Origin of the sequence: Pseudomonas sp. BRG-100 (genome assembly GCF_000737955.1) — a bacterium.
In the GTDB taxonomy this organism is placed as follows: Bacteria; Pseudomonadota; Gammaproteobacteria; order Pseudomonadales; family Pseudomonadaceae; genus Aquipseudomonas; species Aquipseudomonas synxantha_A.
Map to the genome: position 1 here is coordinate 2,643,929 of NZ_JPRX01000001.1, position 230,686 is coordinate 2,874,614.

Genomic DNA, 230,686 nt, shown 5'->3' on the forward strand with positions numbered 1-230,686 from the left:
TCAATGACATTGTCAGACTGCGAAAAGCAGTGATGTACCTCGAGCCAATGTTTAATACCTGGATAGGTCGTAGCGTGAAGTTCGATCAACTCAAAAATGCATTCCCGACCCATGCATCTTTCCGCTGTTTTACCCTGGACGGTAAGCAGTACTTGCATGAAGTGTTCTACTCGATCTATCCGGACGGCACCCCCTATAAAGGCGATCCGTCCCTCCAGATCGGTATTCCCTGCGCGCCCGGGGAAACGCTTATCCCCAGTGGCAGTTAACCTTTCACCGTCTTGGGTGCCTTGCCTTCCTTCATCTGCTGCAGCAACGGTGCGCACTCATTGGGCTCTCCGCCACTTGGAGCGACCAAGGCGAGCAAGCCGGCGGCTGGCCCGGCGATAACGCCCAGGGCGACCATGCCTGCACCACGTAGCGCCAGCGGAATGGCTTTCACGCCAGCATTGGGCTTGATAAACGGCCCATTGACGTACAGCGGCGAGCGCAGCGAAAACAAGCGAAAGCCCTTGGACTCCGGCGTGATGGTCAGGTCCAACTGCTCCGTGGCCATGTTCGCGGTGCCGTCGATGTAGATGATGGCGTTCTCGGTATCGAACACAAACAACCGCGTGGTCGCCAGGCCCGTCTTGATGCCGAAGTCCGCCGCTGCGCAGTTGATCTTCACTTCCTCGTCGCCGAACAGGCGCCCCACGACGTAGTTGCCCACGTTGAGCCCGGCGATTTCCATCAGGCTGCGGCTGATGGCGCCATCGTTGATCAGCATCTTCAGGTCGCCGTTGGAGGTTCCCAGCAGTGCCGCCACCGAGTTGCCGCGCCCGGAAATATCGGCATCGCCGTTGAGTTCGCCGAAGCTGGTTTTCATCGGCTCAAAGGTCGGGAACAGTTGCTTGAGCTTGAAGTTGCGTGCCGTCAGCTTGGCGCTGCCTTCCATCGGCGTAATGCGGCCATTCAAGCGAATCTGCGCATCGAGCTTGCCGCCGGCCACGCCGAAACGCAGGGGTTCGAGGCTCAGTTGGCCGTCGTTGAGCACCAGGTGCGTATACAGATCGGTGAAGGGCAAGTCGGCGCTGTGCACGATACGCTTGCCGGTGAATTCCACGTCGGCATCCATCTCGCGCCAGCGCTCGGTGCGGAACTCTTCAACCGGCAGCACTTTGGTCGCCGGTTGTTTGCTTTCACCGCCACGAGCTTTTTGCTCGGCGTTGGAATCCGCGCCAATCAGAGGAGCCAGGTCATCCATCAGCAGTTGGTTGGACACCAGCGCGCCGCTGAGCTTGGGCCGTGGCTGGCTGGCGACATAGGCCAGGTCGCCATGGATGTCGCTGTTGCCGATCTTGCCGTTGAAGTTCTCGTAGCGGAATGAGGCGCCGCTGGTTTCATGCAGCTTGGCGATCAAATGGCCGTCGGTTGAATAGGCCGGCGAATCCGGCAAGGTCACACCAGTCAACGGGTAAAGGTTACCCAGGCTGCTGCCCGAGAGTTTCAGGCGCAGGTCCAGGGCACCGAGGTTAAGCGGGTCGGTCAAGGTGCCGGCCAGGGCGATGCTGGTGTCGGCGACTTTCACCTGGGCTTGCAGCGGGAACGGCTTGGCCGCGTCCTGCAAGGCCAGCAGACCGCCGATCTTGCCGGTGCCGGCGAGCTTCTGGCCGTGATATTGGCCTTTGACCTTGAGGCCGAACGCGTAGTCCTGAGGCGCCGAGCCTTTTTCCAGCGCCTTCTTGGCATCGGCGTCCCCGACAATTTCACCAAACGGGATGGGTTTGCCCAAGGGGTCGATGATCACATCCAACTGAGTCTTGAGGGTTTGATCGTCGAGGGTCACATGGCCCTTGTCAAAGCCGATGGCGCCGATATCCACCACCCAGTTGGAGGGCTCGGCGTCGGGGTCCTTGGGATCGAACTTGAACGTCCAGTTGGCGCGGCCGTCGGCCAGGCGCTGCAACTGGGCACTGGGTTCGGTGAGGTCAATGCGCGGGATCACCACGCGCTGCACCAGCAAAGCCAGGGGTGAAATACGCAGCTCGACCTTCTTGAGCGTGACCATCTGCGGTTGTTTCGACCAATCCGGGTTGCCCAGGGTCAGGTCTTCGGCGATCACATGGGGCCACGGCACCCAGGCACGCCAGCCGCCCTCATCGGGCTCGCGCTGCCACACCACCGCGAGGTTGCCGTTGATGGCGAACGGGCGATGCAGTTCTTCGGATACCTTGGCGTTGAGCGGCGGCTTGATGCGGTTCCAGTCGAAGAACACCAGCACAAGTACCGCTATGGCAATTAACAGAACGAAGCTGGCGCAGCTCCAAGCGACGATTTTACGAGTGCGCGTCATTGCACAGGGCTCCTGAATACGACTGGCTGGGCAACAGCCTTTGACACAGCTTATAGAACTACGACTGGCAAAGTGCCGGAGGGTTTAACCCAACGGCGGATTTAGCCGAAAAAAACGATTTTCCTGATCAAGCAGACAGATTTCATCATCGACAGCGCACCATTGTTACCCAGGTTCGTGTCGAAAATACCCACTGCGGTGCAAAACCGCGTGCTTGAGAGGCTCGATCTAGAGCCTTTGCAGGGAACAATCAATTCTGTTGATTATTACCATTGTGTTTATGAACTTTTATATCGACTTATCAAGAGTAGCATTAGCCCTGTACCCACTTTATCGCCCTCCCAAGGAGCAACCATCATGAAACGCCAATTACTCGCTACCGTCCTGTTATCTGTCCTGGCTTCCAGCGCTTTCGCCCTGCCAGCCGCCGAACAGGCCACTCCACAGAACAAAGCTCAAGCCATGCAGACTAGCCAAACCGTGGCGCGTAGCGGTTCGCAAGAAGACGAAAACCGTGACTACGCCAAAGGTGCTGTCGCTGAAAATGGCTACAATCGCCTGCAAGAGAAAGGTCTGGTAGAAGGCGGTGCTGAACAAGCCAACAAACGCGCCTACACCGAAGGCGTTGCTGAAGGTGGTGCCGACCGTCTGCAAGAACTGCATCAAGCACAGAGCTAAGCCCGTGGTGGCCCAGAAAAAAGCCCGATCAGCCGATCGGGCTTTTGCTTTTATATAGACCGCGTCACGCCTCGCCCCCGCCAAGTTCGACGCCGGCAAAGCGCTTTTGCTAGAGTGCGTCGCTGTACTTGCCGACAAAGCCCATCCGCTCATGCTGCCCCGCGCCGAACAGAAGCAACAGACACGCCTTGCCTTGATGGACGCAGCCCGCCATCTGATGGAGTGTGGCCGTGGGTTTGGCAGCCTGAGCCTGCGCGAAGTGGCCAAGACAGCGGGTATAGTGCCAACTGGTTTCTATCGCCATTTTGCCGACATGGACCAGCTTGGGCTGGTATTGGTCAGCGAAGTCGGCCAGACCTTCCGCGCCACGATCCGCCTGGTGCGCCACAACGAATTCGTGATGGGGGGCATTATCGATGCCTCTGTGCGGATCTTTCTCGACGTAGTTTCGGCCAACCGTTCGCAATTCCTGTTTTTGGCCCGCGAACAGTACGGCGGCTGCCTGGCCGTGCGCCAAGCCATCGGCGCCCTGCGCGAGGACATCACCCGCGACCTGGCCGCCGACCTGACGTTGATGCCAAAATTGCAGCATCTGGATGCAGAAGGTTTACATGTGATGGCCGACCTGATCGTCAAAAGCGTGTTTGCCACCCTGCCCGATATCATCGACCCACCGGCCCATGCCCTGCCGGCCCACCTCACGCCCCAGGCGAAAATCACCCAGCAACTGCGCTTTATCTTTATCGGCCTCAAGCACTGGCAAGGGCTGGGCAGTACCGAGTAATCCCTCAGCCAGCCTTGTGAAAACGCTTGGCCGTTGTGTAGTTCTTGCTCCAGTACTTATTGCTCAACGAATCGATACGCACATGCTTGCCGGTACGCGGTGAATGGATGAACTTGCCTTCGCCGATATACAGCCCGACGTGACTCACCTGCCCTCGCCCGTTGCCTTTGAAAAATACGGCATCGCCCGGTTTTAACGCTTTTCGCTTGATGGTTGCAGCGGTTGAACGGTGCATCGCCGCAGTGGTGCGCGGCAGCTGAATGTTGGCTTCGGTCTTGAACAGATAGACCAGGAAACTGCTGCAATCAAACCCCTGCTCGGCAGACGTACCGCCCCACTTGTAGGGAGTGCCGAGCAGTTGATGGGCGCGGTCGATCACATCGTCGACCGAAGACGCCGCATGGCTTGAAGCGAAAGTCGGCGGCTGTTGAAGATTGGCCGAGGCTGACGAGATAACACACGACAGGCCGACAATGACTGAACAAATAAATGACTTGAACATGATGAACATCGCGGTGAATTAAACACGGCGCGAATCTTAAAGAACCATCACGTAAGCCCACGAAGGCCGATTCTCGGGTCTTTGTAGGATAAATCCTTAAAAACGCAACGGATAATTGGATGAAAGAAATTTCATGCAGCACCAGGCTTCTTTCAGGGAAAACGCCCTTTTCCAGTGCTATAACCGCTCATGTGCACCAAATTTGAACGCTCTATACAACCCGTGGATGCCCTATCCATGCGCAACCACCTGCACTGACAGGAAACTCCTACGCCAATAGCAGGTTGGCAAGCCCCTTGCTCTAGCACTGCTATCGCTCATAGCTGGAAGCCTACCGATGCTGGTGATCCACCGCCGAATCGCCCCCCAAGCCCTCTGGGCCGCTGAGTTGCTGCTGAACTTCGAAGCCCGCAGCAAAAGCCGCCTGCGCTGTTTCAGTGCCGACGGTGAAGACGTCGGCCTGTTTTTGGAGCGTGGACAGCCGCCCTTGCACGATGGCGAGTTCCTACAAGCTGAAGACGGACGTGTCGTACGCGTTTGCGCCCGCCCTGAACAACTGCTGCACGTCACTTGCCGCAACGCCTTTGAACTGACCCGCGCTGCCTATCACCTGGGTAACCGCCATGTGGCCCTGCAAGTCGGCGACGGCTGGCTGCGCCTGCTCGACGACTACGTGCTCAAGGCGATGCTGGAACAGTTGGGCGCCGACACGCAAACCATCGAGGCGCCGTTCCAGCCGGAACATGGCGCCTACGGCGGCGGCCATCATCATTCGCGCCATGGCGACGAAGACTTCAACTACCCGCCCAAGCTGCACCAGTTCGGCGTACGTCTATGAACCCAGCCTGGGCGCTGTTGCGCCTGGCCAGTCCGCAGTTGCCGATTGGCGGCTACAGCTATTCCCAGGGCCTGGAAATGGCTGTGGACAACGGCCGCGTACAGGATGCCGCGAGCGCAGGGCGCTGGATCAGCGATCAGTTGCTGCTCAACCTTGCGCGCTTCGAAGCGCCGCTGTTGCTCGGCCATTGCCGCGCTGCCGCTGAACAGGACTGGCCTGGGCTGGCGCAATTGTGCGAAGAACACCGCGCCAGCCGTGAGACCCGCGAGCTGTATCAGGAGAGCCGGCAAATGGGTTACTCCCTGCAGCAACTGCTCAATGGCTTACCGGAACTGGACAGCACCGCCCGTGAGTTCCTTGCACAACGCGGCGAACCGCACCTGGCTCTTGGCTGGGCCCTGGCCGCCCGCGCCTGGCACATCAGCCCCGACGATGCCCTCGCCGCGTGGCTGTGGAGCTGGCTGGAGAACCAATTGGCCGTGCTGATGAAAACCCTGCCACTGGGCCAGCAAGCCGCGCAACGCCTGACCAGCGAACTGCTGCCCTTGCTACAGCAAGCCCAGCAGGACGCCGAGCGCATTGACCCTGCGCGGTTGGGCAGCGCCGCCTTTGGCCTGTCCCTGGCGTGCATGGCCCACGAACGCCAGTACAGCCGCCTGTTTCGTTCCTGAACGTTTTTTATTGTGGAGAAGCACATGAACACACAACCCCTGCGCGTCGGAATCGGCGGCCCGGTGGGCTCCGGCAAGACCGCCCTGACCCTGGCCCTGTGCCTGGCGCTGCGTGATCGCTATAACCTGGCGGTGGTCACCAACGACATCTATACCCGCGAAGACGCCGACTTTCTGGTACGTAACAAGGCACTGGCGCCGGAGCGCATCATCGGCGTGGAGACCGGCGGCTGCCCGCACACGGCGATTCGCGAAGATGCTTCGATCAACCTTGAGGCCGTGGACCAGCTCAACCGCCGCTTTCCCGGCCTGGACCTGATCCTGGTGGAGTCCGGCGGCGACAACCTGTCAGCCACCTTCAGCCCGGAACTCTCAGACCTGACCATTTATGTGATCGATGTGTCCGCTGGTGACAAGCTGCCACGCAAAGGCGGGCCCGGTATTTGCAAATCCGACTTGCTGGTGATCAACAAGATCGACCTGGCCCCGCTGGTGGGCGCCTCGCTGGAGTTGATGAACAGCGACACCCAGCGGATGCGCAACGGCAAACCCTTTGTGTTCAGCAACCAGAAAACCGGAGTCGGCCTGGACGACATCGTCGCCTTCATCGAACGCCAGGGCTTGCTGACCGCCGCCTGATCAACCCATAAGGAACCTGTCCATGAGCCTCAACAAACTCTTCGCCGCTGCCGCGCTGCTGCTGGCCCCTGCCCTGGCCTTCGCGCACCCTGGCCACGGCGACAATGGCCTGGTGGCCGGCATCAGCCATCCCTTGGGCGGCCTCGATCACTTGCTGGCCATGGTTGCGGTCGGCCTGTGGGCGGCCCAACAGAAAGGCGTCGCGCGCTGGGCACTGCCATGCACCTTCGTCGGCACCATGCTGATCGGCGGGGTGTTGGGTTTTGAAGGGCTGCAATTGCCGGCGCTGGAAAGCGGGATTGCCGCTTCGGTGCTCGCCCTGGGCCTGGCCGTGGCACTGGCGGTGCGGCCGCCGCTGTTCATGGCGGTGGGTGCCACGGCATTGTTTGCGTTGTTTCACGGCGTGGCCCATGGCCTTGAACTGCCGGACATGACCAGCCCTTGGGCGTATGCCATTGGGTTTGTGGGTGCGACCGCGGCGTTGCATGCCGCCGGTTATGCAGTGGTGCGCTTTTTGCCAGCGGCTGCAGCACCCTTGGTGCGGGTGGCCGGGGCGGCTTCGGCAGCGACTGGGGTGTGGTTGTTGGCGGGCTGATCGTCAGCGACTGCAAGGACCTCATCGCAGGCAAGCCAGCTCCCACATTTGAGAGGGTTCACACTTCAAAAATGTGGGAGCGGGCTTGCCCGCGATAGTGCCAGTACAAACACCACCGATCCCAAGCCTGCTACCATGCGCGGCAAACACCCCTGCCGTGACGACGCCAGCCAATGCCCATCGCTTCCCCCTCTTCCCTGACGCCTGTGCTCACGCACTTCCATGACCTGATCGTGCCCCTCTGGCAAGGTCCGGGTTGGAATGCCGACCTCGCACTGCCCTTTGAGGCACTGGATGCCGATCATCAACCATTGCCCCCACAACGCTATCGCGCCATGGCGTGCGCCCGGCAGCTGTACCTGTTCGCCAGCCTGATCGGCGAGCCAGGTGCGGCCTTTGCCGATGAACGGGCGGCGGCGCTGTTCCGCTCCCTGCAGCGGCACTTCCATGATGCCGAGCACGGCGGCTGGTTCTACAGCATCGACCCGGCCGGCCAACCGCTGGACAAGCGCAAGGACCTCTACACCCACGCGTTCATCATCTTTGCCTGTGCCCATTACTGGGCCAAGGTGCGTGAACCCTTGGTGGAGTCAGTGCTCAACGCCGCACTGGAAGTTGTGGCTCAACGCTTTGCCACAGGCGATGGCTTGTATGAGGCCGTACTTGAGCGCAACTGGGCCTCGCTGAAATCCGGCCCGTTGCAAAACCCGCTGATGCACTTGGCCGAGGGCTTCCTCGCCACCCTCGCGGTACGCGAGGACGCGCAGGTACAAGCGGCACTGCTGGCACTGGCGACGGCCATGCAGCAACGCTTCATCGACCGCGAGCACGGCGTGATGCTGGAGAAACCGCTGGGCGCTGTGGATAACTGGTTTGAGCCAGGGCACCAGTTCGAATGGTTCTTTTTGCTGGAATCCTCAGAGGTGCTGCGCGGCACGCCGCTGCATGCATCACTGACACGGGCGTTTGCCTATGCCGAGCAAAAGGGTGTGGATAAGTTAAGCGGTGCGGTCAGTGGCATGTTGGCACTCGATGGCACGGTGCGCGACGGCACTCAGCGCATCTGGGCCCAGGCGGAATACCTGCGAGCACTGACCTTGCGTCCCGGCAGCGAGACGGTGCTGCAACGTCAATTGCTGGCGCTGCAACAGCGTTTTCTGCATGCAAAGGGCTGGCATGAATGCCTGGATGCCGACGGTAAGGTGAGCCGGCGGGATATGCCTTCTACCACCCCTTATCATTTGGCGACTTGCTATCAGGGTCTGGTCCAGCATCTGGGCTGACCTGCAAGGCCCCATCGCAGGCAAGCCAGCTCCCACACCTTAATGTGCGAACCCAATCAATGTGGGAGCTGGCTTGCCTGCGATAGCCTCACCTCGGTCTAACAGACGTTATGCAATCCACTTGCGATCGCCCGTAAAACTGATCGTCAACCAACGCGCCGCATCCGGCGTGCCCAGCCCTGTGGATATCTCTTCGCGCAACCTGTCGAGGGTCGCGACCTTATCCACTGGGTAATCGGCCGGCAGCACTACATGAATCTCGATAAACCGCGCCCGCCCGTGCTTCTGCACATAGGACACGTAGTCATCGAAACCATGCCTGGCCTGCGCCGCATCCATCACTTCGCGTACTTTATCGTCCAGGTGATCCGGCGCGATCCCCAGCACTTCACGCAACGCCGGGCGCAGGATCTTGAACGCTGGCGCCAGCATACTCAGGGCCAACAGGATCAAAATCAGCGGGTCGACGTACACCGCCCATTCGCCATAGCCCTGGGACTTGAGCAGCAGTGCGGCAAGGAAGCTGATCAGCAAGCCCACCGACAGCATTGCGTCCACCAGCCAACTGATGTTGTCGAACTGGATCAGCGACGATTTAAGCGTGCGGTTGCGGTAGCGCACATAAAAGAAGTAGGCGAACTCCACGACGGTAAACACCGCCGCATAAATGATCACCAGCCCCAACTCGATCTCGCGCCCGCCGTTGATGATGCCGAACACACCATTGAGGAACGCGTAGATGGCGATCAGCAGCAGGAAACTGCCTTCGATCAACAGCACCATCGGTTCCAGGTGCCAATAGCCGAACTGGAAGCGCTCGTTGCTTTTCTTGGCGATCAGCTTGGCCGTGATCAGCATCAGCACCTTGATGGCGGTGGCGATCAGCGAGAAAAAGCCGTCGAATAAAATGGATTGGGCGCCGGATATGACACCCGTGACAATCCCGGCGATCGCCACGGCGAACATCAGGATGGTCGATTGTTTGAGCAGTGCCTGCTCACCTCGGTTACTCACATTTCCTCCTGTCAAAACCTTTAAACCGCACAGTGCGGAGGGTTTTCAGGAGCGGAGTGTACCTTATGGCCTGTTTTTGGCCGATTTACCGCTATCGGGGCAAGCCCCCTCCCACACTTGATCTGCGAACCCGATCAATGTGGGAGGGGGCTTGCCCCCGATGCAGGCGACGCGGTCTAAGGCCCTATTTGGCCCCCCGCTCAATCGCAAACCCAGCCCAGGTCTGGCTCACAGGCATCAGCTCCAACCGGTTGATATTCACGTGCGCCGGCGTATTCATCACCCAGAAAATCGTGTCGGCAATATCCTGCGGCTGAATCGGCTCGGCACCTGCGTAGGTGGCGTCATAACGCGCCTGGTCACCGCCAAAGCGCACCAGCGAGAACTCGCTCTCGCACAGGCCCGGCTCGATGTTGGTCACACGCACGCCAGTGCCTTGCAGGTCGCAGCGCAGGTTCAACGAGAACTGCTTCACGAACGCCTTGGAGCCGCCATACACATGGCTGCCGGGGTACGGGTAGTTACCGGCGATGGAACCCAGGTTGATGATCCCCGCACCACGGCCATGAGCAATCAGGCGCGGCAGCAGCAGGTTGGTAGTGGTCAGCAGGCCCTTGATATTGGTGTCGACCATGGTTTCCCAGTCGTCGAGGTCGCACTTGGGGGCCGGATCAGTGCCCACGGCCAGGCCAGCGTTGTTGATCAGGCCACGCAGTTTGGCGAACGACGGCGGCAAGTTGGCGATGGCCTCCTCCATGCCTTTGCGATCGCGCACATCCACCACCAGGCCATGCACTTCGGTCTGCCTGGAAAGTTCTTCGACCAAGGCATTCAAGCGCTCGGCACGACGACCGGTGAGCACCAGTTTCCAGCCGGCTTCGGCAAAACGACGGGCACAGGCCTCGCCGAAACCTGAAGTAGCGCCAGTAATGAATAGCGTGTCGGACATGGTGTTCTCCTTGAGTGCATCGGGGAAAAAAGTTGCCAGCAGAATGCCCTTCCGCCGCGGCTGCGGCAACCGCTACGCACGTAACTTCACACGCAACTGTGCGTTTTTTAACCACCCCAAGCAAAGCCTTATAAACCGTGGCCTGCAGCCATATGCGCGCAGGTTATCCACAACTGCGCCCACAGTCTTTGGGGGCAAGTGCAAATCGCTCGAAGCCACTGTGTACAAGGCTTGCAGGCGTTTTTAGAAAGTTTTTTGCTTGACCTTGGCTGGGGCGTATGTAGCCCCTGAAAAATTCGGAAAAACGCAACGATGGCTTCAGGCCAGTCATTCCGGCCCCTGCGGGCGTCTTTCCAGAGTTTAGTCACAGACTTATCCACAGGCTGGATGGACATATTCCGGTCATATACCTGTGTCTTTAAACAGGTTGACAAAGCCGGTAGAGGGTCGAGAAAAAGCCGCCGATCAAAAAACAACCACAACGCTACAGGCCCCGTATTCAAAGGCTTTCAGCCAAGTACACCCACGTTACCCACAGCCGGTTCCACAGTGGATGGGGACAAGTCAAAACTGTGACAAAACAGGGATTTGCGGCGGCTATATGTCGCGCTTTGGAGGTGGGCTGGATTTGTTTTCCACAATTTGGTGGAGGGCTTGTTGACACCGCAAAAACAAATGTGGGAACCGGGCCTTGGGTGGGAGCTGGCTTGCCTGCGATGCAGCCACCTCGGTATGCCAGCTAAACCGAGGTGATGCTATCGCGGGCAAGCCCGGCTCCCACATAAGGCCAGGTTCCCACAGGGGTGATGTGTCTGGACTTGAGGTCAGTGACCGCCCAGGTAGGCGTTGCGCACTTCCTCGTTCACCAGCAGCTCTTTACCGGTGCCCGTCAGGCGAATCTCGCCATTGACCATCACATACGCCCGATCCGACAAGCGCAGCGCATGGTTGGCGTTCTGCTCCACCAGGAAGATGGTCATCCCGGTAGACGCCAGCTCGCGCAGGGTAGAAAAGATCTGCTTCACCACAATCGGCGCCAGTCCCAGGCTTGGCTCGTCGAGCAGCAACAGTTTGGGCCGGCTCATCAGCGCACGAGCGATGGCGAGCATTTGCTGCTCGCCGCCGGACATGGTCATGGCGCGCTGGTTACGCCGCTCCTTGAGCCTGGGGAACAGCTCGAACATGCGTTGCATATCCTCGCTGGCAAACTTGTCGCCAATGGGGATGGTGCCCATCAGCAGGTTTTCCTCGACGGTCATGTCGGGGAACACCCGCCGCCCTTCCGGCGACTGCGCAATGCCGTTGGAGGCGATGTAGTGGGACGACTTGTGGGTAATGTCGACGCCGTTGTACAGAATCTGCCCCGACTCGGCCCGAGGCTGGCCGAAGATCGACATCAGCAGCGTGGACTTTCCCGCGCCGTTGGAGCCGATCAGGCTGACGGTTTCGCCTTCGTTGATGTGCAGCGAGACTTTCTTCAACGCCTGGATCGGGCCGTAGAACACGTCCAGGTCCTTCATTTCGAGGATAGGTGCGCTCATACCAACTCCTCTTCGTCCGCGCCCAGGTAGGCGGCGATCACTTTCGGGTCGTTGCGGATCGCGTCGGGGCCGCCTTCGGCGATCACGTTGCCGTGGTCCAGCACCACAATGTGGTCGGAAATACTCATCACCATGCCCATGTCGTGTTCGATCAGCACCACCGTGAGGTCGTGTTCGTCGCGCAGCAGGCGAATCATCGCGCTGAGGGCTTCGGTTTCCTGAGGGTTGAGGCCCGCTGCCGGTTCGTCCAGGCAGATGATCTGCGGCCGCGTGCACATGGCGCGGGCGATTTCCAGGCGGCGCTGCTGGCCATAGGAGAGCTCGCCAGCCAGGCGGTTGGCGCAGTCCACCAGGTCCACAACCTCCAGCCAGTAGAACGCACAGTCCAGGGCATCACTTTCAGCCTTGCGGTAGCCCTTGGTATTGAGGATGCCCGCGAGCATGTTGCGGTTGACCCACATGTGCTGGGCCACCAGCAGGTTTTCCAGCACCGACATTTCCTTGAACAGGCGAATGTTCTGGAAGGTCCGTGCCAGGCCGGCGCGGTTTACCAGGTGGGTGCCGCCGAACATCTTGTAGTACACGCGGCTGAGGAAGCTTTTGGGCGACACGAAGTCGGTGGCCTCAAAGCGCTCACCCAACAACTGGATGACGTTGGTTTGCTTGCCGCGCACGTTGAGTTCGATCTTGCCGCCGCTGGCTTTGTAAAAGCCGGTGAGGCAGTTGAACACCGTGGTTTTGCCGGCGCCATTGGGGCCGATCAGGGCAAATATCGAGTTGCGTTCGACCTTGAGGCTGACATCGCTCAGGGCCTTGATGCCACCGAAGTGCATCATCAGGTGTTCGACAGATAGCACGACTTCCTTGCTCATGGCGCTACCCCCTTGCGTGGCGTCACACCGGTGCGGCTGATCCGAATCAAGCCACGCGGTCTCCAGATCATCATCACCACCATCAACACGCCAAACAGCAGCACACGGTATTCGGAGAAGCTGCGCAGCAATTCAGGCGCCACGGTCAGCACGAATGCCGCAATCACCACGCCGACTGTCGAGCCCATGCCGCCCAACACCACGATGGCGAGGATCAAAGCCGACTCGAAGAAGGTAAACGACGACGGGTTGACGAAGCCCTGGTAACTGGCAAAGAACACCCCGGCCAAACCTGCGGTTGAAGCGCCGATGGTGAACGCCGAGAGCTTGACCAGCACGTGGTTCAGGCCCATGGAGCGGCAGGCGATTTCATCTTCACGCAAGGCTTCCCAAGCACGACCGACTGGCATACGCGTGAGGCGATGCTTGATGTACAGCACGGCCAGCACCACCAGAAACAGCACGATGTAGATGAACATGAACTTGATGTTGGGGTTGTAATCGATGCCGAAGAACTCGTGGAACGGGATGCCGCCATCTTTGGCACGCTTGCCGAACTCAAGGCCCAGGAACGTCGGCGAAGGCACCGGCATACCGTTGGGGCCGCCGGTGAATGACAGCCAGTTGTTGAGCACCAGGCGGATGATTTCACCAAAGCCCAGGGTCACGATGGCCAGGTAGTCACCGTGCATTCGCAGCACCGGGAAGCCGAGTATGCACCCCGCCAGTGCCGCCGCGATTGCCGCCAGCGGCAGCACCGTCCAGAACCCCAGGCCGAGGTATTGATAACCCAGCGCCAGGCCGTAGGCACCGATGGCATAGAACGCCACGTAACCCAGGTCGAGCAGGCCGGCCAGGCCCACCACGATGTTCAGGCCAAGGCCAAGCAACACGTAGATCAGCCCGAGAATCACCACGGTCAGCAGGTATTTGTTGGCGAAGATCGGGAACACGATGGCGATCACGATCAACGCCGGGATGATCCAGCGCAACCGCGATTTGTAGTCCGGTGGCAGCACGTGCACACCCGAGCCGCTGCTTTCAAAACCCTGCAGAATCTTCACGCCCTTGGGGGTTTGCAGGAACAGGCTGAGGGCAAAACGGCCGGCCATGACGATGGCGACCAACGTGGCAACGCGCAGCGGCTCCAGGTTGAAGCTGTAGCCGTCGAGCACTACGCCGACGATGGGCCCGAACACGATCAGCGAAATCAGCCCGGCGAGGACCGTATCGACCACACTTTTCTTGATATCGATAGATTTGGCAGCAGACATGTTTACACCTTCGCCACGAGTGGGCGACCAAGCAGGCCCTGGGGACGGAAAATCAGAATCACCACCAGCAGGGAGAAACTGAACACATCTTTGTAGTCAGAGTTGATCAACCCCGAGAACAGCGACTCGGAGATACCAAGGATGATCCCGCCCAGCATCGCCCCAGGCAGGGAGCCGATGCCGCCGAGTACCGCCGCGGTAAACGCCTTGATGCCGATGATGAAGCCGGCATAGAAGTCGAAGGTGCCGTAGTTGAGGGTGATAAGCACGCCGGCCAGGGCAGCCATGGCCGCGCCGATGACGAACACGTAGGAGATCACCCGGTCGGTGTTGATGCCCAGGATCGAGGCCATCTTGCGGTCTTGCTGGGTGGCGCGGCACATGCGACCCAGCTTGGTGTACTTGATGATGTAGGTGAGCAACGCCATGCCGGCGAATGCCGCCACGAGGATGAACACTTTGGTGTAGGTCAGTTGCACGAAGCCAGTGCCGATATCGACGCGCCAGGCGCCGGCCAGCAGGGTCGGGATACCTTGTTGCTTGGCGCCCTGGGCGATCTGTGCGTAGTTCTGCAGGATCAGCGAGATGCCGATGGCGCTGATCAGCGGAGCCAGTCGGGTGGAGTTGCGCAACGGTTTATAGGCGACCCGTTCAATGACCCAACCGTACACGCCGGTGACGACCACGGTGAAGATCAAGGTGCCGAGAATGAGCAGCGGGAAGGATTCGATGCCGAAGTAAGCCAGCAGTGCCAGACTGATCGCCGCGAGGTAAGCGGAAATCATATAAACCTCGCCGTGGGCGAAGTTGATCATGCCAATGATGCCATAGACCATTGTGTAGCCGATGGCGATCAGGCCATAGACCGACCCGAGGGTCAGGCCGTTGACCAGTTGCTGCAGGAAAATACCATCCATAACGCAATCTCACGCGGTGAGCACCTGCACACCGGTGGGTGTGCGGCGCTTCTGGAGGAAAAAACAGATCTCAATAACAACACCGTTCCCCTGTGGGAGGGGGCATGCTCCCGATTTCGGTGGGTCAGTCATGCATGTGTTGGCTGACACTGCGCTATCGGGAGCAAGCCCCCTCCCACATTGGAACTGTGGTGCTCAGCCTTACTTCTGTTTTTCCAGCTGATGGTACTTACCGTCCTTGTCCCACTGGTAAACCACATAGTCAGAGACTTTCAGGTCACCTTTGCCGTCCCATTCCTTCTTGCCCATTACCGTCTGCACGGGGTTGGCCTTGAGCCACTTGGCCGCGTCTTCGCCCTTGTTGGACTTGGCACCGTTGAAGCCGGCGGCCAGGGCCTGGATCGAGGCGTAGGCATACAGGGTGTAGCCTTCAGGCTCGGTGCCGTTTTTGCGGAACTCTTCAACCACGGTCTTGCTGTCCGGCAACAGGCGCGGATCGGCGCCGAAGGTCATGTAGACGCCATCGACGTACTGCGCACCACCGGCGGTCGCCACCAGTTCGTCGGTCACTACGCCGTCATCGGACATGAACTTGACGTCTTTGAGGCCCGCTTCACGGATCTGGCGCACCAATGGGCCGGCCTCTGGATGCAAGCCGCCGAAGTACACGACGTCGGCGCCCAGGGAGCGGATCTTGGTGACCAGGGCGCTGAAGTCTTTCTCGCCACGGGTCAGGCCCTCTTCCAGCACCGGCTTGACGCCACGCTTGGTCAACTGCGCAGCGGTGGCGTCGGCCAGGCCTTTGCCGTAGGTGTCCTTGTCGTTGATCACCGCGACTTTCTTGCCCTTGAGCACATCGACGATGTAGTCGCCGGCGACGATGCCTTGCTGGTCGTCACGCCCGCACATACGGAACATCGCGGCCAGGCCGCGCTCGGTGACCTGTGGATTGGTGGAGCCTGGGGTGATGGCGATGATGCCGGCTTCGTCGTAGACCTCAGACGCCGGGATGGTGTTGGACGAGCAGAAGTGCCCGACCACACCGATCACCTTGTCCTGGTCCGCCAGGCGGTTGGCCACGGCCACGGCTTGCTTGGGTTCGCAGGCGTCATCGCCGGCAATCAGCTTGATCTGCTCGCCGTTGATGCCGCCGGCCTTGTTGATAACGTCGGCTGCCGCCTGGGCACCCTTCATGTACTGCTCACCGAAAGCGGCGTTGGCACCCGTCATCGGGCCCGCCACACCAATTTTCACATCAGCTTGAACAAACGTAGAAACACCCAGCGCCGCTGCAACGGCGAGGGCCAGAAAACCTTTCTTGTAAAACGTCTGGGACATGAGTGGTGCTCCGATATTTTTGATTTTTGGCACGACAACTTGCATTCAAACTTTTCACTGAAAGCTCAGAGCAAGCCGCGTGCCATTACTTTTTTATTCTTCAAAAAGACACGGTGTCATTGTTATTACAGGCGTTTCGACGCCTTTTGCCAGGACGTGCAACCGTCTAGCCCCGATAGGTGCAACCAACGAACCAAAAAAGTACAACCCCGCCAGGTCGCAGCTGCAACCAGAGGGATAAACGACAGTTCCTACACCTGTAACAACGTGCGTAACGGAACTGCACATTTACAGTGCGTGATTGCTACGCCTTGCACCAATACAGATGGGTAGCCTGCTAAGAAAAAGCAGGCTTTTGAGCGGTATTTCGCTGATCAGATCACGATCCTCAGACATTGCCCGGCGTGATACAGCGAGAATCCTGCTTCATACAGGCAACTGCGCAGACCTGCACCCGCCAATGGCTGCATCGGTGCAAAGGGGATCGGCAAGGCCTGGGGATTCTGGTGACACAGATAGTCGGCAAACGCCTTGCCGACCACACTGCCGGTGGTCACACCGCGCCCGTTATAGCCGGTGACTGCGACCAGGCCAGGGGCGGGTTCGAACAGCCGCATCAGATGGTCTGGGGTAAACGCGATGCAGCCGGTCCAGGTGTATTCCCACTGCACCGATTTGAGATACGGGAAGTAGTGCTGCTGCACCCGATCGGCCCACGCCTTGAGGAACCAGGCAGGTTTCTGGTTGCCATTGCCCAGGCTGCCAAGCAACAGACGGCCATCGGCATCGCGACGGATGCTGCTCAGTACCTGGCGCGTATCCCACGAGCCCTGGCCACCGGGGAGGATTTGCCGGGCGGCATCATCGGTCAGCGGCGCTGACGCCACCTGATAGTAATAGCCGGGGAAAAAATTGCGCCGCAACTCGGTCCATTCGCCTTCGGTGTAGGCGTTAGAGGCGATCACCACCTGAGCGGCCTGCACCGCGCCCTCGGCGGTCTGCACCGACCAATCGGCACCTTGGCGCTCAAGCTGGGTGACCGGGGAATGGTCAAACAACTGCCCGCCCAGCGCTGCGGCGGCATTCGCCAAGCCCGTGGTGTAGGCCATGGGGTTCAGGGTGCCGGCCCGTCGATCGAGCAAGGCGGCGGAGATTTTTTGGGTGCCGGTAGCTTGCTCACACGCCTGCCCGGTGAGCAATTCGACCGGCGCGCCACGGCGCTTCCATTGCTCTTCACGACTGCGCAAATCCGCCTCGCCACGGGCGTTGTGAGCCATGTGCAAGGTGCCCTCGCGGCGCAATTGGCAATCGATCTTGTATTTGTCGATCAGGCTGAATACCAGGGCCGGCGCTGCGCCCAACATGCGGTTGAGCTGGCTGCCAACCGCCGTGCCGAACCCGGCTTCGATCTCGTCTGGCGGGATCCACATGCCGGCATTGACCAACCCGACGTTACGCCCCGAGCCGCCATGGCCGGTACGATGGGCCTCCAGCACGGCAACGCTTTTACCCTGCTCCAGCAAATGAATGGCCGCCGACAAACCGGTGATACCGGCACCGATCACGCAGACATCCACCTTGAGCGCGCCCCTGAGCGCGGCACGATCCGGCCGGCCGGGGGTGAGGTGTTCCCATAAACATGTTTCGCGTAGTGCCATTGCCAGACTCCGATGAGACCTAACAAACAACTTTTCAGAATTGAAAATCTGATCAAATGTGGGAGGGGGCTTGCTCCCGATAGCGGTGGGTCAGCTACAGATTTGCTGACTGAAACACTGCTATCGGGAGCAAGCCCCCCCACATTTTGATCTCACTTCGACGCGAGGGCTCAGTCGAAGGTAATGCCTTGGGCCAGAGGCAATTCCAGCGAGTAGTTCACGGTATTGGTCTGGCGGCGCATATACCCGCGCCACGCATCCGACCCCGACTCTCGCCCGCCGCCAGTCTCTTTTTCACCGCCAAAGGCCCCCCCGATCTCCGCGCCGCTAGGGCCGATATTGACGTTGGCAATCCCGCAATCACTGCCCACCGCCGACATGAATTGCTCGGCTTCACGCACATCCGTGGTGAAGATGCATGACGACAGCCCCTGTGGCACCGCGTTGTTCAAGCGCAGGGCTTCGGCGAAGTCGGTGTAGCCGACCACGTAGAGAATCGGCGCGAAGGTTTCCGTACACACCACGTCGCTTTGCTCGGGCATTTCCACAATTGCCGGCGAGACGTAGTAAGCGTTGGGGAATGTGTCTTGCAGTTGGCGCTTGCCGCCGAACACCTTGCCGCCTTCGCTCAAGGCTTGCTCCAGGGCGTCCTGCATGTTGTCAAAACCCTGCTTGTCGATCAGCGGGCCGATCAGGTTGCCTTCCAGCGGGTGGCCGATGCGCACCTTGGAGTAGGCAGCCTTGAGGCGGGTGACGATGTCCTCCTTGACCGATTCATGGGCGATCAGCCGGCGCAAGGTGGTGCAGCGTTGGCCGGCAGTGCCGACGGCGCTGAACAGGATGGCGCGCACGGCCATGTCCAGGTCGGCGCTTGGGCCGAGGATCATCGCGTTGTTGCCACCCAGTTCAAGAATGCTACGGGCGAAGCGCGCCGCGACTTTCGGCGCCACTTCGCGGCCCATGCGCGTACTGCCGGTGGCACTGATCAGGGCCACACGCGGGTCGTCCACCAGCGCGGCGCCGGCGTCGCGGCCGCCGATGATCACCTGGCTCAAGTACTCGGGAGCATCGTCAAACTTGCTCAATACGCGCTCGAACAGCGCCTGGCATGCCAGGGCGGTGAGCGGGGTCTTTTCAGAGGGTTTCCAGATCACTGCGTTGCCGCACACCAATGCCAGCGCGGTGTTCCAGGCCCATACGGCCACCGGGAAGTTGAAGGCGCTGATCACCCCGACCACGCCCAGCGGGTGCCAGGTTTCACGCATATGGTGGCCTGGGCGCTCGGAGGCGATGGTCAAGCCGTACAACTGTCGGGACAGGCCCACGGCGAAGTCGCAGATGTCGATCATTTCCTGGACTTCACCCAAGCCTTCCTGGGTGATCTTGCCGGCTTCCCAGGAGACCAGTTCGCCCAGGTCGGCCTTGTATTGGCGCAGTACGTCGCCAAACTGGCGCACCAGCTCGCCACGCCGCGGCGCCGGCACTTTGCGCCAAGCCTCAAATGCATGCTCGGCACGACTGACCTGTTGCTCCACCTCGGCGGCGCCTTCCCAGTGCACACTGCCGATACGGCTGCCATCAATCGGCGAATGCACGGGCTGTTTGCCCGCCTGGTACAGCGCCGGGTTTACCCCGAGACGATCAAGCAATGCGGCAACCATGGGTCACTCCTTCAATCTGCATACAAAAATTCGCGCCGCAATACACACGGCGATCCTGGCCCTATTTGTAGCTGGCCCAAGACTTGCCAACAAACGACGATTAGGCGAGATATCATTCCGTTTATTCATGCAAAGAATAAAAAGAGGCAAGCCGTGCTGAACAAAAGACATTTGCCGTCGATCACCGCTCTGCAGTGCTTCGAAGCCGCCACCCGCCACCTTAGCTTCACCCGCGCCGCCGAAGAGCTGAACCTCACACAAAGCGCCGTGAGCAAACAGGTGGCGCAGTTGGAAGAGTTGTTGCAGCACCTGCTGTTTCGCCGGGTACGCCGCCGCTTGCAGATGACCCCGGCGGGCGATCTGTACCTGGTGGAAGTGCGCAAGATCCTCACCCAGGTGGAGATGTCTACCCATTACCTGCGCTCCTACGGCGGCGAGACCGAGGTGCTGCGCGTGTCCACGCCCTATACCTTCGGCGCGCGCTGGCTGGTGCCGCGCCTCAAGGGTTGGCGCCTGCGTCACCCGCAGATCCACCTGGACCTGTGCAACGAACAGCAGCCGGACGAGCTGCTGCAAGGCAAGGCTGACATGGCGTTCTATTTCGGCCAGGGCGCACGCCCGGGTACCGAAAGCCTCAAACTCTTCAGTGAAGAGCTGGTGCCGGTATGCGCGCCGGAGAGCCTGCCGGCGCAGCCTTTCACCGACCCCACGCAACTGAGCGACCTGGTGTTGCTGCAAAACGCCTCGCGGCCCCAGGGCTGGCATGACTGGTTCGCCAGCCAGGGCTTCCACACCGAGCACAGCTACCACGGGCCGCGGTTCGACACCTTCTATATGTGCATTCGGGCCGCGCAAGTGGGTTGTGGCGTGGCGCTGTTGCCGCGCTTTCTGGTGGAAGAGGAATTGGCCGAGGGCAAGCTGGTGATTCCCTGGCAACATGCGATGCCGAGCCAGGATGCGTATTACCTGGCTTATCCGGAGCATTCGGCGGAGGTGCCGAAGGTGCGCGAATTTGTGAAGTGGATGATGGAGCAGGTGCTTTAGCGCCTGGAGAATCGCCATCGCAGGCAAGCCAGCTCCCACCGTTTGGAATGCATTTCAAATGTGGGAGCTGGCTTGCCTGCGATGGCGCCTCTGGCCTTACTGAAAAAATCACTGGCAAAACCCCACAGGTCTATGCGCCACTAGCCCCCTTCCTTAATTGTGCGTAAAGGCCGGCGCCCATCGCCGAGCCGTCTGGAGATTCCCGTTATGAGCGAGAGTGTGTTTGCCGATCGCATCGTGCAGAACCTGCTCGACACCGACTTCTACAAGCTGACCATGATGCAGGCGGTGCTGCACAACTACCCCAATGTGGAAGTTGAATGGGAGTTCCGTTGCCGCAACAGCGAAGACCTGCGCCCGTACCTGGCGGAAATCCGTTACCAGATCGAACGCCTCGCCGAGTTGAGCCTGAGCCCCGATCAATTGGGTTTTCTGGAACGCATCAGCTTTATGAAGCCGGATTTTTTGCGCTTCCTCGGGCTGTTCCGTTTCAATCTGCGGTATGTGCAGACCGGTATCGAGAACGGCGAGTTGTTTATCCGCCTGCGCGGACCGTGGCTGCATGTGATCCTGTTTGAAGTGCCGATGCTGGCCATCGTCAGCGAAGTGCGTAACCGCTATCGCTACCAGACCGTGATCCTCGAACAGGCCCGCGAACAGCTGTACCGCAAGTTCGATTGGCTGACGGCCAATGCCGCCAGCGATGAACTCTCGGAACTGCAAGTGGCCGACTTCGGCACGCGCCGCCGCTTCTCGTACCGCGTGCAGGAAGAAGTGGTAAGCGTGCTCAAACACGACTTCCCAGGGCGCTTTGTCGGCACCAGCAACGTGCACCTGGCTCGCGAATTCGATATGAAGCCGCTGGGTACCATGGCCCACGAATGGATCATGGCCCACCAGCAACTCGGCCCACGCCTGATCGACAGCCAGATCGCCGCCCTGGATTGCTGGGTGCGTGAGTACCGTGGCCTGCTGGGCATTGCCCTGACCGATTGCATCACCACTGACGCCTTCCTCGGCGACTTCGACTTGTACTTCGCCAAGCTGTTCGACGGCCTGCGCCACGACTCCGGCGATCCGATTCAGTGGGCGGAAAAAGCCATCGCTCACTATCACAAGCTGGGCATCGAGCCGATGAGCAAGACCCTGGTGTTCTCCGACAGTCTGACGCTGCCCAAGGCGTTGGAAATATTCCGCGCGTTGCGGGGTCGGATCAATGTGAGCTTTGGTATCGGCACCAACCTCACCTGCGACATTCCGGGGGTGGAACCGATGAGCATCGTGCTTAAAATGACGGCCTGCAATGGCCAGCCCGTCGCCAAGATTTCCGATGAAGCGGGCAAGACCCATTGCACCGACCCGAATTTTGTCGCCTATTTGCGTCACGTTTTCAAAGTACCTGCCCTATCCAGCAAGGAGTGAAGCATGCAAGCCGTACAGCGTGAGATTGCGCAGCAGCTCAAGGTGCAAGCGCCGTTCAAAGACCAGGCCGCACTGGAGGCAGAAGTCGCCAGGCGCGTAGCCTTTATCCAGGACTGCCTGCGCAATTCCGGGCTCAAGGCCCTGGTGCTGGGCATCAGCGGCGGCGTCGACTCCCTGACCGCAGGCCTGTTGGCCCAACGTGCCGTGCAGGAACTGCGCGCCAGCACTGGCGATGAGGCTTATCGCTTTATCGCCGTGCGCCTGCCCTATGAAACCCAGTTCGACGAACACGAAGCCCAAGCTTCGGTGGACTTCATCGAGCCAGACGAGCGCCACACCGTCAACATCGGCCCGGCGGTCAAAGCCCTGGCCAATGAAGTAGCAGCGTTTGAAGGCAAGGCGGCGGTGTCCCGCGACTTCGTACTGGGCAACACCAAGGCGCGTATGCGCATGGTGGCGCAGTACACCATCGCCGGCGCGGCCAGTGGCCTGGTCATTGGTACCGACCATGCGGCGGAAGCGGTGATGGGCTTTTTCACCAAGTTCGGTGATGGTGCCTGCGATCTGGCGCCATTGAGCGGGCTGGTGAAAAACCAGGTGCGAGCGATTGCCCGGCATTATGGTGCGCCCGAGTCACTGGTAGAAAAGATCCCGACGGCGGACCTGGAAGACTTGTCGCCGGGCAAGCCGGACGAAGCGTCACATGGCGTGACCTATGCAGAGATTGATGCGTTCCTGCACGGTGAGCCGGTGCGTGAGGAAGCGTTCAGGATTATCTGCGAGACGTATCGCAAGACTGAGCACAAGCGGGTGATGCCGTTTGCGCCGTGAGGTAGACCGCCATCGCAGGCAATCCAGCTCCCACACTTGACCGAGTTCCAACATGAGAATGCGGTCGAATGTGGGAGCTGGCTTGCCTGCGATGAACGATAACGCGATCTTACTTCAGAACCACAGTGCCTTTCATCATCGAGATGTGGCCTGGGAACGAGCAGAAGAAGCTGTACTTCTCATCGGCTTTGAGCTTGGAGACGTCGAAGGTCACCGAGTCTTTCTCGCCAGCACCAATGATCTTGGTGTGGGCGATGATGCGGTCATCACCGGCTTTCAGATAATCCTTATCGATACCTGCAGCCATACCGTCAGTAGCTACAGGCTGCATGTGGGCTTCAGTGGTCAGCACCCAGTTATGGCCCATCACGTTCTTGGGCAGGTTGCCCGAGTGAGTCAGCTCAACGGTGAACTGCTTGCAGCTCTTGTCGATGGTGATTTCTTTGGTATTGAAAGACATCTGGTCGGTGGAGTCGACAGTGACCTTGCACTCTGCAGCAAGCAACTGGCCGCTAGCCAGAGTCAGCAGGGAAACAGCAACGAGTTTGGCGAACATGTGAATCTCCAGGGCAGGGTTAGAAAACGCGTATTGCGACAAGGGTGCCTCAAGCAGGCTTAGTTTCTTATGATCTGCATCAACAGATTGTATACAACTTTAGGCTATCAGGTTGATCAACACAATCAACCAGCCAAACTGCCGCACCCTGCCTATGATCGCCCCATCACTCACGGGAGTTCATGCCATGCACCTCAATCACCTGTTCAACGGCCTGCTGGCCGCCTACGCCTGCGGTAAGTGAAAGCAAAGGGCACCCTGAAGCTGCTACCATGACGACCCAAGGCAGCTGCGCGCCGCCTACCCTCACCTTCGACCCTAGAGGATCGCCCATGGCCAAACCTAATTACTCCTTCGCCAAACGTCAGAGAGACTTGGCAAAGGAACAGAAGAAAGAGGAAAAGCTGCAACGCAAGAAAGCCGCTGCAGACGAAGAAGCCGGCGCGCTGAACCCGGATGCGGAAGGTGAAGCAGCAACTGACGAGACCGAAACCCCGAAAGACCCGGCTGAATAAATTTTGTTGGGGTGAGCAGGCCCTCCCTGTTCACCCCAACCCACCGCTACTCCAGCGGCATCACCGTCACCCGCACCTCCGGGTCATGGCTCCCGCCTCCCAGAATCACCCCACGCAACGGCGACACATCGGAGAAATCCCGGCCCCAGGCCAGGGTGATGTGCTCCAGTGCCGGCTGCACATTGTTGGTCGGATCGAAATCCACCCAGCCCGACCGCGGGCAGAACACCGAGACCCACGCATGGGACGCATCGGCGCCGATCAGCCGTGGCTGGCCGGGCGGTGGCTGGGTCAGCAGGTAGCCGCTGATGTAGCGCGCCGCCAGGCCCCGTGAGCGCAGGCAGGCGAGCATCAGGTGGGCGAAGTCCTGGCACACACCGCGACGGCGCTCCAGCACCTCCACCAGCGGCGTGGCGACCTGAGTGGCTTCGGCATCAAAAGTGAATTCGCTGAAAATCTTTTGCATCAACGCCTGCGCGCCGACCAACAACGGCTCGCCAGGCGGGAAGCAGCTTTCAGAGAACTCGACGAAGGTTTTTTTCAGATGCACGTAAGGCGATTCGAAGCGATAGCGGCAGGCTTCAATCACCTCCATCGACAGCGCGTGGCTGCTGTAGGTAAAACTGTCACGGGTGCGGTCCCACGCCGGCGATTGCCCCAGATCCAGCGCGGGTCGCGCCAGCACTTCCACGGTCAACCCGGCATTGACCAGCAGCTCATCATGAGGACGCTCGAACGCCAGGCGCGTGATCGGGTTGCCAAACACGTCCAGCTCATCACGGCGTGAAGAGGGCGGCGGGCTGATGTCCAGGGTTTGCCAGGTGCAACGCTGCCACGCACACGGCCGTGGCCACAAATGCGCCAGCTGCTGGGCCAGGGACACCGGGCTGTCGTAGTGGTAATGGGTATCGTGAAAAATCTGATAGCGCGCACTCATCACACCGACACCGTTTGCTGGCTGACATCATCCACATGGGCAAAATGGCGCAGCGCCAGGCGATCCGACACTTGCCCGCTCTCATCGGCGACCGCTTGCAGCAGGTCGGCCAGGCCATCCAGCGCGGCACGCACGCTGGGCTCGCCAAACAACGGGTTCTCCAGGCACCCCAGGTCAAAGCGCCCCAGGCGCTCCACCAACGGCGCGAGGCCGGTTTCCCTGGGCACCCCAAAATCATCATTGAGGCGACGCACGGTACGGCTCACCAGTTTGAGCTGGAACAGCACCGCATGGGGATTCTGCTCATCGAGCAACAACAGGTCGAGCACCGGGATCAGCTGCGGCACCGCCAGGTAGCGCGAGCGATAGGTGATGCTGCTGTTGCCCAGCTCCAGCAACCACTCCAGCCCCGCCTGATCGAACACCGCCACACCGCGCAGGAACGCTGCCAGGCTGGTACTCAGAAATTGCAGACGCTCAATGCGCCGGCCCATCATCAAAAAGCGCCAGCCTTCATCGCGGGTCATATCATCCAGGGCAAACCCGGACAGCGCCGCCAAAGACATCACCAAACGGTTGAGAAAATCCAGCAGCTCGCCGAAGTCCGGGGCTTGGCTTTCCAGCTCCATGGCTTCGCGTTGCAGCTCCACCAGGGCCTGCCAGTTTTCCCGCGACAGCTTGCCGCGCACCTGGGACGCTGCCCACTGTAAGCGCTGCAAATTGGCGCGCAGGCTTGAGGGCCAGTCATCACCGAGCAAGGCCGCGAGCAGACGCTCCGGTAGCTCGCCCTCCTCCGGCAACAGGCGCAGGCTTTCTCCAAGTTCGACCGCCGCCTGCAATGCCAACGGATCGTCGCCGTCGACATAACGCGCCAGCACAATGCGCAGCCAGCGCGCACTGTCATCGCAGCGTTCGCAATAACGGCCAAACCAGAACAGGTTTTCCACCACCCGCGACGGCAGATACGGGTCGCGGCGCACCAGATCATGCACGCCAATGGCGCGCTGGGCACGCCACTGTTCACCAGCGCTGGCGCGCTCGCCGAGCACCCATGTGTCCTTGCTCGCACCGCCGCGTTGCATCGACACCACTTCGGCATCGGCGTCGGCGGCCACACGGGTCAGGCCACCGGGCAGCACGCGATACCCCTCATCGCTGGCTACCGCGTACACACGCATCCCGATGGCGCGGTGTTGCAGATGATCTTCTTCGGTATGCCACACCGGCGCCTGGGACAACTGCGCCAGCTCCTGGGCGACATAGGCGTAAGGCCGCGCGCGCATCCGCTCGGCCAGGGCCTGGCGTTGTTGTTCATTCAAATCACGACCGAACACCGGGGCGAAACTTTGCGAAGGAAACGCCGGCTTGATCAACAGTTCCGGGAGCTTCTCCAGTGCCTCGGCCAGCACCGGTGCCTCGCCGCACCACCAGGTGGCAATCGACGGCAGGATCAGCGCTTCACCGAACAGGAACTCGTTGATCTTCGGCAGGAACCCCAACAAGCCCGGCGACTCCAGCACGCCGCTGCCCAAGGCATTGGCCACCAGCACATTGCCTTGGCGCACGGCGTCAAGCAGGCCGGGCACGCCCAGGGCCGAGTCGGTACGCAGCTCCAGAGGGTCGCAGAAATCGTCATCCAGGCGGCGCATGATCGCGTGGACCCGGCGCAGACCGCTGAGGGTTTTCAGGAACACCGTGCTGTCGCGCACGGTAAGGTCGCCGCCTTCTACCAGTGGGTAGCCGAGCTGGCGGGCGAGATACAGATGTTCGAAATAGCTTTCGTTGAAACGCCCCGGCGTGAGCAGCACGATCAGTGGCGGCTGGTCATCGCCGGGCGCCTGGCGGGCCAGGGTTTCCTGCAAGGTGCGAAAAAAACCGGTGAGGTGCTGCACCTGCAAGTCACGGTACAGATCCGGGAAGGCGCGAGACACAATGGTGCGGTTTTCCAAGGCGTAGCCGGCGCCCGACGGCGCCTGGGTACGGTCGGCGGTGACCCACCAACGGCCATCGGGAGTGCGCGCCAGATCCACGGCGTACAGGTGCAGAAAAGCACCGTCCGGCGGCTGGATACCCTGGCACGGCCATAAAAAGTTGTTATGCCCAAATACCAGCTCGGCAGGCAACAGCCCCTCTTTGATCAGGCGTTGCGGACCATAGAGGTCGGCGAGTACCGCATTGAGCAGACGCGCGCGCTGGGCAATACCGGCCGACAACTGCCGCCACTCATCAGCGGCCAGCACATGGGGCAGCAGGTCCAGCTCCCACGGGCGATCAGCGCCCTTGGGGTCGGCGTAGACGTTATAGGTCACGCCATTTTCCTGGATCTGCCGCGTCAGCAACGCCTGGCGCTGGGCCAATTGTGCGGGCGTACTGCGTTGCAGATGGTCGAGCAGGCGCTGCCAATGGGCACGCACCGCGCCGCCGGCGTCCAGCAGTTCGTGATAGGTGCCCGCGGTCAGCGGGTAACGGTCGAGCAAGTCGGACATGGAACGCTCGGCAGAGGCAAGGGAAGTCAGGTTAACTCAAATTCACTACGATCCAATGTGGGAGCTGGCTTGCCTGCGATAGCGGTGCGTCAGTCACCAGAACTGTCGACTGAACCACCGCTATCGCAGGCAAGCCAGCTCCCACACTTGGATCATGTTCATTCCTTATTTTTTGTAAAACGCCGCAAATCCAGGGTCATTGGCAATTCACCGTTCACCACTACAGTCGGCACCACAAGCTTGCCAGGGCTATGCCCCAACCGGAAAAACCGCGCCATTCGCCGGCTCTCTGCCTCATTGGCATTGACCGGCAAGCTGTCGTAATTGCGCCCGCCCGGATGCGCCACATGGTATTGGCAGCCACCCAGCGAGCGCTGCATCCAGGTGTCGAGCAGGTCGAACACCAACGGCGCATGGACTGCAATGGTCGGTTGCAGGCAGTTGGCCGGTTGCCAGGCGCGGTAACGCACACCGGCAACAAACTCTCCCACCCGACCGGTCGGTTGCAGCGGCACGGGTATGCCGTTGCAGGTCAGCAGATAGCGCTGCGCCGGCAGGCCAGTCAACTTGACTTGCAGGCGCTCCAGGGACGAATCCACATAACGTACCGTGCCGCCTACCGCGCCCTCCTCACCCAGCACATGCCAAGGCTCCAGGGCCTGGCGCAGTTCCAGTTCGATACCGCTGACGGCGTAATCACCCACTTTGGGAAAGCGGAACTCCAGATGCGCGGCAAACCACTCGGCCCGCAGCGGATAACCGGCAGCGTTGAGCTCGACAATGACGTCGGCAAAGTCCTGTTCGATAAAATGCGGCAACAAAAAGCGGTCATGCAGTTCGGTGCCCCAACGCGCCAGCTTCGGCGGCGCATAAGGTTCGCGCCAGAACCGTGCGACCAGCGCGCGCAGCAGCAATTGCTGAGTCAGGCTCATGCGCGCATGGGGTGGCATTTCGAAAGCGCGCAACTCCAGCAGGCCCAGGCGGCCGGTGGCACCCTCCGGCGAGTAGAGTTTGTCGATACAAAATTCGGCGCGATGGGTGTTGCCGGTCACGTCGATCAGCAGGTTGCGCAACAGGCGGTCCACCAACCACGGCGGGCATTCCTCGCCCGGTGCCGGCATCTGCGCGAAGGCGATTTCCAGTTCATACAGCGAATCGTTGCGCGCCTCATCCACCCGTGGCGCCTGGGAGGTCGGGCCGATAAACAGGCCGGAGAACAGGTAGGACAGCGACGGATGGTTATGCCAGTAGCTGATCAGACTGCGCAGCAAATCGGGGCGACGCAGGAATGGTGAGTCCTTGGGCGTCGCACCGCCGAGGACGAAGTGGTTACCACCGCCGGTGCCGGTGTGGCGCCCGTCGATCATGAATTTCTCGGTGGTCAGGCGGGTTTGCCGGGCTTCTTCGTAAAGAAATTCGGTGCGTTCCACCAACTCATCCCAGGTGGCGGATGGCTGCACGTTGACCTCGATCACACCCGGGTCCGGCGTCACGCGAAAATTGCTCAGGCGTGTGTCGGCGGGTGGCTCGTAGCCTTCCAGCAACACGGGGCAATGCAGTTCCTGGGCGGTGGCCTCGATGGCCGTCACCAGCTCCAGATAATCCTCCACGCGTTCCAGCGGCGGCATGAACAGGTACAGGCGTCCTTCCCGCGCTTCAGCGCACAGCGCAGTGCGGGTCAGCCAATCGGCGGATTCGTCGACCTTTGGCACACGCTCATCACTTGGGGCCGGCTCGTCGTGGCTGTGCAACTGCGCGGTCGTGGGCAGCTGCGGCTGATCCTGGTTCGGGTCGGTCGGGTGTATGAACGGATACTCCGCCGCTGTCACCCACGGCTGCGAAGCCAACGGCAGCCGATAACCCAACGGCGAATCGCCCGGCACCAGGCGGCAGTGGTCATCGCGCAAGTACCAGCGCCCACTCTGCCAGCGATCATTGGCGGCGGTGCGCGCCAACGGCAGCACTTGGCCGATGACCTTGTCCAGGCCCTGGACGAAGACTTTGCGCAGGCGTTCGCGCTCCAGTTCGTCGCTCAAGCGCGGGTCCTGGGCGCTAACGTTTTGCGGCAGTGTGCCTTCGCGCCACAGGTAGTAGAAGTTGTCCTCAAAGGCTGGGAACACAAAGCGCGCCGGCAACTTCAGACGCTCGGCGACGCTGGCCAGGAAACGTCCGGCCATCGCGTCGTCAGCCCCATAGTCCTCTTGCTCATCGGCGATCAGCGCACTGTTGTGCCAGATCGGCACCCCATCGCGGCGCCAGTAGCAATTGAGCGACCAACGCGGCAGTTGCTCGCCGGGGTACCACTTGCCCTGGCCGAAATGCACCAGGCCCTGGGGTGCATAGTGCCGGCGCAGGCGCTGGAACAGCTCGGCGGACAGGCGACGCTTGTCCGGCCCCAGGGCGGCGGTGTTCCATTCGGCGCCGTCGGGGTCGTCGATGGACACGAAAGTTGGCTCGCCGCCCATGGTCAGGCGCACGTCATGCTTGAGCAGGTCGCCGTCAATCTGTCGGCCCAGGGCCTGGATCGCCAGCCATTGTTCTTCGGTGTAGGGCTTGGTTACCCGAGGGGCTTCCCATATACGCTCCACCGACATCTCATGAGTAAATTCGCATTCGCACGGTTCCACCAACCCACTGATGGGTGCGGCAGACGATGGATCGGGGCTGCAGGCCAATGGGATATGCCCTTCACCGGCAAATAAACCGGAGGTGGCATCCAGGCCGATCCAGCCGGCGCCGGGCAAATACACTTCGCACCAGGCGTGCAGGTCGGTGAAGTCCACTTCGGTGCCGGAGGGGCCGTCGAGGGCTTTGACGTCAGCGGTGAGCTGAATCAGATAACCAGAGACAAATCGCGCCGCCAAGCCAAGATTGCGCAGCAATTGCACCAACAGCCAGGCCGAGTCGCGGCAGGAGCCGGAAGCGTTTTCCAGGGTGAATTCCGGGGTTTGCACGCCCGGTTCCATGCGGATCAGGTAGCCGATATCGGCGGCCAGGCGCTGGTTCAGCCCAACCAGGAAATCCACCGCAGGCAAGGGTGTGCGGTCAATACCGGCCAGGTAGGCGGCAAACCTTGGCGTCAGCGGCAAGGTTTCCAGGTACGGCGCCAGCTCGCGCTGCTCATCGGCGGCGTAGCTGAAGGGGATTTTTTCGGCGTAGGGTTCCAGGAAAAAGTCGAACGGATTGAACACCGCCATCTCGGCGACCAGATCGACTTCGATGCGCAGTTGGTCGGTTTTTTCCGGGAACACCAGGCGCGCCAGGTAATTGCCCTGGGGGTCTTGCTGCCAATTGATGAAATGCTGCTCGGGCAGCACTTTCAGCGCGTAAGACAGGATCCGCGTGCGGCTATGGGCTGCCGGGCGCAAGCGCACAATTTGTGGGCCGAGTTCGACAGCACGGTCGTAGCGGTAATGCGTAACGTGGTGCAACGCGACATGTATCGACACGGCGGCCTCCTGCGAGCCTGGGCATGAGTACAACGCGCGCAAGACTTATGCCACAGCGGCCGTCATTGCGCTTTATCGTGGAGCCCGGTGCAGTACAGCACCAAAACAGCGCCAACGTACGTACCACGGTGCAAGAGCTGCACACATTTGTGGCGTTAGTGTGAGGGTGGATGGTGAATCTACCCAATCAACGGGCTTTGCGCTTTGCGATTGCGGCTTGGCGCAGATGGCGTATCCCGGACAGTTTTTTGCGCATTTCGCGGTGGCGTTTGCTGTTGAGCAGCAGTAACCCCAACAGTGGAAAGAGTACAGCCGAGCCATAGACCAGCTTGTTGAGATCGTATTGAATCATTGGCAGTGCGAACAACAGACAAGCGCCCAAGTACGCCGCTACCAGCCGTGTAGCCCAGGGATAGCCGCGTGCGATCATGACGTTGCCAAAGACAAGCACTGCCACTAGCACCAGGATCGCGCCTACTGAATAGTTGGCCTTGAGCGCAGGATCAACACCGCGCAAATAGGTCACGCCAGCCATGGAAACCGCAGCCGAGCCGGAGAAGATCGCCATGAAAATCGTCCCCATGAATACGGGGAAATAGCGCGCCAGGAATCTGTTTATCGAAGGCGGCTCCTTCACATGCGACTACTCGATCTGACGGTTGATTTGACAGACTGCCGAATGCGACGGATTTCCACGAGTTTCGTGCGCATCTCTCGTTGAACCTTGCTATTAAGTGTCAATAATCCGAGCAATGGGAATAACAGCGCCAACCCATAAAGAACTTTGTGAGGCCGGAATTGAGCCATCGGAACGACAAACAGTAGACAGGCGACGTAGATACCGACCATTACCCACACCCAGGAGGGTCTGCCCCGCAAAATCATAAAGTTACTATGGACCGTCAACAGAATGAGCAGCGCCCCGACAGACATGATCTTGAGCCCCACTTGAGCCATCGGCGCATCACGAAAATAGGTGACGAACGCCAGCGCCACAGCCAACGCCAACGAAAAGTACGCAGCGAATACGCCGCCAATAAACGTCAGAAAGTAATGCCTGAAAAAGTCTCGCAGCGTCATTAACTCGCTCATTCGTTTATTTCCTCATACAACCCTATCGCGATGGTATTGACGTTCCCGGAGTACGCACTCCCGCCGAACCCAACACTTGCGCCCAGGACGTCTTTGATCTGGGTAGTTGTGCTGTGCTTGAGCTGCGTAGGGGTGAAACGCTTGGTGAGTTCGCCCGATGCCTGTCTCAATTTGAGCATCTTCGCGGTCAAGCTGGGATGGTTGATGCTCAGCAGCTCTTTCGTCAGCTTGGCTCTTTCCTGGCGATTCAAACCGCGAAGCACTTCACGCAGACTCTTGCCCGTCGATGCAGTGGCGGCCCTAACCAGCTTGACCGTCGTCAGGGCCGAGGCGCCCACGCCTGCCAGGGATACTGCGTCCAGCACAATGGAAGCATTCTGGTACCAGCCTTCACTGTCGAGCCGGTCTTTAACCTCAGGTTTAGCGACTTCCAGCGCTGTCCGGGCAATGCCGTTGAAACACTGAAGCGAACTTGCGCCGGCAGCCGCATACCCCACCACAACGATGACGGAACTGGCGCCGGCACTGAAAGGCACCAGAATTGTTCCACTGGCGATCGCAGCCCAACTGATGACAGCCCCAAAGCAGGAGACTCCGGTATTCACGGCTTCGCCAATCAGTCGCGATTCTCGAGGATTGCTCACGACATGTTGAGCAAACTGCGTTGGCGCAATGTACTTCTGCGCTTCACGCAAAATGATGCGCTTGGGCTTGATGCTGCAGATGGGCCTGAATTCGCGCAGGGTAATGACGTTGAAGTCGGCGTCGATGTATACGACGCCTGCGCCAACGATACCTGGATCGGCGTCGATGGCCGCAAACAGGCGCGGCAGGTTGATCTGGCTTTCGATGCGCTGGCGCGCCATGAACTGGGAGCGGTTGGAGTCCATGCCGATGTTGAGCAAGGGGTTGCCCATAAGTGTTCTTCCTTGAAATTGATAGTGCCCAGACCGGCCTCATCGCAGGCAAGCCAGCTCCCACAGGGGAATGCATTCCAAGTGTGGGAGCTGGCTTGCCTGCGATAGCAATCTAATGGACGCCACCTTACCAAACAGGCTCACCCTCGACCAGAAAGCAAAACGCCAGCACGAGGCTGGCGTTCTGCATATTCAAGCGATGATCAACGCGGCACTACCGGCTTGCGCGCAGGCTTGCCGCCCTTGCCCTTGGCCGCATCGGCACGCTCTTTGGCGGCCTGCTTGTTACGCGCCTGAGCAGCCGCCTTGGCTTGCTCACGCTTGTCCCACGGGTTGCTGCCGTCGCTGCCACGGGGCGGCAGGCCGGTGTGCTGGGTAAGGATCCTGGTGGTGGTTTCCTTGGCGACCTTGTGGCTGCCGGCCGGCGTCGAGTTCTTGCGACGGGCGCTCTGGTAGCTGTCGGTGGCCGGCTGGTGCAGCGGGATCAACTGGTCTTTACCCGGCCCGATCAGGTCGGCGCGGCCCATGCGCGTCAGTGCTTCACGCAACATTGGCCAGCCTTTCGGGTCGTGATAACGCAGGAACGCCTTGTGCAGACGGCGCTGTTCTTCGCTCTTGACGATGGTCACCGCGTCGCTCTTGTAGGTGACCTTGCGCAGCGGGTTCTTGCCCGAGTGGTACATCGCGGTGGCGGTGGCCATCGGCGACGGGTAGAACGCCTGCACCTGATCGGCACGGAAGCCGTTGCCCTTGAGCCACAGGGCCAGGTTCATCATGTCTTCATCGGTGGTGCCCGGGTGGGCGGCGATGAAGTACGGGATCAGGTACTGCTCCTTGCCCGCTTCCTTGGTGTACTTCTCGAACATGCGCTTGAACTTGTCATAGCTGCCGATGCCCGGTTTCATCATCTGGTTGAGCGGGCCTTCCTCGGTGTGTTCCGGGGCGATCTTCAGGTAGCCACCCACGTGATGGGTCACCAGCTCTTTCACGTACTCAGGCGACTCGACGGCCAGGTCGTAGCGCAGGCCGGAAGCAATCAAAATCTTCTTCACACCCGGCAATGCACGGGCGCTGCGGTACAGCTGGATCAAGGAGGAGTGGTCGGTATTCAGGTTCGGGCAAATGCCGGGGAACACGCACGACGGCTTGCGGCACGCGGATTCGATTTCCGGGCTCTTGCAGGCAATGCGGTACATGTTCGCGGTAGGCCCGCCGAGATCGGAGATCACCCCGGTGAAGCCCGGCACCTTGTCACGGATTTCTTCGATTTCGCGAATGATCGACTCTTCGGAACGGTTCTGGATGATGCGGCCTTCGTGCTCGGTGATCGAGCAGAAGGTGCAGCCGCCGAAGCAGCCACGCATGATGTTTACCGAGAAGCGGATCATGTCGTAGGCCGGGATTTTCTCGTTGCCATACGCAGGGTGCGGCACGCGGGCATAAGGCATACCGAACACGTAGTCCATTTCTTCGGTGGTCATCGGGATGGGCGGCGGGTTGAACCAAACGTCCACGTCACCATGCTTCTGCACCAGGGCGCGGGCGTTGCCTGGGTTGGTTTCCAGGTGCAGCACGCGGTTGGCGTGGGCGTAGAGCACCGCGTCGCCGCGGACTTTTTCCACCGACGGCAGGCGGATCACAGTCTTGTCGCGGGTCATGCGCGGGCTGGCCAGGATCTGCACGACCTTGGCTTCTTCCGGGTCATCCACCGGACCTTTCTCTTGCTCGATGGCGCAGGCCTGGGTGTCCTGGGTGTTCACGTACGGGTTGATGATCTTGTCGACCTTGCCCGGACGGTCGATGCGCGTGGAGTCCACTTCGTACCAGCCCGCGGGTGTATCACGGCGAATGAACGCGGTGCCGCGCACGTCGGTGATGTCTTCGATCTTGTGGCCCCACGACAGGCGCTGGGCGACTTCGACAATGGCGCGCTCGGCGTTGCCGTACAGCAGGATATCGGCGGTAGCGTCGATCAGGATCGAGTTGCGCACCCGGTCCTGCCAGTAGTCGTAGTGGGCGATGCGGCGCAGGGAAGCTTCGATGCCGCCAAGCACGATCGGCACGTTCTTGTAGGCTTCCTTGCAGCGCTGGCTGTACACCAGGCTGGCGCGGTCCGGGCGTTTGCCGGCCATGCCGCCTGGGGTGTAGGCGTCGTCGGAGCGGATTTTCTTGTCGGCGGTGTAGCGGTTGATCATCGAGTCCATGTTGCCGGCCGCGACGCCGAAGAACAGGTTCGGCTCGCCGAGCTTCATGAAGTCGTCTTTGGACTGCCAGTTCGGCTGGGCGATGATCCCGACGCGAAAGCCCTGGGACTCCAGCAGCCGGCCGATGATCGCCATGCCGAACGATGGGTGATCCACATACGCATCACCGGTGACGATGATGATGTCGCAGGAATCCCAGCCAAGCTGATCCATCTCCTCCCTGCTCATCGGCAGGAATGGCGCAGGACCGAAACATTCGGCCCAGTACTTGGGATAGTCAAATAACGGCTTGGCTGTTTGCATGACGGTGACCGGTGTTGAGATGAAAAATCGCGGGCGCGGAATATAGCACAAATTTTGACCAATTCCGACGGCAATGGTCGGCTTTTAGCCACACCGCGCCCGACGGTGCTTATAGCCCGGTTTTGCTGGGGGGGCGAGGCCCACATAGGCGCGCTGATCACGCGTCGTCATTGAGGGTGCAACTACCAGGCGTTTTCAGCGCACAGCTTTATGCACCTCTTCTTCTGGTACTGCCGGCCCTAATGTCGCTCAATCTTTCCAACAGAGCGCCTGCCACGCTGCTGTGCCAAGCGCTCTCTTCCCGAGCACACACCATGACCAACTCAGTCACCTTTGATGCAGAGCAACCTGCATTACTCACCCACGAAAGCTGGGCCGAACAACAGATCTTTCAACTGATACAGGAAAACGTAAATGCCTTCATGGGCAAAATGGGCGTGGACGAGCAAAAAGAATACCTGCGTCTGAGCAAGGATCTGGTGGAGCGCGAGCAAACCCTCGGCAACGCCCTCACAGATCTTTACAACGACTTGAGCCAGCAAATGGTCGACGCTCTGGACAGCGCGCTGAAGAGCAAAACCGGCACGGTCATCAACTCGCGTACCACTTACCTGAAGACGCGGATCCGGCAGCTACCGGCCTCCCAGGATGACCTCCCCGCCAACGACCGCCTGGGCAACAACGTGCGCATCTACAAAGAGGACCTGGGCATACGTGAGTACGAACGCTCGATCACCTTGCTGGAGGCGGCGTATCGCAACTTCGGGTTTACTGCGTATTTCTCCACCGAAGAACAACGCGCCAGCTCTATCAGCGGCAACGTCATCAGCGTCAAAGCGTTCGTGGCCGTCGCAAGGAGCGTGGACATCGGCACGCGCATCAGCGACTACATCGAAAAAGAGTTCAAGAAGCGTCTGTCCAATCCGCTATTCGGCCTGCAAAGCACCAAGCTGCTGGTCGCATTGAGGGACGCCTACCGCACCAATGAGTCCTGGAGTATCAGCGAATGGGAATTCAATGAACTTAAAGACTGGCTGTTCGACACCAGCGTGTATTGGGACCTCTACCAACTGGACGCCGGCGGCGAAAAGATTGCCCTGCCGTTCTTTACTCGTCGCTTTGACACGCCCGACGGCTCTTGCGTCTACAGCTACTTCCCGGACCGCCCCAATGGCGCGCTACGCCGACATGCCTCCAGGCAAGAAGCCGTGGACTCGCTGCAGGACCAGATCCGCAACGACGTGGGGCTGGCACACTTCAGTTGGTTCATGAAGGCCATCTCCCTGAACAATCAGGAAAAGCTGCGAGCCTTTATCAAACCGCTGAAGGTCAACCGGGACGAGCTCGCCTGGCATGCCAAAATCCTGTATGACCTGTTCGCCAGCAAGACCCCAAACAGACAAAAACTGGCGGTGGAAAAAATCGGCACGGACATCCGTTGCCTCGCCCACACCTTGCCGATCCACCAGGCGTGGCCGATACAATCGGACCTTATCCGACTGGCCCGCACCAATAAACTCGCCGACCAGGAGGCCGCCGTTGCGTTGGCCACCTATCTGGTCAGCGAAACCTTGTCGATGCTGCTGATCCCCCTCCCCGGCGGTGTGACGGGCTTGGGCAAAATCATGTTGGTCGCAATGCTGGGCGCCCTCGTCTATCAGACCTGGTCTGCCATTGCGGCGCTGCGCCGAGGCCAGCAGGCCGAGCTGGTGCAAGCTGTCGGCGACATCCTTGACCTGCTGGTGGGGCTGCGCTTGCAGGGGGCGGCAGCCAAGTTGTCTGCACGCCGCACCCGTCAGTTGATGAACGCGCTGGGTAACCCCAACTATGCTCTTGGCACGAACGGCAAGCCTGGGTTGTGGTTCATCAACGACTACACACAAATCGACCCCAACTACCTGTCGGGAGTTGAACAAAACCCTCAAGGCCTGTTTGAAAAGGACAATCGAAGCTACATCAAGCTACAGGTCGACAACCAAACCAGATTCGCCCAGGTCACCCTCGACAAAATCTCCGGGCGCTATCAACTGGACACGCACGGCTCTTCAAGCATTCAGCCCTACGTTACCTATTCAGCCAAGCATGACCGCTGGACACTCGACCCGATCGATACCCGTGCGCTGAACGAAGCCCAACTGTTGCAGCACATGATCTCGCCCAGCGAGCTGCCGCTGAGCCCGACAGCTTGTAAGCGCTCGCTGGATGTCGCGCGGGTGGATCGCCAGGATCTGCTGGATATCTGGTTCGATCGCCGGCGCGCGCCCGTCGCACTGACGCAGGCCATAGAGAATCAGCAACTGCGCGAAGGGCTCACCCAGTTACAAGCGGCGCTCAGGCAGAGCGATGGCCCGCTGCCGCCCATTGCCGATCAGGTCATGCCTGCGCTACTGGCCGACCTGGGCACCTGCACGATCAAACTGTATGCCCCTGACGGCAAAACCTTGCTGTCCAGCCACGCACCGGTGCTCGCGGGCAACACACAGCCCTTGGCCACAATCGAACTACGCCAGGACGGCCGCGATCGTTACCTGGCACTGGCATTTGGCTCGCCGGTGGGCTCGCTCATGCAACAGGTATTGCAGGAACATGAACGGCTCGTCCCCAATAGCAGGTTGGGTAAGACAGGCCACAGCAGTGAAGATCAACACCTGGCGAGCCGATTGCTTGAGCTGAGAAAAAAAATAGCGACACACCTTCAAGCACATCAAGCCGCTGTGTATGAGGCGTTACGCGACGGCCAACCGCGCGACCACCTGAATGCAAAAAATTCAGCAGCTCGGTTTGCACCCACGGCGCTGTCCGGCCAGCCCACCAGTGATGACCTGGCAATCGGCCTGTTGCGGCGTCGCTTTCCGGACCTTTCACGGGCAATGGCTGCAGACTTGCTGCGTCGTCATCCCTCATTACGCGACGTCGGCCTGTACTCCTTCCTGGAAGCTCCGGTACGCGAGGCCATTCACAAAAGTCTTCAACAAAGCATCATCACTGAGGCGCTCAACGCACTTTCGGACCCAAGCGGCCTCGGCCTCAACGCGCACAGTGAAGCCCTGTTCTGCAACCTGCTGACGCTCTTGCCAGGTTGGCCAAGCGATGTCGGCGTGCAGGTGTATCAAGGCTCTACCGATCAGACCGGGCGGACCATCCGTCGAGGATCCCTGCTGGACACCTATGGGAGCGAAGACGCAGACAGCTTCGTCATGTTGGTCAAGTCCGGCACTGAATATGCTGGCTACCGACCGGACAGTGGCGATCTGAAAACGGCGGCCGTCGGGGAAAACAGCTTACTCGGTGCCACCTTGCGCACTCTCACCGAAACCCAACGCAATGAGCTGGGCCTTGGGCGCCACGACACCGCCGTGCTGGCTCAGGACGTGCTTGAGCAAGCGCGCGTACAGCAGGCGTACCTGCCAGAATTCCTCACACAATCGCGGGAGTCGCCGCTATCGAACCAGAGCATCAGTGGTTTGCGGATACCCCACAAGCAGGTGCCGGACAATGCCGATGCAGACGGCGTCCATGCCCTGAGCGGGCGTCAATACGTGACGATCGACGGCGGCACCTATCAAGTCATGCTCGACCGCGATGCTTCCTCGGCGGCAGGCAAAGTCTGGCGCATCGTCAAACCTGGCGATCCCGTGGCGATGGACGCGGCTAACGTCTACAACAGCAGTCGCCTCGGTGCAAGCCACGCCATCAGGCGCAACGCCGCCAATGTCTGGGTCAGCGCCATCGTCGGCGCACCGGGGGGCGTACGAGGCGAGAGACATGACTGGTCGTTCTTCCGGCAAGTGGCCGACAGTGCCAGCGCAGCCTTAAATCAACTGCGCAGCCCGCAGCGTCGGGTACACAGCTTGTTCCCGTCATTTGACGAAGGACAGATCAACGCGTTTATCCAGTCTCTTGGCAATGACATTACTGGCGGGCTGGATAGACGAGAAGCCGAGTACAGAAACCTCAGCAGGGAGTTGAAGGCATGGCGACATGCAAACGCTTCCGAATCTACAAGCTGGGCCAAGCTTGCTACCGATGAGATCAAGCGCTGCTGGCGTCGTGAGACCGGGACATCATTCACAATGCCGTCAGGCACCTCCGCGCTTCCCGGGTTGAAAGCCGACTTCAGCCATGTGCGGGAGTTGGATCTTGTGTCGATTAACTGGTCGGATGCGACGGATACGTTCATGGGCAATTTCTCCAACCTGGAGCGACTGAGCATCACACACTCCAAGCTCGACAAACTCCCCACCGCGATCGGCAACATGAGTCAATTGACCACGCTGAACTTGAGTTCGAACCAGATCAGGCTGGATGTACCCAGTGCTGAAAAATTGGCCGGCCTTACCCAGCTTGAACATATCGATCTATCGGAAAACCCGCTGGGGATAACGCCCGACTTCAGCGGTATGTCGAAACTGCAAACACTGGACCTCAGCAGTACAAAGATTGATCAGTGGCCCGCCGGCCTACTGAGTCAGACCAACCTGAAAAGCCTCAACTTGCTCAATAACAAACTGCGTGCAGTTCCCGAAACCTACCTGAAACCGCCGGCCGACCAGTTGGAAACCATCGTCCGGATCAATAACGTCACCCAGCTACAAGGCAATGACTTTCCCTCTCAATACTGGAGAAAATTCGAAAGCTACTGGCGCAATCTGCATGAAAACCATCCGGACCTGATCAAAGACGCAATTGACAGCGCGTTTGACTCGGGTAACCCCAGGATAGAAAGGTATCAGCGGCTATATCCGGGCAAGACCCTCAAGCAGGCTAGGGAGTTTCTTTGGAGCTTGCCCAAAGGAACAGTGGCGGCAGAGTTGGACAGACTCGAACTTGAGTTCCATAAGCTCCAAACCCAACTGGACGCCTGGGCGTTTTCAGGCGGTGTTCGCCGCCAGGGTTATGTTCGCTCTGGCCAACTCGCAACCAATGCAGTGACTTGGGACGATCGTAACATCGCCCTGGAACGCATTTTGAGTTGCTGGAGACAGGAAACACCGCAGATGCTGGCCAAGGATGGCACACCGATTGGCCTGGAACTCGATCTCAGTGGCCTGAGGCTGCCGAGTCTGCCGGACCTGGACGTGGACTTCAGTCACGTAGGCTCACTCAAACTGAACAACATGTACCTAAGCGTTTCTCCAGAAAGCTTCCTGACACGATACCGACACGTACGCTGGCTCGACCTGGCAGACAATCAGCTCAGGGACCTTCCTCCAGCCTTGGGCGAAATGCATGGGCTCACCCGTTTATATCTGCAGAACAACCGGATTCGCCTGACCCCGGACACCGCCCGCATCCTGGCGGAACGCGTCACGCTCAGAGGCCTCGTATTACAGGGAAACCAACAACTAGGCGTGACACCCGACTTCAGCCAGATGCCCGACATCCGCTCGATTAATCTGTCGGGTACAGGCATTGAGACATGGCCGACCGGCCTGGCAGAGCAACCGCTACTGGACACGATCGACCTGAGTGCCAATCAGATAACAGAGATTCCTGACTCCGTCATCGCGCCTACAGACGCGCTCCTGCCCCGTTCGGCACGGCTCAATAACTTGACCTCTGTCACCGGTAATCCGTTGTCCGATCAAACGTTGGCACGGGTCAGGCGTTACGCAGCCCGGTTGATCACAGCCGGACTCGCCGAAGTGGGGCAGCCAAACCGTTTAGTGGTCACATCCACGCTAAACAGACCGCCAGCACCCTTTAGAAATCGGGGCGACGAGTCGTTTCGACGCTTGACCAAGGGATTGGACTCAGCTCAGGTTTCGGCCAGGCGATCGCAATGGACTACGCTACGCGAACAGCAGGGGGCGGATCCCTTCTTCGACCTGCTCAAGCGTCTAGAGCAACTGGGTACGGGCCAGGAGGATCATCGGCGAAGAGTCTGGGAGTTGATCGACGCTATTACCGAAAACAGTTCGGAGTCCGAACAGTTGCGCAAAGAAATCTTCGATCGAGCCGGCGAACCTGCGTGCTGCGACCGAGCGGCCTTCTCGTTCGGCAACCTGGAAACCGCAGTCCTGGTATACAGGGCCCAAAGTCAGGCGATGGATCAGTCACAAGGCAAGCCGTTATCGGCATTGTCCAGAAGCCTGTTCCGATTGCATGAAGTGGACAAAATCGCCTCAGCCGACATCCTGCGCAGCGAAACGATTGTCAACGATCCGACGGTATCGGAAGAAGCGAAGCGCCCGCATCGCCTGCGCCTGGGCGAGGAGGTCGAGATCAGACTGGCTTATCGCTACGGCCTTAAAGACCGCCTCCAACTGCCTGGGCAGCCTCAGCGGACGGCATACACCCATATGGGTGGAGTCACACAGGGCATGCTAGACAGCGCCTATGAAAAAATAGTGGCACTGGATAATTCACCCGAGGAATTCCAGGCGCTGCTTTCCAGAGAGTTCTGGCAAGTCTATATAACCAACAAATATCAGGCGCAATTCGAAGCGCAGCGTCAGCCCTTTCAGGAACGACTTGAGGCACTACGCGATAGTCTTACCGCCGGTTTACTGTCGAAAGCGGCCTACAAGGAGCAAACCGATAGCCAGCAGGCCCTGCTTGCGATTGAAGAAGCCGAGCTGATCCAGACACTGACTCGACAAATCCTGGCCGAGTGACTCGGCCAACGGTTACTCGTCGTCGTCGAAGTTGTAACTGCCCGGCGCCAGGTTCTCGAAGCGCGTGTACTTACCGATGAACGCCAGGCGAATAAAGCCGATCGGGCCGTTACGCTGCTTGCCGATAATGATCTCGGCAATGCCTTTGTGTTCCGTTTCGGGGTGGTACACCTCGTCGCGGTACACGAACATGATCACGTCGGCGTCCTGCTCGATCGCTCCGGATTCACGCAAGTCGGAGTTCACCGGACGCTTGTTGGGGCGTTGTTCCAGGGAGCGGTTGAGCTGGGACAGCGCCACCACTGGGCAGTTGAATTCCTTGGCCAGGGCTTTCAGGGAACGGGAGATTTCGGAAATCTCGTTGGTACGGTTATCGCCGCTGGAGCCCGGAATCTGCATCAACTGCAGGTAGTCGATCATGATCAGCGCGATATCGCCGTGTTCACGTACCAGGCGGCGGGTACGCGCACGCATCTCGGACGGGCTGATACCGGCCGTGTCGTCGATGAACAGCTTGCGGTCATTGAGCAGGTTGACCGCCGAGGTCAAGCGCGGCCAATCGTCGTCTTCCAACTGGCCGGAACGCACTTTGGTCTGGTCGATACGACCCAGGGACGAAAGCATACGCATGATCAGCGATTCGCCTGGCATTTCGAGGGAGTACACCAATACCGCCTTGTCGCTGCGCAGTACGGCGTTTTCCACCAGGTTCATCGCAAAGGTGGTCTTACCCATGGACGGACGGCCGGCGACGATGATCAAGTCGGACGGCTGCAGGCCGCTGGTCTTTTCGTCGAGGTCGGTGTAGCCGGTGGAAATACCGGTAATGGCCGCGTCGGTGTTGAACAAGGTATCGATACGGTCGATAGCCTTGGTCAGCAGGTCGTTGACGCTGACCGGGCCGCCGGTTTTGGGCCGCGCTTCGGCGATCTGGAAGATCTGGCGTTCGGCTTCATCAAGGATCTCGGCGGCGGTACGGCCTTCCGGGTTGAAGGCGCTGTCGGCGATTTCGGTGCTGATGCCGATCAACTGGCGCAGGGTGGCGCGCTCGCGGACGATCTGCGCATAGGCCTTGATGTTGGCGACGGACGGCGTGTTTTTCGCCAGTTCACCGAGGTAGCCCAGCCCGCCAACCTGGGAGGTCTGGCCTTCCTTGTCCAGCTGCTCGGCCAGGGTCACCACGTCGATCGGTGAGTTCTGGTCGGCCAGCTTGGCGATGGCGCGGAAGATCAGGCGGTGGTCATGGCGATAGAAGTCACCGTCCGAGACTTGATCCAGCACGCGTTCCCAGGCGTTGTTGTCCAGCATCAAGCCACCGAGCACGGCCTGTTCGGCCTCGATGGAATGCGGCGGCACCTTCAGGGCAGCGGTTTGCAGATCGTATTGCTCAGGAGCGGAGATTTCGTTCATGGCCACTTGGAATTTAAGGGTGTGTAGAAAAACAAAAGGCACGACCTGTAAACAGGATCGTGCCCGATGTTAACCGGCTGACACGCGAGGTGCCAGTCAGTTAGGTGCGACTTAAGCTGCTACCACGACAACGCGTACGGTGGCTTCAACTTCGGCGTGCAGGTGCACGGCTACGTCGAATTCGCCTACGTTGCGGATGGTGCCGTTCGGCAGACGAACTTCGCTCTTCTGCACTTCAACGCCGGAGGCGGTCAGTGCATCAGCGATGTCGTGGGTGCCGATCGAACCGAACAGCTTGCCTTCGTCACCGGCGGTGGCAGTGATAGTCACTTCCAGCTCAGCCAGTTGGGCAGCGCGAGTTTCGGCCGAAGCTTTTTTGTCTGCTGCGGCTTTTTCCAGCTCAGCACGACGCTCTTCAAACGCAGCCAGGTTGGCAGCGGTTGCAGCGGTGGCTTTGCCGTATGGCAGCAGGTAGTTACGACCGTAGCCGGCCTTAACGTTCACTTTGTCGCCCAGGTTGCCCAGGTTGGCGACTTTTTCCAGAAGGATCAGTTGCATGTGAAAATCCTCTAACTTTTAACCTTCACCGTTCGCGCTATCGGCATCTTTCGACGCCAGACGTCCGCGAAAATCAATCAGGCCGTCGACAATGGCCAGAACCACGAGTAACGGATAGATCAGCTGCATGAACAGCAACAGCGTGACGTACAACCCCACCAGCCAGAACCTGGCCAGGCGCTTTCGCGCAACCAGCCCGTGAATCAGGGCCAGCCCGGCAAACACCAGCGGTACGCTGCAAATCGGCGCCAGCAAGGCCATCTGTGGACCGAAGTTCGGTCCGACAACCATGCACGCCAGCAGCAACATCGCCGGCCCCGCAGGGATTCTGATACTGCGAAACTCGCGACCAAAACCACCCGGGTTGTACAACAACGCCTGCCAATAACGCCCAAGAATCAGGCTCAGCACGCTGACGACCTGCAACAATGCCGCAATCAGGCCGGTCAGGACCGGGGCAATCAGTGACGCAAACCGCGCTCGCTCATCTACCGACAACTGCTGGTAGAGATCCCCGAGAGCCAGTGGCAGGATCTTGACGATCTCCTGCGACAGCGCCTCGATTTGCGGGCGGAAAGCCGCGCCAAGCATCACTGAGTACACCAACCCCAATGCCACGCTGACCAGCAGCGTACGGACCCAGGACTCACTTGCGCGCAGAACCAACGCAAGGCTCGATGACCCCAGCAGTACCAGAAGTACCCGTGGATCACCCATTTGCAGCCACCAGATCAAGGCCGGCAACAAACCCAGGGCAAGAACGCCAAGGGCGTCCTTCAAACCGCGCCGCAGCAGCACAAGGCAACCTGCGGCAGCACCCAACCAATAAAGCAACGGCAATGCCGCACAGCCAGCCACTACCAGAGTGGCCTGCACGCGACCGCGCATGATGAACTCAGCTAAGGCGCGCATGCATTCAATCCCTTACTACTTGTCGACTGCCCGGTCTCAGCGGCCGTGGCTGTCGGTGTAGGCCAGCAGGGCCAGGAAGCGGGCGCGCTTGATAGCGGTGGCCAGCTGACGCTGATAACGTGCTTTGGTACCGGTGATACGGCTTGGAACGATTTTGCCGGTCTCGGATACGTAAGCTTTCAGAGTGTTGAGATCTTTGTAATCGATCTCTTTCACGTCTTCAGCGGTGAAGCGGCAGAATTTACGACGACGGAAGAAACGTGCCATTTGATAGGCTCCTTAATAAGGTCCGTGGATTACTCGTCAGCGTTATCGCTGTTGTCACTGTCATCAGCGCTATCATCAGCGCCTTCTTCAGGACGGTCGCGACGCTCACGGCGCTCACTGCGGTTTTCTTCAGCCTTGAGCATCTCGGATTGGCCGGTAACGGCTTCTTCGCGACGGATGACCAGGTTACGGATCACTGCATCGTTGTAGCGGAAGTTGTCTTCCAGCTCGGCCAGGGCCTTGCCAGTGCACTCAACGTTCAGCATCACGTAGTGAGCCTTGTGAACATTGTTGATTGCGTAGGCCAGTTGACGACGGCCCCAATCTTCCAGACGGTGGATTTTGCCGCCGTCTTCTTCGATCAGCTTGGTGTAACGCTCAACCATGCCGCCGACTTGCTCGCTTTGATCCGGGTGGACCAAAAAGATGATTTCGTAATGACGCATGAATGCTCCTTACGGGTTGTAGCCTGCCGCTCAAAAACGGTCAGACAAGGAGTGAATGACACTTATGGATCTTGCCGTAGGGGAGGCACATCGGTGCCTGCCAGGAAGGCAAGGGGCGCAATTGTAGAGAAGGGGGAGAAGCGGCGCAAGGTGATTGGTGATTATTTGAACAACTTTCCAAACACCACAAAATTAAATGTGGGAGGGGGCTTGCTCCCGATTGCGAGAGTTCAGTCACATCATCTGTAACTGACCCACCGCTATCGGGAGCAAGCCCCCTCCCACATTTTGGTTCTGTGCCAGGCTCGGGATTACTTCTTGGCTTTGACCTTGACACCACGCTGACGCTGGGCTTCAAACAGGCACACGCCCGTCGCCACCGATACGTTCAGGCTGCTGACGCTACCGGCCATCGGCAAGTGCACCAGATAATCGCAATGCTCACGGGTCAAACGACGCATGCCTTTGCCTTCGGCGCCCATGATCAGGATGGTCGGGCCGGTCAAGTCCTGGTCATAAATGCTGACCTCGGCCTCGCCTGCCGTACCCACGACCCACAGGCCGCGCTGCTGGAGTTTCTCCAGGGTGCGCGCCAGGTTGGTCACGGCCACCAGCGGAATCACTTCTGCCGCGCCGCAAGCCACTTTGCGCACCACCGGCGTCAAGGTTGCAGACTTGTCTTTAGGCACGATCACCGCAAGCGCGCCGGCAGCATCTGCCGAACGCAGGCAGGCGCCGAGGTTGTGCGGGTCGGTCACGCCGTCCAGTACCAGCAACAGAGGCGCGCCTTCGGTACGGTCGAGCAGCTCGTCGAGCATCGCCTCGCCCCATACCTGGCTCGGGCTGACGTCCGCGACCACGCCCTGGTGTACACCTTCAACCCACACGTCCATTTCACGACGCTCGGCCTGGCCGATGGCAACCTTGTTTTGGGTGGCCAGTTCGACCAGCGCCTGCACACGCGGCTCACTGCGGCCTTCGGCCAACCAAACCTGCTTGACCCGCTTGGGGTGATGACGCAGCAGTGCTTCTACGGCGTGCACGCCGTAGATTTTTTCCAGACTCATGACTTGGCCTTAGGTTTGCGCGACCCGCCGCTTTTCGCGGGGGCAGAGCCCGCTTTTGGCGGGCCTTTACGATGTTTACTTGGCTTGCTCGACGGTTTTTCCGCCCCTTGGGACTTTCCCCCAGACGCCGCTTTACCACCACTTTTGGCTTCGTTGAGCAGCTGCTGCTTCAACTCGCGGCTCTTGCGCAGCTCGGCGTTTTTCGCCGCAGCATCGCTTGGGCGGTAGGCTTCAGGAGCCTTTTCCTTGGCGGAAGAGCGACGCCCCGACTTGGCAGGTGCAGGCTCGGCAGCCGTCTTCGCGCCAGTGGCCTTGCCTTTGGAAGCCGGCGCTGCGGTTTCGCTGCCACGCTTTTTGCGGCCAGCCGGCTCAGCGGGCTTGTCAGGCATACCGAAGTCGATCTTGCGTTCGTCCAGATCGACGCGCATGACCTGCACTTCGACGGTATCGCCCAAGCGGAAGCTGCGACCGGTGCGCTCGCCCGCCAGACGGTGGTGCACAGGATCGAAGTGGTAGTAGTCACCCGGCAAGGCGGTGACATGCACCAGGCCCTCGACGTAGATGTCGGTCAGTTCCACGAACAGACCAAAGCCCGTCACAGCAGTGATCACGCCCGGGAACGATTCGCCCACGCGATCCTTCATGAACTCGCACTTGAGCCAGTTCACTACGTCGCGGGTGGCTTCGTCGGCGCGGCGCTCGCTCATGGAGCACTGCTCGCCCAACTGCTCCAGGGCCGCCTCGTCGTACGGATAGATCCGCGCCTTCGGAATGGTCATGGCACCGGCGCGCTTGACGTGCGGGGTGTTCTGCCTGGAGTGGATCACGCTGCGGATCGCCCGGTGCGTGAGCAAATCCGGGTAACGACGGATCGGCGACGTGAAGTGGGTGTACGCCTCGTAGTTGAGGCCAAAGTGGCCCTGGTTATCGGCGCTGTACACCGCCTGGCTCAGGGAACGCAGCATCACGGTCTGAATCACGTGGTAATCCGGACGATCCTTGATGCTGGCCAGCAGAGCCTGGTAATCCTTGGGCGTCGGGCCGTCCTTGCCTTTATGCAGGGACAGGCCAAGCTCACCAAGGAAGGCGCGCAGTTTTTCCAGACGTTCCGGCGGCGGGCCGTCGTGGACGCGGTACAGCGCGGGAATTTCGTGCTTCTTCAGGAACTCGGCAGTGGCCACGTTGGCCGCCAGCATGCATTCCTCAATCAACTTGTGCGCGTCGTTACGGGTGGTCGGGGTGATAGCGGCGATCTTGCGCTCGGAACCGAAAACAATCCGGGTTTCCTGGGTTTCAAAATCGATCGCGCCACGGGTATGACGGGCGCCCAGCAACACCTTGTACAGCGAGTACAACTGCTTGAGGTGCGGAACCACGCCAGCGTATTCGGTACGCAGGGCCTTGGCTTCGCTGGTCTTCGGTGTTTCCAGAATGGTGCTGACCTTGTTGTAGGTCAGACGCGCCTGGGAGTGGATCACCGCTTCGTAGAACTGGTAGTCGGTCATTTCGCCGGTTTTGGAGATGGTCATCTCGCACACCATGGCCAAACGGTCGACTTTCGGGTTCAGGGAGCACAAGCCGTTGGACAGCTGCTCAGGCAGCATCGGGATCACGCGCTCAGGGAAGTACACGGAGTTGCCGCGCACCTGGGCTTCGTTATCCAGGGCCGAACCGATCTTCACGTAGCTGGACACGTCGGCAATCGCGACGTACAGCTTCCAGCCGCCGGAGAACAGGCGCAGCTTGCCAGGCTTGGCTTCGCAGTAGACCGCATCGTCGAAGTCGCGGGCATCTTCGCCGTCAATGGTGACGAACGGCAGATGACGCAGGTCGATCCGTTTTTCTTTGTCTTTCTCTTCGACTTCCGGCTTGAGCTTGGCGGCTTCCTTGAGCACGGCATCAGGCCAGACGTGAGGAATATCGTAGGTGCGCAGCGCAACGTCGATTTCCATGCCGGGCGCCATGTAGTTGCCGACCACTTCAACGATATCGCCCTGGGGCTGGAAGCGCGCCGTTGGCCAATGGGTGATTTTCACCTCGACGAACTGGCCGACCTTGGCGGCACCGTTGCGGCCGGGGGTGATCAGCACTTCCTGCTGGACCTTCGGGTTATCCGGAACCACAAAGCCGATGCCGCCTTCTTCGAAGTAACGGCCGACGATGGACTCGTGGGCACGGGACACCACTTCGACGATCACGCCTTCGCGACGACCGCGACGGTCCAGACCGGAAACCCGCGCCAGGGCGCGGTCGCCATCGAACACCAGGCGCATTTGCGCCGGGCTCATGAACAGATCGTCACTGCCGTCATCCGGGATCAGGAAGCCGAAACCGTCACGATGGCCGGCAATGCGGCCCAGGATCAGGTCGAGCTTGTCTACCGGCGCGTAAGTGCCACGACGGGTGTAGATCAATTGAGCATCGCGCTCCATCGCACGCAGACGGCGGCGCAGGGCTTCGAGCTGGTCTTCGGTGGTCAGACCGAATTCTTCGACCAACTGCTCGCGGCTAGCAGGCGAACCACGATCGGCGAGGTGCGCCAGGATCAGTTCGCGGCTAGGAATAGGGTTTTCATATTTTTCCGCTTCACGAGCGGCCTCGGGATCGAGGGACTGCCAATCGGCCATTAGAGAGTTTTCACCTTGTCTATATGTGGGTTAGTTTGGCATACGCGTATTGAAACGGGAAATTTCAGGTATCAACAAGCGTTTAAAAGACCTTTACGCCCCCCCACCGCGCACCTTGCACGACCACTGGCGAAATTTTCCAGGGTTTTTTCATGGCAGGGGTTTACAGCTCAAATATCGCTCCGTATAGTGCGCGCCATCGACGACGGCAACGTTGTCAGATAATGCCCAGGTGGTGAAATTGGTAGACACGCCAGCTTCAGGTGCTGGTGATCGCAAGGTCGTGGAAGTTCGAGTCTTCTCCTGGGCACCAAATTCAGATCAAACCCGCGAAAGCGGGTTTTTTCGTTTCAGACCTTTGATTTTTAACGGAAAAATTGATTTATATTTTTCGAATCAGGGGTTTACAGATCAAAAAGCCCGCCGTATAGTTCGCCCCATCAACAGCGGCAACGTTGTTAGATAATGCCCAGGTGGTGAAATTGGTAGACACGCCAGCTTCAGGTGCTGGTGATCGCAAGGTCGTGGAAGTTCGAGTCTTCTCCTGGGCACCAAATTCAGATCAAACCCGCGAAAGCGGGTTTTTTCGTTTCTGACGCTCGAAAAACTCCCCAGCGATTTCCCCCCCTCGTCCGCACTTGAGAAGTTTTATCGTTTATCCTTGCAATGATTTGTTGCATATAGCGAGGAACACTTCGGATGATGATCCGCGATAACCGTCTCAAAACATCCCTTCTGCGCGGCCTGAGCCTCACCCTGCTCAGCCTGACCCTGCTCTCGCCCGCCGCCTATTCTGCCGACAAGATCGCCCTGACCTTGTACAACGGCCAACACAAGGAAGTCGGCGATGAACTCGCCAAAGCCTTTGAAGCCAAGACCGGCATTCACGTCAACGTGCGCAAAGGCAGCAGCAATCAGTTGGCCAGCCAGGTCGTCGAAGAAGGTGACCGCTCCCCCGCCGACGTGATCTATACCGAAGAATCGCCGCCGCTGAACAAACTCGGCGAGCAAGGCTTGCTGGCGAAGATCGATGCCAGCACCCTCGACGTGCTGCCCAAGGATTACGTCGGTCGTAATGGTGACTGGATGGGCGTGACTGCACGCACCCGCGTGGTGGCGTTCAATCCAAAACTGATTGCTGAAAAGGACCTGCCCAAATCCGTCCTGGATTTCGCCGGCCCCGAGTGGCAAGGCAAGGTTGGCTTCGTGCCCACCAGCGGTGCCTTCCAGGAACAAGCCGTGGCGATCATCAAACTGCACGGTCGCGAAGCCGCCGAAGAGTGGCTGACCGGCCTGCGCGCCTTCGGCAAGGTGTACAGCAACAATATGGTCGCCCTCAAGGCCGTTGAAAATGGCGAAGTGGCCACCGTGCTGGTGAACAACTATTACTGGTTTGCCCTGAAAAAGGAAAAAACCAACCTGGACTCCCAACTGCACTACTTCACCGATGGCGATGCTGGCGGCCTGATCACCGTATCCTCCGCTGCCGCACTGAAATCCAGCAAACACCCCAAAGAAGCTCAGCAACTGCTGGCATTCATGGCCAGTGAAGAAGGCCAGCGCGTGATCACCAACACCTCGGCCGAGTACCCGCTGCGCAAGGGCATGCAATCCAACCGTGGCCTCAAGCCCTTCAGCGAGCTGCAGCCGCCGAAAGTCACCCCAGCCGACCTTGGCAACGCCGAAGAAGCCCTGGAACTGGAACGTGACGTTGGCTTGAACTGATGACCGCATCGCTAACGGCCGGGGCATTCAGCCCACGGCGCAAACGGCCGTCGATCTGGCTGTTGCTGCCAGTACTGCTGCTAGTGGGCCTGAGCCTGCTGCCGCTGGCGTATGTCGGGCTCAAGGCCTGGCAAGCGGGCTGGGCAGAGGCGGTGCATCTGCTGTGGCGGCCTTATGTGTTTGGCCTGCTGCGCAACACCCTCGCACTGATGGTCGGCGTGACCGTGACCTGTGGTGTGATCGGCCTGTCCCTGGCTTGGCTGCTGGAACGCAGCAACCTGCCGGGACGAAGGATCTGGGGCGTAATCCTGTGCCTGCCGTTTGCGGTACCTGCGTTTGTCAGCAGCTTTACCTGGGTGTCCCTGAGCGCGAGTTTCGAAGGGCTCGGTGGCGCGATTCTGGTGATGAGTCTGTCCAAGTACCCGCTGGTATTTCTACCGGTGGCAGCAACCTTGCGCAACCTTGACCCGTCCCTGGAAGAGTCCGCGCGCACCCTGGGACTGAATCGCTGGGGCGTGTTCTTTCGCGTCACCTTACCGCTGCTATGGCCGTCGCTATTGGCCGGGGCACTCCTGATAGCCCTGCACATGCTGGTGGAGTTCGGGGCCTTGTCGATCATCGGCCTGCAAACCTTTACCACCGCGATCTACCAGCAATTCGAACTGGAATTCAGCAACGCCAATGCCGCGATGCTCTCGGCGGTGTTGCTGGTGATGTGCCTGACCTTGCTGTGGCTGGAGTTGCGCGTGCGTGGCAAAGGCCGACACGTGCGCATTGGCCAGGGCGCGGCGCGACATGCCGAGCAGGTCCGGCTGGGCAAGTGGGCACCATTGGGGCAGGTGTATTGCCTGGCGCTGGCGATCATTGGCAGCGGCATTCCACTGGGGATGCTCGGTTATTGGTTGGCCGTCGGATCTTCCGCCGCGTTTCCACTGGCTGAAATTGGCGAGGCGTTGCTCTCCTCACTTGCCTTGTCGCTGGGAGGCGCGGCGTTGTGCCTGGTACTGGCGGTGCCCGTAGGTTTGCTGGTGGTGCGCTACAAAGGCCAGTTGGCACTGTGGGCCGAACGCCTGCCTTACCTGCTACACGCCCTGCCCGGCCTGGTGATTGCACTGACACTGGTGTATTTCGCGCTGCATTACGTGCCCGCGCTGTACCAGACCTCGGCGTTGTTGCTGATCGCTTATGCGTTGCTGTTTTTGCCATTGGCCCAGGCGCCGATTCGTACGGCCTTGAACAAAGCGGCACCACAACTGGAGGAGGCGGCGCGCACGTTGGGCGCTTCGTCGTTCAGTGCGTTTTGCCGAGTGACGTTGCCGATTATCTTCCCGGCGTTAGGGGCGGCATTTGCGCTGGTGTTTCTGGATGCGATGAAGGAATTGACGGCGACTTTGCTTCTGAGCCCGACCGGGTTGAATACCTTGGCGACGGCCGTGTGGGCGCATACTTCGAATGTGGAGTTTGCGGCGGCGGCACCGTATGCAGCGTTGTTGATATTGGTGTCGGGGTTGCCGGTGTATCTACTTACGACTCGGATGTATCTGAGTCGCTGAGACCGCTATCGGGGGCAAGTCGAATCGTCGCACCGCCCCTCCCACATTTGAATGTGTTCGCAAATCAAGTGTGGGAGGGGGCTTGCTCCCGATGAGGCCGGTATGGACACCACTAAGCCCGGAACTGCCCCAGGCTCGCCTTCAACTGCGCCGCCAACCCATCCAGCACCTTGCCACTGGCCGTCGTCTCCACCACAGCCTGCGCCGCACGCTCGGCCTGGGCATGGATCACTTCCACCCGCCCACGCACCGCATGGGCGCCCTGAGCCTGGTGCTCAGCCGCACGCGTCGCCAGACCAATCGCGGCGTGCACCTGCTCCACCGACGCTTGTACTGTCTGCTGCAAACGCACACTGTCGCGCAACACCAGCAAGCCCTCATTGGCCTGGCGGCCAGCCTTGCCGATTGTTTCCACCGCCTCACGCGCGCCCTGTTGCAACGCCACGATATGCGCCTGGATGTCGCCGGTAGAGCTTTGGGTCTTGCTGGCCAGCGCACGCACTTCGTCCGCCACCACCGCAAAGCCACGTCCAGTCTCGCCCGCCCGCGCCGCTTCGATAGCCGCATTCAGGGCAAGCAAATTGGTTTGCTCGGCGATACCGTGGATCACGGTTAGCACGACTTCGATCTGCTCGCTTTGCTGCGCCAGCCGCTCAATCACCTGGGAGCCAGCCTGCACCTGCCCCGCCAACGCCTCGATCAAGCTGCCGACCTCAGCCGAGGTGCGCGAGTTCTCATCCGTGGCCTGGCGAATATCCACCACCTGCTGCAAGGCCGCTTGCATGGCGTGACTTTCGGCCTGGGCCTCGTCAGCCATTTGCGAAAGTGCGCGCAAGCTCTCTGCAACCTCGTCGCGCTGCAAACCCGCTGCCGCGTCGGCGCCCGCGTTACGCAATGTCATGGCGCCGATTTCCACACCGGTACGCTGGGCCACATCGCCCGCCTCACGCACGATGGGCTGCAACTTATCCACAAAGCGATTGACCGCCGAAGCCATATCACCGATTTCGTCCTTGCTGTTGATCTGCACACGCTTGGTGAGGTCGCCCTCGCCTGCCGCCAGGTCGTCCATGGCGGCAATAAGCAGCTTGAGACGATTGACCACGCGCCGGCCCAACACAACAGCGAGCAACAGCAATACGCCAAGCCCCACCAATGCCAGGCCCATGCCGATACGCCAACGCAGGGCGCCCGCCGCTTCTTGCACGGCGCTGGAGGTGTTTGCAGTCATTTGGGTGGCAGTTGCCTGTGCCGACTGCAGCCTGGCGCCCATGGCGCTGGCACTATCAGCCGCCGCCCCCTGGAGGCTATCGCCCACCAGTTGATCACCGCTGGCGATCAGCGCGGCAAAGCGCTTATCCAACGCTTGCAGGTCGGCCTCAACCGCAGCGGTCGACACGCCCATGCGCACCTTGCCGATTTCCACACCATTTGGGCTGATGGAGGCTTCGACGTAGTACACCGACGGGTCTGTCTTGGCCGCGTTCAGCACTTTATCGAGGGCACGCTCACCCGCACCCTTTGCCAGCAACGCCTGGTTGATCGGGTTATCACGGTTCAGATAACGCGTCAGGTGCTCACCCGCGGCGTCGTCATACACGACGAACAACACGTTGGGATTGCGTTGGGCACGCCGGGCAAATTCCGAGAGTGTTGGCACATCGCTGTCCCACATGGCGCGGGGCGCGACCGAGGCCAGCAACTGCGCCATGTCATTGGCGGAGTCCTTCAGGTCTTTTTCCAGGGTCGCACGCAGTTGCTTCTGCTCTTCCTGCAGACGCGTGGAAAGCCCGGCTGTCAGGCGCTGGCGCGTGCTGGAGGACAAGCTGTCGAGGCTGGACGTGACCTCCTTGCCGGCCTGGGCCAATTCGCCAGACAGTTTCTGACTATCGATGCCCAGACGATTACCCAAATCAGCTTCCAGCGCGGTCACGGTGCTCCGCGTCAGCGCGACGGCAACCAGCACTTGCACCAAAAGGGCGATACCAAGGGTAACGAACACCGGCCGCAACAGACGGCTTTGTAACAACGAGAGAACGGCAGACACTGGAAACCCCTCCACCACGGGTGCCACTAATTTGATAGCACCTCGAAAGAGGGAAACACAGCAAGGGTCGTGCCGTTTGCCAGGCAGAAACGACAAAGGGCTCCCGAAGGAGCCCTTTGCTTTTTACATCAACAATTTATTAAGCGAACGGGTGACGCAGAACGATGGTCTCGTTGCGGTCCGGGCCGGTCGAAATAATGTCGATCGGTGCACCGATCAGCTCTTCCACACGCTTGATGTAAGCGCGGGCGTTGGCTGGCAGTTCTTCCAGGGTCTTGGCGCCCACGGTCGATTCGGTCCAACCTGGCACTTCTTCGTACACAGGCTGCAGGCCCACGTAGCTGTCAGCGTCGGTCGGGGCAACGTCGTTGCCTTGCGCGTCTTTGTAGCCGACGCAGATGTTGATGGCTTCCAGGCCGTCGAGTACGTCCAGCTTGGTCAGGCAAATGCCCGAAATGCTGTTCACATCGATAGCGCGACGCAGGATAACGGCGTCGAACCAACCGCAACGACGAGCACGGCCAGTGGTGGCGCCGAATTCGTGACCTTGCTTGGCCAGGTGCGCGCCAACGTCGTCGAACAGCTCAGTCGGGAACGGACCCGAGCCTACACGGGTGGTGTAAGCCTTGGTGATGCCCAGGATGTAGTCCAGGAACATCGGACCAACGCCTGAACCTGTGGCAACGCCGCCAGCAGTGGTGTTGGAGCTGGTCACGTACGGGTAGGTGCCGTGGTCGATGTCCAGCAACGAGCCCTGGGCGCCTTCGAACATGATGTCTTTGCCGGCGCGACGCAGGTCGTGCAGCTCGGCGGTCACGTCCAGCATCAGCGGCTTGAGCAGCTCTGCGTATTCCTTGCACTCGGCCAGGGTCTTGTCGAACTCGATGGCAGGCTCTTTGTAGTAACCCACCAGCATGAAGTTGTGGTAATCCACCAGTTCACGCAGCTTGTCTTCAAAGCGCGGCATGTTGAGCAGGTCGCCCACACGCAGGCCACGACGCGCAACCTTGTCTTCATAGGCCGGGCCGATGCCGCGACCGGTAGTGCCGATCTTCAGCTCGCCACGGGCCTTTTCACGGGCCTGGTCCAGTGCAACGTGGAAGGACAGGATCAGCGGGCAGGACGGGCTGATGCGCAGGCGCTCGCGCACCGGTACGCCTTTCTCTTCCAGCTTGGTGATCTCGCGCAGCAAGGCGTCAGGTGCAACTACCACGCCGTTGCCGATCAGGCACTGCACGCCTTCGCGCAGTACGCCCGACGGAATCAGGTGCAAGACGGTTTTTTCGCCATCGATGACCAGGGTGTGGCCAGCGTTGTGGCCACCCTGGTAGCGCACTACGGCGGCAGCATGTTCGGTCAGCAGATCAACGATCTTGCCTTTGCCCTCATCACCCCATTGGGTGCCCAGGACTACGACATTCTTACCCATAACACTTGTCCTCATTCGCGCAAACTTGGTGCCGGCGATGGCCGGCAGGAAAACTCAAGAAGCCAGTGGCGATACTTGCCAAAGCCCGTTCTGCTGAATCAATTGCCGGTCGCAGTCCGCTTCACGGGCGGCGGCCAATGGCTGCCCAGGCAAGGCCTGGACCACACGCTGACCCTCACTGCGTAACTGGCAAACCTGCTGCCAGAGCGCCGCGTCCGTACTGTCGGGCATCCAGATGCCACCAGACGGCAGCTCGACCTCAGCACGCCCCAGGGTCACCAGGGTTTTCAAATCGGTGGAAAAACCAGTGGCCGGACGCGCGCGACCGAAGTCGGCGCCGATATCGTCGTAACGACCACCTTGGGCGATGGCCTGGCCAACACCCGGGACAAATACCGCGAACACCACACCGGTGTGGTAGTGGTAGCCGCGCAACTCGCCCAGATCAAAATACAGCGGCAGCTGCGGGAACCGCGCCGACAAGCGTTCGGCAATCGCCAGCACGTCATCCAGTGCCGCCAATACCGGCGCCGGCGCATTGGCCAGGCGCTCACGCGCAGCCACCAGCACTTCACGACCACCGCACAGGTCCACCAGCGCACGCAGCATACCGGCCAGTTCAGCCGGCACACCCTCGGTCAGGGCGATCACTTCGTCGATCGCCTTGCGCTGCAGGGCATCGAACAACTGTTGCTCCACCTCACCGGACAAGCCGGCCGCACGGGCCAGGCCACGATAGATACCGACGTGGCCCAGGTCCATGTGGACATCCGGCACGTCAGCCAGTTGCAGCATGGCCAGCATCAGGCTGATCACTTCAACGTCGCTGCTCGGGCTGGCATCGCCGTACAACTCGGCACCCAACTGGATCGGGCTGCGCGAAGACGACAAGGCTCGCGGTTGGGCATGCAACACGCTGCCGGCGTAGCACAGGCGGCTCGGACCTTCGCGGCGCAGGGTGTGCGCGTCGATGCGCGCCACTTGCGGCGTGATGTCGGCACGGAACCCCATTTGCCGGCCCGATTGCGGGTCGATCACCTTGAAGGTGCGCAGATCCAGGTCCTGGCCCGCGCCGGTCAGCAGGGATTCCAGGTACTCGATATGGGGAGTCACGACAAACTCGTAACCCCAGCTCTGGAACAGATCCAACACCTGGCGACGCGCTACTTCAATGCGCGCAGCTTCTGGTGGCAGTACTTCTTCGATGCCATCTGGCAGCAGCCAGCGGTCTACCGTTGCCATTACGCCATTCCCCTTTGATCCGGGCGGCCAGCCCTCGGCCGAGCCTTGAGTGAAGCAGAAAATACCCGCCTCCTGCATAAACCACGCGCAAGAGCGACGTGACGAACGGCCTGCAAACGGCCTCGTCGGGCACTTTCCTCGAAAAACCTGTCACGCCTGCCGAATCAAACATGCAGACGCAAAAAAGCCGGGAATTTCCCGGCTGCCGCATCATACACCCGTTTTCTGAAAGGATCACCCCGCCAGGCATTTTAGCCGCCCGACGGAGTGCCCCCTACAGAATCACAGGCCTGTTACTTGGACTTTTCCAGGTAGCGGAAGAAGTCGCTGCTTGGGTCCAGCACCAGTACGTCGGTTTTGTTCGCGAAGCTTTCACGGTAGGCACGCAGGCTACGGTAGAACGCGTAGAACTCCTGGTCCTGGCCGTAAGCCTTGGCGTAGATCGCCGCCGCTTGAGCATCACCATCACCGCGGGCCTCTTCAGACTCACGATAGGCCTCTGCCAGCAGGACCCGGCGCTGACGGTCAGCATCGGCGCGGATACCTTCAGCCAGCTCGTTACCCTTGGCACGATGCTCACGAGCTTCACGCTCACGCTCGGTGCTCATACGTTCGAACACGCTGCGGTTCACTTCCTTGGGCAGGTCAATGGCCTTGACCCGGACATCGACGACTTCGATACCCAGCTCTTTTTCCGCCATGGTGTTCAGCGAACGGGTGATATCCGCCATCAGCGCATCACGTTCACCAGAAACCACCTCATGCAGGGTGCGCTTACCAAACTGGTCACGCAGGCCCGATTCCAGACGACGGGACAAACGCTCGTCGGCAATCTGCTTGAGGCCGGAGGTCGCGGTGTAGAAGCGCTCGGCATCCTTGACGCGCCACTTGGCGTAGGCGTCAACCATCACGGCTTTCTTTTCCAGGGTCAGGAAACGCTGTGTCGGTGCATCCAGGGTCATCAGGCGGGCGTCGAACTTGCGCACCTGGTTGACGTAGGGGACTTTCACATGCAGACCTGGCTGGACATCCGCCTGGACCACGCGACCGAATTGCAGCAGCACCGCACGCTCGGTCTGAGCCACGATGTAGAAGCAGTTCCAGGCAGCGATGACCACGACGACGCCCACAATCAGGGCGGTCAGCGATTTATTGCTCATCAACGACTCTCCCTGGTACGTGTTTGCTGTTGCAGCAAGTCAGCGGCCGCACGGGCGCTCGCTTCGTTGGCAGCGGCATTCGAACCGGTGGACGGTGCGCTGGTGCCGCTACGACCACTTTCGATCATCTTGTCCAGCGGCAGGTACAGCAGGTTGTTCTGCCCACCCTTGTTGCCGGTCACGAGAACCTTGCTGGTGTTGCTGAAAACTTCCTGCATGGTGTCCAGGTACAGACGCTCACGCGTGACTTCCGGCGCCTTGCGGTACTCGGCAACCAGCTTGGTAAAGCGATCTGCCTCACCCTTGGCGCGCGAGACCACTTCGTCGCGATAACCGTTGGCATCTTCAAGGATGCGCTGGGCCTGACCACGGGCTTCCGGCACAACGCCGTTGGCATAGGTTTCAGCCTGGTTGCGCGAACGCTGCTCGTCTTCACGGGCGCGGATCACATCGTCAAACGCTTCCTGCACTTCACGCGGTGCCGCGGCGCTCTGTACGTTCACCTGAGTGACAGTGATACCGGTGCGGTAGGTATCGAGGAACCGTTGCAGGCGCTCCTTGATTTCACTGGCCATCAATTCACGACCTTCGGTCAGCACCTGGTCCATGGCGGTGGAACCCACCACATGGCGCAGGGCACTTTCGGTTGCGTGTTGCAGGCTGATCTCCGGCTGATCAACGTTCAGCACGAAATCCTGCAGGTTGCTGATCTTGTACTGCACGGTCAGCGGCACTTCGACGATGTTCTCGTCTTCGGTCAGCATCTGGCCTTGCTTGGTGTACGCACGCTCACGCGTGACGTTTTCCATGTACTTCTTGTCGATCGGCGGGAAATAGATGTTCAGGCCCGGCCCGACAGTCTCGTAGTACTTGCCGAAGCGCAGCACCACGGCTTGCTCCTGCTCGTCCACCACGTAGACCGCGCTGTACAGCCATACGGCCGCGAGCACGACAAGACCCAGGCCCAGCAGGCCGTAGCCGCCGCCCTTGCTGGTGCGACCGCCGTCGTCACCGCCACGTTTTTTTCCACCACCGAACAACCCATTCAGGCTTTCCTGCAGCTTTCGGAAGGCCTCGTCGAGATCCGGTGGCCCCTTGCGGTCGCCATTATTGCGGCGCTTACCACCCCAAGGATCCTGATTATTCGAGTTGCCACCCGGCTCATTCCAAGCCATAGCGCTCTCCATCTGATAAAGCAAAGACGCACCCACGGCGCGCCGACCAATGCTACAGAATGCCTGCTACTGCGGCACAACCGCTTTCTCAGGCTTTTATTGCAAAGTGTGTTGTTCAATGAACTCCGCCGGCACAACACCCTCGCGACTGACCAGTCGATTGAGCTCCGAGCGTGGCAATCGAACGGCCAGCAAGCTGACACCTTCTTCGTCGTGTTCTTCTTTCTGTACCGCACCCAGTTCGAAAAACTGTGCCCGCAGTCGAGCAAAACGCTGCGGCAAGCGCAAGGTGCCGACAAACAAATCGCTGCCCAGCAGTTCGGCAATTGCTTGCTCAAGCAGGTCCAAACCACTGCCATCACGCGCCGACAGCCAGACCCGCTGGGGCTTGCCGTTTTCGTCACGCTGGATTTGTGGCTCAACACCTTCAAGCAAATCGAGTTTGTTATAGACCTCGAGGATCGGCAAGTCCTGGGCACCAATCTCGCCCAGCACCACCATGACCTGTTCAATCTGCAACATGCGATCCGGTTCGGCCGCATCGATCACGTGCAGCAGCAGGTCGGAATTGCTCGACTCTTCGAGCGTAGACCGAAATGCCTCGACCAGCTTGTGCGGCAAGTGACGAATGAAACCCACGGTATCGGCCAGGACAATCGGCCCCAGGTCGTCTATGTCCAGACGGCGCAAGGTCGGGTCGAGGGTGGCGAACAGTTGGTCGGCCGCGTACACGTCCGATTTCGTCACGTTGTTGAACAGCGTGGACTTGCCGGCGTTGGTATAGCCCACCAGGGACACGGTAGGGATATCCGCACGGGAACGGCCACGGCGCGATTGTTCGCGCTGGCTGCGGACTTTTTCCAGGCGGCCCTTGATCTGGCGCAGGCGAACCCGCAGCAGACGCCGGTCGGTTTCCAGCTGGGTTTCACCCGGACCGCGCATACCGATGCCGCCACCTTGACGCTCAAGGTGAGTCCAGCCGCGAACCAGGCGGGTGCTCATGTGATCAAGCTGAGCCAGTTCGACCTGGAGCTTGCCTTCATGGGTACGGGCGCGCTGGGCGAAAATATCGAGAATCAGGCCGGTACGGTCGATCACGCGACACTCGAAAACACGTTCGAGGTTACGTTCCTGACTGGGCGTGAGGGTGTGATTGAAGATCACCAGATCGGCTTCTTCAGCGTGAACCAGGTCGCGCAGTTCCTCGACCTTGCCGCTGCCGATCAGGTATTTGGCGGTTGGCCGATGACGCGGCACGTTAAAAAACGCAACGGTCTCGGCGCCGGCCGAATTTGCCAACTCCTGAAACTCCTGCGGATCTTCGCGCGCCTCAGGGTCCTGTCCATCCAAGTGAACGAGGATTACTCGCTCACCACCACCGTGGCGCTCAAAGAACAAAGGAGACTCCTATCAGGCGTTACCTGGCTCAGCGTCACCCTGTTCATCACCTGCTGCGCTAGGCAGACGGATTGGACGAACTGGAACGACTGTCGAGATAGCGTGTTTGTAGACCATCTGGCTGACGGTGTTTTTCAGCAGGATCACGAACTGGTCGAACGACTCGATCGTGCCTTGCAACTTGATACCGTTGACCAGATAGATGGAAACCCCAACTTTCTCTTTACGTAAAGTATTCAAGTAAGGGTCTTGTAGCGAATGCCCTTTTGACATGTGCCGCACTCCTTTAAGGATCAATAATAAAAAATCGGAAAATAGATAGCTTATGGCCGTCACACCCCCAAGGATAGACGGCAATTGCAAGGACTCAGCTCAATATGGAGACCGTTCCCAAGTATTTCAAGGCGCGTGACAGATTGTCGCTGTCCAGGCTGTCCAACCAGTGCAAATCGCTCCAGCTGCGCAGCCAGGTGAACTGGCGCTTCGCCAATTGGCGCGTGGCGATGATGCCGCGCTCCTGCATTTCGGCTGACGTCAGCTTGCCATCCAGATGATCCCAGACTTGGCGGTAGCCTACAGCACGTATCGAAGGCAGCCCGGCATGCAGGTCACCTCTTGAACGCAGTGCTACGACCTCGTCCACAAACCCCTGTTCCAACATAATTGTGAATCTTTGTGCAATTCGTTCATGCAGCACCTGGCGATTTGCCGGAGCGATGGCCAGACTCGCCACAGTATAGGGCAATTGTGACTGTCCAGATGCGCCTGCATCAGCACTTTGCGCACTTTGTTTCAGCCGATGTTCAGTCATGGTCTGGCCGCTGACACGCCAAACTTCCAGGGCACGGGTAAGGCGCTGGGGATCATTGGGGTGGATGCGCGCTGCGGACACGGGGTCCACCGCTGCCAACTGGTCGTGCAGGGCTTGCCAGCCAAGGCGTACAGCCTCTTCTTCGAGTTCGGCGCGCACCTGGGCATCGGCAGGCGGCATATCGGCCAGCCCCTCCTGCAATGCCTTGTAGTAGAGCATGGTGCCACCCACCAGCAGCGGGATATTACCGCGCGCGGTGATCTCGGCCATGGCCGCCAGGGCATCGGTGCGAAAATCCGCAGCCGAATAGCTCTGCGCCGGGTCGATGATGTCGATCAATTTATGCGGATATTGGGCCAATAGCGCTTTGGACGGCTTGGCCGTGCCGATATCCATGTCCCGGTAAACCAGGGCAGAGTCGACACTGATCAACTCGCAGGGCAACACCTTGGTCAGCTCGATGGCCAGGTCCGTCTTGCCGGCGGCCGTGGGGCCCATCAGGAAGATCGCGGGGGGCAAGGCGCTCATCAACGGCCGCGCAAGAACAGTTTGTCCAGATCGTCCAGGCCCATTTGGGTCCAGGTCGGTCGGCCATGGTTGCATTGGCCGCTGCGCTCGGTGTTTTCCATGTCACGCAGCAGGCCGTTCATTTCCGGCAGGGCCAGGCGGCGATTGGCGCGGATGGCGCCGTGGCAGGCCATGGTGCCGAGCAATTCGTTGATATGCGCCTGGATACGGTCGCTGGTGCCGTATTCCATCAGGTCTGCCAGCACGTCGGCCACCAGGCGGTTGGCTTCGGCCTGCTTGAGCAGCGCGGGAATCTGACGGATCGCCAGGGTTTCCGGGCCCAGGCGTTGTAGCTCAAAACCCAGCTTCTGGAACACGCTGTGGTGTTCTTCGGCGCAATCGGCCTCGCGCTGGCTCACGGCCAGGGACTCCGGCACCAGCAGCGGCTGACCGCTGAGGCCTTCGCTGGCCATGGCGATCTTCAGGCGTTCGTACATGATCCGCTCATGGGCGGCATGCATGTCCACCAGCACCAGGCCATGGGCGTTTTCCGCAAGGATGTAGATGCCCTTGAGCTGCGCCAGGGCATAGCCCAGCGGCGGGATATCACCGCCGCCTTCCGGCAACGAGGGAGCAGCACCCGGCTCGGCACCCGGCAGCGGCGCGAAAAACTCCCGGTAAGCCGCCTGGGCCTCAGCCACCGGCACCGTCGACTGCGGACGCGGTGTGTATTGGTACTGGTAACCCGCACCGGCACCCGAGTTTGGCGCCGTGTAGGCTGGCTGCGACGGCGTCGATTGCAGCAGGTTGGCCGCCAGGCTCATTTCACCTTGCGGACCGAACTCACCGGCCTCAGGACCGCTCGGGCGCACCACCGCCGTGACAATCGGCGCTGACAGTTGATCATCCGGGCGCACATCGCCCAAGGCGCGGTGCAGCGTGCCATACAGGAAGTCATGCACCATGCGCCCGTCCCGGAAGCGTACTTCGTGCTTGGTCGGGTGCACGTTGACGTCGACCACCGACGGGTCGACCTCGAAGAACAGCACAAACGTGGGGTGCCGGCCGTTGAACAGCACGTCGCGATAAGCCTGGCGCACCGCGTGGGCTACCAGCTTGTCGCGAACCGCACGGCCATTCACAAAGAAGTACTGCAAGTCGGCCTGGCTACGGGAGAAGGTCGGCAACCCCACCCAACCCCACAACCTCAGGCCATTGCGCTCGATTTCAATCGGCAGCGCCTGCTCCAGGAAACCGCTGCCGCACACGGCTGCCACACGTCGTGCGCGGGCGGCGTCGTCGTTGGCTTCGTGCAGACTGAGGATGGTCTTGCCGTTGTGGCGCAGGTGAAACGCCACATCGAAACGGGCCAGGGCCAGGCGCTTGATGACTTCTTGCAGGTGATCGAATTCGGTTTTCTCGGCCTTGAGGAATTTGCGCCGCGCCGGGGTGTTGAAGAACAGGTCGCGCACCTCCACCGAAGTGCCCACCGGGTGTGCAGCCGGCTGGACCCGAGGCGCCATGTCGCGGCCTTCGGTTTCCACTTGCCAGGCTTGCTCGGCGTCGCGGGTGCGGGAGGTCAGGGTCAGGCGCGCCACGGAACTGATGGAGGCCAGTGCTTCACCGCGAAAACCCAGGCTCATGACCCGCTCAAGGTCTTCCAGATCACGGATCTTGCTGGTGGCGTGACGGGCCAGAGCCAGCGGCAGATCATCGGAGGAGATGCCGCTGCCGTCATCACGTACCCGCAGCAACTTGACGCCGCCCTGCTCCACGTCGACATCGATGCGCCTGGCACCAGAGTCGATGCTGTTTTCCAGCAGCTCCTTGATCACCGACGCAGGGCGCTCGACGACCTCACCCGCAGCAATCTGGTTAGCCAGGCGCGGGCTGAGCAATTCGATGCGCGAGCCGCTGTTCAACAAGGATTCGCTCATTACTGTGCCGCCAATTCAGTGCCGGGAATGGTCAACACCTGGCCGATCTTCAACTCATCGGTTTTCAGGTTATTGGCGCTGCGCAAGGCCGCAGGCGTGACCTGGAAACGTACCGCCAGCATGGCAACGGTGTCGCCGGGCTGCACACGATGGTCACGCGGGCCCTGGGCGATTTTGCCGGAATCGCGTAGCCAGGCGATATAAGTGCCCGGTGGTGGGTTCTGCTGGAAGAACTGGCGCACGCCCGCACTGATGGAGCGCGCCAGCGCTTGCTGGTGGCTGGCGCTGGCCAGCTTGGAGGCCTCGTTGGCGTTGGAGATAAACCCGGTTTCCACCAGGATCGACGGGATGTCCGGCGACTTCAACACCATGAACCCGGCTTGTTCCACCCGCTGTTTATGCAGCGACGTCACACGACCGATATTGCTCAGGACTTTCTGGCCAACGTTAAGGCTGGAGGTCAGCGAGGCGGTCATCGACAGGTCGAGCAGCACACCGGCGAGCATCTTGTCCTTGTCATCGAGGGACACGTTGCCGGCCCCGCCGATCAAGTCGGAGCGGTTTTCACTGTCGGCCAGCCAGCGGGCGGTCTCGGACGTGGCACCGCGATCCGACAGGGCAAATACCGAGGCACCAAATGCAGCAGTTGAAGGCGCGGCGTCGGCGTGAATGGACACGAACAGGTCAGCGCCCTTCTTGCGCGCAATTTCGGTACGGCCACGCAACGGAATGAAGTAGTCACCGGTGCGGGTCAGCTCGGCGCGGTAGCCTTTCATGCCGTTGACCTGGCGTTGCAGCTCGCGAGCGATGGCCAGTACCACGTCTTTCTCATGCTGGCCGCGTGAGCCGGAAGCCCCCGGATCTTCGCCACCGTGGCCGGCGTCGATCACCACGATAATGTCGCGCTTGCCTGCCGGCGCGGGCGGCGGCGGTGGCAATTTGACCTGGGGTTGCGACGGGTTGACCGGCACCGCAGGCACGGTAGCCACGCTTGGCGTCGGCGCAGGCGGTGGTGCCGCGTCGGCGGGGTTGTCGAACAGGTCGACCACCAGTCGGTTACCGTATTGGGCGTTGGGCGCCAGGGAGAAGCTCTTTGGCGTCACGGCCTTTTTCAGGTCGATGACCACGCGCAAGTCGGTCGGCGTACGCTGGGCCGAGCGCATGGCGGTAATCGGGGTATTGGCGGTAGACACCTTCAGCGGCGCGGCCAGGCTCGCACCGTTGATGTCGATCACCAGGCGATCAGGCGCCGTCAGGGTAAAGACGCTGTGCTGGACCGGGCCAGACAGGTCGAACACCAGTCGCGTGTTATCCGGCGCTCGCCACAGGCGAACGCTCTTTACCTGTGAAGCAGCCAGAGCATTGACAGTCATTGCCGCAAGCAACACCCCCACGACAGCAACCAACGCGCGAAAGCGCATACCTAACCCCACCAATTTTATTTGAATTCCAATGCCAGAGCGGTGCACCACGCTTCAGCGCGCACGCTCTGGGGCAACAACTTCAGCTGACGTCCGTGCTCATGCGGCGTAATGGTAATGGTCATGTCTGGCTTTGGCAAAAAGCCTGTGCCTTTATCTGGCCATTCGATCAGGCACAGCGCATCTTCATCGAAGTAATCACGGATGCCCATGTACTCCAGTTCCTCTGGATCTACCAGGCGATAAAGATCGAAGTGGAAAGCACGCACGTCGCCGATCTCGTAGGGCTCGACCAACGTAAAGGTCGGGCTTTTTACCGCGCCGGTATGGCCCAGGCCGCGAATAATCCCCCGGGACAATGTGGTTTTGCCTGCGCCGAGATCGCCTTCGAGAAAGATCAACCCTGCCCCTTGCGTGACCTGCGAAAGACGCTGCCCCAACGCGACCATGGCCTCTTCATCTGCCAGGAAAAGAATTACTTCAGGCACGGCGACTGCTCCTCCAGCAATTGACGAATGGCAGGGATCAGGTCGCTGGCAGCCAGCCCCCGACCAAAACTGCCCTGGCGGTCGCCAGCGGTAGCGTGCAACCACACGGCCAGGCAGCTTGCCTCGTACGCGGGCATACCCTGAGCCAATAGCGCGCCGACCAGACCAGCCAAGACATCCCCAAGCCCCGCCGTCGCCATCGCCGGGTGGCCTTGATCACAACGGGCAAGCCGTCCATCCGGGCTGGCAATCAAACTGCCAGCACCCTTGAGGATAGCCACTGCATTGAATTTTTGGCTCAACGCGCGCGCCACATTAAGGCGATCGGCCTGAACCTCGGCTGTCGATAGCCCCAACAAACGCGCAGCTTCGCCCGGATGAGGAGTAATCACACAGTTGGCCGGCAGCTCGACGCTGCCAGTGGCCAGTTGATTGAGCGCGTCGGCGTCCCACACCTGCGGCTGGCGGGCATTGGCCGCGACCGACAACAGGCTTTTGCCCCAAGCGGCATCGCCCAGGCCTGGGCCAATGACGATCACCGAGATTTTTTCCAGCAGGCCCATCAACTGGTTGGCCGAGCTCACGCCGACAGCCATGACTTCCGGCAGCCGGGCCAGAGCGGCTGGCACATGTTCCGGTCGAGTTGCCAGCGAGACCATGCCGGCGCCACCGCGCAGGGCACTTTCGGTGCTCAGCAGCGCCGCACCGCCAAAGCCACGGTCACCACCGATGACCAGCAGGTGGCCGAACTGGCCCTTATGGGCGTCCGGAGAACGCGCAGCCAGTTGCGGCAAATGGCCGGGCAACAACAGCTGAACGTCGGTAATTGGGTGTTTTGTCTGAGGCATGCGTCTTCAAGCTCCGATGTCTGGCAGAATTATACGCATCTAACCTGTGGTTTCCCGTGTCTCATGCCTGCTATTACCTCCGATCTGCCCGCCCTCGCCCAATCGATCAAAGACTGGGGCCGCGAGCTGGGCTTTCAACAAGTCGGCATCAGTGGCCTGGACCTGGCTGAGCATGAACAGCACCTGCAACGCTGGCTCGACGCGGGCTACCACGGCGAGATGGACTACATGGGCGCCCACGGCAGCAAACGCTCCCATCCCGAGGAACTGGTACCCGGCACCTTGCGCGTGGTGTCACTGCGTATGGACTACCTGCCCGGCGACACCCAGATGGCGCAACTGCTGGGCCAGCCGGAAAAAGCCTATATCTCGCGCTACGCCCTGGGCCGCGACTACCACAAGCTGATCCGCAAGCGCGTGCAGCAGCTGGCCGACCGCATCCAGGCGCAGATCGGGCCGTTCGGCTTTCGCGCCTTTGTCGACAGCGCGCCGGTCCTGGAAAAAGCCATCGCCGAACAAGCCGGATTGGGCTGGATCGGTAAAAACACCCTTGTGCTCAACCGCAAGGCCGGCAGTTATTTCTTCTTGAGCGAACTGTTTGTCGATTTACCGTTGCCGGTGGACCCACCCCACACTACCGAGCACTGCGGCCGTTGCACGGCGTGCCTGGACATCTGCCCCACCAACGCCTTCGTCGGTCCTTACGTGCTGGACGCCCGGCGCTGCATCTCCTACCTGACCATCGAACTCAAGAGCGCCATTCCCGAGGACCTGCGCCCACTGATCGGCAACCGCGTCTTTGGCTGCGATGACTGTCAGATCGTTTGTCCATGGAATCGTTTCGCTCGACCCACTGCCGAAAGCGATTTCAAGCCCAGGCACAACCTGGATAACGCCGAGTTAGCCGAACTATTTATGTGGGACGAGGATAAATTCCTCAGCAGCACCGAGGGCTCCCCCCTGCGCCGCGCCGGTTACGAGCGCTGGTTACGCAATCTGGCGGTGGGCCTGGGCAATGCGCCGTCAAGCATTCCGGTATTGGAAGCCTTGAAGGCGCGGCGGGACTACCCCTCAGAGCTGGTTCGCGAGCATGTGGAATGGGCGCTGAACCAGCACGCGGCCCGCTAGTGTACGTCGTCGTTGTAGACGAACTTGGGCATTTCCCAGTGAAAACGGATCGCCAGCAGGCGCAATAGAAAGCCGCTGAACAGCGTCAACAGAATCGCCTGTTCGCTCGGCAGTTCCAGATACAGGCACAGCAAGTAGAACCAGGCGGCCAGGAACGACACGCTGGCGTACAACTCGCGGCGGAAGATCAGCGGAATGTCGTTACAGAAGATATCCCGCAGGATGCCCCCGAATACGCCGGTGATGACCCCGCTGACGGACGCCACCAACATGCCGTGACCCATTTCCAGGGCGGTCATGCAGCCGATCAGGGTGAATGCCACCAACCCCAAGGCGTCCAGCGCCAAAAACAGTGAGCGCAGGCGGCGCATCAGCGGCGCGATAAAGATCGTCACCAGCGCCGCGACGGAGGTCAGCACCAGGTACTCCGGGTGCTTGACCCAGGTCAGCGGGTAGTGGCCGAGCAGCACATCGCGCACCGAACCACCGCCCAGGGCCGTCACGCAGGCGATGAGCACCACGCCAAACCAGTCCATGCCGCGCCGACCGGCGGACAAGGCGCCGGTCATGGCTTCGGCGGTGATGGCGATGAGGTAGAGCATCAACAGCATGATGGCGATCCTTGCAGGGAGGCCGGCAGTCTAATCATTTGCTGATGGCACCAAAAGGGGGCAAACGCTCTCCAACACTTGGATTTGCAAACCCATTCAAGCCCCCTCCCACATGTTCAGCAGTCGCCCGTTTTCAAGCCTTGATGAAATGCTTGCGGTAATGCTGCAACTCGGCGATCGACTCACGAATATCATCCAGCGCCAGGTGCGTGCTGCCTTTATGGAAGCTGTCTTTGACTTCCGGCGCCCAACGCGCAGCCAGCTCTTTAAGCGTCGATACGTCCAGGTTGCGATAGTGGAAGTAGCTCTCCAGCGCCTTCATATGCGTATAAAGGAAGCGACGGTCCTGGCAGATGCTGTTGCCGCAGATCGGCGACTTGCCCTTGGGCACCCATTTTTCCAGGAATGCGATGGTTTCGGCTTCGGCTTCGGCCATGCTGATGCGGCTGTCGCGCACACGCTGGGTCAGCCCGGAGTTACCGTGGGTGCGGGTGTTCCACTCGTCCATGGTGGCGAGCACGGCGTCGCTGTGGTGGATGGCGATCACCGGACCTTCGGCCAAGGTGTTGAGGTTGCTGTCGGTGACAATCGTCGCCATCTCGATGATGACGTCGCTGTCGGGGTTCAGACCGGTCATTTCCAGATCGATCCAAATCAGGTTCTGTGGGTTTTGCATGGCTTGATTCTCTTGGCACCTTGGCGTAGCTGCGCAGTTTAGCAGGCGGGGCCGTGCTAGACTCGCGACCGTTTTACCCAACTTTTGCATTATCGACACGGAACACCAATGGCCAAACGCCAGCTCAACCGTCGCCAAAACTGGCGCATCGAAAAGATTCAAGGTGAACGCGCAGCGCGTGCCGCCAAACGTGAATCCTCCGCCGTGGAAGCGCTCGAGGGCGGCGACTTGGGCCCCGAACAAACGGGCCTGGTGATCGCGCACTTTGGTGTGCAAGTCGAAGTCGAGGCGCTGGAAGGCGAACTCGCAGGCTCGGTGTCCCGTTGCCACCTGCGCGCCAACCTGCCTGCGCTGGTGACCGGCGACAAAGTCGTGTGGCGCGCCGGCAACCAGGGCATCGGCGTGATCGTCGCCCAGTTGCCGCGTAGCACCGAACTGCGTCGCCCCGACAGCCGTGGCCAGCTCAAGCCGGTGGCAGCCAACGTCGACATGATTGTGATCGTGTTCGCACCGTTGCCCGAGCCCCATGCCAACCTGATCGACCGCTACCTGGTCGCGGCCGAACACGCCGGCATCCGCCCGCTGTTGCTGTTGAACAAATTCGACCTGATCGACGAGCAAAACGCCCCGGCACTCAATGCGTTGCTGGCGGTCTATCGCACCCTGGGCTACCCGGTGCTGGAAGTGTCGGCCCATCACGGCAACGGCATGGAACAGCTGCAACAGCAGCTGGACGGGCGGATCAGCGTGTTTGTCGGCCAGTCTGGCGTGGGCAAGTCATCGCTGGTCAACAGCCTGTTGCCGGAAGTCGATACCCGCGTGGGGCCACTGTCGGAACTGTCCGGCCAGGGCACTCACACCACCACTACCGCGCGGTTGTTCCACTTCCCCGGCGGCGGCGAGCTGATCGACTCCCCGGGCATCCGTGAATTCGGCTTGGGCCACGTCAGCCGCAGCGATGTGGAGGCGGGCTTTATCGAGTTCAACGACCTGATCGGCACCTGCCGCTTCCGCGACTGCAAACACGACCGCGAGCCGGGCTGTGCATTGCTCAAGGCCCTGGAAGATGGCCGCGTGCAACAGCAGCGGATGAACAGCTATCGGTCGATTATTGCGAGCTTGCCTGAGAGCAGTTATTGACGGTCAATTTCTTGATACACATAAACCACGGCGCTGAACGCCCTAGCCCATTGATTTAACAGGAGCGGGAATCAAGAATCCGGATCAACTGGGTGGCTCATACACACAAGCCAGCTTGTATTCAGATTTCCTGATGCCCATAATTGCTCCGTCACCAGCGAAAGCTGGCAGGAGTCTGGATCCTTTTCGGGGTTGATCCAGCGGCGCAGAAGGGGCGAAGCAAGCTCCGCTGCGTGTCGAATGAAGCCGCCTTCGGGCGGCTTTGCTTTTTGTGGGGAATTAACATTTGGCTCTCTACTATCACCCCAAACAAGGCGACGTGCTGCTGTGTGACTTCACACGAGGTTTTGTTGCACCGGAAATGCTGAAAATCCGCAAGGTTGTCCCACGCCTGTGCGCCGACGACATGCGAGGCGTAGTCAATGGTGTCAAAGCCTACCTGCCACTCTGACCGCCAATGAAAACGCCCCGAATGATTCGGGGCGTTTTGGTTTCTGCTGTAGAGAGATAAGTTACGAGGCCGGCGCAGGCACCGTAGGATCCTTCATCCCACCGTCATCAAACAGGTTCAGCTTCTGCCGCAACTCATGGGCCGGCAGTGGTTCCTGCTCAGGCGGCAGTGCGTTGGGGTCGGCCGGCACTTCGCCAGGGGCACCATCGCCCTGAGTCGGTACCGGTGGCGGTGGCTGGTCGCCTTCAATCGCACGCTGGGCCTTTTTGGTCAGCACCACGATATCGATACGGCGGTTGACCGGGTTGAACGGGTCTTTGGGATCAAATAACTGCGATGAGGCAAAGCCCACCACCCGTGCCACTTGTGGGTCCGGATAGCTGCCGGCCACCAGCGCACGGCGGGCGGCGTTGGCGCGGTTGGCCGAGAGTTCCCAGTTGCCGAAGTCGCCCTGGCCCGCGTAGGGCTTGGCGTCGGTATGGCCGCTGATGCTGATCTTGTTCGGTACCGCCTTGATGGTGTCGGCCATGGCCAGCAGGATGTCTTCAAAGTACGGCTTCAAGCGCGCACTGCCGGAATCGAACATCGGCCGGTTGGCGGCGTCCGTGATCTGGATGCGCAGCCCTTCGGGCGTGATCTCGAACGAAATCTGGTCCTTGAACTTCAGCAGTTGCGGGTTTTCCTCAACCTTGGTCTGCAACTCCTGCAGCAACAGTTCCAGGCGTTCCTGCTCGACCTGCTCGGCCATGGTTTCGACGGTATCGCGCTCAATCGGGATTTTTTCCTGGGGCGACTCAGTTTGCACTTCCGGGTTGATGGTGCGCTCTGGCGCCAGTTGCGGTGAACCGCCCAGATCGATGACAAATGGCGTACCGCTTTCCGAAAAGCCAATCGGGTCTTTGAAGTAACCGGCGATGGCGATCTTCTGTTCCGGTGTGGCGGTGGACATCAGCCACAGCACCAGGAAGAACGCCATCATCGCCGTGGCAAAGTCGGCAAACGCGATTTTCCAGGCACCACCATGGTGCCCCGCAGCGAAGCGCTTGACGCGCTTGATGATGATCGGCTGGTTGTTTTCCATGGCTTAGCGACCGCGAACCGCTTGTTCCAGCTCGGAGAAACTTGGGCGATGCTTGGGGTACAGCACCTTGCGCCCGAACTCCACGGCCAGCGATGGCGGCATCCCCGATGCTGATGCCACCAGGCACGCCTTGATCGCTTCGTAGAGGTTGACCTCTTCCTTGGCATCGTGGGCCAGGGAAGTAGCGAGCGGGCCGAAGAAGCCATAGGCCGCGAGAATACCGAAGAAGGTACCCACCAGCGCCGCACCCACGTGCATGCCGATGGCCGCTTGATCGCCCTCGCCCAAGGACGCCATGGTCACCACGATACCCAGCACCGCCGCGACAATGCCGAAACCGGGCATGCCATCGGCGATGCCGGTCACGGCATGGGAAGGATGCTCCAGCTCTTCCTTGAGGCTGAACAACTCCATGTCGAACAGGCCTTCCAGCTCGTGGGGAGCCATGTTGCCGGAGGACATGATGCGCAGGTAGTCACAGATATAAGCGGTCATGCGCTCATCTTTGAGCACGGCCGGGTACTTGGCGAAAATCGGGCTGGCGGCGGCGTCTTCGATGTCGCCTTCGATCGCCATCATGCCTTCGCGGCGGCTCTTGTTGAGGATCTCGTAGATCAGCCCCAGCACTTCCAGATAGAAGGTGTGGGAAAAACGCGAACTGAACATGCCCAGCGATTTCTTGATCACGTGCATGGTCATGTAGCCGGGGTTGGCCTGCAAGAATGCGCCAAACGCGGCGCCGCCGATGATCAGCACTTCGAAAGGTTGGATCAATGCGGCGATTTTACCGTGGGAGAGGACGTACCCTCCGAGCACACTTGCGATGACGACAATGATGCCGATAATTTTAGCCATAGGAGATGGGTACTTGCGCCGTCGGGTTCATGGACATAGTGGGTGCAGCAGAAAACTCTTGTTCTACTTATCGGCAAAACTGCGCCAGACTATAGCCCGTTAAGGCGAAAAGCCAATTCGGCCCGTTCCGGGTGTGTTGAACACAAGTGATGATCGCGCCCCAATCATGGCAATCGAAACGACAGTCCCAACGAACCGCCCCACCACCCTCGCCGCTTGGATCAAGCGCCTGGACGACGTGCTGCTGCCCGTTCCCCAGGCCAACCATGAGCGCGTGTGCAAAGCCATCCGCGACAGTCGCAGTTCATTGCGAGATATTGCCGAGCTGATGCAAAACAGCCCGGCCCTGGTGCTGAGCGTGATGCGCGAGGCCAACAGCCAAGCCCATGGGAGCCTGGCCGAGCCCGCCGAAAACCTCGAAGTAGCGCTTAACCGTCTCGGCCTCAAACGTGCCGAGGAGTTGCTGGCACGCCTACCTTCGGTGCCGGCTGGAGAAATCCCAGCCGCATTGCGCCAACTGCTGCTGGTCAGCCAGCACGCGTCCCAGCAAGCCAACGGCTTGTTCGGCAGTCGCCTGGCGCGGCTATGGCAGGACATCCACTGGGGCAGCCTGCTGTTTCTGTCGCCACTGTGGCCGATGGCCGTCGCCTACCCCAAGCTTTTGGAGGAATGGGAGCTGCGGGTGATTCACAAGGGCCAGTCGGCGCGCCAGGTCGAGCAGGAACTGTTCGGTGTGCGCTTGCTGGACCTGTGCCTGGGCCTGACCGAAGCCTGGCACCTGCCGATCTGGGTTTCGCAGGGCTACAAGCTGCTGCTGGCCGAGCAACGCCTGCTGGTCAAGGCGCTGCACATTGCCCGCGAAGACGACGCCTTGCGCCACCAGCAATTGCTCGACGCCGACCCCAACCTGCGCCGCTGGCTGAACCAGCCAGCCAATACCGTGTTGCTGGCCAACGGCCTGGCGATGTCCGCCCAGGAATCCTGGACCTGCCCGCACACCGAACGCTGGCAATACCTCACCGCGCTATACCTGCAAGTGCCCTTGAGTGATGTGCAACAACAGGCGCACCAGCAGGCAGTCACGAGCGCCCGCACCACCTTGATGCCCGACCTCTGGCACCCGGCGCTGTCGCTGATCTGGCCGTGGCATGTGCAAAAAGTCCATCGCGGCTTGTTGCCCGCGCCGCCGCCCACGGCTGAAGCCCTGGCCGTATGGCGCACTCATTGCACCGAGTTGCTGGTCGAGCCGAGCCGCTTTGCCAACGCCATGCACCTGACCACCTGCGCCAAGCACGCCTTGGTTGCCAGTGGAATGCAGCGGGTGTTGTTGTTCATGGCCGATCGCGCCCTGAGCACCCTGCGCGTGCATCAGGCCGACGGTTTGCCCAGGGACGCCGCGCACCTGAGCCTGGATGTGGTCAACAGCACATTGCTGCAACGCCTTCTGGAAAAGTCCGCTCAGGTGCGTCTGACCCCCGACAACCATGCGCAGTTTTCCGCCCTGCTGCCGCCTATCCTGCGTCGCCTGTTTACGGGCGAGCACTTGCTGCTGCGTTCGCTGAGCTGCAATGGCCGCGTGGTGATGCTGGTAGTGGCGGACCAAGGCGGCGGACCATTCTCGGAAACCACCGTGCAGGCGTTCGGCAAAACCGCCCAATGCATCGAAAAAGCCCTGCACAGCTTTACCAACCGCAGCGCCTGATGCTTGCGCTACAATCAGCGGCCTTTATCACCAACATTTGTGCCCAGGAGACCTCACATGCCTGACTTCTCTGGCTTGCCGCTGGTGATCGAATCCAGTGACCTGCTCGCTCAACTGGATGCCGAGCACTTGATTCTGGTGGACCTCACCAGTGCCGCCCGCTACGCCGAAGGGCATATCCCCGGCGCGCATTTTGTTGACCCCAAGCGCACCCAACTGGGCCAGCCACCGGCACCCGGCTTGCTGCCGAGCAAGGCCGACCTGGAAAAACTGTTCGGCGAACTGGGCCACACCCCGGACGCGACCTACGTGGTCTATGACGACGAAGGCGGCGGCTGGGCCGGACGCTTTATCTGGATGCTCGACGTGATCGGTCACCAGAAATATCACTACCTCGACGGCGGCCTGCTGGCATGGCTGGAGGAAAAGTACCCACTCTCCATCGAAGTGCCCGCGCCGGCAGGCGGCCCCGTCAGCCTCACGTTGCACGATGGCCCCACGGCTACCCGTGAGTACCTGCAAAGCCGTCTCGGCGCGGCCGACCTGGGCGTCTGGGATGCCCGCGGCCCGCTGGAATATTCCGGCGAAAAAGTGCTCGCCGCCAAGGGGGGCCATATTCCCGGCGCGGTGAATTTCGAATGGACCGCCGGCATGGACAAGGCGCGCAACCTGCGCATCCGTCGCGACATGCCACAGGTCCTCGAAGAGCTCGGGCTGACCCGCGATAAAGAAATCATTACCCACTGCCAGACTCACCACCGCTCTGGCTTCACCTACCTGGTGGCCAAGGCGCTCGGTTATCCACGAGTCAAAGGCTATGCCGGTTCCTGGGGCGAATGGGGCAACCACCCCGACACCCCCGTTGAGATTTAAGGTTTAAGGACAGTTATGAAAAAGCAGTTGTTTATCCTCAGCCAGTACTTGCTGCCACACCACTTGCTCTCGCGCCTGGCCGGCTGCATTGCCGAGTGCCGCGTGCGCTGGTTCAAGAACGCCTTCACCGCCTGGTTCGCCAAGCGCTATCAAGTGGACATGTCCCAGGCCCTGGTTGAAGACCTGAGCGCCTATGAGCATTTCAACGCGTTCTTCACCCGCGCCTTGAAAGACGGCGCCCGCCCGCTCGACCAGACTCCCGGTGCCGTGCTGAGCCCGGCCGATGGCGCCGTCAGCCAGCTAGGCCCTATCGAACATGGCCGTGTGTTCCAGGCCAAGGGCCACAGCTTCAGCGTGCTGGAATTGCTCGGTGGCGACGCGGCGCTGGCTGCACCGTTCATGGGAGGCGATTTTGCGACTATTTACCTGTCACCCAAAGACTACCACCGGGTGCACATGCCACTGGCCGGCACCTTGCGTGAGATGGTCTATGTGCCAGGTCGGATTTTCTCGGTCAACCAGACCACCGCCGAAAACGTGCCGGAGCTGTTTGCGCGCAACGAGCGGGTTGTATGCCTGTTTGACACCGAGCGCGGCCCGATGGCCGTGGTGTTGGTGGGTGCGATGATCGTCGCGTCGATTGAGACGGTGTGGGCCGGGCTGGTAACGCCGCCCAAGCGCGAGCTGAAAACCTTCCGCTACGACGAAGCCGCACGTGCGCCGATTCATTTGGAAAAAGGTGCGGAGCTGGGCCGTTTCAAGCTGGGCTCGACCGCCATCGTGCTGTTCGGGCCGGATCAGGTGAAGTGGGCTGAAGAACTGGCAGCGGGTACACCAGTGCAGATGGGCCAAGGTATCGCATTGCCGAAAGCCTGATATTGCTGGTGACATCCTATGTGGGAGCCGGGCTTGCCCGCGATAGCGGAGTGTCAGTCAACACATGATTGACTGAACTGCCGCTATCGCGGGCAAGCCCGGCTCCCACATTTTTGACTGTATTTCTACAGTGAGATCGGCTTATAACTGACCGTCGCGGTCGCGCAAGCCCAGCAGATACAACACGCCATCGAGCCCCAGCGTTGAAATCGCCTGTTTGGCCGACTGCTTGACCAACGGCTTGGCGCGAAACGCCACACCCAATCCTGCAATCGCCAGCATCGGCAAGTCATTGGCGCCGTCGCCGACCGCAATGGTCTGCTCCAGACGCAAGCCTTCCTTGTGCGCCAATTCCTTGAGCAGGTCGGCCTTGCGCTGCGCATCCACAATCGGCTCGACCGCCACGCCGGTCACTTTGCCGTCCACCACTTCCAGCTCGTTGGCGAACACGTAGTCAATGCCCAACCTGGCCTGCAACTGCTTGGCAAAGTAGGTGAAGCCGCCGGACAGAATGGCGGTCTTGTAGCCCAGGCGCTTGAGTTCGGCGAACAGGGTTTCGGCGCCTTCCGTCAGGCGCAGGGATGCGCCGATGGAGTCCAGCACGCTCACGTCCAGGCCCTTGAGCAACGCCAGGCGCTCCTTGAAGCTGGCACGGAAATCCAGCTCACCGGCCATCGCCCGCTCGGTAATCTCGCTGACTTGCTCGCCGACTCCCGCTGCCTTGGCCAGTTCGTCGATGACTTCGGCTTCGATCAGGGTGGAGTCCATGTCGAACACCGCCAAACGACGGTTGCGACGGAACAGCGAATCTTCCTGGAAGGCGATATCGACATTCAACTCCTGGGCCACGCTCAGGAATTCGGCCCGCAGCGCTTGCGCGTCAGCCGGTTCACCGCGTACAGAAAACTCGATGCAGCCCTTGCCTTTGTCGGCCGGGGTGTCCAAGGGCATACGACCCGACAGACGGTCAATGTGGTCGATATTCAACCCGTAGTGGGCCGTGATCGAGCTGACACGCTGCAATTGTTCAGCCGTTACCTTGCGAGTAAGCAACGTCACGATATGGCGTTTTTTGCCCTGGCCTTCTACCCAGTGCTGGTAATCGGCTTCGGACACGGGGGTGAAACGCACCTGTTGATCCAGCTTATAGGCCGTAAACAGGATGTCCTTGAGTACCGACGAAGCCTGTTCGGTGCTGGGGATCTCCACCAGGATGCCGAACGACAGGGTGTCGTGGATCACCGCCTGACCGATGTCGAGGATGTTCACACCACCCTGGGCCAGGACGCCGGTAATGGCCGCGGTGAGACCCGGCCGGTCTTCACCCGTGATGTTGATCAGGACAATTTCGCGCAAAGCGCACCCCCAGGCTGGAAAAAAACCGCATTCTACCCACTTTCAGTGACCATCGGGCACAGCCAGTGCTTTGCCGGTCATGGGCCTGTCGCTATACTGCGCGTCAACTTCACGGACCAAGAGCCGAGCGCAAGTGAACCGGCCCACGCCAGTAAAAACCGATAACTTCTTCCTGCTGATCTTCCGGGCACTGCGCCACCGCCGTGTACCGATCGCATTACGCATCGCCAGCCATAACGTGATCCTGGTCGCCTTGGCCCTGGTGATCTACGCCTGCGTGATGGGTTTGCAGTTCAAGCAGGCCATGCATGAGCAAGCCGACGCCCTGGGTGCGAGCCTGACGACCCAGACGGCCACCTCGGCGACTGAGTTGCTGGTGTCCAACGACATCCTCAGCCTCAACGTGCTGCTTAACAACCTGACCAAGAACCCGCTGGTGGCCCACGCCGCTATTTATAGCGTGGACAACCGGATCATGGCCGAAGCCGGGCAGCGCCCGAAGAACGGCTTGCTGGGTGAAGCCGAGGGCCTCTACCAGAGCAATATCACCTTTCAGGATGTGAAAGCCGGCCAACTGCGTATCAGCCTCGACATGCAGCAGTTCCAGCAGCCGATGACCATCAGCCTGCAAAGCATGGGTATCTTGAGCGCGATCCTGCTGGCTCTGGCCCTGGCCTTGAGCCTGCGTCTGGGGCGGCATATCTCCACACCGCTGATGCAACTGCGTATCTGGCTGCGGGATATCGACGAACACACCCCGGCCACTGATCGCCAGGATGAAATCGGCGACCTCGCGCGCCAGCTCCATACCAGCTTCGCTCCGGAGCCGAAAGCGCCTGAAGTCGAACCGGAACCCGAATACGACGATACCGACGACTACAGCGATGAGCCTGAGTTTGAAGTACGCGACCTGCGCGACCCGGGCTTTGACGAAAGCGCTCCGGTGGCCGGCCTCAAGCCTGCACCGCGCCATGTGGTCAAGGCCGAGGAAGACGAACTCGACGAGGAAGACCCCTTCGCCGACCTGCGCGATACCTCGGCCGTGGCCCCGGCCGCTGCGACAAAACCCGTTGCGGTGGTCAGGAACACCGAGCCGCAGCACAGTGCAGTACTCGCCGTGCAACTGGGCTCCCAGGAGCAGCTGCGCCGCCTGCCTCGTGCCCGGCTGACCGAACTGCTCGAACGCTACCGCGACTGTCTCGACCAGGCCGCCTCGCTGTACCAGAGCGAGCTGCACACGTTGAACGATGGCAGCACCCTGATGCTGTTCCACAGCGAAGACAGCGGCGAAGACTACCTGACCAATGCAATTTGCTGCGGCGAATTGCTGCGCGCGCTGGGCCATGCCCTGCAGATCGAAGTGGCCGACAGCGGCATTACCCTGCAATTGCAGCTTGGCTTGACCGTGGGTGATGACCTTTTCGGCATGAGCCAGATCGACCTGCTGCTCACCGAAATCGCCCAGGATGCCCTGGCCCTGTCCCAACACAGCCGCAACCTGCTGCTGGTGGAACGCAAGATCAGTGAAGACACGCTGATCCGCCAACGCGCACGTATCCGTCCGATTGCCAGCCCTGAAGGGGCCAGTTGCGTAGAGCGGTTGATGGAACCGTACCCCTCGATGCTCGAACGCCAGCTGGCGCGGATGCATGAGACCCGCAAGCCCTGAAATACCTACTGTGGAGTGGGTCCCGCTCCCACAGTTGATCTTCAACATGACTCAAATCCTGCGCAAACAAAAAGGCCCGCTTATTCAGCGGGCCTTTTGTTTGGCTGCGATTCAGATCAGAACCTGAACACTTCCAGATCGGTACGAATCGGCGTAGCCATCGGCATCTTCGGCTTTTCCGGGGTTGCCGGTTTGGCCTGGGCTGGGGCCTGTTTACGCGGCTGCACCTCGGCAATCGGCGGCTGGTTCGCCAATGGCTTGAGCGCCACCGACAACTGCTGCGCCAAGTGCTGCAACAGCACACCCTGGGCCTGGACCTGAGAAGCGGTGGTGCCGGTATGTTCTTCCTGCAGGTGCACGATGCGGTTATCCCGTACTTGCCCGCGACGGTCGATCAGGCGCCACTGTGCATCCAGAATCGCCGGTTGCGATTTGCCGGAGTCGAGCCGCGTAATCGTCAGCAGCACCTGCACATCCGGAGTGAATCCCGATGGCCCTGGTGCCAGGACCACACGCTGGCTATCCAACTGCCCTGCAACCTGACGCAACATCAGTTGATTGATATCGGACGACAAGCTGCCCGCCCAACGACCATCAGTGGAACCTTGCAGGCTGCCGTCGTTCTGACGTTGCAGCAGGGTTTCGCGTTGCAGGTAATCGGCAACGACTACCGGACCGAGCAATACCGCCATGCCAGCCGTTTGGGCTGGCTGAGCCGGGCTACCGCTGTCCAGTTGGTACAGCGACACCGGTTGGTGCGTGCTGCAACCCGCCAGCCCCAAAAGGCCAGCGAGCATCAAAAATAGAGGAAGGCGTGGAGCAGTCATCATCCCATCCAAGTGGCTGCCACAAGGCGAACCACAATGTAATACTAAAAATAACCTGAACACGCTCGGCCACGCCGGCGCTGGAAAGGCCATATCATCCGTGAATATGCGCCATGACTCCAGCGCGAAAGCATCGATCTACAGGTTAAATCGTAGATCGAGTGCTCTAGTACGCCTTAAACCGGCGTTTCTACCAACAAGGCATCCACTCGCTGGAAACCTCTAGGCAGTTTGTTACCGCGTCGACCACGCTCGCCCTTGTAGTGTTCAAGGTCGTCTGGGCGCAATGACAACGTGCGCTTGCCGGCCTGGAGCACCAGGGTAGAGCCTTCCGGGACCACGGCGATGTCTGTCACGTACTCTTCGCGACTGGCCACCCGATCACCGGGAATCCCGATAATCTTGTTGCCCTTGCCTTTGCCCAGTTGCGGCAAATCGCTGATTTTGAATACCAGCAGACGCCCTTCGGTGGTCACCGAAGCCAACCAGTTGCTTTCACGATCATCCACCGGCCTTGGCAGGATCACCTTGGCGTTGTTCGGCAGGCTCAACAGCGCCTTGCCCGCCTTGTTCTTGGCTTGCAGGTCTTCACCCTTGACCACGAAACCGTAACCAGCGTCGGAGGCGATGACGTACAGCGAATCATCGTCCGGCAGCAGCACGCACTCGAAATTCGCCCCAGGTGGCGGCGTGAGGCGTCCGGTCAACGGCTCGCCCTGCCCCCGTGCGGACGGCAGGGTATGGGCCGGCACCGAATAACTGCGCCCGGTCGAGTCGATAAACACCGCAAACTGATTGGAGCGCCCGGCGGCGGCGGTCTTGAAGCCATCACCGGCTTTGTACGAAAGGCCGGTGGCGTCAATATCATGCCCTTTGGCGGAACGAACCCAACCCTTTTCCGACAAAACGACGGTAATTTTCTCGTTAGGCAACAACTCGGTTTCTGTCAGAGCCTTGGCTTCAGCACGCTCGACGATCGGCGAACGACGGTCGTCGCCATAGGTTTCGGCGTCTTTGATCAGCTCACTGCGTACCAGCTTCTTGAGCTTGGCTTCGCTGCCCAGCAGCGCTTGCAGCTTGGCTTGTTCCTTGAGCAACGCGTCTTGCTCGTCACGCAGCTTCATTTCTTCCAGGCGTGCCAATTGGCGCAAGCGCGTATCGAGGATGTAGTCAGCCTGGATTTCGCTCAGCTCGAAACGCGCGATCAACTCGGCTTTCGGGTGCTCGGCGGTGCGGATGATATGGATCACTTCATCCAGGTTGAGGTAGGCAATCAGCAAGCCGTCCAACAGATGCAGGCGGCGCTCGACCTTGTCGAGGCGAAACTGCAGGCGGCGGCGCACGGTCTGTACGCGAAATTCCAGCCACTCCACCAGCAGGTTGCGCAGGTTCTTCAACTGCGGCTTGCCATCCAGGCCGATGATGTTGACGTTGACCCGGTAGCTGGACTCCAGGTCGGTGCTGGCGAACAGATGCTGCATCAGCACTTCATGATCGACCCGGCTGTTGGTCGGGATGATCACGATACGGCACGGGTTCTCGTGGTCGGACTCATCACGCAGGTCGGCAACCTGGGGCAGTTTCGACGGCTTGGCCTGCATCAACGCGGCAATCTGCTCCAGCACCTTGGCACCGGACACCTGGTGCGGCAGCGCGGTGACAATAATGTCGCCATCTTCGATATGGTACACGGCGCGCATACGCACCGAGCCCTTGCCGGTTTCGTACATCTTCAGCAGGTCGGCGCGCGGCGTGATGATTTCCGCTTCGGTCGGGTAATCCGGGCCCTGGATATGTTCACACAACTGCTCGACCGTGGCCTTGGGCTCGTCCAGCAGGCGCACGCAGGCAGTGGCAACTTCGCGCAGGTTATGCGGCGGCACATCAGTGGCCATACCAACGGCGATACCGGTGGTGCCATTGAGCAGGATATTCGGCAAACGTGCTGGCAATACCAGGGGTTCGTCGAGGGTGCCGTCAAAGTTCGGCCCCCAGTTCGCCGTGCCCTGGCCCAGCTCGCTGAGCAGCACTTCGGAATAACGCGACAGCCGCGCTTCGGTGTAACGCATGGCGGCGAAGGACTTGGGATCATCCGGCGCACCCCAGTTGCCCTGCCCGTCCACCAGCGTATAGCGATAGCTGAATGGCTGGGCCATCAGCACCATGGCTTCATAACACGCCGAATCGCCGTGGGGGTGGAACTTACCGAGTACGTCACCGACGGTACGCGCCGACTTCTTGTGCTTGGAATCAGCGTCCAGGCCCAGCTCACTCATGGCGTAGATAATGCGCCGTTGCACGGGCTTGAGGCCGTCGCCGATATGCGGCAGGGCACGGTCCATGATCACGTACATGGAGTAGTTGAGGTAGGCATTTTCGGTGAAGTCAGCCAGCGACCGGCGTTCTACGCCATCTAAGCTGTCTGCGAGGATGTCACTCATGCGGGCCTCATCATTGTTGGGTAACGCGCAGCGGAACTGCCGCTGCGCCGGGTCAATTGAAAAAACGGCTGGCTCATGGCTGGGCGCTCCAGCCACCGGCAGGGGCGGCGAAACGATAGACCACGGGGCGTTTTTCACCATCGGCGCGGGGGCCGAAATTGTTGTCTATACCAATCCATGCACCGTCGGCGTCCAACAGCAGGGCTTCGGCCAGGCCGTAAGGCTGTGGATAACGCCGCTGCGGCGTCAGGGTCTCTTCAGCAAACGACCAACACAGCTCAACCCTGGCCGTGACTGTGTCGCGTCGGCAAATCTGGAACGCATTGCGCTCCAGGGTAAACAGCTTGCCATTGAACAGCGCCAGGTCGGCAAAGTCATTGGACACTGCCTTGGCGTTGGTAAACTGCGCCGGTTGCACTTCCTGCCCGGCCTCGCTCAACAACACGCACCGGCCATCGCAATCCCATACGCTCTGCCCGCGCTTGATCGAGATCAGGCCGCGACGCTCACGCTCGGCGGCCAGCCAGATCTGGTTGCCTTCGGGGTTCACCGCCAGTCCCTCGAACAAGGCATTGAAGTGCAGCAACATGCCACTGGCCCGCGCCTCACGCACCATGCCCGGGGCGATTTTCAACCACTCGGGCGCGCCCGTCGCAGGTACCTGCAGCACTGCAGCATGGGCTTCGCTGACAATGTAGCGGTTACCTGCGGCATCACAGCTGATGCCCTCGAAATCCAGGTCACCACCGCGAATGAACGACGCGGCCTTGGTGCGTGAACGCAGCCCCCAGGGCAAACCCGACTCGGGCACGGGCGGCACGTCAATCTTCAGAGCTTCGGCGTTCCAGGTCGGTGCACGGGTATCCAGGCGGTAGATCTGATCATCATCGCGGTCGGAAACCGTCCACAGTTCTGCGCCACACAACGCCAGGCCCGACAGGTTACCGCCGCGCATGCCGTCCACCGGGTGCTCGGATACCAGCTGCAGCTCTGCCACGCCGGCGGCAAACACGTGGGGAGTTGCCAGTGCGCTCAACATCAGCATCGCCAGGGCGAAGCCTGTGCGCATCAGCCCAGAACCTCGGCCAGGTTGCCCTTGGATTCCAGCCAGGCTTTGCGATCCGGCGCACGCTTCTTCGCCAGCAGCATGTCCATCATTTCCGAGGTGCCGGCGAAGTCTTCCAGGGTCAGCTGCACCAGGCGCCGAGTGTTCGGGTCCATAGTGGTTTCGCGCAACTGCGGCGGGTTCATTTCACCCAGGCCCTTGAATCGCGTGACCTGTGGCTTGCCGCGTTTTTTCTCGGCTACCAGGCGATCGAGGATGCCATCGCGCTCGGCTTCGTCCAGGGCGTAGAAAATCTCCTTGCCCAAATCGATGCGGTACAGCGGCGGCATGGCGACGTAGACGTGACCGGCATCCACCAATGGGCGGAAATGCTGCACGAACAACGCGCACAACAACGTAGCAATGTGCAGGCCGTCGGAGTCGGCGTCGGCGAGGATGCAGATCTTGCCGTAGCGCAGCTGGCTCATGTCCGCCGCGCCAGGGTCGACACCGATAGCGACAGCGATATTGTGCACTTCCTGGCTGGCGAGCACTTCGCTGCCGTCGACTTCCCAGGTGTTGAGGATCTTACCGCGCAACGGCAGGATCGCCTGGAACTCTTTGTCCCGCGCTTGTTTGGCGGAACCGCCGGCAGAGTCACCTTCCACCAGGAACAGCTCGGAACGCATCGGGTCCTGCCCGGCGCAGTCGGCCAGTTTGCCGGGCAATGCCGGGCCCTGGGTGATGCGCTTGCGCTCGACTTTCTTGCTGGCCTTCAGGCGACGACCGGCGTTGTTGATCGCCAGCTCCGCCAGGGCCAGGCCCAGTTCCGGGTGCTCGTTGAGCCACAGGCTGAAGGCATCCTTGACCACACCGGAGACAAATGCCGCCGCCTCACGGGACGACAGGCGCTCTTTGGTCTGGCCGGAGAATTGCGGCTCCTGCATCTTCATCGACAGCACGAACGCGATGCGCTCCCACACGTCTTCCGGCGCCAGCTTCACGCCGCGCGGCAACAGGCTGCGGTACTCGCAGAATTCGCGCATGGCATCCAGCAAGCCCTGGCGCAAACCGTTGACATGGGTGCCGCCCTGGGCGGTGGGGATCAGGTTGACGTAGCTTTCCTGCACACTGTCGCCACCTTCGGGCAACCACAGCAGGGCCCAGTCGACGGCTTCCTTATTACCCGCCAGGCTGCCGCAGAACGGCTCGTTGGGCAGGCGTTCGAAGTCGCTGACGGAGTCTTCGAGATACGAGCGCAGGCCGTCTTCGTAGTGCCACTCGACCTTCTCGCCGGTGCCCTTGTCTTCAAAGCTGACCAATAGACCCGGACACAACACAGCCTTGGCCTTGAGCACATGCTTGAGCCGGCTGATGGAGAATTTCGGCGAATCGAAGTATTTCGGGTCCGGGGCGAAGTACACGCTGGTACCGGTGTTGCGCTTGCCAACGGTGCCAACCACTTCCAGGTCGGTGGCTTTATAGCCATCGGCGAAGGTCATCTGGTACTCGTTACCGTCGCGCTTGACCTTGACCCGCACTTGCGTCGACAGGGCGTTGACCACCGAAATACCCACGCCGTGCAAACCACCGGAGAACTGGTAGTTCTTGTTGGAGAACTTGCCGCCGGCGTGCAGTTTGGTGAGGATCAGCTCGACGCCCGACACGCCCTCTTCCGGGTGAATGTCCACCGGCATGCCACGACCATCGTCGGACACTTCAAGGGAGTGATCGGCATGGAGGATGACTTGTACCGACTTCGCGTGCCCGGCCAAGGCTTCGTCGACGCTGTTGTCGATGACTTCCTGGGCAAGGTGGTTCGGCCGGCTGGTGTCGGTGTACATGCCGGGGCGTTTGCGCACCGGGTCGAGGCCCGAGAGGACTTCGATGGCGTCGGCGTTATAAGAGCTAGCGCTGGGAGTGGCCATGGGGTCTCGTCGTGAGTCGTTCGATTAAAAAGTGACCTGCGATTTTTTACAGTGACGAAAAATCGAAGGATTGATACTGATCTGCGCCAATGCCGGCAAAACTCAACAAGGCCGGCAGTTGCTCGGCGAACCCTTGGTAACCATGGTCGCCACCGGCCTGGATGCGCAAGGCACAGGCTCGGTAATACGCTTGGGCGAGGCGATAATCCAGGGTTTCGTCCCCGGTCTGCAACCACACCTGATACCGCCCCGCATCCTGCGGCGCCGGTACTTCCAGCTCGGCCAGCGCTGCGACATGATCATGGGTCAACTCCCAGGTCTCATCGGTGTAGAGGTTCTTCTGGGTGCCCAGGTAACCGTCGAAAATCCGATGGGGACTGACCGCCGGGTTGACCAGCAGCGCCTTCAGGCCATGGCGTTCGGCAAGATGGGTTGCATAGTAGCCGCCGAGTGAGCTGCCGACCAGCAGCGGCCGCCCCAGTTGGTCAATGGCCTGCTCCAATTGCAGAATCGCCTGACGCGGGTGGTGATGCAGGGCCGGCACACGCAAACGGTCGGACAGGCCAAGCTTGCCCATTACGGTGATCAACTGGCTGGCCTTGTTGGAGGCTGGCGCACTGTTGAAGCCGTGGATATACAGGATCGAAGCGGACATGCCGGGCTCTCCGTGCTTGGGCCAAAGAGGCGCAGTTTACAGGGATCGGAGTGAGGTGTGAGCACCCGATCTTCCAGACACCGCAGAACCCATGTGGGAGGGGGCTTGCTCCCTCCCACATTTGATCAGTGTTTGCAGGTCTTAATAGCCGTTGCTGCCGTAGTCGACGGTAAACGCGAAGTCCCGAAGCCGCTCTACCCCCGTCTCCAACCGCCCGTCGGCATACAGGCGCAGCCAGCGATACCCCGGCGCTTGCTCGCTGACCTGGAAATCCTCGCTGCCCGGCGCGAACTGGATGCAGGTAGACGGTGAGGCCAGCAACCGCACGCCGTTGCGCTCGCGGTCGATTTCCTGATGCACATGCCCCCAGAGCAGCGCCTTGACCTGCGGGAAGCGGTCAAGCACGGCAAACAGCGCCTCGGGATTGCGCAGGCCGATCGGCTCCATCCACGCACAGCCGATGGACACTGGATGATGGTGCAAGCACACAAGATGATGGCGGCTGGGCGCCTCGCTCAGGGCCTGGGCGAGCAATTGCAGTTGCGAATCCTGCAGGTAACCGGGCACCGAACCCGGTACTGCGGAGTCCAGCAGGGTTATGCGCCAGTTGCCCACGTCCACCACGGGCTCGAGCAAATCGCTTTGCACAGCGGCCTCGGCCATGACCTGCGGCTCGTCATGATTACCCGGGATCCAGCGCGCCGGCGCACCGATGGGCGCGGTCATGTTCCGAAATAGCTGGTACGACGCCAGTGTGCCGTCCTGGGACAAGTCGCCCGTCGCCAGCACCAGGTCAATACGCGGCTGGTGCTCGTGCACCAAGTCGATCACGCTTTGCAAGCTTGCACGGGTGTTCATGCCCAGCAGCGTACCGCCCGCTTCGGCAAACAGATGGCTGTCGGACAATTGCACCAACAACGCAGCATCAGGGTTCATGGTCGGTACGCGAGGCAAGGCGCTCTCCCTGGCAATCACAGGCATGGATAATTTGACGATTATGCTAGGGCAGGACTCAAAGAGGAAACCTGAGAAACAGGCTCAATTCACATCTAGCGCACCACTTCGAACTCATGGCCCAGGGCCAGGCAGTGGCTCAGCCATTCACCGAGGAACACATTGAGCTGTGCTTTCTCATCGGGTTGGTGCATGAACACATTCGGGTAAGGATAGATGCTGCGAAAGCGTCGCGCATGTTCGGCGCTGATCACTTCGGCCATACGCGCGTCGTGGTACACCTGCACTTCAAGTTGCGGCACCGGCAGCCAGGGCAGGCTGTGTTCCTGGCGTACGCGCAGGGTGGTGGTGTACGGGCAATTGACGATGACTTCCAGGGTCAGCACACCAAGCATCTGGTCGCCATGGGTCACGGCGATACGCCGCGCCTCAGGAGTGTGGCGCATGTCGGGAAGCAGGCGCATCAGCCGCGCATAATTGGCCTCGCAGGCGGCTTGCAGCCCGATCAGGTCAACTCGATAACGTTCCCGTGCCTTTACTGCCATAGCCCCCTCACTTCCGCGCGGTTAAGCGCAAGCCACTGCAGGGCGATGATGCTGGCTGCATTGGAAATTTTGCCGTCGCGCACCGCTTGCAGGGCGTCTTCGAATGCCCAGACGGTGACGCGGATATCTTCTGCCTCTTCTTCCAATCCATGGATACCACCAGCACCCGTGCCGTCGCAACGGCCCAGGTACAGGTGGACAAATTCGGTACTGCCGCCGGGCGACGGGAAGTACTTGGTGATCGGCCACAGCGCGGAGAACGTCAACCCAGCTTCCTCCTCGGCCTCGCGGTGTGCAACCTCCTCCGGCTGCTCATCCTTGTCAATCAGGCCGGCGACCATCTCTACCAACCACGGGTTGCCGGCGCGGCCCATGGCGCCCACGCGGAACTGTTCGATCAGCACCACCTCGTCACGTTGCGGGTCGTAGGGCAGCACGCACACAGCGTCATGGCGAACGAAGACTTCGCGGCTGATCACGCGGCTCATGCCACCGTCGAATTTCTCGTGGCGCAGTTGCACGTGATCGAGCTTGTAGAAGCCCTGGTAGCTATTGTCGCGCTGAACGATCTCGATCTTGTTCGGCGTGGACTTCGCGGTGTCCGTCATGTGTTTCCTCTCTTTGACAAGGAGTGTGCTTGTGCAATTGGCGCCATCCTAACGCGCCGTTGCCCGTTGATGCAGCCCCTTTCCGGTTGCCGGGACCGGCGGCGGACGTCAAACTCTCCCCCATCAGTCTAGTGGCGAACTGACTGCCTTGTTGGCAGTCCAAGCGCTACTCTTTTCGCTTTCCATCGATTTACGAAGGACACACATGTCGCTTTTCAAAATCGCCTCCATGGCCTGTATTGCCTTGACCCTGGGTGCTTGCCAGAGCCTGTTCCAACCCGGCCAGCTCAAGCCGCTGGACGTCACGACCGACAAGTCGGAACAGATCAAGCCTGGCTGTGATAGCCCGGACTGCCCACTGGTGAACATCGATACCGTGCACTTCCCCGCCGACCCGCAACTCGACAGCCTGGTGGAACAGCGCCTGCTGCAGATGACCCGCACTACGCCCGGCGCCAGTGTGCCTGCCACGCTCAATGCCTATCGAGACAAGTTCCTGCGCGAATCCGCGGACCGCCACAGCATGTATCTGCAAGCCAAGGTACGCGAGCAACATGACGCACTGGTGATCGTTGAAGTGTCCAGCTACCTCGACACCGGCGTCGCTCATGGTGAGCCGGGCCGTGGTTTCATCAACTATTCGCGCCTGCTGCACAAGGAGTTGAGCCTGGCTGACATGTTGCTGCCGGGCCAGGAGCAGGCATTCTGGAACACCGCCAAAGTTGCGCATAACAGTTGGTTGATCAACACCAAGATGGACCGCGATCCGGAGTTCCTGAAGAACTGGCCGTTCCAGAAAACCCCGAACGTGGCCTTGACCAGTGGTGGCGTAGTACTCAAGTACAACGTTGCCACCATCGCCCCTTACGCACAGGGGCTGATCGAAATTACCATCCCCTATACGCGCCTCACGGGTGTGATCAAGCCTGAACTGATGCCTGCACGCCACTAACCCGGCCCAGAATCAACTGCAACAGCCCTGCCAGCAGCAATGCCGGCAGGGTCGCACCGACCACGCCGAACAGCGGCGCAAACACTGAGCCGATCAGCAGCAGGAAGTTCTGGTATTGCGCCAAGGGTGCAAAACAGGCAATCAAGGTACAGACCAGGCCAATGGCCAACGCCAGGTGCTCGACTTTCATACGCAACAGCATCCCACTGGACACCGCCGCCGAGTGAATATCGGCAAAGGCGTTTTCCGACTCATCGAGCAGAATCAACAGCAGCGGAATGCCGAGCCCGGCGCCCGCCAGTGCCAGCAGCCAAATCCCCCATTTGCGCAGGATTTGCCGTACAAACGTCAGCGGGCCACTGACCGCCCAAGGGTGTGATCTCTAAGGGGCACTTGTTGTTTGGGAGATCGCTATCGCGGGCAAGCCCGCTCCCACAGGGGACCGGCTGTGGACACAAAAATTGTCTACAACTCGATCAACTGTGGGAGCCGGGCTTGCCCGCGATGACGGCCGTGCAGGCACCGCCGACTCGGGATCAGACCTTCTTGTAGAGCTGACTGCCTTCGCGCTTGAACCGCTCCGCCTGCTCGGCCAACCCCTTGGCCACGTCCACATCCACCGCTTCAATACGCTGGTTGGCCGCATACTCACGCACTTCGTGAGTCACCTTCATCGAACAGAATTTCGGCCCGCACATGGAGCAGAAATGCGCCACCTTGGCCGACTCCTTCGGCAGCGTTTCGTCGTGAAACGCCCGTGCGGTGTCTGGGTCCAGGCCGAGATTGAACTGGTCTTCCCAACGGAATTCGAAGCGTGCCTTGCTCAAGGCGTTATCGCGAATCTGCGCACCCGGATGGCCCTTGGCAAGGTCTGCGGCGTGTGCGGCGATCTTGTAGGTGATGATCCCGGTCTTCACATCATCCTTGTTCGGCAAACCCAGGTGTTCCTTGGGCGTGACGTAGCAGAGCATGGCGCATCCGAACCAGCCGATCATCGCCGCGCCAATACCTGAAGTGATGTGATCGTAGCCCGGCGCGATGTCGGTGGTCAGCGGGCCGAGGGTGTAGAACGGCGCCTCGTCGCAGCACTCCAGTTGCTTGTCCATGTTCTCCTTGATCAACTGCATCGGCACATGGCCGGGGCCTTCGATCATGGTTTGCACGTCGTGCTTCCAGGCGATCTTGGTCAACTCGCCCAGGGTTTCCAGCTCGCCGAATTGCGCAGCGTCGTTGGCATCGGCCACCGAACCCGGGCGCAGGCCGTCCCCCAGGGAGAAGCTGACGTCATAGGCCTTCATGATTTCGCAGATTTCTTCGAAATGCGTGTAGGCGAAGTTTTCTTTGTGGTGGGCCAGGCACCACTTGGCCATGATCGCGCCGCCACGGCTGACAATGCCGGTCACGCGGTTGGCAGTCAGCGGTACGTAACGCAGCAACACGCCGGCGTGGATGGTGAAATAGTCCACACCCTGCTCGGCTTGCTCGATCAGGGTGTCGCGGAACAACTCCCAGGTCAGATCCTCGGCCACGCCGTCGACTTTTTCCAGGGCCTGGTAGATCGGCACGGTGCCAATTGGTACGGGCGAGTTACGGATGATCCATTCGCGGGTTTCGTGAATATGTTTGCCGGTGGACAAGTCCATGATGTTGTCCGAACCCCAGCGGATCCCCCAGGTCATTTTCGCCACTTCTTCTTCAATGGACGAACCCAAGGCGCTGTTGCCGATATTGCCGTTGATCTTCACCAGGAAGTTACGGCCGATGATCATCGGTTCCAGCTCGGTGTGGTTGATGTTGGCCGGGATAATTGCGCGGCCGCGGGCGATTTCTTCGCGCACGAATTCAGGCGTGATGATTTTCGGAATGCTGGCACCAAAGCTGTGCCCAGCATGTTGTTGCTTGAGCAGGCCGGCTGCACGGGCTTCTTCGAGCTTCATGTTTTCGCGGATGGCCACGTATTCCATCTCGGGCGTAATGATGCCTTTTCGTGCGTAGTGCATCTGGCTGACGTTGGCCCCGGCCTTCGCCCGACGCGGGTTTTGCAGGTGGGCAAAGCGCAGGTAGGCCAGGTCCGGGTTATCCAGGCGTTCCTGGCCGTATTTGGAACTCAGGCAGGACAACCGCTCGGTATCGCCCCGCTCTTCGATCCACGGCGAGCGCACATCAGCCAGGCCTTTGCGCACATCGATGATGACGTTGGGGTCGGTATAGGGGCCGGAGGTGTCGTAAACCACCACAGGGGCGTTGATTTCGCCGCCAAACTCGGTGGGGGTCACATCCAGGCTGATTTCCCGCATCGGTACGCGGATGTCGGGGCGCGAGCCCTGCACGTAGATTTTCTGCGAGCGGGTAAACGGCTGCACGGAACCGGAGTCGACCTTGGCCGATTCACTCAGGTGCACAGTATTTTTTGGTTTTGTACTTTTTATCTCAGTGCTCATCACGGGCTCTCCAACTGATCCAGGCGGTGGATTTTTGTCGGAGCGAACCTGTGACGGACGGACGCACTGGAATCAGTGCTGTGCTTGGCGCACGAGGGCTGTTCGATTGTCGAACAACATCCCGGACGAAGCACAAGAGGACTCGCCGGGTGACGAGAAATCTTGTTCCCTACGCAGGCGCTAACCTGATCAGGTTCAACGGGATCCGGTATTTACCGATCTCAGCCTTCCAACAAGGCACCCCGACAAGAACGCGGCCAGTCTAGACCATGGCGTGGGCAAATTGCCAATAGCGGTGCATTCAGCGTGATGAATGGCGTGATCGTGGGATTGTTGTGCGCAGGTCCGGCAACTACACTCGGGCACTGCTTCAAGGCTTGACGCCAGGAATGGCCAGCCTTAGCCTTGAGCGCTAAATTATTGCCGTAATATTTAAATTAGGGATCGCCTCATGCTGCGCAAACTTTCACTGGCTCTTGCCGTGTCTTGTGCGACCAACGGACTGGTCTGGGCAGCTGAAGCGCCCTTGTCCACCAACACCGATCTGGTCAGCGTCTATCAGGAAGCGGCGAGCAACAACGCCGACCTGGCCGCTGCCCGCGCTCAATATGGCGCGCAAAAAGAGGTGGTGCCCCAGGCGCGCGCAGGCTTGCTGCCGAACCTGTCGGCCGGCGCCGACAGTAACAATGTGCGCACCCAGATCGACCAGCCCGCCGCCACGGCCAACCGTGACGCCCACTCCTGGCGCGCTACCCTGAGCCAGCCGCTGTTCCGCGCCGATCGCTGGTTCCAGCTGCAAGCTGCCGAAGCCGTCAACGAGCAAGCCTCGCTGCAACTGTCGGCCAGTGAGCAGAACCTGATTTTGCAAAGTGCCGAGAGCTACTTCGCCGTGCTCCGTGCCCAGGACAACCTGGCGTCGACCAAGGCCGAAGAAAATGCCTTCAAGCGTCAGCTCGACCAGTCCAATGAGCGCTTCGATGTGGGCCTGTCGGACAAGACCGACGTGCTGCAATCCCAGGCCAGCTACGACACCGCCCGGGCCAACCGCATCGTGGCCCAGCGCCAGGTAGACGACGCTTTCGAAGCGCTGATTACCCTGACCAACCGCCAATACAACTCGATCCAGGGCATCGTCCATACGCTGCCGGTGCTGCCGCCGGCGCCGAACGACGCCAAGGCCTGGGTCGAAACCGCCGGGCGTCAGAACCTCAATCTGCTGGCCAGCAATTACGCCGTGACCGCCGCCGAAGAAACCCTCAGGCAGCGCAAGGCCGGCCACTTGCCGACACTCGATGCGGTCGCGCAATACGAAAAAGGCGACAACGACGCCCTGGGGTTCAGCAACCCGAATCAGTTGCCTATCCCGTACGGTGGCGATGTGTCGCAACGCACCATCGGCCTGCGTTTGAACATCCCGATCTACAGCGGCGGCCTCACCAGTTCGCAAGTGCGCGAATCCTATTCACGCCTCGACCAGTCCGAGCAACAGCGCGAGGGCCTGCGCCGCCAGGTGGTGGAAAACACCCGCAACCTGCACCGTGCAGTGAACACCGACGTGGAGCAGGTGCAGGCACGCCGCCAGTCGATCATTTCCAACCAGAGCGCGGTAGAAGCCACGGAAATCGGTTATCAGGTGGGCACGCGCAACATCGTCGACGTGCTGGACTCACAGCGCCAGCTGTATGCGTCAGTGCGTAACTACAACAACAGCCGCTACGACTACATCCTCGACAACCTGCGCTTGAAACAGGCCGCGGGCACCCTGAACCCAGGGGACCTGCAAGACCTGGCGCGCTACCTCAAGGCCGACTACAACCCGGACAAGGACTTCCTGCCGCCGGACCTGGCCAAGGCCGCTGCCGAACAGCTCAAGGCCCGCCCGGGCTATTGAGCTCACCGCATAACCAATGTGGGAGGGGGCTTGCTCCCGATAGCGCTGTGTCAGTCGCCCAATAGGTTGGCTGACCCACTGCCATCGGGAGCAAGCCCCCTCCCACATTTGATGGGCGCTGGGTCAGTGAGCGATCAATCTTTCCAAACCGTCCAAAAGGCGTTTTAACGCACCCTGGTTGGCCTGCATCACTTTCAACCCCGCCTGCGCCATCCTGCGCGCATCCTGCGGCAGTTCGAACAATTGGCGCACCGCTTCGGCCAAACCGTCTGCATCATCCACCTCTCGCAACGCCCCGGCGTCGCGCATCATCGTGCTGATTTCGAGGAAGTTGAACAGGTGCGGCCCCATGATCACAGGCTTACCCAAAGCCGCCGGCTCCAGCGGGTTGTGCCCGCCGGTCGGCACCAGGCTGCCGCCCACAAAGGCACTGTCGGCCAGGGCGTAGAGAAACAGCAGCTCACCCATGGTATCGCCGAGCAGCACCGAGGTTTGCTCGGTGACCGGCTCACCGCTGGAGCGACGCACCGTAGCAAACCCTTGTTGCACACTCAGCTCGAACATCGGGTCGAAGCGCTCCTGGTGACGCGGCACCAGAATCAGCAACGCGTTGGGATAGCTCGCCAGCAATTGGCGATGGGCAGCCAACACCACTTCGTCTTCACCTTCATGGGTACTGGCGGCGATCCACACTGGCCGGTCACTGGCGCCCCACTGTTCACGCAGGTCAGCGGCGCGGGCCGTCAATTGGGGGTCGATGGTCAGGTCGAATTTGATCGAGCCAGTCACCTCCACCGTTTCAGGCCGTGCGCCCAGACTGCGAAAGCGCTCCGCCTCGGTTTGCGTCTGCACGGCGAACAGGCTCATTTGCGCCAGCATCGGCGCCGTCAGCTTGGCAAACCGGGCGTAGCCCTTTGCCGAACGCGCCGACAAACGTGCATTGGCCAGCGCGACCGGGATACCGCGTTGAGCGCAGGCATGGATATGGTTGGGCCATAGCTCGGTTTCCATGATCACCGCCAGCTTGGGCTGCACACGGTCGAGAAAACGCTTGGCGGCGCAAGGCAAGTCGTAGGGCAAGTAGCAATGCTGGATGCGCGGCTCATTGGCGAACAACGCCTGGATACGCTCGGAACCGGTAGGCGTCATGCAGGTGACAGTGATCGGCAGTTGCGGATACCGCGCCAGCAAAGCGCGAATCATCGGCGCGGCGGCAATGCTTTCGCCCACCGAAACGGCGTGCACCCAGATGCCGCCGGGGCGCATCACCGGCAAGCCATAGGAAAACCGTTCGCCCACACGCTTGGCATAGGCCGGTGCCTTGCGCGCGCGCAGCCATAAACGTAAGGCCACCAACGGCAGCGCCAGGTAAAACAGACAGCTGTAGAGAGTTCTATTCATGGCGGCGGAGTTTATCGGCTTTTTCAGTCGATCGCCTGCAAGCACTCGGCAAATCGTTTGGCCAGGAAGCGAGCGGCGGGCCCCAGATGCTCATCGCGCCTCCATACCAGTTCCACGACCAGCGCCGGCGGTGTCCATTCGCTGGCTAACTCGACCATCTGTTGTTGGTAGGTCGGGTATTGCACGATGTGCCGAGGCAGCCAGGCCCAGCCCAGGCCGCTCATCAGCCACTCGGCCAATACGTAGAAGCTGTCGGCGCGCCACACCAGAGGGCTGGCCGCTTCGCTGCCGGGATAGACGCTGGTCTGGGTCGACATCAGCAACTGCCGATGCTGGGCCAAATGCTGGCAAGTCACGTAAGTTTCCTTGGCCAGCGCATGATTCACCCCGCATACCGTGACCATTTCCACACTGCCCACTACCCGCCGCTCAAGGGCCTCCGGGATTTGGTCGTGATAGAACAACAACCCAAGGTCCGCCTGGCGCTCCACCAGCTTGCGCGCCACATCGCCCTGGGCGGCGCTGGACAGCTGCACTTCCAGAAGCGGGTACTGCACCGCCAGCGCCTCCAGGCTGTCGAGCACTGGCTGAAACAACATCGCCTCATCCTGGGCCAGCCGCAGGCAGGCTTCCTCGCCGCGGGTGAGGGACAGCGCCCGGCCGTTAAGCCGCTCGCATTGGCGCAGCACTTCACGTGCTTCTTCCAGCAACACGCTGCCGGCTTCGGTCAGGCGTGGCTGGCGGCCGCTACTACGTTCAAACAGGCTGACGCCCAGGTCCGCCTCCAGCAGGGCGATGCCATTGCTGACCGCCGATTGCGCCTTGCGTTGCCCGCGCGCTACGGCAGAGAACGAACGCTGCTCGGCAACGCTGACAAACAGGCGCATCTGTTCCAGATCCCACTGCACGCTCATGGTTGAACCTATCTTGAATTCGGATAGGTAATGACTTTACCGCATCTGTTGAACCTCTAGAATGCCGACCTTATCAAACCAGCTTCACCTTGAGGATTGCCCCATGAACGCCGCCTACTGCTACCTGGCCATTGCCATTTGCTCGGAAGTGATCGCCACCGTCTCCATGAAAGCGGTCAAAGGCTTGAGCACACCGATCCCGCTGCTGCTGATGATCGCGGGTTATGGCGTAGCGTTCTGGATGCTCACCCTGGTGGTGCGCACCGTACCCGTGGGCGTGGCTTACGCGGTCTGGGCAGGGCTGGGGATTGTGATGGTCAGTGTCGCGGCGCTGTTCATCTACGGGCAGAAGCTGGATGTGCCGGCGATGCTGGGCATGGGCTTGATCGTGCTGGGCGTGGTGGTGATTCAGCTGTTCTCGAAAACCGCCGGGCACTGACCGTCACTCAACAGCCTGTATACTGCGCCTCTTGTCTTGAACACTGAGGTCGCCGATGCCATCCGTTATTTCCACCGACGTTCTGATTGTCGGCGCCGGGGTTGCCGGGCTCTGGCTCAATGCGCGCCTGCGCCGCCAGGGGTTTTCCACGGTACTGGTAGAAAGCGCCAGCCTGGGCGGCGGGCAAAGCGTGAAGTCCCAGGGGATCATTCACGGCGGTGCGAAATACGCCCTGCATGGCGCCCTCACCGGCGCCTCCGAAGCCATTGCCGACATGCCGCGGCGCTGGCGTGAAGCCCTTGCGGGTGACGGTGAGCTGGATCTGTCTGGTGTGCGCGTGTTGTCCCAAGCGCATTATTTGTGGTCCCCGGGCACCCTCGCCGGCAACCTCACCAGCTTTTTTGCCAGCAAGGCCGTGCGCGGCCGCGTTGATCAGGTCAAGGGCGAAGAGCTGCCTGCTGCCCTGCAAGACCGCCGCTTCAAGGGCAAGGTCTATCGTCTGGCGGAGTTGGTAGTGGACGTACCGAGCCTGATCGAACGCCTGGCGCAACTGGCGGGTGACGGCTTGCTCGCAGGCCAGCACATCGAGCCGTTGCTGGACGGTAATACGCTGGTGGGCTTGAAGGTCGATGGCCGCGAGATCCGTGCCCAGCGCATCGTGCTGAGCGCCGGCGCCGGCACCGCTGACCTGCTCGCGGCCCTGGGCCTGAGCCAGCCGGCCATGCAAAAGCGCCCGTTGCATATGATCATCGCCAAAGGCCCGGGCCTGAAGCCGCTGTATGCCCATTGCCTGGGCGGCGGTACCAAGCCACGCATCACCGTAACCACCCACCCGGCCGCCGATGGCAACTGGGTGTGGTACCTGGGCGGGGATATCGCCGAGGCCGATGGCGTGGCGCGTACGCCTGACGAACAAATTGCCACCGCCCAGAAAGAGCTGGCGCACCTGCTGCCCTGGATCGACATGAGCCAGACCCGGTGGGCGACCCTGCGGGTGGAGCGCGCCGAGCCGCTGCAATCGGGGCTGAGCCGGCCCGACAACGCCTTTCTGGCCGAAGACGGCCGCCTGCTGGTCGGTTGGCCGACCAAACTGGCCCTGGCACCGGACTTCGCCGACCGCGTCCTCCACGCTCTGGAGCGAGACGGCATTCGCCCCGGCGCCAGCACCCCACTGCCCGAACTGCCAAAACCGGCTATCGGCCAACCCGCCTGGGAGCAACTGTTGCCATGAGCCTGCCAACCCTGCACGACCTGCATCGCCCGTTGGGCAGCACCGGCCTGCTGGTGTCGCCATTGGGACTGGGCACCGTCAAGCTGGGCCGCGACCAGGGGGTCAAATACCCCAGCGGCTTTCAGATTCCCGGCGACGACGAGGCGCGAATGCTGCTGCGCCAGGCTCGCGAGCTGGGCATCAACCTGATCGACACCGCCCCCGCCTACGGCATGAGTGAGGAACGCCTGGGCCCGTTGCTGCGTGGCCAGCGCAACGAGTGGGTGATTGTCAGCAAGGTCGGCGAAGAGTTTGCCGATGGCGTGTCCCGTCACGACTTCAGCGCAGCCCATACGCGAATGTCGATCGAACGCAGCCTGAAACGCCTTGAAACGGATTTTATCGATTTGGTGCTGGTGCACTCCGACGGTAACGACTTGCACATCCTCAACGACTGCGAGGTTTACCAGACCCTGGCCCAACTGAAGAAGGACGGCAAGATCGGCGGTTTCGGCTTCTCCGGCAAAACCGTCGAAGGCGGCATAAAGGCCCTGGAACAGGGCGATTGCGCGATGGTCACCTACAACCTCAATGAACAGGCCGAGAAAGCCGTGATCGATTACGCGACCACCCATGGCAAGGGCATCCTGGTAAAAAAAGCCCTGGCCAGCGGTCACGTGTGCCTGGAGCCAGGAATGGATCCAATTCATGCCAGTTTCCAGCTGTTGTTTGCGCAAACGGGCGTCGCCAGTGCTATTGTCGGGACCATTAATCCGCTGCACCTGGCCCATAACGTGGCAACCGCTGCCCGAGTCATCCGTCAACTCTGATGCCGCCCACGCGGCCGACCCCGTCGCACAAAGGAGCCGACATGCCGCGTACGCTCATAAGAAAGAACCCCAGTAACTTCAAGACACTGCCGCTGCACGTAGAGGCCACCCCCGAAGGCCTGAGCTACCAGAGCGTCGGCATGCCGCTCAACTTTGCCCAGACCCTGCAACGGCGCAAGCCGGTGGAGGTGCCGGATGCCGAACGCTTCGCCCTGGAACTGGCGAACCTCGGCGTCTCGGTGCGCCTGACACTGCACTGGCAAAACAAGGATTACTGGGTGCTGGTGCGCCAGCGTCGTCAGGACCGCGGCGATGTGGTGCTCAAGCTGATCTCCGGCTACGTACCGGCCCATGAACTGAACCTGCCGCTGCACACCGCGATCCAGGAAATTGCCGAAGAGTGCCTGCTGGAGACGCCTGAAGGCTGGCTCGGCGGGCGCTTCAATGACACCTGGCTACCGGCGCCCTACTCCGCCGCCCTGCATTACCGCGAAGCCCTACCGTTTCGCCTGAGCCCCCTGTCCGGCGCCGCACGCCCGGTACGCTGCGCCACCACGCAACTGATCGAGCGCCCACGGGCCTATGTGCACCTGCCGACGGCATCGCTGCAATTGATTTATGACCTGCGCCTGGAAGTGCCAAAGGAAGCCAAGTCCCTCAGTTTGTTCCATGTGGATGAACGCCTGGAAGGTGACCAACTGGTGGCGCGCCTGGATCGTCAGCGTCCGGATCTGTACCTGATGCCATTGAAAGACGGCGAGCCGTTGGCCGAACTGTATACCGTCAAGAAAGATCAGCTGTACCCGGCCAGCACACGCGGTTTGTACCTGGCGGAAAGCTTTGCCCAGCAAGAGGGCTGGCTGGTGCGCGATGAGCGGATTCGCTGGAAGGATTGGCTGCGCCAGCAAGGCCTGGCAGAGCCGGAAAAGGACTCGAAACTCAAGCGCCTGACCGGCAAGGCGCGGCAGATGCTGCGCAAGATCGTGCCGAAGAAAAGCTAGGGGCGAGCAGGCTCGCCCCACGGGGTATCACTCGTTGTTGCGGATCTTCTCGACAATCGCGGTGGTGGAGCTGTTTTCAACCAACCCCAGCACTTTGACCGTGCCACCGTAGGCACTGACGATGTCCGCACCGACCACCTGGTCGACGGTGTAGTCACCGCCCTTGACCAGCACGTCCGGCTTGACCTGGGCCAGCAGGTTTTCCGGGGTGCCCTCGGAGAAGCTGATCACCCAGTCCACCGCACCCAGACCCGCCAATACCGCCATGCGCCGATCGACACTGTTGATCGGACGGCCAGGGCCCTTCAAGCGGCTGACCGAAGCATCATCGTTGACCGCGACGATCAAGCGATCGCCTTGGGCACTCGCCTGCTCCAGGTAGGTCACATGCCCGGCGTGCAGGATGTCAAAGCAACCGTTGGTGAACACAATGCTTTCGTTATGGGCACGTGCATCGTCAATCGCCAGCAGCAACTGCTCCAGGCCCAGCACGCCGCGCTCCGAGCCTTCGGAGCGCTGGATCGCACGGCGCAACTCCGGTGCGCTGATGGCCGCGGTACCCAGCTTGCCCACCACAATGCCCGCCGCCAGGTTGGCCAGGGCCACGGCGTGGGGCAGCTCCTCACCGGCCGCGATAGACGCCGCCAGGGTGGAAATCACGGTGTCACCGGCACCGGTAACGTCGAACACTTCACGGGCCCGCGCCGGCAGGTGCATGGCCGGATGGTCAGGTCGCAGCAGGGTCATACCGTGCTCGCCACGGGTCACCAGCAAGGCGCCCAGATCAAGCTCGGCCATCAGCGCCGCGCCCTTGCTCACCAGTTCGTGCTCATCGGCACAACCGCCGACGATGGTTTCGAACTCACTGAGGTTAGGCGTCAGCAGGCTGGCGCCTCGATACACCGAGAAATCCTTGCCCTTGGGATCGGCGAGTACCGGAATGTTGCGAGCCTTTGCGGCCTGGATCAGCACCTGGTGATTCTGCAAGGCGCCTTTGCCGTAGTCGGACAATACCAGCACCTTGATACCTTCGAGCAGCGCCTCGACCTGGTCGCCGAGGGCCAGGGCGTCGGTGGCGAAGGGCTCTTCAAAATCGATACGCAGCAATTGCTGGTGACGGCTCATGACCCGCAGCTTGACGATCGTCGGCTGATGGGCGATGCGCTGGAACAGTGCACGCACGCCGGCCCCCTGCAGGCTGTTGGCCAGGCTTTCGGCAGCTTCGTCGTCGCCGGTCACACCCACCAGGGAAGCCGGGGCACCGAGGGCGGCAATATTGAGAGCGACGTTGGCAGCGCCACCCGGGCGGTCTTCGATTTGCTCGACCTTGACGACCGGTACCGGAGCCTCAGGGGAAATCCGTGAGGTACCACCATGCCAGTAACGGTCGAGCATGACATCGCCGACCACCAAGACAGCGGCTTGATTGAATCGCGGCATGGACAACTTCATGGAGCAACCCACATACAAAATGAACAGGGGCGCGATATTAGCACAGGGTTTGCGGTCGCTTGCGCGCACTGCAGGCCAAATGTGGAAGGGGGCTTGCGCCCGATGGCGGTGTATCAGCTTGCACAAATGCCGGCTGATCCACCGCTATCGGAGGCAAGCCCCCTACATTAGCTCTGTGTCGCTGCTGGATCAGGTGATGTCAGCCGCTACTGGCGCATCCAGCCCCATGGCATGCAGGCGAGCGTAATAGCCGTTCTGCGCCAGCAACTCGCCGTGGGTGCCGCGCTCGACAATCCGCCCGTCATCCATCACCAGAATCAGGTCGGCTTTCTCGATAGTCGACAATCGGTGCGCGATCACCAAGGTCGTACGGCCTTGCATGACTTTGTCCAGTGCCGCCTGGATATGCCGCTCGGACTCGGTATCAAGGGCCGAAGTGGCCTCGTCGAGAATCAGCAGCGGCGCATTCTTGAGCAAGGCGCGCGCAATCGCCAGGCGCTGACGCTGGCCGCCGGACAACAGCACGCCGTTCTCACCGACCTGGGTATCGAAGCCTTTGGGCAACTGGTCGATGAAGTCCTTGGCATTGGCATCCGCCGCCGCCGCTTCAACGTCGGCACGAGGTGCACCGGCCAGGTCGCCGTAGGCGATGTTATTGGTCACGGTATCGCTGAACAGGGTCACGTGCTGGGTGACCTGAGCAATATGCTTGCGCAGGTTGAGCAGCTTGTAGTCTTCGATCTCTACGCCATCGAGCAGGATCTCACCGCTTTCATGGTGGTAGAAACGCGGGATCAGGCTGGCCAGGGTCGACTTGCCGCTGCCTGAACGGCCCACCAGAGCGATCATCTGCCCAGGCTCGGCGGTGAAGCTGATGTCCTTGAGCACATGGCGTTCGGTGCCTGGGTAGGTGAAGTTCAGATTGCGCACTTCCAGACGGCCATTGACCTTATCGCGCTCGATGGTGCCGTGGTCGACCTCAACGTCTTCGTCCAACTGTTCAAAGATGCTCTCGGCGCCCGCAACACCTTTCTGGATGGTCGAACTGACCTCCGAGAGTTGACGGATCGGCTTGGGCAGCAAGCCGGCCAGGGTGATGTAGGCCACCATGTCACCCGCCGAGGCATCGCCACGCAGATACAGGACCAGGAACATCAGCACAGCCATGGCGGAGTAGATCACCAATTGCAGCGCCGGGGTGTAGATCGCCCCGGTGCGAGTCATGCGCAGTTGCTTGTTGGTGTTGCTCTGGCTGGCCTTGAAAAAGCGCTTCTCTTCGTAGACTTCGCCACCAAAGCTGCGCACTACGCGGTAGCCCTGGATGGTTTCCGAGGCCACGTGGGTCACGTCGCCCATGGCCACCTGGATCTTCTTGCTCTGCTTGCGGAATTTCTTGCTGGCGGTGCTGACCATTACCGCAATCAACGGCAGGATCGCGATCATGACCAGCGTCAGGCGCCAGTTCATGTACAGCAGGGAGGCGAACAGGAAGATCACCGTCATGCCTTCGCGAATTACCACCTTGATGGCATCGGTTGCCGCACCCGTGACCATGGTCACGTTGAAGGTGATGCGGGAAATCAGGTGCCCGGAGTTGTGGTTATCGAAGTAACGGTTGGGCAGCGTCAACAAGTTGTTGAACAACTGCACCCGCAGGTCATGGACCAGCCCCAGGGAGACCTTGGCCAACAGATAGTTGCCCAGGAACGAACCCAGACCCTGCCAGGCCGCGATCAGGATGATCAGCAGCGGCACCGCCTGCAGCAGTTGCAGATCGCGCAGGAAGGGTACGGTGGGGAACAACACGGCTTCCGGATTGGAAAGGCCGTCTACAAAGTACTTGAGGATGTAACCCAGCATCGGTTGGGTCGACGCGAAAATCAGAAATCCAAGGATACTCAACGCGAACAAGCCCATGTAGGGCTTAACGTAACTGAGCAGGCGGAAGTATATTTTCAAGCTCGAAGGGCTTGCGCTCGGACTGGAGTCGGTCATATCACGCGGCGTTTTGAAAAAGGAGGCTGACTTTAGCACAGCTTCTCTGTTGTACTTGCACCCGGTATACCCGCGGCCCGGTTGGATCCGACCGGCGACATTACTTAGCCACTAGCTTAAGATGGTCGGCTTTCTCTTTCTGGAATGGCTTTACTGTATGCACTCCAAGCGCCTTATTTATGGCTCAAATCGCGTTTTCGACTTCCTGGTCCTATGGATTTTGCCTGTTGGCTTGTTGCTGCTCCTGAGTGCGCTGTTCTTTGTCGGCAATCGCAATGTGCTGCACAGAATCGTCTATATCCTGTTCAGCGTACCGACCTTGTTCCTGTTGTGCATGCGCCCCCGGGAACTCAAGGACCTGTTACGAGAACCTCTGGTCATCGCGTTTGTAGCATTCTCCGCCTGGGCCCTGACCAGCCTGCTCTGGAGTCCCGAACCCAGCTCCGATACCGACCTGTTCAAGCGGCCGTTGAACACCTTCATGCTGTTTGGTGGCTGCGGGCTGTTGCTGCATTACCGCAATGAACTGTTCAAGCCGATGTTCTTCAGCGCCGCTGTCATTGCGCTGGTAGTCAGCCTGGGCAACCTGGTGGCGTTCGCCAAGGGTTATTCGCCCGGTATGCGCATGATCGGCGGCCTTGGCGCGCTTGATAACCCGCTGCTGAGTTCGCACCTTTTTGGTTTTTTCACCGTGTACTGGCTGTACGTCTGCATGACCACCCAGCGCATGAAGGTGTTGTGGTTCAGCGTACCGGCCCTGGTAATCATGACCGCTGCGGTGCTGGCAACCGGCTCGCGCACACCGCTGGTGGCGCTGACGCTGGCCATACTTTGGATGAGCTTTGTCAGCCGCAATCGTCGCTCGATTCTACTACTCGCCGGCACCGCCTTGGGCATTGTCGGGCTGATCCTGTTCTACCCTGAATCAATCATTATGCGTGGCAGCTCGTTCCGCCTGGAACTGTGGAGCATGTCTTTGCAGCTTATCGCCGAGCACCCGTGGATCGGCCATAGTTACGACTCCGAGCTGTTCCTGACCTTGGCAGACGGTTATCAACTGCGTGAGCCCCACAGCTTTGCCCTCGGCGTGCTTTATTACGTCGGCATCATCGGCTTTATCCCTTGGGCTTTCATGCTCGGTTGGGCTCTATACAAAGGCCTGAAGGAACGCGCCCAGCCGTTGTTCATCCTGGCTTCGTCACTGCTGGCTTACGGCATCGGCGCGGGCCTGACCGAAGGCGGCGGCATATTGTCGCGCCCCAAGGAACACTGGTTCCTGCTGTGGATTCCGTTGGCAATTATCACAGGCCTGAGCCTCGCCCAGCGCCACCGCAGCCTGCTGCGCATGCCGGTACAGAATATCAAGACCAAGGCTTTCGAGCAGCTGTGCAGCAACGCCCATGTCATTGAAGCCGATGGCTTGGGGCCAAAAGTCCTGCGCCTGGCAGACGGCAGCTTCCTCAAGCTGTTCCGCCCACGCCGCTGGTACACCTCCGGCAGTTTCAACCCTTATTCCGAGCGCTTTGCCAGCAACAGCGAGCAACTGCGTACCCTGGGCATCCCAACGCCACACATCCTCGGACTCTATCGCCTGAGCGATGCCAGCAGCGCGGTTGCCTACACCCCCCTGCCCGGCCTGACTTTGCGCCAAGCGTTGCAAAGCCTGGACAGCAGCCTGCGCGAATCACTGGTGGAGCGTTTTGGCCGGTTCATGGCGCAGTTGCACGAGCGGGGGGTGTACTTTCGCTCGTTGCACCTGGGCAATGTGTTGTTGATGGACGATGGCGAGTTCGGCCTGATCGACATCGCTGACCTGCGCATCTACCCCTCTTCACTGCGTTATGCGCTGCGCCAACGTAACCTGCGTCACATGCAGCGCTACCCACAAGACCGCAACTGGCTGTTCGAAACGCATTTCGAACAACTGGTCAAAGGGTATGCCTCGGTGGCAAGCCCGGCCGCCACTGCGAAAATCCGCGAGCAGGTACAGGGCCTGTAGCAGGAGGGATGGCGCCGTTTCAGTTCCTGAGCGGCGCCAGATACAACCTCACCAACCCACGCAAGGTCTTGCGCCCCCAGAACTTCAACGGGATCTGCTTGAGAATCTCGCGCGCCAACGGGCGGTCGCGGTCGGCGGTCTTGAGGAACATTGAGTTCAGGAAGTTGTAGCGCACCTGATCATAGGCCGGGTGATCGCTGAACAATGCGTAAGTCTTGAGAATGTTCTGGATCATGTAACGGTGGTTCTTGTACGTGTTGGTAGCGTGCTGGCGATATTTGGCCATCACCACACCCAAAGCGTCGATGGTATAGCCCGCCGCCGTGATCTTCAGCTGGATCAGCAAGTCCTCCAGGGGAATCTGCGGGTCGAACCCGCCGACCTCCTCCAGTACGTCGCGACGAATCAGCATGGTCGGCGCCGGCGGAAAGGGCTTGCGGTCCAGGAATATGTCGTCGAAGTCGAGGCTGCGAAACGGCACGTCGCGACGTTGCTTCTTCTCCGGGTGCAGGTTGCCGTCCCCGTCGATCAGCTCGATATTGCCGGCGCACATGCCCACCTTCGGCTTGCCCTCCATGTACGCAACCTGAGTGGCGAGACGGTCCGGCAACATGATGTCATCCGAGCCGAATGGCGCGATCAGGCTACCCTTGGCACGGGCGATCGCACCGTTCAAGGTGGCGCTGAGGCCTTGGTTCTGCTGCACCTGGAAATCAAATCCGTGCTCGGCCTGCAAGCGCTGGATGCGTTCGACGCTGTCATCCTTGGAACCGTCATCCACCACCAACAGTTCGATATTGGGGTAGGTCTGCCCCAGCACGCTGAGGATGCTCTGTTCGATGTACTGGCCATGGTTATAGGAGGCGATGATCACCGAGACCAGGGGCTGTTGCTGATTCATGCTCTACCTACTTCACGCAAACCGGTTTCAATCAGGGTCAGGTACTTGTGCTTGAACTCGTCAAGGGTGTGGTTGGCCTCCAGATAGCGGAACACCTCTTCACCCTTTTCGCGCAGCTGTTCATCGCTCAGTGCCAGGTAAGTATCCAGGGCTGCAGCCAGCTGCTCGACGTTGCCCGGGTCATGGGACAGCCCACCCGCGCCCTGCACCAGGGGCAGCATTGCCGGTCCGTTGGAGGCAATCACCGGCAGATGGCCGCTCATGCCTTCCAGCAGAGCCAGGCCCAGGCCCTCGAACAGCGACGGCATGGTCCAGATGTCGAAGCCGCGCACGTACTTCATGCCGTCTTCGCGAAAGCCCAGTAAGTGCGCACGACCGTTCAGGCCCAGGCGTTCGATATCGGCACGCAAATCGGCTTCGGCGCGCCCGGAACCAATGATGCCCACCTGCGCCTCAGGGTATTTATCCTTGAGCGTGGCGAAAGCCTGCAGCAGATGAGTATGGCCCTTGATCGGCACCAGGCGGCCCAGAGCGCCGATCATCCGTGCTTCCATTGGCAGGCCCAGGGCCTTGCGTGCGTCCTCACGGGACAGTTGCAAGGCTTCTGCCTGGGGAATGTCGATGGCGTTGGTGACGTAGCTGGTGTTTTCACGGGTGAACCCACAGTTGAGGTCCACCAGGTAGTCCTTCACCGCTTCCGACACGCCGACAAAACGCCAGGCCGGGCTGACCCAGCGCTGAGTCTGACGCCGACGGTAACCACGGGCATATTCGCCAAAACCGTGGGAGATACCGATGCACAGAGGGATTTTCAACCAGCGATTGAGCGACAGCATCATGTTCACCGATTTGAAGCGGTTACAGATGACCACATCGAACTTCTGCTCGCGGCAATACTTGTAGATCTGCCACATGGCGCCAAAACGAATGCCCTTGAGAGACTTCTCCGGCAGCTCGAAATAGTGGGAGTGCTCAGCCACGCTCAGGGGCTGGCCGGGCAGCGGACGACCGCTTAGAAACCCGGAGGTCACCTCGAAACGTTCAGGCGGCAGGGATTTGACGATTTGCTCACCCAGGTCGGCGAAGTCATGGGTCTTGACGTTGTAGTCCGGCTGTAACTGCAAAACCTTGAAACGCGGCTTCATAACTCTCCATGCAGCGATCTGGCTACGGGCGCACGGCCCGGTAAAATGGGCGGCAGACCCACGCTGGCCTGCCTTCGAGAGGGTTTCAGTCCTGCTTAAGGACCCACAGCAGCTCGTGACGACGCACGGCTTTGCGAAAGAATTCGTTCTCGCCGTAAGGCGATGGACTACGTCCGGCCAGCACTTGCTGCAACCACTTGCGCACCCGGCGCTTGAGCGGCGCGCGCGGCTGCAAGTCGTGCATCATGCCCAGGGCCATGGCCTTGTCCTGCTGCTGGCTCAAGGTGAGTGCAAAGCTGCACGGCACCATCTCGGGCGATGAATCGAAACGTGGCGGCAGCGCCATCCCAGCACCGGAGTCACCCATGGGCCAGCGGTCATTATCATGCAGGTGGTTGGCATAACCGAGCAACGTGTCGGGCTGCCACTCCAGGCCCTGCAGAGCTTCAAGCACCGCCGCATGGGCGCAGATGTGGTCAGCGTGGGGGTCCAGCAATGGCGTGGGCAACACGATCACCTGAGGGCGCGCCTTGAGCAGCAGTGCGCGCAGGTCGGCGATCAGGTTGTGCCAGGTCGGTGCGCCATCTGCATCACCCGGCAGGGCAAAGCCGTTGAACTGGCGAAATAGCCGCGTGTCGGCCAAATCCGCTTCGCGCGACGCCTGAGGCTGGTCCGGCGCAGCCTGCATGGCCTGCAATTGCATGCAGAAGTAACCCAACTGCACGCATTGTGCTTCGGGCACCCCGGCCCAACGCGGCACGGCAACGCTGTCCCAGGCACGCAAGCGGCCCTTGAGGCGTGATGCTTGGGCCTTGGGCAAACCCATCTGCTGATAGTGCTCGGCTTCGATCTCCCCGGCGGTCAGGGTCACGATCCAGCTTTCAGCCGCTTGACTGTAAAGGCTGAACGCGGCCAGCTCGGCATCGTCGGCGTGAGGAGCGATCACCATCACACGTTGCTGGCGATAGTCCGGTTGGTGGAAATGCCACAGAATCGGCTGCCCCTTGATCCGGCAAAAGCGCCCGCGCAAGCTGATGTTGCCCGCCGCCAGTGCTTGTGCAGCGCCGGTCAGGTTGAGATAGCGGCGCCCGTTGACGCCACGTTCAAAGGTTTGGCGGTCCGCTGAGTCAAGGCCCAACAGGTCCACCGCCGGGTCTAGGAAGCGCCCCAGCCACGAACTTTTCAACTCAACGCCAATAATCAGGGTTTCATCGTTCGCCAGCGGCGCATCCAGCAACAGCCGCCCCGACTCCAGACGCAAACCGGGCTGCTCGCTGCCGGCTGGGAATGCGTACTCATAGTGGTCGCTGGGCGAGTAGAACAGGTGATCGGCAAACCACGCTTCATGGGCCGCCCATAGCAATACCGCCAACATCGGCGGCAGCCACCAGGCCACCATTACACCGGTGGCAACCAGCACCGCCAAGCCGATCAACAGCGCAATGCGCTTGTTGCGCCGATGGCGCTTGAGCAGTTGCTGTTTGCGACTCATACGCTGAACACCGGCACCGGGTTGCACCAGCGCTCCTTATACTCACGGTCGGAACGACCGAAGGAAAAGCGCAGCGACTTGTTCGCCGCCCGCGCCTGCTCCCAGGCGCTTTGGGTATTGAGGAAACTCAACACGCTGCCAGGGCTGAACGCACGGGTTTGCGGGTCGACGCCGCCGTTGACGTACTCGGCGCTGAACCATTCATTGGACTGCACCTGATACACCAATTGCACCGCAATCGCGGCGTCATTGAGAAACAGCACCGAGCCGAACACAAACTCCTTGAGCAGCTCCAGCACCTCGGCCAAACGCGCCGCACCAGCCGCCGGGAACCCCCAGCGACGCTGGAACAGATCGCAATAAATCGCCGCCAGCTCCACGCTGGAGAACTCACTGACCGCCCGCACCACGCCGCCCGCTTCTTCCAGCAAACGCAATTCACGTCGTTGGTTGTAGCGAAACTTCTTCGACAGCTCTTCGGGCGTGCGCGCCATGGCCAATTGCTCGGCCTGGGGCTTGAGGGTACTGACGCGCCCTTCGTTAAGGGCCGACAGGTAGCGCGCCCGGTGGCGCAGCGGCAACTGAGCATCGGCGGCAATGGGCAGGATGACCTCGGCATTGCCCAGGTCAAACAGGCCTTTCTTGCCGGTGCGCTTGAGCACGTCCTTGGAGAGAGCCAGATCGCGCCCCCAGGTGGCTATCGCCCCCTTGAGTTCGCCACCTTGTTCCCAGCCCAGGTAGCGTACCGGAATCTGCGCCAGGCCAGCCAACCGCTCGATAACCTGCGGGTGGGTCGCCACGCTGCCGCCGTAACGCTGCCAGGCCTGGGCGTAAACCTCGGCCTCGACAGGCGCCCAGCCACGTTCACGCCAGCCCTGGAAGCGGTTCAGCATTTAAACCACGGCGTCATAAGGGTCCACGCCGTCTTTCACGACCAGGATGTCTTCCATGATCAGGTACTGCAGGTCCGAGCCGAAGAACATGTTCAGCGCGTCGGTCGGCGAGCAGATCATCGCCTCGCCACGACGGTTGAGCGAGGTGTTCAGGGACACACCGTTACCGGTCAGCACTTCCAGCTCTTTCATCATGTCGTAGTAGCGCGGGTTGTATTCGCGCTTGAGCACCTGGGCGCGGGATGTGCCATCTTCATGCACCACTTCCGGCACGCGAGTCTTCCACTCTTCCGACACCTCGAAAGTGAAGGTCATGAACGGCGCCGGGTGATCGACCTTGATCATCTGCGGGGCCACGGTGTCGAGCATCGACGGGCAGAAAGGCCTCCAGCGCTCGCGGAACTTGATCTGGTGGTTGATGCGGTCAGCCACGCCGGTGGCGCTTGGGCAGCCGATAATCGAACGCCCACCCAAGGCACGCGGGCCAAACTCCATGCGGCCCTGAAACCAGGCCACCGGGTTACCGTCGACCATGATCTTGGCGATGCGCTTGGGCATGTTTTCGATCTTGCGCCAGTTCGGCTTGCTCTCGTGCTTGGCGCAAGCGGCGATCACGTCTTCGTTGCTATAGGACGGGCCGAGGTACACGTGCTCCATCTTCTCCACCGGAACACCACGAGCGTGGGATACATAGGCGGCCGCGCCGACAGCCGTGCCGGCATCACCGGACGCCGGCTGCACGAACAACTCTTTCACGTCGTCGCGGGCAATGATCTTCTGGTTCAGCTTGACGTTCAGCGCACAGCCGCCGGCGAAGGCCAGCTTGCCGGTGTCCTTGAGGATGTCGCCCAGGTAATGGTCGATCATCTGCAAGGCCAGCTTCTCGAACAACGCCTGCATACTGGCGGCGTAGTGGATGTACGGCTCGTCGGCAATGTCGCCTTCGCGCTTGGGGCCCAGCCACTCAATCAGTTTTGGCGAGAAGTAGAAACCCTTGCCCTTCTCTTTGTAGCGACGCAGGCCGATGACGTTGGCGTAGTCGGTGTTGATCACCAGCTCGCCGTTTTCAAAGGACGCCAAACGCGAGAAATCGTACTTGCTGGCATCACCGTACGGCGCCATGCCCATGACCTTGAACTCACCGTCGAGCATCTCGAAACCGAGGAACTCGGTGATCGCACCGTACAGGCCGCCGAGAGAATCCGGGTCGTAGAATTCCTTGATCTTGTGGATCTTGCCGTTTTCGCCATAGCCGAAGAACGTGGTGGCGTACTCACCTTTGCCGTCGATGCCCAGGATCGCGGTTTTTTCCTGGAAACCCGAGCAGTGGTAGGCGCTGGAAGCGTGGGCCAGGTGGTGTTCAACCGGTTCGATCTTGATTTTCTTCGGATCGAAGCCCAGTTGTTCCAGGCACCAGACAATCTTGTTGCGATAGCGCTTGTAGCGACGATTACCCATCAGGATCGCGTCGAGGGCGCGGTCCGGGGCGTACCAGTAGCGCTTGGCGTAGTGCCAGCGTGCCTCGCCGAACAGGCTGATCGGGGCGAATGGGATCGCCACCACGTCAACGTCCGAAGGCTTGATGCCAGCCTGTTCCAGGCAGAACTTCGCCGACTCGTAGGGCATGCGGTTCTTTGCATGTTTGTCGCGTACGAAGCGCTCTTCTTCGGCGGCCGCAATCAGCTTGCCGTCGATATACAGGGCTGCGGAAGGATCATGGCTAAGGGCGCCGGACAGGCCAAGAATCGTCAATGCCACTGGGGTCTAGCCTCTTTTAGTCTGCATGCAGGCGCATCGCGCCTGAAAAAAGTGTGCTTCCCGCCCGGGCGGGAAACAGCTAAAGGGCGGGATTATAGCTTAAAAGCAGTAGGAAGCTGTTAGCGCAGCTCGATGCTACCGTCGGCGCTTTGGCGGTAGATGGTGTAGGGCAAGACGAGCGTGTCCAGCACCGCGGAAACCGGCGCATCCAGAATGACCCATGGAATCCCGTTCAACGAGAGCCCACCCGCAGAGTTGGGAGGCCCATGCAAGACGCAGAGGTCATAAGCTACGCCACTGTAGATTCGCGAAACGGACTGACAGTAGGTTTTCTTGCCCTTGAGGTCACGAACAGTAACGTCATCGCCACGCAGCACGGTGGTCGCCGTGCCGCAGCCTGCAACGATCAACGACATTCCCAGCAACATCAGCAAGCGCAGGATAGGAGTCCACATAGTTGATTCTTCTTTTCGTTTGATAAAGATCGAAAACCTAGCACCACAAAACCAAGACTTCAGGCTTGCGCAGTCGACGCTAAGCGTAGGAAGCGTCCCAATGCGCCAGGCGGTAAGGAGTTCGGCAAATCAGAGGACGAGTCGTTAAACTTGTCACATTTGCACTTACACCCTTACTTGCGTGCGCTACCCACTCGGCCTTTTCATGACTCCTTCTGCTCCAACCTGCCTTGCCTTACTGCTGGGCCTGTGCAACACCGCCCAAGCCGACAATGCGCCCCTGATCCTGGATCCCAGCGTGGTCACCGGCTCGCGCAGCGCCAGCCCGACGTTCGACCTGCCGTATTCAGTAGACGGCATTAATCGTGAACAAATCAGCAACGGCCAACTGGGCATCAACGCCTCCGAAGCCCTGTCCCGTGTGCCCGGCCTGGTGGTGCAGAACCGCCAGAACTATGCACAGGACTTGCAGATCTCGTCCCGTGGCTTCGGCGCCCGTTCGGCGTTTGGCGTACGCGGTATCAAGCTGATCGCCGATGGCATCCCCGCCAGCACCCCGGACGGCCAGGGCCAGGCCGCAACGTTCAACCTCGACACTGCCGAGCGCATCGAAGTGCTGCGCGGCCCGGCGGCGACTCTGTATGGCAGTAACGCCGGCGGTGTGATCCAAATGTTCTCCCGCGACGGCGAAGGCCCACCGCGCATCGGCGCAGAAACGCTGGTGGGCAGCGACGGGCTGAACAAGAACCACCTTAGCGCGGAAGGCGCGGCCAATGGTGCCGGGTTCGTGCTCGATGCCTCACGCATGGACACCAACGGCTACCGCGACCACAGCAGCGCCCGGCGCGACCAGACCTTCGCCAAGCTCAACTTCCAGCCGGATGACGACAGCAAGCTGGCATTGATCTACAGCAGCCTGGAGCAGAACGGTACGCAGGATCCGCTGGGGCAGACCTGGACAGCGTACAAGGCCGATCCGCGTTCGGTAAGCGCCAACGCGCTGACCTATAACACGCGTAAAAGCATCGATCACCAGCAATTGGGAATGAACTACGAGCGCTACATCGGCAATGCGACGTTGCAGGTCAATGCGTATACCGGGCGCCGCAGTGTGATTCAGTACCTGTCGATCCCAAAAGGCACACCCGCCAACGAACGTGGCGGCGGCGTGGTGCAATTCGACCGCAAGTTCTACGGTGGCAGCGTGCGCTGGATGCAGCCCATCGACAGTGCGCCCGGCGACTTGATGATCATCACTGGCCTGGACTTCGACCAAAGCGAAGACAGCCGCCACGGTTATCAGAACTACAGCGGCAACACCCTCGGCGTGAAAGGCCAACTACGCCGCGACGAAATCGACACGGCTCGTAGCCTCGATCCGTATATCCAGGCCAACTGGGCCCTCGACCGCTGGACCCTGCAAGCCGGTGTCCGGCACAGCACCATGCAGATGGACGTCGATGATCAATTCCTGAGCAATGGCGATGCCAGTGGTAACAAGACCTACCAGAAAAACACGCCTTCGATGAGCGTGATGTATGCATTCACGCCCGACCTGCACGGCTATATCAGTGCAGGCAAGGGCTTTGAAACCCCGACCCAGGCCGAGCTGGCCTATGCCCCGGGCAACGTCGAGGGCTTCAACTTCGGCTTGAAGCCGTCTGAAAGCACTCAGTATGAAATAGGTGTGAAGGCGCAACTGAACAACACGCGGATCAACGCCGCCGTTTTTCAAATCACTACCGAGGACGAACTGGTGGTGCAGCAATCCATCAGTGGCCGTACCAGCTACCAGAACGCCGGTCGCACACTACGTCGCGGCTTCGAACTGGGTGTTGAAAGCCAACTGAACGAGCACTGGAGCACCAGCCTCGCCTATACCCGCCTCCAAGCCACCTACGACAGCGACTTCGCCAGCGGCGCCAACACCATCGACAAGGGCAACTACCTCCCCGGCGTCCCCCAAACCACCCTGTTCGCCGAACTGAACTGGAAGCCACGGGACTGGGTCAGCACGGCCATCGAAGGTATGTACCGCAGCAAAGTCTATGTCGAAGACACCAATAACCAACATGCCGCACCGGGCTACAGCGTCTTCAACTGGCGGGCACGGTTTGAGCAGAAGGTGGAACACTGGACCTTTCACCAGACCTTGCGCCTGGATAACCTGCTGGATCGTCAATATGTGGGGTCGGTGATTGTGGGTGACGGCAACGGGCGCTACTACGAAGCAGCACCGGGGCGCTCGTGGTATGCAGGCGCTGGGGCTGAATATCAATTCTGATGTGGGAGGGGGCTTGCCCCCTTCCACATTTGGGTATCAGGCGCCCGCTTAAACCACGATGGTTTTAGGCAACCGCTGATCGATCAACTGATACAACGCACTGCCCTGCGGCCAATTGCGCATAAACCGCGCCCGGTCTTTAGCGTATGCCGGCGCAAAACTGGCAACAGAGCCGTGCTGACACATGGCATCCAGATCAATCATCGCCCAACGCCCGTCATTCCAGAACAGGTTATGGCCTTTGAAATCGCCATGACTGATGCGCTCGCCAATCAACTGGGTAAACAACTGTTCCAGTGCGAGCAGCTCGCTCTCAGGCGCATCGCCGTTTTCAACATACGGCGCAAAGCGCTCGATGATGTCCGGCCCCGGCAGAAACTCGGTGACCAGATACGCACGGCTGCGCAGCCATAAAAAGCGCTTCTCCAGCACCGCCAGTGGCTTGGGCGTAGCAAAGCCGAGAAACGCCAGGCGGTTACCCTCGCGCCAGGAATGCCAGGCTCGGCTCGGGCGCCAGAAGCGCTTGAGCCAGTGGGCAAAGCCTTTGATGTTGTAGCGCTTGATCACCAACGGCCGACCAGCCACTTCGACCTTGGCCACACTGGCCGCGCCGCCAGTCTTGTACAGGTGGCCCTGGTCGAGCAAGGCGTCTGCCTGTTCCAGCACCGGTAACATGGCCGTTTCTTCTTCGCGACGAATCGCACGCAAGCCAAAGGCGCCACGCACCACGCTGAACAGCGTGCATTCGCGGCCAGTCTTGTCCAGAAAGTCCTTCAAGCGCCAGGCGCTGACTTTGCGCACCTGCTTTTCCAGGGCTTGCAGCGGCAAGGCGTGCTCACCATTACCCAGCAGGTAGTACACCAATAATTCTTCGGTAAACGGCTCAAGGTTTTTAGGCAGCTGGGCGAAAAACACGCCGAGGTTTTCCAGCACGCGATTGCGCGACAACGGCTTACCCGCCTCCTCGACACAAATGCCTGCACCATCGATCAAGTACAGCTTGCCGTCCTGGCGCAGCAGGTTGTCCAGGTGCAGGTCTTCCTGCCACAGGCCTTTGGCATGCATTTGCGCAATCGCGCCCAATGCTTCGGCGAGCACGGCGGTTTGTTCGTCCGCCAACGGCGGCAGATGTTCGACGGCGTGCCACGCATCGGCCAGGCTTTGGGCGCCCTCGATAAACTCAAACAGCAGCCAGCCGCCCTCGCCGTCCTGCAAGCCATCGGCCAACAACAACGGTGTGGTCAGGCCTTGCTCAGCCAACAAACGCACACCCTTGAGTTCACGCTGAAAATGCCGCGCCGCCTTGCTGCCAACCAACAATTTGGCCAATACCGGGCGACCACGCCACACTGCCGCGCCCACGTAGCGCTGCCCGGGCAACACCCGCAGCAGGCTCAGCAGTTGCAACTGCCCCGAACCTGCCGCATCCGCCAGATCGATGGTCAACGGCAGGCTGGGGCTACGGCCGGCATTTTTCAGCTCGGATAAACGCATCAGCGGTTCTCCTTGTGGCTGCGGCGTGCGGTCAGGCGCTGGTGCCAAGTGGAGACCAGGTCGCTGTCCTCGGGCTGCTCAAGATACGCCGCCAGCAGTTGGCGCACCTGCGCGTCCGACCATTGGGGCGCGCGACGCAGCAGCGGTTCCAGGTCCTTGACCCGGTCACGCCAGCCAAACAGCAACGGACGGGTTTTTTCCAGGTCGATCAGCTGCGCGGCATAACCCTCAGCGGTGGCCTGCAGGAAAATATGCTTGGGGTAAAAACAGCCATGCACCTGCCCGACGCTGTGCAGATGACGCGCCAGCTTGCCGCACGCCGACAGGATCGCACTGTGCTGGGCGACGCTCAATTGCTGCCACTGCTCCAGCAACGAATCCAGGTCGTTCCAACCATCCAGAGCACGGGTAAGCAGCATTGCCCGGCGCTCGCCCTTAACCTTGCGCTCACCGAAGAACGCCGCCTGCAGAGCAGGGATTCCGAGCTTTCGATACAGGCTGATATTACGGAACTCGCGCGCAAAACTCGGCTCGCCAAACGGCCGGTGCAAGGTGCGCGTCAGGTAGTTGCTCTGGCGCTTGAGGTAATAGCCCTGCCCTTCAAGCTCCAGGCGATACACACTGCTCCAGCCGCCGTGACTGGTATTGGGCTCGTCCACTGCGTCCAGTTGCTTGGCCCACAGGGCGTCAAACGTCGCCAGACCGTTGCGCTCAAGCAAGGCGCGGTCTTCGGCCGCCAGGAAGTCACTCATTCGCGTCCCTCAAAAAACTTCACCACGTGACGAATTCGCCGTTTGTCCGACGCCGACAAGTGCGTGCGCTGGCGGTATTGCAGGTAGAAACGCAGGCGCTGGGTGGCCGACAGGTGATATTTGGCGACCTTGTCCAGGCAAGCCAAGTCCTTGGTGATGCGGTACTTGAGCCAGAAACCACGCCAGAAATCACCGTTGGGGCAATCGATCAGGTACAGGGTTCGTTGGTCGTCCACCAGCAGGTTGCGCCACTTCAAGTCGTTATGAGTGAAGCGGTGCTCATGCATGGTGCGCGTGTATTCGGCGAGCTGGCGGCTGATGCCATCGACCCACCGGGGGTCTTTCAGGCGTTCGTCATTGCGCTCGGCCAGCACTGACAAGTCTTCCGTCTTGGGCAGCTCGCGGGTAATCATCGCGCCCCGGTTATAAGCCAGGCCCTTGCGGTCCAGGCCCCAGGCGACGACATCAGCCGTCGGGATGCCCCACTTGGCGAAACGCTTGAGGTTCTGCCATTCGGATTTCACCCGCGGCCTGCCCAGGTAACGGCGCAAGCCTTTGCCGGCGCCCACGTAGCGCTTGACGTAATAATTGACCCCGCCGCGCTCGACCCGGATGACTTCCGACAGCGGGTCGCGGGTCAATCGCTCGCCTTGCAAGGCAAATACCGCCTCCAGGCTTCCAAAGTCATCCGCCAGGGCGGCATAGGCAGGTTCCAGGTTCCAACCCGCCATCAGAGCGCATCCCCGTATCGTTGCTTGCGCGCGTAAAGCTTGGCGGCCATGCGCTCAAGCTCAGACAGCAGCGCAGCTTGCTCCGCCAGGATCTGGCGCAACGGCTGCTGGAAGTACGTCTTGAGAAAGCGCAGCTTGTCGCGCTGGGTCAGGCCGATCTCCAATGCGGAGTAATACAGGCCGGCCAGGTCCTTGTTACGCCAGCGCAGTGGAATCGTCGGACGCACCTGCGCACGGTGCAGGTCGATCACCGACAATTTCAGATTGTCGACGGTAATGGGCTGGTCCGTGTGCAACAGGAAATGGCAGAGGTAGCAGTCGCGATGGTTCACGCCACCGCGGTGCATCGCGCCGACGGTGCGCGCCAGCTCACGGGTCAAGGCGTGTTTGATGGCCGGCACGGGCGGTTGCTTGACCCAATCGAGGGTCAAGTCTTCCAGGCTGATAATCGGCGTCAGTTCCTGGGTAATGATGAACGAATGCTGGTCGGCCGGGTTGCTGCCTTTTTCGCCAAAGGCCACGGCGGTCATGGTCGGCACGCCCAGCGCTTGCAGGCGCTGGATCGCCAGCCACTCCAGGCCTGCGCCCAGCACCGGCAACTTGGCCGTGACCAGATTCTTGAGGATTTCGCCCCAGCCAATGCCACGGTGAATCTTCACAAAGTAAGGCTGGCCTTCGACCACCGTACGTAACGTACGGCGAGCGGCCAGCTCGCGGAACACCTGGCCTTGCAGCTTCTCGACCTCGGCGAACGCATCGCGTCCGGCCCAGAGGGTCTTGAAGGGTTCGGCTAGAATCAACTTCATCGGTTTGGCTCCGCCAGAATCAGGTCCGCAGCGTACTGCGGCATGCTATAGAGGTCGGCCGTCTCGGCGAAGGCCAGACCATTGCGACTCCAGGTCGCACGCGCGTGTGGATCGTCGAGCATATCCACCAGGTACTGGTTGAGCTGGGCTTGCTCGAACGGCTCGTCCAACACCCGGCCGCTCTGGGCCTTGTCGATGTAGAACGCGTAGCCACACACCCGGCTCACCAGTACCGGGAGGCCGGCGACCACCGCTTCGACCAGCACCATGCCGGCCGCCTCGTTGTACGCAGGGTGAATCAGCAGGTCGGCGCCCAGCAGGAAACGCGGGATATCACTGCGGCCCTTGAAGAACTGCACCTGATCGCCCAGGCCCAATGCCGCACTCTGCAATTGGAATACCTTGGGGTCGTCCTGGCCGATTACAAACAGTCGGGTGCGCTTCTTCAGCTTGGAAGGCAAGGCGGCCACGGCCTTGAGGCTGCGGTCGACGCCCTTGGTCTTGAAGCCCGAACCGATCTGCACCAGCAACAGGTCGTCCTCGGCCAGGCCGAACTCACGACGAAACTCGGCGCGGATTTCGGCCGCGTCAGGCGGAGCGCGCCGGTCGCGGGCAATGCCCGGCGGCAGCAAGTGGAAACGCTCGGCCTGGGTGCCGTAATACTGGGTGAACAACTTCTGCTGATGTTCGGACAGCACCATGATTTGGGTCTTGGCGTCCTTATCGAACACCGCGCGCTCGTATTCGGCGAAGTGCCGATAGCGCCCGAACCAGCGGTACATGGGGTTGCGCAGGTTTTGAGCCTTGTCTTCGAACACCCCGTCGGCGGCAAAATACACATCCAGCCCCGGCATCTTGTTGAAGCCCACCACGCGATCCACCGGCCGCTTGGCCAGGTCGGCCTGGATCCAGGCATACAGCTTTTCATTGCGACGGTGATTGACCAGCGCCTTGACCGGCGCCACCAGTACTTCGAAGCCGGGTGGGATGTCGCCTTCCCAGATCAGCGTATAGACACGAATCTTGTGGCCGCGCTGCTGGCACTCCAGGGCGATGCGCATGAAGTCGCGCTGCAAGCCACCGAAGGGAAAGTACTTGTACAGAACAAAAGCCAGTTGCATCAGTGCTGCTCCTCAGCCAGTAACAACGTGCTCAGCCGGCTTGCTACACGCTCAGGATTCAAGCGCGTGAAGCACAGGGGCGACTCACGCTTGATGTCGAACCGCCGCAGGTCGTCGGCGGTAGGTTGATAGGTACACTGCTTTTGCAGGCACGGCGCACACGGCCAGTCGCTGGCCAAATGGATCTGGCCCTTGCCGTAAGCGCCAGTAAGGCCCGGATTGGTGGGGCCGAACAGGGAAATGGTCGGCACATCCAGCGCTGCCGCCAGGTGACCGAGGCCGGTGTCCACCGCCACACAGGCGCGGGCGCCCGCCAACACGCCGGCCACGCCCGCCAGGTTGAGTTTGGGCAGCACTTCGGCGTTGGGCAGGCCTTGGGCCAGGCGCTCGGCCCGAGCCTTTTCGGCGGCGTTACCCCACGGCAATTTCACGTCCACGCCCAGGCGCCCCATGCGTTCGGCCAGCTCACGCCAATAGGCTTCGGGCCAGTGCTTGGTGTCCCAGGTAGTGCCGTGCAGCAGCAACACAAAGGGTTTTTTCGGCGGCAGGCCCAGCAGCTTTTCAACGCTCAGGCCATAGTCGCCCAAGCCTTTGGGCAGGTCGTAGCCCAGGGCCACGGCGAACAGTTGGCGCAAGCGCTCTACCGCGTGTTGCCCGCGGGCCACGGCCAGGCGTCGTGAATAAAAACGCGCAGCGATCGGCTCACGGGCCGAGTTTTTATCAAAGCCGGCCACTGGAGCACGCACATAGCGGGTCAGCCAGGCGCTTTTCAGCAGGCCCTGGGCGTCGATCACCAGGTCATACTTGGTCGACTGCACGGCCTGCTTGAAACGGCGCCACTCGCCGCTCTTGATGGTTTGCCAAAGGTTCTTGCGCCAGCGGCGAATCGCCACCGGGATCACCTTGTCCACCGCCGGGTGCCAGGTCGGGATTTCGGCAAAGCCTTCTTCCACCACCCAATCAAAGCGAATGCCGGGAATCGCCCGTGCTGCATCGGTCAACGCCGGCAAGGCATGGATCACATCGCCCAGGGATGAGGTCTTGACTACCAGTACCCGCAACTCAGTGAACCTCGACCACATCGCCCTGCAACCGCTGCAAGGCATCGGTTACCGGCTGCGGCAGCAATTGGCGCAGGCAGTTGTAGTGGCCGAAGCGGCAGGTGCGATCAAAACACGGGCTGCAATCCAGGCCCAGGCGCACCACTTCGACCTTGTCGGCCAAGGGCGGGGTGAAGCCTGGGGACGTGGAGCCGTACACCGCTACCAGCGGGCGGTTCAGCGCCGCCGCCACATGCATCAGGCCGGAGTCGTTGGACACCACCGAGTCGGCGCAGGACAACAAGTCGATAGCCTCGGCCAGGGACGTGTCGCCACTGAGGTTCACCGCCTCTTCGCGCAGGCCGGGAATCAGGCGCTGACGAATATCTTCACCTACCGAATGATCGTTCTTCGAACCGAACAGCCACACCTGCCAGCCTTCGCGGATCTTGGTCTCGGCGACCTTGGCGTAATGCTCCGACGGCCAGCGCTTGGACTCGCCAAACTCGGCGCCAGGGCACAAGGCCAGAACCGGCCGATCAAGGGTGAGGCCGAACTTGGCCAGCGCCGCATCGCGGGTCACCGGGTCGATCTGCAAGCTGGGGCGCGGGTACGGCGTGGGCAATTGCGTGCCGGGCTCGTAGGCCAGGGCCATGAAGCGCTCGATCATCAGCGGGTAGCGGGCTTTATCCAGGGTGCGTACGTCATTGAGCAGCACATAGCGAAACTCACCGCGCCAGCCGGTGCGCTTGGGGATGCCGGCAAAAAAAGGCACCAGCGCCGACTTGAGCGAGTTGGGCAACAGGATCGCCTGGTCGTACTGGCCGGCCATGGATTTGCCGATGCGTCGGCGGGTCGCCAGTTCCAGGGCACCGTGGCCGAGCGGAAAGCTCAAGGCCTTGCGCACCTCGGGCATGCGCTCCAGGATCGGCCGGCTCCACTCAGGGGCGAGCACGTCGATCTGGCAGTCTGGATAGCGCTGGCGCAGGCACTGGAAAAGTGTCTGTGCCATCACCATGTCACCGACCCAACTGGGCCCAACGATCAGAATATTCATGTAGTTTCCACAAACGATGCGGGGAGGCTTATGCCTCCCCGCCTCGATAATGACTGTAGATCGCGGCGCGCCAGGGAGCATCTTTATGTGGGAGCTGGCTTGCCTGCGATTGCATCACCTCGGTATCACTGATAAACCGAGGCGCCTGCATCGCGGGCAAGCCCGGCTCCCACATTAATCCGCATCCCATATAAAAATTGGCGTCGCCCAATCAGTCGAGTTTCAATTTAAGCCCAGCGCTTGCCAGATTCGCATCACCTGTCGCCGTTCGTCGGCAAACTGGTCCCCGGCGACCGTGCCGGCCTCGTTCTGCAAGGCCTGGCGGTGGGCGGCGGAGCGGTAGGCCTTATATACCTCACGCAGCAAATGGGCATCGGCGGCGGGCATCAACCCGACCTGCTCAAGGCCCTCCAGAATGCGAATATTGTCGGTGTAGCGCAGCAACGATGGATGTTGCGCAGACCACGCCAAAGCCGCGTATTGCACCATAAATTCAATATCGACGATACCTCCGGCGTCCTGCTTGAGGTCGAACACCGCCGTGGCCTCGAAGGCATTGGCGCCCCTGCCGGCCGCCGTGGCCTTGGTACCCAGGTTATCGCGCATCTTGGTGCGCATCTCGCTGACCTCCTGGCGCAGCTTCGCCAAGTCCCGTTCACGCCCCAATACGTTGGCACGTACCTGCTCGAATGCATGGCCCACATCCTGGCTGCCCACCAGCACCCGTGCGCGGATGAGCGCCTGATGTTCCCAGGTCCAGGCTTCATTTTGTTGATAGCGATCGAAGGCGCCCAGGGAACTCACCAGCAAGCCGGAGGCGCCGGAAGGTCGCAGGCGCATGTCCACTTCATACAGTTGGCCGGAGTTGGTCTGGGTGGTCAGCAGGTGAATGATGCGCTGGCCCAGACGCGTGAAGAACTGCGCGCCGTCAATCGGCTTGGCGCCATCGGTCTCGGCCTGGGGGTCGCCATCGTGGATAAACACCAGATCCAGATCCGAACCATGCCCCAGTTCGATGCCGCCGACTTTCCCATAACCGACAATGATGAACCCAGGATCGCACAGGGTACCGTCCAGGCGCTGCGGCGCGCCGTGGCGGGCGACAGTCTGGCGCCAGGCCAGGGCCAGCACTTGCTCAAGAATGGCTTCGGCCAGCCAGGTGAGGTAGTCGCTGACTTTCATCAGCGGCAGGCTGCCAGCGATTTCCGAGGCCGCGACTCGCAGGCGGTGCGCCAATTTAAAGTGACGCAGGGCCTCCATTTGCTGTTCAAGGTCGTCCTCGGGAATGCGGGTGAGGCGCTCGCGCAGCTCGGCAGCCAGCTCCGGCGCCAGCGGCGGCTTGAACAGGCGGCCCTCGTTGAGCAGCTCATCGAGCAACAACGGGAAACGGGTGATCTGTTCGGCGATCCACGGGCTGGCGGCGCACAGGGTCAGCAGGCGACGCAGCGCATCCGGGTTCTCGGTGAGCAACACCAGATAGGCCGAACGCCGGGCGACGGCCTCCACCAACGGCAACACGCGCTCCAGCACCAGGTCCGGGTTGGCGTGCTCGACCGCCTGGGCCAGCAGGCGCGGAATGAATGCATCCAGGCGCTCGCGCCCCAGCCGCTGCATGGCACGCAACTGCGGGCTGCCACGCAGGCCGGCCAAGGCCTTGAGGGCTTTGGGTGCATCGGTGAAACCGCCCTCGGCCAATTGACGGCACGCGGCGTCGTCATCCTGGGATTCCTCCCACAGCGGCAACCACTCACCACCGACGACCAATTCACTTTCTTCGCCTTCTTCTTCATCAGGGTCGGCAATCACTTGACGAAAGTGCCAGTCCACGCGGCCACGCCAGTACATCAGGCGTTCGTGGAACGCAGCCCAGTCGCTGAAGCCCAGCATGAAGGCGATACGCGCCTGATCTTCGGGATTGTGCGGCAGCATTTGGGTCTGGCGGTCGGCAATCGCCTGGATGGCGTGCTCGGTGTAGCGCAGGAATTCGTAGCCATTGCGCAGTTCGGTGATCACCGCAGCCGGCAGGTAACCCTGCCCCTCAAGCGTACCCAGCACGTTCAGCAGTGGGCGTTGTTGCAGGCTGAGGTCGCGGCCGCCATGAATCAGCTGGAACGCCTGGGCGATAAACTCCACCTCCCGAATGCCGCCTGAGCCCAGCTTGATGTTCTCGGCCATACCCTTGCGCCGTACTTCCTGCTGGATCAACTGCTTCATGGTGCGCAGCGCTTCGATGGCGGAAAAGTCCAGGTAGCGGCGGTAGACGAACGGGCGCAGCATATCGAGCAACTGCGCGCCGGCCACTTGATCACCGGCCACTACGCGCGCCTTGATCATGGCGTAGCGTTCCCAATCCCGGCCCTGATCCTGGTAGTACTGCTCCAACGCGTTGAAGCTGAGCACCAGCGCACCGGCCGAGCCGTAGGGACGCAGGCGCATATCCACACGGAAGACAAAACCGTCGACCGTCATAGGATCAAGGGCCTTGATCAATTTTTGACCAAGACGAATAAAGAATTCCTGATTGTCCAGGGAGCGCTTTACCCCCACCGTCTCGCCGCCTTCGGGGTAGGCAAAAATCAGGTCGATATCCGACGAGAGATTCAGCTCCACCGCACCGAGCTTGCCCATGCCGAGGATGACCATATGCTGCGCCTCACCGCTGCGCCGCCCGGTCGGCGTGCCGAACTGCGCGCAGTGGCGCTGGTACAGCCATTGGTAGGCCTGGTCGATGCTGGCGTCGGCCATGTCGGAAAGGTCGCGACAGGTTTGCACCAGGTCGGCCTGGCGCGTCAGGTCGCGCCAGATGATGCGCACCTGCTGGCGCGTGCGCTGGCGGCGCAGCACGCGGCCCAACTCATCTTCTGTTTCGGCCTGTTGCACGGCGCCGGCAATCTGGCTGCACAGCTCACCGGGCGCAAAGCTGCGGTCCAGCTCACCCCAGGCCACCAGTTCGAGCAACATCAAAGGGTCACGAACACTCTGTTCAATGACAAAATCACTGGCAGCGCACACGCGGGCGAAGTCGGCCCACCGTTGCGGCGTCCACGCAGAAAGGCCATGATCGTCGTCCAGCGCGGCCACCGCGTCACGAAATGACTGCTCGGCCCGCTGGGCATAAGTCAGGAGAATGGCCGGCAGTTCGGCCAGCGTTGGAAGGCTCATGGTCTATCCTTGATCGGCGTGTAATTGGCGTGTAGTTGTGAACGCAAGAGCCATGCTCGATGAAGGACTGTCGAACAAAAGTTAGAAATAGCTGAAATTAAATTAATCTTGGCAGGCAACATCAAACTTTCACCTTTTCTTGTTCGCAATAGACCAACAATAACGATTATGCTCACCAGCAAGACCGAGCCATACGCTCAGTCTTGTGTAGTTTTACTACTCGTATATACATTCGAAAGGCTGAAATGGCCGACGATTTGTAGTAAAACTACAGGACGCCGAAGCAACCTTCGGCCATCCAAGAATTTATGTCGTCTGCCCACAAGGCCAGTCGCAAACTTCAGGCAACCGATTCTGGTAGCCTTTCCGCCCTGGAGCAAGCCATGCAAGACCTCGATCCCGTCGAAACCCAGGAATGGCTGGACGCCCTGGAATCGGTTCTCGACAAAGAAGGCGAAGACCGTGCTCACTACCTGATGACCCGTATGGGCGAACTCGCGACCCGCAGCGGCTCGCAACTGCCTTACGCCATCACTACGCCATACCGCAACACCATCCCCGTTACCCACGAAGCACGCATGCCTGGCGACCTGTTCATGGAACGCCGCATTCGCTCGCTGGTACGTTGGAACGCCATGGCGATGGTAATGCGCACGAACTTGAAAGATTCGGACCTGGGCGGTCACATTTCCAGCTTCGCTTCCAGCGCCACCCTGTATGACATCGGCTTCAACTACTTCTTCCAGGCCCCGACCGACGAACACGGCGGCGACCTGATCTACTTCCAGGGCCACACCTCGCCAGGCGTCTACGCCCGTGCGTTCATGGAAGGTCGCATCAGCGAAGAACAAATGAACAACTTCCGCCAGGAAGTCGACGGTCAGGGCCTGTCGTCCTACCCGCACCCTTGGCTGATGCCTGATTTCTGGCAGTTCCCGACCGTTTCCATGGGTCTGGGCCCGATCCAGGCGATCTACCAGGCACGCTTCATGAAGTACCTGGAAGCCCGTGGCTTCATCCCGGAAGGCAAGCAGAAAGTCTGGTGCTTCCTGGGCGACGGCGAGTGCGACGAGCCGGAATCCCTGGGGGCCATTTCCCTGGCCGGCCGCGAGAAGCTCGACAACCTGATCTTCGTCATCAACTGCAACCTGCAGCGCCTCGACGGCCCGGTTCGCGGCAACGGCAAGATCATCCAGGAACTCGAAGGCGTGTTCCGTGGTGCTCAGTGGAACGTGACCAAGGTCATCTGGGGCCGTTTCTGGGACCCACTGCTGGCCAAGGACGTCGACGGCATCCTGCAACGTCGCATGGACGAAGTCATCGACGGCGAGTACCAGAACTACAAGGCCAAAGACGGCGCGTTCGTTCGCGAACACTTCTTCAACACGCCTGAACTCAAGGCGATGGTTGCCGACCTGTCCGACGACGAAATCTGGAAGCTCAACCGTGGCGGCCACGACCCGTACAAGGTCTACGCGGCGTACCACGAAGCGGTCAACCACAAAGAACAACCGACCGTCATCCTGGCCAAGACCATCAAGGGTTATGGCACCGGTGCCGGCGAAGCGAAGAACACCGCGCACAACACCAAGAAAGTCGATGTCGACAGCCTGAAGTTGTTCCGCGACCGCTTCGACATCCCGGTCAAGGACGAAGAGCTGGAGAACCTGCCGTTCTTCAAGCCTGAGCCAAACAGCGCCGAGGCCCGCTATTTGAGCGAGCGCCGCAGCGCACTGGGTGGCTTCGTGCCACAGCGCCGCGCCAACAGCTTCAGCGTACCGACGCCGGACCTGAGCACCCTCAAGGCCATCCTTGACGGCTCGGGCGACCGTGAAATCTCCACCACCATGGCCTTCGTGCGCATCCTCGCGCAATTGGTCAAGGACAAGGACATCGGCCCGCGCATCGTCCCGATCATCCCGGACGAAGCCCGTACCTTTGGTATGGAAGGCATGTTCCGCCAGTTGGGCATCTACTCCTCCGTCGGCCAGCTCTACGAGCCAGTCGATAAAGACCAGGTGATGTTCTACAAGGAAGACAAGAAGGGCCAGATCCTCGAAGAAGGCATCAACGAAGCGGGCGCCATGAGCTCCTTCATCGCTGCCGGTACTTCGTACTCCAGCCACAACCAGCCGATGCTGCCGTTCTACATCTTCTATTCGATGTTCGGCTTCCAGCGTATTGGCGACCTGGCTTGGGCAGCAGGCGACAGCCGTACCCGTGGCTTCCTGATCGGCGGTACCGCCGGGCGCACCACGCTGAACGGCGAAGGCCTGCAACACGAAGACGGCCACAGCCATATCCTGGCTGCCACCATCCCGAACTGCCGCACCTTTGATCCAACCTACGGCTATGAGCTGGCGGTGATCATCCAGGACGGCATGAAGAAGATGACCGAAGAGCAGCAGGACGTTTTCTACTACATCACCGTGATGAACGAGTCCTACCAGCAGCCAGCCATGCCGGCCGGTGTGGAAGAAGGCATCATCAAGGGCATGTACCTGCTCGAAGAAGACACCAAGGAAGCGGCGCACCACGTACAGCTGATGGGCTCCGGCACCATCCTGCGCGAAGTGCGTGAAGCGGCGAAGATCCTGCGTGACGAATTCAACGTCGGCGCCGACGTGTGGAGCGTGACCAGCTTCAACGAACTGCGTCGCGACGGCCTGGCCGTAGAGCGCAGCAACCGTCTGCACCCTGGCCAGAAGCCAGCCAAGAGCTACGTCGAAGAGTGCCTGGCCGGCCGTAAAGGTCCAGTCATTGCCTCTACCGACTACATGAAACTGTTTGCTGAACAAATTCGCCAGTGGGTCCCGTCCAAGGAATTCAAAGTCCTGGGCACCGATGGTTTCGGCCGCAGTGACAGCCGCAAGAAGCTGCGTCACTTCTTCGAAGTCGACCGTCACTTCGTGGTGTTGGCAGCCCTGGAAGCCTTGGCTGACCGTGGTGAGATCGAACCCAAGGTGGTGGCTGACGCCATCGTCAAGTTCGGGATCAACCCGGAAAAACGCAACCCACTGGACTGCTGAGGAGATTTTTTGTGAGCGAACTCATTCGCGTACCTGACATCGGCAGCGGTGAAGGTGAAGTAATCGAGCTGTTTGTGAAGGTCGGCGACACCGTCGAAGCCGACCAGAGCATCCTGACCCTGGAGTCGGACAAGGCGAGCATGGAAATTCCTGCTCCCAAGGCCGGCGTGGTCAAGAGCCTGAAGGTCAAGCTGGGCGACCGCCTGAAAGAAGGCGACGAACTGCTGGAACTGGAAATCGAAGGCGCCGCTGATGCAGCCCCTGCGGCGGCTCCGGCTGCCGCTGCTGAACCTGCGCCTGCCGCTGAAAAACCTGCTGCCGAGGCCCCAGCGGCCCCGGCTGCTGCACCTGCCGCCGCCACCGTCCAGGACATTCACGTCCCGGACATCGGCTCGTCGGGCAAGGCCAAGATCATCGAGCTGCTGGTCAAGGTCGGCGACACCGTCGAAGCCGATCAGTCGCTGATCACCCTGGAGTCCGACAAGGCCTCCATGGAAATCCCTTCGCCGGCTGCCGGCGTAGTGGAAAGCATCGCGGTCAAGCTGGAAGACGAAGTCGGCACCGGTGACTTCATCCTCAAGCTGAAAGTACAAGGCGCTGCCCCGGCCGCCGCTCCAGCACCGGCGGCTGCTCCGACTGCCAAGGCTGAAGCCGCTCCGGCCGCTGCTTCCCCGGCACCTGCTGCAAAAGCCGAGGCCACACCGGCCCCTGCTGCTGCCGCACCTGCGCCAAGCGGTGCCAAGGTGCACGCCGGCCCTGCCGTGCGTCAGTTGGCCCGCGAGTTCGGCGTCGAGCTGAGCGCCGTCTCGGCCAGCGGCCCGCACGGTCGTGTGCTGAAGGAAGACGTGCAGGCTTACGTCAAAGCCATGATGCAAAAGGCCAAGGAAGCACCGGCTGCCGGCGCGACGGGCGGCTCGGGCATTCCGCCGATCCGTACCGTGGATTTCAGCCGCTTCGGCGAAACCGAAGAAGTGCCGATGACCCGCCTGATGCAAATCGGCGCGGCCGGCCTGCACGCCAGCTGGCTGAACATCCCGCACGTGACTCAGTTCGACCAGGCCGACATCACCGACCTGGAAGCTTTCCGCGTTGCGCAGAAAGCCGTGGCCGAGAAGGCCGGCGTGAAGCTGACCGTGCTGCCACTGCTGCTCAAGGCCTGCGCGCACCTGCTCAAGGAACTGCCGGACTTCAACAGCTCGCTGGCGCCAAGCGGCAAGGCGATCATTCGCAAGAAATACGTCAACATCGGCTTTGCCGTCGACACTCCGGATGGCCTGCTGGTACCGGTCATCAAGAACGTCGACCAGAAGAGCCTGCTGCAACTCGCTGGTGAAGCGGCTGCGCTGGCTGCCAAGGCCCGCGACAAGAAGCTCACCCCGGATGACATGCAGGGCGCCTGCTTCACTATCTCCAGCCTCGGGCACATTGGCGGCACTGGCTTCACGCCAATCGTCAACGCGCCGGAAGTGGCGATCCTGGGTGTTTCCAAGGCCACCATCCAGCCTGTGTGGGACGGTAAAGCGTTCCAGCCCAAGCTGATGCTGCCACTGTCGCTGTCCTACGATCACCGTGTGATCAACGGCGCCGCCGCTGCACGCTTCACCCAGCGCCTGAGCCAGTTGCTGAACGACATCCGTACCATCCTGCTGTAAACCGCAGGGCCTTCCCTTTACGGGGAAGGCCCTTGCCGCACCGATTTCCGAGCGCCACGCTCGTACCTCAACCCCGCCACTTGGCGGGGCTTTTTTTGTGCGCTCGGTGTACGCACAGAACAGGTTTGTACACCTTCTGTCACTTCGATTGCAGAAATCCCCCGCACGGCCGATAACTGCCTTATAGCACTTAGCCTTCATCCTCTCTTGTCAGTGCGTGCCGCATGATGCAACCTTGCCGCAGGCGACAGTAAAGAGGGCGTGAGCCGGGCGCCACGCGCATTTTCCCAAGCGAGTTTCCCCATGAAAAGCCAACCCGATGTCGCCCGTATGGCGGCCGAGGTAGTGACGCAATTACCGGTGCCTTCGCGCCTCGGTATGCTGCGTTTCGAGCGGCTTAATGAGGCAAGCTGGGCCCTGCTGTACCTCGATCCCAATTGCGAGCGCCAGTTCGGCCTGCCAGCGGTGGAACTCTGTGCGCTGATCGGCACGCCCTACGCCAGCCTGATGGAGCCCCAGGCCCGCTATCAGCTGCACGACGCAATCCAGCAGCAACTGACCCACAGCCCCCATTACCTGGTGCGCTATACCCTACACACCCACGACGGCCCGATGAGCCTGCTGGAAATGGGCGAGGCCTACAAACAACACAACCGCCATCTGCTGCGCGGCTACCTGATGGTGGTCGACGGGCTGTTCAGCGATACCACCGCGCCCGCCCCGACCGCTGACCTGGAAAACCAGAACAGCCGCCTGCAGATCGCCCTGGAACTCAACCAGCGTGCGCAGCAGGAACAGTTGCAACACCTGGAACGGGTGCGCGCCCAGCAGGAGCTGATCCTGCTGCTGGCCCGACAGCGCTACACCACGCCCAATTCGCTGCAAGAAGCCGCTGAGCTGATCACCCGTAGCGCGTGCGACATTTACCAGATCGACTGCGCCAGCATCTGGCACCTCGAAGGCCAACATCTGGTGCCTATCTCGGCGTACCACCGCGCCGACCAACAGCACCGCCTGCCCCAAGCCATCGATGCCAGCGGTTTCCCGGATTATCTGGAAGCCCTGCACTCCAGCCGCGCCATCGACGCCACTCATGCCCAACGTGACCCGCGCACCCGGGAAATGGCCGAAAGCCTGCGCGCCAACGATATCCACGCGATGCTCGACGCCAGTATTCGTGTCGACGGCCAGGTCGTCGGCGTGCTGTGCCTGGAACAAAGCGGCAGCTCACGTGCCTGGCAGTCCGATGAAATCGCGTTTGCCGGCGAGCTGGCAGACCAGTTCGCGCAAGTCATCAACAACCACAACCGCCGTACCGCCACCAGCGCCCTGCACCTGTTCCAGCGTGCTGTGGAACAAAGCGCCAATGCCTTTCTGCTGGTCAATTGCGACGGCGTGGTGGAGTACGTCAACCCCAGCTTCACCGCAATTACCCAATACAGCGCGGAAGAAGTCCACGGCCATCGCCTGGCGCAACTGCCGGCCCTGGAAAATCTCAGTGAGTTGCTGTTCGACGCGCCGTCGGCCCTGGCCAAAAGCAACAGCTGGCAAGGCGAGTTCAAAAGCCGGCGCAAGAACCTGGAGCCCTACTGGGGCCAGTTGTCGATTTCCAAGGTGTATGGCGATAACCGCGAGCTGACCCACTACATCGGCATCTACGAAGACATCACCCAGACCAAGCTGGCGCAACAGCGCATCGAGCGCCTGGCCTACACCGACAACCTGACCAACCTGGGCAACCGACCGGCGTTCATCCGTAACCTCGACGAACGCTTTGCCCGCGACAGCGACAGCCCGATCAGCCTGCTGCTGGTGGACATCGACAACTTCAAGCGCATCAACGACAGCCTCGGCCACCAGACCGGCGACAAGTTGCTGATCAGCCTGGCCCGCCGTTTGCGCAATAGCTTGAGCAGCGGCGGCAGCCTGGCACGCTTTGCCAGTAACGAGTTCGCAGTGCTGTTGGATGATTCCGACCTGGAGACCGGCCAGCAGGTCGCCAGCCAGTTGCTGGCCACGCTCGACAAGCCGATGTTCGTCGACAACCAGTTGATCAGCGTCACCGGCTCCGTGGGCCTGGCCTGCGCGCCGCTGCATGGCCGCGACCCGCAGACGCTAATGCGTAACGCAGGGCTGGCGCTGCACAAGGCCAAGGCCAACGGCAAACACCAGGTGCAAGTGTTTACCGAAGCGTTGAATGCCGAAGCCAGCTACAAGCTGTTCGTGGAAAACAACCTGCGTCGCGCCCTGACCCAGAACGAGCTGGACGTGTTCTACCAGCCCAAACTGTGCCTGCGCAGCGGCCGTCTGCTGGGCATGGAAGCCCTGTTGCGCTGGAACCACCCGGAAAAGGGCATGATCCGCCCCGACCAGTTCATCAGCGTGGCCGAAGAGACCGGGTTGATCATTCCGATCGGCAAATGGATCGCCCGCCAGGCGTGCCGCATGAGCAGGCAGTTGAGCGCCGCCGGCATGGGCAATTTGCAGGTGGCGATCAACCTGTCGCCCAAGCAATTTTCCGATCCGGACCTGGTGACCTCGATTGCCACCATCCTCAAGGAAGAACAGCTACCGGCCAACCTGCTGGAGCTGGAGCTGACCGAGGGTTTGCTGCTGGAAGCCACCGAAGACACGCGCCTGCAACTGGACCAGTTGAAAAGCTTTGGCCTGACCCTGGCCATGGACGATTTCGGCACCGGTTACTCGTCGCTGAGCTACTTGAAAAAATTCCCCATCGACATCATTAAGATTGATCGCAGCTTTATCCACGAGATCCCGGATAACCAGGACGACATGGAAATCACCTCGGCAGTGATCGCCATGGCTCACAACCTCAAGCTCAAGGTGGTGGCCGAAGGCATCGAGACAGCCGAACAGTTGGCGTTCCTGCGCAGACACCGCTGCGATGTCGGCCAGGGCTACCTGTTCGACCGACCGATCCCCGGTGCAGAGCTGCTGACAATGCTTAAACGCTACCCGCGCGGGCCAATCGCCTGACAGCGCTGTAACACTCGGGCACACTGACTGTCTGACAATTTACTGTTACTCAACCTGACGAGAGGACTGATCATGGTCTTGCGCTCGGAAATTCTGGTGAACAAAAACGTGCTGCCTACTCAAGAACAAGCTTTGCCTGGCCGTGAAACCCCGATGAAGCTGCCGGAAACGCACTTCGTCAACGGCAACCCGCTGCTGGGTCCGTTTATTGATGACGTCGGTTTTGCGATCTTCGGCCTGGGTTGTTTCTGGGGCGCTGAACGTAAATTCTGGGAACGCGACGGCGTGGTCAGCACGGTGGTCGGCTACGCCGGCGGCTACACGCCGAACCCGACCTACGAAGAAGTCTGCTCAGGCCTGACCGGCCATAGCGAAGTGGTACTGGTGGTGTATGACCAGGCCAAGCTCAAGTACGAAGACTTGCTGAAGATGTTCTGGGAATTGCACAACCCGACCCAGGGCATGCGCCAGGGCAACGATATTGGCAGCCAGTACCGCTCGGTGATTTATGCCACCACGCCTGAACAATTGGCGGCGGCCAAAACCAGTGCCGAGGCTTATCAGCAAGAGCTGAACAAGGCCGGCCTGGGTGAGATCACCACGGAAATCGAAGAAGCACCGACGGTGTACTTTGCCGAGGCGTATCACCAGCAGTACCTGGCGAAGAATCCGCAGGGGTATTGCGGGATCGGCGGCACAGGCGTGACCTGCCCGATCTAAGGTCAACATAGAACCAAATGTGGGAGCAAGCCCCCTCCCACATTTAGTTTTGTGTGTGGCCTGAGCGCTGACTATTCAGCGATAAGCCAATCCATCTGCCACCCACCCTGGGTCTGCCCAAGTTTCTTGGACACCCACGGCAGCAACTCACGCAACTCCTCTTCCAGACCCCACGGCGGGTTGGCAATCGCCAGGCCCGAGCCGGTCAGGGTGTTGGGCGTGTCCAGTGGATGCACCAGCAGTTCCACCCGCAGCAACTTCGGCGCACCGGTACCGGCCAGGTCCTGGTAGAAGCGGCGCAACATGCGCTGGTCCTTCACCGGGTACCAGATCGCCGCGACCGTCTGGCGCATGCGGCTGACGGCTTCCTTGAGGGACGCCGCACAACGCTGCATTTCGTCGAGCTTCTCGAACGGCGGATCGATCAGCATCAACGCGCGTTTTTCCGGCACCGGCAACAGGGCACGCGGCACATGCCAGCCTTCGCCCAGATGCACTTTGACCCGGCGATCACCCTTCATATTGTCCTTGAGCAGCACGCCATCTTCGGGGTGCTTCTCGTTGAGCAGCACACGGTCCTGGGGACGCGTGAGGCGTCGCGCCAGCTCCGGCGAGCCCGGGTAGTAGCGCAACTGGCCGTCCGGGTTCATCTCGTGCAGCACGCGCATGTAGTCCGCGGTGAGCGGCGGCAGGTCGCTTGCGCCCCACAGGCGAGCGATGCCTTCCAGGTATTCACCGGTGCGGTTGGCCTGGTCGCCCTGCAAGTCGTACAGGCCAATGCCGGCATGGGTGTCGAGGTAGGCGAACGGCTGCTCCTTGCGCGACATCAGGGCGATGAGGCGGGTCAAGGTCAGGTGTTTGAAGACATCGGCATGGTTGCCGGCGTGAAAGGCGTGACGATAATTCATGGTTGCTCCTGCGCAGGGGGCGAAGTTTACCTTCTACCGGTGCAAAGGTGCAGGGCCGCATGGCGGGCGGTACGGATATCACGCGAGCCTCATGGGTTTAACTCAGTTGTACGCCAAGGTAGTCCGCCACCTCGGCATGGCCGATATCCGGCCTGCGTGCGAAGTAGGCGACCTTGTGCTGCAGGATCGTGGGTGTAAACGCAGTGTATAAGTCGGGACGCTGCTCCTGGAGCCATTGCAACACGTTGTAGATCAGCACCTGGGGCGAGTGTTGCGCCAGGCTTGCCAACAATGGCGCCGGCACTCGCCACCAAGGGCTGGGTTTGGCCGCAGCCACCTGGCGGGGCGAGACTGCCAACGACTGTCCATTGATTAAGTAACGCTGGAATACGGGCAGCACAGTGGCGGCATCGTCACCCAACTGCTGCAACATCGGCAAAAACTGCGCGCCATCCCAGAAGCGCAAAAATACCGGCTGATCTTCAGGCAGGTACACCTGGGTCAAACCCTTCAAGTGATCGATCACAACCTCCAACGGGCACGAAGACACCGCCAGCCAGCCCCAGTCCAAGGCCTGGGTGGTGGCTACCCAGTCGAGAAAAGCACTGCCAGGCTCGACAACGCCAACATAAGGCATCACCTCATTCCAATCGGCATAGGGCGTGCCCGCCCACACCGGTTGCGGCGGTGGTGCGACCGCTATGGTTTGCCAGGCTGCAAACGGCTTGGCCTCGCTGGTGTTGCCCATGACGACGTATAGCTGCTCATCAGGCTGCAACGGTTTTTGGGCCAGCCAGGCGCGGGGCGTCAAGGGTGAGGCCATCAGGGGAAACTCCGTGCGTGGGCGCTGATATCGCACTGCCCGTTTTTGCAGCGCTCACACTCTTCGCAAAACGGCGCACTGCGCTTGAGGCTGGCCACTTGCGCAGGGCTTAGCGGCGCGGGAATAACGGCCAACAATGTTTCCTTCACCCCCGGCATTAACGGCGGCGCCGCCGGAACAGGCGCGCCGCCTGGCTGGATTGGCACACTGCTGAATATCCCGCCCGCCGACAGCGTGATCGACTGCCCGCCCGCTTGAATCGTCACGCTGGCCCCCGCATCAATGACGATGCTTTGCCCAGCGCCCAATTGAATGGTCTGCCCGGCACGCATGTACTGCGAACCGCCGACCGCCAGATGATCATCCTGCTTGAGTTCAGTGAGGCGGTTGCCATGGGTGATGCGCCGCTCTTCACCCTGCAACTCATGGTGCGACTCGCCGCCCACCCGCACACGACGCTGGTTATCGACCTGCACCTGTTGGTCATTGAGCACATGCTGGGTCCAGTCCCGCTGGGCGCGCAGGTAGATTTCCTCGGCCCCCTTACGGTCTTCGATGCGCAGTTCGTTGTAGCCTCCACCGCCCGGGCTGCTCTGGCTACGCAGGATACTGCGGGTCTTGTCCGCCGGCAGGTCGAGGGGCATCGGCGTGGCGGCATTAGGCAGGCACCCCACCACCAGCGGCATATCCAAATCACCATTGACGAAGCCCACCAGCACCTCCATGCCGACCCTGGGTATCAGCACCACACCATAGCGGTCATGGGCCCAGCCGCTGGCCACCCGCAGCCAGCAACTGGAATGATCGTTGTGCTCGCCGATGCGATCCCACGCCATCTGCACCTTTACCCGTCCGTATTCGTCGCAATGGATCTCACTGCCAACCGGGCCAGTGACCACTGCGCTTTGGTAACCCGATATCGTCGGGCGCGGCTGCTCAGCCAAGGGCGGGCGAAAGATTGCATCCCACGGCGTGGCAACAAAGGTGTTGCCATACCCCTGACGAAACGCCCCGCCAACCACCTCGGTGACCGCTTCCTCCAGCACCTGGGGCTGTTTGCCTTCGTGGGTGACTTGGGTGACCAGCCATAAGTCATTCCACTCCTCGCGCGGGTGCTCCCTCAATTGCAGGAACCTGCCGCCGGCCAAGGCCGGTTCGTCGCTTTGCCCCTGGGCGATGCGGTAGTCGCTGCGGTGCCGCTCCAGGCTACGCTGGGCGAGGTATTTGCCATGGGCCCGGTCGGAAAAATAGCCGGGGAACTGCTGCGCCTCAAGCTTGGGCAACTGCGCGTCGGCCGCCGTGCTTTGCAGCTCGAGGTGCGGTTTGCAAAAATCGTAATCGCGCAGATTGACCGCCGTGGTGCGGGTTGCCAATTGCAGTGTGAAACGCTTGATAGCCGGCGCCTGGGCAACCATGCCCGACCCAGGCCGGTACGGCGTGGGCTGATCGACCTGGGCAAATACCGTCTGGTCATCGCCAAACACCAGCAAATGAGCATCGGGGCAATGCTGAAAGTGATAGTGAATGCCGACTTCGGCACACAGGCGTTGGATGAACGCCAGATCCGTCTCACCGAATTGCACGCAATACTCGCGCTCAGGGTATTGACCGCTCAGCCGGAACTCAAAGCTGTCACTGTGGATGCCCTGCCCCGCCAACACCTGCGCAACGATCTGCGGCACCGTCTGATGCTGGAAAATCCGCTGATGACTGCTGTGCGCCAGATATGCCAGGTGCGGCGCCAGGCTGAGCTGGTAGCGTGTCAGGCGCCGTCCGGAATCGCCTTGGGCGACCCGGTACACCAGGCCATGCACACCATGGCCGCGGTCATCGAAACCCAGGTATACCTGACGATGCAGCAAGCTCTCCAGGTCGATATCCGGCTGCTCGCTGACCAGCTCAAGTTCGAAACGGTAAGGCTGGTTGATGGCCTCGGAGCCACTGAACTCATACACCTTGAGGTCACTGGGCGCCCCATCCAGGGCCAGGGTAAATGCACTTTGGTTGGCAGGAGCGAACATCCGGTGTTTCTCTGCGAAGGGTGGCAGCCGATTCTGCACCAGCTTTTTGCCCGGCCGGGCGTATCGCCGGCAAATCAGTAAGGTCCTACCTGTGCCTTCATCCAGCCACCCTCGAAGGCAACCAGGCGAACTGGCCGAAACAAAAACGGCCCGCCATCCAAAGGACGCGGGCCGTTTTTGTTTCAACTGGACAGGCGCTCAACGCCCGGCGCAGTTATTTGTTGAGGTTGTAGTCTTTTTCCGCAGCATCAAAACGCTCGACCATACCAACCGTCGGTGCGCCCATCTTGCTCACGAAGTAGATCGCCAGGCTGGCGAAGATGAAGCCTGGGATGATTTCGTACAGACCCAGCAGTTCAAAGTGCTTCCACACGATCACGGTGATCGCGCCGACCAGGATGCCGGCCAGTGCGCCGTTGCGGGTCATGTTTTTCCAGATCACCGAGATCAGCACCACAGGGCCGAACGCAGCGCCGAAACCGGCCCAGGCGTAGCTGACCAGGCCCAGGACGCGGTTTTCCGGGTTGGCGGCCATGGCGATGGCGATCAAGGCCACTACCAGCACCATGATCCGACCGACCCAAACCAGCTCAAGCTGGGAAGCGCCTTTACGCAGGAACGCCTTGTAGAAGTCTTCGGTCAGGGCGCTGGAGCACACCAGCAACTGGCAGCTCAAGGTACTCATCACCGCCGCGAGGATCGCCGACAGCAATACACCGGCAACCCATGGGTTGAACAGGATTTTGGCCAGTTCGATAAACACTCGCTCAGGGTTTTCAGTGACCGGGCCAGCCACTTCCGGATGCGCCGAGAAGTAAGCGATACCGAAGAAGCCCACCGCCACGGTGCCGCCCAGGCACAGGATCATCCAAGTCATGGAGATGCGACGTGCGTTGGCAATCGACTTCACCGAGTCGGCCGCCATGAAACGCGCCAGGATGTGCGGCTGGCCGAAGTAGCCCAGGCCCCAGCCCATCAGCGAGATGATGCCGATGAAGGTGGTGTTTTTCAGCATGTCGAAGTTGGTCGGGTCTTTGGCTTCGATGGCCAGGAACGTGGTGTCCACACCGCCGGTGGCCAGCAGCACGATGATCGGCGTCAGGATCAGCGCGAAGATCATCAGCGTGGCTTGTACGGTGTCGGTCCAGCTGACCGCCAGGAAACCACCGATAAAGGTGTAGGCAATCGTTGCCGCAGCACCGGCCCACAGCGCGGTCTCGTAGGACATGCCGAAGGTGCTTTCGAACAGGCGGGCACCGGCGACAATGCCGGAGGCGCAATAGATGGTGAAGAACACCAGGATCACCACTGCCGAGATGATCCGCAGCAGGCCGCTTTTATCTTCGAAGCGGCTGGAGAAGTAATCCGGCAGGGTCAGGGCGTCGCCGTTGTGTTCGGTCTGCACCCGCAGGCGGCCAGCCACGAACAACCAGTTGAGGTAAGCACCGGCGATCAGGCCGATGGCAATCCAGCTTTCCGACAGGCCGGACATGTAGATGGCGCCCGGCAGGCCCATCAACAACCAGCCGCTCATGTCGGAAGCACCGGCCGACAAGGCTGTCACCACGCTACCGAGGCTGCGACCGCCGAGGATGTAATCGGAAAGGTTGTTGGTGGAGCGATAGGCCATCAAGCCGATCAGCACCATTGCTGCGATGTAGATCACGAACGTGATCAGGGTTGGATTGCTAACGCTCATATGAGTGACGCCCTGGCTTTGTTTTTATGTAGCGACGGTCTGTCAGATCGCCACTGGTGGATAACCGAGTAGACGAGCCTGCTAGCCGCGCATTTATGACTGGCGTTTCCCCAGGAAAGCCGCCAGCCGATGAACCAAACCTTAGAGGTGGTTGCACCTTGGTGCGCGAATGCTATTCAACAAAGCAAATAAGGTGCAACCAGTTTCTTGCGAATAAGTTGCACCCAAGTGTGATTTAGGACAAACGCCGTGTTTTTGCTCCTTTTCGGAGCAAGAACAGCCGATCTCAGAAGCAAACGCACCAATGCCGAGCGGATTTTGTCGAAGGCCAATTTTTTTCCGATCAACCGTCGAAAATTTCCTGAACAAAAGGGTTGCACCCGGTTGCACCTCTGCATGGGCAAAGCTAATCTTGCCGCCAGCAGATGCCACTCGGTAGTGGCACCCATGAGGATAAGAAAATGGCAACGACCACCCTTGGGGTCAAACTCGACGACCCAACCCGCGAGCGCCTGAAAGCCGCCGCGACCTCCATTGATCGCACGCCGCACTGGCTGATCAAGCAGGCAATTTTCAATTACCTGGAGAAACTCGAGGGTGGTGCAACCCTGTCCGAGCTCAATGGCTTGAGCAGCAAGGACGCCGAAGACGCGGGCGAGATCCAGGCTGACCACGCCCACCAGTGCTTCCTTGAGTTCGCTGAAAGCATCCTGCCGCAATCGGTACTGCGCGCATCGATCACCGCCGCTTACCGTCGCCCGGAACCGGAAGTGGTACCGATGCTGATCGAGCAGGCACGCCTGCCGGCAGACATGGCCGAAGCCACCAACAAGCTGGCTGCCACGATTGCCGAGAAACTGCGTAACCAGAAGAGCGCCGGCGGCCGTGCCGGTATCGTCCAGGGCCTGCTGCAAGAATTCTCCCTGTCGTCCCAGGAAGGCGTGGCGCTGATGTGCCTGGCCGAAGCGCTGCTGCGCATCCCGGACAAAGGCACCCGTGACGCGCTGATCCGCGACAAGATCAGCACCGGCAACTGGCAGCCGCACCTGGGCAACAGCCCGTCGCTGTTCGTTAACGCCGCCACTTGGGGCCTGTTGCTGACCGGCAAACTGGTCGCCACCCACAACGAAGCGGGCCTGACCTCCTCCCTGAGCCGCATCATCGGCAAAAGCGGCGAGCCGATGATCCGCAAAGGCGTCGACATGGCCATGCGCCTGATGGGCGAACAGTTCGTCACCGGCGAAACCATCGCCGAAGCCCTGGCCAATGCGAGCAAGTTCGAAGCCAAGGGCTTCCGCTACTCCTACGACATGCTCGGTGAGGCCGCCCTCACCGAACACGATGCCCAGAAGTACCTGGCATCGTATGAACAAGCCATTCACTCCATCGGCAAAGCCTCCCATGGCCGTGGGATCTATGAAGGCCCTGGCATCTCCATCAAGCTCTCCGCCCTGCACCCGCGCTACAGCCGTGCGCAGTACGAGCGCGTGATGGACGAACTGTACCCGCGCCTGCTGTCGCTGACCTTGCTGGCCAAGCAATACGACATCGGCCTGAACATCGACGCCGAAGAAGCCGACCGCCTGGAACTGTCCCTGGACCTGCTGGAGCGTCTGTGCTTCGAGCCGCAACTGACCGGCTGGAACGGTATCGGTTTTGTGATCCAGGCTTACCAGAAGCGTTGCCCGTATGTGATCGACTACGTCATCGACCTGGCCCGCCGCAGCCGCCATCGTCTGATGATCCGCCTGGTAAAAGGCGCGTACTGGGACAGCGAAATCAAACGCGCCCAGGTCGAGGGCCTGGAAGGCTACCCGGTGTACACCCGCAAGGTGTACACCGACGTTTCCTACATTGCCTGCGCACGCAAACTGCTGTCGGTGCCGGAAGCCATCTACCCGCAGTTCGCCACGCACAACGCCCACACCTTGTCGGCCATCTACCATATCGCCGGTCAGAACTATTACCCCGGCCAGTACGAGTTCCAATGCCTGCACGGCATGGGTGAACCGCTGTACGAACAAGTGGTGGGCAAGGTTTCCGAAGGCAAGCTGAACCGTCCGTGCCGTGTGTACGCGCCGGTCGGTACCCACGAAACACTGCTGGCCTACCTGGTACGCCGCCTGTTGGAAAACGGCGCCAACACCTCGTTCGTCAACCGCATCGCCGACCAATCGATCTCGATTCAGGAGCTGGTGGCCGATCCAGTGGCCAGCATCGAGCAGATGGCTACGCTGGAAGGTGGCTTCGGCTTGCCGCACCCACGTATTCCGCTGCCGCGTGACCTGTATGGCAGCGACCGCGCCAACTCGGCCGGTATCGACCTGGCCAACGAACACCGTCTGGCGTCGCTGTCCTGCGCCCTGCTGGCTACCGCGCACAACAACTGGAAAGCCGCGCCGATGCTCGGTTGCGCCTCCAGCCAGGAAGCGGCCCAACCGGTGCTGAACCCGTCCGACCTGCGGGATGTGGTCGGCCACGTACAGGAAGCTACCGTCGAAGACGTCGACAACGCGATCCAGTGCGCGATCAGCGCCGCGCCGATCTGGCAGGCCACCCCGCCCGCCGAACGCGCCGCGATTCTGGAGCGTGCCGCCGACCTGATGGAAGGCGAGATCCAGCCGCTGATGGGCCTGCTGGCCCGTGAAGCCGGCAAGACCTTCGCCAACGCCATCGCCGAAGTGCGTGAAGCCGTGGACTTCCTGCGTTACTACGCGGTGCAGGCGCGCAACGATTTCACCAACGATGCCCATCGCCCACTGGGCCCGGTGGTATGCATCAGCCCGTGGAACTTCCCGCTCGCCATCTTCAGCGGCCAGGTGGCTGCGGCATTGGCCGCCGGTAACCCGGTACTGGCCAAGCCTGCCGAACAAACCCCGCTGGTCGCCGCCCAAGCCGTGCGCATCCTGCTCGAAGCCGGCATTCCCGAGGGCGTGCTGCAGCTGCTACCGGGCCAAGGCGAAAGCGTCGGCGCCCGCCTGGTGGGTGATGATCGCGTCAAAGGCGTGATGTTCACCGGTTCCACCGAAGTTGCTCGCTTGTTGCAACGCAATGTCGCAGGGCGCCTGGATGCCCAGGGTCGCCCGATCCCGCTGATCGCCGAAACCGGTGGCCAGAACGCGATGATCGTTGATTCGTCGGCGCTCACCGAACAGGTGGTGATCGACGTGGTGTCGTCGGCTTTCGACAGCGCCGGCCAACGTTGCTCGGCCTTGCGTGTACTGTGCCTGCAGGAAGATTCGGCAGACCGCGTCATCGAAATGCTCAAGGGCGCCATGGCTGAATGCCGTCTGGGCAACCCGGAGCGCCTGTCGGTGGATATCGGCCCAGTGATCGACGCCGAAGCCAAGGCCGGCATCGAGAAACACATCCAGGCCATGCGCGACAAAGGCCGCAACGTTTATCAGGTTGCAATTGCCGATGGCGAAGAGATAAAGCGCGGCACCTTTGTGATGCCAACCCTGATCGAGCTGGAAAGCTTCGACGAGCTGCAACGCGAGATCTTCGGCCCGGTGCTGCACGTGGTGCGCTACAAGCGTAAAGAGATCGACCAGTTGATCGGCCAGATCAATGCGTCGGGCTACGGTCTGACCCTGGGCGTGCATACCCGCATCGACGAGACCATCGCCAAGGTGATCGACAACGTCAACGCCGGTAACGTCTACGTCAACCGCAACATCGTGGGTGCCGTGGTCGGCGTGCAGCCGTTCGGCGGCGAAGGCCTGTCGGGCACTGGCCCGAAAGCCGGCGGCCCGTTGTATCTGTACCGCCTGCTGTCGACTCGTCCTACCGACGCGATCGAGCAATCCTTCGTACGTGGCGACGCATTGACTGCACCCGACGTACGCCTGCGCGACGCCATGAGCCAACCGCTGACCGCCCTGAAAACCTGGGCCGACAGCCATAAGTTCAGTGAGCTGAGCGCGCTGTGCACGCAATTCGCGGCGCAGTCGCAAAGCGGTGTCACACGGCAACTGGCCGGCCCGACCGGTGAGCGCAACAGCTACGCAATCCTGCCGCGTGAACACGTGCTGTGCCTGGCTGAAGTGGAAGGTGATCTGCTGACCCAACTGGCGGCAGTGCTGGCCGTCGGCGGTTCGGCGGTATGGCCGGAAACCGAGCTGACCAAGGCCCTGTTCCCACGCCTGCCGCGAGACATTCAGGCGAAGATCAAGCGCGTGGCCGACTGGACCAAGGACGACGTAGTGTTCGACGCCGTCCTGCACCACGGTGATTCCGACCAACTGCGTGCGGTGTGCCAGCAAGTGGCGCAGCGCGGTGGGGCGATTGTTGGGGTGCATGGTATGTCTCAGGGTGAGACGGCCATTGCCTTGGAGCGATTGGTGATCGAGCGGGCGTTGAGCGTCAACACCGCAGCGGCAGGCGGTAACGCCAGCCTGATGACTATCGGTTAAAACCTGTGGGAGGGGGCTTGCTCCCGATAGCGGAGTGTCAGTCAGCACATTGGACACTGACACACTGCTATCGGGAGCAAGCCCCCTCCCACATTGACTGCATTTCAATTCCCTGCCTGCGTTTTGCCCTTCCATCACCCAGATCAATCTTGCTATCCAGCCTCTATTCACGCGCTTAGACTCAGGCCAATTCCTTCAAAGGTAGTCCGCCATGTCCGAGACGCTGCTCAGTTCCCGCAATCTGGCTTTCGAGCTGTACGAAGTCCTCGATGCCGAGGGCCTGACCCAGCGTGAGCGGTTTGCCGAACACAACCGCGAAACCTTCGACGCTGCGATCAGCACGGCGCGCAGCATCGCCGAAAAGTACTTCGCCCCCCACAACCGCAAGAACGACGAAAACGAACCGCGTTATGAGAACGGCCAAGCGATCCTGATCCCGGAAGTCAAACCCGCCGTAGACGCCTTCCTGGAGGCCGGTTTCCTCAACGCAGCCCGCAGTTTCGAAGCAGGCGGCATGCAACTGCCGACCTTGCTGTCCCAAGCCTGCTTCGCCCACTTTCAAGCGGCCAACGCCGCATCGACCTCCTACCCGTTCCTGACCATGGGCGCCGCCAATCTGATCGAAAGCTTCGGCACCGAGGAGCAGAAACAGCGCTTCCTGCAACCGATGATCGAAGGGCGCTTCTTTGGCACCATGGCCCTGACCGAGCCCCATGCCGGCTCCTCGCTGTCAGATATTCGTACCCGCGCAGAACCGGCGGCTGACGGCAGTTATCGCCTCAAAGGCAACAAGATCTTCATCTCCGGTGGCGACCACTCGCTGTCGGAAAACATCGTGCATATGGTGCTGGCCAAATTGCCGGACGCACCCGCGGGCGTGAAGGGTATTTCGCTGTTTATCGTGCCCAAGTTCCTGGTCAACGATGACGGCAGCCTGGGCGAACGCAACGATGTATTGCTAGCCGGGCTGTTTCACAAGATGGGCTGGCGCGGTACCACGTCCACGGCGCTCAACTTCGGCGATAACGGCAACTGCGTCGGCTACTTGGTGGGCAAACCGCACCAGGGCCTGAGCTGCATGTTCCAGATGATGAATGAAGCACGCATTGGCGTGGGCATGGGCGCGGTGATGCTCGGTTACGCCGGCTACCTCTACTCGCTGGACTACGCCCGCGAACGGCCCCAGGGTCGCCTGCCCGATAGCAAAGACCCAGGCACCGCACCAGTGGCGATCATTCAGCACGCCGACATCAAGCGCATGTTGCTGACCCAGAAAGCCTATGTGGAAGGCGCCTTTGACCTGGGCCTTTACGCAGCCCGACTGTTTGACGACACCACCACCCTGGCAACCGACACTGAGCGCAAGCACGCCCACGAACTGCTGGACCTGCTCACCCCCATCGTCAAATCCTGGCCGTCGGAGTTTTGCCTCAAGGCCAATGAACTGGCGATCCAGATTCTCGGCGGCCACGGCTACACCCGCGAATACCCGGTGGAGCAGTACTACCGCGACAACCGCTTGAACCCGATCCATGAAGGCACCCACGGCATCCAGTCCCTGGACTTGCTTGGGCGCAAATTGGCGCAGAACGGCGGCGCCGGCTTGAAGCAATTGATTCGCCTGATCGCCGAGACCGGGGCCCGTGCGCAGAAGTACCCGTCACTTACGGCACTGCGAGAGCCGCTGGAGCAACTGGTCAATCGACTGCAAAGCGTCACGATTGGCCTGCTGACCGATCTCGCCCAGGGCAAGGTCAACAGCAGCCTGGCGAACTCGGCGCTGTACTTGAAAGTATTCGGGCATACGGTGATCGGCTGGCGCTGGCTGGAACAGGCGATCCGCGCTGAAGAAGGGCTGGCCAAGGGTGAGGCGGCCGATGCGGCCTTCTACAAGGGCAAGCTCCAGGCCGCCCGGTACTTCCTGACCTGGGAAGTACCGAGCTGCCATCACGAACTGGCAATTCTGGAGGCACGCGACGATACGTGCCTGGGGATGCAGGATGAGTGGTTCTAAGGCTGGATCGCCTTGGCAATCACCTCGACCGTGGCGCTGACTTGCTCTTGGTAACGGTCGAGTTCCTGCTGGTGAGCCTGTTGCATTTCGATCTGCTCGGCGCACAGGTTCAGCGCGGCCAGTACCAATAATTTGTCACCGATCAGGGTCGGGTACTTTTTCTTGGTAACCGCCAGGGAAGCCTTGAGCATGGTCACGGCATGCATCAGGGTCTGATCTTCGCCGGCCGGTGCCTTGATCGAGTAATCCTCTCCGAGAATCGAAACGACCTTTATCCCCTCATTCATGCGCTGACAGGCCCTGCACTCACACGCTCAACCAGGGCCTGGATGCGGGCGGCGGTGGCGCCGTGCTTTTCTTCCTGCTCCATCAGGTTCAGTTGCAGGCTGTCGTTTTCATCCTTGGCGCGAGCCAGTTCGGCCTTGAGGGATTCGTTGCTGCCCAGCAGCTCTTGATTCTGCTGTACCAGGTCGCTGACCAGTTGTTCCAATTGGCTGAGAGATGCTTCTAACATTTTGATTTCCCGGGCTTTTAAAAGGGCGGTGACGATAAAGAAAATTCACCTCGGATGCCAGGGATATCCCCGGCGTGCAGCCCGATTTATCGGGGCCGGGCCGCACTTTCGAGCCTTAGTGACTGCAATTACCCGATCTGGTTCCTCCAATGCCCCCAACCCTTCGTCAGATGCGACAAAAGCGCGCAGCCCCTTAAGACTTTAGTCGCAGGGCCGATAACGCAGGCACACCTCGTCTCATGGCCGCACGGATCGCGCTTCCCCCCAGGATTCCAGCATGTCTCTTCGTAATATGAATATCGCCCCGAGGGCCTTCCTCGGCTTCGCGTTTATTGGCGCCCTGATGTTGTTGCTGGGTGTGTTCGCCCTGAACCAGATGAGCAAGATTCGCGCAGCCACCGAAGACATCACCTCAGCCAGCGTGCCAAGCATTCGTGCCCTCGACGAATTCACCCAACTGACCCTGCGCCTGCGCGTGCTGTCGTATCGCTTGCTGACCAACCGCGAGCCGGATGTACAGCAAAAGACTTTGGAAGCCTTCGAGTTGCGCAATCAGCAGATTCGCACGGCCCAGGGCATCTACGAAAAATTGATCACCAGCACTCAAGAGCGCAACGCCTACGACGAATACGTGCGCCTGCTGGGCCAGTACCACCAGATTGAAGAGCGCATGAAGAGCCTGTCACGCGCCAATCAGGTCGACGAGCTGCGCAACTTGCTGAACACCGAGTTGCTGAGCAACTCCGAGCAAGTCAACGCCGTATTGACCCGCTTGCTGGATATCAATAACGACGACGCCAACGCCACCAACCAGCAAGCCAAAGACCAATACGACATGGCCTTCGACCTGGTGGTGGGCCTGCTGGTGGTTGCCACGGCGCTGACCGTGTTGTTCGCCTGGTTGCTGACCCGCAGCATCACCCTGCCCATCGCCCGTGCCCTTGAAGCCGCCGAAGAAGTGGCCGAAGGTAACCTGACGCGCCCGATCACCGTAGACGGCAACGACGAAGCCGGCCGCCTGCTCGCCGCCATGGCCAAGATGCAAAACAAACTGCGCGATACCCTGCAACGCATCGCCGGCTCCGCCACTCAGTTGGCGTCTGCCGCCGAAGAGCTGAACGCCGTCACCGACGAAAGCGCCCGTGGACTGACCCAGCAAAACAACGAAATCGAACAAGCCGCCACCGCCGTCAACGAGATGACCAGCGCCGTTGAAGAAGTCGCACGCAACGCCGTGAGCACTTCCGAAGCTTCGCGCAACGCCACCACCTCTGCCGGTGATGGTCGGGACCTGGTGCAGGAAACCGTCAGCGCCATCGAACGCATGAGCGCTGACGTGCAGGCCACCGCCTCCCTGATTGGCGACCTGGCCAATGAATCGCGGGATATCGGCAAAGTGCTGGACGTGATTCGCGGCCTGGCCGACCAGACCAACCTGCTGGCCCTGAACGCGGCGATTGAAGCCGCACGCGCCGGGGAAGCCGGACGTGGTTTCGCCGTAGTGGCCGACGAGGTGCGAGCGCTGGCCCATCGCACGCAACAATCCACCAGCGAGATCGAGCGCATGATCGGCAGTATCCAGACGGGTACTGAGCACGCAGTGGATTCGATGCGAAACAGCACCGAGCGGGCCGAATCGACGCTGAACATCGCCAAGGGCGCGGGCATGTCGCTGGATACCATCAACACCGCAATTGTCGAGATCAACGAGCGCAACCTGGTGATCGCCAGCGCGGCGGAAGAACAGGCCCAGGTGGCGCGGGAAGTGGACCGTAATCTGGTGAATATTCGCGACCTGTCAGTGCAATCCGCTACGGGCGCCGGCCAGACCAGCGCCGCGAGCAGCGAATTGTCGCGCCTGGCAGTGGATCTGAATGGGATGGTAGGCCGCTTCCGCCTCTAACTGACGGCACTTGAAAATGTGGGAGGGGGCTTGCTCCCGATTGCGGTATATCAGTCAACTTATCTGTGGCTGACCCACCGCTATCGGGGGCAAGCCCCCTCCCACATTTGCTTCTGCAAAAATTCAGAAAAAGCTTTTTGACAGCGCAGCAATTCAACAGGTTAGAATCGCTGGCACGCAGACTGCATGGTCAGTTTGCGCCCCGTCTTCCCTGCTCTGGAGTACTGCCTTTGAATGCGACGACCATCAACAGCCTGTTCTTGATCGGCGCGTTGCTGGTAAGTGCGAGCATTCTGGTGAGTTCCCTTTCGTCCCGCCTGGGCATCCCGATCCTGGTGATCATCCTGGCCGTGGGCATGACCGCCGGTGTCGATGGCGGCGGCATCATTTTCGATAACTACCCGACTGCCTACCTGGTGGGCAACCTCGCCCTGGCCGTGATCCTGCTCGACGGCGGCTTGCGCACACGGGTGGCGAGTTTCCGCGTGGCGCTGTGGCCGGCCTTGTCCCTGGCCACGGTGGGGGTGTTGATTACCACCGGCCTCACCGGCATGGCGGCGGCCTGGCTGTTCGACCTCAATATCATCCAGGGCTTGCTGATCGGCGCCATCGTCGGCTCCACGGACGCTGCAGCGGTGTTCTCGCTGCTGGGCGGCAAGGGCCTCAACGAACGGGTCAGCGCCAGCCTGGAAATCGAATCCGGCAGCAACGACCCGATGGCGGTGTTCCTCACCGTCACCCTGATCGACATGCTCGCCAGCGGCCAGACCGGCCTGCACTGGAGCCTGTTGACTCATCTGATTCGCGAATTCGGCATCGGTGGCCTGGTGGGCCTGGGCGGCGGCTGGCTGATGCTGCAGCTGGTCAACCGCATCAACCTGGCCAACGGCCTGTACCCGATTCTGGTAATCGCCGGCGGCCTGTTCGTTTTCGCCCTGACCAACGCCCTGCACGGCAGCGGCTTCCTGGCCGTGTACCTGTGCGGCCTGGTGATTGGCAACCGCCCGGTGCGCAGCCGCCATGGCATTTTGCATATGCTCGATGGCATGGCCTGGCTGGCGCAGATCGGCATGTTCCTGGTGCTGGGCCTGTTGGTCACGCCCCATGACCTGCTGCCCATCGCCCTGCCCGCACTGGGCCTGGCGCTGTGGATGATCCTGTTTGCGCGGCCTCTTTCGGTGATGGTTGGCCTGCTGCCGTTCAAGGCATTCCACGGTCGCGAAAAGGCCTTTATCGCCTGGGTCGGCCTGCGCGGCGCGGTGCCGATCATCCTCGCGGTGTTCCCGCTGATGGCCGGCCTGCCCCATGCGCAGCTGTACTTCAACCTGGCGTTCTTTATCGTGCTGGTGTCGCTGCTGGTGCAGGGCACAAGCCTGCCGTGGGTGGCCAAGTTGCTCAAAGTCACCGTACCACCGGACCCGGCACCGATTTCCCGCGCAGCCCTGGAAGTGCACGTCACCAGCGAGTGGGAGCTGTTCGTCTACCGCCTCGGCGCCGAGAAATGGTGCATCGGCGCGGCCCTGCGCGAGCTGAAAATGCCCGAAGGCACGCGCATCGCTGCACTGTTTCGCGGCCAGCAACTGCTCCATCCGTCGGGTAGTACCGTGCTGGAAGTCGATGATTTGCTCTGTGTGATCGGCCATGAACACAACCTGCCGGCCCTGGGCAAACTGTTCAGCCAGGCACCGCAACGGGGCCTCGATTTGCGCTTCTTCGGCGACTTCGTGCTCGAAGGCGACGCCCAGCTGGGCGCGGTTTCGGCCTTGTACGGGCTCAAGCTCGAGGGTATCGACCCGGACATGCCGCTGAGTCGCTTCATCACCCAGAAGGTCGGCGGTGCACCGGTGGTGGGCGACCAGGTGGAATGGAACAACACCATCTGGACTGTCGCGGTCATGGACGGGAACAAGATTGGCAAAGTCGGCGTCAGATTCCCCGAAGGAAGTCGCCCGGGCCCCGGACTCTTCCTCTAAACTGCGGGGCAACAACGCCCCGATTCTTCACCTTGCAAGACCGGTCTCTATGCCAACCCTGCGCACTTTTATCGCCACTGCCCTGCTGGGCCTGACCCTTTGCGTCGGCGCCGTTCACGCTGCCGACCCGCCCAGCGCCGACGCCATCCAGCAAACCCTGGATAAACTGCCCGACCGCAAGCTGCCCGACGCTGACATGAAGGCGTTGCAGGGCATCCTGCAGCAGACCCTGACGTACCTGGCGAACCAGCAGGATTACGAGCAGCGCCTGGCCGATCTCAAGCGCCAGCTGGAAGAGGCCCCACGCCAGACCGCCGACAACCAGCGCGAGCTGGCCCGGCTCAAGGCCACCAAAATCATCCCCGTAGCCCAACGCTACGCCTCGCTGCCCGTGCCGCAGCTTGAGCAATTGCTGGTGCAACGCAGCACCCAGCAAGGCGACCTGCAAAAAGAGCTGGCCGACGCCAACAGCTTGACCATCGCCGCCCAGACCCGCCCCGAGCGCGCCCAAACCGAAATCAGCAGCAGCCAGACGCGCATCCAGCAGATCAATGCCACGCTCAAGCTGGGCAAAGACAACGGCAAAGCCCTCAGCGGCGACCAGCGCAACCAGCTGAACGCTGAACTGGCGGCCCTGAATGCGCTCATCCCCCTGCGCCGCCAGGAGTTGGCCGGCAACAGCCAGTTGCAAGACCTGGGCAACAGCCAGCACGACCTGATCCAGGAAAAAACCGCGCGCCTGGAGCAGGAAATCCAGGACCTGCAAACCCTGATCAACCAGAAACGCCTGGCCCAGTCCCAGCAGACGGTGACGCAACAGTCCATCGAAGCCCAGAAAGCCGGGGGCAGCAGCATCCTTGCCAAGGAAAGCGCCGACAACCTGAAGCTGTCCGACTACCTGCTCAAGAGCACTGACCGTCTCAATGACCTGACCCAGAAGAACCTGCAGACCAAGCAGCAACTGGACACGGTCAACCAGAGCGATTCGGCCCTGGACGAGCAGATCAACGTGCTCAAGGGCAGCCTGCTGCTTTCCAAGATTCTGTATAAGCAAAAACAGGCCCTGCCGCGCCTTACCGTCGACCGCGACCTGGCCGACGATATCGCCAACATTCGCCTGTACCAGTTCGAGGTCAACCAGCAGCGTGAGCTGATCAGTTCCCCCAGCGCCTATGTGGATAACCTGCTGGCCAACCAGCCACCGGACGAAGTCACGCCGCAACTGCGTCGCACCTTGCTGGAACTGGCGATCACCCGCAGCGACCTGCTGGAGCGCCTGAGCCGCGAGCTGAGTGCGCTACTGAACGAATCGATCACCCTGCAACTGAACCAGAAGCAACTGTTGAGCACCGCCACTACACTGCGCGCGACGCTTGATGAGCAGATGTTCTGGATCCCGAGCAACAAGCCGCTGGACACCGAATGGCTGGAAACCGTGCCGGCGCACCTGAGCAAGCAAGTCGCCACCCTGCCCTGGGCGTCCAGTGTCAGCGAACTGTATGACGGCCTGACCCAGCGCCCGTTGCTGTTCCTGCCGCTGCTGCTGTTGCTCGGCGCGCTGTTGTGGCGGCGCAAGGCGTTGTATCAGCGCCTGAACAAGGTCCACCTGGACATCGGTCACTTCAAGCGCGACAGCCAGTGGCATACGCCGCAGGCGATCCTGATCAATATCCTGCTGGCAATGCCGGTGTCACTGGGCCTGGCGCTGTGCGGCTATGCCTTGCAGATCGACGCCCGCGGGCAAAACGCCAACCTGGGCTCGGCCCTGCTGCAGATCGCCCAGGCGTGGCTGGTGTTCTACACCGCCTACCGCATCCTTGCGCCGGGCGGCGTGGCCGAACTGCACTTTCGCTGGGAGAAACCTCAGGTCCAGTTCCTCCAGGGCTGGATACGCAAGCTCGGGCTGGTGGTACTGGCCCTGGTGGCGGTGGTGGCGATTGCCGAACACCAACCGGCGGCACTGGCCGAAGACGTGCTGGGCATTGCCGTGGTGCTCACCTGCTATGGCTTGATGGCGTGGCTGCTGAGTCGCCTGCTGCTCAACAGCCCCACCCATGAAAAGGCCTCGCTGTTTCGCAAGGCCATCGGGCTGGTGTTCACCGCCCTGCCGATCGCGCTGTTCATCGCCGTGTGCTTTGGCTACTACTACACCGCCCTGAAACTCAGCGACCGGCTGATCAACACCCTGTACCTGCTGATGTTCTGGCTGGTGATCGAAGCCACCTTCGTGCGCGGCCTCGGCGTGGCCGCCCGGCGCCTGGCCTATGCCCGCGCCCTGGCCAAACGCCAGGCCGCCAAGGAAGCCGGTGATGGCGAAACGGTGATCGAGGAGCCGACCCTGGACATCGAACAGGTCAACGAACAGTCCATGCGCCTGATCCGCCTGGCCTTGCTCGGCGGCTTTATCGCGGCGCTGTACTGGGTGTGGTCGGACCTGATCTCGGTGTTTTCGTACCTGGATAACGTCACCCTGTACGAATACACCAGCGGTACGGGTACCAATATCAGCATGGTACCCATCAGTATCGGCGACCTGCTCGGCGCGTCGATCATCATCGGCATCACCTTCGCCCTGGCGCGCAACCTGCCCGGCCTGCTGGAAGTGCTGGTGCTGTCCAAGCTGGACCTGGCCCAAGGCAGCGCCTATGCCACCACCACCTTGCTGTCCTACATCATTGCCGGCGTAGGGTTTGTCACCACCCTGTCCACCCTCGGCGTGAGCTGGGACAAGCTGCAATGGCTGGTTGCGGCGCTGTCGGTGGGCCTGGGCTTCGGTATGCAGGAGATCTTCGCCAACTTCATCTCCGGTATCATGATCCTGTTCGAACGCCCGGTGCGCATTGGCGATACCATCACCATCGGCAACCTGTCGGGTACGGTGAGCAAGATCCGCATTCGCGCCACCACCATCACCGACTTCGACAACAAGGACATCATCGTCCCGAACAAGACTTTCATTACCGGGCAACTGATCAACTGGTCGCTGACCGACACCATCACTCGCGTGACCCTCAAACTCGGCGTGGACTACGGCTCCGATCTGGATCTGGTGAAGGAATTGTTACTCAAAGCCGCACGGGAAAACCCGCGGGTACTGAAAGAACCCGAACCCCATGTGTACTTCCTCAACTTCGGCGAAAGCACCCTGGACCACGAGCTGCGCATGCATGTGCGCGACCTCGGCGACCGCAACCCGGTGCTCGACGAGGTCAACCGCTTTATCAACCGTGAGTTCAAGAAACAGCACATCAACATCTCGTTCAGGCAGATGGAGATCTACCTGAAAAACCTCCACGGCCAGGAATACAAACTGGTGCCGGCCGAGGATGAGCGCAAGTCCATCGTCGAGCCCGTCGACAAGCCCGACGCACCAGAGCCACCCGCCGGCAAAGTGGTGGATGCGCCGGAGCCGCCACCGAGCAAACTCGACTAAACGCCCTGTCCCCAGCAGAATGCTCGGACATTCTGCTGGAGATGGCCGGTGAAAGCCCTCGACGAACTGACCTTCGACAACCGCTTCGCACGCCTGGGCGACGCGTTCTCGACCCACGTATTGCCAGAGCCCCTGGACGAACCGCGCCTGGTCGTGGCAAGCAAGGCCGCCATGACGCTGCTCGACCTCGACCCGGCCGTGGCTGAAACGCCCGTGTTTGCCGAACTGTTTGGCGGCCACAAGCTGTGGGCCGAAGCCGAACCAAGGGCGATGGTCTATTCGGGGCATCAGTTTGGCGGCTACACCCCGCAATTGGGCGATGGCCGCGGGTTGTTGCTGGGCGAGGTCTACAACGAGGCCGGCGAACATTGGGATTTGCACCTCAAGGGCGCGGGGATGACGCCTTACTCGCGCATGGGCGACGGGCGTGCGGTGTTGCGCTCTTCGATCCGGGAATTCCTTGCCTCTGAAGCCCTGCATGCGCTGGGCATCCCCAGCAGCCGCGCTCTATGCGTGATCGGCTCCAGCACCCCGGTCTGGCGTGAGAAACAGGAACGTGGCGCCATGGTGTTGCGCCTGGCCCATAGCCATATCCGCTTCGGGCATTTCGAATACTTCTACTACACCAAGAAGCCCGAACAGCAGGCCGAGTTGGCCGAACACGTGCTGAACCTGCATTACCCCGAGTGCCGCGAGCAGCCTGAGCCGTACCTGGCGATGTTCCGCGAGATCGTCGAGCGCAATGCCGAGATGATCGCCAAGTGGCAGGCCTATGGCTTTTGCCACGGGGTGATGAACACCGACAACATGTCGATTCTGGGCATCACCTTCGACTTCGGGCCCTTCGCGTTTCTCGATGATTTTGACGCGCACTTCATCTGCAACCACTCCGACCATGAAGGGCGCTACTCCTTCAGCAACCAGGTGCCTATCGGGCAGTGGAACCTCAGCGCCTTGGCCCAGGCGCTTACGCCGTTCATCAGCGTTGATGCCTTGAAGGAGGCACTTGGCCTGTACCTGCCGTTCTACCAGGCCCACTACCTGGACCTGATGCGCCGCCGGCTGGGGCTCACGAGCGCTGAAGAGGATGACCAGAAACTGGTGGAAGACTTGCTCAAGCTGATGCAGAACAGCGGCGTGGACTACACACTGTTCTTCCGACGCCTGGGCGATGAATCCGCGGCGCTGGCCGTGACGCGGCTACGTGACGACTTTGTCGACCTGGCCGGGTTTGATACCTGGGCCGAGCGGTACAAGGCCCGCGTTGCGCGGGACGGGGATTTCACCCAGGAACAGCGCCGTGAGCGGATGCATGCGGTGAACCCGCTCTACATCCTGCGTAACTACCTGGCCCAAAACGCCATCGCCGCCGCCGAATCAGGCGACTACAGCGAAGTGCGACGGCTGCATGAAGTGCTAACCAGGCCGTTTGAAGAGCAAGCGGGGATGGAGCAGTACGCGCAACGGCCGCCGGATTGGGGTAAGCATTTGGAGATTAGTTGTTCGTCGTAAGTCCTGAAACCCATAGCCACCCCCAAGGAGCCCCCGATGTCCGAATCTCTTGTCATCCCCTGCCCACATTGCAACGGCCTCAACCGCATCCCCGGCGAACGCCTGGGTGATGCGCCCAAGTGCGGGCGTTGCAAGCAGTCGGTGTTGCTGAGCAAACCCTTTGATTTGAAACAGGGCGACTATGCCAGCCAGATCAAGGGCGACCTGCCGCTCCTGGTCGATGTGTGGGCCGAATGGTGCGGGCCGTGCAAGTCGTTTGCGCCGGTATTCGAGCAGGCCGCCGGGCAGCTTGAAGGCAAGTGCCGGCTGGCGAAGCTGGACAGTGAGGCTAATCAGCAGCTGTCGGCGCAGTTGGGGATTCGTTCTATTCCCAGTTTGATTCTGTTCAAGAACGGTCGCGAAGTGGCGCGCCAGAGCGGGGCGTTTCCGTTGCCGCAGCTGATGAGCTGGTTGCGTAGCCAGGGCGTATAAACATCCCCCGCCATCAACTCGGTCAATGTGGGAGCTGGCTTGCCTGCGATGCAGGCGACTCGGTCTGCCTGGTACACCGAGGCGATGCTATCGCAGGCAAGCCAGCTCCCACATTGAATGCATTTCAGCTTTAGGTCAGGGGGGCTTCGCGGTCCATCATCTGGCCGACCAGCATGACGCCCAGTTCGCTTAATTGGTGAATCGCCAGAGCCACATCGCGATGTTCGCCTGTGAGGTCGTTGGACAAGTTGAGTAATAGCGTGCGCACGGAGGAGAAGATTTCGTAGCTGTTGAGCACGAGGGCTTCGGTGGGGAGGTTGGGTGAAACATTGAAAAGACGGATAGACATGCATTTGTTCCCTGATAGGGCCACTACCGTTTCGCTACTAAACGAAGGGTGGCAGCTGTACGCAGGTTAGTAGACCGGGGAACAAAGCAAAGACCGGCGCACCCGAAGGTGCCCTGCGCACAGCCACCATCAGATAGGCGATAACGCCATGCTTTTGGAGCAGGTGCACATGCTTTGGTCGGTCGGGCTACTAAACCCGATCACTGAACATTCAGCGACCGGCAAACCTTAGAGACGCCCATCCAGACGCACAAGCCGGCGGATTCTGGCGTAGCTGTAGGCAAGGTTACAAGGCACAAGCCCAATTGCCAGACCCTTCCTACAGACCCTGTGGGACAAATCCAACCCACCTGCCGAAATGCAATCCAAACTGTGGGAGCTGGCTTGCCTGCGATGCAGGCGACTCGGTCTGCCTGGTACACCGAGGTGATGCCATCGCAGGCAAGCCAGCTCCCACAGTGTTCTGCGCTGCCTGTGGGGTCAGGCATTTTCCAGCAGATTATGCAGCTCCACAAACTGCTGCGTCAGTTTATGCCGTGGGTCGAGGTGGATCAGCGGCTTGCTCTCCTGGTGCGACTCGCGCATTCGCACAGAGCTGGCCAGGTACACCGGCAGCACCGGCAGCCCTTCGGCAATCAGTTCATCCAGAATCTGCTGCGGCAGGCTGGCCCGGGCCTGAAACTGGTTGACCACGATACCTTCCACTTCCAGGCCTTCATTATGGTCTTCCTTCAGTTCTTCGATTTCCGCCAGCAGGCCATACAGGGCCTGGCGCGAAAAGCTGTCGCAATCGAAGGGGATCAGCACACGATCAGCCGCAATCAGCGCAGAAACCGCATAGAAGTTCAACGCGGGTGGAGTATCGAGGTAAATCCGGTCGTAATCCTCGCTCAACTCATCCAGCAGCTTTCGCAGCTTGTTGATCTTGTGCTTGGCTTCGAGCTTGGGCTGCAGGTCTGCCAGCTCGGCGGTGGCGGTGATGACGTGCAGGTTGTCGAACGGCGTTTCGTAGATATCAACCTTGTTCTTCTTCGAAAACGGCCCGGAAGACAACGTTTGCTTGAAAAAATCCGCGATCCCCATGGGGATGTCTTCGCCCGTCAACCCGGTGAGGTACTGGGTCGAGTTGGCTTGCGCATCGAGGTCCACCAACAGGGTTCGATAACCTTCGCTGGCGCTGACCGCCGCCAGGTTGCAGGCGATGCTGGACTTGCCCACGCCGCCTTTTTGATTGAACACCACGCGCCGCATGGAAAAACCTCCGTGTATCAATGAATGACCGAGTGTAGAGCGCAAAAGCGCCAGTTAGCTACCTCGTTCATCCATACGCTGTGCCTGGCTCACAAATGAATGGGAAATCTCCGACGACCCAGCCTGGCCTGTGATCGCCGACAATCTGTAAATTCTTCCAACTTATTTGTGATCAATAGTGAACAAATTTTCACCACTATTTGCTAGAACCCCGCGGCACCGGGATAATGCGCGCCATTCGGCTATTGCTCTCTGTCCCGGAATCCGGGGCCATTGGCCGCACATGGAAGCCCGCAGGGGCGGGATAACTTCTCAGTGATCAACTTCAACATCGCCCAATGGCGCGCCTGGGCTCCTGGCCTTGAGAGTGCGCACGACTGGCACGCCTGGTGCCGGGACCCGGTGTTGCTGCCCGTCAGCGAAGCCTGCCCGGATGTGTCATTTCTGCCAGCTATGCAGCGCCGCCGCTTGAGCCGGCTGGCGCGCATGGCATTCAGCGTCGGCTGGCCGCTGGCCGAGGGCCTTGCAGAGCTGCCGCTGGTGTTCATTTCCCGCCACGGCGAAACCCCGCGCACCCTGGATATCCTCAGTGATCTGGCCAACGAGCAGCCGCTGTCGCCCACCCAGTTCAGCCTGTCGGTGCACAACGCGGTGATCGGTCTGTGGTCGATCCTGCGCAATGAAACCGCCGAGATGACTGCCATCGCCGCCGTTGGCGATGGCCTGGAGCACGGCCTCCTCGAAGCCGCCGCACTGCTCAACGAAGGCGCCCCGGCGGTGCTGCTGGTGATCACTGAAGAACAGCCGCCCGAAGCCTACGCCGGCTGGATCCATGACGTACCGTTCCCCTATGCCCTCGGCCTGTTGCTCACACCGGGCGACGAGTGGCAGCTGGAACTTACCACCGGCACTGTCCAACCCTCCACCATCGCCCAGTGGCCCCACGCCCTGAACCTGCTGCGCACCCTGCTGACCGAACAGGGCGCCTGCCAACATGCCTGGAAGAACCGAGTATGGAACTGGCAACGCAAGCCCTGACCGACAAGCCTCGGGACGCCTATTACTGGCGCCTGCTCGCTACCGCCGCGAGCTTTTTCCTGTTCGGCGTGGGCGGGTTGTGCCTGCGTTTGCTGGTGTTTCCATTGCTCAGTTGCTTGCCGGGCAGTGCCGAACAGCACCAGCGCCGTGCACGTCACACCATCAGCCGGCTGTTCTGGTTCTTTGTGCGGTTGATGCAGCGTGTCGGCGTGCTGACCTACAGCGTGGAAGGCGCCGAGAAGCTCGGGCGCCCAGGGCAGATGATCGTTGCCAACCACCCGTCGCTGATCGATGTGGTGTTCCTGATCGGCCTGATGCGCCAGACCAACTGCGTGGTCAAGCAGAGCCTGTTCCAGAACCCCTTCACCCGCGGGCCGGTGCGTGATGCCGGCTACATCAGCAACGACGGCAGCGCCGATATGCTCGATGCGGCTGCCGATGCCCTGCGCGCCGGCCAGACCCTGATCATCTTTCCCGAAGGCACCCGCACCACACCCGGCGCGGCCCCCGCCTTTCATCGCGGCGGCGCGGCCATTGCCCTGCGGGGTGCGACAATCATCACCCCGGTGGTGATCAAGGTCAGCCCCACCACCCTGACCAAGGCCGAACCCTGGTATCGCATCCCCAAACGTCGATTTCACTTCAGTTTGCGCGTGGGGGCCGATATAGAGCCACAAGCGTTTGCCGCGCTCGGCGCCGCGCCCCAGGCTTCACGCAAGCTCAACGATTACCTGCATCACTATTTCATTAAGGAGCTCGCCGAAGATGAGCGACCAAAAAAGCCTTGAGCACGAGATAAAAGAGCTGATCATCGAGGCCCTGGGCCTGGAAGACATCAGCGCCGACGACATTGGCAGCGAACAGACTCTGTTTGGCGAAGGCCTGGGCCTGGACTCGGTCGATGCCCTGGAATTGGGCCTGGCGATCCAGAAAACCTACGGCATCAAGATCGATGCCGACGCCAAGGACACCCGCAATCATTTCACCAACGTGGCCAGCCTTGCGGCGTTCGTCACGGCCCGACAGGCAGCTTGAGACCGTACCATGCAAACTCGTGACGATATTTTCAACACCCTGCGCGATGCCTTGGTGGAACTGTTTGAACTGCCCCCGGAGCGCGTCACCCTCGACGCCAACCTGTATCAAGACCTGGAAATCGACAGCATCGACGCCGTGGACCTGATCGACCACATCAAGCGCCAGACCGGTAAGAAGATCGCCGCCGAAGAATTCAAGGCGGTGCGCACCGTGAACGACGTGGTTGAGGCGGTATACCGTCTGGTCCAGCCCGCCGCATGAGCCGGCTGATCGGCCTTGGCCTGTTGTTGGCGGGGCTGCTGTACCCCTTTGCGGTGTATTACGGCACCGAGCATTTTGCACCGTGGCAATTCGGCCTGTTGCTGGGCAGCCTGTGGCTGTTGCGCGCCCTGACCGCTGGGCGGCGCCCGGGCAGCCGCTGGATGGCGGTGACGGTGATCGTGTTCTGCGTGCTGCTGGCCTGGTTCGATAACCCGCAGTGGCTGCGTTGGTACCCCAGCCTGGTCAGCGCGTTCATGTTGGCGCTGTTCGGCCTGAGCCTGAAATACGGCCCGCCGATGGTCGAGCGCCTGGCACGCATGACTGACCCGCAACTGCCGCCGAAGGCAATCGTGTATACCCGCCAGGTCACCGTGGTGTGGAGTGCATTTTTTCTGTGTAACGGCTTGCTCGCCGCCGCGCTCACGCTGTGGGCGCCGCTGAGCTGGTGGACGTTGTACAACGGCTTGATCGCCTACGGGCTGATAGCGCTGTTGTTTGCCGTGGAATGGCTGGTACGACAAAGGGTTCGAGGCCGCGTATGAATGGGTTGAAACTTGAGCACTTGTTGCTTGAGCCGCTGCAACAGCGCTGGGTCACCACCGAGCCTGACATGAATCACGCCCAGCTGTGGGAAGCATCCCTGCGCCTGGCGGCCGGCCTGCAGGCGCGAGGCATCCAGCGCCTGGCCGTGTACCTGGAAGACGCGGGCGTCCTGGCGATTGCCTTGCTGGGCGCCTGGCGCGCCGGTGCCAGCGTACTGCTGCCGGCCGACCTGCAGCCCCAGACCCGCCATCGCTGGGATCCTGCCGTCGACGCCTGGTTGATCGAAGCCGCTGATCTCGAGGCGCTGTACCAGGCGCCACTGAGCCCTGCGGTTCTCGACCTGGACACCTGCCAACTGAGCCTGTGCACCTCCGGCTCCAGCGGCGAGCCCAAGCGCATCGACAAGTCCCTGCGCCAGTTGGCCAATGAAGTGGAGGCGCTGGAAGCCCTGTGGGGGGCGGACCTCAAAGACGCCTGCATCATCGGCAGCGTCGCCACCCAGCACATCTACGGCTTGCTGTTTCGCGTGCTGTGGCCGCTGTGCGCAGGTCGCACCTTTGTGCGCAAGCAACTGGCGTTCCCCGAAGACATGCAGCGCGCCAGCCGCGAGCACCCACAATTTGCCTGGGTCGCCAGCCCGGCGCTGCTCAAACGCATGGGCGACAACCTCGACTGGCCGGCACTGAGCCAGGTTGCGCGGGTGTTTTCCTCCGGTGGCGCGCTGCCCGTTGAAGCCGCCGGCAGTCTGTATGACCGCTTGCAGCAATGGCCGACGGAAATTCTCGGCAGCTCGGAAACCGGCGGCATCGCCTGGCGCCAGGGCGCGCAACCCTGGCAGCCGTTTGCCGATGTGCAACTGAGCCAGGATGCCGACGGCGCGCTGCGCATCGCATCAAAGTACCTGCCCGAAGGGCACATCGAACAGACCGCCGACGCTGCACGCATCCATGCCGATGGCCGCTTCGAATTGCTGGGCCGCCTGGACCGCATCGTCAAGCTGGAAGAAAAACGCATCTCCCTGCCGATGCTCGAACAGGCATTGATGACCCATCCCTGGGTCGCCGAAACCCGCTTGGGTGTAGTGCAGGAAAACCGCGCCTCCCTTGGCGCGCTGGTGGTGCTCAGCAGCGATGGCCTGCATGCCCTGCGCAACCAGGGCCGGCGCACGCTCACCCAAACCCTGCGCCAGCACCTGGGCCAACATTGCGAAGCCCTGGCCCTGCCCCGTCGCTGGCGGTTGCTGCGCCAATTGCCGCTCAACAGCCAGGGCAAGCTGCCCCAGGCCGATATCGAAGCACTTCTGCTGGCTCCCCGGCCAAAAGCCCCCGAAGTGCTGGAGCAGGTCGAAGCCGATGGCGAATGGACCGTGCAACTGAGCGTTCCGCCGGACCTGGCCTATTTCAGCGGACACTTCCCGGTAACGCCCGTGCTGCCGGGCGTGGTGCAAGTGGAATGGGCGTTCAACCTGGGCCAGCAACTGCTCGACTTGCCGAGCACCTTCGCCGGTATGGAAGTACTCAAGTTCCAGCAACTGGTGCGCCCGGGCGATCAGATTGAACTGCACCTGCGCTTTGACCGGGAACGCAGCAAGCTTTATTTCACCTACCGTAACGGCGTTACCGCCTGTTCCAGCGGTCGCATACAGTTGGTGACTGCGAATGCATAACCCCTGCGCCCTGATTCCGGTGTACAACCACGAAACTGCCGTACCCGCCGTGGTCCGCAGCCTGCTGGACAGCGGCCTGCCGTGCCTGCTGGTCGACGACGGCAGCAGCCCGGCCTGCGCAGCGGTGTTGGCGCAATTGGCCACCCTCGACAACGTCACCCTGTTGACCCTGCCCAGCAACCAGGGCAAGGGCGGCGCAGTGATGGCCGGCTTTCGCGAAGCGGCGCGCCAGGGCTACACCCACGCCCTGCAAGTGGACGCCGACGGCCAGCACGACCTGCGTGAAGTCGAGACCTTTATCGACACCTCGCGCCGGCACCCTGACGCCGTCATCTGCGGCTACCCCGAATACGACGACAGCGTGCCCAAAGGCCGTTTGTATGCGCGTTACCTGACCCACGTATGGGTGTGGATCAACACCCTGTCGTTGCAGATTCGCGACTCGATGTGCGGTTTTCGCGTGTACCCGCTGGCGCCAACCCTGGCCTTGATGGACTCGGCCTACATCGGCACGCACATGGATTTCGACTCGGACATCCTGGTGCGCCTGGCCTGGCGCAACCAACCGATGCGCTGGCTGCCGACCCAGGTGCACTACCCGGCCGACGGCCTGTCGCACTTTCGCTTGTTCCGCGACAACGTTCGCATCAGCGCCATGCACACGCGGCTGTTTTTCGGCATGTTGGTGCGTGCGCCGATGATCCTGTGGCGACGGTGGCAGGCATGAGCGACAGCACCAAGCACTGGGCCGACCGCGAGGAACGCGGCAGCTTCTGGCTGATGAAGCTCACGGCGCTCGCCGCAAAAGTCCTGGGTCGTCGCCTGTTGAGCCCTTTGCTCTACAGCATCGTTTTCTACTTCTTTCTGTTTGGCCGCACGGCGCGCCACAGCGCCTGGCAATATCAACAGCGCCTGGCCCAATGGAGCGGGCGCGATGAACTGCTGCCCAGCCACCGGAAAGTCTTCGGCCAGTTCATGGCCTTCGCCGATTCCCTGCTCGACAAGCTCGACGTATGGAACGGCAAGCTGGGCCTGGAACAGATCGAAATCAACGACCCGGCGCAATTGCGCGGGCAACTGCGTGGCGAGCGCGGGCAGATGCTGGTGGGCGCGCACCTGGGCAACCTGGAAGTGTGCCGTGCACTGGCGGAGATCGGTGAACAGGTCACCATGAACGTGTTGGTGCACACCAAGCACGCCGAGCGTTTCAACCGCCTGTTGGGTGAAGCCGGGGCCAGCCATTTGCGCCTGATCCAGGTCAGCGAGCTGGACCCGGCCACCATGCTGCTGCTCAGCCAGCGCCTGGACGACGGCGAATGGCTGGCGATTGCCGGTGACCGCATACCGTTGCACGGTGGGCGCACGGTGCGCGTGGATTTCCTCGGCCACCCGGCTGCGTTCCCCCAAGGCCCGTGGCTGCTGGCCGGGCTGCTCAAATGCCCGGTGAACCTGCTGATGTGCCTCAAACACCAAGGCCGCTATCGCCTGACCATCGAGCCTTTCGCACCGTTGATCGAATGGAAGCGCAGCACCCGCGAGCAGGTGATTGCCGAGTGGACCGCCCGCTACGCCGCACGCCTGGGCCAGTTCTGCCTGCAAGCGCCCCAACAATGGTTCAACTTTTACCCTTTCTGGAAGACCGATGACGACGCATCTTGAGCCGGTAACCTTTGGCGAACGCCCCTTGCGCATCGAAGACGTGCTGGCCCTGGCCAACCGTCAGGCGCCCACGCAATTGCAGGGTGATGCTGCCTATCGTCAGCGCATCGCCAAGGGCGCGCAGTTTCTCGACTCGCTGCTGGACAAGGAAGGCGTGATCTACGGCGTGACCACCGGCTACGGCGACTCCTGCGTGGTGGCGGTGCCGCTGGAACACGTCGAAGCCTTGCCGCGTCACCTGTACACCTTTCACGGTTGCGGCCTGGGCAAGCTGCTCGACGCCCAAGCCACCCGCGCCGTGTTGGCGGCGCGTTTGCAGTCGCTGTGCCATGGCGTGTCGGGCGTACGCGTGGAACTGCTGGAACGCCTGCACGCCTTCCTCGAACACGATGTGCTGCCACTGATCCCGGAAGAAGGCTCGGTGGGCGCCAGCGGTGATCTGACGCCGCTGTCCTACGTGGCAGCGACCTTGTCCGGCGAACGTGAAGTGCTGTTTCGTGGCGAACGCCGCCCGGCGGTCGACGTGCACCGCGAACTGGGCTGGGAGCCTTTGGTGCTGCGCCCCAAGGAAGCCCTGGCCTTGATGAACGGCACCGCCGTGATGACTGGCCTGGCCTGCCTGGCTTTCGCCCGCGCCGACTACCTGCTCCACCTGGCGACGCGCATCACCGCGCTCAATGTGGTGGCGCTGCAAGGCAACCCGGAACACTTCGACGAGCGCCTGTTCGCCGCCAAGCCTCACCCTGGGCAGATGCAAGTGGCCGCGTGGCTGCGCAATGACCTGGCGATCGATGCACCGACCGCGCCGCTGCATCGCTTGCAGGATCGCTACTCGCTGCGCTGCGCCCCCCATGTGCTCGGCGTGTTGGCCGACAGCCTGAGCTGGTTGCGCTCGTTCATCGAGATCGAACTCAACAGCGCCAACGACAATCCGATCATCGACGCTGAAGAAGAACGCGTACTGCACGGCGGGCACTTCTACGGCGGGCATATCGCCTTCGCCATGGACAGCCTCAAGACCCTGGTGGCCAACGTCGCCGACCTGCTCGACCGCCAGCTCGCGCTGCTGGTGGACGTGCGTTACAACCATGGCCTGCCAAGCAACCTCTCGGGCGCCCCCGCCGACCGCGCGATGATCAATCACGGTTTCAAGGCCGTGCAGATCGGCACCAGCGCCTGGACCGCCGAAGCATTGAAGAACACCATGCCGGCCAGTGTGTTCTCACGCTCCACCGAGTGCCACAACCAGGACAAGGTGAGCATGGGCACCATCGCTGCCCGCGATGCAATCCGCGTATTGGAGCTGACCGAACAAGTAGCCGCCGCCACCCTGCTCGCCGCCAACCAGGGCGTGTGGCTGCGCGCCCAAGCAGAAGATGCCCGAGCGCTGCCACCGGCACTGGCCGCAATGCACGCAGAATTGGCCCTGGACTTCCCGCCAGTCATCGAAGACCGTGCCCTGGAAGGCGAACTGCGCCTGTGCCTGCAACGCATCGCCGCGCAACACTGGAGGCTGCATGCGTAGCCCCGGCGTATTGCACTGCGACACGCAAATCCTCGTGCCGTTTTTCGATATCGACACCATGAACGTGGTGTGGCACGGGCACTACGTGAAGTACCTGGAAGTGGCGCGCTGTGCGCTGCTGGACAAGATCGGCCATAACTACACGGCGATGCTCGAGTCCGGCTACGCCTGGCCGGTGATCGACATGCAGCTACGCTATGTACGTGGCGCGACCTTCGGCCAGACGCTCAATGTGCGTGCCAGCCTGGTGGAGTGGGAGAACCGTTTGAAGGTCAACTACCTGATCACTGACCTGGCGAGCGGCGAGCGCTTGACCCGCGCCAGCACCGTGCAAGTGGCGGTGCAAATCGCCAACCGCGAGATGCAACTTGCCTCGCCCAAGATATTCACCGATGCCGTAGAAAGGGCCCTGAAATGCTGACCCCTGTGGGAGCGGGCTTGCCCGCGATGGTCGTTAACGATAACGCACGACGCCTGACACTACGCAGCGTCCTCAGGTTCTTCGCGGGCAAGCCCGCTCCCACAGGGATTGTGCTTATCCTGCTGTTGGGCGTTCCAGGCTTGGCCCAGGCGTTTGACTTGCAGCAGTTGAGCGATCAGCTTGCAAAACCCTCTGTCATCCACGGCAGCTTCACTCAGGAAAAACACCTGCGCGCCCTGCCCCAGCCGCTGGTCAGCAAAGGCACCTTCGTGCTCGCCAAGGACCACGGCCTGTTATGGCTGCTCAAGACCCCGCTGCAACAGGACTACCGCATCACAGGCCAAGGCATCGCCCGGCGTGACGCCAACGGCTGGCAACCGCTGCCGAACAAGAGCGCCGGGGCCGAACAGAATCGCCTGTTTCTCGCCGTACTCCAGGGCGACAGCAGCGGCTTGCAGCGTGACTTCGAACTGCAACTGCAAGGCCAGCCCCACAACTGGAAGCTCACGCTGACCCCGCGCTCATTGCTGCTCAAGCAAGTGTTCACCCGGATCAATATCGACGGCGGCGAACTGGTGCAAACCATCGAGCTGCTGGAAACCCAGGGCGACAGCACTGTATTGCGTATGCAGGACAGCACGGCCGACCAACCCTTGAGCGATGCGGAGCAACACGACTTTGCCCAGTGAGCGCCTGCTGCCGCGCCTGTTCCTGATCCTGCTGGTGGCCGTGCTGGCCCTGGCCGGCTGGCAGTGGCGCGATGGCGCGCCGTTGTCGGCCAACCTGATGGAACTGGTGCCGGGCAGTACGCCGGACGCCCTGGAACAGCAGGCCGAACAGCGTATGCAAGAACCGCTGAACCGCGAGATGCTGGTACTGGTGGGCCATGCCGACCGCCAGCAAGCACTGGCCGCGGCGCAGCAAATGGGCGAGCGTTGGCAGGCCAGCGGTCTGTTTGAACAGGTGCAATGGAACCTGCAAGCCGACTTGCCGGCGTTGCGCGAGCAACTGCTGCGTGGGCGTTTGTCGATGCTCTCGGCCAACGACCGTGAGCAACTGATCGAACGCCCCGGCGCTTTTATCCAGCAGCGGGTACAAGCACTGTTCGACCCGTTCACCGGCTTCAGCCTGGTGCCGAGCCAGGACGACTGGCTCGGCCTAACCGGGCGTATCCAGAACAGCCAGCCACAACACGGCGCGGTTCAGCTGGACATCGGCAGCGGCGCCTTGATCGCCGAAGCCGACGGCCAAAGCTGGGTGCTGGTGCGGGCACGCACCCACGGCAATGCCTTCGATATGAAATTGCCGTTGCAAGTGGCGGATTTGCTCCAGGCCAGCCGCGAGCAGGCGGGTGAACACGGCGCGCAATTGCTCGCCGCCAGCGGCTTGCTCTACGCGGCCAATGGGCAGCAGCAAGCCACGCGGGAAATCACCTGGGTCGGCGGTGGCGCAACCATCGGCATCCTGTTGTTGCTGTTGCTGGCCTTCCGACGCTGGCGGGTGTTGCTGGCATTTGTGCCGGTGCTGGTGGGCATGCTGTTTGGCGCAGTCGCTTGTGTGGCACTGTTTGGGCATATGCATGTGATGACCCTGGTGCTGGGCTCCAGCCTGATCGGCGTGGCGGTGGATTACCCACTGCACTACCTGTCCAAAAGCTGGAGCCTGCAACCCTGGCGCAGTTGGCCGGCGTTGCGCCTGACCCTGCCGGGGCTGAGCCTGAGCCTGGCCACCAGTTGCATCGGCTACCTGGCGCTGGCCTGGACACCCTTCCCGGCGCTGACGCAAATCGCAGTGTTCTCCGCCGCCGGGCTGGTGGGGGCTTATTTGTGTGCGGTGTGCCTGCTGCCTGCGCTGCTCAAGGGCGTGGAGCTGCGCCCGGCGCAATGGCCGCTGCGTGTCGCCCAGGCCCTATGGCAACTGCGTACCGCCTTGATCAAACGCGTGCCCGGTTCTGTGCTGCTGGTGGCGGTGCTGGTGTTCTGCGCCGCCGGCCTGTGGCAGCTCAACAGCAAGAACGATATTCGCCAGTGGATCGGCGCGCCGCCGCAATTGCTCCAGGAAGCACAGGCCGTAGCGCGCATCACCGGGTTCCAGCCCACCAGCCAGTTTTTCCTGGTGCGCGCAGATAATCAGCAGCAGTTGCTGGAACGCCAGGCCGCCTTGGGCAAACGCCTGGATCAGTTGGTGAACATGGACAAGCTCCAGGGTTACCTGGCGCTCAGTCAACTGGTGAACCTGCCCGAGGAGCAGCAACAACTGCGCGATGCGCTGAACACTCTGGCGCAACACTGGCAACCGCTGCTGGACCTCGGCGTGCCCGTCAGTGCCCTGCAGGCTGAAGTCGCGCAGTTGCAGGCGCTACCCACTCAAGACATTGACGCAGCGCTGCAAGGCCCGCTGGCCGAACCCTGGCGCACGCTCTGGCTCGGCCCGGTCGACGGCGGCGTGGCGGCCATGGTCAGCCTGCAAGGCTTGAACAACCCGGCGTTGCTGCGGGTGCAGGCGCTGGATTTGCCCGGCGTGCAACTGGTCGATCGCTTGGGCGACTTGAACCGCGTGTTTGCCGACACGCAAATCAGCGCAGCCGAATTGAAGTTGCTGTCGTGCGTGCTGATCGTGCTGTTGCTGATTGCGCCCTTCGGTTTTGGCGGCGCCTTGCGTATCGTCGCCCTGCCCCTGCTGGCCGCGCTGTGCAGCCTGGCCAGCCTCGGCTGGCTGGGCCAGCCGCTGACCTTGTTCAGCCTGTTTGGCCTGTTGCTGGTCACGGCCATCAGCGTTGACTACGCGATCTTGATGCGCGAGCAGATCGGCGGCCCGGCCGTCAGCCTCTTGGGAACACTGCTGGCGGCGTTGACAACCTGGTTGTCGTTCGGCCTGCTGGCGGTGTCGAGCACACCGGCCGTGAGTAATTTCGGTTTATCGGTCAGCCTGGGCCTGGCATTCAGCTTTATGCTGGCGCCCTGGGCAGCCCAGCAGAAACACACCTTATGAATGCGATTATCGCCCATGCGGCAAGGAGCCCTCGTGCCCACAGTTGAAATGGAACGTCGCCAGGTGGTGGTGATCGGTGCCGGGCCATCCGGTGCCATTGCGGCCGCGCTGCTAAAGCGCAAAGGGCATGATGTATTGATCATCGAACGCGAGCATTTCCCGCGTTTTTCGATTGGCGAAAGCCTGCTGTCGCACTGCATCGACTTCATCGAAGAAGCCGGGATGCTCGACGCTGTGCAAGCGGCGGGCTTCCAGGTAAAAACCGGCGCCGCGTTCGCCTGGGGCGAGCGCTACAGTGCGTTTGACTTTGGCGACACCTTCAGCAACGGCAAGCCCACCACCTTCCAGGTGCAGCGCGGCGAGTTCGACAAGTTGCTGGCCGATCAGGCGGCGCTGCAAGGTGTGGAAATCCGCTATGGCCAAAGCATTGTCGGTGTGGATTTCTCCGGCGAGTGCCGCTACCTGCATGTGCGCCGACAGAACGGCAGCGAGTACCACATCAAAGCCAAGTTCGTGCTCGACGCCAGCGGCTATGGCCGCGTGCTGCCGCGCCTGCTGGACCTTGAGGCGCCCTCGAACTTCCCGCTGCGCCAGGCCGTGTTCACTCACATCGAAGACCGCATCGAACACCCAGGCTTTGATCGCAGCAAAATTCTGGTCACCACCCACCCGACCCAGCGCGACATCTGGTTCTGGACCATCCCGTTCAGCAACGGCCGTTGCTCGGTGGGCGTGGTTGCGGCCAAAGAGCATTTCGATGGCCGCGACAGCGACCTTGACGCCTGCCTGCGCAGCTTTGTCGATGAAACGCCAAGCCTGGCCGCCGTGCTCAGCAATGCCGTATGGGACACCCCGGCGCGCAGCATCGGCGGCTATTCGGCCAACGTCAAAAGCCTGCACGGCCCAGGCTTTGCGCTGCTGGGCAATGCAGCGGAATTTCTCGACCCGGTGTTCTCGTCCGGCGTGACCATCGCCATGCGGTCGGCCAGCATGGCCGCCGCTGTGCTGCACCGTCAGCTCAACGGCGAGACCGTGGACTGGCAAAGCGAATTCGCCGAACCCTTGAAGCGCGGTGTCGATACCTTCCGCTGCTACGTCGAAGGCTGGTATGCCGGTACGTTCCAGGATGTGATTTTCCATCCAGGCAGCTCACCGGAGATTCGCCGCATGATCAGTTCGATCCTGGCCGGTTACGCCTGGGATGAGCGCAACCCGTTTGTCAGCGAGCCTAAACGGCGATTGCGGATGTTGTCGGATATTTGTGCGAGTGAAGCGGTATGAACAGTCCTGCCGTTGAAAAAAACTACCTGAGCAAAAATTATGTCGAGGAAACCAGGTTCGGCTTCTGGTTCCTGCGCAGCCACACCTGGCAGCATCACGTATTGCGTGTGGCGATCAACGACCTGCGCAGCCTGTTCAGCGAGCCGCTGCCGGTGGCCCCGGTGTTGCTGGACGCCGGTTGTGGCCAGGGTAAGTCCTTCCGGTTGCTGCAGCAGGTGTTTGCGCCTTCACGCCTGATCGGCCTGGATGCCGACCCCCACAGTCTGGAGCTGAGCCGTGAAGAGGCTGCGCGCCAGGGCCTGGCTGTCGAGCTGATCGGCAGTGACTGCGCCACCCTCGATGTACCGGACGCCAGCGTCGATATCGTGTTTTGCCACCAGACCTTTCACCATTTGGTCGAGCAACATCGCGCGCTCAAGGAGTTCTACCGGGTACTCAAACCGGGCGGCTATCTGCTGTTTGCCGAATCCACCGAAGCCTATATCGACACCTGGGTGATTCGCTGGTTGTTCCGCCACCCGATGCATGTGCAAAAAAGCGCCGAAGAGTACTTGGAGATGCTGCGCGAGCAAGGCTTTGAATTCGACTCGCAGAATGTCTCGTACCCCTACCTGTGGTGGAGCCGCTCCAGCGACTTCGGCCTGCTGGAGCGCTGGGGCCTGCGCAAGGCGCCGCCGGTGGGCCAGCGCGAGGAAACCCTGGTCAACTGCGTAGCGCGCAAACCTTTGGAGAACGCCGCCTCATGATGCGCCTGCTGTTAATGGGTTGCCTGTTGCTGCTCAGTGCCTGCGCCAGCCAGGCACCGCTGCCGGAAAAAATCCCGGCGCTGGCCTTGCCGATGCAACTGCATGTGCAGCGCCTGGCGGACGGGCAGCGCCAGGACTGGCTGCTGGTGATCCAGCGCGAAGGCCACGCGATTCGCTGGTCGATGATGGACCCCTTGGGCATTCCCCTGGCCCGGCAAAAACTGCTCGATGGGCAGTGGCAGGCCGACGGCTTGCTGCCACCCAATCCCCAGGCGCGGGAGCTGTTTGCCGCGCTGCTGTTTGCCCTGACCCCGGCCGGTGACGTGCCGGCGTTGTATCCACGCGCCCAGGCCATGGACCTGACGCGCACGCTGCCGGGCCATTGGCAAATCATCTATCAGTCTTCCGAGGTGTTCAGCGTGAACATGGCCGGCCAGCCGTTGAGTTATCGCATCACCCCGCTGGGTATCAGCCGATGACCGCTTACCTCAATGCCCTCGGTGTGATCTGCGCCCTTGGCCGCGGCCAGGCCGAAGTCAGCCGCAACCTGTTTGCCGGTGACTGCTCAGGGATGCGCGCCGAAAGCGGCTGGGTGCCGGAGCGCGTGGTGCCGGTGGCTGCCGTCCAGGGCGAACTGGTGCCTCTGCCGGTGGAACTGGCTCAACAAAGCAGCCGCAATAACCAGTTGTTGCTGGAAGCGGCGTTGCAGATTGAAGATGAGATCCGTCAGGCCATTCAAACCTATGGCCCAGGGCGAGTCGGCGTGGTGCTTGGCACCAGCACCTCGGGCATCGACGAAGCCAGCCGTGGCATTGCTCATTACCTGCGCGACAAGCAGTTCCCTGCCGACTACGACTACCAGCAACAGGAACTCAGCGCCCCGGCAAACTTCCTCGCCGACTGGCTGCAAGTGAGCGGCCCGGCCTACGTGATTTCCACCGCCTGCACCTCCAGCGCCCGTGCCTTGATGAGCGCCCAGCGCCTCCTGAACCTGGGGGTGTGCGATGCGGTGATCTGTGGCGGCGTGGACAGCCTGTGCAAGCTGACTCTGAACGGATTTACCTCGCTGGAAGCGGTATCCAGCGAGCGCTGCAACCCGTTCTCGGTGAACCGCAACGGCATCAATATCGGTGAGGCGGCGGTACTGTTCCTGATGAGCCGCGAGCCGGCACCGATCGCCTTGCTGGGCAGCGGTGCCAGTTGCGACGCTCACCATATCTCCGCGCCAGAACCCAGCGGCAAGGGCGCGTTGCAAGCGATGCGCAAGGCCCTGGCCAGCGCAAAGCTGGCTCCCGAGCAGATCGGCTACCTGAACCTGCACGGCACCGCCACTCAACACAACGACGCCATGGAAAGCCTGGCGGTCGCCAGCCTGTTCCCCGGCGGTGTGGCCTGTTCGTCGACCAAGCCCATGACCGGCCACACCCTTGGCGCCGCCGGAGCGCTGGAAGCGGCGTTCTGCTGGCTGAGCCTGGCTCAGGGCCAGCTGCCGCCTCACGTGTGGGATGGCCACGCCGACCCGGCGCTGCCGCCCTTGCAATGGACGCACAGCGGCGACACCTTGAAAAAAACCTGCCTGATGAGCAACTCGTTTGCCTTCGGCGGTAATAACGTCAGCCTGATAATCGCAGAGGCCCCATGATCGATTGGCCACTTGCCGAGCTGCTACCCCACGCGGGCGACATGATCCTGATCGACCAGGTGCTGTCGTTCGATGAAGAGCAAGTCCGCACCCGCGTCACCGTCAAGCCCGGCGGCCTGTTCAACCGCCAAGACGGTAGCCTGCCGGCCTGGGTCGGCCTGGAATTGATGGCGCAAAGCGTCGCCGCTTATGCCGGCTGCCATGCACGCCAGCAAGGCCGCGCGGTGGAACTGGGCTTCCTGTTGGGTACACGCAAGTTCGAGTGCAATGTCGAGTACTTCCCGGCAGGCGCCGAGCTGAATATCCACGGCCTGCGCTCCCTGGAAGACGACAACGGCATGGGTGTGTTCGAATGCCACCTCACCGGTAAGGGTATCCAGGCCAGTGCGCGCCTGAACGTATTTCGACCGCCCCAGGCGGCCAACTATTTAGATGAATCGAAGGACCCAACGTCATGACTGAATCCGTACTGGTCACCGGCTCCAGCCGTGGCATCGGCCGCGCCATTGCCCTGCGCCTGGCCCAGGCCGGCCATGACATCGTGCTGCATTGCCGCAGTGGCCGCGCCGAAGCCGACACCGTGCAGGTCGAGATCGAGGCCCTGGGTCGCAAGGCGCGGGTGCTGCAATTCGACGTGTCCGACCGCGCCAGTTGCAAGGCCATCCTTGAAGCCGACGTGGAGCAACATGGCGCCTACTACGGCGTGGTGCTCAATGCCGGCCTGACCCGCGACGGCGCCTTCCCTGCCCTGTCGGAAGACGACTGGGACGTGGTGATGCGCACCAATCTCGATGGTTTCTACAACGTGCTGCACCCAGTGATGATGCCGATGATTCGACGTCGCGCCGCTGGGCGTATCGTGTGCATCACCTCGGTGTCCGGGTTGATCGGCAACCGCGGCCAGGTCAACTACAGTGCTTCAAAAGCCGGCCTGATCGGCGCAGCCAAGGCGCTGGCGATCGAACTGGGCAAACGCAAGATCACCGTCAACTGCGTGGCGCCGGGGTTGATCGACACGGCGATGCTGGATGAAAACGTCCCCGTCGAAGAGCTGATGAAAATGATCCCCGCGCAACGCATGGGCACCCCGGAAGAAGTCGCCGGCGCGGTGAATTTCCTGATGTCGGCCGAAGCCGGCTATATCACACGCCAGGTGCTGGCCGTGAACGGAGGCTTGTGCTGATGAAGCGCGTCGTCGTCACCGGCATGGCCGGCATGACCTCCCTGGGCAGCGATTGGGACACCATCGCCGCCAACTTTCGCGCCAACCGCAGCGGTATCCGGCGCATGGATGAATGGGACCGCTTTACCGAATTGAACACGCGCCTAGCCGGGCCGATTGATGATTTTGTGGTGCCTGCGCACTGGACCCGCAAGCAATTGCGCAGCATGGGGCGCGTCTCGCGCCTGGCGGTGTGGGCAGCGGAGCAGGCACTGCAGGATGCCGGCTTGCTCGGTGACCCGTCGATCAAGGACGGGCGCATGGGCGTGGCCTGTGGCTCGTCCACCGGCAGCACCGATGAGATCAAGGCGTTCGGCAATATGCTGCTCAATTCCGTGGCCGAGGGGCTAAACGCCAACTCCTATGTGCGGATGATGCCGCACACCACCGCGGCGAATATCAGCATTTTCTTTGGCCTCACCGGGCGCTTGATCCCCACGTCCAGCGCCTGCACCAGCGGTAGCCAGGGCATCGGCTATGCCTATGAAGCGATCAAGTTCGGGCGCCTGCCCTTGATGCTCGCCGGTGGCGCCGAAGAACTGTGTCCCACCGAAGCCATGGTGTTCGATGCACTCTACGCCACCAGCCTGAAAAACGATGCGCCGCAAACCAGTCCGCGCCCCTACGACAGCGGCCGTGATGGCCTGGTGATTGGTGAAGGCGCCGGCATCCTGGTACTGGAAGAGTTGGAACACGCGTTGGCGCGGGGCGCGCATATTCACGCGGAGCTGGTTGGCTTTGGCAGCAATGCCGACGGCCAGCACACCACCCGCCCGGAACAGAAAACCATGCGCCGTGCCATGGAACTGGCACTGGAAGACGCTGGGCTTGCACCTTCTGCCATCGGCTATGTGAACGGCCACGGCACCGCCACCGACCAAGGTGACATCGCCGAAACCCTGGCCACCAGCAGCCTGTTCGGCAGCCGTATGCCGATCAGCTCGCAGAAGAGTTTCCTCGGCCACACCCTGGGTGCCTGCGGCGCGCTGGAGTCGTGGTTCAGCATCGAGATGATGAACCGCGACCACTACGTGCACACCTTCAACCTGGATTCGGTCGACCCGCAATGCGGCGAGCTCGATTACCTGCAAGGGGGCTTTCGCCAGATGCACAACGACTACGTGATGAACAACAATTTTGCCTTCGGCGGCGTCAACACCTCGCTGATCTTCCGCCGCTGGGCCTGACTTTTTAATCGATTGGAGAAAACGGAATGTCTTCCCTGCTACGCGCTACCCTGATCACCCTGGCCCTGTTGACCACTGCCGGCTGCACCAGCAAACCAGTGCTCAACACCCAGCACGAACTGCCGGCCACGACCCAGGTCAGCGAAGAAAAAATGAAACAGGTGATCGTCGCTGCCCTGCAAAAACGTGAGTGGACAGTACAACGCCTGAGCCCGCAACTGGTGCAGGCCGAGATCACCGTGCGCGGCCAGTTCTATGCAGCAATCGATATCCGCTACACCCGCAACAGCTACGCCATCACCTACCGCGACAGCCGCGACCTGGGCTACAAGGACGGCAAGATCCATCGCAATTACAACCGTTGGGTGAGCATGCTGGATAGGGACATCCTGGCAGGGTTGCGCTCGACCGGGATGCAGTAAGGCCAGAAACGACAAAGGGCGCCTTTCGGCGCCCTCTTCACAAACAGGTTGGCTTGTCATCGCCGCTTCCTGCCTGGCTCTGCGATGGCTGGTTGCCCAGGATCCTCAGAGTCTCACAAGCCCCTTTCGGGAACTCGGCCAGTATGCCTGAAAGCAGATTACCTGCAATCGGTGGCAAAACGCCGTCCATCTATATCCCACTTTATCGCAACCCAAGCGCACTGCGCACCGCCGCTTTTATCGCCAAAAATTGGTCATTGGTGAGTTCGGCGATTTTGTAAGTTCGTTTGCCATGACGATCTTTACTTTTGATTCGGTCCAGTCGACCCAAGCTGACTGTCGCGACGATGTCGCATTTAGCCCAGCAGACCGGGCTCGCTCCCTGAAGATGGCTATCAAGCCGCAAATGGTGTTCCAACACCTGCTGTGGAGCGGTAGTACTCAGAGGTACCACCGTTACGAGCAGCTTATTCGTCCGGTGTTTGCGTATCACAATAACAGGTCGAATCTTGATGATTTCCGGAACCTCATAGCCACGAAAATCACAAATCAACACGCTGCCCTCCTTGGGCTGATAGAGAAGTGCCATCCATATCCACTCGCCTGAAAAAGAGTGATTTTGCGCAAGTTTCTGGCGAATAACTAAGCCGGTTGCGTTACCTGATATGTGACCCCGCCTACACCAATACCTGACGCGTCAACAACTCCACAAACCCCTTAGCCATCGGCGTTTGCACGCCCTTGCGCTGCACCAGCCACACCGCCGTCATCGCCTCCGGGTCGAGCAGTGTGCGGTAGACCACGCCATCAATGCGGATACGCTGGTAAGACGCCGGCAACACCGACACGCCCAACCCCGCCGCCACCAGGCCGATGATGGTCATCGCCTCCCCCGCTTCCTGGGCAAAATGCGGGCTGAACCCGGCGTCGCGGGCCAGGTTGAGCAGTTGGGCATACAGGCCGCTGCCGTAGGTGCGTGGGAAAAATACAAAGGGTTCCTGCGCCAACTGCGCCAGGTGCAGGCCGCGCTCGCTGCCTTCCACCAAAGGATGGCCGGCGCTCAATACGGCAACCAGCGGCTCGCGCATCAACTCGACCACGCTCAGCGAATCAGGCAACGGCAAAGGCCGCATCAGCCCGACCTGGATCGACTCATCCACCAATGACTCGGCCACCTCCGTGCTGCTCATCTCCTGCAGATTGAGGTGCACTGCCGGGAAAGCCTGGCGAAACGCAAAGATCGCCTGGGGAATACTGGAATTGAACGGCGCGGAAGATGTGAAGCCGATCTTCAACTCCCCGAGCTCTCCTAATTGCGCTCTGCGCGCCACGTCTGCCGCCTTGTCGACCTGGGCCAGCACCAGCCGCGCCTCTTGCAGGAACAGGCGCCCGGCCTCGCTCAGCTCGACCCGACGATTGGTACGCTCAAATAACCGCGCCCCCACCTCTTGCTCCAGTGCCTGGATCTGCTGGCTCAAGGGCGGTTGCGATATGCCCAGCACCTGCGCGGCGCGGCCAAAGTGCAGTTCTTCAGCGACGGCGATGAAGTACCGCAGGTGACGTAATTCCATGCACACCTCATTAGGTCGTAGAACCTATCAAACAGGTCGAACAATATATTGGAAAGAATCATTAGCCAGCTATATTCTTTTTCGTATTGTCAGTCCTGGCAGACTTTCCTCCCCGAGGTCCCCCGTGAATCCTGCTGTTGCTCCACTTGCCCAACACACCCCGCCCTCAGCCCTTGATGACGTGGTGGCGCAGCTCAATGACGAGTACATCGAAAAAGGCACGCCGATGTTCATGCGCACGGTGTTGGCGCTATTTTCCGGCGGGTTTGCCACCTTTGCCCTGTTGTATTGCGTACAGCCGATGATGCCGGCGCTGTCCCATGAATTTTCCATCAATGCGGCGCAAAGCAGCCTGATTCTTTCGGTCGCGACCGCGATGCTTGCCTGCGGCCTGCTAATCACCGGGCCGATTTCCGACCGGCTGGGGCGCAAGCCGGTGATGGTCGCCGCGTTGTTCTGTGCGGCGCTGGCCACCATCGCCAGCGGTCTGATGCCGACCTGGGAGGGGATTCTGCTGATGCGGGCGCTGGTGGGCCTGTCCCTGAGCGGCCTGGCTGCCGTGGCGATGACCTACCTCAGCGAAGAGATTCATCCCCAGCACATAGGCCTGGCCATGGGCCTGTACATCGGCGGCAATGCGATTGGCGGCATGAGCGGGCGCCTGATCATCGGCGTATTGATCGACTTCGTCAGCTGGCACACCGCAATGTTGATCATCGGCGCCCTGGCCCTGATCGCGGCCACTGTGTTCTGGAAGATCCTCCCACCATCGCGCAACTTCCGCGCCAGCAGCCTCAAGCCGCGCAGCCTGGTGGATGGCTTCGTCATGCATTTCAAGGATGCGGGCTTGCCGTGGCTGTTCCTGGAAGCCTTCCTGCTGATGGGCGCGTTCGTAACGATGTTCAACTACATCGGTTATCGCCTGCTGGCCTCACCCTATGAACTGAGCCAGGCCGTAGTGGGCCTGCTGTCGCTGGTGTACCTCTCGGGCATCTACAGTTCGGCCAAGATCGGCTCTCTGGCCGACCGCCTTGGCCGCCGCCGCGTGCTGTGGGCCACCATCGTGCTGATGCTCGCCGGCATGGCCCTGACGCTGTTCACCCCGCTGTGGCTGGTGGTGCCGGGCATGTTGATCTTCACTTTCGGCTTCTTCGGCGCCCACTCGGTGGCCAGCAGCTGGATCGGCCGCCGTGCGGTGAAAGCCAAGGGGCAGGCGTCGTCGCTTTACCTGTTCTGCTATTACGTGGGATCGAGTATTGCCGGGACGGCGGGCGGGTTCTTCTGGCACTTTGCCGGATGGAACGGGATTGGCGGATTCATTATCGCGCTACTGATCGGCGCGTTGCTGGTGGCGTTGAAGCTGGCGAAGTTGCCGCCGTTGGGGCAGGTCTGAAGGTTTCCGGCTTTTAATGTGGGAGGGGGCTTGCTCCCGATAGCGCTGGTTCAGTCAATAAATCTGTTGACTGACACTCTGCTATCGGGAGCAAGCCCCCTCCCACATTTTTGCTCTGTGCTTTATTCGTGGTACTGCGCCGACAGTTCGTGCACTGCACGCAGGAACGCGCCGGCATGCTCCGGGTTCACTTCCGGGGTGATGCCGTGGCCGAGGTTGAACACGTGGCCACTGCCTTTGCCGTAGCTAGCGAGGATGCGCCCGACTTCCGTGCGGATCGCTTCCGGCTTGGCGTACAGCACAGTGGGGTCCATGTTGCCTTGCAGCGCAACCTGGTTGCCAACGCGACGGCGGGCTTCGCCGATATCGCAGGTCCAGTCCAGGCCCAATGCATCGGCGCCAGCATCGGCGATACTTTCCAGCCACAGGCCGCCGCCTTTGGTGAACAGGATGACCGGAACCTTGCGACCTTCGTGTTCGCGGATCAGCCCGCTGACGATCTTGCGCATGTAGGCCAGGGAGAATTCCTGGTACGCCGCCGCCGACAGGTTGCCGCCCCAGGTATCGAAGATCTGCACCGCTTGCGCACCGGCCATGATCTGGCCGTTGAGGTAGGAGGTCACCGACTGTGCCAGCTTGTCCAGCAACAGGTGCATGGCTTGCGGGTTGTCGTAGAGCATGGCCTTGGTCTTGCGGAAGTCTTTCGACGAACCGCCTTCGACCATATAGGTGGCCAGCGTCCACGGGCTGCCAGAGAAGCCAATCAGCGGCACGCGACCGTTGAGCTCGCGGCGGATGGTGCTGACCGCGTCCATCACATAACCGAGGTCTTTGTGCGGATCAGGGATCGGCAAGGCTTCGATATCGGCCAGGGTGCTGACGACTTTCCTGAAGCGCGGGCCTTCGCCGGTCTCGAAGTACAGGCCCTGGCCCATGGCGTCGGGGATGGTGAGGATATCGGAGAAGAGAATGGCCGCATCCAGTTGTGGGTAGCGGTCCAGCGGCTGCATCGTGACTTCGCAGGCGAACGCAGGATTCATGCACAGGCTCATGAAGTCGCCGGCGTGGGCGCGACTGGCGCGGTATTCCGGCAGGTAGCGACCGGCTTGACGCATCATCCACACGGGGGTGACGTCTACAGGTTGCTTGAGCAGGGCACGAAGGAAACGGTCGTTCTTGAGGGCAGTCATGTCGGCATCCGCAAAAAAAGTGCGGGCATTTTCTCAGAGCGCGACGCAAAAGGCACGGCAAGAGCGGAGCCTTTTGTCTATCGGGTCAATTTGTCGCAATGACTGGCAACACAAACCTCAATGTGAAATGAGGTTTGTGTGGGAGCTGGCTTGCCTGCGATAGCATCAACTGGGTCTGGCTGACAGACCGAGTTGCCTGCATCGCAGGCAAGCCAGCTCCCACATTTGATCGCATTTCAGACTGAAATTTGATCAGACCTGCAGGTAGTCCAGGATCCCTTCGGCGGCATTGCGGCCTTCGAAGATCGCCGTCACTACCAGGTCAGAGCCGCGCACCATATCGCCACCGGCGAAGATTTTCGGGTTGCTGGTCTGGTGCTTGTACTGGCCTTGTTCCGGGGCTACCACGCGGCCCTGGCTGTCGGTCTGGATTTCGAACTGCTCGAACCAGGGCGCCGGGCTTGGACGGAAACCGAAAGCGATGACCACGGCGTCAGCCGGGATGATTTCTTCGGAACCCGGGATCGGCTCGGGGCTGCGACGGCCTCGGGCATCCGGTTCGCCGAGACGGGTCTCGACCACCTTCACGCCTTCGACGCGGTCTTCACCGACGATCGCAATCGGCTGGCGGTTGTAGAGGAATTTCACGCCTTCTTCCTTGGCGTTCTTCACCTCTTTGCGCGAGCCGGGCATGTTGGCTTCGTCGCGACGATACGCACAGGTGACCGACTTGGCGCCCTGGCGGATCGAGGTACGGTTGCAGTCCATCGCGGTGTCGCCACCGCCCAGCACCACGACCTTCTTGCCTTTCATGTCGACGAAATCTTCCGGCGACTTTTCAAAGCCCAGGTTGCGGTTGACGTTGGCGATCAGGAAGTCGAGCGCGTCATACACGCCCGGCAAGTCCTCACCGGCAAAGCCGCCCTTCATATAGGTGTAGGTGCCCATGCCCATGAACACCGCATCGTATTCGGCGAGCAGTTGCTCCATGGTGATGTCTTTGCCGATCTCGGTATTGAGGCGGAACTCGATACCCATGCCGGTGAACACTTCACGACGGTGACTCAGTACGGTTTTTTCCAGCTTGAACTCGGGAATACCGAAGGTCAGCAGGCCACCGATCTCCGGGTTCTTGTCGAACACCACCGGGGTCACGCCACCACGCACCAGCACGTCGGCACACCCCAGGCCCGCCGGGCCCGCGCCGATAATCGCGACGCGCTTGCCAGTCGGCTTGACCTTGGACATGTCCGGGCGCCAGCCCATGGCGAACGCGGTGTCGGTGATGTACTTCTCCACCGAACCGATGGTCACCGCGCCGAAGCCATCGTTGAGGGTGCAGGCACCTTCACATAGACGGTCTTGCGGGCACACCCGGCCGCAGACTTCCGGCAGGGTGTTGGTCTGGTGCGACAGCTCGGCGGCGGCGAGAATGTTGCCCTCGGCCACCAGTTTGAGCCAGTTGGGAATGAAGTTGTGCACCGGGCACTTCCATTCGCAATACGGGTTACCGCACCCCAGGCAGCGGTGGGCCTGATCGGCCGAGTGCTGGGGCTTGAAGGGTTCGTAGATTTCCACGAACTCTTTCTTGCGTTGACGCAACAGTTTCTTCTTCGGATCTTTGCGCCCGACATCGATGAACTGGAAGTCGTTATTCAGACGTTCAGCCATGTTAAAACCTCATCAAACTGTTCAGGCGCATATCACTGCGGGTTGGCACGGATGCTGGAAAGCAACGATTTCAGGTTGGCAGCCTTGGGCTTGACCAGCCAGAAACGACGCAGGTAATCATCGAGGTTTTCGGCGAGGTTGCGACCCCATTCACTGCCGGTCTCCTCGACATACTCGTCCAGCACGTGCTGCAAGTGGTTCCGGTAGGATTCCATGGCTTCACCGCTGATCCGCTGGATCTCGACCAACTCGTGGTTGACCTTGTCGACGAAGGTGTTGTCCTGGTCGAGCACGTAGGCGAAACCGCCGGTCATGCCCGAACCGAAGTTGTAACCGGTCTTGCCCAGTACCGCGACAAAGCCCCCGGTCATGTACTCGCAGCAGTGATCGCCAGTGCCTTCCACCACGGTGTGGGCACCGGAGTTACGCACGGCGAAGCGCTCACCGGCAGTACCCGCGGCAAACAGCTTGCCACCCGTGGCGCCGTACAAGCAGGTGTTGCCGATGATGGCACTGTCCTGGGTCTTGTACACGCTACCGGCTGGCGGGACGATAACCAGCTTGCCGCCGGTCATGCCTTTGCCCACGTAGTCGTTGGCATCGCCTTCCAGATACATGTGCAGGCCACCGGCGTTCCACACACCGAAACTCTGGCCCGCAGTGCCCTTGAAGCGGAAGGTGATCGGCGCTTTCGCCATGCCCTGGTTGCCGTGCTTGCGCGCGATTTCACCGGAGATGCGAGCACCGATGGAACGGTCGCAGTTGCAGATATCCAGGGCGAATTCGCCACCGCTGGCATCGCTGATCGAGGAGCCGGCCATTTCGACCATTTTCTCGGCCAGCAGGCCTTTGTCGAACGGCGGGTTGCGGTCCACTTGGCAGAATTGTGGCTTGTCTGCGGGGATGTGATCGCTGCCCAACAGCGGTGTCAGGTCCAAATGCTGTTGCTTGGCGGTCTGGCCTTCGAGGATGTCCAACAGGTCGGTGCGACCAATCAGCTCTTCCAGCGAACGCACGCCCAGCTTGGCCAGCCACTCACGGGTTTCTTCGGCGACGTAGGTGAAGAAATTCACCACCATGTCGACGGTGCCGATGTAGTGGTCCTTGCGCAGTTTTTCGTTCTGAGTCGCCACACCAGTAGCGCAGTTGTTCAGGTGGCAGATACGCAGGTATTTGCAGCCCAGCGCGATCATGGGCGCGGTGCCGAAGCCGAAACTCTCGGCGCCAAGGATCGCAGCCTTGATCACGTCGAGGCCGGTTTTCAGGCCACCGTCGGTCTGTACCCGCACCTTGCCGCGCAGGTCGTTGCCGCGCAGGGTCTGGTGGGTTTCGGCCAGGCCGAGCTCCCACGGCGCACCGGCGTACTTGATCGAGGTCAGCGGCGAAGCACCGGTGCCGCCGTCGTAGCCGGAGATGGTGATCAGGTCGGCATAGGCCTTGGCGACGCCAGCGGCGATGGTGCCGACGCCGGCTTCTGCGACCAGTTTTACCGAGACCAGGGCCTGCGGGTTGACTTGTTTGAGGTCGAAAATCAGCTGCGACAAATCTTCAATCGAGTAGATGTCGTGGTGCGGCGGCGGCGAGATCAGGGTCACGCCCGGCACTGCATAACGCAGCTTGGCGATCAGGCCGTTGACCTTGCCGCCTGGCAATTGCCCGCCCTCACCCGGCTTGGCGCCTTGGGCAACCTTGATCTGCAGCACTTCGGCGTTGACCAGGTACTCCGGGGTCACACCGAAACGGCCGGTTGCCACCTGCTTGATTTTCGAGCTTTTGAGCGTGCCATAACGCGCCGGGTCTTCGCCGCCTTCGCCGGAGTTGGAACGCGCACCCAGGCGGTTCATGGCTTCGGCCAGGGCTTCGTGAGCCTCAGGCGACAAGGCGCCCAGGGAAATACCGGCGGAGTCGAAGCGCTTGAGGATCGATTCCAGTGGCTCGACTTCGGCGATATCCATCGGCGTGTCCAGGGTCTTCACCTTGAACAGATCGCGGATCATCGACACCGGGCGGTTATCCACCAGGCTCGTGTATTCCTTGAACTTGGCGTAGTCGCCCTGCTGCACGGCGGCTTGCAGGGTACTGACCACGTCCGGGTTGTAGGCGTGGTATTCGCCACCGTGCACGAACTTGAGCAGGCCGCCTTGCTGGATCGGCTTGCGCGCGCTCCAGGCTTCGGCTGCCAGGGCTTTCTGCTCGGCTTCGATATCGACGAAACGTGCGCCCTTGATACGGCTCGGCACGCCACGGAAGCTCAGCTCGCAGACTTCTTCGGACAGGCCGATGGCTTCGAACAATTGCGCACCGCGGTAGGAGGTGACGGTGGAGATGCCCATCTTCGACAGGATCTTCAGCAGGCCCTTGGTGATGCCCTTGCGGTAGTTCTTGAACACCTCGTAGAGGTCGCCCAACACTTCACCGGTACGGATCAGGTCGCCGAGTACTTCATACGCCAGGAACGGGTACACCGCCGAGGCGCCGAAGCCGATCAGCACCGCGAAGTGGTGCGGGTCACGGGCAGTGGCGGTTTCCACCAGAATGTTGGAGTCGCAGCGCAGGCCTTTTTCGGTCAGGCGGTGGTGCACCGCGCCGGTCGCCAGGGACGCGTGGATCGGCAACTTGCCCGGCGCGATATGGCGGTCGGTCAGTACGATCTGAGTGCGGCCGGCGCGCACAGCTTCTTCAGCCTGGTCGGCGACGTTGCGCACAGCGGCTTCAAGGCCGAGGCTCTCGTCGTAGTTCAGGTCGATGATCTGGCGGTCGAAGCCTGGACGCTCCAGGGTCATCAGCGAGCGCCACTTGGCCGGGGAAACGACCGGCGAGCTGAGGATCACACGGGAGGCGTGCTCAGGCGATTCCTGGAAGATATTGCGCTCGGCACCGAGGCACACTTCCAGGGACATCACGATGGCTTCGCGCAGCGGGTCGATCGGTGGGTTGGTCACCTGGGCGAACTGCTGGCGGAAGTAGTCGTACGGCGTGCGCACACGCTGGGACAGCACAGCCATCGGCGTATCGTCGCCCATGGAGCCTACGGCTTCGTAGCCTTGCTCGCCGAGCGGGCGCAGCACCTGATCACGTTCTTCGAACGTGACCTGATACATCTTCATGTATTGCTTGAGCTGGTCGATGTCGTAGAAAGCCGAACCGTGGTCATTGTCTTCCATGGTCGCCTGGATGCGCAGGGCGTTTTTGCGCAGCCATTGCTTGTACGGGTGACGCGACTTCAGACGGTTGTCGATGGCGTCGGTGTCGAGGATCTGTCCGGTTTCGGTGTCCACGGCCAGGATCTGGCCAGGACCGACACGGCCTTTGGCGATCACGTCTTCAGGCTTGTAGTCCCACACGCCGATTTCCGACGCCAGGGTGATAAAGCCGTTGGTGGTGGTGACCCAGCGCGCCGGGCGCAAGCCGTTACGGTCGAGCAGGCACACCGCGTAGCGGCCGTCGGTCATGACCACGCCGGCCGGGCCGTCCCACGGTTCCATGTGCATCGAGTTGTATTCGTAGAACGCCCGCAGGTCCGGGTCCATGGTCTCGACGTTCTGCCACGCAGGCGGAATGATCATGCGCACGCCACGGAACAGGTCGATGCCACCGGTGACCATCAGCTCAAGCATGTTGTCCATGCTGGAGGAGTCGGAACCCACGCGGTTGACCAGCGGGCCGAGCTCTTCGAGGTCCATCAAATCGTTGGCGAACTTGGTGCGACGGGCCACGGCCCAGTTGCGGTTGCCGGTGATGGTATTGATCTCGCCGTTGTGGGCGAGGAAGCGGAATGGCTGGGCCAGCGGCCATTTCGGCAGGGTGTTGGTGGAGAAGCGCTGGTGGAACACGCAGATCGCGGTTTGCAGGCGCTCGTCGCTCAGGTCTGGATAAAAGGCGGTGAGATCCGCCGGCATCATCAGGCCTTTATAAATGATGGTCTTGTGGGAAAAGCTGCAGATGTAATGGTCAGTGTCGGCGGCGTTGAGCACCGACGAACGACGACGGGACGTGAACAGCTTGATCGCCATGTCCTGGTCACTCAGGCCGTCACCCGCGATGAACACTTGTTCGATCTGCGGCAGGCGCTCCAGGGCCAGGCGGCCGAGCACGCTGGTGTCGATTGGCACTTTGCGCCAGCCGACCAGTTGCAGGCCGGCAGCAACGATCTCGCGGTTCATGTTCTCGCGAGCGGCTTCGGCTTTTACCGGGTCCTGGTTGAAAAACACCATGCCCACGGCGTACTGCTTGGGCAGGTCGGCCGCAAAATGCTCTTTGGCGACAGCGCGCAGGAACTGGTCGGGCTTTTGAATCAGCAAGCCGCAACCGTCACCGGTCTTGCCGTCGGCGTTGATCCCACCGCGGTGGGTCATGCAGGTCAGGGCCTCGATGGCCGTTTGCAAAAGGGTATGACTGGGCTCGCCCTGCATGTGGGCTATCAGGCCGAAACCGCAGTTATCCTTGAATTCATCGGGTTGGTACAGACCTGCTTTCATAGACACTTTCTCACCAGGCTGCCTCTTATATCGAGGCAAATTTCTTTTCAATTCAACCGGTTACCTTCCACGCCGAACGTACGCCGGCTTAGCGGGGGCAAAAGGGAGGTCATTGTACACACCGACACAGACGCTCACAAATTTAGCGACGAAATGTCGCAAATCTATGTCGCATTTATGAAAGGTTTAAAGCGATATGCTGTGCTAGTCAAAACTTTTTTAATTCTGACCGCTACGACTCAAAAGCTACTGTGGCGCAGACACCACAAAGCGCGCGGTCCTTGCGGGGGACTGCACGCCTTGCGATTGTTTTTTGAGGTGCCGGGAGGGCGGCCTGGGTAAGGCCGCCGGATCTTCAGCGAGTTGCTGCCAGTTCTTGTTGAACGCTGGCAACAGTGCGAGGCCAAGGTTTACCAGCCTGAACCTTCGCTGGCAAGGCCTTGATGGCAGAATCGGCTGCGGCGCGGCTTGGGAAGCTGCCGTAGGTGATCACGTAGAGAGGCTTGCCGTTGAGCACTTTCTTGAAATAACGGTACTGGCCGCCCTGCTCCTTGACGAACGCCTGGGCGTTGGCCTCAGAGCTGGTGCCGAGGATCTGCACCACGAAATTGCCGGTAGGCTGGCTGCTGTACCAGCTGCTGCCAGCGGCGCCGGCCTTGGCCACGGTAGCGGCAGGTTTTTCAGCAGGCTTAGTCGCGGGGGCCGGTGCCGGCTTGGCAACTGGTGCTGCGGGCTTGGCTGTCGCTACTGTCGGCGCCGGGGTCGGCTTGGCAACTGGCGCAACCGGTGCGGCAGGCGCTACTGGGGTTGCTGGCGTGCCGGCCGGTACGCCCGCTGGTGGCGCGGTGGTGGTCACGGTCGGCGGCGTGGCGCTGGAGCCTTCCACCGGCACGCCGTCGTCGCCTTCGGAGATGCCACCGGCTTCTTCAGCCAGCGGGCCGCGCATCACAGGCTGGCCGACCATAGGCAGATTGGTTGGTTGGCCGGAGTTGGCGAATTCGACATTTGGCGTGGGCTTGCCCAGTGGCAACTGCGCCTGCTCAGTTGGCGCGCCGGTTGTTGTCGATGCCTTATTGCGACCCGGGATCAACCAGGCGGCGGCTACAGCGACCACGACAACGGCGGAAATAGCCAATACGTGCTTCTTAGGCATAGTGAACCCCATCTTTGGACGCTTGACCGCAGAGCGGCTGGCAATCATGGCTTCGATCATTGCATCGCGGGCAACCTGGTTGATGTTTCCAGGCCATCCATCGGAGCTTTCGTGAATATCAGAGATCTGCGCAGCGGAGAAAAGTTCGATACCGGCCCCTGCACCCTCGAGGCGCTGAGCCAGGTATTCGCGGGTTTCTTCCTCTTCGTACGGCTGCAATTCGATGACGTGGAACAGCTCTTGCTCACCGCTGATCTGCTCCAGATCGGCGATCAACGACGACTCGCCAAACAGGAACACATGCGGGCGGCCTTCCGGCGTGCCCGCGGCCAGCGCCAACAGCGCTTCCAGCGCGGATTCGTCAAGCTGCTCGGCGTCGTCGACCAGCAGGTAGACTTCCTGGCCGGTCAGGCCCAGTTGCACCACCTGTTTGAGAATCGCGTTCGGCTCGGCGTTGGATACGTCCAGGGCCTGCGCAACCTGGCGCAGTACACCCGCTGCGTCACCGGCGCCACGGGCCGATACCACCACGCTCTGCACCGATTGTTTGTTGGTGCTGGCGACCAGCGCCTGGCGCAGCAAGGTCTTGCCACTGCCCAACGGTCCCGTGACCACCAGCAGCAACTGGCTGTAGCGCGCCAGATGATGCAGTTGCCCCAATACCGGCTTACGCTGCGCAGGGAAGAATTTGAAACCAGGCACCCGTGGAGCAAAAGGGTCATGGCTCAAGTGATAATGGCCGAGGAACGCCTCGTCGGCATGCAAACTAGTCATCGGGATCTTATTAACCTTTAAGCTGGGCCAGGGCGCGGTAATCCGCTCCCAGCGTGGCCTGTAAAATCTCTTTCGGATAATCGTCGGTCACCACCGCCTCGCCCATGTGGCGCAGCAGTACCAGTCGCAGTCGACCGTCGATCACTTTCTTGTCTATTGCCATATGTTCGAGAAAATCTGCCTCGGTCATCTCTGTGGGAGGGATGACCGGTAAGCCGGCGCGCTGGAACAGGCGGATACCGCGATCACGCTCCTGGGCGGTGATCCAGCCCAGGCGTTGCGACATCTCCAACGCCATCACCGTGCCAGCCGCTACGGCTTCCCCATGCAGCCACACACCATAGCCCATGTGCGTTTCGATCGCATGGCCGAAGGTGTGGCCCAGGTTCAGGGTAGCGCGCACGCCGGACTCCCGTTCGTCGGCATTGACCACCAGCGCCTTGGCGGCGCAGGAGCGGGAAATCGCTTCGGTCAAGGCCACCTGGTCGAGTGCGCGCAAGGCATCTACATGTTCTTCAAGCCAGCTCAGGAAGGGCTCGTCACAGATCAGCCCGTACTTGATGACTTCCGCCAGGCCCGCCGACAACTCACGCGGTGGCAGTGTGTTGAGGGTAGCGGTGTCGATCAGCACGGCCTGTGGCTGGTAGAACGCACCGACCATGTTCTTGCCCAGCGGGTGATTGATACCGGTTTTGCCGCCCACCGAAGAATCGACCTGGGACAACAGGGTGGTCGGCACCTGGATAAAGTCCACGCCACGCTGGTAGCAGGCTGCAGCAAAACCGGCCATGTCGCCGATCACACCGCCGCCCAGGGCAACCACGGTGGTTCGACGGTCATGGCGCGCAGTCAGCAGGCCATCAAAGATCAGTTGCAGGGTTTCCCAGTTCTTGTGGGCTTCGCCGTCGGGCAACACCACGGAAATCACCGAATACGCCGCAAGGCTGCGGCTCAAACGCTCAAGATACAGGGGCGCAACCGTTTCGTTGGAGATGATCGCCACCTGCCGACCGGCAATATGCGGCGCGAGCAGTTCGGGCTGGTCCAACAGACCTTCGCCAATGTGGATCGGGTAGCTGCGCTCGCCTAGATCGACCTTAAGTGTCTGCATGTTTCCCCGCGTTGAAGATGTATTGACGACCGGCAATGTCGCAATCCGACATCACCTGATGGCTCTACGCCACACCTCACAAGGTTATGGCGCGCCGCCGAGAATAGCGCATTTCGGGCCAGGCTTTAACGGGGTGGCAACCGCTGCAGGCGCTCCAGAATATCGAGCACCACCATCCGAGGGGGTCGCTCATCGGTTTCCACCACCAGATCGGCGATTTCCCGATACAGCGGATCGCGCAGCGCCAGCAGGTCCCGCAGGGTTTTTTCCGGGTTGGCGGTGCGCAGCAACGGGCGATTGCGATCGCGGGCGGTGCGGCCCACCTGCTGCTCGACCGAGGCATGCAAATACACTACCCGACCACCGGCATACAGCGCTCGACGGTTTTCGTCGCGCATGACGGCGCCACCGCCGGTCGCCAATACCACGCCATCGCAGCCACACAGCTCGGCAATCATCGCCTGCTCGCGGTCACGAAAGCCCAGCTCGCCTTCTTTATCGAAGATCCATGGGATATTGGCACCCGTGCGCAATTCAATTTCCTTGTCGGAATCTTTGAACGGCAGGCGCAGCTCTTTGGCCAGCAAACGGCCGATGGTGCTCTTTCCAGCCCCCATCGGCCCTACAAGAATCAAATTTCGCACAGAATCAACGACTCACAGCAATCGCCTGGTTATTCATGATACGCGGAGTCAGGAATACCAGCAGCTCGGATTTTTTCTCCGCCAGCACATCGCGCCGGAAAAGGCGGCCAAGATACGGCACATCGCCAAAAAATGGCACTTTATCTACCACTTTGCTTTGGGTATTGGAGAAAACCCCACCGATGACGATGGTCTCGCCATCCCTGACCAGCACCTTGGCGTTGACCTCGTTTTTCTTGATCGGAGGTACATCATTGAGCCTGTTCAAGTAATCGGGCTCATCCTTGGTGACCTTGACCGCCATGATCACGTGGTCGTCGGGGGTAATTTGCGGCGTGACCTCCAGCGAAAGCGAAGCCTCCTTGAACGACACCGAGGTAGCGCCCTGGGAGGTGGACTCTTGATAGGGAATTTCGGTGCCCTTGAGGATGCGTGCCGTCTCCTTGTCGGACGTGACCACCTTGGGCTGCGAGACGATTTCGCCGTTGCCGGTTTTCTCCATGGCTGTCAGCTCAAGGTCCAGCAGTAGATTGTCGGTGATGTAGGCCACGCCCAGACCCGAGGTGCCGGTCAGCGAACCCAAGTCGACAAACGGGGAGCTGGGCGGGTTTTGCGGCGGTTCGGCGCCGTCTGCCACGGGCTTGGAAATACCTCCGACACTTCCCCTGCCATGACTGAGCCGCCCACCCCAGCGCACGCCCAGGCTTTTGTCGTAGTCGACATTGGCCTCGACAATTCGCGCCTCGATCATCACTTGGCGGACGGGAATATCCAGTTGCGCCACGATACGCCGCAGCTCTTCGAGCCGTTCGCCGGTCTGGTAGGCGATGATGTTGTTGGTGCGATCATCCACCGCCACCGAGCCGCGCTCATCCGTGGCGCCTTCAAAACCTGTGACCGACTGAAACAGCTTGGCCAGGTCCGCCGCCTTGGCATAGTTGACCTGCAGCAGCTCCCGACGCAGCGGTGCCAGTTCCGCCATCTGCTTGCGCGACTCCAGCGCCAGCAGTTCGCGAGCGGCCAACTCATCCGCAGGTGCCACCAGCAACACACCGGCTTTCACGCGCTTATCCAGACCTTTGGTTTGCAGCACCAGATCCAGCGCCTGATCCCAAGGCACATCCTTGAGCCGCAGGGTAATTGAGCCCTGCACTTCATCACTGGTCACCAGGTTGAGCCCGGCGACATCGGCGATTTGCTGCAAGACCGCCCGCAGGTCGATGTCCTGGAAATTCAGGTTCAGCCGGGTGCCTGTATAGCTGACCGACGCTGCACTGTCGGGCGGCGGCAGGTGGATCAGGTCCAGGCGATTGGGCACAGCAGCAGCCATCGGTGCCGTGAACGCTATCCATAGCGCCACACCGAAGGACGAGAAAGTCCTTTTCATTGTTTGATTCCGTTATGAGTTGACGTTCAACACAAGGGTTCGCGGGCGTTCGAGCCAGCCGCCCTGTTCATCGGGAAACCGTTCGACCAAGTGGATAGACCCCTCTTGAATGGCCGTGACCTGGCCATGATCCGGCCCCAGGTAATCACCAATCGTCAGCCGGTGCACCCTGGATCCGGCACGCAGCAGGGCAAAAGCCTGCGCCCCCAAGGACAGCGTGCCGACCATTTTGAACTGATCGATGTTCATGCCTTCCAGCAGCCCCCGTGGCCGAGCGAGATCCGGCGCAAGGGCCGGTCGCCCCGGCACGCGAGTTACTTGCAAACCGGGCGGCTGAAACGGGTCGCGCACAAACGATGGGGTGTAGACCAATGGCTGGGCCGGGTCGAACGCTTCGCGGGCCTTGGCGATTTGCGTGGTACGCCGATAGGTCTTTGCCAGCATGTTCAGACGCAGCAAGGCGCCGTCATGCCCCAGTGCAACATCCTGCACGGTGACGACGCGCGGTAACCCACCCAGGGCGCCGACGAATGCTGCCAAGTCGTGGTAGCCCCCGGTGACGCCGATTTGCATGGGTTGCTCGATATAGAGCTGACGAGGCTCTTCATCCAACACCGTGATGCCCTCGACCCACACTCCATTGGCAACCGCCAATCGGGCGATGTCTTCAAGCAAGGCCGGCACCTCTGACTGGCCGGGCAATTGACGTAGAAGACCTGTGACCTTGCCCTCCATTGCCCTGAACTGATCGGTGCGCGCCTCAAGGCTGGAGGCCAGTTCAGCTTTTTCCGCCAACTGCTGCTGTAGCGTTTGCTCCCGCGCCTCAAACCCATGCAATCGCTCACGTGACGGGCTCAGGTACGCAGCCTCTCCTATCAGCAGCACCAGACCGGCCAGCCCACAGCCAAGCAGGACCTTGCCAGGCAAGGGCCATTTAGCAGCGTTGTAGAAGAGCGTGGGAAAATCGAGCCTGGGCAGGCTCATGGTTGCGCCTCGCTGGATTCCCCCTGGCGCACCATCAGTTGAAACTCACTTTCGCCGCGCGCTCCATCAGCCTGCACGCGCTGCAGACGAGTCGAACTGGAGCCCTGGGATGACTGCTTGAGCTGCTGCATCAACCGGGCAATGTCCTGGTTGCTTTCAGCCGTGCCGCGAATGCTGATGGTGTCACCGTTTGCGACCACCTCATGCAGATGGACACCTTCAGGCATTGCACGAGCCAATTGCTCGAACAATCGAGCGCCGGAAGAGCGGGCATCGTGCAGGTCCTGCACCACCTTCATGCGTTCGGCCAGTTGCTGGCTTCGTTCCTGCAGGTCGTCGATGGTCCTGATCCGCGAATCCTGGGTAGCCACCTCCTCACCCAAGCGGCTATTGCGGCTCACTTGCCGATCTATCGCCTGGTCGATCACCTGGTCAGCCAGCCACACGGCCGCCAGCGCCAGGCAGGCAAATGCCAGCAATAGCACCATGAAATACCTGCGCTTGCGCTCTGCCAGCGCCTGACGCCAAGGCAAAAGATTGATTCGTGTCATCCAGCGAAACTCCTCAGGGCCAACCCGCAAGCCACTCCCATCCCTTGGGCATCCACGGCCCATTGTGCACCATCGACTCGATGACCCGGCGTGAAGCTGGCAAAATCCTGACGGCAAGCGCGCTCCAATGCAAACCCTTCGACATCGACCACCCGCGGCACCAGCCCCGCCCGGGCTAAAACCGCCACTCGCGCCTGGACCTGCTCGCGCAGACAGGCCGCCAACATGACTTCAACCCACTGCGGCCCTTGGGCCGATGGGCCCTGGACCTGAAAGTCGATCGCCACCTCATCCAATGGATAAGGAATGAACTGGTCGGCTTCCATCTGGATCTTCCAGGCCATTTCTTCGTCGCGCAGGCCCGCATCCATCTCGATCAACCGCGTGATCACCGAAGGGCCCGCCACTGCCACAGCGGCGTGTCGAGCCGAAGTTCGCAGGCAGGATAACGCTTGTTGCAAGGCTCGCCCCACGCCCTCGACGTCCAGCAAGGCGCCATCGACGACCGCATGGGCGGGCAGCGCCTGGGTGGCATAGCCCTGGACACTGAAACCACCCGATGAACGGCTCAGCTCGATCAGCTTGATACCGCTGTCATTGATGTCGACACCCAAGACGATGTCGGCTTTTCGCCTGAAAAATCCCTTTCCCATAAAACTCCCCAAAACTTTCCCTGTCATACCGGCTGTCATCTCGCTTGATTGCTGCCAGGCACCCTGCATTCGGTCGGCTTGTTCGAGGCACGCGAATGACGCCCCAAGCTGAAAAATGCTTTAATGCCCAGCGTTTTTTCCCGCTTTTTTATCTGCTGCCCGGGTCGATCCATCGTTTGCCATGCATCCCCGACGCGTAACTCATTCTTTTCTCTGGAAATCCAAAAGCCTTGATTCGTCTGCTGAAGTTTTTCGGGTACTCCATTGTCGCGATCGTCTGCGGGCTGCTGCTCGTACTCAGCGGGGCCTACCTCTACCTTAGTCCGGGTTTGCCCTCCGTAGAGGCCCTCAGAAGTATCCAGTTGCAGATTCCTTTGCGGGTCTACAGCAGCGACGAAAAACTGATCGCGGAGTTCGGCGAAATGCGCCGCACACCGATCCGTTTCGCCGACATTCCACCCAATTTCATCAGTGCATTGCTGTCGGCAGAAGACGACAATTTTGCCAACCACTACGGCGTCGACCCCAGCAGCCTGGTACGTGCGGCCACGCAGTTGGTAAAGAGCGGACACATTCAATCCGGCGGCAGCACCATCACCATGCAGGTGGCGAAGAACTTCTTCCTCACCAGCGAGCGCAGCTTTTCGCGTAAAGCCACCGAGATCCTGCTGGCGCTACAGATTGAACGCCAACTGACCAAGGACGAAATCCTCGAGCTGTACGTCAACAAGATCTACCTGGGCAACCGCGCCTACGGCATTGAGGCCGCCTCCCAGGTCTACTATGGCAAATCGATTCGTGACGCCAGCCTGGCGCAGATGGCCATGATCGCCGGCCTGCCCAAGGCGCCGTCGCGCTTCAACCCGCTGGCCAACCCGGCGCGCAGTAAAGAACGTCGCGACTGGATCCTGGGGCGCATGTACAAGCTGGGCAAGATCGACCAGGCCGCTTATGAAAGCGCCGTGGCCGAGCCGCTGAACGCCAGCTATCACGTGCCGACGCCGGAAGTGAATGCACCGTACATCGCCGAAATGGCCCGCGCCGAAATGGTTGGCCGTTATGGCAGCGATGCCTACACCGAAGGCTTTCGCGTGACCACGACGGTTCCGAGCAACTTGCAGGAAATCGCCAACCACTCCGTACACGAAGGCTTGATCACCTATGATCAACGTCACGGCTACCGCGGCCCCGAGTCGCGCCTGCCGGGCAAGACCCTGAGTGCCTGGACCACCGAACTGGGCAAACAGCGCTCGATCAGCGGCCTGGAGCCGGCCATCGTCACCGAGGTGACCAAAGACGGCATTCAAGTGCTGACCCGCGCCGGTGAAGCCCACGTGGCGTGGGACAGCATGAAATGGGCGCGCCCGTTCCTGAACACCAACAGCATGGGGCCGATGCCCAAGCAGCCGTCCGACGTGGCCAAGGTGGGTGATTTGATCCGCGTGCAACGCCAGAAGGATGACAGCCTCAAGTTCAGCCAGGTGCCGGTCGCCCAAGGCGCCCTGGTATCCCTCGATCCGCAGAACGGCGCAATCCGCGCACTGGTCGGCGGTTTCGCCTTTGAGCAGAGCAACTACAACCGTGCGATACAGGCCAAGCGCCAGCCGGGTTCAAGTTTCAAGCCATTCGTCTACAGCGCCGCACTGGACAACGGCTACACCGCCGCCAGCCTGGTCAACGACGCACCGATCGTGTTTGTCGATGAATACCTGGACAAGGTCTGGCGGCCGAAGAACGACACCAACACCTTCCTCGGCCCGATCCGCATTCGCGAGGCGTTGTACAAGTCTCGCAACCTGGTATCGATCCGCCTGCTGCAGGCCATGGGCGTAGGCAAGACCATCGACTACATGACGCGCTTCGGCTTCGCCAAGTCGGACTTGCCGCCCAACCTGTCCCTGGCGCTGGGTACCGCAACCCTTACGCCGATGGAAATCGCCACTGGCTGGAGCACCTTTGCCAACGGCGGCTACAAGATTGCGCCGTACCTGATCGACAAGATCGAAAGCCGCAATGGCGACACCCTGTTCACCGCCAACCCACCACGGGTGCCCGGTGATGTGGTCAATGGTGTGGCGGCAACCGATGGTCTCGCAGCACCGGGTAACGGCGGCATTACCATCGAGCCCACGCCAGGCACAGCGCCGGCCGCAAACGCTCCCGCAACGACCGAGCCGCAAGCGCCAGCGGTTGCCGAGCGCATCGTGGATGGCCGCACCACCTATATCCTCAACAGCATCCTGCAGGACGTGATCAAGAAGGGCACCGGCCGCCGCGCACTGGCCCTGGGCCGTGCGGATATCGCGGGTAAAACCGGTACCACCAACGAGTCCAAGGATGCCTGGTTCTCCGGCTACAACGGCGACTACGTGACCACGGTATGGACTGGCTACGACCAGCCGGAAAGCCTGGGCCGCCGTGAGTTTGGCGGCACCGTCGCACTGCCGATCTGGATGAGCTACATGGGCGCCGCGCTCAAGGACAAGCCGCTGCACACCCAGCCTGAACCGGAAGGCATCCTGAGCCTGCGCATCGACCCGGTGAGTGGACGTGCGGCGTCGCCGAGTACGCCGAATGCTTACTTCGAGCTGTTCAAGAGCGAGGACACGCCGCCGTCGGTCAACGAGCTGGGCAATGGCGTGGCACCGGGCAGCCCGCTGCCGGCGGATGAAGGCGCGCCGATCGATTTGTTCTGACCCGATCCAAGACGCAACATAGATCCAAATGTGGGAGGGGGCTTGCTCCCGATGGCGGACTGTCAGTCAATGAATATGGCGACTGATACACCGCCATCGGGAGCAAGCCCCCTCCCACATTTGACCTCTATAGGCTTCAGGAGAATTGCCATAAAAAAAGCCCCGACTCATTCGAGCCGGGGCTTTTTGTTGGTGCGCTACAACGGCTTAGCCGTTGAACACATCATCCACGCTTTGCAGCGGGTAGTTCTTTGGATACGGCAGGGTTGCTACACCGGTCTCGATCGCGGCCTTGGCCACGGCATCGGAGATCAGGGTGATCAGGCGCTTATCCATTGGTTTTGGAATGATGTACTCACGACCGAATTCCAGCTTGGCACCACCGTAGGCGTCGCACACATCCTGAGGCACCGGCAGCTTGGCCAGTTCACGCAGAGCGTTGGCAGCCGCTACTTTCATTTCTTCGTTGATGCGCTTGGCGCGAACGTCCAGGGCACCACGGAAGATGAACGGGAAGCCCAGTACGTTGTTGACCTGGTTCGGGTAGTCGGAACGTCCGGTAGCCATGATCACGTCGCTACGGGTGGCGTGAGCCAGCTCAGGCGAGATTTCCGGATCCGGGTTGGAGCAGGCGAACACGATCGGGTTCGGCGCCATGGATTTCAGGCCTTCGGCGCTCAGCAGGTTCGGGCCGGACAGGCCGACAAACACGTCGGCACCGGCGAGGGCATCAGCCAGGGTGCGCTTGGAGGACGGGTGGGCGAACATCGCCTTGTACTGGTTCAGGTCGGTACGCTCGGACTGGATCACGCCCTTGCTGTCGACCATGTAGATGTTTTCCAGCTTGGCGCCCATGCTGATGATCAGCTTCATGCAGGAAATGGCCGCAGCACCGGCGCCCAGGCAGACGATCTTCGCCTCACCCAGGGTTTTGCCGGCGATTTCCAGGGCGTTGATCATGCCGGCCGCGGTAACGATCGCGGTGCCGTGCTGGTCATCGTGGAATACCGGGATGTCGCACTGTTCGATCAGGGCCTTTTCGATCTCGAAGCACTCAGGTGCCTTGATGTCTTCCAGGTTGATGCCACCGAAGGTGATGGAAATGCGCTTGACCGTGTCGATGAAAGCCTGCGGGCTCTCGGAATCGACTTCGATGTCGAAAACGTCGATGCCGGCAAAGCGCTTGAACAGCACGCCTTTACCTTCCATGACTGGCTTGGAAGCCAATGGGCCGAGGTTACCCAGGCCAAGGATCGCGGTGCCATCGGAAATCACTGCAACCAGGTTGCCCTTGCCGGTGTACTTGTACGCCAGTTCTGGGTCACGGGCGATTTCACGTACGGGCTCGGCAACACCAGGGCTGTAGGCCAGCGACAGGTCGCGAGCAGTGGCAGTGGCTTTGGTGAGCTCTACACTCAGCTTTCCTGGACGAGGATGGGCATGGTATTCGAGAGCGGCAGTTTTCAAATCAGACATATCGGCATTCCGCTTTTACTGTTGGTCGACGGACCGCCGAGGATACGCGTGTCGCAAAGTCCCTACAAGACTGGGCAGTCACAGGTGTCAAGGGCCCTGGGCTACGACTTTTGGCCAAGAGCCACGGGATACAAGGGCTCAACTGTTCACAATCGGAATAAAAAATGTCTACAATTTTTTATTCAAAGCGTCGATTTCAGCACGCCGGGATCGGTTATTGGCAGGAGCCAGCGTGATTGACCTCTTTTCAAACCACCACGGCGGGAGCGATCCTGCACCCAGCCGCGCGCTTCAATAGTGCGACCTTGCAGACCATTGAGCATGGCCGGATCGAACTGACTGATCAGTTCGGGGGCAATACGTAATACCAGTGAACCCTGGATTTCAATCCAGATGCCACCGCGATTGCGCTCGATCTTGCTGACCCGGCCAGTTACCAGCGCAAACCCGGAGCGCTTGAGTTGTGCCACCGTTTGCACCGGCGATTGGCGCCACAGCCCCAGGCGCGCCTGGCGGGCGCTGTTTTCCGCCGCCTGCTGGCAGGTGGCGAGGTCTACATTCGGCGCCACCCCCACCTGGAAGCCCAAGCCCTCGGCGAGCAATTGCGCTTCCAGGTTCTCGCCATTGGCGCCATAGAGGTGGGCCAGGGTGCGGCCGTAATGATCCTTGCCCTCGCGGCCAGGCACCAAACCGACACGCCCATCACTGGCCTGCACCAACGCTTGTAGACGCTGGCGGGCGGCGACGGCAAACGGCTCGTCAGTACGACCCTTCTTGCCGGTTTCCGGCGCATTGAGGCCGATCATCCGCACGCTGCGGCCATCCTTGAGGCGTACGGTGTCGCCGTCCACCACGCGCTGCACTTCTACTCGCGCCACGGAAGCGGGTGCCGGGCAGAATACCGCGGCCTGGGCGGTTGCCAGCCAAATCCCGGGCACAAAAAAGGCGCCCACAAGGGACGCCTTTTTCAACAGCTGGCAAAAGCCCATAAGGCTTTTGAGCCTTACTCTGCTGGAGTAGCAGCAGGCTTCTTGCCGAAAGCACCAAAGCGATCTGCGAAGCGCTGTACACGGCCGCCGGTGTCCAGAGTTTTCTGCTTACCGGTGTAGAACGGGTGGCACTCGTTGCATACGTCAGTACCCAGTGGCTTGCACAGGTTCGAACGAGTTTCGAACTTGTTGCCGCAGCTGCAGGTAACTTCGATGGTTTCGTACGCTGGATGGATATCGGCTTTCATGGCACTTCCTCGGGCTAGCGTGCCGCCACTCGACACTATTGTCGAATACCGCACGTAATTAGGCCGCGGATTCTACCAGACCTTTTTAAACGCGCAAGCGGCGCTACTGACCAAAAACCTCCTTTCATCAGAAAACCATGGCATACCCAAGCCCTCCCCGCTCTGCTAGGCTCGCGCCCCTGCACCACTGCCTGCCTTTATATGAGATGCCCCGCGTGCCCGACGCCATTTTGCGCCTAGCCCTGCCCTCCCCCCTGCGCCGCCTGTTCGATTACCGGGCCCCGGCTGGAGTGCTGCGGACGCAGTTGCAGCCGGGGATGCGCGTGCGTGTGCCGTTTGGGCGCAGGGAAATGATCGGCATTCTGGTGGAGGTCGCGGACCACAGCGAGGTCCCGGCGGAAAAGCTCAAGCCGGCCCTGGCCATCCTCGACGCCACACCGCCACTGCCGCCGGCACTGTTCAAGCTGTGTCTGTGGACTGCGCAGTATTACCAGCACAGCTTGGGCGATACCTTGAGCTGGGCGCTGCCGGTACTGCTGCGCCAGGGCGAACTGGCCGAAGCGCGCCAGGAGCGTTTCTGGTCGATGGTGCCCGGCGCGCGCCTCGACGACCCGCGCATCGCCCGCGCCCCGCGCCAGCGCGAAGCCCTGGCCACATTGGCCCAGCACCCCCATGGCGTGGCCCACCAGTTGTTGAGCAAGCTGATGCTGAGCAAGGACAGCCTCGACCTGCTGCTGGCCAAGGGACTGGTGCAGGTGGAAATCCGCAAGCACGCCCCAGACCCACGCCACGAACATTGGCTGGCCCAGCCGGAGCTGCCGCTGAACCCCGAGCAACGCGCTGCCTATGAGGCGATTCGCGCCGGTTTCGACAGCTTCCACGCCTTCCTTCTGGCTGGCGTCACCGGCAGCGGCAAGACCGAAGTGTATTTGCAACTGATCCGCGAAACCCTGCAGGCCGGCAAGCAGGCACTGGTGCTGATCCCGGAGATCAACCTGGGCCCACAGACCCTGGCGCGTTTCGAGCAGCGCTTCAACGCGCGCATCGCCCTGGTGCACTCAGCGGTCAATGACCGTGAGCGCCTGGAGTCGTGGCTGGCAGCGCGGGACGGCGAGGCAGACATCATCATTGGCACCCGTTCGGCGCTGTTCACCCCGATGAAAAACCCCGGGCTGATCATCATCGACGAGGAGCACGACGGCTCCTATAAACAGCAGGAAGGCCTGCGTTACCACGCCCGCGACCTGGCGCTGGTACGCGCACGTCAGGAAGACATCCCGATTGTGCTGGGTTCGGCCACGCCGTCCCTGGAAAGCCTGCATAACGCCTACACCGGCCGCTATGGCCTGCTACGCATGAACGAGCGCGCCGGCGGCGCCAAACAACCGCGCTTCCTGCGCCTGGACGTGAAAAGCCGCCCGCTGGACAGCGGTATTTCCGGTCCGATGCAACAGGCCATCGGCCAGACCCTCGCCGCGGGCCAGCAAGTATTGGTGTTTCTCAACCGTCGCGGCTTTGCCCCGACACTGCTGTGCCATGACTGCGGCTGGATGTCCGAGTGCGAGCGCTGCGATGCGCGCATGACCGTGCACCAGCGCCACGGCGAATTGCGTTGCCATCACTGCGGTCATGTAGAGCGGGTGCCACGCCATTGCCCGCAGTGCGGCAAGGTCGACCTGCGCCCGGTCGGGGCCGGCACCGAGCGCGCCGAAGAGCGCCTGGGCATTCTGTTCCCGGATTACCCGGTGCTACGGGTCGACCGCGACAGCACGTCGCGCAAAGATGCAATGAACCAGTTGTTTGCCACCATTCAGAAAGGTCAACCGTGCATTCTGATCGGCACGCAGATGCTCGCCAAAGGGCACCACTTCCCACGGGTGACCCTGGTGTCGATCCTGGATGCCGACGGCGGGTTGTTCTCCGGGGATTTCCGCGCCAGCGAACGCATGGCGCAGTTGATCGTGCAGGTGGCAGGGCGCGCCGGACGGGCCGAAGAGCCGGGCAAGGTGATTATCCAGACGCACCTGGCCGACCACCCGCTGCTGATTCAACTGACGGAACAAGGCTATTTTGCCTTCGCCGAGCAGGCATTGAGCGAACGCCGCGCTGCCGGCTTGCCACCCTTTGCGCACTTGGCGTTGCTGCGTGCCGAAGCCCACAAACCCGGCCAGGCCGAAGGTTTCCTCGATCAAGCCTGCAGCGTGGCCGAACGTTTGCTCGGCGAGCTGGGCCTGAGCGGTATCGAGTTGCTCGGCCCCGTGCCTGCGCCCATGGAGCGGCGTGCCGGGCGTTATCGGGCTCAGCTACTCTTGCAGGCAACCTCCCGTGCGCCGCTGCATCGACTGCTAAGTAGCTGGATGCTTGAGCTGGAGCAAATGCCCAGCGGCCGGCAGGTGCGATGGTCGTTAGATGTAGACCCGGTAGATTTATATTGAGGGTAATTACGTCATCGCAGGCAAGCCAGCTCCCACATTATGAAATGTGCCCCCCCCCCCGTTAAATGTGGGAGCGGGCTTGCCCGCGATGAGGCCCGCAGGTCCGCCATCTAGTCTGAACGGTTGGCAAGCTCGCCCTCGCCACGGATAATGCCCAGTTTTTCCACCTGCGCATCGCGCGCCGCCGCTTGCGGTCGAAAGAGAACACCATGAAAGACACCATTCGCCAGCTGATCCAACAAGCCCTCACCCAACTCGTCAACGAAGGTGTGTTGCCTGAAGGCCTGTCGCCGGCGATCCAGGTGGAGAACACCCGCGACAAGACCCACGGCGACTTCGCCAGCAACATCGCGATGATGCTGTCCAAGCCGGCCGGCATGAAACCGCGCGACCTGGCGGAAAAAATCATCGCTGCACTGCCGGCTGACGCCAGTGTCACCAAGGCTGAAATCGCAGGCCCGGGCTTTATCAACTTCTTCCAGAACACCCAGGCCTTGGCTTCGCGCCTGGACGCAGCCCTGGCCGATGCCAAAATCGGCGCACACAAGGCTGGCGACACCCAACGCGTGGTCATCGACCTGTCGGCGCCGAACCTGGCCAAAGAGATGCATGTCGGTCACCTGCGCTCCACCATCATCGGCGACGGTGTGGCGCGGGTGCTGGAGTTCCTCGGCGACACCGTGATCCGCCAGAACCACGTCGGCGACTGGGGTACCCAGTTCGGTATGTTGATGGCCTACCTGCAGGAAAACCCGATCACCAGCAACGAGCTGGCCGACCTGGAGAACTTCTACCGCGCCGCCAAGAAGCGCTTCGACGAATCCGAAGAGTTTGCCGACCGCGCCCGTGGCCTGGTGGTCAAACTGCAAGCCGGCGACCAGGAATGCCTGGCGCTGTGGAACCGCTTCCGTGAGATTTCCCTGTCCCACTGCCAGGAAATCTACGAACTGCTCAACGTGAAACTGACCATGGCCGACGTGATGGGCGAAAGCGCCTACAACGACGACCTGATCAACGTGGTCAACGACCTCAAGGCCAAGGGCCTGCTGGTCGAGAGCAACGGCGCGCAGTGCGTGTTCCTCGAAGAATTCAAGACCGCCGACGGCGAGCCGCTGCCGGTGATCATCGTCAAGGCCGATGGCGGCTATCTCTACGCCACCACCGACCTGGCTGCTGTGCGCTATCGCAGCGGTGTGCTCAAGGCCGACCGTGCGCTGTACTTCGTCGACCAGCGCCAGGCCCTGCACTTCCAGCAAGTGTTCGAAGTGGCCCGTCGTGCCGGCTTCGTCACCCACCCGATGCACATGGAACACATGGGTTTCGGCACCATGAACGGCGCCGATGGCCGCCCGTTCAAGACCCGTGACGGCGGCACCGTCAAGCTGATCGACCTGCTGACCGAAGCCCAGGAACGTGCCTACAACCTGGTGAAGGAGAAGAACCCGGAGCTGGCCGAGGCCGACCTGCGTAATATTGCCCGCGTGGTGGGCATTGGTGCGGTGAAATACGCCGACCTGTCCAAGCACCGCACCAGCGACTACAGCTTCAACTTCGACCTGATGCTCAACTTCGAAGGCAACACCGCGCCGTACCTGCTGTACGCCTACACCCGCGTGGCCGGCGTATTCCGCAAGCTGGGCAAGGACTTCAGCGAAGTCGAAGGCCAGATCGCGCTGGACGCCGCCCACGAACAGGAACTGGCGGCCAAGCTCGCGCAATTTGGCGAAGTGCTCAACAGCGTTGGCGAAAAAGGCACGCCGCACATCCTGTGCACCTATTTGTACGAAGTGGCCGGCCTGTTCTCCAGTTTCTACGAAAACTGCCCGATCCTGACCGCCGACGACGAAGCCCAGAAACAAAGTCGCCTGCGCCTTGCCGCATTGGCTGGACGCACCCTCAAGCAAGGCCTGGAACTCTTGGGCCTGGAAACTCTGGAGCGTATGTAAGTTGGCTGCCAAGAAAAAACCTGCACCCAAACGCGGCGCCAGCCGTTATCAGGCCCCGGCGAAGCAGCCGATCCCGGGCTGGCTGTGGATGGCCATCGGCCTGACGGTCGGTGCCTTCGTTGTGTTTCTGATGAAGCTGGAGCCTGGCCAGGGCGATGACGTCAAGCGCGTCAAACAGGAGCAGCAGAAGGCCACGAAAATTGCCGAGGCCAACAAGACTGCGCCAAGCCCGACCGCACCGGTGAAGCCGAAATACGACTTCTACACACTGCTGCCGGAATCGGAAGTGATCGTGCCGCCCGACGCCGTGCCGGAGAAAACCCTGCCGACCCCGCAAGTGCCGACCACGCCCGTAACCCCAGCGGAAGCGGCGAAAATCGATACGGCTCGCGCCCAGGCTGCACTGGCCGGCATCACTCCGCCGCCAGCACCGCCAGTGGCAGCGACCAAGGCCGCGCCTGTGACCAAGTTCTTCCTGCAAGCCGGCTCGTTCCCGAAACAGGCGGATGCCGATCGTGTGCGTGCACAGATCATTCTGTTGGGCCAATCGGTCTCGGTTGAGTCCGGCACGGTGAAGGACGCGACCTGGTATCGCGTATTGGTGGGGCCGTTCAGCAACCGTGAGCAACTGACCGTGGCGCAGAAACAATTGGCCGGGGCCGGGTTTAGCAATCTGTTGTTACAACAGCGCCAGAGCCGCTGATTTCGAAGACATAGCAGGGCTAATGTGGGAGGGGGCTTGCCCCCGATGGCGGTATATCAGTCAATATATTCAGCGACTGACACACCGCGATCGGGAGCAAGCCCCCTCCCACATTTGGTTTTGCGGTGTTCTTGAATAGGTGTCGGATCAATAAACACCACTCGTCCGCGCACCCGTCCTACGGTTGAAATCCCCCCCGCCACCCCCATATGAGTTCTCATCAGGGCATTTTCGCCCCGCTGCGTGGAGACTCTCCCCTTGACCACCATCGTTTCAGTACGTCGCCACGGCAAAGTCGTCATGGGCGGCGACGGCCAGGTTTCCCTGGGCAATACCGTGATGAAAGGCAACGCGAAAAAAGTGCGTCGCCTGTACCACGGCCAGGTACTTGCCGGTTTCGCAGGCGCTACCGCCGACGCCTTTACCCTCTTCGAACGTTTCGAAGGCCAGCTTGAGAAACATCAGGGCCACCTGGTGCGCGCCGCTGTCGAACTTGCCAAAGAATGGCGCACCGACCGCTCCCTCAGCCGCCTGGAGGCCATGCTCGCCGTCGCGAACAAAGACGCTTCCCTGATCATCACCGGTAACGGCGATGTGGTAGAGCCCGAACATGGCCTGATCGCCATGGGTTCCGGCGGTGGCTATGCCCAAGCGGCAGCCAGTGCGCTGCTGAAGAAAACCGACCTGTCGGCCCGTGAGATCGTCGAGACCGCTCTGGGTATCGCCGGCGATATCTGCGTGTTCACCAACCACAACCAGACCATTGAGGAGCAGGACCTCGCCGAGTAAGCCGTAGGCTTATTCCCGCTTGAGGCCGCCAGACACTATGTCCATGACCCCCCGCGAAATCGTCCATGAACTCAATCGCCATATCATCGGCCAGGACGATGCCAAGCGCGCCGTTGCCATTGCGCTGCGTAACCGCTGGCGCCGGATGCAACTGCCCGAAGAACTGCGCGTTGAAGTAACCCCCAAGAACATCCTGATGATCGGCCCGACCGGTGTCGGTAAAACCGAAATCGCCCGGCGCCTGGCCAAATTGGCGAACGCCCCGTTCATCAAGGTCGAAGCGACCAAGTTCACCGAAGTCGGCTACGTGGGCCGTGATGTCGAGTCGATCATCCGCGACCTGGCCGATGCCGCCCTGAAGATGCTGCGCGAACAGGAAGTGACCAAGGTCAGCCACCGTGCCGAAGACGCAGCGGAAGAGCGCATCCTCGACGCCCTGCTGCCACCGGCCCGCATGGGTTTCAACGAAGACGCCGCACCGTCGTCGGATTCCAATACTCGCCAGCTGTTCCGCAAGCGCCTGCGTGAAGGCCAGCTGGATGACAAGGAAATCGAGATCGAAGTGGCTGAAGTGTCCGGCGTGGATATTTCTGCCCCGCCTGGCATGGAAGAAATGACCAGCCAGTTGCAGAACCTGTTCGCCAACATGGGCAAGGGCAAGAAGAAAAGCCGCAAGCTCAAAGTGAAAGAAGCGCTGAAGCTGGTGCGCGACGAAGAAGCCGGCCGCCTGGTCAATGAGGAAGAACTCAAGGCCAAGGCCCTGGAAGCGGTCGAGCAGCACGGCATCGTGTTTATCGATGAGATCGACAAAGTGGCCAAGCGTGGCAACTCCGGTGGCGTCGATGTATCCCGCGAAGGTGTGCAGCGTGACCTGTTGCCGCTGATCGAAGGCTGCACAGTCAACACCAAGCTGGGCATGGTCAAGACTGACCACATTCTGTTTATCGCTTCCGGTGCGTTCCACCTGAGCAAGCCAAGCGACCTGGTGCCCGAGCTGCAAGGCCGCCTGCCGATTCGTGTGGAACTCAAGGCACTGACACCTGGCGACTTCGAGCGCATCCTCAGCGAACCCCACGCCTCGCTCACCGAGCAGTACCGTGAGTTGCTGAAAACCGAGGGCCTGGGTATCGAGTTCCAGGCGGACGGTATCAAGCGTTTGGCGGAAATCGCCTGGCAGGTCAACGAGAAGACCGAGAACATCGGTGCCCGACGCCTGCATACCTTGCTTGAGCGCTTGCTTGAGGAAGTGTCGTTCAGTGCCGGCGACATGGCGGGTGCGCAGAATGGCGAAGCGATCAAGATCGATGCTGACTACGTCAACAGCCACTTGGGCGAATTGGCGCAGAACGAAGACTTGTCTCGTTATATCCTGTAAGCCTCACACAGAACTGCTTTGCTTCAAATGTGGGAGGGGGCTTGCTCCCGATGGCGGTGTATCAGTATCAGATGAGCTGACTGACACACCACCATCGGGAGCAAGCCCCCTCCCACATTTTCAAGCCGGTTTATTCAGGAGCATCCCATATGGTCAAGTTTCCTACTGCAGTAAACCTGCACAAAACCTCCAATACCCTTGGCCTGACTTACGGGCCGGATGAAACCTACCAACTGCCCGCCGAATTCCTGCGGGTTCACTCGCCTTCGGCCGAGGTCCAGGGCCACGGCAAGCCCATCCTGCAATTCGGCAAGCTCAATGTCAGGTTGACCCAAGTCGAACCGGCCGGCCAGTACGCACTGAAATTGACCTTCGATGACGGCCATGACAGCGGACTGTTCACTTGGGACTACCTCTATCAGTTGGCCGTACGTCAGGACGCGCTATGGGCCGACTACCTGGCCGAGCTCAAAGCGACCGGAAAAACCCGCGACCCGAGTGAGTCGGTCGTGCGGCTGATGCTCTAGCACAGGCATCTTGGTCTTTAGAGCGCATTTTCTAATTTCATCTGCTTGAATGCCCTGTCGCGTGGCCAATGATCGGCCCGCTTGCGAAAAAAAATAAACTCGGGTAACCAATGGAGCTGGCAAGTTCCCTGCATTTGACGATGCGGTATCAACGGTCACCCGGGTCGCAGTACCAGGCTGGTGTCGTGTATCGAAATTGGGTGCGCAGCAATCGCCGGTACTCGTCTTTCGGACAATGGAGCGTCGTAGATGAGTAACAAGAATAACGATGACTTGAAACGCCAGGCCTCGGAAAACACCCTGGGGCTGAACCCGATCATCGCGTTACGCAAAAAGGATTTATTGGCCTCGGCCAAGATGGTGCTGACCCAAGCCATCAAGCAGCCGTTGCACAGCGTCAAGCACGTCGCCCACTTTGGCGTCGAGTTGAAGAATGTGATGTTCGGCAAATCCCAACTGGTGCCTGAAGGCGATGACCGTCGCTTCAACGACCCGGCCTGGAGCCAGAACCCGCTCTACAAACGTTATTTGCAGACTTACCTGGCGTGGCGCAAGGAACTCCACGACTGGATCGACGACAGCAACCTGCCGGCACAAGACATCAGCCGTGGCCACTTCGTGATCAACCTGATGACCGAAGCCATGGCCCCCACCAACAGTGCGGCCAACCCGGCGGCGGTCAAGCGCTTCTTTGAAACCGGCGGCAAAAGCCTGCTCGACGGTTTGTCCCACTTGGCCAAGGACATGGTGCACAACGGCGGTATGCCGAGCCAGGTCAACATGGGCGCCTTTGAGGTCGGCAAGACCCTGGGCACCAGCGAAGGCGCGGTGGTGTTTCGCAACGATGTGCTGGAGCTGATCCAGTACAAGCCCATCACCGAGCAGGTACACGAGCGCCCACTGCTGGTGGTGCCGCCGCAGATCAACAAATTCTACGTATTCGACCTGTGCCCGGAAAAGAGCCTGGCGCGTTTCTGCCTGCGCAATGGGCAACAGACCTTTATCGTCAGTTGGCGCAACCCCACCAAGGCCCAGCGCGAGTGGGGGCTCTCTACTTATATCGAGGCGCTCAAGGAAGCGGTCGATGTGGTCACGGCAATTACCGGCAGCAAGGACGTGAATATGCTCGGCGCCTGCTCCGGCGGCATCACCTGCACCGCACTGCTGGGCCACTACGCAGCGCTGGGCGAGAAGAAGGTCAACGCCCTGACCCTGTTGGTGAGCGTGCTGGACACCACCCTGGACACCCAGGTGGCGCTGTTTGTCGACGAACAGACCCTGGAAGCAGCCAAGCGCCATTCCTATCAGGCCGGCGTGCTGGAAGGCCGCGACATGGCCAAGGTGTTTGCATGGATGCGCCCCAACGACCTGATCTGGAACTACTGGGTCAATAACTACCTGCTGGGCAACGAACCGCCGGTGTTCGACATCCTGTTCTGGAACAACGACACCACCCGCTTGCCGGCCGCGTTCCATGGCGACCTGATCGAACTGTTCAAGAACAACCCACTGGTACGCGCCAACGCCCTGGAAGTGTGCGGCACGCCCATCGACCTCAAGCAGGTCACCGCTGATATCTACTCCCTGGCCGGCACCAACGACCACATCACGCCGTGGCAGTCCTGCTACAAGTCTGCGCAGTTGTTCGGTGGCAAGGTCGAGTTTGTGCTGTCCAGCAGTGGGCATATCCAGAGCATCCTCAACCCGCCGGGCAACCCCAAGGCGCGCTACCAGACCAGCGAGGGCTTGGCCGGCAATGCGCTGGAATGGCAGGAAAATGCGACCAAGCACACCGACTCGTGGTGGCTGCATTGGCAGGTGTGGCAGGCGGAGCGGGCGGGAAAACTGAAAAAAGCCCCGACGACATTAGGTAATAAAACCTATGCCGCCGCCGAAGCGGCGCCGGGTACCTATGTACATGAACGCTAGGCATTTTTTGTAATTGAAATGAGTTCAGATGTGGGAGCGGGCTTGCTCGCGAATGCGGTGTATCAGTATCAGATGTGCCAACTGAAATACCGCATTCGCGAGCAAGCCCGCTCCCACATTTTTGATCGCATTCCGGCTGTAACACTTCACAGGGCTTGAGCATGGCGCAACCGTTCATCTTCCGTACCATCGACCTGGATGGCCAGACCATCCGCACGGCGGTACGCCCGGGCAAGCCGCACTTGACCCCGCTGCTGATCTTCAACGGCATCGGCGCCAACCTTGAGCTGGTGTTCCCGTTCGTCCAGGCCCTGGACCCGGACCTGGAAGTGATTGCGTTCGATGTGCCCGGCGTTGGCGGTTCCTCGACGCCGAAGCGGCCCTATCGCTTCCCCGGCCTGGCCAGGCTCACCGCGCGTATGCTCGATTACCTCGACTACGGCCAGGTGAACGCCGTGGGTGTGTCCTGGGGCGGGGCACTGGCGCAGCAGTTCGCCTATGACTACCCGGAACGCTGCAAGAAGCTGATCCTGGCGGCCACAGCTGCCGGGGCCTTTATGGTGCCGGGCAAACCCAAAGTGCTGTGGCTGATGGCCAGCCCCCGGCGTTATATCCAACCCTCCCATGTGGTGCGCATCGCGCCGATGATTTATGGCGGCTCGTTCCGCCGCGATTCGAACCTGGCCGCCGAACATGCGAGCAAAGTGCGCTCGGCTGGCAAGCTGGGTTACTACTGGCAATTGTTCGCCGGGCTGGGCTGGACCAGCATTCATTGGCTGCACAAGATTCGCCAGCCCACCCTGGTATTGGCCGGGGACGATGACCCGCTGATCCCGCTGGTCAACATGCGCATGCTCGCCTGGCGCATCCCCAATGCGCAGTTGCACATCATCGATGACGGGCACCTGTTCCTGATCACCCGGGCTGAAGCCGTGGCGCCGATCATCATGAAGTTTCTCGAAGAGGAGCGCTTGCGCGCAGTGATACATCCGCGACCGGCGGTGTGAAGGACCACACCACCGCGCAAGTTGCCAGGAACCGACTATGGTTCTGGATTGGCGTGCCTGCTTGATGTCTTGACGAAGGAGTGTTGGCTCATGCGAGGAAGACCCGTGACGAACCCGGCGCCCACCCCCGCTGCGTTCATCAACGCACAAAATGCGATCACCGGCCTGCGCGGCCGCGACCTGCTGTCAACCCTGCGCACCGTCGCCGCGCACGGGCTGCGCAACCCGGTGCACACCGCCCGCCACGCCCTGGCCCTGGGCGGCCAACTGGGCCGTGTGCTGCTGGGTGAGACCGTGCACGAGCCCAACCCCAGGGACAATCGCTTCAGCGACCCCACCTGGAAGCTCAACCCGCTGTACCGGCGCAGCTTGCAAGCCTATCTGAGCTGGCAGAAACAGACGCGGCAGTGGATCGATGACAGCACCCTCAGTGACGATGATCGCGCGCGTGCGCAGTTCGCCTTCGCCCTGCTCAACGACGCCGTCTCCCCTTCCAACACCCTGCTCAACCCGCTGGCGATCAAGGAGTTGCTCAACTCCGGCGGCAACAGCGTGGTGCGCGGCGTGAGTAACCTGTTCGAAGACCTGCTGCACAACAACGGTTTGCCCCGCCAGGTCAGCAAACACGCCTTCGAAGTCGGCAAGACGGTGGCGACCACGCCCGGTTCGGTAGTGTTTCGCAACGAACTGCTGGAGCTGATCCAGTACAAGCCCATGAGCGAAAAACAGTACGCCAAGCCGCTGCTGGTGGTGCCGCCGCAAATCAACAAGTACTACATCTTCGACCTCAGCCCGGCCAACAGCTTTGTGCAATATGCCCTTAAAAATGGCCTGCAAACCTTCATGATCAGTTGGCGCAACCCGGACGTGCGGCATCGCGAATGGGGCCTGTCCACCTACGTGGCGGCGTTGGAGGAGGCACTGAATGTCTGCCGGGCCATCACCGGCGCCCGCGAGGTCAACCTGATGGGCGCCTGCGCCGGTGGCCTGACCATCGCCGCCCTGCAAGGCCACCTGCAAGCCAAGCGCCAGCTGCGGCGCATCTCCAGCGCCAGTTACCTGGTGAGCCTGCTCGACAGCCAGATCGACAGCCCCGCAACCTTGTTCGCTGACGAACAAACCCTGGAAGCCGCCAAGCGCCGCTCCTACCAGGAGGGCGTACTGGACGGCCGTGACATGGCCAAGGTGTTTGCCTGGATGCGCCCCAACGACCTGATCTGGAACTACTGGATCAACAATTACCTGCTGGGCAAGGAGCCGCCGGCCTTCGACATCCTGTACTGGAACAACGACAACACGCGCCTGCCCGCCGCCTTGCACGGCGACCTGCTGGACTTCTTCAAGCACAACCCCCTGAGCCATCCCGGCGGCCTGGAGGTGTGCGGCACGCCCATCGACTTGCGCAAGGTCACGGTGGACAGCTTCAGCGTGGCCGGGATCAACGACCACATCACACCGTGGGACGCGGTGTATCGCTCCACCCAACTGCTGGGCGGCGAGCGGCGCTTTGTGCTGTCCAACAGCGGGCATATCCAGAGCATCCTCAACCCGCCGGGCAACCCCAAGGCCAACTACGTCGAGAACCTCAAGCTGAGCAGTGACCCGCGTGCCTGGTACTACGACGCCCGGCATGTCGAAGGCAGCTGGTGGCCGCAGTGGCTGGAATGGATACAACAACGCTCCGGGGTACAACGCGAAACGCTTACCGCCCTGGGCAACCAGAACTACCCACCGATGGAAGCAGCGCCAGGCACTTATGTGCGGGTGCGTTGAGCTCAACGATCACATTAAGAAGACTGGATGAAGACCCGCGACCGTATCCTTGAATGTGCCTTGCAGTTGTTCAACCACAAGGGCGAACCGAACGTATCGACCATGGAGGTGGCCAATGAAATGGGGATCAGCCCCGGCAACCTCTACTACCACTTCCACGGCAAGGAGCCGTTGGTGCTGGGGCTGTTCGAGCGCTTTCAATGCGAGTTGGCGCCATTGCTCGATCCTCCCGCCAATGCGCAACTGGAGGCCGAGGATTACTGGCTGTTCCTGCACCTGATTGTCGAGCGCATGGCCCACTACCGCTTCCTGTTCCAGGACCTGTCGAACCTGGCCGGGCGCCTGCCGAAGCTGGCCAAGGGCATTCGCAACCTGCTCACGGCGCTCAAGCGCACCCTGGCCTCATTGTTAGCGCGGTTGAAAGCCGCGGGGCAGCTGGTCAGTGACACCCAGGCACTGGGACAGCTGGTGGAACAGATCACCCTGACCCTGCTGTTTTCCCTGGATTACCAACGGATTCTGGACCGTGAGGGTGAGGTGCGAGTGGTGGTGTACCAGATCATGATGCTGGTGGCCCCCCATCTGTTACCGACGGCGCGGAAGGCGACTGAGAAGTTCGCCTTGAAATATCTGGATGACACTGATTAAACATGTGGGAGCGGGCTTGCCCGCGATAGCGTTGGATCAGCCAATGCCTGTATGACTGACACTCCGCCATCGCGGGCAAGCCCGCTCCCACATTGGAAATGCAGCGTTTTTTAGGCTTGCATAAAAAACGCCCGGTCTCGCAGACCGGCGTTTTTTTGTGTCCCGGAAAAATCAGGACTGACTGGATGGCGTCGGGGTGACCGGCGTTGCAGTCGGGGTAGCAGCCGTATGCGTCGGTGCGGACACCGAGTTGGCGGTAGAAGCGGCCGCTGCTGGCGCCGCTGCCGGCTTGGCCGCTGCGGCAGGCTTTGCTGCTGCCGGTTTTTTCGCTACCGCAGGCTTTTTGGCCGCTACAGGTTTGGCCGCAGGCTTGGCTGCTGGTTTCGCAGCAGCGGGCTTGGCAGCAGGTTTGGCAGCAGCGGTTTTAGCCGCAGGTTTGGCAGCCGGTTTAGCCGCAGGTTTCGCGGCGGCTTTAGCGGCCACTGGCTTAGCGGCAGGCTTGGTGGCCGGTTTGGCGGCAGCGGTTTTAGCCGCGGGCTTGGCCGCAGGTTTCGCAGCGGCTTTGGCTGGTGCTTTGGCAGCGGGTTTTGCAGCCGGCTTGGCGGCGGCTTTAACCAGAGGCTTGGCGGCAGTTTTCGCGGCGGGTTTTGCAGCGGCTGTTTTAGCCGCAGGTTTGGCAGCCGGTTTTGCTGCAGGCTTGGCCGCGGCGGTCTTGGCAGGAGCCGCTTTGGCGCCGGTCAGTTTTTCAATTTGCTTGGTCAAGGTATCGACCTTGCTGTGCAGCGTCTTCAATTCAGCCTTGCTGGGTACGCCCAGTCGCGAAATTGCACTATTGAGGCGCTTGTCGAAGGTTTCTTCCAACTTGCCCCAAGTGTCAGAAATGCTCGACTTGGCAGAACCGGCAGTTGCCTTGGCCGCGTCCACTTTTTTACCGACTGTGCTCTTGGTCAACTTCTCGGCCTTCTCGCCGTCCTTGACCAGAGTCTCGAAGTATTTACCGCCGTCACTGCTAACCTTCGAGTACACGCCTAAACCAGCAAGCCAGATTTTGCGGGAATATTTTTCAACTTCCCCGACCCACGAGCTGCCTTCTTTCTGAGTAGTCTTTTTAACAGCCATCCCGATGTCTCCTTAGTGTTTACGCGCGACACGTTCGAGCAATGCCGTCAGCTCTTCGAGCTTAGCAGAGAGTGTCTCCACGTCATGTTTAGACGCAATGCCGATTCGATTCAAGGCACTTGCAACACGCGTGTCAAAAGCTTTTTCAACTTTATCCAGCTGAACTTCAACCAAGCCCCTGACGCCGGAGACGTTACTCTTTACTTGATCAATCTGACTGTTGGCGGCATCAAGTTGTTCAACTACAACTTTTTTACCTTTACTTTCAACGCGTTGGCCGCTCTTGACCAGCTCTTTGAAGTATTCGCCGCCCTCGCTGCCGACCTTTGCATAGGCACCAAGGCCCGCCAGCCAGATCTTGCGGGCATAGCTTTTAACCTCACTCAGGGGGGTGGTTTGAACGTCGATTTTTTTCTTCAAAATAACTTTGGCCATGGTGCACCTCACGCAAAAAGGGTGGAGGACGGCCCGCAGGAGTTGAGGGCTTGGGCACAAAGTAGGGGTTAAAATTAGAATCGGCACCCTAAGTCAGGCCAACGCCTTATCCAAGGCTTTTTCGATTTCGGACTTGATCGTGCCACTCATGGCCGACATCAACAGGCCGAGTTCTACCTCGATGCGCAGCGTGTCATCGGCCACCGCGACGGTGCCCTTAACCCCGGAACGTTTCAGCTTCAGGGTATCGCCGGCCCATGAAGACTCCACACCATATTTATCCTCGAGTTTGCGCGCCAATTGCTCAGCCTTGGCCCGCGCCTGTTCTTTCCCCAGGGTATGTTCACGCTCAACGGTAATACGGGCCATTGCAATGACTCCTCTTTATAACGACTCGGAACACCCGCCATGCGGCAAATGGCCTCGGTGAGCATCTATCTTACCTGCAGCCTTGCCAAGACAAAGCAGGCCTTGGGGATTATCATGTCCCGCATTCTCTTTTGGTGACAGCGATATGACTGATCAGCGCAAAGGCAGCGATGCCGAACCCACCACTCACTTCGGTTTCAAGAACGTCCCGGAAAGCCAGAAAGCGGAAAAAGTCGCTGAGGTGTTTCACTCCGTGGCGGCCAAGTACGACCTGATGAATGACGTGCTTTCCGGCGGCATGCACCGTCTGTGGAAGCGCTTCACCATCGAGTTGTCGGGCGTACGCACCGGCAACCGGGTACTGGATATCGCCGGCGGCACGGGCGACCTGGCCGCCAAGTTCTCCAAACTGGTCGGCCCCACCGGTCAGGTGGTTTTGGCCGATATCAACGGTTCGATGCTCAAGGTCGGCCGCGATCGCCTGCTCGACAAAGGTGTGGCCGGCAATATCGAGTTCGTCCAGGCCGACGCTGAGAAGCTGCCGTTCCCCGACAACCATTTCGACTGCGTGACCATCGCCTTCGGCCTGCGCAACGTCACTCACAAGGAGGACGCGATCCGCTCGATGCTGCGTGTCCTCAAGCCAGGTGGCCGCCTGCTGGTGCTGGAATTCTCCAAGCCGACCAACGCGCTGATGTCCAAGGTCTACGACACTTACTCGTTCGCCTTCATGCCGCTGATGGGCAAGTTGATCACCAATGACGCCGAGAGCTACCGCTACCTGGCCGAATCCATCCGCATGCACCCCGACCAGGAAACCCTGAAGTCAATGATGGTGGAGGCCGGTTTCGACCGCGTGACCTATCACAACATGACCTCCGGCATCGTTGCATTGCACCGAGGTATCAAACCCTGATGCTGCTCGCAGGCCTTCTCGCAAGCGTCGAACATGGCCTCAACCGTGTTCTGCGCCTGGACAGCACCGCCCTGGCACGGCTCGCGCACTTGAACGGCAAAGTCATTGCCGTCGACTGCCGCAGCCCCGCTGTGCAGCTGTTTATCCTGCCCAGCGATGAAGGCTTGCTGCTCGCCACTCAATGGGCCGCCGACGCCGACTGCACCTTGCGTGCGCCGGCCTCCAGCCTGTTGCACCTGGCGCTGAGCCGCAACAAGACCGCCATCCTCCACAGCCCCGAGGTGGAGCTGGAAGGCGACAGTGCGGTGCTGATGGACCTGGCCGCCGTGCTGCAGGACCTGGAGCTGGATTGGGAATACGAACTCTCGCGCTGGATCGGCCCGGTCGCCACCCAGTTGCTCAGCGGGCACCTGCGCAGCCGCTCGCGCTGGTACCAGCAAGGGTTCGCCAGCCTGAACCAGAACCTCGCCGAATACCTGAGCGAAGAATCGCGCACCCTGGTCGGGCAACGGGAAGCGCAAGCGCGCTTTCGTGAGCTCGACAAGGCCAAAATCGACCTGGAACGCCTCGAGGCCCGCTTCGAACGCCTGAGCCGCTCCCTTGATCCAAGCGATAACGCATGAAGCTGCTCGCCGTCCGCCGTTTGTTTCGTATCCAGCGCGTCGTAATCCGTTACCGCCTCGATGACCTGCTGTTTGCCCTGCCCCTGCCCTGGTTCCTGCTGGCGGTGCGTTATGTGCTGCCGTGGCGCTGGTTCCCGCGCAAACAGCTGGAGCTCAGCCGAGGCGCGTGCCTGCGCCTGGCGTTGCAGGATCTGGGGCCGATCTTTATCAAGTTCGGGCAGATCCTCTCCACCCGCCGCGACTTGCTGCCTGAAGACATCGCCGACGAACTGATGCTGTTGCAGGACCGTGTGCCGCCTTTCGATTCACAGCAGTCGATGGCGTTGATCGAAGAACAACTGGGCCAGAAGATCAGCGAGGTGTTCAGCCGCTTCGATGTCGAGCCCCTGGCCTCGGCCTCGGTCGCGCAGGTCCACGCCGCACAGCTCAAGACCGGCGAAGAGGTGGTGGTAAAAGTCATTCGCCCGGGCCTCAAGCCGATCATCGGCCAGGACCTGGCGTGGCTGTTTATCCTGGCTCGGGCGGCCGAACGTTTTTCTGCCGACGCGCGTCTGCTGCACCCGGTGGATGTGGTCGCCGACTACGAAAAAACCATCTACGACGAGCTCGACCTGCTGCGCGAAGCGGCCAACGCCAGCCAATTGCGACGCAACTTCGAAGGCTCGCAACTGCTGTACGTGCCACAAGTGTATTGGGACTGGTGCCGGCCGAAAGTGCTGGTGATGGAGCGCATCTACGGCGTGCAGGTCACCGACCTGGCCACCCTCGCCGACCAGCGCACCGACATGAAGATGCTCGCCGAACGCGGGGTGGAGATCTTCTTTACCCAAGTATTTCGCGACAGTTTCTTCCACGCCGACATGCACCCCGGCAACATCTTCGTCAGCACCGTCAATCCGTGGAGCCCGCAGTACATCGCGATCGACTGTGGCATCGTCGGCAGCCTGACCCCGGAAGACCAGGACTACCTGGCGCGCAACCTGTTTGCTTTCTTCAAGCGCGACTACCGCCGCGTGGCGCAGTTGCACATCGATTCAGGTTGGGTGCCGGCGGAAACCAAGCTCAACGAATTCGAAGCGGCGATCCGTACCGTATGCGAACCGATCTTTGAAAAACCGTTAAAAGATATTTCCTTCGGTCAGGTGCTGATGCGCCTGTTCCAGACTGCGCGGCGCTTCAATATGGAAGTACAACCGCAGTTGGTGCTGCTGCAAAAAACCCTGCTCAACATCGAAGGCCTGGGCCGCCAGTTATATCCGGACCTCGATCTGTGGAACACCGCGCAACCGTTCCTGGAGCGCTGGATGCGTGAGCGGATGAGCCCGAAGACCATGTTGGGCAACCTGCACAGCCAGTTCGAACAACTGCCGCACCTGGCCAACATGACCCGCGATCTACTGGAGCGCATGTCCCAGCCCCACGCCAAAGACCCCGAGCCGCCTTGGCGCAAGCGCAAGGACGACTGGTTCCTGCGCCTGCTCGGCGCCGCGCACCTGGTGGGCGGTGTGATGCTGGTGATCGGCGGGCCGCTGAATCAACTGGGTCACTGGCCAGCCGGAATCATGGTGGCGGTGGGTGTTTATCTGATCGTGCGTCGATAGCCAATCCGGTTATACACTGTCGCAAATTGCCGGAGCCGAACATGAAAAACTGGCTGGACGAGATCAAGTGGGACAGTGACGGCCTGGTGCCGGCCATTGCCCAGGACTACAAGACCGGGCGCGTATTGATGATGGCCTGGATGAACCGCGAGGCGCTGAGCCTCACCGCCACTGAGCAGCGCGCCATCTACTGGTCACGTTCGCGTGGCAGACTGTGGCGCAAGGGCGAAGAATCCGGACACGTGCAGGTTCTGCATGAAATGCGCCTGGACTGCGACGCTGACGTGGTGATCCTGATGGTCGATCAGATCGGCGACATCGCCTGCCATACCGGGCGCCACAGCTGTTTCTATCGCGTCTTCGAAGACGGCGAATGGAAGACAGTGGACCCAGTGCTTAAAGACCCGCACGCCATTTATTCGGCAGGACACTGAACATGAGCGATACCCTGAACCGTGTGGCCCAGGTGCTGGAAGACCGCAAAGGCGCGGATGCCGACAGCTCCTATGTCGCTAGCCTTTACCACAAGGGTCTGAACAAGATTCTGGAAAAACTCGGCGAAGAATCCGTCGAGACCATCATTGCGGCCAAGGACGCGCAAATCAGCGGTGATTACAGCGATGTAATCTATGAGACCGCCGACTTGTGGTTCCATAGCCTGGTCATGCTTGCCCAACTGGGGCAGCATCCACAGGCCGTGCTGGATGAACTGGACCGTCGCTTCGGCTTGTCCGGGCACGTCGAAAAGGCCTCGCGCCCGTCCGCCTGATTAACCAAGACTTGAGGATTTGCAGCATGGGCATTTTTGACTGGAAACACTGGATCGTCATTCTGGTGGTGGTTGTTCTGGTGTTCGGCACCAAAAAACTGAAAAACCTCGGCACCGACGTCGGCGAGTCGATCAAGGGCTTTCGTAAAGCCATGAACGACGACGAGAAACCCGCCGAGCCAAGCGCAAACCCGGTGCCACCGGCACAGCCTGTGCACCCGCAGGCCGCTCAGCCGATCACCGAGCGTCGTACCTTCGACGTGCAGGCTGAAAAAGTCCAAGAGCCGACCCGCAAAGACTCGTGAGCACTGACTAATGTTTGGTATCAGCTTCTCTGAACTGCTGCTCGTCGGCCTGGTAGCCCTGCTGGTACTGGGGCCGGAACGCCTGCCCGGTGCCGCACGCACCGCCGGCCTGTGGATCGGGCGCCTGAAACGCAGTTTCAACGCGATCAAACAGGAAGTTGAACGTGAAATCGGTGCCGACGAGATCCGCCGGCAATTGCACAACGAACATATCCTGTCGTTGGAGCAGGAGGCGCGCAAGATTCTTTCCCCGGTGCAGGAGCCGGCCAAGCCGGTCACTCCGGTGGCCGAGCAGAGCATCGCGCCGGTGTCCCCTGCCGAAGCCGTTCCCGCCCCGATAACGCCTGCGCCGACGCCCGTCGCGTCGCCCGCGCCCAATGACCCTACACTGCCGCCGCGAGCCCCATGAGCGCTGATAAACCGGAAAACGACCAGCACATGCCGCTGGTCTCGCACCTCACCGAGTTGCGTACCCGCCTGCTGCGTTGCGTAGCGGCCATCTTCATCATCTTTGCAGGGCTGTTTGCGTTCACCCAGCAGATCTACACCTTCGTTTCCACACCGTTGCGCCAGTACCTGCCTGTCGGCGCGACGATGATTGCCACCGACGTGTCGTCGCCGTTCCTGACGCCATTGAAGCTGACCATGATGGTTTCGCTGTTCCTGGCGATCCCGGTGATCCTGCATCAGATCTGGGGCTTTATTGCGCCGGGCCTGTACAAGCACGAGAAGCGCATCGCAGTGCCGTTGCTGGTGTCGAGCATCCTGCTGTTCTATACCGGCATGGCCTTCGCCTACTTCCTGGTGTTCCCGCTGATCTTCAAGTTCTTCGCCGCCGCCACCCCGGCCGGCGTGGAGATGATGACCGATATCACCAGCTACCTCGACTTCGTGATGACGCTGTTCTTCGCCTTTGGCGTGGCCTTCGAAATCCCGGTGGCGGTGGTGTTGCTGGTGTGGATCGGCGTGGTCGACGTCAAGTACCTGAAGAAGATCCGCCCGTACGTGATCATCGGCTGCTTTGTGGTTGGCATGATCCTCACGCCGCCGGACATCTTCTCCCAGACCTTGCTGGCCGTGCCGATGTGGATGCTGTTCGAAGTGGGCATCCTGTTCAGCGGCTTGATCAGCAAGCGCGGCGAACACCCGGACGACCAGCCTGCCGACGACGACCAGCCGCCAGCGACCCAGCCGTGAACCTGCTGCTGCTGGAAGACGCCGACTTCATCGCGGCCGACCGCGTGGTGCTGCGTGATCGGCGCCTGGTGCATATGCAGGAAGTCCACCGCGCCGCCGTAGGCGACAACCTGCGTGTGGGCCGCATTGGTGGGCTGATGGGCAATGCCCAACTGCTGCGCCTGGACGCAGGCGAAGCCGAGCTGCAAGTCAGCTTCGACCAACCGCCGCCGCCAAAGCTGCCCCTGACACTGCTGCTGGCCCTGCCCCGCCCGAAGATGCTGCGCCGGGTGCTGCAAACCGTGGCGGCCATGGGCGTGCCCAAGGTCGTGCTGGTCAACAGCTACCGCGTGGAAAAAAGCTTCTGGCAGACCCCATTCCTGGAACCTGAAGCGGTTCGCGAGCAACTGATCCTCGGTCTGGAACAGGCGCGGGACACGGTGCTGCCCGAGATCATTATCGAAAAGCGCTTCAAACCGTTTGTCGAAGATCGCCTGCCGGCCATGACTGCCGGCACCCTGGGCCTGATCGGTCATCCCGGCGATTACCCGGCCTGCCCCCGTGGGCTGGATGAGCCGGTAACACTGGCAATTGGCCCGGAAGGTGGTTGGATTCCCTATGAAGTCGAGCTGCTGACCAAGGCCGGTTTGCAACCGGTGCAGCTTGGTGCGCGCATCCTACGGGTTGAAACCGCCGTGACGGCCCTGCTCGCCCGACTGTTCTGATATCAAATCCAAAAACACTACAGCCCCCTCCCACATTGGATCTCTGGCGCTACAGAATCCTATGCCCATGCCGATAGCCTCTGAATAAGTCCAAGCCTTGTTCCAGGGGAGTTCGCAGCATGTATCGTTGGTTAGCCGAGAAACTGGGGAATGTAAGCGTCAACCGCAAGCTGAGCGTCGGCTTTGGCCTGGTGTTGATCCTGACGCTGTTGATCACCTTTACCGGCTGGACCGGCCTGGGCGACGTAATCAATCGCGGCGATAAGCTGGGTTTTATCTCCAGCCTCAATGGCCTGACCAAAGACCTGCGCCTGGCGCGCCTGGACTTTGATATGCGCCGCGGCGAACAAGGCACTGACGCGGTCACCGGCCTGATTACTCAGTTGGACAATGGCCTTGAAACCGCCGCGCAGTTAATCGAACAGCCCAATGACAAGGCCCTAGTCGAACAACAACAGGAAGCGTTGAGCCAATACAAAAAAGCCTTCGCGGCCATGGTCCAGGCGGGCCTCAAGCGTGAGGGCGCGCGCAGCAAGCTCGGCGACACCGCCGACAATGCCGTGGCCAAAACCAACGAGATTGAAAAAAGCCTCCTGCAAGGCGACAGCGTCACCCAGTTCAACAGCGTGGTTGACCTGAGCAAGCTGATCCAGCAAGCGCGCTTCCAGGTACGCGGCTACACCTACAGCGGCAAAGTCGAGGCCGAGCAACCGGCCCTTGATGCCATCGACAATGCCCTGAAAAAAATCACCGAACTGCAAAGCCAACTGCCAGCGCCCTACCAGGCCAACCTGCAAGAGGCTGGTGTCTCACTGCAAGCCTATCGCGCCGCCGTCAGCCAATATCGCGACTCCCAAGTGGCCAGTGCCGCCGCCCTTAAAATCATGAGCGCCCAGGGCGATATTCTGCTGGGCCATAGCGAGAAACTCACCACGTCGCAAACCGCAGTGCGCGACCACGATGTGGCCCAGGCCAAGTATCTGTTGCTGCTCGCCACCGTACTGGCGATGGTCTTCGGCCTGTTCGCAGCCTGGGCCATCACCCGCCAGATCGTCATCCCGCTAAACCAGACCCTCAAGGTCGCCGAGCGCGTGGCCTCCGGCGACCTGAGCCACAACCTGGACTCTGGCCGCCAGGACGAACTGGGCCAGTTGCAACGCGCCATGCAGAGCATGACCGTGGGCCTGCGCGCGTTGATCGGTGGTATCAGCGACGGCGTCACCCAGATCGCCAGCGCGGCCGAGCAATTGTCGGCCGTGACTGAACAGACCAGCGCGGGGGTCAACAGCCAAAAGGTCGAGACCGATCAGGTCGCCACCGCCATGAACGAAATGGCCGCCACCGTGCAGGAAGTTGCACGCAATGCCGAGCAAGCCTCGGAAGCTGCTGTAGCCGCAGACCAACAGGCCCGTGAAGGTGACAAGGTGGTCGGCGAAGCCATCGCCCAGATCGAACGCCTGGCGACCGAAGTCGGCAACTCCACCCTCGCCATGGGCGACCTGAAGCGCGAAAGCGACAAGATCGGCAGCGTGCTTGACGTGATCAAATCCGTCGCCCAGCAAACCAACCTGCTGGCGCTGAATGCGGCCATTGAAGCGGCGCGTGCCGGGGAGGCCGGGCGTGGCTTCGCGGTGGTGGCCGATGAAGTGCGCAGCCTGGCCCAGCGCACACAGAAGTCCACCGAAGAGATTGAAGAGCTGATCGTCGGCCTGCAAAACGGTACCCAGCAGGTGGCCTCCATCATGGACAACAGCCGTGGGCTGACCGACAGCAGCGTTGAACTGACGCGTCGCGCCGGCAGCGCATTGGCGAATATCACCCGCACGGTTTCAACCATCCAGGCGATGAACTCACAAATCGCCACCGCCGCCGAGCAACAGAGCGCCGTAGCCGAAGAGATCAACCGCAGCGTGTTGAATGTGCGTGACGTATCCGAACAGACGTCCTCGGCCAGCGAAGAAACCGCTGCGTCGAGTGCAGAACTGGCGCGCCTGGGCATTCATCTGCAAGCATTGGTCGGCCGCTTCAGGGTCTGACACGCTCACACCAGGGAGTGGCCCGTGCGGGGTCCTCTCTGCAACTTGTGAAATTTCCTACACGTCTTTCAGGTCAATTCTTACGCGCCCCTTGCCGAAAAGATTTAGCGTTCCCACTCCTCCTGACCTGCGTCAGTCGGACTGCGAGACGCTTTCTCTTTGCTGATGGAGGTGCATCATGTTTCGACCACTGACCCGCGTATTGGGCAATACCAGCGTCACCCTCAAGCTTATCCTTGGCTTCGGCCTGGTGCTGGCACTGTGCATTGCTGTCGCCCTGACGGGATGGCAGGCACTGAACGACTCGCTCTTCCGTGCACAAACCTTGACCACTCTTTCTCGATTGGCCGTGACCGGTGAAGAACTACGCGCCGAACGGATTTTGTACCGCACCCTCAATGAACCGACGAACTTCGACAAGATCGGCCGGCACATGGAAAAAATCGACGGTTACCTGGTCGAGTTGGCGGATCGCCTGAAAATCCAGGCACATCTGCAGCAAGTCCAAGACTCCAGTCGCCTCAGCGCGCGCTTCAAGACCGCACTGGGCGGGCTACCCACCTTGATGCAACAACGTGAGCAAGCGCAGAAGGGGCTCACCAGCAGTTCTGTGGCGGCCAGCGACACCCTTGGACAATTTTCCAGTGACTTGCCCGACCAGAACGATGAGAAAGCCTTGGATAGCGTGGAAAACCTGCGCCTGGCCTTGGAAAAAGCCGAAGACCGCGCCAAGGCACCGGCATGGGCCGCAGACACACTGCAGATTTACACCCAAGGCGTGGACGACGCGCTCAAGGCCCTCGACGGTGCTCAGTCTGCCGTGACGGCTTTACCGGTCGACAGCACCGCTCTGAACAGCGCCCTGCTCGACTATCGCGCCCAACTCAACCGCGTCAAGGACGCGCAGGTCACTGTTGAAAACACCCAGAATCAACTGGAGCAGTGGCTGGACCAGTTACTCTCGCAAAGCGACCGCCTGAGCGAGGAACAGACCCTGCAACGCGACAAAGAAGCAGACTTGGCTCGCCTGTTGTTGCTCTACGTGACAGGCGCAGCGCTGCTGCTCGGGGCCCTCGCTGCCTGGCTGATCGCCGGCCAGATCGTGCGGCCGTTGCGCCAGGCGCTGCTGACAGCCAACCGCATCGCCGAGGGCGACCTGAGCCACGATATCACTACCTCGCGGCGCGACGAACTGGGCCAATTGCAACGCAGCATCGGCCAGATGACGCTCAACCTGCGCGCCCTGATCGGCGGTATCAACGACAGCGCCCGCCAGATCGCAAGCGCCGCCGAGCAACTGTCCGCCGTCACCGAGCAAACCCGCGCCGGGGTCAATGGCCAGAAACTGGAAACCGAGCAAGTCGCCACCGCCATGAACGAAATGCTCGCTACCTCCCAAGAGGTCGCTCGTCACGCAGAGCAAGCCTCGATTGCCGCCACTGAGGCTGATCAACAAGCAGGTGTGGGCGACCAGGTGGTGGCCGAAGCGATTACCCATATCGAACATCTGGCCGAGCAGATGAACCGCTCGAGCCTGGCGATGCAAGGCTTGCAACAGGAAAGCCAGAAGATCGGCAGCGTGCTGGAGGTGATCAAATCGGTGTCCGAGCAAACCAACCTGCTGGCCCTTAACGCCGCTATCGAAGCGGCACGCGCGGGTGAAGCCGGTCGCGGTTTCGCTGTAGTGGCCGACGAAGTACGCACCCTGGCCCAGCGCACCCAGCAATCAGCCGAGGAAATCGAGATGTTGATCGAGGGTTTGCAGCGTGGCACGCAACACACCGCCGATATCCTGGACAACAGTCTCAGCCTGACCGACAACAGCGTGGAGCTGACGCGCCGCGCAGGCGCAGCCCTTGCCAACATCACCCGTACGGTATCGGTGATTCAGGAGATGAACCCACAGATTGCCGCAGCAGCCGAGGAGCAAAGCGCGGTGGCCGAAGAGATCAACCGCAGCGTACTGAAGGTCAAGGATGCGTCGGAACAAACCTCGACCGCCAGTGAGCAGACGGCGGCGGCCAGCATCGAGCTGGCGCGCCTGGGCACAGACCTGGCGCGCTCGGTAGGCCGGTTCAAGGTCTGAGCAGTTACAACACCTGGCGCAGGAAGGCTTGAGCCCGCGGGTCCTGGGGGGCTGCAAAGAAGGCTGCGGGCGCGGCATCTTCGAGCAGTTTGCCATGGTCGAAGAACAGCACCCGGTCCGCCACTTCGCGGGCAAAGCCCATCTCGTGGGTCACACAGACCATGGTCATGCCTTCCAGGGCCAGGGTCTTCATGACGTCGAGGACTTCGCCAACCATTTCCGGGTCGAGCGCCGAGGTGGGCTCGTCAAACAGCATCACCTTGGGCTCCATGGCCAGCGCTCGGGCAATCGCGACCCGCTGCTGTTGGCCGCCAGACAGGCGCGATGGAAACTCATGGGCCTTCTGCGCGATACCCACCTTTTCCAACAGAGCCAGGGCCTTGGCCTCGCGCTCTTGCTTGCCGCGCTTGCGCACGACCTTTTGCGCCAGGCACAGGTTTTCCAGCACGGTCATGTGGGGGAACAGGTTGAAATGCTGAAACACCATGCCGACTTCACGGCGATAGGCGTTCACATCGGTTTTAGGATCGGCCAATTGCAGGCCATCAATGCTCACCGAGCCCGAGTCGAACTCCTCCAACCCATTGAGGCAGCGCAGGAAGGTGGACTTGCCGGAACCGGACGGACCAATGACCACCAGCACTTCGCCCTTGGCCACCTGGGTGGTGACGTGATCAACCGCGCGTACCACATGCCCACGGGTGTCGAAGACTTTTACCAGATCGCGCACTTCAATCACTTTGGGCGAGCCTCCGCTCAAGCCGGCTGGCCATTTTCGACAGCGGCAGGTTGATCAGCAGGTACAGGCCTGCCACACAGAACAGGATCTCGAATGGCGAAAACGAGGTGGTGATCACTTCGCGGCCACTCTTGAGCAATTCGGTAATCGCGATCACCGACACCAGGGACGTGTCCTTGACCAGGCTGATAAATTGCCCGGCCAGGGGTGGCAGCACGCGCTTGAAGGCTTGCGGTAACACCACATGGCGCATCGACTGGCTGGCGCTCAAGCCCAAGGAACGCGCCGCTTCATCCTGGCCACGAGTGATGGACTGCACGCCGGCGCGGACGATTTCGGCCACGTAGGCGCCGGTGAACAACGACAGCGCGGCGATCCCGGCAAACTCCCGGGAGAGGTTGAGCACCGTGCCGATGAAGAAATAGAAAATGAAAATCTGCACCAGAAGCGGCGTACCGCGCACCAGTTCGACGTAGATCGTCGACAAATCCCGCAGGGTCGGGTTTTTGGAGAGCCGGCACAAACCGGTCGCCAAACCTATCGCCAAGCCCAGGATGCCGGACACCACCGACAGCCACAGCGTGGTCCACAAGCCCCACATCAGCGGCCCCAACGCCCACTGGCGGGTCACGCCGACCACATCGCCCTCAGCCACATCATCACCGCGCGCCACTTGCAGGCTGTTGTCGGCAACCGTGAGCTTTTGCTCGGCCCCCGCGTCGTTGCGCAGGGTGACTTCGGCCACATCGCCTTTGCGCACCAACTCGACCACGGTGGAAATATCCGCGGCGCGCTGGGAGGTTTCGGCTTGATAGGCGAAGTATTGCGGCACGCGGTTCCAGCGCCACTCGTAGGACATCAACGAGGTGGCGTAGTACAAGGCGCCAGCCAGGCCGACCAGCACGACCACCGTCAGCAGGTGCCAGGGCCATTGGGCTTTTTTCTGTTTCATTTCACTTTCCGGATATGTGTTGCCTGATAGGCCGCCATCGAGGGCAAGCCCCCTCCCACATTTGATGTGTAAATACAGTCAAATGTGGGAGCTGGCTTGCCTGCGATGCAGGCAACTCGGTGTCAGGCCTTATTCCATGTCCTTGAGCCACTCGGAGCTCTTGAACCACTTGTCATGGATACGATCGTAGGTGCCGTCGTTACGGATCTGGTGCAGGAAGTTATTGATGAAGTTGATGCTGTCGTAATCGCCTTTCTTCAAACCGAACGCCAGGGGTTCAAAGGTGAAGGGTTCTTCCAGGAACACCAGCTTGCCGTTGCCGACTTTCTTCTCGGCTACTACGTTATACGGTGCGTCATAGACGAAGGCGTCAGCCTTGCCGTTGACCACATCCAGCACGCCTTCCTGCTCGTTGTCGTAGCCGTGGTACTTGGCCTTGGAAATCAGCTTTTTGGCGACCATCTCACCGGTGGTGCCGAGCTTGGAGGTCAGACGGTATTTCTCATCGTTCAGGTCTTTGTAGGACTTGATGGTGCCTTCCAGGTCCTTGCGGATCAGCAGGGTCTGGCCGACCACGATGAAGGGTTCGCTGAAGTTCAGGCGCAGGTTGCGCTCCTGGGTCAGGGTCATGCCGCTGCCGATCATGTCGAACTTGCCGGTCAGGAAGGCCGGGATGATGCCGTCATAACCGGTGGACACCAGCTCCAGCTTGACCCCCATGGACTTGGCCATGGCCTTGAGGATGTCGACTTCGAAGCCGATGATTTCACCGCGCTTGTCAGTCATTTCGAACGGCATGTAGGTCGGGTCCATGCCGACTTTCAACGTGCCGCGCTTGACCGCATCGTCGATGGCACCGGCCTGGGCCGCAGTGGCAGCGACCATCGCGGTGACGCCGAGCATCAGCATCGAAAGATACTTTTTCATCTTCAAGACCCCTGAACGATTCTTATAAGGTCGGCGCACAAAAGGGCTGCGCCATTTCGGGATGCGATCCTAACCCACTCGTTGTCCGTCACAAAGGTTTCAGCGGTAAATGTTATCGGCGTATGTCGTAAAAGTCCTACGGCGGCGCAGTCAAGCGCAGGGGTAGACGCGTCTACGCAGCCCCTCGACAATTGATTGATGTGTAAGTAGTTATGACCATCACTCAATCTCTGCCATCCAGGCCGTGTCCCTGAACCACTTGTCATGCAGGTGATCGTAGGAGCCATCCTGAGCGATCTGGTTGAGAAAGTGATTGATCCAGTTGAGGCTGTCGTAATCACCCTTTTTCAAACCAAACGCCAGGGGCTCAAAGGTGAAGGGTTGTTCCAGTGTCAACAAGGCGCTGTTCTGCGGCCGGCTCATCGCGATCAGGTTGTAGGGCGCATCATGGATAAACGCATCGAACTTGCCTTCCACGACCTGCCGCACACCGTCTTCCGGGGTCGTCACCGTGCTCAGTTGAGCAGCCCCCAGAAAACGCTGGGCTGCTGCCTCTCCGGTCGTGCCCTGGATAGTCACCACCCGGTAGCTGGCGTCGTCCAGCTCTTCGATGCTGGAAACGATGCCGGCCAAGCGGGGGTGCAGCAGCACGGTCTGACCCACCACAATGAAAGAGTCGCTGAAGTTGAGCTTCAGGTTGCGCTCTTGGGTGACGGTCATGCCACTGCCAATCAGGTCGAATTTCTTCGCCATCAACCCCGGTACCAAATCCGTATACGGCACCGCAATCAGCTCAAGTTCCACGCCCAGTGCACGGCTCATGGCGCGGAGCAAGTCAATTTCAAAACCGACGATGCGCCCCTGCTTATCGAGCATCTCGAAGGGCACGTAATTGGGCGTGGTCCCCACCTTCAACACGCCGCGACGAACAGCATCGTCCAGGGCGCCCGCACTCAGCAGACCCGCGTAAGCCCATAGGAAAACGCTAACCAGCAATACCGAACAATACCTTTTGATCATGAATGCCCCCGTGGCGAGTCAAATTTTGGGGGGCGATGCTAACCCAGCGACAGGCACGACAATACGCCTCGACCAAAGGTCTTTTGTTTCGAAATAACAAGGAGTTAGGGATAAAAGGAAGAGACTGTAAACGCTGTAGGACCAGCGTCTGCAGCGCCCCCGAGGCGAGCCCTCGGGGGCGTCTGTATCAGGCCGGTTGGGCCTGCGGCGACTGCGGTTGCAGAGGCAGCAATGGCGCGTGCGGATCTGCCTTGATCGAAGCACGCCAGGCACCGAGCCACTCGGCATGACCTTCGCTCCAGACCTGCTCATGCAGGCGAGCCAGGGCTACCGGGTCGCTGAGCAGGGCCAGGCGTTCGCTGTTGTTGAGGCCGGCAGGCCCGACTTTCAACGCATGGCGAACGCGCTCCATGCGCAGGTACTCGATCGGCTCGGCCTCACGGTGACGCGAGGTCGCCAAGGCACAGGCCAGGGCGTTCTGCTGCGGGTCGACCACCGAACGCACGAAACCGTCATTGAGGGCGTGCCAACGGTTTTCGTGGGTGTACTTCTCGGTCGACAGCAGCGCTTGCGGCGGATTGTATTCCTCGGGGATCAGGAACAGGCTCTCGTCACGGGACTTGAGGCCCAGCTTGACCCGGCTGGAAATCACCGACACCGGAATCGACAGCATCAGCGAGCCGACAATCGGCACCAGCCACCACAGGAAACTTGGGTTCAACCACACCACCAACAGCGCCCACAGGAAGCCGAGGATAGTTTGCGGGCCGTGACGCTTGACCGCTTCACTCCAAGGCGTGGAGTCGTCGTCACGCTGCGGCGAGTTCCAGGTGGCAGCCCAACCGAGGAAAGCGGCGAGGACGAAACGGGTGTGGAAAATCATCCGCACCGGCGCCAGCAGCATGGAGAACAGCATCTCCAGCAGCATCGACAAGGTCACCTTGAACTTGCCGCCGAACTCCTTGGCACCCTTGGCCCAGATCAGGATGATGCTGAGCAGCTTGGGCAGGAACAACAGCACGATGGTGGTGGAGAACAGCGCCACCGCCTTGTCCGGGTGCCATTGTGGCCATAGTGGGTACAACTGGCGCGGCGCCATGAAGTACTGCGGCTCCATCAGGGTGTTCACCGCCAGCAACGCCGTGGACAACACCAGGAAGAAGAACCACAACGGCGCCGACAGGTAGGACATCACGCCGGTCAGGAACACCGCACGGTGCACCGGGTGCATGCCTTTAACCAGGAACAGGCGGAAGTTCATCAGGTTACCGTGGCACCAGCGACGGTCACGCTTGAGTTCGTCCAGCAGGTTCGGCGGCAGTTCTTCGTAACTGCCCGGCAAGTCGTAGGCAATCCACACGCCCCAGCCGGCACGGCGCATCAGCGCGGCTTCAACGAAGTCGTGGGAAAGGATTGCACCGGCGAATGCGCCCTTACCTGGCAACGGCGCCAGGGCGCAGTGCTCGATAAACGGCTTCATGCGGATAATGGCGTTGTGACCCCAGTAGTGGGATTCACCCAACTGCCAGAAGTGCAGGCCGGCGGTAAACAATGGGCCGTATACGCGGGTAGCGAACTGCTGCATACGCGCATACAGGGTGTCCATGCCCGACGCCCGCGGCGCGGTCTGGATAATCCCCGCATCCGGCGTGGCTTCCATCAGGCGTACCAGGCTGGTCAGGCATTCGCCGCTCATCACGGAGTCAGCGTCGAGAACGACCATGTATTTGTAGTCGCCACCCCAGCGACGGCAGAAGTCGTCGAGGTTGCCGCTCTTGCGCTTTACACGACGGCGGCGGCGGCGATAGAAGATCTTGCCAAAGCCGCCAGCTTCGCGGCACACGTCGAGCCAGGCTTGCTGTTCGGCGATGCAGATGTCGGCGTCGTTACTGTCGCTGAGCACAAAGAAATCGAAGCGATCCAGGTCACCGGTGGCGGCTACCGATTCGAACGTGGCACGCAAACCTGCGAATACCCGCGGCACGTCTTCGTTGCAGATCGGCATTACCAGTGCGGTGCGCGCATCCTTCGGAATTGGCTCGTTACCGGCACTTTTACCGGAGATGCGGTATTTATCGTGACCGGTCAGCAGCTCCAGGAAGCCCATGAGTGCGGTCCAGAAACCGGCCGAGACCCAGCAGAACAGAATCCCGAACATGATCAGGATGCTGGTTTGCAGCGCGTAAGGCATTACCTGAGTGGCGGTTTGCAGCAGGGTCTGGTTGCGAATTTCATCGAAGTCGACCAGCGACCAGCCCTGGTACGGCATGATGCCTTTCATGTACCAGCCGGCGACAATGGTCTGGCCCAGCATCAACACCAACAGGATATAGCGACGGATCGAACCCACGGTACGCCAGCGGGCAGCGGGCAGTACGCGCTCATCCTTGGGTGGCTTGGGCGGGTTGGTGCGACCCGTCATCCGGCGCCAGCCGCGCACCAGGATGTTGGTGCGCCAGGGCTCGGGCACCACTTTGGTCCGGCGGATCGGCGGCGTGGCTTTAAGACACACGCGACCGCTGGCGTCGAGCGCCAGCATCTCGGCATCTTGCAGCTCTTCGGCGCTGTTGAGGGTCAAGCGACGGCCGACAGAAGCCTGGGCGGCCTCAGTCGGTGCGTCGAAAGTCGACGACGACAAGCGTTCGTGCAATTCGCTGAACGAGTTGCAGCCCGCCAGCTCGGCGCGCTGCTCAGCGGTCAACGGGAGGTGCGCCAGATACTCGCTCAGAGTCTCTGGCCGGACATTTGAATTACTCATCGGCAGGCAACTGATAGCTCCAGGTTTCGGTCAGGACTTGTTCGGTCTTGGCCGGCTCCGGTGTGGCTGGGGCAGCTTCTGGCTGCGGGTCTTGCTTGTCTTTTGCGTCTTTCTTGGCCTGTTTCTCGTGCTGCTTGGCCAGGACTTTGTCAGCCTTCAACACGTGATTGGAAACCGGCTCAGGCGCTGGTTGCACCACATCCTGCACCAGTGCCGCACGCATTTCGGTTGGTTTGCCTGCGTCCTTGATCTTCATACGCAGAGTCAAGCGCCAGCCTTTGGTGTGTTCGTTGTAGCGCACACTGTTTTCAACCAGTTCGGCGTTGTCGCCCACGCTCACCTGGCTGCGCACCGGGGCGTCCGGCAGCAGTTTCTTCAGGGCTGGGCCCTCGAAGTCCACCAGGTAGGCCACGCTGCCATCGGGCTGACGGATCAGGTTGGATTGCTTCACGTCACCGGTAGAACGCAGGGTCTGCTTGACCCAAGCGCTGTCCGGCGAATGGAATGCAGCGTCGTCCAGGGTCCAGTGCAGACGGTAGGCGATGTCCAGCGGCTTGCCGACTTCCGGCAGTTCGGCCGGACTCCAGAACGCCACGATGTTGTCGTTGGTTTCATCGGCTGTCGGGATCTCTACCAGGTCAACGGAGCCCTTGCCCCAATCGCCTTCAGGTTCGATCCAGGCGCTTGGGCGCTTGTCGTAGTTGTCGTCCAGGTCTTCGTAGTGGCTGAAGTTGCGGCCACGTTGCAGCAGGCCGAAGCCACGCGGGTTCTCGACGCTGAAGTTGCTGACCGACAGGTGTTTAGGGTTGTTCAACGGGCGCCAGATCCACTCGCCATTGCCGGCGTGGATCGACAGGCCGCTGGAATCGTGGAGCTCGCGACGGTAGTTAAGCACCTTGGAAGGCTGGTTGGCGCCGAACAGGAACATCGAGGTCAACGGGGCAACCCCCAGCTTGCTGACCTTGTCGCGCAGGAACATCTGGGATTTCACATCGACCACGGTGTCAGTGCCGGGGCGCAGGATCAGGCGATAGGCACCGGTAGCGCGCGGCGAGTCCAGCAGGGCGAAGATCACCAGGTGCTTGTCGCCCGGCTTTGGTCGCTCGATCCAGAACTCGGTGAACCGTGGGAACTCTTCACCGGACGGCAGCGCGGTATCGATAGCCATGCCACGGGCAGACAGGCCATACACCTGGTCCTTGCCGACGACGCGGAAATAGCTCGCGCCGAGCATGGTCATGATTTCGTCTTGCTTGTCGGCCTTGTTGATCGGGAAAAGCACACGGAAACCGGCATAGCCCAGCTGTTCGGTGGCTTTGGGATCAAATTTCACGTCACCGAAATCGAAGCGAGTCGGGTCGTACTTGATTTCATGCACGCTGTCGGCGGTGACTTCATTGATTTTCACCGGCGTATCGAAATGCATACCCTGGTGATAGAAGGACAGCTTGAACGGGGTGTTCTGATCGGCCCACTCGGCTTTTTCGTTGCGGAAACGAATCTTCTGGTAGTCAGCGAATTTCATTTCGCGGAATTCGTTCGGCAGATTGCTGCGCGGAGCTTCGTATTTCTGCCCGGCCAGCTCTTTTGCCTTGGCCGACACATCATCCAGACTGAATGCCCACAGTTGACCCGCGCCGAACAGGCAAAACAGGGCAGAGCCCGTTACCAGTGCGTTTCGTAACCGTTTGGCAGACAATTTTGGTGCATTACAGGGACTAACAATCACGAGCAACCCTCGCCGAAAACAGATCAAAAAACCAACGGCCAGCTATCTATATGCCAGGTTGGCGAGCAATGTTCCGACTCCCCCAAGGCAAAATGATTCCCCAAAGGCTATCGGACAAGGCTCTACCTAAGTCAAAAATGGACCAAACAACGCTGATCCCCGTAGCGCGCGATTATCTAGTAGCCCGCGAGACAACGCATCAGGGACAGCGAAGTATTTGTAGCGAAAACCTGCGTTTTTAGGCATTAAAGTCGTTTTTCATACATTCATGTCTGTAAGAGAAAGGTCACAGGGCCATCATTGACCAAATGCACCTGCATATCAGCGCCAAAACGCCCTGACGCCACCTTGCCATGCAATTGTTGCGCTTGTAACAACAAGTGCTCAAAAAGCGCCGCTCCCAAGGCCGGAGGGGCAGCGGTGGAGAAGCTTGGCCGCAGCCCGCTCTTCGTGTCCGCCGCCAGGGTGAACTGCGACACCAGCAGCAACCCGCCGCCGATATCCTCGAGCGAGAGGTTCATCTTGCCCTCGGCGTCACTGAACACCCGGTAGTTAAGCAGCTTGTGCAGCAGTTTGTCGGCGCTCTCGGGCGTATCTGTAGGTTCGACGGCGACCAGCACCAGCAAACCTTGGTCAATCGCCCCCACGACCTCACCGGCTACTTCAACGCGGGCGCCACGCACCCGCTGCAACAGGCCCTTCATGCTTCTTCAGGCGGCAGATCAAGCAGGCGCCGTGCCATCTCGCCGGTGGCGCGCACCAGCGCGTCGGTGATGCCCGGCTCGGACGCGGCATGGCCAGCCTCGCGAATCACCTGCAACTCACTGTTGGGCCAGGCCTGATGCAGCTCCCAGGCGTTATCCAGCGGGCAGATCATGTCGTAGCGACCATGGATGATGATGCCCGGCAGATGGGCGATCTTGTGCATATCGCGAATCAGCTGGTTGGGCTCCAGGAAGGAGTTGTTGGTGAAGTAATGGCACTCGA

Annotated in this window: 186 protein-coding genes, 2 tRNA genes, 5 pseudogenes and 1 riboswitch (2 of these 194 cut by a window edge); of the genes and pseudogenes, 88 read left to right on the top strand and 105 right to left on the bottom strand. The window is 60.8% G+C overall.

Annotated features, from left to right (window positions below; genetic code table 11):
• Window positions 1–269, top strand: the 3' portion of a protein-coding gene (locus JH25_RS0127125) for a ribonuclease T2 family protein (protein ID WP_050549358.1). 442 nt of this gene lie to the left of the window's left edge; the window shows 269 of its 711 coding nt (coding positions 443–711); the start codon falls outside the window, past its left edge; the stop codon is at window positions 267–269.
• Here JH25_RS0127125 and JH25_RS15535 read toward each other — a convergent pair.
• Window positions 266–2,335 carry an AsmA family protein gene (locus tag JH25_RS15535; RefSeq protein WP_032878160.1) on the bottom strand — a complete coding sequence of 690 codons (2,070 nt, stop codon included), beginning with the start codon at window positions 2,333–2,335 and terminating at the stop codon, window positions 266–268. The genes JH25_RS0127125 and JH25_RS15535 overlap by 4 nt on opposite strands.
• A gap of 357 nt (window positions 2,336–2,692) precedes the next feature.
• Here JH25_RS15535 and JH25_RS15530 point away from each other — a divergent pair, with 357 nt between their 5' ends.
• Window positions 2,693–3,013 (top strand): hypothetical protein, encoded by a 321-nt coding sequence (locus JH25_RS15530; protein ID WP_005784302.1) that lies wholly within the window; start codon window positions 2,693–2,695, stop codon window positions 3,011–3,013.
• Between the two features lie 151 nt (window positions 3,014–3,164).
• A complete protein-coding gene (locus JH25_RS15525; RefSeq protein WP_005784300.1) occupies window positions 3,165–3,797 on the top strand; it encodes a TetR family transcriptional regulator in 633 nt (210 codons plus the stop codon).
• Window positions 3,798–3,801: 4 nt separating this feature from the next.
• On the opposite strand, the gene JH25_RS15520 is transcribed toward JH25_RS15525, so the two are convergent.
• Window positions 3,802–4,299 (bottom strand): C40 family peptidase, encoded by a 498-nt coding sequence (locus JH25_RS15520; protein WP_032881130.1) that lies wholly within the window; start codon window positions 4,297–4,299, stop codon window positions 3,802–3,804.
• 337 nt (window positions 4,300–4,636) lie between these two features.
• Between JH25_RS15520 and ureE the strand changes: the two genes are divergently transcribed.
• The 5 genes from ureE to JH25_RS15495 all read left to right on the top strand — a co-directional run bounded on the left by ureE (window position 4,637) and on the right by JH25_RS15495 (window position 8,325).
• Entirely contained in the window at window positions 4,637–5,137 is a 501-nt protein-coding gene (ureE, locus tag JH25_RS15515) for an urease accessory protein UreE (RefSeq protein WP_005784297.1), read from the top strand.
• A complete protein-coding gene (locus JH25_RS15510; protein WP_032878161.1) occupies window positions 5,134–5,808 on the top strand; it encodes an urease accessory protein UreF in 675 nt (224 codons plus the stop codon). Before ureE ends, JH25_RS15510 begins: the two co-directional genes overlap by 4 nt.
• A 24-nt stretch (window positions 5,809–5,832) precedes the next feature.
• Window positions 5,833–6,447 carry an urease accessory protein UreG gene (gene ureG / locus JH25_RS15505; protein ID WP_005784294.1) on the top strand — a complete coding sequence of 205 codons (615 nt, stop codon included), beginning with the start codon at window positions 5,833–5,835 and terminating at the stop codon, window positions 6,445–6,447.
• A gap of 22 nt (window positions 6,448–6,469) precedes the next feature.
• A complete protein-coding gene (locus JH25_RS15500; RefSeq protein WP_032878162.1) occupies window positions 6,470–7,042 on the top strand; it encodes a HupE/UreJ family protein in 573 nt (190 codons plus the stop codon).
• Between the two features lie 173 nt (window positions 7,043–7,215).
• Window positions 7,216–8,325, top strand: coding sequence for an AGE family epimerase/isomerase (locus JH25_RS15495; protein ID WP_032878163.1), 1,110 nt, complete (start codon window positions 7,216–7,218; stop codon window positions 8,323–8,325).
• Between the two features lie 108 nt (window positions 8,326–8,433).
• Here the strand turns inward: JH25_RS15495 and JH25_RS15490 are convergent, their stop codons facing one another.
• The 9 genes from JH25_RS15490 to amaB form a co-directional block, all read right to left on the bottom strand.
• Entirely contained in the window at window positions 8,434–9,339 is a 906-nt protein-coding gene (locus tag JH25_RS15490; RefSeq protein ID WP_005784289.1) for a cation diffusion facilitator family transporter, read from the bottom strand.
• Window positions 9,340–9,523: 184 nt separating this feature from the next.
• Window positions 9,524–10,288 (bottom strand): SDR family oxidoreductase, encoded by a 765-nt coding sequence (locus JH25_RS15485; RefSeq protein ID WP_032878165.1) that lies wholly within the window; start codon window positions 10,286–10,288, stop codon window positions 9,524–9,526.
• 824 nt (window positions 10,289–11,112) lie between these two features.
• Entirely contained in the window at window positions 11,113–11,829 is a 717-nt protein-coding gene (locus tag JH25_RS15480) for an ABC transporter ATP-binding protein (RefSeq protein WP_005784287.1), read from the bottom strand.
• Entirely contained in the window at window positions 11,826–12,701 is an 876-nt protein-coding gene (locus JH25_RS15475) for an ABC transporter ATP-binding protein (protein WP_005784285.1), read from the bottom strand. The genes JH25_RS15480 and JH25_RS15475 overlap by 4 nt, the downstream gene beginning before the upstream one ends.
• Window positions 12,698–13,975: a high-affinity branched-chain amino acid ABC transporter permease LivM gene (gene livM / locus JH25_RS15470; RefSeq protein ID WP_005784284.1), complete on the bottom strand. Its 1,278-nt coding sequence runs from the start codon at window positions 13,973–13,975 to the stop codon at window positions 12,698–12,700. The genes JH25_RS15475 and livM overlap by 4 nt, the downstream gene beginning before the upstream one ends.
• Window positions 13,976–13,977: 2 nt before the next feature.
• A complete protein-coding gene (locus JH25_RS15465; protein WP_003188099.1) occupies window positions 13,978–14,892 on the bottom strand; it encodes an ABC transporter permease subunit in 915 nt (304 codons plus the stop codon).
• A gap of 201 nt (window positions 14,893–15,093) precedes the next feature.
• Window positions 15,094–16,230, bottom strand: coding sequence for a branched-chain amino acid ABC transporter substrate-binding protein (locus tag JH25_RS15460; RefSeq protein ID WP_032878167.1), 1,137 nt, complete (start codon window positions 16,228–16,230; stop codon window positions 15,094–15,096).
• Window positions 16,231–16,604: 374 nt separating this feature from the next.
• Window positions 16,605–17,888, bottom strand: coding sequence for an L-pipecolate oxidase (gene amaA, locus JH25_RS15455; protein ID WP_032878169.1), 1,284 nt, complete (start codon window positions 17,886–17,888; stop codon window positions 16,605–16,607).
• Between the two features lie 170 nt (window positions 17,889–18,058).
• Window positions 18,059–19,549 carry an L-piperidine-6-carboxylate dehydrogenase gene (gene amaB / locus JH25_RS15450; RefSeq protein WP_032878171.1) on the bottom strand — a complete coding sequence of 497 codons (1,491 nt, stop codon included), beginning with the start codon at window positions 19,547–19,549 and terminating at the stop codon, window positions 18,059–18,061.
• A 153-nt stretch (window positions 19,550–19,702) separates the two neighbouring features.
• On the opposite strand from amaB, the gene JH25_RS15445 reads away from it, so the two are divergent.
• The 3 genes from JH25_RS15445 (at window position 19,703) to nadE (ending at window position 22,846) form a co-directional block, all read left to right on the top strand.
• Window positions 19,703–20,593 carry a LysR family transcriptional regulator gene (locus tag JH25_RS15445; protein ID WP_005784277.1) on the top strand — a complete coding sequence of 297 codons (891 nt, stop codon included), beginning with the start codon at window positions 19,703–19,705 and terminating at the stop codon, window positions 20,591–20,593.
• Between the two features lie 207 nt (window positions 20,594–20,800).
• Window positions 20,801–22,015: a nicotinate phosphoribosyltransferase gene (gene pncB, locus JH25_RS15440; protein ID WP_005784275.1), complete on the top strand. Its 1,215-nt coding sequence runs from the start codon at window positions 20,801–20,803 to the stop codon at window positions 22,013–22,015.
• A 3-nt stretch (window positions 22,016–22,018) separates the two neighbouring features.
• Window positions 22,019–22,846 (top strand): ammonia-dependent NAD(+) synthetase, encoded by an 828-nt coding sequence (gene nadE, locus JH25_RS15435; protein WP_032878174.1) that lies wholly within the window; start codon window positions 22,019–22,021, stop codon window positions 22,844–22,846.
• A gap of 109 nt (window positions 22,847–22,955) precedes the next feature.
• On the opposite strand, the gene azu is transcribed toward nadE, so the two are convergent.
• Window positions 22,956–23,402, bottom strand: a complete 447-nt coding sequence (azu, locus tag JH25_RS15430; protein ID WP_032878176.1) for an azurin — start codon at window positions 23,400–23,402, stop codon at window positions 22,956–22,958.
• A 332-nt stretch (window positions 23,403–23,734) separates the two neighbouring features.
• Between azu and JH25_RS15425 the strand changes: the two genes are divergently transcribed.
• Window positions 23,735–23,917, top strand: a complete 183-nt coding sequence (locus JH25_RS15425) for a hypothetical protein (protein ID WP_005784271.1) — start codon at window positions 23,735–23,737, stop codon at window positions 23,915–23,917.
• A gap of 46 nt (window positions 23,918–23,963) precedes the next feature.
• Here the strand turns inward: JH25_RS15425 and JH25_RS15420 are convergent, their stop codons facing one another.
• The 7 genes from JH25_RS15420 to JH25_RS15390 form a co-directional block, all read right to left on the bottom strand.
• On the bottom strand, window positions 23,964–24,854 hold the full coding sequence (locus JH25_RS15420; RefSeq protein WP_032878178.1) for a transglutaminase family protein: 891 nt from the start codon (window positions 24,852–24,854) through the stop codon (window positions 23,964–23,966).
• On the bottom strand, window positions 24,854–27,340 hold the full coding sequence (locus tag JH25_RS15415) for a circularly permuted type 2 ATP-grasp protein (RefSeq protein ID WP_032878180.1): 2,487 nt from the start codon (window positions 27,338–27,340) through the stop codon (window positions 24,854–24,856). Before JH25_RS15415 ends, JH25_RS15420 begins: the two co-directional genes overlap by 1 nt.
• 158 nt (window positions 27,341–27,498) lie before the next feature.
• Window positions 27,499–30,789, bottom strand: coding sequence for a transglutaminase family protein (locus JH25_RS15410; RefSeq protein ID WP_032878182.1), 3,291 nt, complete (start codon window positions 30,787–30,789; stop codon window positions 27,499–27,501).
• Window positions 30,790–30,976: 187 nt separating this feature from the next.
• Entirely contained in the window at window positions 30,977–31,357 is a 381-nt protein-coding gene (locus JH25_RS15405; RefSeq protein ID WP_228309281.1) for a hypothetical protein, read from the bottom strand.
• A 65-nt stretch (window positions 31,358–31,422) separates the two neighbouring features.
• The gene (locus JH25_RS15400; RefSeq protein ID WP_032878185.1) at window positions 31,423–31,881 is read right to left on the bottom strand and encodes a hypothetical protein; all 459 of its coding nucleotides are present in this window, start codon (window positions 31,879–31,881) and stop codon (window positions 31,423–31,425) included.
• Window positions 31,878–32,798, bottom strand: coding sequence for an NAD synthetase (locus tag JH25_RS15395; RefSeq protein ID WP_032878187.1), 921 nt, complete (start codon window positions 32,796–32,798; stop codon window positions 31,878–31,880). The genes JH25_RS15400 and JH25_RS15395 overlap by 4 nt, the downstream gene beginning before the upstream one ends.
• Before the next feature lie 203 nt (window positions 32,799–33,001).
• The gene (locus JH25_RS15390) at window positions 33,002–35,305 is read right to left on the bottom strand and encodes a YgiQ family radical SAM protein (RefSeq protein ID WP_005784258.1); all 2,304 of its coding nucleotides are present in this window, start codon (window positions 35,303–35,305) and stop codon (window positions 33,002–33,004) included.
• Between the two features lie 314 nt (window positions 35,306–35,619).
• Between JH25_RS15390 and JH25_RS27650 the strand changes: the two genes are divergently transcribed.
• Window positions 35,620–41,922 carry an NEL-type E3 ubiquitin ligase domain-containing protein gene (locus tag JH25_RS27650; protein WP_050549360.1) on the top strand — a complete coding sequence of 2,101 codons (6,303 nt, stop codon included), beginning with the start codon at window positions 35,620–35,622 and terminating at the stop codon, window positions 41,920–41,922.
• 12 nt (window positions 41,923–41,934) lie between these two features.
• Here JH25_RS27650 and dnaB read toward each other — a convergent pair whose 3' ends face one another.
• The 7 genes from dnaB to rnr all read right to left on the bottom strand — a co-directional run bounded on the left by dnaB (window position 41,935) and on the right by rnr (window position 49,209).
• Complete coding sequence (gene dnaB / locus JH25_RS15385; RefSeq protein WP_003188079.1) at window positions 41,935–43,332, bottom strand: replicative DNA helicase; 1,398 nt, start codon at window positions 43,330–43,332, stop codon at window positions 41,935–41,937.
• A 111-nt stretch (window positions 43,333–43,443) separates the two neighbouring features.
• Window positions 43,444–43,890 (bottom strand): 50S ribosomal protein L9, encoded by a 447-nt coding sequence (gene rplI, locus JH25_RS15380; RefSeq protein ID WP_003171376.1) that lies wholly within the window; start codon window positions 43,888–43,890, stop codon window positions 43,444–43,446.
• An 18-nt stretch (window positions 43,891–43,908) separates the two neighbouring features.
• Complete coding sequence (locus JH25_RS15375; protein WP_005784252.1) at window positions 43,909–44,802, bottom strand: hypothetical protein; 894 nt, start codon at window positions 44,800–44,802, stop codon at window positions 43,909–43,911.
• Window positions 44,803–44,838: 36 nt separating this feature from the next.
• A complete protein-coding gene (gene rpsR / locus JH25_RS15370) occupies window positions 44,839–45,069 on the bottom strand; it encodes a 30S ribosomal protein S18 (RefSeq protein WP_002551829.1) in 231 nt (76 codons plus the stop codon).
• 29 nt (window positions 45,070–45,098) lie between these two features.
• Window positions 45,099–45,515, bottom strand: a complete 417-nt coding sequence (rpsF, locus tag JH25_RS15365; RefSeq protein ID WP_005784250.1) for a 30S ribosomal protein S6 — start codon at window positions 45,513–45,515, stop codon at window positions 45,099–45,101.
• Between the two features lie 311 nt (window positions 45,516–45,826).
• The gene (gene rlmB, locus JH25_RS15360) at window positions 45,827–46,582 is read right to left on the bottom strand and encodes a 23S rRNA (guanosine(2251)-2'-O)-methyltransferase RlmB (protein ID WP_032878190.1); all 756 of its coding nucleotides are present in this window, start codon (window positions 46,580–46,582) and stop codon (window positions 45,827–45,829) included.
• Window positions 46,579–49,209: a ribonuclease R gene (gene rnr / locus JH25_RS15355; protein WP_032878192.1), complete on the bottom strand. Its 2,631-nt coding sequence runs from the start codon at window positions 49,207–49,209 to the stop codon at window positions 46,579–46,581. The genes rlmB and rnr overlap by 4 nt, the downstream gene beginning before the upstream one ends.
• A 226-nt stretch (window positions 49,210–49,435) precedes the next feature.
• Here rnr and JH25_RS15350 point away from each other — a divergent pair.
• From JH25_RS15350 to JH25_RS15335, 4 genes are all read left to right on the top strand, one after another.
• Window positions 49,436–49,522, top strand: a tRNA-Leu gene (locus JH25_RS15350).
• Window positions 49,523–49,676: 154 nt separating this feature from the next.
• A tRNA-Leu gene (locus JH25_RS15345) sits at window positions 49,677–49,763 on the top strand.
• A 145-nt stretch (window positions 49,764–49,908) separates the two neighbouring features.
• The gene (locus JH25_RS15340; RefSeq protein ID WP_032878194.1) at window positions 49,909–50,934 is read left to right on the top strand and encodes an iron ABC transporter substrate-binding protein; all 1,026 of its coding nucleotides are present in this window, start codon (window positions 49,909–49,911) and stop codon (window positions 50,932–50,934) included.
• Window positions 50,934–52,487 carry an ABC transporter permease gene (locus JH25_RS15335; protein WP_032878196.1) on the top strand — a complete coding sequence of 518 codons (1,554 nt, stop codon included), beginning with the start codon at window positions 50,934–50,936 and terminating at the stop codon, window positions 52,485–52,487. The genes JH25_RS15340 and JH25_RS15335 overlap by 1 nt, the downstream gene beginning before the upstream one ends.
• Window positions 52,488–52,599: 112 nt before the next feature.
• On the opposite strand, the gene JH25_RS15330 is transcribed toward JH25_RS15335, so the two are convergent.
• The 12 genes from JH25_RS15330 to JH25_RS15275 all read right to left on the bottom strand — a co-directional run bounded on the left by JH25_RS15330 (window position 52,600) and on the right by JH25_RS15275 (window position 66,950).
• Complete coding sequence (locus JH25_RS15330; RefSeq protein WP_032878197.1) at window positions 52,600–54,534, bottom strand: methyl-accepting chemotaxis protein; 1,935 nt, start codon at window positions 54,532–54,534, stop codon at window positions 52,600–52,602.
• 139 nt (window positions 54,535–54,673) lie between these two features.
• Complete coding sequence (locus JH25_RS15325; protein WP_005784238.1) at window positions 54,674–55,963, bottom strand: adenylosuccinate synthase; 1,290 nt, start codon at window positions 55,961–55,963, stop codon at window positions 54,674–54,676.
• A gap of 54 nt (window positions 55,964–56,017) precedes the next feature.
• Window positions 56,018–57,205: an ATP phosphoribosyltransferase regulatory subunit gene (locus tag JH25_RS15320; protein WP_032878199.1), complete on the bottom strand. Its 1,188-nt coding sequence runs from the start codon at window positions 57,203–57,205 to the stop codon at window positions 56,018–56,020.
• Window positions 57,206–57,498: 293 nt separating this feature from the next.
• Window positions 57,499–58,365: a protease modulator HflC gene (gene hflC / locus JH25_RS15315; RefSeq protein WP_003188064.1), complete on the bottom strand. Its 867-nt coding sequence runs from the start codon at window positions 58,363–58,365 to the stop codon at window positions 57,499–57,501.
• On the bottom strand, window positions 58,365–59,540 hold the full coding sequence (gene hflK, locus JH25_RS15310; protein ID WP_005784234.1) for an FtsH protease activity modulator HflK: 1,176 nt from the start codon (window positions 59,538–59,540) through the stop codon (window positions 58,365–58,367). The genes hflC and hflK overlap by 1 nt, the downstream gene beginning before the upstream one ends.
• Before the next feature lie 96 nt (window positions 59,541–59,636).
• Window positions 59,637–60,938, bottom strand: a complete 1,302-nt coding sequence (gene hflX / locus JH25_RS15305; protein ID WP_032878202.1) for a ribosome rescue GTPase HflX — start codon at window positions 60,936–60,938, stop codon at window positions 59,637–59,639.
• Between the two features lie 12 nt (window positions 60,939–60,950).
• The gene (gene hfq, locus JH25_RS15300; protein WP_003188059.1) at window positions 60,951–61,211 is read right to left on the bottom strand and encodes an RNA chaperone Hfq; all 261 of its coding nucleotides are present in this window, start codon (window positions 61,209–61,211) and stop codon (window positions 60,951–60,953) included.
• Between the two features lie 94 nt (window positions 61,212–61,305).
• Window positions 61,306–62,277 carry a tRNA (adenosine(37)-N6)-dimethylallyltransferase MiaA gene (gene miaA / locus JH25_RS15295; protein WP_032878204.1) on the bottom strand — a complete coding sequence of 324 codons (972 nt, stop codon included), beginning with the start codon at window positions 62,275–62,277 and terminating at the stop codon, window positions 61,306–61,308.
• Complete coding sequence (gene mutL, locus JH25_RS15290; protein WP_032878206.1) at window positions 62,277–64,193, bottom strand: DNA mismatch repair endonuclease MutL; 1,917 nt, start codon at window positions 64,191–64,193, stop codon at window positions 62,277–62,279. Before mutL ends, miaA begins: the two co-directional genes overlap by 1 nt.
• The gene (locus tag JH25_RS15285; RefSeq protein WP_032878208.1) at window positions 64,193–65,614 is read right to left on the bottom strand and encodes an N-acetylmuramoyl-L-alanine amidase; all 1,422 of its coding nucleotides are present in this window, start codon (window positions 65,612–65,614) and stop codon (window positions 64,193–64,195) included. Before JH25_RS15285 ends, mutL begins: the two co-directional genes overlap by 1 nt.
• A gap of 17 nt (window positions 65,615–65,631) precedes the next feature.
• Window positions 65,632–66,102: a tRNA (adenosine(37)-N6)-threonylcarbamoyltransferase complex ATPase subunit type 1 TsaE gene (gene tsaE, locus JH25_RS15280; RefSeq protein ID WP_032878210.1), complete on the bottom strand. Its 471-nt coding sequence runs from the start codon at window positions 66,100–66,102 to the stop codon at window positions 65,632–65,634.
• On the bottom strand, window positions 66,090–66,950 hold the full coding sequence (locus tag JH25_RS15275; protein ID WP_032878212.1) for an NAD(P)H-hydrate dehydratase: 861 nt from the start codon (window positions 66,948–66,950) through the stop codon (window positions 66,090–66,092). The genes tsaE and JH25_RS15275 overlap by 13 nt, the downstream gene beginning before the upstream one ends.
• A 63-nt stretch (window positions 66,951–67,013) precedes the next feature.
• Between JH25_RS15275 and queG the strand changes: the two genes are divergently transcribed.
• Window positions 67,014–68,078, top strand: coding sequence for a tRNA epoxyqueuosine(34) reductase QueG (gene queG / locus JH25_RS15270; protein ID WP_032878214.1), 1,065 nt, complete (start codon window positions 67,014–67,016; stop codon window positions 68,076–68,078).
• Here queG and JH25_RS15265 read toward each other — a convergent pair.
• Both JH25_RS15265 and orn read right to left on the bottom strand, forming a co-directional pair.
• Window positions 68,075–68,692 carry a trimeric intracellular cation channel family protein gene (locus JH25_RS15265; protein ID WP_172833454.1) on the bottom strand — a complete coding sequence of 206 codons (618 nt, stop codon included), beginning with the start codon at window positions 68,690–68,692 and terminating at the stop codon, window positions 68,075–68,077. The genes queG and JH25_RS15265 overlap by 4 nt on opposite strands.
• A gap of 130 nt (window positions 68,693–68,822) precedes the next feature.
• Complete coding sequence (gene orn, locus JH25_RS15260) at window positions 68,823–69,365, bottom strand: oligoribonuclease (RefSeq protein ID WP_005784217.1); 543 nt, start codon at window positions 69,363–69,365, stop codon at window positions 68,823–68,825.
• 108 nt (window positions 69,366–69,473) lie between these two features.
• On the opposite strand from orn, the gene rsgA reads away from it, so the two are divergent.
• Complete coding sequence (gene rsgA / locus JH25_RS15255; protein ID WP_005784215.1) at window positions 69,474–70,505, top strand: small ribosomal subunit biogenesis GTPase RsgA; 1,032 nt, start codon at window positions 69,474–69,476, stop codon at window positions 70,503–70,505.
• 286 nt (window positions 70,506–70,791) lie between these two features.
• Complete coding sequence (locus JH25_RS28660; protein WP_164699520.1) at window positions 70,792–70,956, top strand: hypothetical protein; 165 nt, start codon at window positions 70,792–70,794, stop codon at window positions 70,954–70,956.
• Between the two features lie 61 nt (window positions 70,957–71,017).
• On the opposite strand, the gene motB is transcribed toward JH25_RS28660, so the two are convergent.
• Both motB and motA read right to left on the bottom strand, forming a co-directional pair.
• Window positions 71,018–72,037, bottom strand: coding sequence for a flagellar motor protein MotB (gene motB / locus JH25_RS15250; protein WP_032878216.1), 1,020 nt, complete (start codon window positions 72,035–72,037; stop codon window positions 71,018–71,020).
• Window positions 72,038–72,040: 3 nt separating this feature from the next.
• Window positions 72,041–72,892, bottom strand: coding sequence for a flagellar motor stator protein MotA (motA, locus tag JH25_RS15245; RefSeq protein WP_005784209.1), 852 nt, complete (start codon window positions 72,890–72,892; stop codon window positions 72,041–72,043).
• 166 nt (window positions 72,893–73,058) lie between these two features.
• On the opposite strand from motA, the gene JH25_RS15240 reads away from it, so the two are divergent.
• From JH25_RS15240 to asd, 3 genes are read left to right on the top strand one after another with little or no spacing between them, the layout of a single operon-like run.
• Entirely contained in the window at window positions 73,059–74,594 is a 1,536-nt protein-coding gene (locus JH25_RS15240) for an HDOD domain-containing protein (protein ID WP_032878218.1), read from the top strand.
• A gap of 57 nt (window positions 74,595–74,651) precedes the next feature.
• Window positions 74,652–75,467, top strand: a complete 816-nt coding sequence (rhdA, locus tag JH25_RS15235) for a thiosulfate sulfurtransferase (protein WP_032878220.1) — start codon at window positions 74,652–74,654, stop codon at window positions 75,465–75,467.
• A gap of 15 nt (window positions 75,468–75,482) precedes the next feature.
• Window positions 75,483–76,343, top strand: a complete 861-nt coding sequence (gene asd / locus JH25_RS15230) for an archaetidylserine decarboxylase (protein ID WP_032878223.1) — start codon at window positions 75,483–75,485, stop codon at window positions 76,341–76,343.
• Between the two features lie 141 nt (window positions 76,344–76,484).
• On the opposite strand, the gene serB is transcribed toward asd, so the two are convergent.
• Window positions 76,485–77,699, bottom strand: coding sequence for a phosphoserine phosphatase SerB (gene serB / locus JH25_RS15225; protein ID WP_032878225.1), 1,215 nt, complete (start codon window positions 77,697–77,699; stop codon window positions 76,485–76,487).
• Between the two features lie 133 nt (window positions 77,700–77,832).
• Between serB and JH25_RS15220 the strand changes: the two genes are divergently transcribed.
• Window positions 77,833–79,368 carry a HAMP domain-containing protein gene (locus JH25_RS15220; RefSeq protein WP_032878227.1) on the top strand — a complete coding sequence of 512 codons (1,536 nt, stop codon included), beginning with the start codon at window positions 77,833–77,835 and terminating at the stop codon, window positions 79,366–79,368.
• Window positions 79,369–79,484: 116 nt separating this feature from the next.
• On the opposite strand, the gene JH25_RS15215 is transcribed toward JH25_RS15220, so the two are convergent.
• The 8 genes from JH25_RS15215 to JH25_RS15180 all read right to left on the bottom strand — a co-directional run bounded on the left by JH25_RS15215 (window position 79,485) and on the right by JH25_RS15180 (window position 88,371).
• Complete coding sequence (locus tag JH25_RS15215; RefSeq protein ID WP_032878229.1) at window positions 79,485–80,198, bottom strand: PqiC family protein; 714 nt, start codon at window positions 80,196–80,198, stop codon at window positions 79,485–79,487.
• A 173-nt stretch (window positions 80,199–80,371) separates the two neighbouring features.
• Entirely contained in the window at window positions 80,372–82,636 is a 2,265-nt protein-coding gene (parC, locus tag JH25_RS15210) for a DNA topoisomerase IV subunit A (RefSeq protein ID WP_032878231.1), read from the bottom strand.
• A gap of 73 nt (window positions 82,637–82,709) precedes the next feature.
• On the bottom strand, window positions 82,710–83,705 hold the full coding sequence (locus tag JH25_RS15205; protein ID WP_032878233.1) for an esterase-like activity of phytase family protein: 996 nt from the start codon (window positions 83,703–83,705) through the stop codon (window positions 82,710–82,712).
• The gene (gene parE / locus JH25_RS15200; protein WP_005784190.1) at window positions 83,705–85,609 is read right to left on the bottom strand and encodes a DNA topoisomerase IV subunit B; all 1,905 of its coding nucleotides are present in this window, start codon (window positions 85,607–85,609) and stop codon (window positions 83,705–83,707) included. Before parE ends, JH25_RS15205 begins: the two co-directional genes overlap by 1 nt.
• Window positions 85,610–85,655: 46 nt before the next feature.
• A complete protein-coding gene (locus JH25_RS15195; protein WP_032878234.1) occupies window positions 85,656–86,264 on the bottom strand; it encodes a YqiA/YcfP family alpha/beta fold hydrolase in 609 nt (202 codons plus the stop codon).
• Between the two features lie 141 nt (window positions 86,265–86,405).
• On the bottom strand, window positions 86,406–87,200 hold the full coding sequence (cpdA, locus tag JH25_RS15190; protein WP_442961459.1) for a 3',5'-cyclic-AMP phosphodiesterase: 795 nt from the start codon (window positions 87,198–87,200) through the stop codon (window positions 86,406–86,408).
• Window positions 87,201–87,313: 113 nt separating this feature from the next.
• Window positions 87,314–87,763, bottom strand: coding sequence for a DUF1249 domain-containing protein (locus tag JH25_RS15185; RefSeq protein ID WP_003209507.1), 450 nt, complete (start codon window positions 87,761–87,763; stop codon window positions 87,314–87,316).
• Complete coding sequence (locus JH25_RS15180) at window positions 87,754–88,371, bottom strand: NUDIX domain-containing protein (protein ID WP_032878236.1); 618 nt, start codon at window positions 88,369–88,371, stop codon at window positions 87,754–87,756. The genes JH25_RS15185 and JH25_RS15180 overlap by 10 nt, the downstream gene beginning before the upstream one ends.
• Before the next feature lie 205 nt (window positions 88,372–88,576).
• Here JH25_RS15180 and JH25_RS15175 point away from each other — a divergent pair, with 205 nt between their 5' ends.
• A complete protein-coding gene (locus JH25_RS15175; protein ID WP_032878238.1) occupies window positions 88,577–89,323 on the top strand; it encodes an RsiV family protein in 747 nt (248 codons plus the stop codon).
• Here JH25_RS15175 and JH25_RS15170 read toward each other — a convergent pair.
• Both JH25_RS15170 and thiC read right to left on the bottom strand, forming a co-directional pair.
• A pseudogene (locus JH25_RS15170) lies at window positions 89,292–89,633 on the bottom strand (putative hydroxymethylpyrimidine transporter CytX); the annotation flags it as partial. The gene JH25_RS15175 and the pseudogene JH25_RS15170 sit on opposite strands and share 32 nt — an antisense overlap.
• A gap of 226 nt (window positions 89,634–89,859) precedes the next feature.
• Window positions 89,860–91,764 carry a phosphomethylpyrimidine synthase ThiC gene (gene thiC / locus JH25_RS15165; protein ID WP_032878242.1) on the bottom strand — a complete coding sequence of 635 codons (1,905 nt, stop codon included), beginning with the start codon at window positions 91,762–91,764 and terminating at the stop codon, window positions 89,860–89,862.
• Window positions 91,765–91,913: 149 nt separating this feature from the next.
• Window positions 91,914–92,019, bottom strand: a riboswitch (TPP riboswitch).
• 196 nt (window positions 92,020–92,215) lie between these two features.
• Here thiC and JH25_RS15160 point away from each other — a divergent pair.
• Window positions 92,216–93,655 (top strand): TolC family outer membrane protein, encoded by a 1,440-nt coding sequence (locus tag JH25_RS15160; protein WP_005784173.1) that lies wholly within the window; start codon window positions 92,216–92,218, stop codon window positions 93,653–93,655.
• 123 nt (window positions 93,656–93,778) lie between these two features.
• Here the strand turns inward: JH25_RS15160 and waaA are convergent, their stop codons facing one another.
• Complete coding sequence (waaA, locus tag JH25_RS15155; RefSeq protein ID WP_032878244.1) at window positions 93,779–95,056, bottom strand: lipid IV(A) 3-deoxy-D-manno-octulosonic acid transferase; 1,278 nt, start codon at window positions 95,054–95,056, stop codon at window positions 93,779–93,781.
• 23 nt (window positions 95,057–95,079) lie between these two features.
• Window positions 95,080–95,970, bottom strand: coding sequence for a LysR family transcriptional regulator (locus JH25_RS15150; RefSeq protein WP_032878246.1), 891 nt, complete (start codon window positions 95,968–95,970; stop codon window positions 95,080–95,082).
• A gap of 103 nt (window positions 95,971–96,073) precedes the next feature.
• On the opposite strand from JH25_RS15150, the gene JH25_RS15145 reads away from it, so the two are divergent.
• The 4 genes from JH25_RS15145 to JH25_RS15130 are packed head-to-tail and all read left to right on the top strand — an operon-like array spanning window position 96,074 to window position 99,450.
• Entirely contained in the window at window positions 96,074–96,409 is a 336-nt protein-coding gene (locus tag JH25_RS15145) for a DMT family transporter (protein ID WP_005784167.1), read from the top strand.
• Between the two features lie 55 nt (window positions 96,410–96,464).
• The gene (locus JH25_RS15140) at window positions 96,465–97,640 is read left to right on the top strand and encodes an NAD(P)/FAD-dependent oxidoreductase (RefSeq protein WP_032878248.1); all 1,176 of its coding nucleotides are present in this window, start codon (window positions 96,465–96,467) and stop codon (window positions 97,638–97,640) included.
• Entirely contained in the window at window positions 97,637–98,449 is an 813-nt protein-coding gene (locus JH25_RS15135; RefSeq protein ID WP_032878250.1) for an aldo/keto reductase, read from the top strand. The genes JH25_RS15140 and JH25_RS15135 overlap by 4 nt, the downstream gene beginning before the upstream one ends.
• Window positions 98,450–98,490: 41 nt before the next feature.
• Complete coding sequence (locus JH25_RS15130; protein WP_032878252.1) at window positions 98,491–99,450, top strand: hypothetical protein; 960 nt, start codon at window positions 98,491–98,493, stop codon at window positions 99,448–99,450.
• A gap of 27 nt (window positions 99,451–99,477) precedes the next feature.
• Here the strand turns inward: JH25_RS15130 and hldE are convergent, their stop codons facing one another.
• A complete protein-coding gene (hldE, locus tag JH25_RS15125) occupies window positions 99,478–100,902 on the bottom strand; it encodes a bifunctional D-glycero-beta-D-manno-heptose-7-phosphate kinase/D-glycero-beta-D-manno-heptose 1-phosphate adenylyltransferase HldE (protein WP_032878253.1) in 1,425 nt (474 codons plus the stop codon).
• Window positions 100,903–101,091: 189 nt separating this feature from the next.
• Entirely contained in the window at window positions 101,092–102,897 is a 1,806-nt protein-coding gene (msbA, locus tag JH25_RS15120; RefSeq protein WP_032878254.1) for a lipid A export permease/ATP-binding protein MsbA, read from the bottom strand.
• Between the two features lie 157 nt (window positions 102,898–103,054).
• Between msbA and JH25_RS15115 the strand changes: the two genes are divergently transcribed.
• Window positions 103,055–104,896, top strand: coding sequence for a bifunctional O-antigen ligase/aminoglycoside phosphotransferase family protein (locus JH25_RS15115; RefSeq protein ID WP_032878255.1), 1,842 nt, complete (start codon window positions 103,055–103,057; stop codon window positions 104,894–104,896).
• A 19-nt stretch (window positions 104,897–104,915) separates the two neighbouring features.
• Here the strand turns inward: JH25_RS15115 and JH25_RS15110 are convergent, their stop codons facing one another.
• The 6 genes from JH25_RS15110 to JH25_RS15085 form a co-directional block, all read right to left on the bottom strand.
• Window positions 104,916–105,797: a glycosyltransferase gene (locus JH25_RS15110; RefSeq protein ID WP_032878256.1), complete on the bottom strand. Its 882-nt coding sequence runs from the start codon at window positions 105,795–105,797 to the stop codon at window positions 104,916–104,918.
• Window positions 105,794–106,942 carry a glycosyltransferase family 4 protein gene (locus JH25_RS15105; protein WP_032878257.1) on the bottom strand — a complete coding sequence of 383 codons (1,149 nt, stop codon included), beginning with the start codon at window positions 106,940–106,942 and terminating at the stop codon, window positions 105,794–105,796. The genes JH25_RS15110 and JH25_RS15105 overlap by 4 nt, the downstream gene beginning before the upstream one ends.
• Before the next feature lie 85 nt (window positions 106,943–107,027).
• Complete coding sequence (locus JH25_RS15100; protein WP_032878258.1) at window positions 107,028–108,434, bottom strand: PIG-L deacetylase family protein; 1,407 nt, start codon at window positions 108,432–108,434, stop codon at window positions 107,028–107,030.
• The gene (locus JH25_RS15095; protein WP_032878259.1) at window positions 108,431–109,327 is read right to left on the bottom strand and encodes a GNAT family N-acetyltransferase; all 897 of its coding nucleotides are present in this window, start codon (window positions 109,325–109,327) and stop codon (window positions 108,431–108,433) included. Before JH25_RS15095 ends, JH25_RS15100 begins: the two co-directional genes overlap by 4 nt.
• Entirely contained in the window at window positions 109,328–111,085 is a 1,758-nt protein-coding gene (locus JH25_RS15090) for a carbamoyltransferase family protein (RefSeq protein ID WP_003187998.1), read from the bottom strand.
• A gap of 119 nt (window positions 111,086–111,204) precedes the next feature.
• Entirely contained in the window at window positions 111,205–111,540 is a 336-nt protein-coding gene (locus JH25_RS15085) for a YceK/YidQ family lipoprotein (RefSeq protein ID WP_032878260.1), read from the bottom strand.
• Window positions 111,541–111,745: 205 nt separating this feature from the next.
• Here JH25_RS15085 and JH25_RS15080 point away from each other — a divergent pair, with 205 nt between their 5' ends.
• Entirely contained in the window at window positions 111,746–113,824 is a 2,079-nt protein-coding gene (locus JH25_RS15080) for a TonB-dependent receptor family protein (RefSeq protein ID WP_032878261.1), read from the top strand.
• Between the two features lie 48 nt (window positions 113,825–113,872).
• On the opposite strand, the gene JH25_RS15075 is transcribed toward JH25_RS15080, so the two are convergent.
• The 8 genes from JH25_RS15075 to glnE all read right to left on the bottom strand — a co-directional run bounded on the left by JH25_RS15075 (window position 113,873) and on the right by glnE (window position 123,987).
• A complete protein-coding gene (locus tag JH25_RS15075; RefSeq protein WP_032878262.1) occupies window positions 113,873–115,318 on the bottom strand; it encodes a lipopolysaccharide kinase InaA family protein in 1,446 nt (481 codons plus the stop codon).
• Window positions 115,318–116,070 (bottom strand): lipopolysaccharide kinase InaA family protein, encoded by a 753-nt coding sequence (locus tag JH25_RS15070; RefSeq protein WP_032878263.1) that lies wholly within the window; start codon window positions 116,068–116,070, stop codon window positions 115,318–115,320. Before JH25_RS15070 ends, JH25_RS15075 begins: the two co-directional genes overlap by 1 nt.
• Complete coding sequence (locus JH25_RS15065) at window positions 116,067–116,801, bottom strand: lipopolysaccharide kinase InaA family protein (protein ID WP_005784139.1); 735 nt, start codon at window positions 116,799–116,801, stop codon at window positions 116,067–116,069. The genes JH25_RS15070 and JH25_RS15065 overlap by 4 nt, the downstream gene beginning before the upstream one ends.
• Complete coding sequence (gene rfaP, locus JH25_RS15060) at window positions 116,801–117,607, bottom strand: lipopolysaccharide core heptose(I) kinase RfaP (RefSeq protein WP_032878264.1); 807 nt, start codon at window positions 117,605–117,607, stop codon at window positions 116,801–116,803. The genes JH25_RS15065 and rfaP overlap by 1 nt, the downstream gene beginning before the upstream one ends.
• The gene (locus JH25_RS15055; protein WP_005784135.1) at window positions 117,604–118,728 is read right to left on the bottom strand and encodes a glycosyltransferase family 4 protein; all 1,125 of its coding nucleotides are present in this window, start codon (window positions 118,726–118,728) and stop codon (window positions 117,604–117,606) included. The genes rfaP and JH25_RS15055 overlap by 4 nt, the downstream gene beginning before the upstream one ends.
• Entirely contained in the window at window positions 118,728–119,789 is a 1,062-nt protein-coding gene (gene waaC / locus JH25_RS15050) for a lipopolysaccharide heptosyltransferase I (protein ID WP_005784134.1), read from the bottom strand. Before waaC ends, JH25_RS15055 begins: the two co-directional genes overlap by 1 nt.
• A gap of 1 nt (window position 119,790) precedes the next feature.
• On the bottom strand, window positions 119,791–120,825 hold the full coding sequence (gene waaF, locus JH25_RS15045; protein WP_032878265.1) for a lipopolysaccharide heptosyltransferase II: 1,035 nt from the start codon (window positions 120,823–120,825) through the stop codon (window positions 119,791–119,793).
• Window positions 120,826–121,047: 222 nt separating this feature from the next.
• On the bottom strand, window positions 121,048–123,987 hold the full coding sequence (glnE, locus tag JH25_RS15040; RefSeq protein WP_032878266.1) for a bifunctional [glutamate--ammonia ligase]-adenylyl-L-tyrosine phosphorylase/[glutamate--ammonia-ligase] adenylyltransferase: 2,940 nt from the start codon (window positions 123,985–123,987) through the stop codon (window positions 121,048–121,050).
• A 383-nt stretch (window positions 123,988–124,370) separates the two neighbouring features.
• Between glnE and aceE the strand changes: the two genes are divergently transcribed.
• The 4 genes from aceE (at window position 124,371) to msrA (ending at window position 132,385) form a co-directional block, all read left to right on the top strand.
• Window positions 124,371–127,016 carry a pyruvate dehydrogenase (acetyl-transferring), homodimeric type gene (gene aceE / locus JH25_RS15035; protein ID WP_003187985.1) on the top strand — a complete coding sequence of 882 codons (2,646 nt, stop codon included), beginning with the start codon at window positions 124,371–124,373 and terminating at the stop codon, window positions 127,014–127,016.
• 11 nt (window positions 127,017–127,027) lie between these two features.
• Window positions 127,028–128,668 (top strand): dihydrolipoyllysine-residue acetyltransferase, encoded by a 1,641-nt coding sequence (gene aceF, locus JH25_RS15030; RefSeq protein WP_032878267.1) that lies wholly within the window; start codon window positions 127,028–127,030, stop codon window positions 128,666–128,668.
• 303 nt (window positions 128,669–128,971) lie between these two features.
• On the top strand, window positions 128,972–131,665 hold the full coding sequence (locus JH25_RS15025) for a putative bifunctional diguanylate cyclase/phosphodiesterase (protein ID WP_032878268.1): 2,694 nt from the start codon (window positions 128,972–128,974) through the stop codon (window positions 131,663–131,665).
• A 72-nt stretch (window positions 131,666–131,737) separates the two neighbouring features.
• A complete protein-coding gene (gene msrA / locus JH25_RS15020) occupies window positions 131,738–132,385 on the top strand; it encodes a peptide-methionine (S)-S-oxide reductase MsrA (RefSeq protein ID WP_032878269.1) in 648 nt (215 codons plus the stop codon).
• Between the two features lie 71 nt (window positions 132,386–132,456).
• Here the strand turns inward: msrA and JH25_RS15015 are convergent, their stop codons facing one another.
• From JH25_RS15015 to putP, 4 genes are all read right to left on the bottom strand, one after another.
• Window positions 132,457–133,293 (bottom strand): 23S rRNA (adenine(2030)-N(6))-methyltransferase RlmJ, encoded by an 837-nt coding sequence (locus JH25_RS15015; protein ID WP_032878270.1) that lies wholly within the window; start codon window positions 133,291–133,293, stop codon window positions 132,457–132,459.
• Window positions 133,294–133,390: 97 nt separating this feature from the next.
• Window positions 133,391–134,116 carry a DUF4123 domain-containing protein gene (locus JH25_RS15010; protein WP_032878271.1) on the bottom strand — a complete coding sequence of 242 codons (726 nt, stop codon included), beginning with the start codon at window positions 134,114–134,116 and terminating at the stop codon, window positions 133,391–133,393.
• Window positions 134,116–136,137 carry a type VI secretion system Vgr family protein gene (locus JH25_RS15005; protein WP_032878272.1) on the bottom strand — a complete coding sequence of 674 codons (2,022 nt, stop codon included), beginning with the start codon at window positions 136,135–136,137 and terminating at the stop codon, window positions 134,116–134,118. The genes JH25_RS15010 and JH25_RS15005 overlap by 1 nt, the downstream gene beginning before the upstream one ends.
• Before the next feature lie 214 nt (window positions 136,138–136,351).
• Entirely contained in the window at window positions 136,352–137,836 is a 1,485-nt protein-coding gene (gene putP, locus JH25_RS15000; RefSeq protein ID WP_005784119.1) for a sodium/proline symporter PutP, read from the bottom strand.
• Window positions 137,837–138,297: 461 nt separating this feature from the next.
• Here putP and putA point away from each other — a divergent pair, with 461 nt between their 5' ends.
• Together putA and JH25_RS14990 are read left to right on the top strand one after the other, a co-directional pair.
• The gene (gene putA / locus JH25_RS14995) at window positions 138,298–142,251 is read left to right on the top strand and encodes a trifunctional transcriptional regulator/proline dehydrogenase/L-glutamate gamma-semialdehyde dehydrogenase (protein WP_032878273.1); all 3,954 of its coding nucleotides are present in this window, start codon (window positions 138,298–138,300) and stop codon (window positions 142,249–142,251) included.
• Between the two features lie 211 nt (window positions 142,252–142,462).
• Window positions 142,463–144,265: an acyl-CoA dehydrogenase gene (locus JH25_RS14990; protein WP_032878274.1), complete on the top strand. Its 1,803-nt coding sequence runs from the start codon at window positions 142,463–142,465 to the stop codon at window positions 144,263–144,265.
• On the opposite strand, the gene JH25_RS14985 is transcribed toward JH25_RS14990, so the two are convergent.
• Window positions 144,262–144,552: a cell division protein ZapA gene (locus tag JH25_RS14985; protein ID WP_032878275.1), complete on the bottom strand. Its 291-nt coding sequence runs from the start codon at window positions 144,550–144,552 to the stop codon at window positions 144,262–144,264. The genes JH25_RS14990 and JH25_RS14985 overlap by 4 nt on opposite strands.
• Window positions 144,549–144,779 (bottom strand): hypothetical protein, encoded by a 231-nt coding sequence (locus tag JH25_RS14980; RefSeq protein WP_003187970.1) that lies wholly within the window; start codon window positions 144,777–144,779, stop codon window positions 144,549–144,551. Before JH25_RS14980 ends, JH25_RS14985 begins: the two co-directional genes overlap by 4 nt.
• Window positions 144,780–145,122: 343 nt before the next feature.
• Between JH25_RS14980 and JH25_RS29370 the strand changes: the two are divergent.
• The 6 genes and pseudogenes from JH25_RS29370 to trxC all read left to right on the top strand — a co-directional run.
• Window positions 145,123–145,779 (top strand): annotated as a pseudogene (locus tag JH25_RS29370) (MCP four helix bundle domain-containing protein); the annotation flags it as partial.
• 303 nt (window positions 145,780–146,082) lie between these two features.
• Window positions 146,083–146,682 (top strand): annotated as a pseudogene (locus JH25_RS29375) (methyl-accepting chemotaxis protein); the annotation flags it as partial.
• Window positions 146,683–146,912: 230 nt separating this feature from the next.
• A complete protein-coding gene (locus JH25_RS14970) occupies window positions 146,913–148,655 on the top strand; it encodes a potassium/proton antiporter (RefSeq protein ID WP_005784108.1) in 1,743 nt (580 codons plus the stop codon).
• A 49-nt stretch (window positions 148,656–148,704) separates the two neighbouring features.
• The gene (gene mscK / locus JH25_RS14965; protein ID WP_032878277.1) at window positions 148,705–152,088 is read left to right on the top strand and encodes a mechanosensitive channel MscK; all 3,384 of its coding nucleotides are present in this window, start codon (window positions 148,705–148,707) and stop codon (window positions 152,086–152,088) included.
• Window positions 152,089–152,136: 48 nt separating this feature from the next.
• Complete coding sequence (gene selO, locus JH25_RS14960) at window positions 152,137–153,600, top strand: protein adenylyltransferase SelO (RefSeq protein ID WP_032878278.1); 1,464 nt, start codon at window positions 152,137–152,139, stop codon at window positions 153,598–153,600.
• Between the two features lie 36 nt (window positions 153,601–153,636).
• Entirely contained in the window at window positions 153,637–154,071 is a 435-nt protein-coding gene (gene trxC / locus JH25_RS14955; protein ID WP_032878279.1) for a thioredoxin TrxC, read from the top strand.
• Window positions 154,072–154,201: 130 nt separating this feature from the next.
• On the opposite strand, the gene JH25_RS14950 is transcribed toward trxC, so the two are convergent.
• Window positions 154,202–154,420 (bottom strand): DUF6124 family protein, encoded by a 219-nt coding sequence (locus tag JH25_RS14950; protein WP_032878280.1) that lies wholly within the window; start codon window positions 154,418–154,420, stop codon window positions 154,202–154,204.
• A gap of 480 nt (window positions 154,421–154,900) precedes the next feature.
• Window positions 154,901–155,671, bottom strand: coding sequence for a ParA family protein (locus JH25_RS14945; RefSeq protein ID WP_032878281.1), 771 nt, complete (start codon window positions 155,669–155,671; stop codon window positions 154,901–154,903).
• Window positions 155,672–155,986: 315 nt separating this feature from the next.
• Between JH25_RS14945 and JH25_RS14940 the strand changes: the two genes are divergently transcribed.
• Genes JH25_RS14940 through JH25_RS14845 form a run of 20 tightly spaced genes read left to right on the top strand, consistent with a single transcriptional unit; the run spans window position 155,987 to window position 173,313 of the window.
• Complete coding sequence (locus JH25_RS14940) at window positions 155,987–156,709, top strand: beta-ketoacyl synthase chain length factor (protein ID WP_032878282.1); 723 nt, start codon at window positions 155,987–155,989, stop codon at window positions 156,707–156,709.
• Window positions 156,685–157,497, top strand: a complete 813-nt coding sequence (locus JH25_RS14935) for a lysophospholipid acyltransferase family protein (protein WP_032878283.1) — start codon at window positions 156,685–156,687, stop codon at window positions 157,495–157,497. Before JH25_RS14940 ends, JH25_RS14935 begins: the two co-directional genes overlap by 25 nt.
• Entirely contained in the window at window positions 157,475–157,744 is a 270-nt protein-coding gene (locus JH25_RS14930) for a phosphopantetheine-binding protein (protein ID WP_005784090.1), read from the top strand. Before JH25_RS14935 ends, JH25_RS14930 begins: the two co-directional genes overlap by 23 nt.
• Before the next feature lie 9 nt (window positions 157,745–157,753).
• Window positions 157,754–158,008 carry an acyl carrier protein gene (locus tag JH25_RS14925; RefSeq protein ID WP_003187949.1) on the top strand — a complete coding sequence of 85 codons (255 nt, stop codon included), beginning with the start codon at window positions 157,754–157,756 and terminating at the stop codon, window positions 158,006–158,008.
• Entirely contained in the window at window positions 158,005–158,550 is a 546-nt protein-coding gene (locus tag JH25_RS14920) for a membrane protein (RefSeq protein WP_032878284.1), read from the top strand. Before JH25_RS14925 ends, JH25_RS14920 begins: the two co-directional genes overlap by 4 nt.
• Window positions 158,547–160,217 (top strand): ApeI family dehydratase, encoded by a 1,671-nt coding sequence (locus JH25_RS14915; RefSeq protein ID WP_032878285.1) that lies wholly within the window; start codon window positions 158,547–158,549, stop codon window positions 160,215–160,217. Before JH25_RS14920 ends, JH25_RS14915 begins: the two co-directional genes overlap by 4 nt.
• Window positions 160,210–160,944, top strand: coding sequence for a glycosyltransferase family 2 protein (locus JH25_RS14910; protein ID WP_032878286.1), 735 nt, complete (start codon window positions 160,210–160,212; stop codon window positions 160,942–160,944). Before JH25_RS14915 ends, JH25_RS14910 begins: the two co-directional genes overlap by 8 nt.
• Complete coding sequence (locus JH25_RS14905) at window positions 160,941–161,876, top strand: LpxL/LpxP family acyltransferase (protein WP_032878287.1); 936 nt, start codon at window positions 160,941–160,943, stop codon at window positions 161,874–161,876. Before JH25_RS14910 ends, JH25_RS14905 begins: the two co-directional genes overlap by 4 nt.
• A complete protein-coding gene (locus tag JH25_RS14900) occupies window positions 161,860–163,401 on the top strand; it encodes an HAL/PAL/TAL family ammonia-lyase (RefSeq protein WP_032878288.1) in 1,542 nt (513 codons plus the stop codon). Before JH25_RS14905 ends, JH25_RS14900 begins: the two co-directional genes overlap by 17 nt.
• Window positions 163,394–163,822 carry an acyl-CoA thioesterase gene (locus JH25_RS14895; RefSeq protein WP_032878289.1) on the top strand — a complete coding sequence of 143 codons (429 nt, stop codon included), beginning with the start codon at window positions 163,394–163,396 and terminating at the stop codon, window positions 163,820–163,822. The genes JH25_RS14900 and JH25_RS14895 overlap by 8 nt, the downstream gene beginning before the upstream one ends.
• On the top strand, window positions 163,816–164,511 hold the full coding sequence (locus JH25_RS14890; RefSeq protein WP_032878290.1) for an outer membrane lipoprotein carrier protein LolA: 696 nt from the start codon (window positions 163,816–163,818) through the stop codon (window positions 164,509–164,511). The genes JH25_RS14895 and JH25_RS14890 overlap by 7 nt, the downstream gene beginning before the upstream one ends.
• Entirely contained in the window at window positions 164,483–166,813 is a 2,331-nt protein-coding gene (locus JH25_RS14885) for an MMPL family transporter (RefSeq protein WP_032878291.1), read from the top strand. Before JH25_RS14890 ends, JH25_RS14885 begins: the two co-directional genes overlap by 29 nt.
• Window positions 166,814–166,846: 33 nt before the next feature.
• Window positions 166,847–168,094, top strand: coding sequence for an NAD(P)/FAD-dependent oxidoreductase (locus JH25_RS14880; protein WP_032878292.1), 1,248 nt, complete (start codon window positions 166,847–166,849; stop codon window positions 168,092–168,094).
• Window positions 168,091–168,840 carry a class I SAM-dependent methyltransferase gene (locus JH25_RS14875; RefSeq protein ID WP_032878293.1) on the top strand — a complete coding sequence of 250 codons (750 nt, stop codon included), beginning with the start codon at window positions 168,091–168,093 and terminating at the stop codon, window positions 168,838–168,840. Before JH25_RS14880 ends, JH25_RS14875 begins: the two co-directional genes overlap by 4 nt.
• Window positions 168,837–169,319, top strand: a complete 483-nt coding sequence (locus JH25_RS14870) for a DUF3261 domain-containing protein (RefSeq protein WP_032878294.1) — start codon at window positions 168,837–168,839, stop codon at window positions 169,317–169,319. Before JH25_RS14875 ends, JH25_RS14870 begins: the two co-directional genes overlap by 4 nt.
• Window positions 169,316–170,482: a beta-ketoacyl-[acyl-carrier-protein] synthase family protein gene (locus JH25_RS14865; RefSeq protein ID WP_032878295.1), complete on the top strand. Its 1,167-nt coding sequence runs from the start codon at window positions 169,316–169,318 to the stop codon at window positions 170,480–170,482. The genes JH25_RS14870 and JH25_RS14865 overlap by 4 nt, the downstream gene beginning before the upstream one ends.
• On the top strand, window positions 170,479–170,940 hold the full coding sequence (locus JH25_RS14860; protein ID WP_032878296.1) for a hotdog family protein: 462 nt from the start codon (window positions 170,479–170,481) through the stop codon (window positions 170,938–170,940). The genes JH25_RS14865 and JH25_RS14860 overlap by 4 nt, the downstream gene beginning before the upstream one ends.
• Complete coding sequence (fabG, locus tag JH25_RS14855) at window positions 170,937–171,665, top strand: 3-oxoacyl-ACP reductase FabG (protein ID WP_032878297.1); 729 nt, start codon at window positions 170,937–170,939, stop codon at window positions 171,663–171,665. The genes JH25_RS14860 and fabG overlap by 4 nt, the downstream gene beginning before the upstream one ends.
• Window positions 171,665–172,891, top strand: coding sequence for a beta-ketoacyl-ACP synthase (locus tag JH25_RS14850; protein WP_032878298.1), 1,227 nt, complete (start codon window positions 171,665–171,667; stop codon window positions 172,889–172,891). The genes fabG and JH25_RS14850 overlap by 1 nt, the downstream gene beginning before the upstream one ends.
• Before the next feature lie 26 nt (window positions 172,892–172,917).
• Window positions 172,918–173,313 (top strand): hypothetical protein, encoded by a 396-nt coding sequence (locus JH25_RS14845; protein WP_032878299.1) that lies wholly within the window; start codon window positions 172,918–172,920, stop codon window positions 173,311–173,313.
• A 202-nt stretch (window positions 173,314–173,515) separates the two neighbouring features.
• On the opposite strand, the gene JH25_RS14840 is transcribed toward JH25_RS14845, so the two are convergent.
• Both JH25_RS14840 and JH25_RS14835 read right to left on the bottom strand, forming a co-directional pair.
• Window positions 173,516–173,902 carry a type II toxin-antitoxin system PemK/MazF family toxin gene (locus JH25_RS14840; RefSeq protein WP_032878300.1) on the bottom strand — a complete coding sequence of 129 codons (387 nt, stop codon included), beginning with the start codon at window positions 173,900–173,902 and terminating at the stop codon, window positions 173,516–173,518.
• An 88-nt stretch (window positions 173,903–173,990) separates the two neighbouring features.
• Window positions 173,991–174,884, bottom strand: a complete 894-nt coding sequence (locus JH25_RS14835; RefSeq protein ID WP_032878301.1) for a LysR family transcriptional regulator — start codon at window positions 174,882–174,884, stop codon at window positions 173,991–173,993.
• A gap of 181 nt (window positions 174,885–175,065) precedes the next feature.
• Here JH25_RS14835 and JH25_RS14830 point away from each other — a divergent pair, with 181 nt between their 5' ends.
• The gene (locus tag JH25_RS14830; RefSeq protein ID WP_432707758.1) at window positions 175,066–176,277 is read left to right on the top strand and encodes an MFS transporter; all 1,212 of its coding nucleotides are present in this window, start codon (window positions 175,066–175,068) and stop codon (window positions 176,275–176,277) included.
• A 122-nt stretch (window positions 176,278–176,399) separates the two neighbouring features.
• Here JH25_RS14830 and hemE read toward each other — a convergent pair whose 3' ends face one another.
• The 10 genes and pseudogenes from hemE to pilM all read right to left on the bottom strand — a co-directional run bounded on the left by hemE (window position 176,400) and on the right by pilM (window position 190,873).
• Window positions 176,400–177,467, bottom strand: a complete 1,068-nt coding sequence (gene hemE, locus JH25_RS14825) for a uroporphyrinogen decarboxylase (protein WP_032878303.1) — start codon at window positions 177,465–177,467, stop codon at window positions 176,400–176,402.
• A 252-nt stretch (window positions 177,468–177,719) separates the two neighbouring features.
• Window positions 177,720–179,138, bottom strand: a complete 1,419-nt coding sequence (locus JH25_RS14820) for an FAD-dependent oxidoreductase (protein ID WP_003187920.1) — start codon at window positions 179,136–179,138, stop codon at window positions 177,720–177,722.
• A 32-nt stretch (window positions 179,139–179,170) separates the two neighbouring features.
• Window positions 179,171–183,616, bottom strand: coding sequence for a glutamate synthase large subunit (gene gltB, locus JH25_RS14815; protein WP_032878304.1), 4,446 nt, complete (start codon window positions 183,614–183,616; stop codon window positions 179,171–179,173).
• Window positions 183,617–183,971: 355 nt separating this feature from the next.
• Window positions 183,972–185,543, bottom strand: coding sequence for an SPOR domain-containing protein (locus JH25_RS14810; RefSeq protein WP_032878305.1), 1,572 nt, complete (start codon window positions 185,541–185,543; stop codon window positions 183,972–183,974).
• A 10-nt stretch (window positions 185,544–185,553) separates the two neighbouring features.
• Complete coding sequence (gene aroB / locus JH25_RS14805) at window positions 185,554–186,654, bottom strand: 3-dehydroquinate synthase (RefSeq protein WP_032878306.1); 1,101 nt, start codon at window positions 186,652–186,654, stop codon at window positions 185,554–185,556.
• Window positions 186,655–186,779: 125 nt separating this feature from the next.
• Window positions 186,780–187,298 (bottom strand): shikimate kinase AroK, encoded by a 519-nt coding sequence (aroK, locus tag JH25_RS14800; protein ID WP_005784043.1) that lies wholly within the window; start codon window positions 187,296–187,298, stop codon window positions 186,780–186,782.
• Between the two features lie 4 nt (window positions 187,299–187,302).
• A pseudogene (locus tag JH25_RS14795) lies at window positions 187,303–188,559 on the bottom strand (type IV pilus secretin PilQ); the annotation flags it as partial.
• Between the two features lie 138 nt (window positions 188,560–188,697).
• Window positions 188,698–189,669, bottom strand: a complete 972-nt coding sequence (locus tag JH25_RS14790) for a pilus assembly protein PilP (protein ID WP_032878309.1) — start codon at window positions 189,667–189,669, stop codon at window positions 188,698–188,700.
• A complete protein-coding gene (locus JH25_RS14785; RefSeq protein WP_005784037.1) occupies window positions 189,666–190,220 on the bottom strand; it encodes a PilN domain-containing protein in 555 nt (184 codons plus the stop codon). The genes JH25_RS14790 and JH25_RS14785 overlap by 4 nt, the downstream gene beginning before the upstream one ends.
• The gene (gene pilM / locus JH25_RS14780) at window positions 190,217–190,873 is read right to left on the bottom strand and encodes a type IV pilus assembly protein PilM (RefSeq protein WP_032881135.1); all 657 of its coding nucleotides are present in this window, start codon (window positions 190,871–190,873) and stop codon (window positions 190,217–190,219) included. The genes JH25_RS14785 and pilM overlap by 4 nt, the downstream gene beginning before the upstream one ends.
• Window positions 190,874–191,106: 233 nt before the next feature.
• Here pilM and JH25_RS14775 point away from each other — a divergent pair, with 233 nt between their 5' ends.
• Window positions 191,107–193,569, top strand: a complete 2,463-nt coding sequence (locus JH25_RS14775) for a penicillin-binding protein 1A (protein ID WP_371920240.1) — start codon at window positions 191,107–191,109, stop codon at window positions 193,567–193,569.
• A 207-nt stretch (window positions 193,570–193,776) separates the two neighbouring features.
• Here the strand turns inward: JH25_RS14775 and JH25_RS14770 are convergent, their stop codons facing one another.
• The 3 genes from JH25_RS14770 to rpmE form a co-directional block, all read right to left on the bottom strand.
• Entirely contained in the window at window positions 193,777–195,045 is a 1,269-nt protein-coding gene (locus tag JH25_RS14770; protein WP_032878314.1) for a malic enzyme-like NAD(P)-binding protein, read from the bottom strand.
• 182 nt (window positions 195,046–195,227) lie between these two features.
• Window positions 195,228–196,034: a thermonuclease family protein gene (locus JH25_RS14765; protein WP_032878316.1), complete on the bottom strand. Its 807-nt coding sequence runs from the start codon at window positions 196,032–196,034 to the stop codon at window positions 195,228–195,230.
• Window positions 196,035–196,048: 14 nt separating this feature from the next.
• The gene (gene rpmE / locus JH25_RS14760; RefSeq protein ID WP_005784030.1) at window positions 196,049–196,282 is read right to left on the bottom strand and encodes a 50S ribosomal protein L31; all 234 of its coding nucleotides are present in this window, start codon (window positions 196,280–196,282) and stop codon (window positions 196,049–196,051) included.
• Window positions 196,283–196,497: 215 nt separating this feature from the next.
• On the opposite strand from rpmE, the gene JH25_RS14755 reads away from it, so the two are divergent.
• The 10 genes from JH25_RS14755 (at window position 196,498) to JH25_RS14710 (ending at window position 209,414) form a co-directional block, all read left to right on the top strand.
• On the top strand, window positions 196,498–198,717 hold the full coding sequence (locus JH25_RS14755) for a primosomal protein N' (protein ID WP_032881136.1): 2,220 nt from the start codon (window positions 196,498–196,500) through the stop codon (window positions 198,715–198,717).
• A 209-nt stretch (window positions 198,718–198,926) separates the two neighbouring features.
• A complete protein-coding gene (gene argS / locus JH25_RS14750; RefSeq protein ID WP_032878318.1) occupies window positions 198,927–200,663 on the top strand; it encodes an arginine--tRNA ligase in 1,737 nt (578 codons plus the stop codon).
• 1 nt (window position 200,664) lies between these two features.
• Window positions 200,665–201,366, top strand: coding sequence for an SPOR domain-containing protein (locus JH25_RS14745; protein ID WP_005784023.1), 702 nt, complete (start codon window positions 200,665–200,667; stop codon window positions 201,364–201,366).
• Between the two features lie 258 nt (window positions 201,367–201,624).
• Window positions 201,625–202,155, top strand: a complete 531-nt coding sequence (gene hslV, locus JH25_RS14740; RefSeq protein WP_003171209.1) for an ATP-dependent protease subunit HslV — start codon at window positions 201,625–201,627, stop codon at window positions 202,153–202,155.
• 37 nt (window positions 202,156–202,192) lie between these two features.
• Window positions 202,193–203,530 carry an ATP-dependent protease ATPase subunit HslU gene (gene hslU / locus JH25_RS14735; protein ID WP_003171208.1) on the top strand — a complete coding sequence of 446 codons (1,338 nt, stop codon included), beginning with the start codon at window positions 202,193–202,195 and terminating at the stop codon, window positions 203,528–203,530.
• Window positions 203,531–203,679: 149 nt separating this feature from the next.
• Window positions 203,680–204,057 carry a gamma-butyrobetaine hydroxylase-like domain-containing protein gene (locus JH25_RS14730; protein WP_032878320.1) on the top strand — a complete coding sequence of 126 codons (378 nt, stop codon included), beginning with the start codon at window positions 203,680–203,682 and terminating at the stop codon, window positions 204,055–204,057.
• Window positions 204,058–204,306: 249 nt separating this feature from the next.
• A complete protein-coding gene (phaC, locus tag JH25_RS14725; protein WP_032878321.1) occupies window positions 204,307–205,986 on the top strand; it encodes a class II poly(R)-hydroxyalkanoic acid synthase in 1,680 nt (559 codons plus the stop codon).
• A gap of 161 nt (window positions 205,987–206,147) precedes the next feature.
• A complete protein-coding gene (gene phaZ, locus JH25_RS14720; protein ID WP_005784015.1) occupies window positions 206,148–206,993 on the top strand; it encodes a poly(3-hydroxyalkanoate) depolymerase in 846 nt (281 codons plus the stop codon).
• 90 nt (window positions 206,994–207,083) lie between these two features.
• Window positions 207,084–208,766 (top strand): class II poly(R)-hydroxyalkanoic acid synthase, encoded by a 1,683-nt coding sequence (gene phaC / locus JH25_RS14715; protein WP_032878322.1) that lies wholly within the window; start codon window positions 207,084–207,086, stop codon window positions 208,764–208,766.
• A 27-nt stretch (window positions 208,767–208,793) separates the two neighbouring features.
• Window positions 208,794–209,414, top strand: a complete 621-nt coding sequence (locus JH25_RS14710) for a TetR/AcrR family transcriptional regulator (RefSeq protein WP_005784011.1) — start codon at window positions 208,794–208,796, stop codon at window positions 209,412–209,414.
• A gap of 171 nt (window positions 209,415–209,585) precedes the next feature.
• Here JH25_RS14710 and JH25_RS14705 read toward each other — a convergent pair whose 3' ends face one another.
• The 3 genes from JH25_RS14705 to JH25_RS14695 all read right to left on the bottom strand — a co-directional run bounded on the left by JH25_RS14705 (window position 209,586) and on the right by JH25_RS14695 (window position 211,337).
• Window positions 209,586–210,533: a phasin family protein gene (locus tag JH25_RS14705; RefSeq protein ID WP_032878323.1), complete on the bottom strand. Its 948-nt coding sequence runs from the start codon at window positions 210,531–210,533 to the stop codon at window positions 209,586–209,588.
• Between the two features lie 12 nt (window positions 210,534–210,545).
• Window positions 210,546–210,968 (bottom strand): phasin family protein, encoded by a 423-nt coding sequence (locus tag JH25_RS14700; protein WP_032878324.1) that lies wholly within the window; start codon window positions 210,966–210,968, stop codon window positions 210,546–210,548.
• Window positions 210,969–211,061: 93 nt separating this feature from the next.
• On the bottom strand, window positions 211,062–211,337 hold the full coding sequence (locus JH25_RS14695) for a polyhydroxyalkanoic acid system family protein (RefSeq protein WP_032878325.1): 276 nt from the start codon (window positions 211,335–211,337) through the stop codon (window positions 211,062–211,064).
• Window positions 211,338–211,482: 145 nt separating this feature from the next.
• On the opposite strand from JH25_RS14695, the gene ubiE reads away from it, so the two are divergent.
• The 12 genes and pseudogenes from ubiE (at window position 211,483) to JH25_RS14640 (ending at window position 221,574) form a co-directional block, all read left to right on the top strand.
• A complete protein-coding gene (gene ubiE, locus JH25_RS14690; RefSeq protein WP_003171186.1) occupies window positions 211,483–212,253 on the top strand; it encodes a bifunctional demethylmenaquinone methyltransferase/2-methoxy-6-polyprenyl-1,4-benzoquinol methylase UbiE in 771 nt (256 codons plus the stop codon).
• Window positions 212,253–212,876, top strand: a complete 624-nt coding sequence (locus JH25_RS14685; RefSeq protein WP_005784000.1) for a ubiquinone biosynthesis accessory factor UbiJ — start codon at window positions 212,253–212,255, stop codon at window positions 212,874–212,876. The genes ubiE and JH25_RS14685 overlap by 1 nt, the downstream gene beginning before the upstream one ends.
• Window positions 212,873–214,477, top strand: coding sequence for a ubiquinone biosynthesis regulatory protein kinase UbiB (gene ubiB / locus JH25_RS14680; RefSeq protein WP_005783998.1), 1,605 nt, complete (start codon window positions 212,873–212,875; stop codon window positions 214,475–214,477). The genes JH25_RS14685 and ubiB overlap by 4 nt, the downstream gene beginning before the upstream one ends.
• Before the next feature lie 41 nt (window positions 214,478–214,518).
• Window positions 214,519–214,911: a phosphoribosyl-AMP cyclohydrolase gene (hisI, locus tag JH25_RS14675; protein ID WP_005783996.1), complete on the top strand. Its 393-nt coding sequence runs from the start codon at window positions 214,519–214,521 to the stop codon at window positions 214,909–214,911.
• A 2-nt stretch (window positions 214,912–214,913) separates the two neighbouring features.
• The gene (locus JH25_RS14670; RefSeq protein WP_005783994.1) at window positions 214,914–215,246 is read left to right on the top strand and encodes a phosphoribosyl-ATP diphosphatase; all 333 of its coding nucleotides are present in this window, start codon (window positions 214,914–214,916) and stop codon (window positions 215,244–215,246) included.
• 26 nt (window positions 215,247–215,272) lie between these two features.
• Window positions 215,273–215,551 (top strand): twin-arginine translocase TatA/TatE family subunit, encoded by a 279-nt coding sequence (locus JH25_RS14665; RefSeq protein WP_005783993.1) that lies wholly within the window; start codon window positions 215,273–215,275, stop codon window positions 215,549–215,551.
• A gap of 10 nt (window positions 215,552–215,561) precedes the next feature.
• Window positions 215,562–215,960, top strand: a complete 399-nt coding sequence (tatB, locus tag JH25_RS14660; RefSeq protein ID WP_032878326.1) for a Sec-independent protein translocase protein TatB — start codon at window positions 215,562–215,564, stop codon at window positions 215,958–215,960.
• Window positions 215,957–216,748 carry a twin-arginine translocase subunit TatC gene (gene tatC, locus JH25_RS14655; RefSeq protein ID WP_005783990.1) on the top strand — a complete coding sequence of 264 codons (792 nt, stop codon included), beginning with the start codon at window positions 215,957–215,959 and terminating at the stop codon, window positions 216,746–216,748. The genes tatB and tatC overlap by 4 nt, the downstream gene beginning before the upstream one ends.
• Entirely contained in the window at window positions 216,745–217,452 is a 708-nt protein-coding gene (locus JH25_RS14650) for a 16S rRNA (uracil(1498)-N(3))-methyltransferase (protein WP_005783988.1), read from the top strand. Before tatC ends, JH25_RS14650 begins: the two co-directional genes overlap by 4 nt.
• 119 nt (window positions 217,453–217,571) lie before the next feature.
• Window positions 217,572–218,582 (top strand): annotated as a pseudogene (locus JH25_RS29380) (methyl-accepting chemotaxis protein); the annotation flags it as partial.
• A 201-nt stretch (window positions 218,583–218,783) separates the two neighbouring features.
• The gene (locus tag JH25_RS29385; protein WP_371920241.1) at window positions 218,784–219,488 is read left to right on the top strand and encodes a methyl-accepting chemotaxis protein; all 705 of its coding nucleotides are present in this window, start codon (window positions 218,784–218,786) and stop codon (window positions 219,486–219,488) included.
• A gap of 178 nt (window positions 219,489–219,666) precedes the next feature.
• On the top strand, window positions 219,667–221,574 hold the full coding sequence (locus JH25_RS14640; protein ID WP_032878327.1) for a methyl-accepting chemotaxis protein: 1,908 nt from the start codon (window positions 219,667–219,669) through the stop codon (window positions 221,572–221,574).
• Between the two features lie 4 nt (window positions 221,575–221,578).
• Here JH25_RS14640 and JH25_RS14635 read toward each other — a convergent pair whose 3' ends face one another.
• From JH25_RS14635 to pip, 8 genes are all read right to left on the bottom strand, one after another.
• Window positions 221,579–222,313 carry an amino acid ABC transporter ATP-binding protein gene (locus JH25_RS14635; protein WP_032878328.1) on the bottom strand — a complete coding sequence of 245 codons (735 nt, stop codon included), beginning with the start codon at window positions 222,311–222,313 and terminating at the stop codon, window positions 221,579–221,581.
• Window positions 222,306–223,265: an amino acid ABC transporter permease gene (locus JH25_RS14630; protein WP_005783980.1), complete on the bottom strand. Its 960-nt coding sequence runs from the start codon at window positions 223,263–223,265 to the stop codon at window positions 222,306–222,308. Before JH25_RS14630 ends, JH25_RS14635 begins: the two co-directional genes overlap by 8 nt.
• Window positions 223,266–223,394: 129 nt before the next feature.
• Window positions 223,395–224,192 (bottom strand): transporter substrate-binding domain-containing protein, encoded by a 798-nt coding sequence (locus tag JH25_RS14625; protein WP_005783978.1) that lies wholly within the window; start codon window positions 224,190–224,192, stop codon window positions 223,395–223,397.
• A 219-nt stretch (window positions 224,193–224,411) separates the two neighbouring features.
• Window positions 224,412–225,212 (bottom strand): transporter substrate-binding domain-containing protein, encoded by an 801-nt coding sequence (locus JH25_RS14620; RefSeq protein ID WP_032878330.1) that lies wholly within the window; start codon window positions 225,210–225,212, stop codon window positions 224,412–224,414.
• 187 nt (window positions 225,213–225,399) lie between these two features.
• Window positions 225,400–227,970, bottom strand: a complete 2,571-nt coding sequence (gene mdoH, locus JH25_RS14615) for a glucans biosynthesis glucosyltransferase MdoH (RefSeq protein WP_032878331.1) — start codon at window positions 227,968–227,970, stop codon at window positions 225,400–225,402.
• Window positions 227,963–229,699, bottom strand: coding sequence for a glucan biosynthesis protein G (locus tag JH25_RS14610; protein ID WP_032881138.1), 1,737 nt, complete (start codon window positions 229,697–229,699; stop codon window positions 227,963–227,965). Before JH25_RS14610 ends, mdoH begins: the two co-directional genes overlap by 8 nt.
• Window positions 229,700–229,965: 266 nt before the next feature.
• Window positions 229,966–230,403, bottom strand: a complete 438-nt coding sequence (gene dtd, locus JH25_RS14605; RefSeq protein ID WP_032878332.1) for a D-aminoacyl-tRNA deacylase — start codon at window positions 230,401–230,403, stop codon at window positions 229,966–229,968.
• Window positions 230,400–230,686, bottom strand: the final stretch of a protein-coding gene (gene pip, locus JH25_RS14600) for a prolyl aminopeptidase (protein WP_005783969.1). The gene runs 685 nt beyond the window's last position; only the last 287 of its 972 coding nucleotides appear in the window; the start codon falls outside the window, past its right edge; it ends in the stop codon at window positions 230,400–230,402. The genes dtd and pip overlap by 4 nt, the downstream gene beginning before the upstream one ends.

What these genes read in the sequence shown, in the direction of transcription:
- JH25_RS15535 (WP_032878160.1), bottom strand. Translation starts at nt 2,335, where the DNA reads ATGACGCGCACTCGTAAAATCGTCGCTTGGAGCTGCGCCAGCTTCGTT.
- JH25_RS15530 (WP_005784302.1), top strand. Translation starts at nt 2,693, where the DNA reads ATGAAACGCCAATTACTCGCTACCGTCCTGTTATCTGTCCTGGCTTCC.
- JH25_RS15525 (WP_005784300.1), top strand. Translation starts at nt 3,165, where the DNA reads ATGCTGCCCCGCGCCGAACAGAAGCAACAGACACGCCTTGCCTTGATG.
- JH25_RS15520 (WP_032881130.1), bottom strand. Translation starts at nt 4,299, where the DNA reads ATGTTCAAGTCATTTATTTGTTCAGTCATTGTCGGCCTGTCGTGTGTT.
- ureE (WP_005784297.1), top strand. Translation starts at nt 4,637, where the DNA reads ATGCTGGTGATCCACCGCCGAATCGCCCCCCAAGCCCTCTGGGCCGCT.
- JH25_RS15510 (WP_032878161.1), top strand. Translation starts at nt 5,134, where the DNA reads ATGAACCCAGCCTGGGCGCTGTTGCGCCTGGCCAGTCCGCAGTTGCCG.
- ureG (WP_005784294.1), top strand. Translation starts at nt 5,833, where the DNA reads ATGAACACACAACCCCTGCGCGTCGGAATCGGCGGCCCGGTGGGCTCC.
- JH25_RS15500 (WP_032878162.1), top strand. Translation starts at nt 6,470, where the DNA reads ATGAGCCTCAACAAACTCTTCGCCGCTGCCGCGCTGCTGCTGGCCCCT.
- JH25_RS15495 (WP_032878163.1), top strand. Translation starts at nt 7,216, where the DNA reads ATGCCCATCGCTTCCCCCTCTTCCCTGACGCCTGTGCTCACGCACTTC.
- JH25_RS15485 (WP_032878165.1), bottom strand. Translation starts at nt 10,288, where the DNA reads ATGTCCGACACGCTATTCATTACTGGCGCTACTTCAGGTTTCGGCGAG.
- JH25_RS15480 (WP_005784287.1), bottom strand. Translation starts at nt 11,829, where the DNA reads ATGAGCGCACCTATCCTCGAAATGAAGGACCTGGACGTGTTCTACGGC.
- JH25_RS15475 (WP_005784285.1), bottom strand. Translation starts at nt 12,701, where the DNA reads ATGAGCAAGGAAGTCGTGCTATCTGTCGAACACCTGATGATGCACTTC.
- livM (WP_005784284.1), bottom strand. Translation starts at nt 13,975, where the DNA reads ATGTCTGCTGCCAAATCTATCGATATCAAGAAAAGTGTGGTCGATACG.
- JH25_RS15465 (WP_003188099.1), bottom strand. Translation starts at nt 14,892, where the DNA reads ATGGATGGTATTTTCCTGCAGCAACTGGTCAACGGCCTGACCCTCGGG.
- JH25_RS15460 (WP_032878167.1), bottom strand. Translation starts at nt 16,230, where the DNA reads ATGTCCCAGACGTTTTACAAGAAAGGTTTTCTGGCCCTCGCCGTTGCA.
- amaA (WP_032878169.1), bottom strand. Translation starts at nt 17,888, where the DNA reads ATGGCACTACGCGAAACATGTTTATGGGAACACCTCACCCCCGGCCGG.
- amaB (WP_032878171.1), bottom strand. Translation starts at nt 19,549, where the DNA reads ATGGTTGCCGCATTGCTTGATCGTCTCGGGGTAAACCCGGCGCTGTAC.
- pncB (WP_005784275.1), top strand. Translation starts at nt 20,801, where the DNA reads ATGAGCGAGAGTGTGTTTGCCGATCGCATCGTGCAGAACCTGCTCGAC.
- nadE (WP_032878174.1), top strand. Translation starts at nt 22,019, where the DNA reads ATGCAAGCCGTACAGCGTGAGATTGCGCAGCAGCTCAAGGTGCAAGCG.
- azu (WP_032878176.1), bottom strand. Translation starts at nt 23,402, where the DNA reads ATGTTCGCCAAACTCGTTGCTGTTTCCCTGCTGACTCTGGCTAGCGGC.
- JH25_RS15425 (WP_005784271.1), top strand. Translation starts at nt 23,735, where the DNA reads ATGGCCAAACCTAATTACTCCTTCGCCAAACGTCAGAGAGACTTGGCA.
- JH25_RS15420 (WP_032878178.1), bottom strand. Translation starts at nt 24,854, where the DNA reads ATGAGTGCGCGCTATCAGATTTTTCACGATACCCATTACCACTACGAC.
- JH25_RS15415 (WP_032878180.1), bottom strand. Translation starts at nt 27,340, where the DNA reads ATGTCCGACTTGCTCGACCGTTACCCGCTGACCGCGGGCACCTATCAC.
- JH25_RS15405 (WP_228309281.1), bottom strand. Translation starts at nt 31,357, where the DNA reads ATGGCGATCTTCTCCGGCTCGGCTGCGGTTTCCATGGCTGGCGTGACC.
- JH25_RS15400 (WP_032878185.1), bottom strand. Translation starts at nt 31,881, where the DNA reads ATGAGCGAGTTAATGACGCTGCGAGACTTTTTCAGGCATTACTTTCTG.
- JH25_RS15395 (WP_032878187.1), bottom strand. Translation starts at nt 32,798, where the DNA reads ATGGGCAACCCCTTGCTCAACATCGGCATGGACTCCAACCGCTCCCAG.
- JH25_RS15390 (WP_005784258.1), bottom strand. Translation starts at nt 35,305, where the DNA reads ATGCAAACAGCCAAGCCGTTATTTGACTATCCCAAGTACTGGGCCGAA.
- JH25_RS27650 (WP_050549360.1), top strand. Translation starts at nt 35,620, where the DNA reads ATGACCAACTCAGTCACCTTTGATGCAGAGCAACCTGCATTACTCACC.
- dnaB (WP_003188079.1), bottom strand. Translation starts at nt 43,332, where the DNA reads ATGAACGAAATCTCCGCTCCTGAGCAATACGATCTGCAAACCGCTGCC.
- rplI (WP_003171376.1), bottom strand. Translation starts at nt 43,890, where the DNA reads ATGCAACTGATCCTTCTGGAAAAAGTCGCCAACCTGGGCAACCTGGGC.
- JH25_RS15375 (WP_005784252.1), bottom strand. Translation starts at nt 44,802, where the DNA reads ATGCGCGCCTTAGCTGAGTTCATCATGCGCGGTCGCGTGCAGGCCACT.
- rpsR (WP_002551829.1), bottom strand. Translation starts at nt 45,069, where the DNA reads ATGGCACGTTTCTTCCGTCGTCGTAAATTCTGCCGCTTCACCGCTGAA.
- rpsF (WP_005784250.1), bottom strand. Translation starts at nt 45,515, where the DNA reads ATGCGTCATTACGAAATCATCTTTTTGGTCCACCCGGATCAAAGCGAG.
- rlmB (WP_032878190.1), bottom strand. Translation starts at nt 46,582, where the DNA reads ATGAGTCTGGAAAAAATCTACGGCGTGCACGCCGTAGAAGCACTGCTG.
- rnr (WP_032878192.1), bottom strand. Translation starts at nt 49,209, where the DNA reads ATGGCCGATTGGCAGTCCCTCGATCCCGAGGCCGCTCGTGAAGCGGAA.
- JH25_RS15340 (WP_032878194.1), top strand. Translation starts at nt 49,909, where the DNA reads ATGATGATCCGCGATAACCGTCTCAAAACATCCCTTCTGCGCGGCCTG.
- JH25_RS15335 (WP_032878196.1), top strand. Translation starts at nt 50,934, where the DNA reads ATGACCGCATCGCTAACGGCCGGGGCATTCAGCCCACGGCGCAAACGG.
- JH25_RS15325 (WP_005784238.1), bottom strand. Translation starts at nt 55,963, where the DNA reads ATGGGTAAGAATGTCGTAGTCCTGGGCACCCAATGGGGTGATGAGGGC.
- JH25_RS15320 (WP_032878199.1), bottom strand. Translation starts at nt 57,205, where the DNA reads ATGGCAACGGTAGACCGCTGGCTGCTGCCAGATGGCATCGAAGAAGTA.
- hflC (WP_003188064.1), bottom strand. Translation starts at nt 58,365, where the DNA reads ATGAGCAATAAATCGCTGACCGCCCTGATTGTGGGCGTCGTCGTGGTC.
- hflK (WP_005784234.1), bottom strand. Translation starts at nt 59,540, where the DNA reads ATGGCTTGGAATGAGCCGGGTGGCAACTCGAATAATCAGGATCCTTGG.
- hfq (WP_003188059.1), bottom strand. Translation starts at nt 61,211, where the DNA reads ATGTCAAAAGGGCATTCGCTACAAGACCCTTACTTGAATACTTTACGT.
- miaA (WP_032878204.1), bottom strand. Translation starts at nt 62,277, where the DNA reads ATGAGCGCCTTGCCCCCCGCGATCTTCCTGATGGGCCCCACGGCCGCC.
- mutL (WP_032878206.1), bottom strand. Translation starts at nt 64,193, where the DNA reads ATGAGCGAATCCTTGTTGAACAGCGGCTCGCGCATCGAATTGCTCAGC.
- JH25_RS15285 (WP_032878208.1), bottom strand. Translation starts at nt 65,614, where the DNA reads ATGCGCTTTCGCGCGTTGGTTGCTGTCGTGGGGGTGTTGCTTGCGGCA.
- JH25_RS15275 (WP_032878212.1), bottom strand. Translation starts at nt 66,950, where the DNA reads ATGCCTCAGACAAAACACCCAATTACCGACGTTCAGCTGTTGTTGCCC.
- queG (WP_032878214.1), top strand. Translation starts at nt 67,014, where the DNA reads ATGCCTGCTATTACCTCCGATCTGCCCGCCCTCGCCCAATCGATCAAA.
- orn (WP_005784217.1), bottom strand. Translation starts at nt 69,365, where the DNA reads ATGCAAAACCCACAGAACCTGATTTGGATCGATCTGGAAATGACCGGT.
- rsgA (WP_005784215.1), top strand. Translation starts at nt 69,474, where the DNA reads ATGGCCAAACGCCAGCTCAACCGTCGCCAAAACTGGCGCATCGAAAAG.
- motB (WP_032878216.1), bottom strand. Translation starts at nt 72,037, where the DNA reads ATGGAAAACAACCAGCCGATCATCATCAAGCGCGTCAAGCGCTTCGCT.
- motA (WP_005784209.1), bottom strand. Translation starts at nt 72,892, where the DNA reads ATGGCTAAAATTATCGGCATCATTGTCGTCATCGCAAGTGTGCTCGGA.
- JH25_RS15240 (WP_032878218.1), top strand. Translation starts at nt 73,059, where the DNA reads ATGGCAATCGAAACGACAGTCCCAACGAACCGCCCCACCACCCTCGCC.
- rhdA (WP_032878220.1), top strand. Translation starts at nt 74,652, where the DNA reads ATGCCTGACTTCTCTGGCTTGCCGCTGGTGATCGAATCCAGTGACCTG.
- asd (WP_032878223.1), top strand. Translation starts at nt 75,483, where the DNA reads ATGAAAAAGCAGTTGTTTATCCTCAGCCAGTACTTGCTGCCACACCAC.
- JH25_RS15215 (WP_032878229.1), bottom strand. Translation starts at nt 80,198, where the DNA reads ATGATGACTGCTCCACGCCTTCCTCTATTTTTGATGCTCGCTGGCCTT.
- parC (WP_032878231.1), bottom strand. Translation starts at nt 82,636, where the DNA reads ATGAGTGACATCCTCGCAGACAGCTTAGATGGCGTAGAACGCCGGTCG.
- JH25_RS15205 (WP_032878233.1), bottom strand. Translation starts at nt 83,705, where the DNA reads ATGCGCACAGGCTTCGCCCTGGCGATGCTGATGTTGAGCGCACTGGCA.
- parE (WP_005784190.1), bottom strand. Translation starts at nt 85,609, where the DNA reads ATGGCCACTCCCAGCGCTAGCTCTTATAACGCCGACGCCATCGAAGTC.
- JH25_RS15195 (WP_032878234.1), bottom strand. Translation starts at nt 86,264, where the DNA reads ATGTCCGCTTCGATCCTGTATATCCACGGCTTCAACAGTGCGCCAGCC.
- cpdA (WP_442961459.1), bottom strand. Translation starts at nt 87,200, where the DNA reads ATGAACCCTGATGCTGCGTTGTTGGTGCAATTGTCCGACAGCCATCTG.
- JH25_RS15185 (WP_003209507.1), bottom strand. Translation starts at nt 87,763, where the DNA reads ATGGCAGTAAAGGCACGGGAACGTTATCGAGTTGACCTGATCGGGCTG.
- JH25_RS15180 (WP_032878236.1), bottom strand. Translation starts at nt 88,371, where the DNA reads ATGACGGACACCGCGAAGTCCACGCCGAACAAGATCGAGATCGTTCAG.
- JH25_RS15175 (WP_032878238.1), top strand. Translation starts at nt 88,577, where the DNA reads ATGTCGCTTTTCAAAATCGCCTCCATGGCCTGTATTGCCTTGACCCTG.
- thiC (WP_032878242.1), bottom strand. Translation starts at nt 91,764, where the DNA reads ATGAGCACTGAGATAAAAAGTACAAAACCAAAAAATACTGTGCACCTG.
- JH25_RS15160 (WP_005784173.1), top strand. Translation starts at nt 92,216, where the DNA reads ATGCTGCGCAAACTTTCACTGGCTCTTGCCGTGTCTTGTGCGACCAAC.
- waaA (WP_032878244.1), bottom strand. Translation starts at nt 95,056, where the DNA reads ATGAATAGAACTCTCTACAGCTGTCTGTTTTACCTGGCGCTGCCGTTG.
- JH25_RS15150 (WP_032878246.1), bottom strand. Translation starts at nt 95,970, where the DNA reads ATGAGCGTGCAGTGGGATCTGGAACAGATGCGCCTGTTTGTCAGCGTT.
- JH25_RS15145 (WP_005784167.1), top strand. Translation starts at nt 96,074, where the DNA reads ATGAACGCCGCCTACTGCTACCTGGCCATTGCCATTTGCTCGGAAGTG.
- JH25_RS15140 (WP_032878248.1), top strand. Translation starts at nt 96,465, where the DNA reads ATGCCATCCGTTATTTCCACCGACGTTCTGATTGTCGGCGCCGGGGTT.
- JH25_RS15135 (WP_032878250.1), top strand. Translation starts at nt 97,637, where the DNA reads ATGAGCCTGCCAACCCTGCACGACCTGCATCGCCCGTTGGGCAGCACC.
- JH25_RS15130 (WP_032878252.1), top strand. Translation starts at nt 98,491, where the DNA reads ATGCCGCGTACGCTCATAAGAAAGAACCCCAGTAACTTCAAGACACTG.
- hldE (WP_032878253.1), bottom strand. Translation starts at nt 100,902, where the DNA reads ATGAAGTTGTCCATGCCGCGATTCAATCAAGCCGCTGTCTTGGTGGTC.
- msbA (WP_032878254.1), bottom strand. Translation starts at nt 102,897, where the DNA reads ATGACCGACTCCAGTCCGAGCGCAAGCCCTTCGAGCTTGAAAATATAC.
- JH25_RS15115 (WP_032878255.1), top strand. Translation starts at nt 103,055, where the DNA reads ATGCACTCCAAGCGCCTTATTTATGGCTCAAATCGCGTTTTCGACTTC.
- JH25_RS15110 (WP_032878256.1), bottom strand. Translation starts at nt 105,797, where the DNA reads ATGAATCAGCAACAGCCCCTGGTCTCGGTGATCATCGCCTCCTATAAC.
- JH25_RS15105 (WP_032878257.1), bottom strand. Translation starts at nt 106,942, where the DNA reads ATGAAGCCGCGTTTCAAGGTTTTGCAGTTACAGCCGGACTACAACGTC.
- JH25_RS15100 (WP_032878258.1), bottom strand. Translation starts at nt 108,434, where the DNA reads ATGAGTCGCAAACAGCAACTGCTCAAGCGCCATCGGCGCAACAAGCGC.
- JH25_RS15095 (WP_032878259.1), bottom strand. Translation starts at nt 109,327, where the DNA reads ATGCTGAACCGCTTCCAGGGCTGGCGTGAACGTGGCTGGGCGCCTGTC.
- JH25_RS15085 (WP_032878260.1), bottom strand. Translation starts at nt 111,540, where the DNA reads ATGTGGACTCCTATCCTGCGCTTGCTGATGTTGCTGGGAATGTCGTTG.
- JH25_RS15080 (WP_032878261.1), top strand. Translation starts at nt 111,746, where the DNA reads ATGACTCCTTCTGCTCCAACCTGCCTTGCCTTACTGCTGGGCCTGTGC.
- JH25_RS15075 (WP_032878262.1), bottom strand. Translation starts at nt 115,318, where the DNA reads ATGCGTTTATCCGAGCTGAAAAATGCCGGCCGTAGCCCCAGCCTGCCG.
- JH25_RS15070 (WP_032878263.1), bottom strand. Translation starts at nt 116,070, where the DNA reads ATGAGTGACTTCCTGGCGGCCGAAGACCGCGCCTTGCTTGAGCGCAAC.
- JH25_RS15065 (WP_005784139.1), bottom strand. Translation starts at nt 116,801, where the DNA reads ATGGCGGGTTGGAACCTGGAACCTGCCTATGCCGCCCTGGCGGATGAC.
- rfaP (WP_032878264.1), bottom strand. Translation starts at nt 117,607, where the DNA reads ATGAAGTTGATTCTAGCCGAACCCTTCAAGACCCTCTGGGCCGGACGC.
- JH25_RS15055 (WP_005784135.1), bottom strand. Translation starts at nt 118,728, where the DNA reads ATGCAACTGGCTTTTGTTCTGTACAAGTACTTTCCCTTCGGTGGCTTG.
- waaF (WP_032878265.1), bottom strand. Translation starts at nt 120,825, where the DNA reads ATGAATATTCTGATCGTTGGGCCCAGTTGGGTCGGTGACATGGTGATG.
- glnE (WP_032878266.1), bottom strand. Translation starts at nt 123,987, where the DNA reads ATGAGCCTTCCAACGCTGGCCGAACTGCCGGCCATTCTCCTGACTTAT.
- aceE (WP_003187985.1), top strand. Translation starts at nt 124,371, where the DNA reads ATGCAAGACCTCGATCCCGTCGAAACCCAGGAATGGCTGGACGCCCTG.
- JH25_RS15025 (WP_032878268.1), top strand. Translation starts at nt 128,972, where the DNA reads ATGAAAAGCCAACCCGATGTCGCCCGTATGGCGGCCGAGGTAGTGACG.
- msrA (WP_032878269.1), top strand. Translation starts at nt 131,738, where the DNA reads ATGGTCTTGCGCTCGGAAATTCTGGTGAACAAAAACGTGCTGCCTACT.
- JH25_RS15015 (WP_032878270.1), bottom strand. Translation starts at nt 133,293, where the DNA reads ATGAATTATCGTCACGCCTTTCACGCCGGCAACCATGCCGATGTCTTC.
- JH25_RS15010 (WP_032878271.1), bottom strand. Translation starts at nt 134,116, where the DNA reads ATGGCCTCACCCTTGACGCCCCGCGCCTGGCTGGCCCAAAAACCGTTG.
- JH25_RS15005 (WP_032878272.1), bottom strand. Translation starts at nt 136,137, where the DNA reads ATGTTCGCTCCTGCCAACCAAAGTGCATTTACCCTGGCCCTGGATGGG.
- putP (WP_005784119.1), bottom strand. Translation starts at nt 137,836, where the DNA reads ATGAGCGTTAGCAATCCAACCCTGATCACGTTCGTGATCTACATCGCA.
- putA (WP_032878273.1), top strand. Translation starts at nt 138,298, where the DNA reads ATGGCAACGACCACCCTTGGGGTCAAACTCGACGACCCAACCCGCGAG.
- JH25_RS14990 (WP_032878274.1), top strand. Translation starts at nt 142,463, where the DNA reads ATGTCCGAGACGCTGCTCAGTTCCCGCAATCTGGCTTTCGAGCTGTAC.
- JH25_RS14985 (WP_032878275.1), bottom strand. Translation starts at nt 144,552, where the DNA reads ATGAATGAGGGGATAAAGGTCGTTTCGATTCTCGGAGAGGATTACTCG.
- JH25_RS14980 (WP_003187970.1), bottom strand. Translation starts at nt 144,779, where the DNA reads ATGTTAGAAGCATCTCTCAGCCAATTGGAACAACTGGTCAGCGACCTG.
- mscK (WP_032878277.1), top strand. Translation starts at nt 148,705, where the DNA reads ATGCCAACCCTGCGCACTTTTATCGCCACTGCCCTGCTGGGCCTGACC.
- trxC (WP_032878279.1), top strand. Translation starts at nt 153,637, where the DNA reads ATGTCCGAATCTCTTGTCATCCCCTGCCCACATTGCAACGGCCTCAAC.
- JH25_RS14950 (WP_032878280.1), bottom strand. Translation starts at nt 154,420, where the DNA reads ATGTCTATCCGTCTTTTCAATGTTTCACCCAACCTCCCCACCGAAGCC.
- JH25_RS14945 (WP_032878281.1), bottom strand. Translation starts at nt 155,671, where the DNA reads ATGCGGCGCGTGGTGTTCAATCAAAAAGGCGGCGTGGGCAAGTCCAGC.
- JH25_RS14935 (WP_032878283.1), top strand. Translation starts at nt 156,685, where the DNA reads ATGGAACTGGCAACGCAAGCCCTGACCGACAAGCCTCGGGACGCCTAT.
- JH25_RS14930 (WP_005784090.1), top strand. Translation starts at nt 157,475, where the DNA reads ATGAGCGACCAAAAAAGCCTTGAGCACGAGATAAAAGAGCTGATCATC.
- JH25_RS14925 (WP_003187949.1), top strand. Translation starts at nt 157,754, where the DNA reads ATGCAAACTCGTGACGATATTTTCAACACCCTGCGCGATGCCTTGGTG.
- JH25_RS14920 (WP_032878284.1), top strand. Translation starts at nt 158,005, where the DNA reads ATGAGCCGGCTGATCGGCCTTGGCCTGTTGTTGGCGGGGCTGCTGTAC.
- JH25_RS14915 (WP_032878285.1), top strand. Translation starts at nt 158,547, where the DNA reads ATGAATGGGTTGAAACTTGAGCACTTGTTGCTTGAGCCGCTGCAACAG.
- JH25_RS14910 (WP_032878286.1), top strand. Translation starts at nt 160,210, where the DNA reads ATGCATAACCCCTGCGCCCTGATTCCGGTGTACAACCACGAAACTGCC.
- JH25_RS14905 (WP_032878287.1), top strand. Translation starts at nt 160,941, where the DNA reads ATGAGCGACAGCACCAAGCACTGGGCCGACCGCGAGGAACGCGGCAGC.
- JH25_RS14900 (WP_032878288.1), top strand. Translation starts at nt 161,860, where the DNA reads ATGACGACGCATCTTGAGCCGGTAACCTTTGGCGAACGCCCCTTGCGC.
- JH25_RS14895 (WP_032878289.1), top strand. Translation starts at nt 163,394, where the DNA reads ATGCGTAGCCCCGGCGTATTGCACTGCGACACGCAAATCCTCGTGCCG.
- JH25_RS14890 (WP_032878290.1), top strand. Translation starts at nt 163,816, where the DNA reads ATGCTGACCCCTGTGGGAGCGGGCTTGCCCGCGATGGTCGTTAACGAT.
- JH25_RS14885 (WP_032878291.1), top strand. Translation starts at nt 164,483, where the DNA reads ATGCGGAGCAACACGACTTTGCCCAGTGAGCGCCTGCTGCCGCGCCTG.
- JH25_RS14875 (WP_032878293.1), top strand. Translation starts at nt 168,091, where the DNA reads ATGAACAGTCCTGCCGTTGAAAAAAACTACCTGAGCAAAAATTATGTC.
- JH25_RS14870 (WP_032878294.1), top strand. Translation starts at nt 168,837, where the DNA reads ATGATGCGCCTGCTGTTAATGGGTTGCCTGTTGCTGCTCAGTGCCTGC.
- JH25_RS14865 (WP_032878295.1), top strand. Translation starts at nt 169,316, where the DNA reads ATGACCGCTTACCTCAATGCCCTCGGTGTGATCTGCGCCCTTGGCCGC.
- JH25_RS14860 (WP_032878296.1), top strand. Translation starts at nt 170,479, where the DNA reads ATGATCGATTGGCCACTTGCCGAGCTGCTACCCCACGCGGGCGACATG.
- fabG (WP_032878297.1), top strand. Translation starts at nt 170,937, where the DNA reads ATGACTGAATCCGTACTGGTCACCGGCTCCAGCCGTGGCATCGGCCGC.
- JH25_RS14850 (WP_032878298.1), top strand. Translation starts at nt 171,665, where the DNA reads ATGAAGCGCGTCGTCGTCACCGGCATGGCCGGCATGACCTCCCTGGGC.
- JH25_RS14845 (WP_032878299.1), top strand. Translation starts at nt 172,918, where the DNA reads ATGTCTTCCCTGCTACGCGCTACCCTGATCACCCTGGCCCTGTTGACC.
- JH25_RS14840 (WP_032878300.1), bottom strand. Translation starts at nt 173,902, where the DNA reads ATGGCACTTCTCTATCAGCCCAAGGAGGGCAGCGTGTTGATTTGTGAT.
- JH25_RS14835 (WP_032878301.1), bottom strand. Translation starts at nt 174,884, where the DNA reads ATGGAATTACGTCACCTGCGGTACTTCATCGCCGTCGCTGAAGAACTG.
- hemE (WP_032878303.1), bottom strand. Translation starts at nt 177,467, where the DNA reads ATGACTGCCCTCAAGAACGACCGTTTCCTTCGTGCCCTGCTCAAGCAA.
- JH25_RS14820 (WP_003187920.1), bottom strand. Translation starts at nt 179,138, where the DNA reads ATGGCTGAACGTCTGAATAACGACTTCCAGTTCATCGATGTCGGGCGC.
- gltB (WP_032878304.1), bottom strand. Translation starts at nt 183,616, where the DNA reads ATGAAAGCAGGTCTGTACCAACCCGATGAATTCAAGGATAACTGCGGT.
- JH25_RS14810 (WP_032878305.1), bottom strand. Translation starts at nt 185,543, where the DNA reads ATGACTAGTTTGCATGCCGACGAGGCGTTCCTCGGCCATTATCACTTG.
- aroB (WP_032878306.1), bottom strand. Translation starts at nt 186,654, where the DNA reads ATGCAGACACTTAAGGTCGATCTAGGCGAGCGCAGCTACCCGATCCAC.
- JH25_RS14790 (WP_032878309.1), bottom strand. Translation starts at nt 189,669, where the DNA reads ATGAGCCTGCCCAGGCTCGATTTTCCCACGCTCTTCTACAACGCTGCT.
- JH25_RS14785 (WP_005784037.1), bottom strand. Translation starts at nt 190,220, where the DNA reads ATGACACGAATCAATCTTTTGCCTTGGCGTCAGGCGCTGGCAGAGCGC.
- pilM (WP_032881135.1), bottom strand. Translation starts at nt 190,873, where the DNA reads ATGGGAAAGGGATTTTTCAGGCGAAAAGCCGACATCGTCTTGGGTGTC.
- JH25_RS14770 (WP_032878314.1), bottom strand. Translation starts at nt 195,045, where the DNA reads ATGTCTGATTTGAAAACTGCCGCTCTCGAATACCATGCCCATCCTCGT.
- JH25_RS14765 (WP_032878316.1), bottom strand. Translation starts at nt 196,034, where the DNA reads ATGGGCTTTTGCCAGCTGTTGAAAAAGGCGTCCCTTGTGGGCGCCTTT.
- rpmE (WP_005784030.1), bottom strand. Translation starts at nt 196,282, where the DNA reads ATGAAAGCCGATATCCATCCAGCGTACGAAACCATCGAAGTTACCTGC.
- argS (WP_032878318.1), top strand. Translation starts at nt 198,927, where the DNA reads ATGAAAGACACCATTCGCCAGCTGATCCAACAAGCCCTCACCCAACTC.
- hslU (WP_003171208.1), top strand. Translation starts at nt 202,193, where the DNA reads ATGTCCATGACCCCCCGCGAAATCGTCCATGAACTCAATCGCCATATC.
- JH25_RS14730 (WP_032878320.1), top strand. Translation starts at nt 203,680, where the DNA reads ATGGTCAAGTTTCCTACTGCAGTAAACCTGCACAAAACCTCCAATACC.
- phaC (WP_032878321.1), top strand. Translation starts at nt 204,307, where the DNA reads ATGAGTAACAAGAATAACGATGACTTGAAACGCCAGGCCTCGGAAAAC.
- phaZ (WP_005784015.1), top strand. Translation starts at nt 206,148, where the DNA reads ATGGCGCAACCGTTCATCTTCCGTACCATCGACCTGGATGGCCAGACC.
- phaC (WP_032878322.1), top strand. Translation starts at nt 207,084, where the DNA reads ATGCGAGGAAGACCCGTGACGAACCCGGCGCCCACCCCCGCTGCGTTC.
- JH25_RS14710 (WP_005784011.1), top strand. Translation starts at nt 208,794, where the DNA reads ATGAAGACCCGCGACCGTATCCTTGAATGTGCCTTGCAGTTGTTCAAC.
- JH25_RS14705 (WP_032878323.1), bottom strand. Translation starts at nt 210,533, where the DNA reads ATGGCTGTTAAAAAGACTACTCAGAAAGAAGGCAGCTCGTGGGTCGGG.
- JH25_RS14700 (WP_032878324.1), bottom strand. Translation starts at nt 210,968, where the DNA reads ATGGCCAAAGTTATTTTGAAGAAAAAAATCGACGTTCAAACCACCCCC.
- JH25_RS14695 (WP_032878325.1), bottom strand. Translation starts at nt 211,337, where the DNA reads ATGGCCCGTATTACCGTTGAGCGTGAACATACCCTGGGGAAAGAACAG.
- ubiE (WP_003171186.1), top strand. Translation starts at nt 211,483, where the DNA reads ATGACTGATCAGCGCAAAGGCAGCGATGCCGAACCCACCACTCACTTC.
- JH25_RS14685 (WP_005784000.1), top strand. Translation starts at nt 212,253, where the DNA reads ATGCTGCTCGCAGGCCTTCTCGCAAGCGTCGAACATGGCCTCAACCGT.
- ubiB (WP_005783998.1), top strand. Translation starts at nt 212,873, where the DNA reads ATGAAGCTGCTCGCCGTCCGCCGTTTGTTTCGTATCCAGCGCGTCGTA.
- hisI (WP_005783996.1), top strand. Translation starts at nt 214,519, where the DNA reads ATGAAAAACTGGCTGGACGAGATCAAGTGGGACAGTGACGGCCTGGTG.
- JH25_RS14670 (WP_005783994.1), top strand. Translation starts at nt 214,914, where the DNA reads ATGAGCGATACCCTGAACCGTGTGGCCCAGGTGCTGGAAGACCGCAAA.
- JH25_RS14665 (WP_005783993.1), top strand. Translation starts at nt 215,273, where the DNA reads ATGGGCATTTTTGACTGGAAACACTGGATCGTCATTCTGGTGGTGGTT.
- tatB (WP_032878326.1), top strand. Translation starts at nt 215,562, where the DNA reads ATGTTTGGTATCAGCTTCTCTGAACTGCTGCTCGTCGGCCTGGTAGCC.
- tatC (WP_005783990.1), top strand. Translation starts at nt 215,957, where the DNA reads ATGAGCGCTGATAAACCGGAAAACGACCAGCACATGCCGCTGGTCTCG.
- JH25_RS29385 (WP_371920241.1), top strand. Translation starts at nt 218,784, where the DNA reads ATGGCCGCCACCGTGCAGGAAGTTGCACGCAATGCCGAGCAAGCCTCG.
- JH25_RS14640 (WP_032878327.1), top strand. Translation starts at nt 219,667, where the DNA reads ATGTTTCGACCACTGACCCGCGTATTGGGCAATACCAGCGTCACCCTC.
- JH25_RS14630 (WP_005783980.1), bottom strand. Translation starts at nt 223,265, where the DNA reads ATGAAACAGAAAAAAGCCCAATGGCCCTGGCACCTGCTGACGGTGGTC.
- JH25_RS14625 (WP_005783978.1), bottom strand. Translation starts at nt 224,192, where the DNA reads ATGAAAAAGTATCTTTCGATGCTGATGCTCGGCGTCACCGCGATGGTC.
- JH25_RS14620 (WP_032878330.1), bottom strand. Translation starts at nt 225,212, where the DNA reads ATGATCAAAAGGTATTGTTCGGTATTGCTGGTTAGCGTTTTCCTATGG.
- mdoH (WP_032878331.1), bottom strand. Translation starts at nt 227,970, where the DNA reads ATGAGTAATTCAAATGTCCGGCCAGAGACTCTGAGCGAGTATCTGGCG.
- dtd (WP_032878332.1), bottom strand. Translation starts at nt 230,403, where the DNA reads ATGAAGGGCCTGTTGCAGCGGGTGCGTGGCGCCCGCGTTGAAGTAGCC.